This is a genomic window from Bradyrhizobium sp. SPXBL-04 (assembly GCF_051853035.1).
Classification (GTDB): domain Bacteria; phylum Pseudomonadota; class Alphaproteobacteria; order Rhizobiales; family Xanthobacteraceae; genus Bradyrhizobium; species Bradyrhizobium zhanjiangense.
The window spans coordinates 7,557,674-7,780,319 of sequence record NZ_CP182472.1 but is presented as its reverse complement, the minus strand read 5'-3'; the positions used below and the strand labels follow the sequence as shown (position 1 = coordinate 7,780,319).

Genomic DNA, 222,646 nt, shown 5'->3' with positions numbered 1-222,646 from the left:
ATGGGTGTTGGTGGCCTGCGCCAGGAACAGCGTCGCCAGCGTCATGTAGATGTTGGTGCCGTCGAGATTGAAGCTGTAGCCGGTTGGGATGACGAGGCCGACCACCGAGCGCGAGGCACCGAGATGCTCCATCTTCTGGATCATCTGCGGCAGCACCGTCTCCGAGGACGAGGTGCCGAGCACGATCAGCAGCTCGTCCTTGATGTAGGCGATGAAGCGCAGGATCGAGAAACCGGCGAGCCGTGCGATCGCGCCCAGCACGATCAGCACGAACAGGATGCTGGTCAGGTAGAATGTGCCGATCAGGGCGGCGAGGTTGAGCAGTGAGCCGAGCCCGTAGGCGCCGACGGTGAAGGCCATCGCGCCGAAAGCACCGATCGGTGCCACGCGCACGATGATGCGGATGATGCCGAAGAACATTTTTGCGGCCTTGTCGATCGCGTCCGCAATGGGCTCGCCGGCCTTGCCGAGGAAAGCGATGGCGAAGCCTGACAGAATCGAGATCAACAGCACCTGAAGCAGGTCGCCCCGCGCGATGGCGCCCAGATAGCTGTCGGGTATGATCGCCATCAGATGGGCGACGATGCCCTCTTCCTTGGCCTTGGTGACGTAGGTCGCCACCGAGTTCGGATCGATCGTGGCGGGATCGATGTTGAAGCCGCGCCCGGGCTGGAGAATCTCGCCGACGAGCAGACCGACCGCAAGCGCGACGGTCGAAACCGTCTCGAAATAGATCAGCGATTTCAGCCCGACGCGGCCGACGCGCTTGAGATCGCCCATCGAAGAGATGCCGTGCACCACGGTGCAGAAGATCACCGGTGCGATCATCATCTTGATCAGCGCGATGAAACCGTCGCCGAGCGGCTTCAAGGCCTTGCCGAGATTTGGATAGAAGTAGCCGATGAGCACGCCGAGCGCGATCGCGATCAGCACCTGGACGTAGAGGATCTTGTACCAGGGCTGGTGCCGGCGGAGGACGGCTGGCTGGATCGCGACTTGTGTCATATGGTAGGCCCGGAACGTATTGATCTTGCTTGATTTGCATCATGTGATGGCCTTCGCGGGAGCGACAATCACATTTTTGTCGGATCGCACGAAGATCGTCCGCTGCACGGCAACTCGGGGGAAACATGTCGACTGCAACAGGCTCCGACGAGCAAATGCAAGGCTATTTTCCGCGCTGGAAACTCAAGACCTCGGGCGTGATCATGCCGGAGGAGCGGCTGTCTTGGGGCCAGACGATTGTCTCCGGTCTCCAGCATTGCGTCGCAATGTCGGGCTCAACGATCGTCGCGCCGCTGCTGATGGGGTTCGATCCCAATGTTGCGGTCCTGTTCTCCGGCATCGGCACGCTGATCTTTTTCGTCATCGTCGCGGGGCGCGTGCCGAGCTATCTCGGCTCGAGCTTCGCATTCATCGCCGTCGTCATCGCTGCCACCGGTTATGCCGGGCAGGGGCCAAACCCGAACCTGTCAGTTGCGCTCGGCGGCATCGTCGGAGCCGGTGTGCTGTACGGCCTGATTGCACTGATCGTGATGTGGTCGGGCGTTGGTTGGATCGAAAGGCTGCTGCCGCCGGCGGTCACCGGCGCCGTGGTCGCCGCAATCGGACTCAACCTTGCGCCCGTGGCTGTGAAGGCTGTGAGCACCGGCACGTTCGACACCTGGATCGGGCTTGCGACCGTTCTGATCATCGGCGTGGTCGCCGTCGCGGCGCCGGGCCTATGGCGCCGCTTGCCGATCATTGTCGGTGCCATCGGCGGATATCTCCTGTACTTGCTGTTCGCAAACGGACTCGGTTTCGGCAAGCCGATCGACTTCACGCAACTTTCGGCCGCGCCGTGGTTCGGCCTCCCAAACTTCACCGCGCCGAGCTTCCATGCCGATGCAATCTTCCTGATCGCGCCGGTTGCGATCATTCTCGTCGCCGAGAACCTCGGTCACATCAAGGCCGTCGGCGCGATGACGGGCCGGAGTCTCGATGCCTATCTCGGCCGCGCCCTGTTTGCCGACAGTCTCGCGACCATCGTGGCGGCCTGCGGCGGCGGTACCGGCGTCACCACCTATGCCGAGAACATCGGCGTCATGGCGGCGACGAAGGTCTATTCCACCTTGTTGTTCGCGTTCGCGGCCACGGTGTCGATCCTGCTCGGCTTCTCGCCGAAATTCGGCGCACTCATCCTGTCGATCCCCGGCCCCGTCATCGGCGGCCTGTCGATCGTGCTGTTCGGGTTGATCGCGGCGATGGCGGGACGGATCTGGGTCGAGAACAAGGTCGACTTCGCAAATCCCGCGAACCTGATTACCGTCGCGGTGGCACTCACCGCAGGCGCCGGCGATCTCACGCTCAAATTCGGTGCGTTCACGATCGGCGGAATCGGCACCGCGACCTTCGACGCCATCATCCTCTACCAGATCCTGACCTTGACGGTCGCCCGCCACGCCAAATGAATCACAGCAATGCGTTGAGAGATGGAACAAAGGACGGGTTCCGTCGATGATCAGGCATCCCCGGAGAGAACTCATGCCACAAACCAATCGCTCAAATTCCTTTCCCTCGCGCCTCATCGGCCAATACGCGCTGGTGACCGGCGCTTCACAAGGCATCGGCCGCGCTGTCGCCATCCGGCTCGCCCAGGAAGGCGCGACCGTCGCCATCAATTATTTCGATCACCCCCAAAGCGCCGAGGAGACGCTCGCGTTGGCGCGGACGGCGTCGGGCGATCGTGGCCACGGCAGGCTCGATCACATCATCGTCAAGGCCGATATCGGCAACGAGCAGGACATCGCCGCGATGTTCGAGACGATCCTGGCGCGCTGGAAGCGCCTCGACTGTCTGGTCAACAATGCCGGCTTCCAGCAGGAATCGCCGAGCGAAGCACTCGACGTCGAAACCTATCGCCGCATCATCGACGTCAATCTGAATGGCGCCGTGCTTTGCGCCCAGAAGGCGCTCGCGCATTTCGTCGCCCGCGGCGGAGGCGGCAGCATCATCAATTGCTCCAGCGTCCACCAGATCATCCCAAAGCCCGGCTATCTCGCTTATTCGATCAGCAAGGGCGGCATGGCCAACCTGACGCGGACGCTGGCGCTCGAATTTGCCGGCCAAGGCATCCGCGTCAATGCGGTAGGTCCCGGTGCGATCGATACGCCGATCAATGCGGCCTGGACCGGCGATCCCGAGAAGCGCGGCGTCGTCACCTCCCACATTCCGCTCGGCCGCGTCGGCACCCCCGAAGAGATCGCCGCCGTGTTCGCCTTCCTCGCCTCGGATGATTCGAGCTACATCACCGGACAGACCATCTATGCCTGCGGAGGCCTGACGCTGTTCCCCGAATTCCGGGACAATTGGGCGAGCTGAACGTCAACTTGGAAGCGTGCGCATCTGCGGCGGCCCGACCGGGTTGCATGACCAGATCATTATCGCGAGCCAAGCCATCTCGCCGCGGCTACCTGGACACCGATGCACCGCGGGAATTGGTGATTGGAGCCGGGTAGGGGTCTGCGGCGCCGTGTGCTATCGACCGTGGACGACGCTGTCGCTATTGGCAGGCGCCGACACATGATGGGCTCGTGACCACAACCATAAACATCAATGCCTACAGTGACGCGCTGGTGGTCCTCGGCACTGCCGGCGTGGTGGTGCCAATTGTCCGCCATTGGGGCATCAATCCGGTGCTGGGCTATCTCGGTGCCGGCGCCATTCTCGGCCCGCTCGGACTCGGCTCGCTCGTTCGAGAACTCCCGTTCCTGTACTGGTTCACCGTGGCGGACGCGCAGAACGTCGAAGGTATCGCCAATCTCGGCGTCGTGTTCCTGCTATTCCTGATCGGGCTCGAACTGTCTTTCAGGCGGCTCGTGACGATGCGACGCCTGGTGTTCGGGCTTGGCGGCCTGCAGGTGCTGGCGACGTCCGCGATCATTTTCGGCGTGACCCTTCTCGCGGGGCAGGATTCCGATACAGCCGTGATCCTCGGCGCGAGCCTTGCGCTGTCCTCGACGGCGATCGTGCTCGAGCTTCTGTCCACCGAGAGACGGCTTGCGACCACTGCGGGGCGCGCCAGCTTCTCGGTGTTGTTGGCTCAGGACCTTGCAGTGATTCCCATTCTGGTGCTCGTCTCGGTGCTTGGCGCAGGCAGCGGTGGCTCCGTCGTGGCGCACATCTCCAGTGCGATCTTGAAGGCCGGAGTAGCGGTCGCTTTTCTCATTCTGATCGGACGGCTGCTGATGCGTCCGCTGTTCCAGCTGGTTGCGGGCACCCATTCGACGGAGCTCTTCGTCGCGGCGACCTTGTTCGTCATCGTCGGCGCAGGCCTTGCCGCGCACCAAGCCGGCCTGTCGATGGCGCTCGGAGCATTCGTTGCAGGACTGATGCTGGCGGAAACGGAGTACGGCAAGGCCATTGAGGCCACCGTCGATCCATTCAAGGGCCTGCTGCTAGGCATCTTTTTCTTCACCGTCGGTATGGCCATCGACTTCCGCGTGTTCATGCGCGAGCCCGGTTGGCTGCTGGCCGCCGTTATCGGCGTTCTGGCGGGTAAGGCGATCGTACTCATCATCCTGGGCCGCCTCTTCAGGCTCTCGTGGCCGTCGGCGATCGAGATCGGCTTCCTGCTGGGTCCAGTCGGCGAATTCGCTTTCGTAAGCATCGGGATGGCGGCGGCGCTCGGCCTGATCGAACCTCGCGTGTCGAGCTTTGCCGTCGCCATCACCGCCGTGACGATGGCATTGACGCCGCTTTTGGGCGTGCTCGGACGACGATTGGCCGCGAAACTGGGGAGCGAGCGCACCCTCGATCCCGAACTGACGGTTCGGCCGCCCGGCGACCGGGCGCAGGCCATCGTGGTCGGCTACGGCCGCGTTGGAAAAGTCGTCTGCTCGCTGCTGACGAGCCACGGCCTGAACTACATCGCGATCGATAACGAAGCAGTCGCCGTGGCGCGCGACCGCCGCGACGGTCATAAGGTCTATTTTGGTGATGCGACAGAACCGGGCTTTCTTGAAGCCTGCGGCCTGATGCAGACGACTGGTGTGATCATTACCATTCAGTCGCGAGCAGCGATCGATGCCGTCGTCGAGCGGATTCGCGCAGTGCGGCCGGACGTGCTGATCGTCTCACGTGCGCGGGACGCCGATCATGCCCGTCACCTCTATGCGATCGGCGCAACCGATGCGGTGCCGGAAACCATCGAGGCAAGCCTGCAACTTTCCGAAGCCGCACTGATCGGCCTCGGAGTCGCGGTCGGGCATGCAATCGCCTCGGTGCACGAGAAGCGGGACGAATTTCGGCTGACATTGCAGCAAGCCGCCCGCATTGCAGCAGAAGAGAAAACTCGTCTCCTCGATAGCACGGGGCGCCGGTCCCCGAGATAGCCGCCTATCCGGGCGGCCGTGCGCTGCGGACTGTCGTGATCTGGCAAAACCCACCCGCGCGGACTACATCTGCGCCATGACAAATGCTCCGCGGGCAAACCCTCCGCTCCAGGATTTCATCGGCCGGCACGAACGGCTGTTCGTGCTGACCGGCGCCGGCTGTAGCACCAATTCGGGCATTCCCGACTATCGCGACAGCCACGGCAATTGGAAGCGGACCCAACCGGTCAACTTCCAGGCTTTCATGTCGGACGAGCATACGCGCCGGCGCTATTGGGCGCGCAGTCTGATTGGATGGCGGCGGTTCGGCCATGCGAAGCCGAATGATGCGCATCATGCGCTGGCCCGGCTCGAGGCGAATGGCCGGTGCGGGATGCTGCTGACCCAGAACGTCGATCGGCTGCATCAGTCCGCCGGCCACCGCCAGGTGATCGACCTGCATGGTCGGCTCGATCTGGTCCGTTGCATGGGCTGCGGTGGCAAGACGCCGCGCGATGAGTTTCAGCACGCGCTTGGTCGCGCGAATGCAGCCTGGCTGACGCTCGATGCCGCCGATGCACCTGATGGCGACGCCGATCTGGAGCACGAGGATTTTTCGTCCTTCGAAGTGCCGGCCTGCGAGGCCTGCGGCGGCATCCTCAAGCCTGACGTCGTGTTCTTCGGCGAGAACGTCCCCCGCGACATCGTCGCCACGGCGCAGGATCATCTGGCGCAGGCCGACGCCATGCTGATCGTCGGCTCCTCGCTGATGGTCTATTCCGGATTCCGCTTTGTCCGGGCTGCCGCGCAGCGCAATATTCCGATTGCGGCGGTCAATCTCGGCCGCACCCGGGCCGACGATCTCCTGACGCTGAAGGTCGAGGAGCGCTGCGAGGCGGCGCTCGCATTCCTGCTCTGAAGATGGACGGCTAGCCGGACTTCGGATAGAGCTTCAGGAGCGCGGTCGACGCCTCGCTTGCTCGCCGTGCGATCTCGTTAGTGCTCGGGCGATTGGTGGCCTGTAGCAGTAGGCCCGTCATCAGATCTCCCCACAACAATCCAAGAAATTTCTCGGTCGTCGCGTCGGGGTCACCGGCAAGAAGACCTTTTGATCTGGCGTCCGCCATGATCATCCGCAGTGAATCGCGGATGGGCTTGCGGGCGACGGTATCTAGCGCATGCGCAACTCTTGGTGCATGTACGGCCTCGGATATGGCCAGCCGAAACACGGCGACGACGACCGGATCGGTCGTTTCCGTCAATAGCTTCGACCCAAACGCGGCAAGCACTCTTGCCAGCATGTCCCTGCTGCGGATCGTGGGAAGGTCCGCCGGTGCCTTGAGCCGCTGGGCGCGTTCGGTGATGCATGCGACCAGCATCGCCTCCTTGTTGCCGAACAGCGAGTAGAGCTCGCGTTTGGAAACGCGCGCACGCGTCGCGATCTCCAGAGTGCTCGTCTGCGCGTAGCCACCTTCCATGAACGCGGAAAGCGCTGCGTTCAGGATCCGCTTCCGGGCCTCAAGTCCATCGGCGTTTTCCTGGGGCGGCTCCTTCTTCGGACTCATCGACGTAATCTTCCTCTTGACTTGGTACCAATCGGTACCATATCCGTTTCGCGTGGTACCGCATCGTACCAGAATGTAGTGAAACAGGAAAGGACCGAGACGATGAGAGAGACAATCCTCGTGACCTCCGCCGCAGGGGGCACCCAAGGTCAGACCGGCCGGCACGTGTCCGAAATGTTGCTCCGGCGCGGCCATCAGATCCGCGCGCTCGTGCGCCAAATCGACAGTCGTTCCGACAGGCTCAAGTCGCTCGGCGCAGAGATTTTCGTCGGCGACTTCCTCGACGTCCGCTCCGTTGAACAGGCGGCAAAGGACGTCTCGGCGATCTATTTTGCCTATCCCGTCCAGGACGGACTGGCAGAAGCAACCGCGGCAATGGCCTTCGCAGCACGCCGGCATGGTATTTCGCGGCTTGTCAATCTCGTGATGTATCAGTCATCGATCGATGCACCGACCCCGCGCATGCGGCAGAATTATCTGTCCGAACAGGTTTTCGAATGGGCAGGCGTCGGCCCGCTGCATTTGCGGGCCACCGTCTTCTACGAGAACGTGGCTCGTCTTGTCGGCGCGAACCTGCCGGAGCGCGGTGCAATCCGCCTGCCGTTAGGTGACGAGAGCACCATTCTGCCGTTGATCTCGGCTGAAGACGTGGCGCGGGTCGCCGTGGGTCTCCTCGTTGGCCCCAAGCAGGTCGCGGGATCCGCCTATCCCATCATCGGGAGCGTCAATTCCATCGGCGACATCGTCAAGGCGTTCGCGCACGTCTTCGACAGGGACGTCCACTACGAGGAAATCACCGACGCGGAGTGGCGCAGCGAAGTCCTGTCGCGAGGCTGGAATGCGCACGCGGTCGAGCACCTCTCCTCGCTCTGGAAATCGCTGCGGGCTGCCCGGCTCCCGGCTGAAGCTGCGCGTTTCGTTGCGACGGATACCATCGAAAAAATCGGTGGCGCACAGCCGAAGACATTTCAACAATTCGTCCGCGAGCGACAGTCCGAGTTGCTTGCGCCTGCTGCGAAGGCCTAGCCCGAGGGGAATGCACATGGACAGACGCCGGTTTCTGGCTGCGGCCTTGGCTCCGCTCGCATTGCAGGCGGCGCCCCGCGCAATGTCATCAAGCGCTTTTGCGGCAAGTTCGGAACGAGGTGAAAGAATGACTGGGATCAAGCAGCGAATTATCGAAACCAACGGAATCCGCCTCAACATTGCCGAGCAGGGTGAAGGGCCTCTGGTGCTGCTGGTCCACGGCTTCCCCGAGACGTGGTATTCTTGGCGGCATCAGATCGGCGACCTTGCCGCCGCCGGTTTCCGCGTCGTCGCTCCCGACATGCGCGGTTATGGAAAGAGCGACGCGCCGCAGGCGATCGACCAATATACGATCCTGCATCTCGTCGGAGACATGATCGGCATTCTCGATGCGTTGGGCGTGCCGACTGCCGTCATCGTCGGGCACGATTGGGGCGCCAGCGTTGCCTGGCAGGCGGCTCTCACGCGCCCTGATCGCTTCAGGGCCATCGCCGCGCTCAGCGTCCCGTTCCGGCCGCGCGCCAAGGCGCCACCGACCAGTCTCATGCCACGCACCGAGACTGCGCAATTCTATCAGCTCTATTTCCAGGAGCCGGGTCCTGCGGAGGCTGAGTTTGGACGCGATCCGCGCGCGACCCTTCGCAACATGCTGTTTGGCGCGTCCGGCGACGGCGTGGCCGCGGCTCGCGCGGCCGGCGGGACACCGACGAACCTTGCGATGGTCCCGAAGGGTGGCGGTTTCCTGCAAGGACCCGGTGCGCCGGCAACGTTGCCATCCTGGATCAGCGAAAGCGACGTCGACCATTACGGAGAGGAGTTTCGACGAAGCGGCTTTCGCGGCGCGCTAAACTATTACCGTAACCTCGATCGCAATTGGGAAATCACGGGTGCCTTGACAGGCCTTCAGGTCACCATACCCGCGCTCTACATGGCGGGCGATCGTGACTTCCTGCTGTCTTCCCCCGGAACGGACCAGTTGCTCGCAAATCTGAAGACTCTCGTTCCCGGCTTGCGAAAGGTCCAGATGCTTCCGGGGTGCGGCCATTGGACTCAGCAGGAGCGGCCAGGCGAAGTCAGCGCCGCGCTCGTCGAATTCATGCGCGCACTGCCGAGCCGCTCCTGAGCGATGTGGCTTCCGCAAAGCGTCGTCATCAGGGCCGGTCGAACAACCGGCCCTGATTTGCAAGGGAGGTCGTCCAAGCCAACTTGGCAATGCTGCATAGGTGCCACGCAAAACCGCCTTCTCGACCGGCACGTTCGCTGGTATGAAAATTGCTCAGTTTCACCCTGAGTTATGACGATCAGCGCGGAGAATTTGGAATGCTTGAGGGAGCCGAGGTGCGGCTTGCCGTCGATATCGGGGGCACATTCACCGACATCGTGCTGGACGTGGGCGAGGCGCGCAAGACGCGCAAGGTGCTGACGACGCCGCAGCGGCCGGAGCAGGCGGTGCTGGACGGGATGCGCCTCATCCTCACTGATGCGCGTGCGCATATCAGCGACATCGACGTCTTCATCCACGGCACTACGCTCGCCACCAACGCCATCATCGAGCGCCGCGGCGCGAAAACCGCTCTGATCGCAACGGACGGCTTTCGCGACGTGCTCGATATCGGCACCGAGAGCCGCTACGACCAATATGATCTCAGCATCGACAAGCCGAAGCCGCTGGCGCCGCGCAGCCTGCGCTTTACCGTGCCCGAGCGCATCGACGCGCACGGTGCCGTTCGGCTCCCGCTGGACGAGATTGCTGTGCGCGCGCTCGCGCCAAAATTGCGCGAGCGAGGCGTCGAGAGCGTCGCGATCGCCTTCCTGCACTCCTACGCCAATCCCGAGCACGAGCGCCGCGCCGCAGCGATCCTGGGCGAGGAGATGCCTGGCATCTCCGTGACCGTGTCGTCGGCGGTGTGTCCGGAAATTCGCGAATATGAGCGCACCTCTACCGCGGTAGCGAACGCCTATGTGCAACCGCTGATCGACGGCTATCTCGCCCGCATGGCCGATGCCTTGCAGGTCGAGCAGTTCCGCGGCGCCATCTATCTCGTCACCTCCGGCGGCGGCGTCACCTCGATCGAGACGGCGCGGCGCTTTCCGGTGCGTCTCGTCGAATCCGGCCCGGCCGGCGGCGCCATCTTCGCGGCGCAGATTGCCGCAAGGTTGGGCGAGAGCAAGGTGCTGTCGTTCGACATGGGCGGCACCACTGCAAAGATCTGTCTCATCGAGAAGTACCAGCCCGAGACCTCGCGCGTGTTCGAGGTCGACCGTGCCGCGCGCTTCCTCAAAGGCTCCGGCCTGCCGGTGCGCATCCCCGTGATCGAGATGGTCGAGATCGGCGCCGGCGGCGGCTCGATTGCGCATGTGGACGCGATGAAGCGTGTCACCGTCGGTCCCGAGAGCGCCTCGTCCGAGCCGGGACCGGCCTGCTACGGCCGCGGCGGCCAGCGTCCTGCCGTGACGGACGCGGACGTTGCGCTCGGCATGATCGATCCCGATGCGTTTGCGGCGGGCACGATCAAGCTCGATCCGGAGCTTTCGAAGCAGGCGCTGCTGCGCGACGTCGGCGAGCCGCTCGGCCTGTCGGCGGAAACCGCGGCCTATGCCGTGCACGAGGTCGTCTGTGAGAACATGGCGAGCGCGGCGCGCGTGCATGCGGTCGAGCGCGGTGCCGTGGTTGGCCAGCACACGCTGATCGCCTTCGGTGGCGCTGCGCCGTTGCATGCGGCGCGCGTCGCCGAGAAGATCGGCGTCTCCCGCGTGATCGTGCCCTCGAATGCCGGCGTCGGATCGGCCGTCGGATTCCTGGCGGCGCCCATCGCTTACGAGCTGGTGCGCAGCCGTCACGTCCGGCTCGATGATTTCGACACCGAGGCGGTCTCTGATCTCTTGCAGGAGATGGCGACCGAAGCGCGCGCGCTGGTCGAGCCCGGCGCCGCCGGCGCGCCGGTGCGGGAGCGCCGCGCCGCCTTCATGCGCTATGTCGGCCAGGGCCATGAGATCTCGGTCGAGCTGCCGAACCGGCGGCTGGCGACCGCTGATCTCGCCGGTCTGCGCCAGAAATTCGAGGCAGATTATTCAGCGATGTTCGAGCGGCCGATCCCGGGTGCCGCGATCGAGGTGTTGAGCTGGTCGGTGCTCGCGACCACCGAGGCGCGCAATCCACCCGCGGTCGCGGCCGTCGCGCGCAAGTCCGTCGGAAAGGCAGTCGGCAGCCGCAAGTTCTTCGACGGCCGCGCAGGCGAGGTGATCGAGATCCCGCTCTATCGCCGCGAGGACATGGCGCCCGGTGCCACCATTGCGGGCCCGGCCGTAATCGCCGAGGACGAGACCTCCACCTTCGTCTCGACCAGTTTTGATGCTCATATCGACGGTGCCGGCAGCATCGTCATGGAACGAAAGGCGGCCTGATCATGAGCAAGGCAAGCGGCGCGAGCCTGATCGATCTCCAGATCATGTGGCACCGGCTGATCGCCGTGGTCGAGGAGCAGGCGCAGGTGCTGCTCCGCACCGCGTTCAGCCCGATCGTGCGCGAATGCGGCGACCTCTCCGCGGGTGTGTTCGACCTCAAGGGCCGCATGCTGGCGCAGGCGGTGACCGGCACGCCCGGCCACGTCAACTCGATGGCGGAATCGGTCAAGCATTTCATTGCCCATTTTCCGATCGAGACGATGAAGGAGGGCGATGCCTACATCACCAACGATCCCTGGATGGGCACCGGCCATCTCAACGATTTCGTCGTCACCACGCCCTGCTTCAAGGACGGCAAGCCTGTCGCGCTGTTCTCCTGCACCAGCCATCTCATGGACATCGGCGGCATCGGTTTTGGACCCGATGCCACCGACGTGTTCATGGAGGGGCTCTACATCCCCATGCTGAAGCTGATCGACCAGGGCGTCGTCAACGAGACGCTGATGGCGATGATCCGCACCAACACGCGGCTGCCGATCGACACCGAGGGCGACACCTATTCGCTGGCCGGCTGCAACGACGTCGGCTGCGAGCGCCTGGTCGAGATGATGAACGAGTTCGGCATCGAGACGCTCGACGAGCTCGGCGACTACATCTGCGACCGCTCGCGCGAGGCCGTGCTTGCCGAGGTCGCAAAGCTGCCAAAGGGCAGCTGGCGCAACACCATGGTCGTCGACGGCTATGATGCGCCGGTGACGCTCGCAGCGACGCTGACCATCTCGGACGAAGGCATCCACGTCGATTTCGACGGCACCTCAGCCGCCTCCAATTTCGGCATCAACGTGCCCCTGTCCTACACCACGGCCTATACCGTGTTCGGCCTCGGCTGCGTCGTCGCCTCGCACATCCCGAACAATGCCGGCTCGCTCTCGCCGCTGACGGTGTCGGCGCCGGCGGGTGCGATCCTCAATGCGCCGAAGCCTGCGCCGGTCGCCTCGCGTCACGTCATCGGCCAGATGCTGCCCGACGTCGTGTTCGGCTGTTTGCGCCAGATCATTCCCGAGCGCGTGCCGGCCGAAGGCACGTCGTGCCTGTGGAATCTCAATGTCCGCGGACAGACGCGAAGCGGCGCCGGCGGCAATTACGGGTTCTCGATGGCGGTGACCTCCAATGGCGGCACCGGTGCGCGCTTCGGCAAGGACGGCCTGTCGGCCACCGCCTATCCCAGCGGCGTGCGCGGCACGCCGGTCGAGATCGCAGAGACGCAGACACCTTTGATCTTCTGGCGCAAGGAGCTGCGTCCGGATTCCGGCGGGGCAGGGCGCACCCGCGGCGGGCTCGGTCAGATCATCGAGGTCGGCAGCGGCGTCGATGCGCCGTTCGACATCCTGGCGGCGTTCGATCGCATCGATCATCCGCCGCGCGGGCGCGATGGCGGCCGGGACGGCGAGGCCGGCTATGTCGGCCTCAAATCCGGCAAGAAGCTGCGTGGAAAAGGCTTTCAGCAGGTGCCGCCGGACGACCGGCTGGTGGTGCTGACACCGGGCGGCGCCGGCATTGGCGATCCCGGCAAGCGCGAGCGCGCGGCGGTGAAGGACGACGTCGAGAGCGGTTTCGTGTCTTCAGACAATGCAGTTGCAGTTTATGGGTACGCGCGGTGACGCGATGGTAAACGGAGGGGAGCAATGATTACGCGAAGGAATTTCACCGCGGGTGCAGCGACGCTGCTGGCCGCTGGTCACATCTCCACCCGCGCCCGGGCGGCTACGGTCAGCTGGGACATGTCAACGGTCTGGCCCGACGGCAATTTCCACACCCAGAACGCTTTTGCCTTCGCGGAAGAGGTGAAGAAGCAGAGCAGCGGCTCGGTCGCGATCACCGTGAAGGCCGGGGGCCAGCTCGGCTTCAAGGGCCCCGAGCATCTGCGCGCCGTGCGCGACGGCCTGGTGCCGCTCGCTGACGTCCTCAACATCCAGCAGGTCGGCGACGAACCCTTCATGGGCGTCGAGAGCATCCCCTTCCTCTGCGGCTCGATGGACGAACTGAAGGTGCTGCACAAATATGTGCGGCCCGAATACGAGAAGGTCGCCGCCCGCAACAACCAGAAGATCCTCTACATCGTGCCGTGGCCGACGCAATATCTGCACCTCAAGGTCAAGGTCGCCGACGTCGAGGGCCTGAAGAACATCAAGATCCGCGTGCCCGACAAGAACGCCGTCGACATGCTGGCCGTGGTCGGCATGGCGCCGGTGATGATTCCCTGGGGCGAGACGATTCCCGCGCTGGCGTCGGGTGCGGTCTCGGGCGTTTCCACCTCGGCGGTCTCGGGGGTCGACGGAAAGTTCTGGGAGTTCCTGAAATACATCTACCCGACCAACCACGTCTGGTCGTCGCAGATGCTCACCGTCAATCTCGATTCCTGGAAGGCGCTCTCCAGCGATCAACAGAAGCTCGTTACGGATATCGCGGCGAAGATGGAGCCGGCATTCTGGGCCAATTCTCTCAAGGCCGACGTCGACAGCCTCAACCGTCTCAAGGAGGGCGGCATGGAGGTGGTACCGGTCTCGGACGCGATGATGACGGCCATCCGCAGCAAGACCGCACCGCAGCTCGATGCGTTCCTCAAGCGTGTGCCGGCGGCCGACAAGCCGGTGCGGGCCTATCTCGCCGAAATGAAGCGTGGCTGAGGGCGACGTCGTGGTGAGCGTCTCGCCCGAAGCTCCGCAGAGTCTCAATGCAGCGGCGCCGGCGCCGCTGCGCATCCTGCTCGACGGCATCGACCGCCTCGGCCGGCTCGACGGCTGGATCGGCGGCGGCTGCTTGTTGATGCTGACACTGCTGATGCTATGCGAGGTCGCAACGCGCTTCCTCTCGAACTTCTTTTCATTCTTCCCGCCGTCGATCTCAATCGCCTGGGAATACTCGTCCTATCTGATGGCGGCGTCCTTCACCTTCGGCGCCGCCATGACCTTGCGTGTCGGCGGTCACATCCGTGTCGTGCTGCTGCTCAAGAACGCGCCGGCCTTGGTGCAGCGCGCGCTCGAGATCCTGTCGGCGGCGGCCGGCTTCGCCTTCATGGCGTTCCTGACCTCGGCGATGGCAAAGTTCGCCTTTGGCGCCTATGTGCGCGGCCAGGTCTCGACCTCGAGCGATACGCCGCTGTGGTTTCCGCAAGCCGTCGTCACCTTTGGCATGCTGCTGCTAACGCTTCAGTTCCTGGCGCGTGCGATCCAGGCCATGCTCGGCCTGCCGCTGGAGGATCACCGCATGAAGGCCTCGCCCGTCGAATGATCGCCCACACGCCAATCCCCGCACAGCGGATCCCATGACCATCGAAGTCGTTGCCCTGTTTGCGATCCTGTTCGCGCTGTTGGCTTGCGGCGTCTGGATCGGCCTGACGCTGGCGCTCACCGCGACGCTGCTGCTCGCGATGTTCCGCTCGATCCCGCTCGACAAGCTGTTGCCGCAATATGCCTGGAACATCCTGACCACGCAGGAGCTGCTGGCGCTGCCGCTCTTCATCCTGATGGGCGAGCTGTTGTTTCGCACCCGCCTGTCGCGCTCGCTGTTTCAGGGGCTCGCGCCCTGGGCCGGGCTTTTGCCCGGCCGCCTGCTGCATGTGAACGTGATCGGCTGCACCATTTTCGCGGCAATCTCGGGCTCGTCGGCCGCGACCACGCAGGTGATCGGCCGCATGTCGCTGAACGAGCTGCTGCGCCGCGGCTATTCCCGCGACATCGCGATCGGCTCGCTCGCCGGTGCCGGCACGCTCGGCTTCCTGATTCCGCCGTCCAACATCATGATCATCTATGGCGTGCTCGGCGACGTCTCGATCCTGAAGCTGTTCACCGCCGGCGTGCTGCCTGGTCTGCTATTGGCCGCCACCTTCATGGCCTGGGTGATGCTGCACACCAGCCTAAACGGCACCATGGTGCCGGAGACGGAAGCAAAACTCTCGCAGGTGCCGTGGAGCGAGCGCTTCGCGGCGCTGAAGGACCTCGCGCCGGCGCTGTTCCTGATCGCCTGCGTGCTCGGTTCGATGTATGGCGGGCTTGCGACGCCGTCGGAAGCTGCGGCTGTCGGCGTGCTCGGCGCGGCGCTGGTCGCCTGGGCGCAAGGAGCGATGTCGCAGCAGGTGATGAGGGACGTGCTGATCGGCTCGGTCGTGACCTGCTCGATGATCGCACTGATCGTGCTCGGCGCCTCGATCCTCGGCAACGCGGCGGCCTTCCTCGGCATCCCGCAAGCGGTGGCGGCCTTCGTCAAGGGACTTGGCCTGTCGCCTTTCATGCTGATCGTGGCTTTGGTCGTCTTCTATCTCGTCCTCGGCTGCTTCCTCGACGGCTTCTCGATGATCGTGATGACGCTGCCGATCGTGAAGGCGGCGGGCTTCGACGAGGTCTGGTTCGGCGTCTTCCTGGTTCTCGCTGTCGAGATGGCGCAGATCACCCCGCCGGTCGGCTTCAACTTGTTCGTGATCCAGGGCCTGACCGAGGACGGCCTCGGCTACATCGCGCGCGTGACGATGCCGTATCTCATGATCATGATCGGCTTCGTGCTGCTGCTCACATTGTGGCCCGGCATCGTCACGATCCTGCCGCGGGTGCTGTACGGATAGATTTGCGCCGTCCCGGCTGAGCGGCCGGGACGGCATTTCGATGCTTCTGGCTTACGCCGCCGCCTTCTTCCGCGCCTGCTCGGCCTTGTACAGCTCGAACTCCTCCGCGATCGCCTTCGCGATCGAGGGCCGCTGGCGCAGGCGCTCGTAATAGGCCTTCAGGTTCGGCCATTTCGCGAGCTCGATCGGCGGCGTCGCCATGGTCCAGTTGATGACCGTGACGAGATAGGCATCGGCGACGCTGAAATGGTCGAGCAGGAATTCACGTCCCTTGAGATGATTGTCGAGATAGTCGAGCCGCGACAGATTCTTCTCTAGCGCATAGGCCTTGGCCTCCTGCGGCGCCTTGCGGTCGAGCACGGGCACGAACAGGGCCTTGTGCAGCTCGGTGCCGATGAAGCAGAGCCATTGATGTAGTCGCGTGCGCTCGATGCCCGCAGCGGCGCCGAGGCCGGATTGCGGGAAACGGTCGGCAACATATTGCAGGATCGCGGCGTTCTCGGTCAGCACCACGCCCTCGTCGGTGCGCAGCGTCGGCACGAGGCCAATCGGGTTTACGCTGCGGAAGTCGGAGCCGTCACTCAGCACTGTCTTCGTCGGCGGATCGACTTCGAGATAGTTCGCTTCGGCGCCAGCTTCATACAGCGCCACGCGGGTCGCCATCGAGCAGGCGAGCGGCGAGAAATAGAGATCCATCTGTAGCCTCCTTGGGCAATTCCTTCTGGGTGTCGCTCAACCTGGCCAGATTGATTTTTGTACTGTCTTGCATAATATAGGGTCGGTCAAGGATTATTTTGCGAAATGGTACAAAAATCGAAACCGCCAGCTGCTGCCAACGGACCCAAGCGCCGTGGCCGGCCGCGTGCCTATGAGCCCGATGTCGCGCTCGGCAGAGCGCTCGACCTGTTCCGCAAGCAGGGCTTTGCTGCGACCTCGCTCGACGATCTCAGCGAAGCCACCGGCATGAACCGCCCGAGCCTCTATGGCGCGTTCGGCGACAAGCGCGAGCTCTACATCAAGAGCTACCAGCGCTACCGGGAGGAAGCGCGCGCATCGATGGTGGAGATCTTTCGCCAGGAGATGCCGGTGCGCCAGCGGCTGGAGCGCATCTTCGCGTCCGCGCTGAACATCTATCTCTCGGGTGACACTGGTCCGCGGGGCTGCTTCACGGTGGTGACTGCGGCCTCCGAGGCGGTGAGTGATCCTGAGATCCGCGCCATGGTGCTCGAAGGTCTCACCGAACTCGACAAGGCCTTTGCCAATTGCTTCCGCCGCGCCAAGGAGAAGGGCGAGCTGCCTGATAGCGCCGACCCGGCGGTGCTGGCGCAGGTCGCATCCGCCACGGTGCACACGATCGCCATCCGTTCCCGCGCCCGCGTCCCGCGCAAGGAGCTCGAGGCCATCGTCAGCGGCGCGATCGACGTGATGGTGGGGGCTAAACCCTAGCTGTCGTCCTGGCGAAAGCCAGGACCCATAGCCACCGAATGCAGTTTTGGCGAAAGCTCGGGTTAGAACGTCGTGCCGCAACTTCTCCCTGGGGTAATGGGTCCTGGCCTTCGCCAGGACGACATCCAATTTGCAGCGCAGCTACGCCGCGCGGATATGCGCGAGGAAGCGGTCCACTTCGTCCCGCAGTCGCTGCGACTGCTTTGACAGCTCGATCGCCGATCCCAGCACCTCCTCAGCCGCGGTGCCGGTCGCCGCGATGCCGGCGGTAACGCCGGAGATGTTTTGCGAGACCTCGCCGGTGCGAGCTGCGGCCTGCTGGACGTTCTGCGCGATCTCTTGTGTCGCCGTGCCTTGCTGACCGACGGCTGCCGCAATCGCGGCCGAGATTTCGTCGACCTCCCGGATCGTCGCACAGATCGACTGGATGCCGTCGACAGCACCGGTGGTCTCTCCCTGTACCGCTGTCACCTGCGCGCCGATCTCCTCCGTCGCCTTCGCGGTCTGGGTCGCCAGCGCCTTCACCTCGGAGGCGACCACGGCAAAGCCGCGGCCGGCTTCGCCCGCGCGCGCCGCCTCGATCGTCGCGTTCAGCGCGAGCAGATTGGTCTGTCCCGCAATGCCATTGATGAAGGAGACGACGTCGCCGATCTTTTGCGCGGCGTCGGCAAGGCTCTGCACGCGCGCATTCGATCGTTCCCCGTCGCTCGCAGCCCTGCCGACGACCTCGGTCGCATGGGCGAGGCGGCGGCTGATCTCGGTCATGGACGAGGACAGTTCTTCCGCGGCGGCCGCCACCGTCTGGACGTTCTCCGAGGCCAGCGCCGAGGCCGAAGACACCGTGCGGGTCTGTTGTCGCGACTGCTCGACGATCTCGGACATCGAGCGGGCGGTGTGCTCCATCTCGACCGCGGCCGAGGATACCGTGGTGACGACGTCGCGGATGCTGGCTTCGAAATTGTCGGCGAGCGCGCCGAAAGCGCGCCGCTTCTCCGCTTCGGAATGCGCCTTGGCCTCGAGCTGCTCGGCTTGGAGTTTGCTAAAGCTTACGGCATTGTCGCGGAACACCGCGACGGCCTTCACCATTGCGCCGACCTCGTCATTCGCCTTGCTGGCGGGAATGGCGACGTCGAGCCGACCATCTGCGAGCTCGCGCATCACGCTCGTGATCGAGATGATCGGGCGCGAAATGCTGCGAGCAATGAGATAGCCGACGATCGCGGCCAGCACGAGCCCGAGCGCGGCGATCCCGATCGCAAGCATCCAGGCGCGGTCGGCCGAGGCCTCGTAGTCGGCATTGTCCATCACCAGCTCGACCGCACCGAGCGGTTTGCCGGAAAAATCCTTGATCGGTCCGAGCAGCGCGGCGACCGGCGTGGTGTCGAGCTTGGCCTGCCGCACCGTGAAGTCGCCGCCGGTGGCGCGGCCGTAATCGGCCGCATCGAAGAAGCTCTTGCCCTTCAGCGTGCCACCGAACAGCTTGAAGCTTGAACCGTCGGCGAGATGGAAGGCGACGTCGACATGGCTGTTGGCCTTGAAGTCGTCGAAGAACGGTTGGCCGAAGGTCAGACCGAATTCGACCGTGCCGAGATGCTTGCCGGCTTGCGCGATCGGCACCACGCCGCGGATGCCGAGTCCGGCCACACCGCCCTCGAGACCGACTACGACCTTGCGGTCCTGGTTAGCGACGACGACCGTCTTGCGAAAGCCGGAGAGGTCGTCGCCGAATTTCGCCGGCTGGTGCACGCGCAAGAACGAGGTCGCCGGCGCCACATGGAACTGGAACTGATCGACGCCGTAGTCCGGCTTGGTGGCGGCAAACACCGGTCCGAACAGGCGCACTAGCGCCTCGCGATCCTGCTTCGCCATGGCCTCTTGCGTCGCCGGCATTGACGCGACTACGGCGCTCATCGCGGCGGCGCGACGCGATTCCTCGGCGATGCGCGATTGCAGCGCATCGTAATGGCTGCGCAGCTCGCGCTGGTCGGCCCGGTCGATGATCCCGGCGATGATCCACATCGCTCCGAGCACGGCAAACAGGGCAGTCGCCGCCGCCGTCACCGCCAGCGCAACCGTGATCCGCATCCTGAGGCCGAGGTTCGCTCGCATGTTCGACCCATTCGTTGAGCGTTGATTAACAACGTCTATCAACTTCTCGCTAAGAGAGGGTGAACGGGGATGCTGGTGGGGAGGGGCGGGGCGACGAGCCCAACAAAGCTGTCGTCCTGGTCAAGCGCAGCTCTTGGCAACGCGTAGCGTTGTCCAGGGCGGAGCGCAGATCCAGGACCCATTACCCCAGGAAGTGGTTTGGCGAAGACTCCGATTACGACTTCGCGCCGCAACTTCTCCCTGGGGTAATGGGTCCTGGCTTTCGCCAGGACGACATCGAAAGTGAGGCGCGGTCGTGCCTCTTCCAACCAGGCGAGGCCTCAATACCCCCTGGCCCGATCCACCACATTCTCCAGCACACCGCCCGCTTCGAAGCGCGCGATCTGCTCGGCGACGTAGGCCGAGATCGCGTCCGCGTCGGTGTCGGCTGCGTTGTGCGGGGTCAGCAGCACCTTGGGATGGGTCCAGAACCGGCTGTTTGCCGGCTGCGGCTCCTGGACAAAGACGTCGAGCGAGACGGCGCCAAGCGTGCCGTCGTCGAGGCAGGCCAGGATGTCGGCTTCGTTCTGCAAGCCGCCGCGGCCGGCATTGATCAGCACCGGCGCGCCGAGCGGGCTGTTGCGGCTGAGCTTGGTGAAGACGTCGCGATTGAGGATGCCATGCGTGTCCGGCGTCAGCGGCAGCAGGCAGACCAGGATGTCGGTCGCGCGCAGGAACGCGTCGATTCCGTTCGTGCCGTGGAAGCATTCGACGCCCTCGATCGTGCGCCGGCTGCGGCTCCAGCCGGCGACGCGGAAGCCGAGCCGGCGCAGCGCATCGGCCGCATCAGTGCCCAGCGTGCCGAGCCCCATGATGCCTACCGTGACCGCGCTCGCCGGCCATTGATATGTCGGCTCCCAGCGCTTGTCGCGCTGGCACTGGCGCAAATAGAGCTCCTGGCGATGGTGCATCAGCACATGCAGCACGACATATTCGGTCATGCGGTTGGTCAGGTCGGGCACGGCGACGCGCACCAGCGGCACATCGGGCAGGCTCTTGTCTGCCATCAACGCGTCGACGCCGGCGCCGAGATTGAAGATCGCACGCAGATTGGGGAACGCACCGAGATCGCCCGGCACCGGTTTCCAAACGGCGGCATAGTGCACCTCGGCCGGATCAAGGGCGGAATCGGGCAGCAGCACCACGCGCCGGCCGCCGCAGACCGCGTCGAACCGGGCCTTCCAGCGCTCCGGCAGCCAGTTCTGCTGCGTGCTGTTGATCAGGACGGCCAGTGTGCCTTTGGTCATTCGAAGTGCCTCGTCGAGTTCCGCTTGAGAAGGCCCTCCTTGGCACGATCTGCCGGATTTTTCTTGCAAATTTTTTCCGCAGCCCTGTCGGGGCGGGGCATATTGGCGCGTCTTTAGAACAGACGAGGAAAGTGTCGCCTATGCTTTATGCCATTCTTTGCTATCACGATGAGGACTTCGTCGGCTCCTGGAGCAAGGACCAGGACGAGGCCGTGATGAAGAAGCTCGCCGTGGTGCAGGAGAAGCTCACACAGCAGGGTCGGCTCGGCCCGGTGGCGCGGCTGTTGCCGACCACCGCGGCGGCGACGCTGCGCAAGGAAGACCCGCCGCTGGTGCTCGACGGCCCCTATGCGGAGACCAAGGAGCAGCTGCTCGGCTTCTATATCGTCGACTGCAAGAACCTCGACGACGCGCTCGATGTCGCGCGCGAGCTCGGCGCTGCCAATCCCGGCGGTGCCTATGAGGTGCGTCCCGTCGGTGTGTTCAGGCCCGGAGGGAATCTGACGTGAGCGAGGCCGATACCGCCTGGATCGAGACTGCGCTGACCTCGGCGCGCCCCCAGGCGGTCGGCGCGCTGCTGCGCTATTTCCGCGATCTCGATACCGCTGAGGAGGCTTTTCAGAACGCCTGCCTGCGTGCGCTGAAAACCTGGCCGCAGAACGGGCCGCCGCGCGATCCCGCGGCCTGGCTGATCATGGTCGGCCGCAACGTCGCGATCGACGAGGTCCGCCGCGCCCGCAAGCAGCAACCGCTGCCAGAGGACGACCAGGCGATCTCCGATCTCGACGACGCCGAAGGCGCACTTGCCGAGCGGCTCGACGGCTCGCATTACCGCGACGATATTTTGCGGCTGATGTTCATCTGCTGCCATCCGCAGCTGCCGGCGACGCAGCAGATCGCGCTGGCGCTGCGCATCGTCTCCGGCCTCACGGTGAAGCAGATCGCGCGCGCCTTTCTGGTCTCGGAAGCCGCGATGGAGCAGCGCATCACCCGCGCCAAGGCGAAGGTCGCTGACGCCGGCGTACCCTTCGAAGCGCCCGGCGCGGTCGAGCGTTCCGAGCGGCTCGCCGGCGTCGCGGCCATGATCTACCTGATCTTCAACGAAGGCTATTCGGCGAGCGGCGATACCGCGGAGCTTCGCAAGCCGCTGTGCGAGGAGGCGATCCGGCTGGCGCGGCTGCTGCTGCGGCTGTTCCAGAGCGAGCCGGAGATCATGGGCCTGACGGCGCTGATCCTGTTGCAACATGCGCGCAGCGCCGCGCGCTTTGCCGCGGACGGGTCGCTGATCCTGCTGGAGGACCAGGACCGTTCGCTGTGGAACCGCACCATGATCGCGGAGGGCCTCGCCCTGATCGACAAGGCGATGCGCCACCGCCGCAGCGGGCCCTATCAGATCCAGGCCGCGATCGCCGCGCTGCACGCGCGCGCATCGACGCCGGAGGAGACCGACTGGTCGCAAATCGACCTGCTCTACGGCGCGCTCGAACTGGTGCAGCCCTCGCCGGTGGTGACGCTCAACCGCGCGGTCGCGGTCTCCAAGGTGCGCGGACCGCAGGCCGCACTCGAGCTGATCGAGCCGCTGGCGCCGAAGCTTGCCAACTACTTCCATTTCTACGGTGTGCGTGGCGCCTTCCTGATGCAGCTCGGCCGCAACGATGAGGCCCGCATCGCCTTCGACCGCGCCATCGCGCTCGCCAACACCTCCGCGGAAGCCGCCCACATCCGCATGCATCTCGATCGCCTGATCCGGGACAGCCAGCCGAAGCCGAAGGAAAGCGCTAAGGAAAGCGCTAAGGCGAAATAGGGCAACACCATCTCCGCCGTCATGCCCGGGCTTGTCCCGGGCATCCACGTTCCCTCTTGGCGTTCAAGGCGTGGATGGCCGGGACATCTGTGCGAAGACGCGCTTCGCGCTAATGCCCGGCCACGACGTAGGGCGGCATTGTGCCAAAAATTTCGTGTCGGTCTTGTCGACCGGGGTCTCCCTCGTTCGTCCTACGCACGTATCCCGGGAGCCAATCCATGCTGAAAGCCATTGCCGTCATCGCCATCGTCCTCGCGGCCGGAATTGCGGCCGTGCTCGTCTTTGCCCTGACGAAGCCCGACACATTCCGCGTCGAGCGCAGTCTCGCCGTGAAAGCGCCGGCCGATACGATCTATCCGGTGGTGGCCGATTTCCGCCGCTGGACCGCCTGGTCACCCTATGAGGGCCGCGATCCCGCCATGAAGCGGACTTTCGGAGGAACCGCGGAAGGCAAGGGCGCGACCTACGCCTGGGACGGGAACAACAATGTCGGCGCCGGTCACATGGAGATCCTCGAGGCCAACGTGCCCTCGAGGCTCCGCATCAAGCTCGATTTCGAGCGCCCGTTCGAAGGCCACAACAACGCCGAGTTCACCTTTGTGCCGCAAGGCGATGCCACACTGGTCACATGGGCGATGTCCGGTCCGGCCCCCTTCCTGTCCAAGGTGATGCAGGTGTTCATCAACATGGACAGCATGATCGGCAAGGATTTCGACGCCGGCCTCGCCAACCTGAAGAAGCTCACGGAGAAGCAATAGGCGTTACTACACACGAAGAGGAGAGAAACGATGCTCAATCCCTATCTGTTCTATCAGGACACCTGCGAAGCGGCATTCAACCATTACGCCAAGGTTCTCGGCGGCAAGATTGATGCAATGATGCGTGCATCGGATGCGCCGCCGGAGGTGCCTGCCTCGCCAGGTCGCGAGAAGATGATCATGCATGCGCGGATGTCGCTGCCCGACGGCAGCGTATTAATGGGCTCCGATGCGCCGCCCGAGCATTTTCACAAGCCGCAGGGCTTCTCGATCTCGATCACGGTCAAGGATCCCGCGGATGGCGAGCGTAAGTTCAACGCGCTCGCCGACGGCGGCAGCGTCACCATGCCCTTCAGCAAGACGTTCTGGGCCAAGGGCTTTGGCATGTGCGTCGACAAGTTCGGCATTCCGTGGATGGTGAACTGCCCGGCGGAAGGAATGTGACGGGCGCGACCGCCCACATGATCGATTGAAATGTGATCCCCTCTCTCCAAACCCGCGGGAGAGGGGACACATAGCGACTCGTACGGAGCGTAGAGTCGTTCCGTCACGCGCGGATCGGCCGCTTGCCTCTCACCGGGTTGATCCGGTCACGTCCCCGTCCGGCGGCGCCGGTTGCACGCAGCGAGGACAGATCACGAGCTTGGTGCCGAGCTGCCTGTCGTTTTCCGCTTCGATCTCGTCATGGACCGCCCACCACGCGTCGGAGTACGGCCGCAGGGTGCCGAGCACTCGTTCCCGCTCCTGATTGGGATCACTTGTCGCGGGCGCGGGGTTCGTTGCGGGCCGCTTCGCGATATGAGGGCGGTTCGGGCCTTTGTTGGGGTCTTGGCCGAGGCCATCCCATGCGATCGGACGACGCTCCTGCGCCGGGGCGACTGCACATCCAAGCAGCGTTGTGCAGAAAGTGAGCAAGATCAAGCCATGTCGCATCATGCCGGGACCCAAAGTTCGGCGCGCGATGGGCAAGATACGCGTGGGGAAACTTGCATCGCGTCGGTCAAATGGAACTTAAGGCAAACCAATTGGCCGGCATGGCCGAGCAATGAACTTACGATTCGCATCACTCTGCGCGAGCAGTGCGGCTGCTTCGTGAAACGATGCGGACTGCATCGCACAACAATTGACGCAATATTGGGCTGTGATCTGCAAGTAAGAATCGGTATTTATGAGTCATAAAATCTACAAACTGGGATGGACGTCACTTGGAAGGGGAGCGACCGATGGCAGCGGCGCTACAGATCAATTTTGCTCTTTGGGGGATGCTCATTTGCGCCAGCATGAAGCTGGTGCCGGTGATCCAGACTCTCTTTTGAAGCCAGCCAGCACGTGATGGCGAAGACCCCCGGTGCGCACATTGCGTGCGAGCACAGGGAACCTGCCGTATGGCCTCGGACCAGGCAAGCCAAAGGCCATTGGAGCGGCTGCCAAATTCGTCAGCGGCAGCGCGGATAGATCGCGGCGAGATCACGCCCCTTCAGCAAGAGCAACCGCGAGGTGAGGCCGCCACGGCGGCTGATCCAGTCGCGCACCGGGCCGGGATAGGCGGCAAGCACCGCGACCGATGCTTCCGGCTCGGCATAGAAGCGCCCGCGCCCGTCGACCGAGCGCGCGGCATGGAAGCCGAGCACCGCACGCTTGGTGACACAGATGCGCTCGCCCGGCACGATGCTCAAGACCAGCGTGCAGGCTGACAGGCAAGGACCGTCGATCACCACGCGTTCGCCGCTCTCGCGCACCTTCTCGAACAGGTCGAGAAACGGCCCGACCGCTCCGCCCGGTGATTGGATGATGCGGATCTCGGCGGCCGCGGGCGCAGAGGTGAGCAGAGCTGTCGCGAGCATCAAGGCTTTGAAGGTGACGCGTCGCATGGCACTCTCCGAACTCTCGACATCGTAAGGGTGGGCAAAGTGAAAGCGTGCCCACCTATGGCGCAAATCGGGGGAGGTGAGTGGGCACGGCGCTTTCGCGCCTTTGCCTACCCTTGTACAAATTCCACGCCTACCCGTTGCGCCGCTGGCCGCGCAGCGTCGGCAGGCCGATACCTGCCGCATCGAAGCCGCCATCAACGGCCAAAATTTGGCCGGTGATGTAGCTCGCATTTGCCGAGCACAGGAAGTAGATCGCTTCCGCGAGTTCCTCTTCCAGGCCGTAACGGTTGAGCGGAACGGCGTCGTGATAGTCGGCGCGGATCTCCCTGCTGTGCACCTGCTTCGCCATCGCGGTGTCGACAGGCCCCGGCGCGACCGCGTTGACGCGGATATTGAGCGAGGCGAGCTCGACCGCGAGCTGCTTGGTGAGGTGCGCCAGCCCCGCCTTGCTAGTGCCGTAGGCCGAGCGCAGCGTCGAGGCGCGCACCGCCGAGATCGAGGTGATGTTGACGATGGCGCCGCCATTGCCGTCGCGCATCAAGGGCACCGCAGCCTTGGTGCAGAGGAACGGGCCGGTGAGGTTGACCTCGAGCACGCGGCGCCAGTCAGCCTCCGACGTCTCCATCAGCGGCGCGAACACGGCAATGCCGGCATTGTTGACCAGCGCATCCAGCCGACCGAACCGCCGTTCGACCGTGGTCATCGTCGCGCCGACCGCCGCCTTGTCCGAAACGTCGCAGGTCAGCGCCAGCGTCGCCTCGCTTTGGCCGATCTCGGCGACCGCGCGGCCGAGCAACTCGCCCTCGATGTCGAGCAGCGCCACACGCCAACCCTCGGCGAGGAACTTCTTCGCGGTCGCAAGCCCGATGCCGCGCGCGGCTCCGGTGACGAGGGCGACTTTTTGCGGGGCTTGCGGCATTGGCTGATCTGTCCTGTGTCCGGGAGAGGGGCGCGTGAGCGCGGGCTCCTTTTACTTCGCTTTCGTTCCAGCACGAAAGGTCTCAGGCCTAAACCTATCGACCCGATCCGGCCGGAATGCGCCGTCCGTAGTCGCACTGGCGCGACCTCCAAATATTTTTGCGCCGCTGTCGGGGCGGCGAGAGGTCGTTCGTCTTACAGGGGAATGCGGGCCGGCTGGACTTCGTCGCGCCCCGGAATGACAGCGACCAACAAGGAACCCCCATGCGATTCATGATGCTCATGATCCCGCTCGGTTACGAGAGCGCGCCGCCGGATGTGCAGCTCGATCCGGAACGCGTTGCCGCGATGATGCGCTACAACGAGGCGCTGAAGGATGCCGGCGTGCTGATCACGCTCGATGGCCTGCATCCGCCCTCGATGGGCGCGCGTGTCTCGTTTGCGACCGGCGTGCCCATTGTCACCGATGGACCCTTCGCTGAGGCCAAGGAGGTTTTGGGCGGTTACTGGATGATCGAGGTTGCCTCACGCGCCGAGGCGATCGCGTGGGCGAAGAAGTGCCCGGCTTCGCCCAACGAAATCATCGAGATCCGGCAGGTGCAGGAGATGAGCGACTTTCCGCCCGATCTGCAGCAGGCCGCCGCCGGATTCGACAATCTGAAGAGGTAGCCACGGCGGGTCGCGATGAAATCGTGGCTGACGTCAATCGATCAACAAGGAGAGAACCGATGAGCACCGAACACAAATTCCTCGCCGTCTATCTCGGCAGCATGAACGGCGCGAAAATGGCGGCCTGGCGCGCGCTGCCCGAGGCCGAACGGAAAGCAAAGGAACAGGAGGGCATGGCCGCCTGGCACGGCTGGGTCGAGAAGCACAAGGCTGTCATCGTCGAGATCGGCGGCCCGCTCGGCAAGACCCGCAGGATCGACGGAAGCGGCGTTACAGAGATCAGCAATGCGCTGACCGGCTTCACGGTGGTGCGGGCTGCCTCGCAAGAGGAGGCTGCAAAGCTGTTCGAGAACCATCCGCATTTTGCGATCTTCCCGGGCGAGGCGATCGAAGTCATGCCCGTGCTGCCGATTCCGCAGATGTAGCTTCGGGCGAACTCGTTTCCGGCTCGATGTCGACGCATCGGCCCGGCACGACCGTGAAAGTACGGGGTTAATCACGCCGCATCGCCGCTAGTGACCTTCACGCCCGGCTCATGTAAAAGTCGTTCACATGAGCTGGCGCAAGGAGCAACGCCGCGCCGAGCGCGGCTATCACCACGGCAATCTGAAAGAAGCCCTGTTGCAGGCCGCTCTAGGCCTGATCGCCGAGAAGGGCGCGGCCGGCTTCACCTTTGCCGATGCCGCGCGCATGGCCGGGGTCAGCGCGGCGGCGCCCTACCGGCATTTCCGCGACCGCGACGAGCTGTTGTCCTCGATCGCCCAGCGCGGCTTCGAGCAGTTCGAGGCGCGCCTGGCCGCGGCCTGGGACGACGGGCACCCTGATACGGTCACCGCGTTCGAACGCGTCGGTAAGGCCTATCTCGCCTTCGCGCGCGAGGAGCCCGCCTTCTACAACGCGATGTTCGAATCGGGCGTGCCGGTCGATGCCAATCCGGCGCTTCAGGCCGCGAGCGAACGTGCCTTTAACATCATTCGCGCCGCGGCCGAACGGCTTGCGGCGCTAACGCCGCCGGGCACGCCGCGGCCGCCGGCGATGATGATGGCGCTGCACATCTGGTCGATGGCGCACGGCGTGGCCTCTTTGTTTTCCCGCGGCGATGCCGCACGGCGAAAACTGCCGATGTCGCCGGACGAACTGCTCGAAGCCGAGGTGCTGATTTATCTGCGTGGCCTCGGCTTCCCGACCGACCGCCGTCCGCCAGCGAAGAGCGCCGAGCCGCCGCCGGTACCACCGGAGGCGTCCTCCGGTTCTGGCGTGCCGCCCGGCGGTCCTTGGGGCAAGCCGAAATAAAGTTGCGCAAATAATTCCGCGAGCCTGTCTTGCGGCCGGCTTGACAAAATCACGGGATGATTTAGCTATGTAAATGTTATTTACATTCACAACGGCGCTGATGCCGTGATGGAGATGGGAAATGGCCTACACCGCTGATGTCAATCGATGGCGCGGCCCCTCGGACCAATACCAACAGTACCAGCGTCCTCACATGCTCGAGACGCCCTGGCATCCCGGCTGGATCGCCGTGACTATTCTCGGCTTCATCATCTGGTGGCCGATCGGACTTGCCCTTCTCTTTTTCACACTCGGGAGCAGAAGAATGTCGTGCTGGAGCCACCAGGATCGCTGGCAGAACAAGATGGAGAGGATGCAGTACAAGATGGACCGCATGCGCGATCGCATGGAGCGCCGTGGCTTCGGGTTTGGCTTCGGCCCGCCGTCATCCGGCAACCGCGCCTTCGACGAATATCGCGCCGAGACGCTGCAGCGGCTCGAGGAAGAGCAGCGCGAGTTCAAGGATTTCCTGAGCCGACTGCGTCACGCCAAGGACAAGGAAGAGTTCGACCAGTTCATGGCGCAGCACAAGACGCGTCCGACCCCGCCGCCCAACGACCAGCAGCAGGGCTGATCTGGAAACTGACACCTCTCAAAGCCTTCAGGCGCATGCCCCCAAAGTCCTGATGGCCCCGAGCCGCCCGCCTGCGCAACCCGCAGGCGGGCGGTTTGGTTTTTGGTGCTTTCTTTCCTCGTCCGCCGGGCCTGCGAGGGATTGTCATGCCCAGGCTTGTCCCCTGGCATCCACGTTCTTGCATCGCGGGGCAAGGCGTGAACGGCCGGGGCTCGGCTCCGCCAAGGCTGCGCCGGGCCCACAACGTGGTCGGCCACCGAAACTTCAGCGAAGGCGCCAAGCCCGGTCATGACGTTGCGAAAATGTCAGCGCCGGTCCTCGAACGGTGCGTCTATCGACACTAGGATGTGTGCGCGCCGCTTCGCCGATGGGCGCAGGTTATTCCAGGACGAAGTTCATGGACCGCCACACCCGATTGCTGCTCGGCATCACCGCGTTCGCGGTGTTGGGCTATATCGGCCTCGTCTACGGCGGCTGCGCGCTTGATCCGGATTGCCATTTTGGCCGGTGTCCGGGCCAGCGCTCGTTCTGCGGTGTGGTCTACGGGCACGTGCAGGACCAGAAGGTGCCGTAGAACCCGGGCCGCGGGAGGCGCGACCAAGTCCTGACAACGCGTTTTCCGCGTGGGCAGGTACCACCATGACCGATGCCGGGAAGCAGGGCGGACGAAGCTGTGCTTACAGCAACTTGTCGCAAGAGCTGCCATCGGGTCCGCGATTGTCGGAGCCAGATCGTCGGGCGTCAAGACATCTCCGCTGCGCGGATGCGACGCGCGGCGGTCAGCCGCGACGTTCAGGTCGTGGTCGCGAGCTGCGCGCGCACCGATGCCAGGAAGTGTTCGTAGGCGTGGTCCACGATCTCGTTGAGCGATCGCGTTCGCGCGAACATCGCCTTGGCTTCGGCAAGAAACTCCTCGCGGGTCGGAATCTTCGGCAGATGCAGATGCGTCAGCGCGTCGACGCCGTCATGCGCGCGATTGAGAACGTCGTGCAGCGTCGGCAGTTGCAGCTGGGCCAGATCGGCGCGGTGAAGCGCCGACGAGATCGCATGCGCGAGCGTCTGCGCATCGAACCGTCCGGCAAGCTCGCGGGCCGCCCGATTGATGACCCGTGCGCCGAGCGGCTGCTCGTTGCGCAGCACCTGTTCGGGCGGCGCCTTCATGTTCCAGACGACGCCGATCCACGACAAGACCTTCAGGACGTAATAGGTCACGTCGATCTCCCACCAGCGAAAGCCTTGTCGCACGCTGCTCTGGTAGGCGTGGTGATTGTTGTGCCAGCCCTCACCCAGCGTGAACAGCGCCAATAGCCAGTTGTTGCGGGAGTCATCACCCGTCACGTACCGCTTGCGTCCATGCACATGGGCGAGGGAATTGATGCAGAAGGTCGCGTGATAGAGCAGCACCGTGCTCCAGAGGAAGCCAACGACCAGGCCTGACCAGCCCGCCGCCAGGAAGCAGAGCGTTGCAAGCGCGAAAGCCGGCAGCAACTCCAGCCGATGCAGCCACATCAGCTCCGGATAAGCGGCGAAATCACCGACCTTCACGAGATCGGTCGTGTCGTGTTGCCGCGAAAAAATCCAGCCGAGATGGCTGTAGAGGAAGCCGCGGTGACGCGGCGAATGCACGTCGGTCTCGGTATCGGAATGCAGGTGATGGTGCCGATGCTTGGCCGCCCACCACAAAACGCTCTTCTGCGCGCTGCTCTGCGCGAGGCAGGCCAGGATGAACTGAAACATCCGGCTGGTCGCAAACGCCCGATGTGAGAAGTAGCGGTGGTAGCCGGCTCCGATCGCAAACATCCGCACGCAATAGAGTGAGACGCAGATCGCGACGGCCTGCCAATCGATGCCTGACCAGATCGCCGCAAGACAGCCGAGATGGACCAGGAGAAACGGCAGGGCGGAGGGATACATGATGTCGTCGTGCTGGTCGTCGTCGGCGGTATTGGGCGACATGTTTTCGGAAGGACCTTGAACCAAGAGGATGCGGGATTCGCTCCGGCCGAGCTAAAGTCGGCCGCCTGCGAAAAACCCCGCTGATGGCGTGCCACCGCGGGGTCGTGAACGAGATGCTTTGCCGGGAGATTCCGGCCAAAGCAGTCGGCCGAAGCTCGATAATTGAGCATATGGTCCTGAATGCCTGCTATGCAAGCACGTAGTCTCACGGAAAGCGGCGCTGCGGCGCTGACCGCTTGATGCGCGCCTCGCTCAGGCGGCCCGCCGGTCGCTCTCGCCGCCATGAGGCGGCATGACCGGCTCCGAGCTGGTCTGGCCTGGCGCGTCCAGCACCGCGACGTGATGCCGGTGCACCATCTCCCAGCCCTTCCATCCCGTGAACAGGAGGATGCCGACGACGATGAGCGACAGAACCACGCCCCACGGCTTGACCGCAGCTTCAGTGCCTTGCGCGTAACGGAGATAGAAGTTGACCAGCGCCAGCACGACCGCCGCGAGATTGCCGACCATGTGATACCAGGCACCCTCGAGGCTGCGGATTCGGGGCTCGCTCAAGAAGTCGGTAAAACCGGCTACGGCAGCAACGAGCGCCATGACGATGCCGGCGCCGATCAGCCAGATCGCGGCGCGGGCCCAGAAGGCATCGCCGGTTCCGATGAAGGCCAAGTCGGCGATCGGCGCGCCGACCAGGAAGGCGACGGGGAACGGAATCAGCATGGGGTGCAGGGGGTGATCGCCGATCGCGGCAGTCGTTTTGGGGTTGATGCTCATGGCAAAACCTCGCCAAAGATGAATTTCCGGGACAACTTTTCCGGGCGAGGGCTGGTTCCTGCAGGCGCGAGGGGCGCACTTCATGCTATGTGCGGGGAGGAAGCGGAACTCTGGTGTCCCGGACGTAGCGGGCCCTGTCCTCCCCATCCCCCTGCGCTGCCTGCCTTTCCCGCAGCCAAATTCGTCCCCGGTAACCCCGCATTAACCAACGCCGGGCTCTGGTAATTGCGGACAGTCGCGCCCGAAGCCGTGTCGAGGCCCATAGTTTTGACATCTTGGCGGGGAATGCAGGCGGCCGGCTTTGGAGAGCCTTTGGACGAGCCCTGCACCCCAAAAAACCAAGGCTTTGAGCGGGCTTGCCGGCCGCGCCGGTTCTAGCGCGGCTGTTAGAGGATACCGGCCGCCATTTGCTGGCCGAAGGACATTAGGTAACGATCGCCTTGAGAGGATACTGCTTATGAATCCGGCCGACGTGGCTCAGTCAGCCCTTCCGGTTGCTGCCTCCGCCGACGTGTCGCTGATCGCGCTGTTCTGGCAGGCTCACTGGATCGTGAAGGCGGTGATGCTGGGACTTCTGTCCTGCTCGGTCTGGGTCTGGGCGATCGCCATCGACAAGATCTTTCTTTACGCGCGCACACGGCGCTCGATGGATCGTTTCGAGCAGGCCTTCTGGTCCGGCGAGTCGATCGAGGAGCTCTATCGCACGCTTTCGGCCAAGCCGACCCATTCCATGGCGGCCTGCTTCGTGGCGGCGATGCGCGAATGGAAGCGTTCCTTCGAGAGCCATGCCCGCTCGGTCGCGGGCTTGCAGATGCGCATCGACAAGGTGATGAACGTCTCGATCGCGCGCGAGGTCGAGCGGCTGGAACGCCGGCTCCTGGTGCTCGCGACCGTCGGCTCCGCCGGCCCCTTCGTCGGCCTGTTCGGCACGGTCTGGGGCATCATGTCGAGCTTCCAGTCGATCGCGGCGTCGAAAAACACCTCTCTGGCGGTGGTGGCCCCTGGTATCGCGGAGGCGCTGTTTGCCACCGCCGTCGGTCTCATCGCCGCCATTCCTGCCACTATTTTCTACAATAAGTTCACCTCCGAGGTGAATCGGCAGGCCCAGCGGCTCGAAGGCTTCGCCGATGAATTTTCCGCCATTCTGTCACGTCAGATCGACGAGCGGGGCTGACGGAGGGCATGTATGACGGCATGTATAGTGTGAAGGGCAATTTGGGCATCAGACCATGGGCATGAACGTCGCGAGTTCGTCCGGAGGCGGCGGGCGCCGCAGCCGGCGCAAGCCGGTCATGGCCGAGATCAACGTCACCCCCATGGTCGACGTGATGCTGGTGCTGCTCATCATCTTCATGGTGTCGGCGCCGCTGCTCACCGTCGGCGTGCCACTCGATCTGCCGCAGACCCAGGCCAAGAGCCTCGAGCAGAACGACCAGAAACCGATCCAGATGTCGGTCGACATCAAAGGCAAGGTGTTCATCAACGACGCCGAGATCGCAATCAACGAGCTGGTGCCGAAGCTCAAGGCGATCACGGACGCCCGCGGCGGGCTCGAGGAACGCATCTATCTGCGTGCCGACAAGAAGGCCGATTACGGGACGGTGGCCAGGGTGATGGGCCTGCTGTCCGGCGCGGGCTTCAAGAAGCTGGCGCTCGTGACCGAGGCTGATCAGGGGTAAGCCGGTGAAGGTGAACGTCGACAAGACACTCGTTGCGTCGATTGCCCTCCATGTCCTCGTGCTGGGATGGGGCCTCGTCACCTTTAGTAGCAAGGCCTACATCGCGCCGGAGGAGTCGCTTCCGGTCGACATCATCTCCACCGATCAGCTCGCGCAGATGATGTCTGGGCAGAAGACCGGCGACAAGAAGCAGCCCAAGCCCAAGGTCGAGAAGATCGCCGAAGCCAAGCCCGAGGAAGACGCCGTCGGCAAGGTCACCGAGAAGAAAGAGCTGATCAAGACCAACTCGACGCCTGAGCCGCCGCCAAAACCCGTCGAGAAGCCGGTCGAGAAGAAGCCCGAGCCGCCGAAGCCGGTCGCCGAGGCGAAGCCGAAGGAAGAGGCGAAGCCGCAGGAAAAGAAGCCTGATCCGGCCAAGGAAGATCCGATCGCCGAGCTCCAGAAGAAGCTGGAGACGAAGAAACCGCCACCGAAGCCGGTGGAGCAAAAGGTCGCCGCGGTGCAGCCGCAGCAGCAGCCCAAGCCCAAGGAGCGCACCTTCGACCCCGCGCAGATCCAGCGCGACCTCGACAAGCGCGCCGCAACCCGGCACGAGCAGACCGGCTCCGCGCTGAATGCATCGGCGTCGCTGGGAGCGGCGACCGGGACTGCAGCCAACAACGTCGCGACCTGGCGCGGTGCATTCCAGGGCGCGGTCAAGCGCTGCTTCACGCCGACCTACAACGGCCAAGACGCCGACCAGTATGAAGCCGACATCGACATTCCCATGAAGATCGACGGATCGCTGGCGGCCGAGCCGATCGTCGTCGCGGTGCGGGGACCGTCGCGGTCGATCGCCCAGGCTGTGGCGGAGAGCGCCAAGCGCGCCATCGTGCAGTGCCAGGTCTATTCGTTCATGCCGAAGCAGCAGTACGAGAGCTGGAAGCTCATTCCGATGACTTTCGGTCTGAAAGATATGTTGTGACATCCGAACAAAAGAATTTTGCGATGAATGATGCCCGTTCGATGAACCGCCGCCGTTTCATGACCGTCACCGGATCGGCACTCGCGATGCTCGGGGGTGGACACGCTTTCGCCCAGGGGCAGCCGCGGCTTCGCATCGATCCCACCGAATTCCAGCCGGTCCCGATCGCGATCACCAACTTCCTGCCGGGCTCGCCGTCCGACGGCGACGTCGGCAACGGCGTCACGCAAGTGATCACCAACAATCTGAAGCGTTCGGGCCTGTTCGCGCCGATCGACCAGGCCGCCTTCATCGAGCGCATCAGCAACATCGACGTCGCGCCGCAATTCCAGAACTGGAAGACCATCAACGCGCAGGCCCTCGTCACCGGCCGCATGACGCGGCAGCCGGACGGCAGGCTCAAGGCCGAATTCCGCCTCTGGGACGTGGTCTCCGGCCAGCAGCTCGCCGGCCAGCAATATTTCACCTCGCCGGAATATTGGCGGCGCATCGCCCACATCATCTCCGACCAGATCTACGAGCGGATGACCGGCGAGAAGGGCTATTTCGACAGCCGCGTGGTGTTCGTGGACGAGAGCGGGCCGAAGGAGCGCCGCGTCAAGCGGCTCGCGATGATGGACCAGGACGGCGCCAATGTGCGCTATCTGACGCGCGGCTCCGACCTCGTGCTGACGCCGCGCTTCTCGCCGAACTCGCAAGAGATCACCTATATGGAGTTCGGCCAGGGCGATCCGAAGGTCTATCTGTTCAACATCGAGACCGGCCAGCGCGAGATCGTCGGCAATTTCCCGGGCATGACCTTTGCGCCACGGTTCTCGCCGGACGGCCAGCGCGTCATCATGAGCTTGCAGCAGGGCGGCAATTCCAACCTGTTCGTGATGGATCTGCGCTCGCGCTCGACCACGCGCCTCACCGACACGCCGGCGATCGACACTTCTCCTTCTTATTCTCCAGATGGCACCCGCATCTGCTTCGAATCCGATCGCGGCGGCAGGTCGCAGATCTATGTGATGGCCGCAGGCGGTGGGCAGGCGCAGCGCATCTCGTTCTCCAAGGACGACACCAACGCCACCTATTCGACGCCGGTGTGGTCGCCGCGCGGCGACTACATCGCCTTCACCAGGCAGGGCGGCGGGCAGTTCTCGATCGGCGTCATGAAGCCGGATGGCAGCGGCGAGCGGCTGCTCACCTCCGGCTTCCACAACGAGGGTCCGACCTTCTCGCCGAACGGCCGCGTGCTGATGTTCTTCCGCGATCCCGGCGGCAATGCCGGACCGTCGCTGTACACTGTCGACATCTCCGGCCGCAACGAGCTGAAGGTGCCGACGCCGGGCTTTGCCTCCGACCCGGCATGGTCGCCGCTATTGTCCTCGACGGCAGGTCAATAGGACGGCAGGTCAATAGATCGCGCCTCTGGACGCGCGATGTTATCGAAAAAGCGTGCAGTTTTTTTCGGGTTCGGTGAGGAAAGCAAGCTTTCCTTCACCTTGCCCTCGGCAAGGCTTGCCTAGTTGATTGAAATATCAGCAGAAACGGGTTCGCTATTGCCGAAAAACAACTCGACTTTAACGATGTTCCCTCAGAAAGGCTTCATCTGGTCTGGGTAAGACTACGCGCCAAACAGGACGCGTAGCAACTCAATGCAGCTGGCCGACCAGAAGCAGAGCGATCGAGACGAGCTGGAGCCGATACTCTACGCCGCTCTCATCAACTCTATGGTGCAGAATTTCTGGGCGATCTTCCTCGGCTCGGCCTCCGCGGCCGTGGCCGCGGTGATGACTGCGCTGAAGACCGGCGACGTGTTGCTGTGGCCGATCGCGTTTCTGATCATTGCCATCGGCACCGGGCGCGCGTTTCAGATGCGCCCCTACGAAAACCGCGTGCCGGGCTTGACGTTCCAGCAGGCCAAGCATCTGGAGCCGCGCTATTGGTTCGGCGCGCTCGTCTACGCCGCGGTCATCGGCGTGTGGTGCTTCGTCGTGATCTTCAACAACGACGACGCGGTCGCGAACATGCTCTGCGTCGCCGTCACGGTCGGCTACACCGCCGGCGGCGCCGCCCGCAATTACGGCCAGCCCAGGGTCGTGCAGTGGCACGTCGCGCTCGCCTGCGGTCCGATGTCGCTTGCCTTGCTGCTGCACGGCGGATTCTACTATATCGGGCTCGCGATCCTGCTCGTGCTGTTCTTCATCGCGCTGAAGAACATCAACCTCAGCCTGCACGCGATCTTCGTCAAGGCGCTGACCTCGAGCTTTCGCGAATCCGCGTTGGCCAGCCAGTTCGACACCGCGCTCAACAACATGCCGCACGGCCTGTGCATGTTTCGCGCCGATCGGCGCCTCGCCGTGATGAACCACCGCTTCAGCGAGCTCATGGCGCTGCCCGAGGACCTCGTCAAGCGCGGCGCCACGGCCGCCGACATCGCCTCGGCCTGCGTCGCTGCCGGGTCGATCTCGCCGGAGAGCGGCAATCAGATCCTGTCCGAGATCGAGAAGGCGCGAATCTGCGAGATCGTCACCGCCGATCCGGATCAGGCGCGCGGCCGCACGCTGGCCTGGACGTTCCAGCCGATGACCGGTGGCGGCACGGTATTGCTGCTGGAAGACATCACCGAACGCACCAGCGCCGAAGCCCGGATCAGCCATCTCGCCCGCTATGACGAGCTCACGGCGCTGCCCAACCGCGTCAGCTTCCGCGACGAGATCGAGCGGCTGCTGGCGCATTCGCGTCATTCCGAACGGCTCTCGGCGCTGCTGTTCGTCGACCTCGATCAATTCAAGCAGGTCAACGACACGCTCGGCCATCCCTGCGGCGACCAGCTGCTGTGTGCGGTCGCCAACCGCCTGCGCGAGATGTTGCGGCCGGAGGATTTCGTCGCCCGCTTCGGCGGCGACGAATTCGTCGTGTTCCAGCAGAACATCTCCTCGCCCGAAGACGCAGCTAGTCTCGCCCGCCGCATCGTCGAGCGGCTGAGCGAGCGCTATCGCATCGACAATCATCTGGTCGAGATCGGCGCCAGCGTCGGCATCGCGCTGACCTCGCCGGATGGCACCAGCGCCGATACGCTGCTCAAGAACGCCGACATGGCGCTGTACCGCGCCAAGGCCGACGGCCGCGGCACCTTCTGCTTCTTCCGCGACGAGATGGCGGCGACCGTCGAGGCCCGCCGCATCCTCGAGCTCGACCTGCGCAAGGCGCTCGCCAACGAGGAGTTCGAGCTGTTCTATCAGCCGCTGGTCAATCTGAAGTCCGGCAAGATCACCACCTGCGAAGCGCTGCTGCGTTGGAATCATCCGGTGCGCGGCACCGTCTCGCCGGTCGACATCATCCCGGTCGCCGAAGACATGGGTCTGATCGTCGATCTCGGCCGCTGGATCCTGCGCCGCGCCTGCATGGAATGCATGAAGTGGCCGGAGGGCGTCAGCGTCGCCGTCAATTTCTCGCCGCAGCAATTCCACCAGCGCGACGTGCTGAGCGAAATCCGCTACGCGCTCGAAGTCTCGGGGCTTCCGGCCCATCGCCTGGAGATCGAGATCACGGAATCCTCGCTGCTGCGCAACACCCAGCTCACGCATGACATCCTGTCGCAACTGCATGCGCTCGGCGTGCGCATCTCGCTCGACGATTTCGGCACCGGCTATTCCAGCCTCAGCTATCTGCACAATTTCCCGATGCAGAAGGTGAAGATCGACCGCTCCTTCCTCGAAGGCATCGACACCGACCGGCCGCTGACGCTGCTGCGCGGCGTGGCGCGGCTGTCCGCCGACCTCGGCATGGCCGTCGTGGTCGAGGGCATCGAGACCAACGAGCAGCTCGAGCTGATCAGCGCCGACGGCACCGTCTCCGAGGGGCAGGGTTATCTGTTCAGCCGTCCAGTGCCCGCGGTGCGGATGCGCCAGCTCCTCAACGCCTCGCATGGACGCCGGGGCGATAGCGCGCTCCAAGTCGCCTTCTCGCGCTCCTTCGCTTAAGACCGCCTCTCAAAAAATTTCCTGTCGTTTCAGTCTGTTGCGGCCACCGTAGTGCTACGGTGGTTAACCCTAATCTTTCGATTGCTTTGCATAGATGTTAAGAAGCTGTTAATAAATCATGACGCGCGTGGAAGTTGTTCTGGAGAAATCCTCCTTTCTTGCGCGCGTTTGCAGTGAGCGGTGTGGGTTGTGGGTAAGGAGTTGGGATGCAGTCCTCGGCCAAAGCGGTCATTTCGGCTGTTGGGCGGGGGGCAGAACTCCTCACCGACCTCGACTATCATCTCGCAGAGACGGCAGACGAGAAGGAGGAGATCTACAATCTCCGCTACCGCGCCTATCGGCGCGAAGGCGCCGTCAAGGAATCGGCGGACGCACGGGTCACCGACCGCTACGACGAGCTGCCGAACGCGTGGACCTTCGGCGTCTATCTCAACGGCGAGCTCTGCAGCTCCGTGCGCATCAGCGTGCTGACCTCGGAATGGCGCGAGTCCACCTCGGCCGACGTCTTCCCCGAGATCCTGCTGCCGCGGCTCGACCGCGGCGAGGTCATGATCGACCCGACCCGCTTCGTCGCCGATCCCGACCAGGTCAAACGTGTCCCGGAATTACCCTATCTGACGACGCGCCTCGCCTACATGGCCTGCGAGCATTTTAATGCCGATCTCGGCCTTGCGATCGTGCGCCCCGAGCATCAGGCGTTCTACCGCCGGGTGTTCCTGCACCAGACCATCGCCGAGCCCCGGCTGGTTCCCGGTCTCACCAAGCCGTTCGGGCTGATGGCGGCGGACTTCCCGACCTTCCGCAAGAAGGTGTTCGAGCGCTATCCGATCATGCGGTCGACCGCCTTCGAGCGGCGGATGCTGTTCGGGCGCGGTGGTCAGCGCCAGGCGCCGCAACGGTCCGTTCCGCAGCGGCCGGTGTTCGTGGCGGACGCCGTTCACGCCTGATTCCGAAGCGGCGACTCGGGCCGCCGTACGCCTTTCGGCCTAGAATCCCGGCAAAAAACAGTGCTGTGCCGGCTGGCGCGGCTTGCCTTCACCCTCGCGCCACATTTACAACCCATTAACCATCATGGGTGCTTTTCGCTGGTTGGGGGCATTTGATCGGCTGAGGCAAGGTTCCGTCAAGGTTGACGGAACGTTCGCTTAACCAACCCCCTGTAGACCGGACAGCAGTGGACTAACGCGAGCGTGGAGGCTCCGGAATGAAACATCCTATGCGTATCCTCCAGGGATTGAAGCTGGCCGCGGTGCTTGCCGTCGCGCTGTCGATGGGCGCCTGCGCCAACAAGAATGCTGCGACGGATGCGATGGCCAACGCGGCGACGCCGGGCAGCCAGCAGGACTTCGTCGTCAACGTGGGTGACCGCGTGTTCTTCGAAAGCGACCAGACCGATCTGACCCCTCAGGCGATCGTGACCCTGGAGAAGCAGGCGCAATGGCTCCAGACCTATCCGCGCTACAGCTTCACCATCGAAGGTCATGCCGACGAGCGTGGCACCCGCGAATACAACATCGCGCTCGGCGCCCGCCGCGCCCAGTCGGTGCGTTCGTTCCTCGCCTCGCGCGGCATCGATCCGAACCGCATGCGCACGATCTCCTACGGCAAGGAGCGGCCGGTCGCGGTCTGCAACGACATCTCCTGCTGGTCGCAGAACCGGCGCGCCGTCACCGTCTTGAACGCGAGCTCCTGACGTTCAGTCAGGCGGCGTTCAGCTTCAGAACTGGATGATGCCGGCGCCCTCTCGGGCGCCGGTTTCGTTTCAGCATTCTGTGACAGAAACCCCTTGGTACCAGTCACATTTTTGGCGTACTCCACTTCAATGTGTGGCGCGTCGAATGTTCCGTCGCAGGCCATTTCGCTTTTGTCGTCAGGGCAAGATGTCATCCAGATTTAAGGTCTTTACCGGCACCGCGGCGATCGCCGCGCTGCTCTCTTTGTGCTCGCCCGCATTTGCGCAGCCGGTCTTGGCGCAGTCGGATGATGCCGACCCCGAGATGCGGATCGAGCGGCTGGAGAACCAGCTGCGCCAGCTCACCGGCCAGAACGAAGAGCTGCAATATCGCAACCGCCAGCTCGAGGAGCGGCTGCGGGCGCTCGAAGGCGGCGCGCAAGGCGCGCCCGGACAGGCGCCCAACGTCGCGGCGATGCCGCCCGCCCAGATCGCACCAAGTCAGGTCGCGCCGGGCTATCGCCAGCAGCAGCCGCAGCAGCAGGCCGCGCAGCCGAATTACGAGCAGCCGCAGATCGCCGCTCCCGCGCCGATCGTTCAGGAGCAGCCGGCGCCCGGCGCACCCGGCACGCGCCGCCGCGGCGATGCCTTCGATCCGAACCAGAACCCGAACGCGCCCGGTGCGCCGCGCGCGCTCGGCGGCGGTCAGCAGCCGATGCCGGCAGGAGCTCCCAGTGGTGCCCCTGGCGGCCGCGGCGCCGGCGAGCCGCTCGATCTCGCCAACACCAGCCCCCGCTATCAGCAGCAGGCGGCTCCCCCGGCGGCGCAGCCCGGCTATCCGCCGGCCCAATCCGGCCATCCCGCGCCATCAGGCGGCACTGGCCTCACGACGCTGCCGCCCTCGGCAACGCCGCGCGACGAGTTCGACCTCGGCATCGGTTACATGCAGCGCAAGGACTATGCGCTCGCCGAGCAGACCATGAAGAATTTTGCGCAGAAATACCCGAGCGATCCTCTGCTCGGCGACGCGCAATACTGGCTCGGCGAGAGCTACTTCCAGCGCCAGCAATATCGCGACTCCGCCGAAGCGTTCCTCGCCGTCACCACCAAATACGAGAAATCGGCCAAGGCGCCGGATGCGTTGCTGCGGCTCGGCCAGTCGCTCGCCGCGCTGAAGGAGAAGGAGGCCGCCTGCGCCGCCTTCGGCGAGGTCGGCCGGAAATATCCGCGCGCCTCCGCCGGCGTCAAAGCCGCGGTCGATCGCGAGCAGAAGCGGGTGAAGTGCTGACGCGTGGCGTTAGGGTCCTGACAATGCGGATGGTGCTGCGCTAAACATCGCAATCATCCGCTGACGATTTGCTGGGCCGTCATGTCAGACGACGACAATTCTCCGATCTCGGCGCGCGAGGCGAGGCGGCTGTTCGCGGGCCTGAAAACTGCACCGGCGCTGGTGCTCGCGGTCTCCGGCGGGCCGGACTCGGTCGCGCTGATGTGGCTCGCGGCCCGCTGGCGGCGCAGTCTTGTGCGCGGCCCGCAACTCACCGTCGTCACCGTCGATCACGGACTGCGCCGGGAAGCGGCCCGCGAGGCGCGCGAGGTCAAGCGTCTGGCAACCGAACTCGGGCTGCCGCACCGGACCCTGCGCTGGCGTGGCGCAAAGCCGAAGACGGGACTGCCTGCCGCGGCGCGCGAGGCCCGTTACCTGCTGCTCGCACAGGCCGCGCGGGCCGTGGGCGCCAGCCATGTGCTGACGGCCCACACCCGCGACGACCAGGCCGAGACCCTGCTGATGCGAATGCTCCGCGGCAGCGGACTTGCCGGGCTGTCGGCGATGGCCAGTGTCAGCGAGCGCGATGGCATCGTGCTGGCGCGTCCGCTGCTCGACGTCCCGAAGGCGCAGCTGATCGCGACCTTGAAGCGGGCGAAGGTCGGCTTTGCCGACGACCCCACCAACCGCGACACCGCCTTCACCCGGCCGCGGCTGCGCGCGCTGCTGCCACAGCTCGCGGCCGAAGGCGGCGATGCCCGCACGCTCGTGCGGCTCGCGGCAAGGCTGGCGCGCGCCAATGCGGCCGTCGAGGTGCTCGCCGACGGCGCCGAGCGCTTCCTCCGCTTGCGGGATCGCGACGTTGCGCCGCAGGCGGGCGTTCGAAGCTTCGAGGCATCGGCGTTTGCCGTCCTGCCCGAGGAGGTCCGGCTGCGGCTGCTGCTGCGGGCCATCGCCGCGCTCGGGCACGAGGGGCCGGCGGAACTCGGCAAGGTCGAAACCCTGATGTCCGCGCTTGATCGGGCCATCGCCGCAGGTCCCCGTGCAGCCGCAAATGGTCGGCCGGTCCTGAAGCAAACCCTTGCGGGAGCCTTGATCAGCCTCGCCGGCGGGCGTATCCACATCGCGCCGGCGCCGGCCCGGCGGCGCAAGGCTCCGTGAAGGGTGCATGAAGCGCGCATGAGGGCTGCATGAGGTCGGATCATGACACCGGCCGTTTCGGCTCGGCGCCGTCAGGCGACCTTAACCAGGCGGGAAAAACCCGGGCTAGGACGCCATTATTTCAGCGGGAATCGCGCTAAGATGGGATAAATAGTCCCATCTCGTTCCCTTGGCAGCGACCGGGGCGGCACCTAAATTGTATGCGTCTAACCGAGAGGATTCCTTGGGATTTCCTCGCATTGACCAAAGTAACTCCCCAAGGATCAGGGCCGCGATCCGCGCGACCACGAAGGAAGATCGATGAACGCCAATCTGCGCAATTTCGCCCTCTGGGTCATCATTGTCTTGCTGCTATTGGCATTGTTCACGCTCTTCCAGAATCCAGGTCAGCGCGCGTCCTCGCAGGACATCGCCTTCTCCCAGCTGCTGAGCGAGGTTGACCGCGGCAATGTGCGCGACGTCGTGATCCAGGGTCCCGACATCCACGGCACTTTCACCAACGGCTCCAGCTTCCAGACCTATGCGCCGAACGATCCGACGCTGGTGAAGCGGCTCTATGACAGCAAGGTGCAGATCACCGCGAAGCCGCCCGGCGACAACGTGCCGTGGTTCGTCTCGCTGCTGGTCTCCTGGCTGCCCTTCATCGCGCTGATCGGCGTGTGGATCTTCCTGTCGCGGCAGATGCAGGGCGGTGCCGGCAAGGCGATGGGCTTTGGCAAGTCGCGCGCCAAGATGCTGACCGAAGCGCATGGTCGCGTCACGTTCGAGGACGTCGCCGGCGTCGACGAGGCCAAGCAGGACCTCCAGGAGATCGTCGAATTCCTGCGCGACCCCGGCAAATTCCAGCGCCTCGGCGGCCGCATTCCGCGCGGCGTGCTGCTGGTCGGCCCTCCCGGCACCGGCAAGACCCTGATCGCGCGTGCGGTCGCGGGTGAGGCCAACGTGCCGTTCTTCACCATTTCCGGTTCCGACTTCGTCGAGATGTTCGTCGGCGTCGGCGCGAGCCGTGTCCGCGACATGTTCGAGCAGGCCAAGAAGAACGCGCCCTGCATCATTTTCATCGACGAAATCGACGCCGTCGGTCGTCACCGTGGCGCCGGTCTCGGCGGCGGCAATGACGAGCGCGAGCAGACGCTGAACCAGCTGCTGGTCGAGATGGACGGCTTCGAGGCCAACGAGGGCGTGATCCTCATTGCGGCGACCAACCGTCCCGACGTGCTCGATCCCGCGCTGCTGCGTCCGGGCCGCTTCGACCGCCAGGTCGTGGTGCCGAATCCTGACGTCGTCGGCCGCGAGCAGATCCTCAAGGTGCATGTTCGTAAAGTTCCGCTGGCGCCGGATATCAACCTCAAGACCATCGCGCGCGGCACCCCGGGCTTCTCCGGCGCCGACCTGATGAACCTCGTCAACGAAGCCGCTTTGACCGCCGCCCGCCGCAACAAGCGGATGGTGACGCAGGCCGAGTTCGAGGAGGCCAAGGACAAGGTGATGATGGGCGCCGAGCGCAAGTCGCTCGTCATGACCGAGGAAGAGAAGCTGCTCACGGCCTATCACGAGGGCGGCCACGCCATCGTCGGCCTCAACGTGCCCGCGACCGATCCGATCCACAAGGCGACCATCATCCCGCGCGGCCGTGCGCTCGGTATGGTCATGCAGTTGCCGGAGCGCGACAAGCTGTCGATGTCGCTGGAGCAGATGACCTCGCGCCTCGCCATCATGATGGGTGGCCGCGTCGCCGAAGAGCTGATCTTCGGCCGCGAGAAGGTGACTTCGGGTGCCGCCTCCGACATCGAGCAGGCCACGCGCCTTGCCCGCATGATGGTGACGCGCTGGGGCCTGTCGGAAGAGCTCGGCACCGTCTCCTACGGCGAGAACCAGGACGAGGTCTTCCTCGGCATGTCGGTGTCGCGGACGCAGAACGCCTCCGAGGCAACGGTCCAGAAGATCGATTCCGAGATCAAGCGTCTGGTCGAGGAAGGCTACAAGGAAGCAACCCGCATCCTCACCGAGAAGCATGCCGACCTCGAGACGCTCGCCAAGGGCCTGCTCGAGTTCGAGACGCTGACCGGCGAGGAGATCGTCGACCTGCTCAAGGGCAAGAAGCCGAACCGCGAGTCCGTGCTGGAGCCGGCCACGCCGCGCGCTTCCGCCGTGCCCCCGGCCGGCAAGTCGCGCCCGCGGCCCGATCCGGATCCTGGCCTGGAGCCGCAGCCGCAGGCGTAAGCTCCGAGATGCAGATCGAATTGAAAAACGCGGCGGCAACGCCGCGTTTTTTGTGGTCTCGCAATTCAGGTCTCGTGCCCCGGACGCAGCGCAGCGCGTCGCCCTTGCGACGTGGTGCGCTGCTGAGCCGGGGCCCATGCTTCAGCGGTGTACGCGGCGGCGGGTCCCGGCTCTGCGCCACAACGCCGTAAGCGCGTTCACGCGCGTCTTCGATGCGCTATGGGCGTTGCAGCGCGTCCGGGACACGAGAGGGAGGCGCGCTATTACCGCAAACTCGGTCATTGCGAGCGCAGCGAAGCAATCCAGACTGTCACCGCGGCGGGATTCTGGATTGCTTCGTCGCAAGGGCTCCTCGCAATGACGGGGCACCAGCTTCGTAGGGTGGGCAAAGGCGCGCTCGCGCCGTGCCCACCATCTCTCGGAACGCACGGTCGACATGGTGGGCACGCTACGCTTTGCCCACCCTACGGCTCCTCATTTCGGCGATGCGCGCGGGCCTCCGCCACGCGCCAGGAAATGCAGCACATCCTCGTTGAACTGCTCGGGATCCTGCAAGAACGAGAAGTGACTGACCTCCGGCTGGAGCAGCAGGCCGGCGCCGGGAATGTTCGCCGCCATGAACTCGGTGTTCTCGCGCTTGATCGCCTCGTCATGATCGCCGTCCACGATCCAGGTCGAGGCCTTGATCGAAGCGAGATCCGAAGCCGTCCATTTCGGCTGGCTCTCCCACATTTTGGTGATGTCGGCGACGAAGCTCTTGTACTCCGCCGGTGTCGGCGAGAGGCGCTTGTATTCTTCGCCGGCCCTGGCGATGTAGGCGTTGAACACGTCGCTCGAAGCGATATCCGCAACGCCTGACGGATCCGAGTCCGCCGCGAAGGCGAACAGCTTGCTCACCCGCTCCGGATGCTTCATGGCGATGTCGAGGCCGATGATCGCGCCGTCGCTCCAGCCGACGATCGCCGCCTTCCTGATCTTGAGATGGTCGAGCAGCCCGACCACGTCCGAAGCCATCAAGTCGTAGCCATAAGGCTCCTGATTGCGGCTGCTGCGCCCATGGCCGCGGCTCTCCATGACGATGACCTGATAGTGCCGCTGCAGCGCGCGGACCTGGTGGCCCCAGTAGTTCGCATTGGCAAGACCGCCATGCAGCAACAGGACGGGCTGCCCGCGACCGAACACCGCGTACCAGATCTTGACCCCGTTGATGGGCGCGAGACCGCTGTGGGCCGCTTTGGGCAGTGTCGGCGTCGGCGGCAGGCTCAGCCATTGCGGCGCCGCGCGCGCTCCGCCGATCGAGACCATGACGAGAAGCGCGGTGACGAGATGGCGAAACTTCATGATGCGTCTTCCTGTTCGACCATTCGATATTACCGCATGATCAGGCGGGCGCGTGGGGTCGCAACATCGTGATCTCCATTGGCCGGACAGATGATGTCGATGCCATGACGCGACGTCGGTGTTCAAACGGGGCGCGCGCTCGGTCTGGCCTGTGTCGTCGCCACGCCTGACATCGCGAGCAGCCCACCGACGATCAACTTTGGCGTCATGCGCTCGCCAAGCAACAACACGCTCGACATCAAGGCAAACACCGGAAGCAGCAGGCCGAAAGGTCCATTGCGCTTGGTACAGCCAGAATCCGCAATCTTGGTACTGTTCTATGACCAGGCGCAACGCATCTATTCGCCAGCACCGGCGACTGGAGCGATCCCGATCCATCAGGCTGAGTGGGAGCCCCAGTCAATGCAGACAGTTCAGATCGCAGACACGGAGACAGGAGTTCCACACTGCCTGGCGTTTTGTTGATGGCCGGCACATCCACGCCCCCTGCAACACACTAACAAATGACCGAGGAGATAATTCCCATGAAGGCGATCGTTGCAACGGACCGAACCGCGGGAACGGCCGCGATGAAGCTGGTGGAGCGGCCCGCGCCGCAGGCAGCGATAAACGACGTCGTCGTTCAGGTTCATGCGTCGGGATTTGTCCCGACTGAGCTGGCGTGGCCCTCGACCTGGACCGATCGCCTCGATCGTGACCGAACACCGTCGATCCCTGGGCACGAGCTGGCCGGAGTGGTCACCGCTCTCGGATATGGCACCACGGGGCTGTCGGTGGGACAGCGGGTGTTCGGCCTCGCGGATTGGTATCGCGACGGCACGCTGGCCGAGTATGTGGCGATCGAGGCTCGCAACCTCGCGCCGCTGCCGGGCGACGTCGACTTCACGGTGGGCGCGAGCCTGCCGATCTCGGGCCTGACCGCATGGCAAGGGCTGTTCCAGCACGGCCGCCTTCACGCGGGGCAGAGCGTTCTCGCACACGGCGCGGCCGGCGCAGTCGGGTCGATGGTGACGCAACTCGCACGAGAGGCCGGCGCCTACGTCATCGGCACCGGACGTGCCGCCGACCGTCAGACGGTGCTCGACTTCGGCGCGAAGGAGTTCGTCGATCTCGACAACGACGCCCTGGAAGAGGTCGGCGAAGTCGATCTGGTATTTGATGTTATCGGCGGTGATATCCAGAAGCGGTCTGCAGGACTGCTTCGAGCTGGAGGAATATTGGTGACTGTCGTCGGGCCGGCCGAGGCGCGGCCCTCCGACGGCGTGGCGGTTGACTTCGTCGTCGAGCCCGATCGTGCGCAACTGAGTGAGATCGTCCAGCGGGTACGGGATGGACGATTGCGGACGAACATCGGCAACATCTCGACGCTCGACGATGCCATCGCCGCCTTAAATCCCACCGAGCGACGCAAGGGCAATACGATCATCCGCGTTCGTCCCTGAGCGATGCATGCCCATTGATGCACGCAGCCGGCCCGGCGCTGTCCGGGTCGGCTGGACGTTAAGAAAATGTCCGAAGCAGGTCGATAAGCGGCAGTGGAAGCGAGCGAGCCCCGCGCCCGGTTCACCGCCGATAGCAGACATCACAATAGGTCCAACGTTGTTCGGCTAAGCATCAGAAGCGGACGGCCTCGCACGCCGCGAGCGATCTCGTACACGACCGCGCAGTCATTCCCTTCGGATGCGTTCAGGCAAGCAGCGGGGTTTCCCGAAATTCCTCATCGATGCATCCACGCCCTGGAAATCGAAAGCAGTGTGTGACCGATGACGCTGAGGAGCGCCGCGATGCCCCATATAGTGAACATGTTCTCTTTGTAGCTTCCAGAAAAGCCAGCGCGTTCGGCGATCACATCGCCGATATACTTCCACCAGCCGGTGAGAGTGCCCGGCAACCCGCCAGTCGCATCAGCAATCGCAAGCGTGACTCCAGAGATTACGGGAAGATAGAAGACGAGAATCACGGATGCGGCGAGAACACGGAGAATGAATCGCATGAGACCCTCCAATGTACGCAATGATCGCCGCGAACTCACCGAGCCGTTGTTTCTACGTGAGTCCCCTTTGAGGACAGCAGCTCGAAACAATCCGCTTCGCTCATGACTGCGCACGCGCCCCTGCAAAAAACTGCTGCTCCCGCGCGCGCGTTTATCGCCGAGAGCGGAATCATTTTCGGTGCGACCGCGGCGCTCTATGGCGAGATCACGGTCAAGAATGGTCGGGTCGAGCACCAACTTCGACACTGCGCATGAACGAAACGCCCAATATCGAGGTCCATAGCGTCAAAGAGCTCGGAGCCACCGGGCTTCGCCGTGGCAGCCCGCCTCAAACCTGAATCAAGGCGTAGGGTCGACCGCTGGGCTTCTTGATTGACCGCGCCACGTTGTAAACCCGCGCGCCTCCGGGCGTGCGGCCTTCATAGCGACCCTGATGAGCATGGCCGTGAACGACCGCACTCACCGTAAATCGATCGATCGTTTCGCCGAGGCGTGACGAGCCGAGGAACGGAAGAATCTCCAGCGGCTCGCCTTCAACCGTATCGAGAATCGGCGCATAGTGAAGGACGACAACAGCCTGCTTGCTCGCCACCGCGCGCATCGCATTTTCGAGGTGCGTCGCTTCGTTGACGGCTTCGGCGACCAGGCTCTTGACGACGGCCTCGCCGAACGAAGCGAGCATGCGGCGGCCGAACCCACCGATGAAGCCCTTCACGCCGACGAAGGCGACGCCCTCGATTTCGTACGACTGCCCGTTGAGCAGGTGCATTCCGGCGCCCTTCAAAATGCTCTTTACGTCTTCAGTCTGCCCGGACTCGTAGTCGTGGTTTCCGAGCACGCCGACAACGGGAATGGAGCAGGCGCGCAAATCCTCCGCCAGAAGTTCCGCTTCGGACGGCTTGCCGAGGTCAGTGAGGTCGCCGCAAAGGACGAGCACCCGGGCCTTGGTCGAGAGCTCGGCAAAGAGTTCCCGGAAGGACAACGTGCGGTCCTCCTTCACGTGGAGATCGCCAATGGCAGCGAAGGTGAGCGTGTCGGGTTTTTCGGACATCGCGCTACTCGCTATCCTGGTCTGCGTCGGCAAAGCCCCATTCCTCAACGGCCGGGGCATAATCGACCTGCGAAAACAGGCGCCCCCGACATATCTTCACGCGCGGAGGAGGAAGTTCGAACTGGCTCTTCAGGCGGGCGACCAGTTCGTCCATCAGCCAGCGCGGCAGGCAATCGCGCTCGCTCGGATAGGCCCAGCGGAAGTTGAGTAGATGTGCCAGAAGCACCTCCCAATGCAGCTCCATGTAGGCAAGCAGACGCCGCCAGTCGATCTGATCGTGCTGCTTGAGAATGAGATGCGCGATATCCGGGCCATCGTAACGGTGCCGCAGCTGGACGAAGGCCTTGGACCAGATCAACTCCGTCGGGGCGATGATGCGCATCGGCGTACCGAACACCTCGATGCGCGGCGCGGATTCGAACCATTGGTCGGTCACGGGAGCCATGCCATGCCAGAAAGCGAAGATCACATCGAAAAAGTGCTCGTCCTGGAAGACCTTGCCGAGCCAGCGTTCGTCCTCGATTGCGACGGTGTACCCGAGGTTGCGGAAGTGGTTGAGAACACGTGGATAGTCAGTCGGCTTGCACACGATATCGAGATCTTTGGTAGCGCGCACCACGCCGGTATAGGCGCTGAGCGCATACGTGCCGGCCAAAAGAAACGGCAGATCCAGCTTCGCGAGCTCGCGCAAGGCCTGAGTGTAAAACACCTCGGCGCGGGCCGATGGCACGGTCGGCTCGGCGGCCGCAGCGATCGTCTCTATCGATCCAGTGATCTCCTTGGCCATAACAGTTCACTCGAAGCTCATCGGCTTCGGCCATGAGGGTCCCTGTTCGACAATCGAATAGACCATGCAAAGTTCCGCGCGCCCTAGGTCCCACCGGCAACAAACCGGTTCGCAATGGTCGATGAACTTCGCTTTCAGCGTGCCTTGGCGACGTTGAGGAATTGATTCGTCTTCAAATTCGGTACGTCTTCAGCGAGCCAGAGAAGCGCGTCAAACATCTGCGCACGGCGGTCGACAACATCGTATGCGGTGAGGTCCGCTATACCCCTGATAGCGGCGCGATAACCGACCTCACCAGAGGTCCGAGGCGGGCATTCGCGCGAGGCGCCAGCCGCCTCGACAAATTCCGGCTCAGCAAGAACGGGACGTTTGCGAGCTTAGTTTTGTGAACGCGTAAAGGGGACAAAGCGCACGAGAGCGACGGCGCGCGTCGTCGTCTTGTCGGGGGCGATTTTTTCGACGACCGTGAGCTGCTGAGTGGTGTAACCGGGTCCCACCGGCATAACGAGCCGGCCACCTACTTTAAGCTGTTCAATCAGGGGCGGCGGTGGCTGCCCGAGCGCGGCAGTCACGACGATGGCGTCAAAAGGACCGCATTCGGGCCAGCCATCGTATCCGTCGCCAAGCTTGACGCTCACGTTGTCATACGCGAGGTCTCTTAATGTTTTCGCGGCGGTCTCGGCCAATTGCGGGATGATCTCGATGGTGCAGACCTTTCGCGCCAGGTGCGCAAGGACGGCGGCCTGATAGCCCGAACCCGTCCCCACTTCCAGCACAACGTGATCGGGCGCGACCTCGACCAATTGGGTCATCAAGGCCACGATGTACGGCTGCGATATGGTCTGCCCGAGACCGATCGGCATCGGTCTGTCCGCGTATGCGACGGAGCAAGATTGCTCGGGGATGAACAGATGGCGTTTCGTTTGCTCCATGGCCTCAAGGACTCTCTCCGACAGGCCTTGCTGTCCCAAGGCACTGGCGGCGGATCGGGCGTATGCCCGGATGGTCTCGACCATGGCGACGCGCTCGCGGACGCATTGCGCGTCCTTTGGTGCGTCCTGAGCGGTCGCTTCCCGGGCCACGACAACCATGGCAAACACGAGCAGCAGCAAGGCCTTCATCGTGCGCTCTCCGAGAAGGAATGGGCTCACGTCGAGCGCTCGAGCGCAATGAGCCGATTCGACGCATCACCTCAGCGAAACAAGGCGTCCGGCGAACGACCGCAGTGCGTCATGGGGCCTCCAGCGGTCACGATCCATCACCGCATCTGGAAGGGCACGCATTGCCGACCAAAATGCTCTCAAGCGGGATTCCTCACCTAACGTCCGTCTTGGGTCAAACGGCGAAATGGCCGCCGTGCCTGCAGTAGTCCGCTCCACACCTGGAAGCGGAACTCTCATTTGGAAGCACGCCCTGGACTTGCGCCCTCACTTCGAAGGCGCCGCCGCCCCTTCCGCATTCTCCCGCACATGGATCACCGCGATGTCATCCGCATAGATCCGCTTCCAGCCCTTGAGCTGGTCGAGGATCTGCGGGCCCGGCGCATCGGCGATCAATAGCGTCGCGTCGATCTTGTATTCATCGAGCAGGCGCGGGAGCAGCTCGGGCTTCTTGCCTTCCGTCGCCTTGAAGAAGTCCATAACGAATTTCTCGCCATAGAGCTCGGCGCGGCCGTCGACGAAGACGGGGATGTCGCGCGAAATCAGATAGCCGCCGAACTGATAGGCGTTGAAGATGCGCTGCGCCTTCCGCTGCTCGAGCAGGTCGACCGCTGCAACCGGCGTCTGCGTCATCGTGAAGCCGAAGCGGTGATGCCCCATATAGAGCGAGGTCGAGGTCCAGCTCGCGGCCACGATCATCAGTTCGCCGAGCGCGGTGACGTAGCGGGCCGGCCAACCGTCGGCATCAGTGGCGTCAGCCGGCGGCCGCGAAAACATCTCGCCGAGCGGCTTTGCCAGCACCAGCGGCACCAGGAAGGCAAAGGCCTCGATGCTCCGGACATGGGTCAGCGCGCTCCAGGTCAGGAACAGGATCAGGAAGATCCTGGGCGCCGAGAGCACGACGCCGCGATAGTAACCGAGCGCGATCAGGCCGAGCAGCGCGCCCTCGAATGATGTGAACGTGGCGAAGTTCGCCGGCATCCATTCGAAGATCAGCGACAGCAGCTCGCCGAGGCTGAGGATGTTGGTCGCGCCCATCAGCGTCCGCCAGCCGTAAGGCGTGCAGCAGCTCGCGATCAATGCGCCCACGCCGAACAGGACCCAGCGCAGGAACAATTGGAGCCGTCGTCCCTTCTCGGCATGCTCGACCGCCTCGAGCGAGATCGGGCCGATCAGCGCAAGGCCCAGCACGAAGCCGCCGTGCAAATTCGCCCAGAGCGCCATCAGCGGCAGCCAGGTCCAGGACGGTGCGCTCCTGCGGTCGGCCGCCGCCATCAAGAAGCCGACCCACGCCACCATGACGGGCAGCGCCAGGATGTGCGGCCGCGCCAGCACGTGATGCAGCGCCAACAGCAACGCCAGCATCGCAAACAGCACCGCGCGCGGTGCTTCGATCTGCGCATCTAACAGATAGACGAAGATCGCGGTCGAGAGCGCGATCCCGATCGCGGTGAGGATCACTGGCCCGGCCCAGCCCCATTGCGTGTAGGAGAACGCAAACATCACCTGCGACAGCCACGACGTCGAAATCCAGGGCGCACCCGTCCGCGTGAAGGAATAGAAGTCCGTGTACGGCATTGCGCCGTGGTCGAGGATCCATTGCCCGATCTTGATCTGCCAGAACGAGTCGGAGTCCTGAAGCAGCGTGTCGCCGACAAAAAGGAAGAACAGATAGGTGCCGGCACCGACGCACAGCGGCACCAGGGCGCGCGCGCGGCTCTGCACCGCGCTGCCGTTGGCAAAGGAAAGGGACATGCCGCCTTGTGGTCCTGCCGTTCTTGTCGGTCCGAGCATGAGCCGGAAAAGTGTGTCGCGGTTTTCCGGGAAGATCATGCTCAAACAATAACCCGCAGCGCGGTGAACGATTCATCTCATCGCGCTTCAGGCCGAGCGGACGGCATTGGACCATGCGCGGTCATAACTTCGGGTAAATCAGCGGCGCCGGGCCGATTTCATGTCCCGACAATTTAACCGATTGTTTTCAATTTCGATTTACCATCGACGAATACACGCAAACCGCTCCGTGTTTCCGCAGTCGAATTAACTGCGGCGAAATTCTTTGCCTCTAGGTTCGGTTTCATGGTCAGGCGGCGCTGGGAAGCCGAAAAGACCAGACCAGTTTGTAGCCCCGTTTAATCTTTGGAGCAGTCTATGAAGAACCTCGTTTCGCGTTTCGTGAAAGACGAATCCGGCGCCACCGCCATCGAATACGGCCTGATTGCCGCCGGCATCGCGCTCGCGATCATCACCGTCGTCAACAACCTCGGCAGCTCGCTGAACACCAAGTTCGGCTCGATCTCGAGCAGCCTGAAGTAAGACTGCACGCCTTAGGAATTTCGAGAGCCCCGTCCTGGACGGGGCTCTTTTCTTTTGGGCAAGAGGTTCGCTTCTCGCCGCAGGCTTCTTCAACCTCTCCCGCTTGCGGGAGAGGTCGGCGCGAAGCGCCGGGTGAGGGCTCTGTCCTCTTGAGGGCTATTTGCGCGGACACCCCACCCCCCAGCGCACCTATCGTGTGGCAGGCCATCAAGCCTGATCTCATCGCGCTGTCGCCTTCGCGGCGTGGCTGACGCTCCAGCCCGTTCGCTGTGACGCTCCACGCATTTGCATCTTGTCATCCACCCTGAATAGTTGTTCAGTCTTTGCGGGGCGATTTGCATCTTTTGCAGTGACGAAGCGTTTGGCCGCAGGGCGTGTGGCTGGCGTGTGGGACAGGAAGCGCGCCATGGTTTATCGGCGGACGCATCAAGTGGTGAAGCGCCTTGCGGCCCGGCGCAGTGCGATATTGGCCGCGGCGCGGGAGGCTGCGGCGGAGGGCGGGATGGCGGCGGTGCAGATTGCGCCGGTCGCGGTCCGCGCTAATGTCGCGGCCGGCACGGTTTACCGCTACTTCCCCTCCAAGGCCGAGCTGATCTCCGAATTGATCGCCGAGGTTTCCCGCGACGAGCTCGCGGCGATCCGGCGGGCGGCCGACGCCGCGCCGGGGCCGTCTTCGGCGCTGGCGGCCGCCGTGACCACCGTGGCGGTCCATACGCTGTCGCAGCGCAGGCTGGCCTGGGGCATCCTGGCCGAGCCCGTCGATGTCGATGTCAGCGCCTCGCGTATTGCCAGCCGGCGCGAGATCGCGGGCGAGATCGCGTCCCGGATCGACGCCGCCGTGCGCGCCGGCCATCTGCCGGCGCAGGATACCGCGCTCGCCGCCACCGCGTTGCTCGGAGCGCTGCATGAGGCCCTGGTCGGGCCGCTCGCGCCCGACAATCTCGAGGATCCCGTCAAGATGCGCGATGCGGTGCAGACCGTGACGCTGCTGGCGCTGCGCGCCGTCGGCGTCATGGACGCCCGCGCCAGGGGTCTGGTGGTGCAGCAGACGCTGCTACCAACCACGAAGGCGCTGGTGGGGGCGTAAAATCGGCGGAGGCCTGATTGCGCTCAGGCCGTTGGTCGCACAGGGTTTTTCGAAAAACCGCAGCACGGGCGCCGGATGCGCCGTCTACTGTGCATGGGGTTGTTTTCGCATTTTTTGTCGGAGCGACCGGAAATCAGATATGGGCGTCGCCCTCGGGGCCGACCGAGGCGATGCGCACCATGTTGGTGGTGCCGGGAATGCCGAGCGGCACGCCGGCGACGATGATGACGCGCTGGCCGGCGCGGACGAAGCCGTCCCGGAACGCGATCTGGCCGGCGCGGCCGACCATGTCGTCCTGGTCGCGCGCATCCTCGGCTACAACGCAATGCACGCCCCAGACGACGGCGAGGCGGCGGCCGGCCGAGATGTTCGGCGTGATCGCCACGATCGGCGGCTTCGGCCGCTCGCGCGCGACGCGCACGGCGGTCGAGCCCGAGCTGGTCCAGCAGATCAAAGCGGGCAGGTCGAGCGTCTCGGCGATCTGACGCGCGGCGTCCGCGATGGCATCGCCCGCGGTGGATTCCGGCGCGGGGCGTTGCGCCATGATCACCGAGCGATAGGTCGGGTCGCGCTCGACCTCCTCGCCGATGCGGTTCATGGTCGAGACCGCCTCGACCGGGAATTTGCCGGCCGCCGATTCCGCCGACAGCATGATGGCGTCGGCGCCCTCATAGACGGCGGTGGCGACGTCGGAGACTTCGGCGCGGGTCGGCACCGGCGACTGGATCATCGATTCCAGCATCTGGGTCGCGATCACAACCGGCTTGCCGGCGCGGCGCGCCATCCGCGTCATCTGCTTCTGCAGGCTCGGCACCCGCTCCAGCGGCAGCTCGACGCCGAGATCACCGCGCGCCACCATCAGGGCATCGGAGGCCTCGATGATGTCGGCGAGGCGGTCGATCGCCTGCGGCTTCTCGATCTTGGCCATGACGGCGGCGCGGCCGCGGATCATCTTCTTGGCTTCGAGCACGTCGTCGGCGCGCTGCACGAAGGACAGCGCGATCCAGTCGACGCCGGTGACGAGCGCCGCCTCGAGGTCAGCGCGGTCCTTCGGCGTCATGGCCGAGACCGGCAGGTCGGTGTCGGGCAGGCTGACGCCCTTGCGGTCGCTCATCTTGCCGCCGACCACGACACGCGTCACCGCGTGCTCCTTCGAGGTCTCCTCCGCGATCAGCCGCACCTTGCCGTCGTCGAGCAGCAGCGCATGTCCCGGCCGCAGCGCGGCCAGGATCTCCGGATGCGGCAGGTGGACGCGCGTGGCATCGCCCGGCGCCTTGTCGGAATCGAGGGTGAAGGTCTGGCCGTTCTGGAGCTGGACCGCGCCATCAGTGAAGGCGCCGAGCCTGAGCTTCGGGCCCTGGAGGTCGACCAGGATGCCGATCGGCCGGCCATAGCTGCTTTCGACGTTACGGATCGTCGCCACCAGCTCCCGCATCTTGTCGTGCGGGGTGTGGCTCATGTTGATGCGGAACAGGTCGGCGCCGGCCTCGAACAGGCGGCGGATCATCGCGAGGTCTGAAGAGGCGGGTCCCAGGGTCGCGAGAATCTTGATACGGCGAAGGCGCCTCATGGCTTACTTCCAGACGGGGGCGGGGCAGCGCCTGGCGGGAGGCCAGGCGCGGGGGGCGTACCACCGGGCGGGCTATTGGGCAAACCCGGAACCCCGCCCGGACCGACCGGGCCGGGCAGGCCGGGCACGCGCTGCTGCGCCGGCTGTTCGTTGGCGTCGGTGAGCTGGACCGTCCAGGCCCGCTGCTCGCCGGTATCGACCTCGAAATAGCCGGTCCGGTCGTAGCCGCGCGCCAAGCAATCCTCGGTGCCGCGGATGGTGAACTCCTTGTCGCGCGAGCACATGAAGGCCTGACCCGACCATTCACCGCCACGGTCGTAGTCGATGGCGTAGATGTAATAGTAACGGGCGACCAACGTTCCCCGCAGCAGCGTCTCGCAGGAGCGGGACGAGATGTTCCACCAGCCCTCGGTGGTCCAGCCCTCGGCGTCTTTGTAGCCCAGCGCAATCCCGACCCGGCTCGACGTGTTGTTGCAGAGGCGGAAATCGGCGGACGCCGGGCTGGTCCAGAGGCATAGCAGCGCGACCGCCAGTACCGGGACCAACCGGGCGAGCATGCGAAGGAGGGAGTGGGGAGATTCGGCGATCATAGTCGCGAAAAGCTATATCAGATCATTGACGATTTGGCGTAGGGGCCGGGAACTGTCCCAAGGCCGGGGTTTCGGCCCGTTTGCGCCGTGATATGGCAAAATCTGTGACAGGACCCACCTGATCCCGTAAGGGTGACGGCCATCGGGGCAGGTCTTAAGGAATCCAGTTATGGCAATCGACGACAAAACCAGAACGGAGCTCGAGGCGGCCGCTTTCCGGCGCCTAGTCGATCATTTGAGGACGCGGACGGACGTCCAGAATATCGACCTGATGAATCTGGCCGGCTTCTGCCGCAACTGCCTGTCCAACTGGCTCAAGGATGCCGCCGACGCCCAAGGCGTCGCTTTAAGCAAGGACGAGAGCCGTGAAGCCGTCTACGGCATGCCCTACGAGACCTGGAAATCGAAATACCAGGGCACGGCCACGCCCGAGCAGCTCGAGGCGATGAAGAAGGTCCATCCCCACGGGCACTGAACGGCCGCCTGCGGCCTGCTGAGTCGCGCCGCACAACAGCTTTCTTCAGGCAGCTGCAGGAAGGTGTGGGCGCGCTGTGGACGAGCGCGATGCTGCCTTGAACGCGGAGGGCGCCAACCCTAAGGGTCTACGCAGCACGCGCGGTGAGGATGCCGGCGTCACCTCGTTTTGCCAGTTCCATTGGGAGTACCAAGATGGCCACCTCCGCCGCCGTCCGCGACGACGAGCCCGCGACGAAATTTGCCAAGGACCAGCTCAAATCCATCATCGAGCGCATTGAGCGGCTGGAGGAAGAGAAGAAGGCGATCTCCGACGACATCCGCGACGTCTACGCCGAGAGCAAGGGCAACGGCTACGACGTCAAGGCGCTGCGCACCATCGTGCGCCTGCGCAAGCAGGACCCCAACGAGCGCGCCGAGGCCGAGACCATTCTCGAGACCTACATGCAGGCGCTGGGAATGCTCTGAGGCGTCTCGCCCGGTAGGCGTTGCAGCGCACCAAGCTTGGGCGAAATCCCTTCATCTGCTAGAGTGCTCGGTGAAGGGACCGAGCGATGGATGTGCCGGGACCAGAGCGCAGGCTTGCCGCGGTCCTCGCCGCCGACATGGTCGGCTTTAGCCGGCTCATGGAAGTCGACGAGGCGGGTACCCTTGCGCGCCTCAAGACCCACCGGGTCGAGCTCATCGATCCGGCCATTGCCAAAAATCGCGGCATCATCATCAAGACGACTGGCGACGGCATGCTCGCCGAATTCCACAGCGTCGTCGATGCCGTGCTGTGTGCCGCCGAGGTTCAGCGCCGCATGGCGCGGCGCAATGCCGACGTCCCGCCGCCGCGATGGATACAATTCCGCATCGGCATCAATCTGGGCGATGTCATCGTCGATCAAGACGACATTTTCGGTGACGGCGTCAACGTCGCGGCACGACTGGAGACGCTCGCCGAGCCTGGAGGGATCTGCGTTTCAGGCGCAGTGCGCGATCAGGTTGGCGACCGGCTCGACGGAGTTCAATTCGATGATCTCGGCGAGCAGAGCGTCAAGAACATCACGCGTCCGATCCGCGTCTTCCGCATTCGCTTGGCGGAGGGGCCTGCAAGCCTGCCCGACGCGACGAAGGCTGTTGCGTCGCCGGTTGTCTCAAAGAAGCCGTCGATCGCCGTGCTGCCGTTCGCCAATATGAGCGGCGATCCGGAACAGGAGTTCTTCGCCGACGGTCTCACGGAAGACATCATCACCGAGCTCTCGCGCTTCCACGACTTGCTCGTCATCTCGCGAAACTCGACCTTCGTCTACAAGGGCAAGGCCGTAAAGGTCCAGGACATCGGCCGTGAGTTCGGCGTCGACTATGTCATCGAGGGCAGCGTGCGGAAGGCCGGGGGGCGCGTCCGCGTCACCGTGCAGCTGATCGATGCGGAAACCGACCGCCATATCTGGGCCGAACGTTACGATCGCGAGCTCGAGGATATTTTCGCCATCCAGGACGAGATGACCCGCGCAATCGTCGCGACGTTGCCTGGTCGCGTGGAAGCGGCAGCGCATGACCGCACCAAGCGCAAGCCGACCGAGAACATGCGCGCTTACGAATGCGTGCTGGCTGCAAAGCTCCTGCATCACCGTTCAACACGCGAGGACAACGCGCAGGCGCAGACCCTGCTCAACCGGGCGCTGGCAATGGATCCGAATTACGCCCACGCTCACGCCTGGAAGGCGTGTGTGCTCGGCCAGTGCTGGATCTATGGCTGGTGCGCTGACCGCGACGCGACCTTTGAGCAGGTGGCTTCTGAACTCGAGATCGCGTTGGCGCTCGACGACAACGATGCCGACGTGCACCGGATCCTCGCCGCGCTCAATCTGACGCGCCACGACTATGAAAAGGCCACCTATCACCAGGAGCGTGCGCTGGCCCTCAACCCGAACTACGATCTGATCGTTGTGCAGCAGGGAGAGCTCCTGACCTGGCTGGGCTTGCCTGAGGAGGGCATCGACTGGATCAGGAAAGCGATGCGTCTCAATCCTCATCATCCCGAGCGATTCTGGAGCCATCTCGGTCGTGCGTATTATTGCGCAGAGAAATACGCCGAGGCCGCCGAGGCGTTTTCAAGGATCACGCGGCCCGACTATACCCATCACGCGTTCCTTGCAGCGATATTCGCGCAGATGAACAATGCCGTCGCGGCTGGCGCTCACGCCGCGGAGGTCCTGAAGCGCGAACCCGGGTTCTCGGTGGCAGCCTATCTTGCAACCCTGCACTACAAGCGCGAGATCGATCGCGAGCGTCACGAATCCGGCCTCGTCAGGGCTGGCCTGCCGGCATGATCGATGCGCGGGAAGAAGAACGGGGCAGGGGAAAGCTTTGCCGGGCCGCGGCTCTCAGCGCAGCGCGGCAGTACGCATGACGAAGGACGTCGTCTGGAGCTTTGCGGTCGCGCTGCCCGAGAAGCTGTCGCAGGACAGGCCCTGCATCGGATCCTCGACAAAACCCATCGCGATCACGGCCTGCGGCTTGACGAAAAAGCGGCGCAGCGCTGCCGTATCGAGCTCGCCCATCAGCGTCACCGACATCGCACGGCTGGCGCTCGGTGACAGCATCACGATCTTGAGCCAGATGCTGTCGCCCTTGGCCGCGGAGAGCCGGGTCGCGGTGGCGATCCTACCATCGACGCTCTTGCCGACCACCGTATTGATCTCCGTCGCCTGAGCGAGGCTGCGCGTCGCGGAAGCGGGACGGGCCGAGCGCGGGATCGGCGCGGAGGCGGCGACGACGTTGGCGCGATCGACCGGCGAGGCGGATGCCGGCGCAAAGGCCAGCGCCTGATAGGCCGCGCTGGAGACGCTCGCGGTGGCTTGCGGATCGGTGGCTGCGGCGAGCGCCTGGCGCGCCTTCAACGCGGCGACTTGCGCCGGCGTCGCCTGCTGTGGCGCAGCCGGGATATCATCCCAGAATCCGCGGGCATTGATGATGTCGGCGGGGGTCTCGGGCTTGCCAGTCGCCGGCTTGTCAGCCACGGGCGCGGGCTTCGGCTTGGGTGGCGCAACGATCTGCGCATCGGCCGAGGCGAGCTGGAGCGTTGCGGCCACTTGCGGCTTGGCGCGCGGCGTCGGCACCGGCTCGGCGGGTTTGGCAGCAGCGGCGACCACGGTCGGCGCCGACGGTTTCGCGGCCGGTGCGCCCTCGTCATCCTCGTCGCTGCTGCTGGCGGCCGGAGCCGCCGACTTGCCCTTGAACAAGGCGGCGAAGAAATTCGTCTTGCTGCCGGAATCGTCGCCGCTGCCGCGTCGCTCGATCTCGGCCTTGGCGAGCTCATAGCCCTTCAGCGGAACGCCGTCGGTCGGCAGATGCACCGTTTTTCCGTCCGGGAAGACACGGGCGAGCTGGTCATGCGTCATGCGCGGCCAGTGCCGGATGCTGCCGGTGTCGAGGTGCACGAAGGGCGAGCCGGAGGTCGGATAGAAGCCGACGCCGCCGCGCTGGAGCCGCAGGCCGGCGAAGCGGATCTGCTCCAGCGGCACGCCCGGGATATAGAAGTCCATCGCATGGCCCAGCATGTGCTGGCTGAAGCGCGCCACACCGGAGGAGCGGCGGCGGAGCATGGCGTTGGTGGCGGGGGAGCGGTAGGAGGAGATGATCTGGATCGGCTGCTTGCCGTCGACGTCGCGATAGACTTCCCAGAGGATGTCGAACAGGCGACGGTCCATCACCGTCTCGTCCTGGGTGCGCCAGTCGCGCAGGAAGTGGTTGAGCTGCTTCAGCGCGGCTTCGTCATAGCGGCCGTCGCGCTTGAAAGTGACGGTGAGGTCTTCGCCGGAATGGGTGTGATGGAACGAGAGCGTCTTGGTTTCGTTCAGCGCGGCGGCGTCATGAACCGAACCTGCGGCGGCAAGCAGCAATACGCAAGCGAGGCCGATCCGGGATCCGGCCTTCACTCCCGCATGGGACAACGACAGCACAGCGAATTGGCGTGCGAGACCAGTCAGCACGTATGAGCCCACCCAGTCGACGAGCGTTCAAAATGGACTCTCCCGCCAACCCCGTTAGCAGCGCGAAAGAGGGTGAACGCTTTCTTAAAGCGAGAAGGTTAATTCGAGGTTGACCTTCCCGCCCCCAAACCAAGTCAGAATACGATCCTAAACGGTTGACTGTGGCAAAAAAACGCCCGCTCTCTGGGGCCCGGCTGGAGAACGGTTAACGTCAAGCGACCCCATCCAGGGGACGGGGTCGCTGATTTCATTGCAGAATTTTTGTGAACCAGGCGCTCAGCCGGGCTCAGCGGGTAAAGACCCGCTGCGGACGACGGCCGACTGGCGCTGGCGGCTGGGTCGGGGTCGGCGCTCCGAACAGCCGCTCGAAGAAGTTTGGCCCAGACGAGCCGAAGCCGCCGCCATTGTTGGCCACCGCCACGCCTGAGGGGAGCGTCGTCGCCGGGCGCGAATAGCTCGGCTGCGAATGCGCCACGATAGCCTCGAGGTCCTTGCCGCGATTGTTCTTCAGGATGTTGATCATGGTCGCGTCGCGGCCATAAACGTCCTTGCGGAATTGCAGCTTGCCGGCGTCATCCACGAAGGCGGTCTGATAGGTGATGTTGACCGGGATCGGGGTCGGGAATTTCAGGTCGATCTCGCTCTTGCCGTACATGCTGCGCACGCGCTCTGGCGTGTACTTGTCGCTTGGCATGGTGATGTTGAGCAGCACGGACGCGTACTGATCCGGGTTCTGCACGCGCATGCAGCCGTGGCTGAAGGCGCGATCTTCCTTGGCGAACAGATGCTTGTCCGGCGTGTCGTGCTGATAGACCAGGAACTTGTTCGGGAAATTGAAGCGGATGCGGCCGAGCGCATTGGCTTCACCCGGCGGCTGCGAGATGTGCACCGAGCCGTCGCGGTTCTGCTCGAGCTTGAGGCCCATGCGCTGGAGCACGGTTGGGTCCTGCTGAAGCGCCGGCAGATATTCGTTGTAGACGATCGACGGCGGCACGTTCCAGGTCGGATTGACCGTGATGTACTTCATCGTCTCGCTGAGCAGCGGGGTGGCATGCGTGCCAGGCTTGCCGGTGACGACGCGGGTGGTCCAGACCTGCTGGCCGCGCTGCATCACCTTCAGCGTGTAGTCGGGAATGTTGAGGATGACATAGGCATCGCCCAGCGCGGGCGCGCCGAGGTCGCGCGGCAGCCAGCGCCAGCGCTCCATGTTCACCAGCACCACGTCGATCTGCTTGTCGCGCTTGGGCGCGTTGAGCGCTTTGACGGTCTTGTCGTCGAGGATGCCGGTCGCCTTCATCTCGGCGCCGCTCTGGAATTTGCGCACGGCGTCGGCGACCGCCGCATCATAGCGGGTATCGTTTGCGTTCTCGGTGATGCCGAGCTTGGCGCGCAGCTGTGGCACGCGCGGATCTTCCACGACGATCTCGGCCTGCTTCTTGCCGGCCGGGGTGTATTTCAGCGCCGGACCGTCGGCGATCTCGATCGCGGGGCCGTTGCCCTGGCCGCGCAGCTCCGCGAGCTTGGCCTTCAGCTCCTTGTAGAGCTTGTGCGGCGGATTGTAGCTGTCGAGCGCCGCGGAGGCGTCCGTCGCGGTCGTGACCTTGGCGAGCACCTCGTTCGGGTCGACCGGATGTTCGGGATAGAGGATGTCGCCGCTGACCTGCGACCAGTGCATGCGGCCACTCTGGGCCTGCCGCGCATAGTCGAACATGCTGGCGGTGAGCTTCAGCTCGGCATCGGCGAGCGCATCGGGCGTGGTGGCGGCGGCGAAATCCGGCACCGGATAGTCGGCGGGGTTGAGGCCGTCGGAGGCTGCATCCTTCAGTCGCGCAATGACGCCCTTGGCCGCAGCGGTCAGGCTGCCGCCTTGGGTCCAGACCGGCGCGAAGTCGCGCGCACCGTAAAAATTCTCGATCGCCGCGCGCTCGTTCTTGCGGTCGAAATGGCGCGAGGTCTTGGCGCCGATGATGTCCCTGAGCTTGTCGGCGACCGGCTGGTCGGCGGCGGGAACTTTGCTCGCGGCCTTCATCGGCTCGGCGGCCGGAGTCGCAGGAGGTGCCGTCGCAGTGTCGGCCTTGGCGGGTTCTGTCTTCGCAGGTTCTGTCTTCGCGGGTTCGGTCTTGGCCGTCTCGCTCTTCGGCGCCTCGGTGGCGGGCGAGGTGGCGACGTCGGAAGGCTTGGTCTCGATCTTGTCGGGCGCCGGTGCGACTTCGGCCTTCACGGGCTCTTTCGCAGAGTCCGGGATGGTGGCGGTTGTGTCGAGCTTGATGTCGGAGGCGGTCGGAGGCGGAACGTTGGCCGGCTCGGGGCGCGGGATCGCGGCCTCGATCGCGAGCTCGGCGGCGCTGCTGCGCGTCTGATCCTGCGCCAGGGCTGAGCTGGCCGACACCGTGAGGAAGGTCGCCGCGACCGTCATCAAGACACGGTCAAAGCCTGCACGGTGGTTCAAACAGTCACGCATTGTGTCACACCCCTCGGGTGAACTGTCCCTCTTGGAACAGCTTCGTTATCGTCTCTAAAACTTCGGCTAAATCGCGCCGGCCTCTCGAAAGTCGCACGCCTGCACGCAACGATTCATACGCAGACGATATACAGGCCCCGCTTTTGCGGCCAGCGCTACCCGGGACAACTCACGACAAACTGACGTCAAGGCAGCCTCTTTGGCAACGGATTATGCGCTTGCCCCACGCAATTTTCCCTGTGTCTGTCACTTCCAGGTCACGGTTCACGTCGCCGCCAAATTTCGCCGAAATGCGAAGGGCTTGCGGCCTCGTCGCAACATCAGCCAAGCCGCTGTTCAGATATGGCTCAGTGCGTCTCCTCATCGCTTTTCCCGCCATGGCCAGGCACGCCTGCTTCGTCGAGTTTGCGGTATAGCGTGGACCGACCGATTTTGAGGCGGCGGGCGACTTCGGACATCTGCCCGCGATAATGCGAGATCGCGAAACGGATGATTTCGTTCTCCATGTCCTCCAGCGGGCGGACATCGCCGCTCGCGGTCAGCATGGAGAGAGTCGCCGCTGACGGGAAGGGAGCGATCGGTATTTCGTTACCTGATACCAAGGAAGGCGCCGCGATCGGCTCGAGCAGCAGTGGCGCAGTCGGAATGTCGGCTGCAGGATGCGGCTGCAAGGCGAGCAGGGGGAAATCGCCGAGGCCAAGCTGGTCGCCGTCGCTCATCACCACCGCGCGGTAGACCGCGTTTTCGAGCTGGCGGATGTTGCCGGGCCAGTCGAGCTGGGCGAGGTGCGCCACCGCTTCGCCGCTGATGCCGGTGATGGGGCGGTTCTCCTCGGCGGCAAAGCGCGCCAGGAAATGCCGCAGCAGATGCGGAATGTCCTCGCGCCGGGCGCGTAGCGACGGGATCGTCAGCGGCAGCACGTGCAGGCGATAGAACAGATCTTCCCGGAAGTGTCCCTGTTTCACCCGCTCCAGCAGCTTGCGGTTGGTCGCGGAGATGATGCGCACGTCGACCTTGACGGGCTTGCGGCCGCCGACCGCCTCGACCGCGCCTTCCTGGAGCGCACGCAAGAGCTTGACCTGCGCGGTCAGCGGCAACTCGCTGACCTCGTCCAGGAACAGCGTGCCGCCATGGGCCTCGACGAACTTGCCCATGTGCCGCTCGGTGGCGCCGGTGAAGGCGCCTTTCTCGTGGCCGAACAGGATGGACTCGACGAGGTTGTCGGGAATCGCGCCGCAATTTACCGCGACAAAAGGTTTTGCCTTGCGCTCGCCGCTGCCATGGATGGCGCGCGCGAACATCTCCTTGCCGACGCCGGACTCGCCCTCGATCAGCACGGGAATCGAGGAGTTCGCCGCCTTCTGCGCGGCGCGCATCACGCCCGCCATCGCGTCGGAGCGGGTGATGATGTCGGAGAAGGTCAGCCGGCCCTCGCGGCTGTGACGGATGCGCTGCAATTCGCCCTTGAGCGCGGAGGCGTTGAGCGCGTTGCGCAGCGAAACCTGAAGCCGCTCGAGGCCGACCGGCTTGACGACGAAATCGGCCGCGCCGGCACGCATCGCCGAGATCACGTTGTCGATGCCGCCATGCGCGGTCTGCACGATGACGGGGATGCTGAGGCCGGCTTCGCGGATTTTCGCCAGCACGCCCATGCCGTCGAGGCCGGGCATCACGAGATCGAGGATGACGCCGTCGATGGCCGGGGCGTCGGGCGCGGTGAGCGCGGCGATCGCAGCGTCGCCGGACTCCACGACGATCGTCTCATAGCCGCATTTCTGCACCATGTTTTCGACCAGCCGGCGGGCTACAGCGTCGTCGTCGGCGATCAAAATACTGGCAGCCATGGTGTTCCCTGCACGCTACAACTATCTGTCTCGAATCGGGGCACTCTGGCCGAAGCCGATTAACGCACTCTTAAACCTTGATGCCCACGCCCGCCGTCGCGACTGTTGAACACAGGTTTCCCACACAATGAATTCGCGCTCCAAGCCCGCTCTCAAAAAGTCTGCTCTCAAGAAGGCCGCTTCCAGCAAGCCCGCTCCTCGCAAGCCGAGCACCAGGAAATCCGCCGCCAAAGCAAAGTCCTCCAGGCCTTCGTCTGCCAAGCCTTCACTCGCCAAATCCCCACCCGCAAAGCCTTCATCCGCAAAGCCTGCAAGCAAGACCGGCAAGCTTCCTGAGTGGAACCTGGCCGATCTCTATTCCGGGATCGATGCGCCGGAAGTGGCGCGCGATCTCGAAAAGATGGATGCCGATTGCGTCGCGTTCGAGACCGACTACAAGGGCAAGCTCGCGACAGGGACAGCAAACGAAGATGGCGGAAAATGGCTCGCGGAAGCCGTGCGACGCTATGAGGCAATCGACGATCTCGCTGGCCGACTCGGCTCCTATGCCGGCCTGGTCCACGCCGGCGACAGCGTGGACCCTGCGATTTCAAAGTTTTACGGCGACGTGTCCGAGCGCCTGACGGCGGCGTCGACGCATCTTCTGTTCTTCGCGCTCGAGCTCAACCGGATCGATGACGATATTTTGAACCGCGCGATGCAGGCCGCCGAGCTCGCGCACTATCGTCCCTGGATCGAGGATTTGCGCAAGGAGAAGCCGTACCAGCTCGACGACAAGCTCGAGCAGCTCTTCCTGGAGAAGGCGCAGACCGGCTATTCCGCCTTCAACAGGCTGTTCGACCAGACCATCTCGGGCCTGCGCTTCAAGGTCGGCGCCAAAGAGCTCGCGATCGAGCCGACGCTGAATCTCCTACAGGACCGCGACGGCGCCAAGCGGAAGAGCGCAGCGGAGGCTCTGGCCAAAACCTTCAAGGCCAATGAGCGCACCTTTGCGCTGATCACCAACACGCTCGCCAAGGACAAGGACATCTCCGACCGCTGGCGCGGTTTCAAGGACGTCGCGGATTCCCGCCACCTCAACAACCGCGTCGAGCGCGAGGTGGTGGATGCGCTGGTTGCTTCCGTGCACGCGGCCTATCCGAAGCTGTCGCATCGCTATTACGCGCTGAAGGCGAAGTGGTTCGGCAAGAAGCGGCTCGCTTATTGGGACCGCAACGCGCCGCTGCCCTTTGCCGCGACCGACGTCATTGGCTGGCCCGATGCGCGGAACATGGTGCTGACGGCCTATCGCGGCTTCTCGCCTAAGATGGCCGACATCGCGGAGCGCTTCTTCACCGACCGCTGGATCGACGCGCCGGTGCGTCCGGGCAAGGTGCCCGGCGCGTTCTCGCATCCGACCACGCCGTCGGCGCACCCTTACGTGCTGATGAACTACCAGGGCAAGCCGCGCGACGTGATGACGCTGGCGCATGAGCTCGGCCATGGCGTGCATCAGGTGCTGGCGGCGAAGAACGGCGCGCTGATGGCGCCGACGCCGCTGACGCTGGCGGAGACCGCGAGCGTGTTCGGCGAGATGCTCACGTTCAAGCGGCTCCTTGCCCAGACCAAGAATGCAAAGCAGCGCCAGGCGCTGCTCGCCGGCAAGGTCGAGGACATGATCAATACCGTGGTGCGGCAGATCGCGTTCTATTCGTTTGAACGCGCGGTCCACACCGAGCGCAAGAACGGCGAGCTCACCGCGATGCGACTCGGCGAGATCTGGCTGTCGGTGCAGGGCGAGAGCCTGGGGCCCGCGATCGAGATCAAGGCGGGCTACGAGAACTACTGGATGTACATCCCGCACTTCATCCATTCGCCGTTCTACGTCTACGCCTATGCGTTCGGCGATTGTCTCGTGAACTCGCTTTATGCGGTCTACGAGCATGCGGCCGAGGGCTTTGCCGAGCGCTATCTCGACATGCTCGCCGCGGGCGGCACCAAGCACTATTCCGAGCTGCTGCGGCCGTTCGGGCTCGATGCCAAGGACCCGAAGTTCTGGGATGGCGGGCTCAGCGTCATCGCCGGGATGATCGACGAGCTGGAGGCGATGGGCTGAGGCGCGAGCCTGCCTCATTTGTAGGCAGGGAAAGCGTAAAACATCTGTTGAACTGTCGCTGAGGCTGTGTTGTACATCTGTATAACACAGCCTCAGCGACGGTTCGGCCATGAAGATCGAGATCAAGAAGATCGGAAATTCGGATGGTTTGTTGCTTCCGCGCGAACTGATGCAGCGCCTCGACCTCAAGCGCGGCCAGCAACTGCACATCGTGGAACTACCCGGTGGCGGCTTCCAGGCGCTGCCCTACGATCCCGACTTCGCGCGGACGATGGAAATCGCCGACGGGATCATGGACAAATATCGCGACACGATAGCAGCGCTAGCAAGGTAGTCGGCTCGCATGAACGAGCTTCAGGAACCGCTTTGGATTGGCTACGCGCAGGCTGTCGCCATTCACAATCGACAGCTTCGCCGCTTTGGCGGCGCGCCGGGAATACGCGACGAAGACATGCTGCACTCGGCGCTGGAGCGGCCGCTCGACAAATGGAGCTCCGAGCAGGCGCCGCTGGACGAACTCGCTGCAGCCTATGCATTCGGCCTCGCGAAAAATGTTGGATTCGTCGATGGAAACGAGCGCATCGCTTTCCTGACGATGATGGCGTTCCTCCGCAAGAATAGCGCGGACTTCAGTCCTGATCCCGCGGAAGCTGCCATCATCATTGGCTCACTCGCCGCAGGCGAAGTCAGCGAGCAGAGCCTTGCCCGCTGGATCCGCGATCATTGGGATTCCAAATGAGTCCATTTGCGGGAAAACCGCGCGTCCGTGCCGTTGCCCTGTCCGGTTTATTGCGGTATTGCCAGCGAAGAATTCGACTTTCGACTGGGGACAATCCATGGCTGACCATAGCGAAGTGGCGTACACCACCGCCGACGGCAACGACTACGTTGCGCACGAGCAGACCTATGAGGGCTTCATCAAGCTGGTGAAGTACGGCACGGCCTCGGTCGCGCTCATCGTGATCCTGATGGCGATTTTCCTCACCTGATCCGTCTTCGGTAGCTGCACACGCCAGCGGCAGCAGCTGCCCAGAATACTTGCATACAAGCCGGTCCCAGAACCGGTATCGAACGCTGCGGGAGTTACGCTTAGTTTGCGCGTGCGCTGTCCCGCGCCGCCGGAGGACCTATGAAGATCGCCGTTGCCAAGGAAATCGATCCGCTCGAGCCGCGGGTCGCCGCTTCGCCTGATACGGTGAAGAAGTTTAAGGCGCTCGGTGCCGAGATCGCCGTCGAGCCGGGCGCCGGCATCAAGTCAGGCCTGCCGGATTCCGAATTCACCGCCGTGGGCGCCACAGTCAGCGCTGACGCGCTCAAGGACGCCGATATCATCATCAAGGTGAAGCGTCCCGAGGCGTCGGAGCTTTCACAATACAAGCGCGGCGCGCTCGTCATTGCCATCATGGATCCCTACGGCAATGAGGCCTCGCTGAAGACGATGGCCGATGCCGGCGTCTCCGCCTTCGCGATGGAATTGATGCCGCGCATCACGCGCGCGCAGGTGATGGACGTGCTGTCCTCGCAAGCCAATCTTGCCGGCTATCGCGCCGTGATCGAGGGCGCCGAGGCCTTCGGCCGCGCCTTCCCGATGATGATGACGGCGGCCGGCACCGTGCCTGCCGCGAAGGTGTTCGTGATGGGCGTCGGCGTCGCCGGCCTTCAGGCGATCGCGACCGCGCGCCGTCTCGGCGCCGTCGTGACCGCGACCGACGTGCGGCCCGCCACCAAGGAGCAGGTCGAGTCGCTCGGTGCGAAATTCCTTGCCGTCGAGGACGAGGAGTTCAAGAACGCCCAGACGGCCGGCGGCTACGCCAAGGAGATGTCCAAGGAATATCAGGCCAAGCAGGCCGCGCTCACCGCCGAGCACATCAAGAAGCAGGACATCGTGATCACGACCGCGCTGATCCCGGGGCGGCCGGCGCCGAAGCTCGTCAGCGCTGACATGGTCAAGTCGATGAAGCCGGGCTCGGTGCTGGTCGATCTCGCCGTCGAGCGCGGCGGCAATGTCGAGGGCGCCAAGGCCGGCGAGGTCGTCGACCTCGATGGCATCAAGATCGTCGGCTACACCAACGTCGCCGGGCGCGTCGCGGCCTCGGCCTCCAGCCTCTACGCACGCAATCTGTTCTCCTTCATCGAGACCATGGTCGACAAGAAAGAGAAGAAGCTCGCCGTCAACTGGGACGACGAACTCGTCAAGGCCACTGCGCTCACGAAAGACGGCGCCGTGATCCACCCGAACTTCCAGCCGAAGGTTTAAGGAGAGTCGCCATGGAGCATGTTGCACAGGTCGTCGACCCCTTCATCTTCCGGCTGTCGATCTTCGTTCTCGCGGTCTTCGTCGGCTATTTCGTGGTGTGGTCGGTGACGCCGGCGCTGCACACGCCGCTGATGAGCGTGACCAACGCGATCTCCTCGGTGATCGTGGTCGGAGCGCTGCTCGCGGTCGGCGTCGGCATGGTTTCGAGCGGCTCGGGCTGGGCGCGCGGCTTCGGCTTCGTCGCGCTCAGCTTCGCCTGCGTGAACATTTTTGGCGGCTTCCTTGTCACCCAGCGCATGCTGGCGATGTACAAGAAGAAGTCGAAGTAAGCGGCCACCTCGGGCTGAAGGGATTAATGGGGACCTGAGATGAGCGCCAATCTCTCTGCATTCTTGTATCTCGTGGCGGGGGTGCTGTTCATCCTGTCGCTGCGCGGGCTGTCGAGCCCGGCATCGTCGCGCCAGGGCAATCTGTTCGGCATGATCGGCATGGCGATCGCGGTCGGCACCACGCTCGCGAGCCATCCGCCAGCCGACGGTGTGGCCTGGGTGCTCGTGATCCTCGCGGTCGCGATCGGCGGCGGCATCGGCGCGGTGATCGCCCGCCGCGTGCCCATGACCTCGATGCCGGAACTGGTTGCCGCCTTCCACTCGCTGGTCGGCATGGCCGCGGTGCTGGTCGCTGCCGGCGCGTTCTACGCGCCCGAAGCCTTCGACATCGGCACGCCCGGTAACATCCACACCCAGAGCCTGGTCGAAATGTCGCTCGGTGTCGCGATCGGCGCCCTGACCTTCACCGGGTCGGTGATCGCGTTCCTGAAGCTCTCGGCGCGCATGAGCGGCGCCCCGATCATCCTGCCGGCGCGGCACCTCATCAACATCGCGCTCGCGATTGCACTGGTCGTCTGCATCGTTGGCCTGGTGATGACCGGCAGCCCGGTGTTCTTCTGGCTCAACGTGATCCTGGCACTCCTGCTCGGCGTGCTCATGATCATCCCGATCGGCGGCGCCGACATGCCGGTCGTGATCTCGATGCTGAACTCCTACTCCGGCTGGGCCGCCGCTGGCATCGGCTTCACGCTCGGCAATTCCGCGCTGATCATCACCGGCGCTCTGGTCGGCTCCTCGGGCGCGATCCTGTCCTACATCATGTGCCACGCGATGAACCGGTCCTTCATCTCGGTCATCCTCGGCGGCTTCGGCGGCGAGACCGCCGCCGCCGGCGGGGCTACAGGCGAGCAGAAGCCCGCCAAGCTCGGCTCGGCCGACGATGCTGCCTTCATCATGAAGAACGCCTCCAAGGTCATCATCGTGCCCGGATACGGCATGGCGGTGGCGCAGGCCCAGCACGCGCTGCGCGAGATGGCGGACATGCTGAAGAAGGAAGGCGTCGAGGTGAAATACGCCATTCACCCGGTCGCCGGCCGCATGCCCGGCCACATGAACGTGCTGCTCGCCGAAGCCAACGTGCCCTATGACGAGGTGTTCGAGCTGGAGGACATCAACTCCGAATTCGCGCAGGCCGACATCGCCTTCGTGATCGGCGCCAACGACGTCACCAACCCAGCCGCCGAAGAGGACAAGACCTCGCCGATCTACGGCATGCCCGTGCTCCAGGTCTGGAAGGCCGGCACCGTGATGTTCATCAAGCGCTCGCTCGCCTCCGGCTATGCCGGCATCGACAATCCGCTGTTCTATCGCGACAACACCATGATGCTGCTCGGCGACGCCAAGAAGGTCACCGAGAACATCGTCAAGGCGATGTAGCGCGGAAGTAAACGGACCGTGGCCATCAACAAGGAATGGCACCGGTCCCATCGCATGCCGCCCAAAGCGACGCGCGCGCAGCGCGTCGCCTGGCACGCCGCCCACAAGGCGGCGTGCGGCCGCCGCGCTGTCCCGGCGAGCCTCCGGCCCGATGTCATGAAATTGCTGCGGAGCCGTCGCAAGCCCTGAGCCGAAAGGCCGGCCGCGCATCATGACCATCAAGTGGATCGCCATCCTACTCGTGACCGTCTATTGCGCCGGTCTTCTCGTGCTGTATGTCCGGCAGCGCGAGATGCTGTTTCCGATCCCGCCCGTCGGTCGCACCGCCCCCGATGCCGCGGGCCTTCCCGAGGCGGAAGAGCACATTCTGACCACGTCCGACGGTGAGAAGGTCATCCTCTGGCACGTGCCGGCGAAGCCTGGCCGTCCCGTGATCCTGTATTTTCCTGGCAATGGCGATTTTCTCGCCGGCCGCGTCAGCCGTTTCAGGGCGATGACCTCCGACGGCACCGGCCTCGTCGCGCTGTCCTATCGCGGCTACGCCGGCTCGAGCGGTGCGCCGAGCGAAGAGGGCCTGCTGCGCGATGCCGCAACCGCCTACGCCTTCACGATCGCGCGCTACGCGGCGGAACGAATCATCGCCTGGGGCTTTTCGCTCGGGACGGGCGCGGCGGTTGCGCTCGCCTCGGAGCATCATGTCGGGAAACTCATCCTGGAAGCCCCCTATACGTCGACGGTCGACGTTGCAGCGTCGTCGTTCTGGTTCGTTCCGGTGCGCCTGCTGATGCGCGATCCGTTCCATTCGGACCAGCGCATCACGCGCGTCACGGTGCCGCTCCTGGTGATGCATGGCACCAATGACCTTGCCATTTCGATCGTGTTCGGAGAGCGTCTGTTCGCGCTCGCACATGAACCGAAGCAGTTCGTTCGCTTCGCGGGCGGCGGACACGACAATCTCGATGCTTTCGGTGCGATCGAAACGGCAAGGCGCTTCATTGAATCCTAAACGGCTCGTCACGTGGCCCTGGAGCCTGGCCTTCGCCGCGATCCTCACGCTGTCGCCGCAACACGCATGGGCCGCGACCGGGCTCGATGGTGCGGCGATGCGCTGGCCCTATGCGCTGCCATTTGCCGGTCTGTTGCTATCGATCGCATTGGGGCCGCTGCTGTTTCCAAAATTCTGGCATCATCACTACGGCAAGATAGCCGCAGCTTGGTCGCTGCTGGCACTCGCCGCGCTTGTCCTGTTTGCCGGCAGCATGGCAACGCTGGCGGCGCTCGTCCATGCCATGCTCGCCGAATATCTCGGCTTCATCGTGCTGCTGTTCTCGCTCTATGTCGTGGCCGGCGGGATCCTCATCACCGGCGACATCAAGGCGACGCCAGCGACCAATGTCGGCATCCTCGCGCTCGGCACATTGGGTGCGAGCATTGTCGGCACCACGGGGGCCGCGATGATCCTGATCCGCCCCTTGATCCGCGCCAACCGTCCGCGGCGTCACAACGCCCATGTCATCATCTTCTTCATCATCCTGGTCGCCAATGTCGGCGGCGCGCTGAGTCCACTTGGCGATCCCCCGCTCTTCGTCGGTTTCCTGCACGGCATCGACTTCTTCTGGACCACGCGGACCATCTGGTTGCAGACCACAATCGTCGCCGGACTGCTGCTCGCGATCTTCGTCGTCATTGATATCTGGCGCTTTCGCAGCGAGCCGCCGCTCGGCGAAGCCGGCCGCGGGGAGCCGCCGCGCATCCGCGGTCTCGTCAATTTGGTGCTGATCGCGGCCATCGTCCTGAGCCTGCTGGCGTCGGCGATGTGGAAGCCCGGCGTGGCGTTCGACATTCTCGGCACCAAGCTGGACCTGGAGGACGTCGTCCGCAATTCGGTGCTGCTGGCCATTGCGGCGCTGTCGGTGTGGCTGACGCCGGACGAGCACAGGCTGGCCAACGGCTTCACCTGGGAGCCGATCCGCGAGGTCGCGAAACTGTTCGCGGGGATCTTTGTCGCGATCATCCCGGTCATTGCCATGCTCAATGCCGGACATCACGGCGCCTTCGCCTGGCTGTTGTCGGCTGTGACGGCGCCGGACGGTGTGCCGCGCGATGTCGCCTATTTCTGGTTCACCGGCCTGATGTCCGCGTTCCTCGACAATGCGCCGACCTATCTGTTGTTCTTTGAACTCGCCGGTGGCGACCCGCAAGCGCTGATGCATGAGCTCTCGGGCACGCTCGCCTCGATCTCCATGGGCGCGGTCTACATGGGCGCGCTCACCTATATCGGCAACGCGCCGAACTTCATGGTGAGCAGCATCGCCAGCGAGAACGGCGTCGAGATGCCGAGCTTTTTCGGCTATCTCTTGCGCGCCGGCGCCGTGCTGATCCCGCTGTTCCTGCTGCTGACACTGCTGCCGGTCGCGCCGATGCTGCACTGGCATTGAATCTCGCGCCTGATTTGCTACTGCTCATTCAAGCAAATGGAAGTAGTGGATGAGCGCGCATAGTCCGATGCCCCGGTCGGCCTGGATCTTCCCGGCGCTGGCCGTGCTGTTGTTCGCTGCCGTCAGCGCAACGGACTACGTGTTCACGCTATCGCTGGCCGGGCTCGTCTTCGCCATCGTCCTTCTGGTCATCCTGTTCGGCACGGTATTCGCTGCGGTTCATCATGCCGAGGTGATCGCGGAGCGGGTCGGCGAACCCTATGGCACGCTGGTGCTGACGCTCTCGGTGACCATCATCGAGGTGGCTCTGATCACCACGATCATGCTGGGCGACAAGCCCGCGCCGGAACTGGCGCGCGACACCGTGTTCGCCGTGGTCATGATCGTCTGCAACGGCCTCGTCGGGCTCTGCATCTTCATCGGCGGCCTGCGCTATCGCGAGCAGGGCTTTCAGCTCTCCGGGGCCAACGTCTATCTCAGCGTACTGTTCGCCCTCGCGACCATCACGCTGATCCTGCCGAACTACACCACCACCACGCCCGGGCCGGTCTATTCGGCGGTTCAGCTCGGCTTCGTCGACGTGGTCACGCTCGCGCTGTACGGGGTGTTTCTCTACACCCAGACCGTCCTGCACAAGGATTACTTCGTTCACGAGCGAGCGGACGGCGGCAGCGGTGGAGCGCTTCTATCGGGCCGGATGTTGGTGCTCAGCGTCGTGCTGCTGCTGATTGCGCTACTGGCGGTCGTGCTGCTCGCCAAGAAGTTTTCGCTGGTGGTCGACGCCGTCGCGGCCAAGATCGGTGCGCCGCCGGCCTTTACCGGACTTCTGGTCGCCCTCCTGATCCTGATGCCGGAAGGCGTCGCGGCCGTTTCGGCGGCCCGCAGGAACGACCTCCAGAAGAGCATCAACCTTGCGCTCGGGTCGTCGCTGGCCACCATCGGGCTGACCATCCCGGCCGTCGGCGTTGCCACCTACGCGCTCGACAAGGAGCTCGAGCTCGGCCTCAACGCCCAGGGCAGCGTGCTTTTGCTCCTGACCTTCTTCCTGAGCATGCTGACCTTCGGCACGGGCAGGACCAACGTCCTGTTCGGACTGGTCCATATGGTGGTATTTGCCGTCTACGTGTTCATGGTCTTCGTGCCCTGAGGCGCGATAAGGAGAGTTCCCGATGCTTGCCGCCAAGTCCGAGGTTCAGGTCGACAACGAGCAGGTTCGTGTGACCGAGTGGCGGCTTGCGCCGGGAAGTGCCACCGGGCATCACACCCACGGCATGGATTATGTGATTGTTCCCGTGGTGGCGGGGGAAATGACCATCGTGGCGCCCGGCGGCGAGAGGTCCAAGGCGCAGCTTGCGGCCGGCAAATCCTATTTCCGCAAGGCCGGCGTCCAGCATGACGTACTTAACGAAACCTCAACCGAGATCGTGTTCCTTGAAATCGAGCTAAAACCGTAAGTTGGCGTTACTGTTTGCCATCGATCCGTCGCAGTTGATCCCTCACAATGCCCCAAAGTTCCCGCATCAGATCGCGCGGGGAGTGGCCGAGAAATGCTGAAATACCTCGCTAAAATCTCGATGGATATCTTCCCCTCGGTGCTCGCGACGATCATCGGGGCTTACATCGTTAATCACTACATCAATGCCAAGCCCGCGCCTGATGCTCCTGCGACCGTGGTCGCGCCTGCGAAGACTGGCAGTGAGGGCAAGCCGGCGGACACTGCCAACCTTCCCGCACCCGGCGTCAAGGCCAAGGGTGTCTCCGAGAAGAGCGTTTCCGAGAAGAACGTGACGGACAAGGCGGCGGCCGAGAAGCCTGCCGATCATCAGCCGGCTGCCGAGACCAAGGCCGCAGACGTGGTTCCCGCCGAGACCGGCCCGCGCGGCCGCACCCCCGCACGCGAGAAGGCGGTCGCCAAGTCCGCCCCTGCGGCCACCGCCCCGGCTGCCGCGGCTCCCGCCACCGCCCCGGTGGTGGAGGCCAATTCGGCCCCGGCGGCAGTTTCGCCGGCCGCGACCCCCGACGCCAATGACCTCGTGCGCGCCGCGATTGAGCGTCTGCGCAAATCACCTGAGGGCAAGGCCGCTGAGGCCAAATCGGCCGAGACCAAATCTTCCGAAACCAAGCCCGCTGAAAGGCCGGCGGAGCCTGCTGTGCGAGAAGCCGCCCGCATCCCGGAGGCCCCGCGTGTGATCACCGCGGAGCCGTCCCCGGTGCGTCCGCTGCCGCCGCCGATCACGGTGTCGACGCCGTCATCCGAGGCCTATGGCAATGGCGGCTCATCGCCGGTCAACCCGCCCTATACGGCCTCGGTCGGCAATGACGACCCGAATCGGGTGACGCCGCCGGCTGATATTCCCGTGCCGGTGATCGCACCCCCGCTCGATCTGCGTGCCGACGCCGGCGCGACCACGACCATGCAGCGGCCGAAAACCAATGTCGCCGATGAAATGCTGTCCGGCATGAAGTCGATGTTCCACGCCGTTCTGCCGAAGCCCGCCACCCCCGATTAGGACGCCATCTGAGCCGCGCTGTCAGCCGCCGACGCGGGCGAGGCCGCTGCGGGCGGCATCGTCGCGTGGGCGAAGCGAGACCGCCTTGGTGTAGGACGCCGCTGCCTTGGCCCTGTCGCCCAGCCGCTCATAGGCCTGTCCGCGGGTGGTCCAGACCTGGGCGTTGTGCGGATCGGCCTCGGAGGCCTCGTCCAGATCGGCTGCGGCCTCCTTGACCTTGCCGAGCGCGAGATAGCTGGTGGCGCGGCCGAGCAGCGGTTCGACCTTCTGCGGGTTGAGCCCGCTCGCAGCGCTGAAATCGGCGATGGCGAAATCGTGCTGGTTATTGCCCTGATAGATCAAGGCACGGCCATAGAGCGCCTGCGCATTGTAGGGATCGAGCCCGACCGCACGATTGAACTCGTCGAGCGCAACTGCGGTCTCGCCTGACTTCGCCAGGGATTGGGCCTTTGCCGTGTGGGCCTGGGCTTCGCTGACATTGACGGCGCTGACCGCGCTTTCGGTGGCCGCGGTCGCCTTCGGCGCCTCCTGAGGCTTCTCCTTCTCCGGCATCAGCGATCCCAGATCGAAGGAGCAACTGCACAGCGCTATCCCCATCAAAGCCAGCACGAACGGCTGTTGCCAGATCTGGCGCAGCCGCGCCAAGCTGCGCTCGGGGAAAGGGGAGGCCATCTACGGTTCGCTCGCGCTAGAGCATGATCCGGAAAAGTGTGCAGCGGTTTTCCGAAAGAATCATGCTCAAACATCAAACCAAAGCGCGATGGCTTTCAATCCAATCTCATCGCGCTTTAGCGCCGCATCGGTAGTGCCCGCGTCCCAGAAGAAGGCACCGCTCACAAAACAATAACGCGGGCCAGGGGCCCGCGTTATCGAAAACTGAAGTCTTGCAAGATCCGGTAGATCAGCGCGGTCCGCGCGGACCCGCACCGGGGCCGCCACGACCACCGCGATCACCGCCGGGACCCGCGCCGAACACCGGCTTCGGCTTCATCGGCAGCAGGCCTTCGCGCTGTAGCTTCTTGCGGGCCAGCTTGCGCGCGCGGCGCACGGCTTCGGCCTTTTCGCGGGCCTTCTTCTCGGAGGGCTTCTCGTAATGGCCGCGGAGCTTCATCTCGCGGAAAATTCCCTCGCGCTGCATCTTCTTCTTCAGCGCCTTGAGGGCTTGATCGACATTGTTATCGCGAACGAGAACCTGCACGCGGCATCCTCTTCAGGTGGATCGGATTTGAATTCTGATAAGTCAAAGGGGATGGCGAAACGCGCAAGCCCTTAACCTTGAGCGCGCGGATGTATCAGACAAAACTGCAGATGTCCACCGGCCAAGGGGGATTTTGGGCCAAGTTCGGCCATTAAATGCGGCGAAAATACCTCTGTGCGGCCCCGATTTGGGCGATTCGGTGCCAATGACGGGGCCGTTTCCGGAGCTTTGTTCCGGAATCTTGAAAATCAGGGGTCCACACATGGATATAAAAAAATACGCCGCCGAAGCCATCGGCACCTTCTGGCTCACATTCGCAGGCTGCGGCAGCGCGGTCATTGCCGCCGGCTTTCCCCAGGTCGGCATCGGTCTCGTCGGTGTGTCCCTGGCGTTCGGGTTGAGCGTCGTCACCATGGCCTATGCGATCGGCCACATCTCGGGTTGCCATCTCAATCCGGCCGTCACGGTCGGCCTTGCCGCCGGCGGGCGCTTTCCGGCCGGCCAGATCCTGCCCTATGTGATCGCCCAGGTGGCGGGCGCGATCGTTGCCGCGTGGCTGCTCTATATCATCGCGAGCGGGGCGCCCGGATTTGACGTCACCAAGGGCTTCGCGTCCAACGGCTATGACACGCATTCGCCCGGCCAGTACAGCATGATCGTGTGCTTCCTCACCGAGGTCGTGATGACCATGATGTTCCTGTTCATCATCATGGGCGCCACCCATGGCCGTGCGCCCGCGGGCTTCGCGCCGCTCGCGATCGGGCTCGCGCTGGTGATGATCCATCTCGTCAGCATCCCCGTCACCAACACCTCGGTGAACCCGGCGCGCAGCACCGGTCCCGCGCTGTTCGTCGGCGGCTGGGCGCTGTCGCAGCTCTGGCTGTTCTGGGTCGCGCCATTGATCGGCGGCGCGCTGGGCGGGGTGATCTACCGCTGGCTCAGCGAGGAGCCCACAGGCATCGTCGCAGGCGTGAAGACCGCGTAATCGCTAGAGCATGATCCGGAAAAGTGTGCAGCGGTTTTCCGGAAAGATCATGCTCAAACAATACCTAAAGCGCGATGACGATTCATCCTGATCTCATCGCGCTTTAAGGGGATCGCAGCGATTGCTGCGGTCCCCTCAGGTGCCTTTCGTTGGCCTGACTTCGGTGACGTGTCCCATCTTGCGGCCCGGGCGCGGCGTGCCCTTGCCGTAGATGTGCACCGTGGCGCCGGGAACGGTCAGCCACTTGTCGTAGTCCTTGATCTCGTCGCCGATCAGATTGGTCATGGTGACGACTTCGCCGTGGCGCACGGGCTTGCCGAGCGGCCAGCCGGCGATGGCGCGGATGTGCTGCTCGAACTGCGAAATGGATGCGCCGTCCAGCGTCCAGTGTCCGGAATTGTGCACGCGCGGAGCGATCTCGTTGACCAGCACCTTCGGTCCGGTGCCGTTGGCGAGCACGAACATCTCGACGGCGAGCACGCCGACATAGTCGAGCGCGCTCGCGATCTTGGCGGCGATGCTGCGCGCTTCCTCGGCGAGCGAATCCGGGATCGGCGCGGGCGCGCGCGATATCTTCAGAATGTGGTCGCGGTGCTCGTTCTCGGTGACGTCGAAACACTCGACCTGACCCGCGGCCGAGCGCGCGGCGATCACGGAGATCTCGCGCTCGAACGGCACGAAGGCCTCCAGGATCGCCGATTTGGTGGCGAGACTGGTCCACACCTTGGCGATGTCGTCGCCCTTGCGGATGATGGCCTGGCCCTTGCCGTCATAACCGAAGCGGCGGGTCTTCAGTACGGCCGGAAGACCGATTCGCGCGATCGCCTCGCGCAGCGAGGAAACGGAGGTCACGTCGGCATAGGCGGCGGTGCCGATGCCGAGCCGCGTCACGAAATCCTTCTCGGCCAGTCGGTCCTGAGTGGTCTCGAGGATCTTCCGGTTGGGCAGCACCGGGCGGCGCGCATCCAGCACCATCGCCGCGGCCGCCGGCACGTTCTCGAATTCGTATGTGATGACGTCGACGTCGTTGGCGAACAGCTCGAGCGCCTCGACATCGGCATATTCGGCGCAGGTCGCATTCAGGACCACGTCGAAGGCCGGCGAATCCGGATCGGGCGAGAACATCTGGCAGCGCAGCCCGAGCCGCGCCGCAGCCATGGCCAGCATCCGGCCCAATTGTCCGCCGCCGAGGATTCCGATGGTGTCACCGGGCTTCAGCTTCACCTGCCTGGCGTCGGTCACGCCTTGTCCTCCGGACGCTCGGCAACCGCCTCGGTCTGCGCCTTCCGCCAGGCGGCAAGGCGACCGGATAGGGCGGGGTCGGACAGCGCCAGCACGGAAGCCGCCAGTAGCGCCGCATTGATCGCGCCGGCCTTGCCGATGGCGAGGGTGCCGACCGGGATGCCGGCGGGCATCTGAACGATCGAATACAGCGAATCGAGGCCTTTGAGCGTCTTCGATTCGATGGGTACACCGAACACCGGCAGTTCCGTCAGCGACGCCGCCATGCCCGGCAGGTGCGCGGCGCCGCCGGCGCCGGCGATGATGACCTTGTAACCCGCCGCCTTGGCGCCCTTGGCGAAAGCGAACAGCCGATCGGGGGTGCGGTGTGCCGAAACGATGCGGGTGTCGGCGGCGACGCCGAGCGCGGCAAGCGTATCGGCGGCATGCCGCATCGTGTCCCAGTCCGACTGGCTTCCCATGATGATGGCGATCGGCGCGGTCATGACGTCAAATGTGCCCGGAAAACAGAAAGATAGGCCAGATTAAAGGTTCCGGCCGGCGGCTCGCAAGGCGGTGGCAAGGAGAAGGGAATGCACTATCCTGTCTTGGTGAATCCCCGCAAGCCTTCATTGAGCAGGATGCCCATGAAGAAACCAAAAAGGGCGAGTGCTGCGAAGGCCAAAACGGGCCGAAAGACCAGCGCCAGCCGCTCCAAAGCCGCTGCGAAGCGTCCGGCCAGGCCGGCGCGGCGCCAAACGCCGGCCGATGCCACGGAAACCATCAAGGCGACCATCCGCGGCTTGCGGAGCAAGCTCAAGGCGGCGGAGCGGCGGGTCGCGGAGCTCGAGGCGGCCGCTGACACCGATTTCCTGCTCGAGATTCCGAACCGGCGCGGTTTCGAGCGCGAGCTCAACCGTGCCATTGCCTACATGAAGCGCTACCGCGCCAGCGGGGCGCTGATCGTGCTCGACGTCGATCGGCTGAAGCCGATCAACGATTCCTTCGGACACGCCGCCGGCGACGAGGTGCTGAAGGCGATTGCCGCGACCCTGACGCGGCAGGTCCGCGCCTCGGATGTGGTCGGTCGTCTTGGCGGCGACGAGTTCGCGCTGCTGCTGTGGAATCTCAGCGAGACCGACGCCAAGGCGAAGGCCGCCATCCTCGAGCAGGCGATCGACGAATTGTCTTTCACGTTTCAGGGCCGGCACGTGGCTGCGGGCGCCTCCGCTGGCGTGGCGCTGCTGGGGCCGCAGTCCGACGCAGGCCGCGCCCTCGAGGAAGCCGATGCCGCCATGTATGTGCGCAAGGCGCACCGGCGTCACGAGCCACGGATCAGGCTCGCCAGCAGCTGATCCTACAGCGTGGCGAGATCTTGCGGCACATTGCCGAACTTGCGCAGCAGTGTGGCGTCGCTGAATTCGCCGGTCATGGGATCGCCGCTGCGGCTGAACGCGATCGCGCCGATGTGACCGGCACCGCGCGACAAGATTTCGGCGCGCCGCAACGCGGCCGCCGAACTCTGGCACTCCTCTGCGGCGCCAGCGACGGGCGATCCGTCAGCATCGATCAGGAAGGGCATTGCAACGTAGTAGGTCACATCCGACATGGCGTTGCTCCGATGTTGAACTCAGGCGGCACTGCTCTTGCTCCGCATCTCGTTGGGCGAGGTCTCCGGAATGCAGCCGGCGGAAATCGCCGCCTGCAATTCCGCCAGCTCGGCTTCCAGATATTCATTGGCCATGATCAGCGCCTTGATGGTGCTGCGCAGATTGCCGTCGCACATCGCGATCGCCTGATCGCAGGCTTGTTCATAGTGGCTGTTGTCGAGAAGGGCGATTGCCGACATCTGCGTTGTCCTTCTGCCTTTCCTTGGCGTTTTCCCGTGGCGTCTTCCCTTGGCCTGTCTGGAGCCGAGGATGTCCCGAATGTTCCTATTTTGTTCTTTTTGAGTCAAGCGGATTCACATACGACGACCCGCCGCGAAAGATCGGCGGAGGGCTCAGGCGATGATGTCGGGCGTAATCTGGTCTTCGATGAACGCGATGCGATCGCGTAACAAGAGCTTACGCTTCTTCAACCGCTGTAACCGCAACAGGTCGGGCGCGGGCGATTGATGCAGTGCATCGATCGCCGCATCGAGATCTCGGTGTTCCTGCTGCAACCGGGTGAGCTCGACTTCGAGCTCACGCTCGTTTTCATTGGTCATGTCTGCGGTGGCCGAAAACCGATAGGCGTGAGATCTGGGCTGTGGATGCCCTGTGGAAATTATCGTCCTTGCGCGGCGTGACCGCAAGCGATCTGCGGCCATTGCCCGCCGATCTCCCGCAACATATTTCTGCGAGTCGCTGCGCCGCCGCGCAGACGCATTGATATCATGGATTTTTCTCGCGTGGTTCCTTACTCACGCTTCGTTACATATGAATTTTCAAAAATGACGCCGCGACGACGGATACCCATCGACAGAACGAATCGGTGATGTACAGTCTCTCGTCCGGATCGAATCCTGAGGTTCAACCCTACCGAGGAGGTTTCGAATGACAATTCAGGCACATCTTGTTGAATTGGAACGGAAGCACAAACTTCTCGAAAACGAATTGCACGAAGCTCTCGTGCACCTTTCAACAGACGACCTGCAAATTGTTGAGTTGAAGCGCCGGAAGTTGATGGTCAAGGACCAGATCGAGCGTCTGAAGCAAGGCGACACGCTCCACTAGTGACCCCCGTAACAGCGTAGAGTTGATCGTACCCTTTCAAGCGGGGATGAGTGCCTTTGCGCTCACCCCTGCTGCGATGTGCGTCGTGCAAATTTTGCGCGGCGCCTAGATGTCTGCGAGTTGGGCGACATGATCGGCGATCGCAAGCGACGACGTCAGTCCCGGCGATTCGATGCCGAACAGGTTGATCAAGCCTGCGACGCCGTGATCGCGCGGGCCCTGCATCAGAAAATCCTGCGTGGCCACCGCCGGCGGCACGATCTTCGGGCGAATGCCTGAATAGCTCGGCATCAACGCCCCGTCGGGCAGCGTCGGCCAGTATTTGCGGATCGCGGGATAGAAGCGCTCCGCGCGTGACGGATCGACCTCGTAATTGATCGTCTCGATCCACTCGACGTCAGGGCCGAAGCGGGCCTGCCCCGCCATGTCCAGCGTCAGGTGCACCCCTAACCCGCCGGGCTCGGGCACCGGGTAGATCAGGTGCGAGAACGGCGCCCTTGCATTGCAGCTGAAGTAATTTCCCTTGGCAAGATAGGCCGGCGGAATCCGGTCCAGCGGCATGCCGTCGATGTTGCGCGCCACCGTCGTTGCCGAGAGCCCCGCAGCATTGACGAGCAGATCGCATTGCAGCGTCATCGGCGCCTCGCCGCCAGCCTCGATCTCGATGCCGCCGGCGGTTGCCTTGGCACGGACCAGTGGCGTGTGGAACGCGAAGGCGGCGCCAGCCTCCTCGGCTTCGCCGCGCAGCGAGAGCATGTAGGCGTGGCTGTCGATGATGCCGGTCGACGACGACAGCAGCGCGGCGTCACAGGCGAGCGCCGGCTCCAGCGCGCGTGCGGCCTCGCCCGAAAGCAGCTGCATGTCGATCACGCCGTTGGCCTCGGCATGTGCCTTGATCGATTGCAGCTTCTCCGTCTCTTTCGCGCTGGTCGCGACGATCAGCTTGCCGCAATTTTTGTGCGGGATGCCGCGCTCGGCGCAGTAGCGGTAGAGCGCGTGCTTGCCGCCGACGCACATGCGCGCCATCCAGCTGCCGGCGCGGTAGTAGATGCCGGCATGGATCACCTCGCTGTTGCGCGAGGAGGTGATGGTGCCGATGGCCTCGGCTTCCTCGAGCACGATGACCTCGCGCCCGGCCTGCGCGAGCCGCCGAGCCACCGCGAGCCCGACCACGCCGGCTCCGATGACGACGCAATCGACTTTATCCATGGTCGTGCAGGACGTCCGCTGGAAGCGCCGGTGGCAGCGGCTCTGGAATCGAGGGCGCGCGGCCGTTCTCCGTTAAGGAAGCATTTATCATGTCAGGGCAATTGCCGTATTTCGCGTCAAATTTTTCCGTTGCACATACAGGCGTTTACCCGATCCAAACCCGTGAAGCCAGACAATCCGACGTTGAAATCGCGGGTGGGTGATGGCTGAGAAGAACTGGCACGTGGGCAGCACGCTTCCGATCGCTGTGCAGGCCGTCCTGTGCCTGGCCGGCGCGGTCGCGCCCGCACGCGCCTTTGCGCTGTCGGACAGCTTCACCGCTCCAGGTGATCTCGCCAAGCTCGACCCCAGCGTGATCTGGGAACTCGTGATCGCGGGCATCGTCGTCTGCTCGTTCCTCGCCGCGATCGCGCTGTGGATCCATTCCTCGCTGCGCCGGACCAGGCGCTTGCAGCTGCGGCGCAATGCCTTCGTCTCCTCCGCCATGAACAATCTCAACCAGGGCGTGGTGATGACGGACGCGCAGCGGCGCGTCATCTTCTGCAACGACCGCTATCTCGATATCTATGGCCTGACGCGGTCGGATGTCCGGGCCAACATGAATGGCTACGAACTCCTCGCGCTGCGACGCAAGCGCGGGGTGCTCGGCGGCGCCTCCGACGACGAGTTCTACGAGAAGGCGGCAAGCAGCAACGGTTTGATCACCGAATTGCCGGATGGACGGGCCATCCTGGTGAAATTTCACGTGCTGCCGAACGGCGGCTCGGTGGCGACGCATCTCGACGTCAGCGAACAGCGCAGGCTGTCGCAGCAGCTCGCCTCCACCAAGCAGTTCCTGGAAACGGTGCTGGACAACGTGCCGGCCTGTGTTGCCGCGAAGAACATCGAGGACGGCTGCTACATCTTCGCGAACACCGCCTATGAGCGCTTCTGGGGCTTCTCGCGGGATCACGTCGTCGGCAAGAATGCGCGCGAGCTGTTTGCGCCCGCCTCGGCGGCCAGCATCGAGGCGGCCGACCGGGCCGCGCTCATTTCGCCGGACGGCCAGTTCCGCAACGAATTCGAGGTCGAGCGTGGCGGGGAGCGGCGCATGGTCGCCTCGATCCGGATCGCGGTCCGCAATGAAAGCAATCGGCCCGGATTCTTGCTGCTGGTCTTCGAGGACATCACCGACCGCCGCTCACTGTCGCAGGAGCTGGAGAGCACCAAGAAGTTCCTCGAGCTCGTGGTCGACAACATCCCGGTGGCGCTGATCGTCGAGCAGGTCAAGGACGGCCGCTATCTGCTCGCCAACCGCAGCGCCGAGACGATTCTCAACCGCAGGCGCGAGGAAGCCACGGGCTTGACCGCCGCCGATATCTTCAATCCCAAGGAAGCCAAGCTGATCATCGCGCGCGACGAGGCCGCGATCAAGAAGCGCGGGATGATCACCGAGGAGCATCCGATCTCCACCAAGGACGGCCTGCGGCTGTTCCTGACCCGCCGCGCCACCGTGCTGAGCGATGCCGGCGAGCCGCAATATCTGATCAAGACCCACGAGGACGTCACCGATCGCCGGCAGACCGAATCGCGCATGGCGCATATGGCCTATCACGACGGCCTCACCGATCTGCCGAACCGCGCCGCCTTCCTCCAGGCGCTGACCCAGATGATCGAGGCTTGCGAAGGCACCGGCGAGGAATTCGCCGTCCTCTGCGTCGACCTCGACGGCCTCAAGGAGGTCAACGATGTCTTCGGCCATGCGCTCGGTGACAAGCTCCTGATCGAGGTGGCCCAGCGGCTTCAGGATTCGGCGCGCGGCGGCGTGGTGGCGCGCCTGTCCGGCGACGAGTTCGGCCTCATCCTCGATGGCAAGCAGCCAGAGGCCGGTCTGGCACTGGCGCAGCAAATCGCGGAGGCCGTCGCGAAGGAATTCCAGATCGACGGCCGTCCGGTCCGCGCCGGCATCACCACCGGCATGTCGATCTTCCCGCACAATGGCGCTGATGGCGCCTCGCTGCTTGCCAATGCCGGCGCGGCGCTGTTCCGCGCCAAGCAGAAGTCGCGCGGCGCGATCAGCCTCTACCAGCCGGAGATGGACCAGCAGATCCGCGACCGCCGTGTGCTGCACCAGGACCTCTCGATGGCGATCAAGAATGGCGAGCTCTCGCTCGCCTTCCAGCCGCAAGGCGCCGCCGGCCACAGCGTCGCCGAGAGCGAGATCATCGGCTTCGAAGCATTGGCGCGCTGGCAGCATCCGGTGCGTGGCCAGGTCTCGCCGGCCGATTTCATCCCGATCGCGGAAGAGAGCGGCCTGATCGTCGAGATGGGCGAGTGGATCCTGCGCGAGGCCTGCCGCGAGGCGGCGTCCTGGCCAAAACCGCTCCAGGTCGCGGTCAATCTGTCGCCGGCGCAGTTCATGCACGGTGACGTGGTCGGCCTCGTCCATTCGATCCTGATCGAGACCGGCCTTGCACCCGGCCGGCTCGAGCTCGAGATCACCGAAGGCGTGCTGATAGAGGATTTCGACCGCGGCCTTGCGCTCTTGCGCCGGCTGAAGTCGCTCGGCGTGCGCATCTCGATGGACGATTTCGGCAGCGGCTACTCCTCGCTGAGCTATCTCCAGGCATTCCCCTTCGACAAGATCAAGATCGACCGCGCCTTCATCATCAATCTCGGCCGCAACCCGCAATCGGCGGCGATCGTGCGCGCGGTGATCGATCTCGGCCACGGCCTCGAAATGTCGATTATCGCCGAGGGCGTCGAGACACTCGACCAGCTCGCCTTCCTTGCCAAAGAGGGCTGCGATGGCGTGCAGGGCTATCTGCTCGGCAAGCCCTTGCCGATCGGGAAATATGCAGGCCTCGTCGGCCGTGCTGAGGTCATGGAGCTTGCGCTCAAGACCGGCTAATGATGATGGGGCGCTTCGCTCCTTCTCGACGGCCTCATGGCAGATTACGACCTTGCGATCATCGGCGGCGGCCTGAACGGTGTCAGCCTCGCGCGCGATGCGGCTGGCCGTGGCCTGCGGGTCATCCTGTTCGAGCAGGGCGATCTCGGCGCCGGCGCGTCGTCGGCGACGCCGCGGCTCATTCATGGCGATCTGTCGGTTCTGGAACGGCGCGGGTTCTGGCGGGTGCGGCGGGCGCTGGCGGAGCGCCGGACCTGGCTCAGGATCGCGCCGCATCTGGTCCGGCCGATGCACTTCGTCATCCCCGCCCATTCCGAGGAACGCCCGCCATGGCTGCTGCGTGCCGGCCTGTTGCTTTATGACAGCCTCTCCAGCCGGAATGGGCTGCCTGTCGCGACGACCCTCGACATCACGCATCATCCGGTCGGCAACGCGCTGAAGCGTCCGTTCGGCACGGCGTTCGAATATTCGGACTGTGTCGTCGATGATTCCCGCCTGGTGGTGCTCACGGCGCTCGATGCCGCCGAACGTGGTGCGGTGATCCGGACCGGGGCGCGCTGTGTCCGCGCCGATCGAACCGACACCTGGCGGCTTGCGGTGGTCGATCGTGGCCACCGCCGCACGATCACGGCACGGGCCCTGGGCAACGCCACCGGCGCCTGGGCGCCGATGGTCGCGGAGACGGTGCTGCGGCAGCCGCAGCCCGCCATGGCCGCTACGCAGATGAGCCAGATCATCGTGCCGCGGCTGTTCTATTCCGATAACGTCTACGTTTTCCAGAACAACGATGGACGACTGATCTTTGCCCAGCCCTTCGAGCGCGACTTCACCCTGATCGGCACGGTGACGCACGACTTCACCGGCGATCCCGCGATCGTGGCGATGCCGGGAGCCGACATCAGCTATCTCTGCGAGGCGGCCAGCCGCTATTTCCGCGAGCACGTGACCCCGATCGACGTGGTCCGGACGGTCTCCGGCGTCAACCTGACGCTGGCGTCGGTGCGGCAGCGCGATGGCACGACCCTGTTCCACGCGCGCCGGCGCGAGGCGCCGCTGATCACCATGTTCGGCGGCGACGTCACGACGTCGCGCCTGCGCGCGGAGCGAGCGATAACGAAGCTGACGCCGTTCTATCCGATGTCGCCGCGCTGGACCGGTGGCGTGGCGCTACCGGGTGGAGATTTTGCCTGGGATCGTTTTGACACCGAGGTCGATCTCGCACGTGACCGCTGGCGCTTTCTTTCGGAGCCGCAGGCCCAGCGCCTGGTCGCGGCCTATGGCTCGCGCCTGCCCGCGGTGCTCGGCGAGGCGAAGACCCGTGAAGAGCTCGGCCCCGCCTTCGGTCCCGAACTGACCGGCGCCGAAGTACGTTACCTGATGAACAATGAATGGGCGCGCTTCCCCGACGACATCCTGTGGCGCCGCTCCAAGCTCGGCCTGACCATGCCCGCGGCGGACCGCGACGCGCTGGCCGCGTTCATGTCGGATGTGAACGATCCGTCCCGAACCGGTTGAGCTAGGGACGATCGGCCGCTAGCGTGCGGCGGAATCGGGGCTGGCAGGGAACATGACGGACGAGTTGCCCAGAACAGACGCCGCGGCCAATGCGGCCGGCGGAGCTCAGCATCCGGCGGCCGGGCAGCCGTTGCTGCGCATCGAGGGCGTCGCCAAGACGTTCGGGACGTTCCGTGCCGTGGACGGCGTATCGCTCGACATCAAGGCCGGCGAGTTTTTCGCGCTGCTTGGTCCGAGCGGCTGCGGAAAGACCACGCTTTTGCGCATGCTCGCCGGCTTCGAGGCGCCGGACGAGGGGCGCATCCTGCTCGGGGGGCAGGATATCGCGCAGGCCTTGCCGCACGAGCGTCCGATCAACATGATGTTCCAGAGCTACGCGCTGTTTCCGCACCTGTCGGTGCGCGACAACATCGCTTTCGGCCTGAAGCGTGCCGGCATGGCGCGCGCCGACATCGCCTCGCGCGTGGCGGAGATGGTCGCACTGGTGAAGCTCGAGGGACTGGAGAAGCGCAAGCCCGACCAGCTCTCCGGCGGCCAGCGCCAGCGCGTGGCGCTGGCCCGTGCGCTGGCCCGCCGTCCGCAGCTCCTGCTGCTCGATGAGCCGCTCGCCGCTCTCGACAAGAAGCTGCGCGAGAGCACGCAAGCCGAGCTGATGGAGCTGCAGCGCCGGCTCGGCATGACTTTCATCATCGTCACCCACGACCAGGAGGAGGCGATGACGATGGCGAGCCGGATCGGCGTGATGAATGCCGGCAAGCTGGCGCAGGTCGCGAGCCCGCGCGAGCTCTATGAGGCGCCGCGCTCGCGCTGGATCGCGGAGTTCGTCGGCGACGTCAATTTGTTCGAGGGCGAGTTCAAATTGCGCGACGGTCATCGCCTGGTCATCGCCACGCGCGAGGCCGGGACTTTGGTTGCGGCCGAGCCGCGCGAGCGGGTGAGCGAGGCGAAATTGTCGGTCGCGATCCGGCCCGAGAAGGTCAAGCTCTCGCGCCGCGGCCCGGTGTTTGAGGCCGGTCGCGAAACGGCGATCAACAGTCTGGACGGTGTGATCGCCGACATCTGCTATCTCGGCGGCATCACCACCTATAAGGTGAAGCTCGACGAGGGCGGAATGGTGCAAGCTTCAGTCGTCAACAGCGCGCGTCTCGACGTCGACGCCTACAGCGTGAACCAGAACGTCGTCGCCTGGTTCACGCCCGACGACTGCGTGGTGTTGCCGTCGTGAGCGGACGCCGCATCTTCGCGCGGCCGGCGCGTTTTGCTGCCATCGCGCCTTACGTCTGGATGGTGCTGTTCTTCCTGGTGCCGTTCGCCTTCGTGCTGAAGATCAGCCTGTCGCAGACGGCGATTGCGCAGCCGCCTTACGAGCCCGTGTTCGACCTGACGGCGGGATGGGAAGCACTGAAGACGGCGCTTGCTGCGTTGTCGATCGATAATTTCAGGCTGCTGATCTCCGACGAAATCTATGTAGTCGCCTATGTGCGCAGTCTCACCGTCGCCGTCACAGCGACCGTGCTCCTGCTCCTGATCGGCTACCCCATCGCCTATGGCATGGCGCGGCTGCCCAAGCGCTGGCAGGCGGTGGCGATGGTGCTGGTGATCGTGCCGTTCTGGACCTCTTTCCTGATCCGCATCTATGCCTGGATCAACATCCTCCAGCACGACGGCTTGCTCAACCAGATCCTGCTGGCACTGCATCTGGTCAGCCAGCCCGTCGTGTGGCTCTCCACCGACAGCGCAATGTATATCGGCATCGTCTATTCCTATCTGCCGTTCATGATCCTGCCGCTCTTCGCCACGCTCGCCAAGATGGAGCCGGCGCTGGAGGAGGCGGCCGGCGATCTCGGCGCGCCGCCCTGGCAGGTGTTCTGGCTCGTCACCTTCCCGCTGTCGCTGCCCGGCGTCGGCGCCGGCGTGCTCTTGTGCTTCATTCCCATCGTTGGCGAGTTCGTGATTCCTGACCTTCTGGCCGGCTCCAACGCGCTGATGATCGGCCAGACCCTCTGGCTCGAATTCTTCACCAACAAGGACTGGCCGGTCGCGTCCGCGGCGGCCATCGTGCTGCTGGTTGTGCTGCTGGTGCCGCTGCTGCTGTACGAGCGGCTCCAGAAGCGGCAGCTGGAACAGGGGCGCTGAGACGATGCGCAAGCTCTCCCGTCTCTCCCGCTTCAACATCGCCTCGCTCGCGCTGGGGCTGGCGTTCCTTTACCTGCCGATCCTCATCCTCGTTATCTATTCCTTCAATGCCTCGCGCCTAGTGACGGTGTGGGGTGGCTGGTCGCTGCGTTGGTATCACGAGTTCTTCAACGACCGCGCCATGATCGAGGCGGCCTGGATGAGCCTGCGGGTTGCGGTCTCGTCCGCGACCATTGCCACGCTGCTCGGCACGCTCGCCGCGGTCGCGTTGTCGCGCGGCGAGCGGTTTCGCGGCCGGACGATGTTCTCCGGCATGCTCTATGCGCCGCTGGTGATGCCGGAGGTGATCACCGGATTGTCGCTGCTGCTGCTGTTCGTCGCGCTCAATGCCGAGCGCGGCTTCTGGACGGTGACGATCGCCCACACCACGCTGACGATGTGCTTCGTCGCCGTCGTCGTGCAGTCCCGCCTCGGCTCGCTCGATCGTTCGCTGGAGGAGGCGGCGATGGACCTCGGCTGCGATCCTGTCCGCGCCTTCGTGGCCGTCACGCTGCCGCTGATTGCGCCGGCAATCGTCGCCGGCTGGATGCTGGCATTCACGCTGTCGCTGGACGATCTCGTGATCGCGAGCTTCACCACGGGCCCCGGCTCCGCGACCTTGCCGATCCGGATCTACTCCGAGGTACGGCTGGGGGTGAAGCCGGAGATCAACGCGATCTGCACGCTGGTGATCGCCCTGATCGCGGTGGTGATCGTCGTCGCCTCGCTCGCCTCGAAGCTGTCGAGCTCACAGGGCGAGAGCGCCGCGCCGCTGTGAGCCGATCGTCACGCGAACGAAGCGAAGCAATCCAGAAATGCCCCCGCGGAAACACTCTGGATTGCTGCGTCGCTACGCTCCTCGCAATGACACGAAGGGCTGTTACGACTTCACCGCACCCGCCGTGAGCCCGCCCACCATGTAACGGCGGAAGGCGTAGTAGACCGCGGCCGGCGGCAGCGCGTAGATGAAGCCGGTCGTCATCAGCAGCTCCCATGGCGAGTCGTCGGCGGCGAGGAAGTTGCCGAGCGCGACGGGGAGGGTGATCTCGCGGTCGTTCGAGAGCAGTAGGAACGCGTAGAGATATTCGTTCCAGGCCAGCAGCACCGCATAGGTGCCGATCGCGACCAGCGACGGCATCATCAACGGCAGATAGACCAGGCGGAAGATCTGCAGCGTCGTGGCGCCATCCATGACGGCGGCTTCGTCCAGCTCGACCGGCAGCTTGTCGGAGGCCTGCTTGAGCACCCAGATCGCGTAGGGGCTGGCGATCGTCACCATGGCCAGGATCAGCGACCAGTGATTGTTGAGCAGGCCGTAATTGCCCATGGTGCGATACATCGGCACGGCGAGGAACGCCGCGGGGATGAAATAGGTGAAGAGCGCGAGGTTCAACACCATGCGTCCGCCCGGCACCTTCAGCCGCGAGATCGAGAACGCCGCCGCAGTCGCGATGAACAGGGTCAGCACGCCGACGGATGCCGCGATCAGCGTCGAATTCCAGAACTGGACGTAGAAGTCGCGCAGGAAATAATGCTGCTGCTTGAACACGATCTCGAAGTTATGCAGCGTCGGATGATCCGGCCACAGCTTGCCCGAGAACGCGTCCTCCTTCGGGGAGATCGCGAACAGGAACATGTGATAGATCGGGATCATCGTCCACAGGAAGACGGGGATACCGATCAGCAGCAGCCGCGCTTCGATCGCGACTTCGCGCAAGGAGGGGAGCTTCATCGCGACAACCGTTTCATCATGAAGTACACGAGCGGCAGGACGAACGGCATCGCGCAGACGATCGACGCCATGGCCAGCGAGAGCTGGTCGAGCCGGAGATAGCGGATGCCGAGCGTCGACAGCACGTGCGTGAGGTCGGCCGGGCCACCGCCGGTGAGCAGATAGACGCTGTTGAAGTCGCCGAGCGTCCAGATCATCGAGAGCAGCGTGCAGGTGACGTAGAGAGTCTGCATCGACGGCCAGGTGATGTAGCGGAATTTCTGCCACCAGCTCGCACCGTCGACCTCGGCGGCCTCGAACAGATCGTGGGAGATCGCAAGCCTGCCGGTGATCAGGATCAGCGTCCAGAACGGCAGCGACTTCCAGATGTGCACGGCGATCGCCATGGTCAGCGCCACGGTCGGATCGTTCAGCCAGTTCGGGCCGTCATCGCCGGTGAAGGTGAAGATGAAGTGGTTGATCATGCCCCATTCGGGATTGAGCATGAAGCGCACCGACAGGATGGTCGGGATCGACGGTACCGCCCAGGGCAGGATGAAGATCACCGAGAGCCATTTGATCCAGGTGCGCTGCTGGGCGAAGAAGCCGGATAGGAACAGCGCGATCAGCATCTTGATGTTGATGCCGATGACCAGGAAGATCAGCGTGTTGACCGCGGCGCGCGCGAAGATCGGGTCGTTGTAGAGCGCGACATAGTTCGCCGGCGCGCGCGCCAGCCACAGCCCGTAGCCGACGGGATAGACGACGAAGGCGAGGAAAACGAGCAGATAGGGCGCGAGCAGTACGATGCCCCAGACCTGCGCCGGGGTCAGCCGCGTCGACAGGGGCGGGCCGGGGATTGCCTGATCGCCAGAGAGCGTGATCGCCATTCTTTTCGGTCTCTTCAAAGAGAAGCCGGCCGCGAAACGCGGCCGGTGTTGTTCTTATACCTTTCCCCGCAACGCGGGGAGAGGGGCGGATGACTTAACCCGCGACCTGCTTGATGCGGGCGATCAGTTCGTCGACGGCCTTGTCGACCGGAACCTTCTCGCTCACCACCCGGTTCATCGCCTTCGCCCACACGTTCTCGTTGTTGAGGATCGTGAACTTCCAGTTCTTGGTGAAGTCGAACGCGGCGGTGCCGCCCTTGAACTGCGTGTAGACCGCCTTGCGGTGCTTGTCAGCCTGCCAGAACGGGCTTTCCTGGCTTTCCTTCGTCACCGGGAACCAGCGGCCCAGTGCGCCCTCGATATAGGGACGGACGTTCTCTTCCTGGAGCAGGAAGCTGATGAACTGCTTGGCCTCGGCTTTGTTCTTGGCCGCGGTGAAGACCAGCCCGGTCTTGACGTCGGAGCGGTAGCGGATAGTCGAACCATCCGGCGCCTTGGGGAAGGACGCCGTGATGATGTCCTGTTCATAGGCCTTCTTGCCGGCGTCGCGCTGCTCCTGGGTAAGGGCCTGGTTCTGCGAGTCCTCGAACCACTTCGCCGCGATCGAGATCGTGAAATTGTGAGTCATCACGATGGTCTTGTTGTGGAAGGCGACGTTGTTGTCAGGATCCTTCCAGGTCGTCGAGGAGGGCGGCGTGCAACCCTTGATGTAGGTGTCGGTGTAGTCCTTCATCGCCTTGATCAGGTTCTCGCGGACCTTGGGATCATCGACCAGCAGCTTGCCGTCGTCGTCAACCAGCTTGACGTGGTAGGCGTCCATGAAGGTGTAGAACGACTGGAAGGCGTCGGTGGATTCCACGCCCATCGGCTGGCCGACGGCATAGATGCGCTGGCCGGTCGCCTTGCGGATCGCCGGCTGCACCTTGTCGCACCAGAATGTCCAATAGCCCGTCCAGTCGGTCGGAATGTCGCTCTGCTTGAAGCCGGCCTTCTCCAGCATGTCGTTCCAGATCTGGACGTGCATGCTCTGCTGCTTCAGCGGGAAGCCGTAATAAGCTTTCTTCTTGGTCACGTCGTTGTAGAGGATCGACGCGTCCAGCGTGTTCTGCACGAACCGGCCCTTGATCGGCTCCATGACATCCGTGAGGTCCTCGAGCTTGCCCTCGTAAGCCCACTTGCCCTGCGCTTGCACGTCATAAGAGTCGGAATAGGCGACATCGGGCACGGTGCCGGCATCGAGCGCGGCGACCGTCTTCGGAATCATGTCCTGGATCGCGTACTGCGACAATTCGACCTTGATGCCGGTCTTGGCTTCGAATTTCTTGATCGTGTCGATCAACGCGTCGTCTTCGGAGCGATAGAAGCCCTTGCCCCACCAGACCGTAATCGTCTTCTGCTGCGCAAAGGCGGGTGCAGTGGCCGCAAACAGCCCAACCGCAGCGACCGCCAATGATACTGCGCCAATAACCTTGGATCTCACGTTTTTCTCCCTCAAACGGCCGGTGTTTTTAACCGGTCGTATAAAACACTAGCGCATGGCGGAAGTCTGATCTAGCGCCATCTTGTCAGACCAATGTCGTGGGGATAGAGCCTCGCGGAGATGCTTAATGCGTGCATCGATCCAATCGCCGCATCAATTCGCGGCAATCAATTCGCCTTGTGCGTTCTGGCTTGGCCTGACCATGCGCGGCTGCTCGCCGCCAGCGAAGGCGTTTTAAGCAGTATGAGGACTGAACGCAACGCAACCCGCTCGCAAGGCAGCGGTGCTCTGGCTGCAGGGCCAAAAATGTCTCTGTGAAACGGGCGGATTGATCCGAGGAACTCCGGTTCGAGAGGGAACGGTCTTGCCCGGTCTGCCGGCGAGCTATCAGCGTTTCCGCTTCAGGCCCGTCGAAGCTGTATTTGAACTTGCCTCGGCGGATCGGGACCGTGGCTTGCCTTGCCCGCTCGTCCGGGAAGGAGAGCGCCACGCCTCGAGCAGCATCTTGAGAAATTGGCTGGCATGAGGGGATAGTGTCGCCCCGCGCCTGCGCACGATTCCGATCGTCCGCGACACTTCCGGCTCGATCAACTGAATGGTGTGAATGATCGGATGGCCGGCGACGGGCGTCGCGAGTTTCGGTAGCACGGCGATTCCGAGTCCCGCTTCGACGAGGCCAAGCGAACCTGAGAGATGCGCGACTTCATAGGACCAGTTCAGCTGCAGGCCGTGTCGCGCCAGCGCATTGTCGATCAACGCGCGATTGCCGCTGTTGCGACCGACGGTGATGACCCGGTGCGGCACGATCTCCGACCAGCTTACCTGTTTGCGCGATGCCAACGGATGGTCATGACGGCAGGCCAGGACGAAAGGATCCTCAACCAGTTTCTCAAATTCAATTTCGGCATGTGATGCACCAATGAAATTGATGCCGAAGTCGGCTTCGCCGCGCGCGACCGCTTCCAATCCCTCATTGGCGCCGATGTCCAGAATCCGGATGCGAATGCGCGGATACGCTTCGGCAAACCGGCCGATCGCTCGCGGCAGGAAATAGAACACTGCTGTCGGCACCGCAGCCACCGAGACCAAGCCTGAACTTCGCGCGCCGATATCCTGGATGGCGAGCACCGAGGTCTCAAACTCGTCGATGAGGCGGCGCACCTTAGGCAGGAAGTCGCGGCCGGTCATGGTGAGATTGACGTGGCGCGTCGACCGCTCGAGCAACGGCGCACCGAGGCTTTCTTCCAGCTTCTGAATACGTCGGCTGAGCGCTGGTTGAGACAGGTTCAGCGCCTTGGCGGTCCGGACAAAGCTTCCCGTCTCCGCGACGGTGATGAACGCCTTGAGGTCGAGCAGTTCTGCGTTCATGGCAAGGCTCCATTATATCGATAGACGAAATAATACCTCAGATATTTGCATTTCACAAAAGAGTTCAGAGGGAGGATGCTCCGGTTCGGGCGAAGATGTCGCCGAACGGAAGAATTCCATGAACGATCAGATTGCCATTCCCTGTGTGGTCATGCGCGGGGGTACCTCACGCGGACCGTTTTTCCTGGCCCGCGATCTTCCCGCCGACCCAAGGTCGCGCGACGCGGTCCTGTTGTCTGTGATGGGAGGTGGGCACGATCTTGGAATCGATGGAATCGGCGGCGGCAATGCCGTTATCAACAAGGTCGCGATCATCGGACCGGCAACGGTGCCCGGCGCCGACGTTGACTACCTGTTTGCCCAGGTACGTGTTCGTGAAGGGATTGTCGATACCTCGCCGAACTGCGGAAACATGCTGGCGGCGGTGGGGCCGTTCGCAATCGAGGCCGGCCTGGTCGCCGCGACCGCAGATCGCACCCATGTCCGCATTCACAATGTCAACACCGGCAAGCTGATTGATGCGACCGTTGCCACCCCCGGAGCGCGGGTGACTTACGAGGGCGAGGCGCGGATCGACGGCGTACCGGGAACGGCCGCGCCCATCGAACTGTCATTCCCTAACGCGGCCGGCGCACGCACCGGTCGCCTGCTGCCGACGGGACGACCGGTCGACCGCATCGAAGGGATCGACGTGACCTGCATCGACGCGGCGATGCCGGTCATGCTGGTCCGCGCGGCGGATCTGGGATGGACCGGCCGTGAGGCACCTTCGGACTTCGCCGACAGCGGCTTCCGCGCGCGTCTCGAGAATTTGCGCGTCGAGGCCGGGCGCCTGATGGGTTTTCCAAATTCCGCGACAATGGTGATCCCGAAGCCGGTTCTGATTGCGTCTGCGGGCGAGGCGACGTTGAACACCCGGTACTTCATGCCGCATGACTGCCATGGCGCGCTGGCGGTGACCGGCGCTGTCGCAATCGCGACGGCCTGTGTCACGCCCGGGACTATCGCCGCAGACATGGTGGGACCGCTGGCGCCGCCGGTGCCGATCACGCTCGCTCATCCCTCCGGCCAGCTCGTGGTTCGGCTGGAGCCCGGTCCGGTCGCCCGGGTGCAGCGGACAGCCCGGCGGATCTTCGAGGGCCACGTCTTCGCCCGCCGATCGCACGTGCCTCATTCGGTCTTGGCGGCCTGAAGCCCGCCGCCTCCGCAGCCATCAAGAAAATCAGAGCCATGGGAGAAACGAGAATGCACAAGCAAGCGCTGGCTGGGCCCGAGAACAGTGAGCTGCGAAAGCCATTCTACCGGATTCTCTACGTCCAGGTGCTGATCGGCCTCATGCTGGGCGTCCTCACCGGCCATTTCTGGCCTGAATTTGGCGCCGCGCTGAAGCCCTTCGGAGACGGCTTCGTCAAGCTGGTCAAGATGATGATCGCGCCGATCGTGTTCTGCACCATCGTCAGCGGCATCAACAGCATCAGCGATTCCCGCGAGGTCGGCCGCACGCTGGTGAAATCCATGGCGCTGTTCTACCTGCTGACCGTGCTCGCGCTGATGGCCGGGCTGATCGCCGTATCGCTGATCCAGCCAGGGGCGGGCATGCATGTTTCCGTCAGTACGCTGGACCCGTCGGTGGCTGCGAAATTCACCAAGCAGGCAGGTGCGACCGGATTTGCGGACTTCATGCTGCACATCATCCCGCATTCGTTCTTTGGAGCGTTTGCCGATGGTGAAGTGCTGCCGGTGCTACTGATCTCCATCCTGATCGCCTTTGGCCTAAGCCGTGCCGGCGATGGCGGCGTCGTGGTGACAAAGGCAGTCGCCTCGTTCTCTCACGTGCTGTTTGTATCCTTCGGCTTCATCATGAAACTCGCGCCGCTCGGCGCCTTTGGCGCCATGGCGTTCACGGTGGGCCGCTACGGCATCCGCTCGATTGGTTCGCTCGGACTGCTGATCCTGACATTCTATATCGCTTGCTCCGTCTTCGTGGTCGTCGTGCTTGGTACGCTGGCGCGGCTGAACGGCTTCAGTCTGTGGAAGACCATCCGCTACTTCAGGGAAGAACTGCTGATCGTGCTCGGCACGTCGTCGTCGGAGCCGGCGCTGCCTGGCGCGCTGCGCAAGCTGGAGCAGCTCGGATGCCGGAAAGGCGTGTCAGGGCTCGTGTTGCCGATGGGCTACTCGTTCAATCTGGACGGCAGCGCCATTTATCTCACCTTGGCCTCCATCTTCATTGCGCAGGCCTGTGACATTCACCTGTCATGGGGTCAGATCGCGGCGATGCTCGGACTGATGCTGCTGACGTCCAAGGGGGCGGCCGGCGTCACCGGCAGCGGCTTCGTCGCGCTTGTCGCGACCCTCTCGGTCATGCCGGATTTGCCGGTGACCGGCGTGGCGCTGCTTGTCGGCATCGACCGCTTCATGTCGGAGGCGCGGGCGCTGACCAGCATGATCAGCAACTGTGTCGCGTCCATCACCGTTTCGCTGTGGGAGGACGCCTGTGACCGCGAGGTGCTGGCCCGTGAACTGGGACAGAGCGGCACTGTCACGGCCGGGACGAAGATCGCGGAGGCAGCGCTGGTGCGGGAGGACAAGAGCTGGATCTCGACGACGCAATCAGCCGCTTGACCGCAGCGTTTGCATGAAATCGGTCGCAGTATTCAGCTTGGCAAATCGAGCCCGTGGCCCGCAGGCTGCCGACCCCTAAGAGAGCAACGTTGATCACTCTAGTTGGATTTGGCGCTGTCCTTCGCATTCTCCGCCGTCGGCGATCCGTCCTGCGCGGGGCGCTTTCCGCCCCCGGTGATGCGCTGCTTCAGGAGATCGAGGAAGGGAGACGCCGCAGGCGACTGGCGGATCAAGCTTTCGGGGTCGGGGAAGATCAGGGGATCGTCCCAGGGCCCCTGCACCATGAAGGGCAATTGAAAGCCGGACGTGGTGTTGAGGCTTGCCACGCCCTTCATGTCGTATTCGCGCGTCGGCACCGAGGCGGTGCCGGTCATCGTGATCTTCGCCGCGGGTCCCTCGATGCGGATGTCCTCGGCGGTCGCGATCCCATCGGCGAATTTCACCGCGATGGTGAGATTGTTATAAGGGGTCGAGCCGTTGCGGAAATTGCCGCCGCCGGACAGCGGCCGCCGCTCCAGACGCTTCAGCAGTTGCTCGGCGTTGAAGCCCGCGATCGCGCCGTCATGCCCGGTGACGGTGGCGCTGCCGTCGAGCGACTGCACGAGACCGAACGGGCTCGAGCCTGAAGCGAAGAGCGACACGTTGATGTTGCCGCGCCCCGAGAGCTTGTTGATGCCGAACAGCTCGGTGGCGCAGGCCTGCAGATCGACATCGGTGAACTGGAACTGCGCCTTGATGTCGGCGACGCTGTCGGCGCGCGCGATGCCGAACGAGCCCCTGGCGATGCCGCCAAAGATCTGGGCCTCGCCCACCGAGAGCGCCAGCGTGCCGTTGCGCAAATTGGCGCCGATCGCGGTGCGGCCGAGCTTCGACGGACCGACCGTCAGCTTTGCCGCCGACAGGCGCATGTCGAGGTCGGTGGTCGACAATCCGTTGAGATCGAACAGCTGTCTGTTCCAGTCGCGCGCCCCGCTCGCGAGCAGGCGGAAGGTCGAGATATAAGGCGTGAAGTCGAGCGCGTCGGCGGCGAGCGTCGCCTGCAGCGTCTGCCGGCCGTTATTGGCGTAGGTCATGACGCCCTCGGCGGTATTGCCGTCGAGCTCGACATTGACGTTGGTGAGAGCGATCGAGGCACCCACGACGTTGGCGCGCGCCTTCAGCGCGAAACGGCCGAAGCCGCCGCTGCCCGGCTGCGGCTGTCCGGTCCAGCGCAGGGCGTTGCGCAAGGACGGGCTGTCGATGGTGAGCGTGCCTTCCATCATCGGGCTGGTGCGGTTGGCGACGCTGCCGTCGAAGGCGAGCTTGAGCGGCGCGCTCGCGATCCGCGCCTTCAACCCCGACCGCTCGCCGGAGAGGGCGGCGACGAAATCGGAAAAGCTGATCGAGCCGTCGACGCGCTCGCCGCGCCAGTCGAACTGTCCGGTCGCGGCAAAGGAGCGCGAGATCGAGGGCCAGGCCAGCGACAGGTCGATGTCCTCGAGCTTCTCGGTGGCGTGCGTGGCGGCGTCCTCGTAATTGAGTACGCCGTCCTGGATCCTGATCTCGGAGAACGACACCTGGTTGTCGGCGCCGGGCTTCATGGTGCGTGCAATGGTCTGGATGAAGGGTGTCCAGTTGCTCTCGCCGTCCGGCTTCAGGCTGACATGGATGCGCGGCCGCAGCAGCGCCAGGTCAGCGATCTCGAATCGTTGCAGCAGCAGCGGCAGCAGCCGCAAATTGGCGGTGAGCACGTCGACATGGAGCGCGGGATCGTTGGCGCCGCCGCCCTTGAGACCGACGTCGCGGAAGGAGATGTAGCTCGCCGGTAGGACCGAAATGTCGATGTTGCCTGCGACACTGAGCTCAAGCCCGGTCACGTCGCGGATCTGCGCTTCCACCGCCTTGCGCAGCGCGTCACGGTTGATGAGCCAGGAGGTCGCGATCAGGGCTATCAGCGCCACGCCGAGCAGCGCCGCGATCGGCGTCCCGAGGCGCTTCATTCCTTGGGCCATGGTCAATGGCATGTCCTGATCGGGTTGGTCGTTGGAGCCAGAAGGGCGGGTCGGGAAACCTGCGTGCCCACGCCCAACCCCCGCAACTTGATGGGTTTTCTTGTCGCTTTCAAGGCCGCGAGCGATTCTGCCCACGGCGTGGGCAGCTTCTATCACCCGGGGGCGGAACGGAGAACCCCGTATCATTGACGGCCTCGGAGAATTTCGCCTAATAATCGCCGCCAATAAGGCGCGACGCCCGCAAGCCGAAGGTTCAGTCGAAGGTCATTTGCATGAACAAGGTCTATCCCGACGCCAAGTCGGCTCTCGACGGCATTCTCAAAGACAACATGATGATCATGTCGGGCGGCTTCGGCCTCTGCGGCATCGCCGAGGAGCTGTCGGACGCGATCCGCGAGTCCGGCGTCAAGGGCCTGACGGTGGTCTCCAACAATGCCGGCGTCGACGGCATCGGGCTCAGCCGCCTGTTGGAAACCCGGCAGATCAAGAAGATGATCTCGTCCTATGTCGGCGAGAACAAGCTGTTCGCCCAGCAATTCCTCGCCGGCGAGCTGGAACTCGAATTCAATCCGCAGGGCACGCTGGCCGAGCGCATTCGTGCCGGCGGCGCAGGCATCCCGGCCTTCTACACCAAGACCGGCGTCGGCACGCTGATCGCCGAAGGCAAGGAAGTGAAGGAGTTCGACGGCGAGAAGTATCTGATGGAGCGCGGCCTGTTCGCCGACCTCGCCATCGTGCATGCCTGGAAGGGCGACACCGCCGGCAACCTCATCTACCGCAAGACCGCGCGCAACTTTAACCCGATGATGGCGACCGCCGCCAAGATCACGGTGGCGGAGGTCGAGCATCTGGTTCCGGCCGGTGAACTCAATCCCGACCACATCCATACGCCCGGCATCTTCGTGAAGCGCATCGTCGAGGTCGGTACGGCCAAGAAGCGCATCGAATTCCGCAACACCCGCCCGCGCACCAGCGCATGATCCGGAAAAGTGGAAGCCGGTTTTCCGATCAGATCATGCGCCACTAAAGAATCGACAGGAGCACAACGATGGCCTGGACCCGTGAACAGATGGCCGCGCGCGCCGCGAAGGAACTGCGCGACGGCTATTACGTCAATCTCGGCATCGGCATTCCGACGCTGGTCTCGAACTACATCCCCCACGGCATGGACGTCAGCCTCCAGAGCGAGAACGGCATGCTCGGCATGGGCCCGTTCCCCTATGAAGACGAGGTGGACGCGGACCTGATCAACGCCGGCAAGCAGACCGTGAGCGAGCTGCCCTCGACGTCCTATTTCTCGAGCGCCGATTCCTTCGGCATGATCCGCGGCGGCCACATGGATCTGTCGATCCTCGGCGCGATGCAGGTGGCCCAGAACGGCGATCTCGCCAACTGGATGATCCCCGGCAAGATGGTCAAGGGCATGGGCGGCGCGATGGACCTCGTCGCCGGCGTCAAGCGCGTCGTCGTGGTGATGGAGCATTCCGCCAAGGACGGTCCGAAGCTCCTGAAGAAGTGCAATCTGCCGCTCACCGGCGAGCGCGTGGTCGACATGGTGGTCACCGATCTTGCCGTCTTCACCATCGACAAGCACGGCGACGGCGGCATGGCCCTGATCGAGCTCGCCGACGGCGTCACGCTCGACGAGGTCAAGGCCAAGACCGAAGCCGAATTCCGCGTCGCGCTGAAGAACACGTAAGGCTCAGTAGTTGCGAATGGCCGGGCTTGCCCGGCCATTTTCGCTTGAACGTGCGGGTCAGGCGGGTGATCGGGCCTGGGAGGTCGCGAGGCGGCAGGTCGCTTCTACATCCCCGGTGTCGTCCTGGCCTAGTGCGCAATTGCGCACTAGGCCAGGACGACATTGGAGAGGCACGAGCGCGCTCCCGCTACCAGCGTCAAGACCGCGCCGACCACATCTTACCCCACCGCGCCGACACGCTCGCGACCCACGAGGTCTGCTCGCGCACCAGGCGGAAGCCGAGATTGGCGGGCGGCACGCCTTGCGCACAGCCGCCGGCTCGGGCGTCGCGGATGAAATCGGTGACATAGGCGCGGTGCGCGCCTTCCGCGACGCGCACGCCGCAATTCACGGTCGGGCGGATGGCGTTGCCGGTCTCGTCGACCCGCGAGCGCACGAAGCAGGTCGAGGTCCATTCCCAGACGTTGCCGGAGATGTCTTCGAGACCGTGCTCGTTGAGGCCGAACTTGCCGAACGGATAGGCGGTGGTGTCGGCGAGGTCGCGCTCGGACTCACGCTCGTAGCGACTGATCCAGCGCTTCGAAGGATCGCTTGCGTCGACCGGCACGCCGTCATCCTTGAAACGGCTGCCGGCGGCAAATGCCCATTCTTCGTCGCTCGGCAGGCGATAATGCCTGCCGGTCTTGCGCGACAGCCAGCTCGCATAGGCTTCGGCGTCGTACCAGCTCACCTGGACCGCAGGGCGATCGGGCGCGACGACGACGTCGCGGCCCAGCGTGCGGCATGCGCCATCCAGCACGCAGAGCTGAAAGTCGGCGGAGGAGACCTGTTCGCGCATGATGTGAAGCGGTCTGTTGAACCGCAGCTTTCGCAGCGGCGCTTCGGCCTGCTGCCCGGCGCGCGTGAAATCACCGGCCTCGCGATAGACCAAGCTGCCGGCGGCGATCTCGATGATCGCCGGCTCGCCGCCCGCGCGCGGCGTCGCCATCTCGGAGACCAGAGGCGCGACCGCCAGCGGTCCCGCGAGTCCGGCCGCGCAGGCCAGCGCCAACTTCAGCTTGAATGCGATCAGCATGGTGATCCCCACAAAGAAAAAGGGGCCGGCGATTTGCCGGCCCCTCTGTTTGTCAGTTGGTCTTGCGGCCGGTCTCCAGGGCGCCCTGCGTCTGCGCCGGAATTTCGGCCGGCGCTTTCACCTGGGTCATCAGATCATCGTTCCATTTGCCTTCGACCTTGAAGTGCGCTGTGGCGCCGAGATCTGCGGCCTCGATCAGGTTATGCGTGACGTAGGCGTAGATGCCGGGCTGCTGGAATTTGTACAGCGCTGCGCCCGCAGAACCGCCGCGGATGAACCAGGTCTCGAGCCCGACTTCGGGGGCATTGCCGAATTTGCCGGTCTCCCAGACATAGTCGCCATGGCCGCCGATCAGGTGCGGACGGCTGTCGCGGTTGGCCTGCGAATGCACGATCAGCACGTTCTCGCCGACATTGGCGGTCAGCGCGTTCTTGCCGGTCAGCGCGCCGGCCTTGCCGTTGAACACGACATGGGTCGGCGTCAGCTTCTTCATCACCTCTTCGGTCTCGGTGAAGGCTTCACCGGGCGAATCGTAGGACTTGAAATTGCCCTTCTCGTCGCGCGGCACGTACATGTCCTGCTCGCCGATATAGTAGACCTTGTCGTATTTCAGCGCGTGGCCCTTGCCGTCGTTCAGTCCGTCGCGCGGCAGCACCATCACGGCGCCGTTCATGCCGGAGACGACATGCCAGGGGATCATCGGGCCGCCCGGCGCGCAGTGATAGACGAATACGCCGGTCTTGGTCGCCTTCCAGCGCAGCACGACCTGCTCGCCGGGATTGACCAGCGTGAGCGCACCGCCGCCGAGCGCACCGGTCGCGGAATGGAAGTCGATGTTGTGCGGCATGGTGTTGGTGGCGGGATTGACCAGCGTCGTCTCGACGTAGTCGCCCTCATGCACGACCATCAGCGGTCCCGGCATCGAACCGTTGAAGGTCATCGCCTGGAAGGTGGTGCCTTTCTCGTCGATGACGACCTTCTTCTCCTCGATGGTGAGCTTGAACTCGATGATCTTGGGGCCCTGCTTGGTCGCCTGCTCGTGCGCATGCACGAAAGGCGGAGCGACCAGCTCGACCTTCTGTCGAGGCAGTTTGAGATCGTCAGCGGCCAAAGCGGGGGTCGCCAACATCAGCGCAGTCGCGGCGGCGCCGATCAGTGCAGCTCTGCGGGTGAACATCGGAAGCATCCTTCATCTGAAAATGGTTTTGATGACGGATGCAGTGTGCGCCGATCACAGCAAGATGATTTGCGCTGCAACAACCTTCAGCCGGATTTGCCTCCGCGAAGATCCTTAAGAGGTTTACCGCAATTGCCGCGAGAGCAAGACGGATATTGGTGCGGCGTCAGCCGCGTAGCGGCAATTCGTTCGCATGTTCAATTGCGGTCGATTCCGACAGACTGATTGCTTCGGCTAGAGCAGCTGGATCGCAAGCCAGACCGTTCCCCAGACCGCGAGCGACAGCGCGGCAAAGACAGTCGCCATGATGGCCAGTACGCGCATGAGATGGCCGGCGCCGGTCGTGGGCGCCGCGGGTACGGGACGAAAATCGTCGAAGCGCGGAGTGTGGCCGCGAACGCCGGTGAGCCAGAGAATGAGATCGAGGGCGAACGGCGCCATGGCGTCATCTCCGAAAGGGCAATGGTCGAGTCCCAATAGTCCCGCTTCGGCGCTTGGACTTTGAGCAAGCGCAAGGTCGTTTGCTCGAAAACGGATAAATTGAGCGCCATCCGGGACTTGCCGCAACCGTTCGCGGCTGGGATTTACGAATGGGTAAGATATGAGAGCTGATCTCGCGGTGAGCTACGGCGACGAACGGTTGCCGCGCTACACGAGCTACCCGACCGCACCGCACTTTTCGCCTGCGATCGGTGGAGACACCTACGCCGGGTGGCTTGCTGAGCTCCCGGCGGGCGCCAGCGCGTCGCTCTATCTGCACGTGCCGTTCTGCCGCGAGATGTGCTGGTATTGCGGCTGCCATACCCAGATCGTCCGCCGCGACGAGCTGATCGCGGCCTATCAGCGGACATTGCGCAGCGAGATCGTGCAAGTGGCCGACACGATCGGCCGCCGCATCAAGGTCGAGCATATTCATTTCGGCGGCGGCACGCCGACGATCATGGCGCCGGAAGCTTTCGTCGAGTTGATGGCAACGATGCGCCAGGCGTTCTTCGTGCTGCCCACGGCCGAGATCGCGGTCGAGATCGATCCTCGGACGCTGACCGCCGACATGGTGGAGGCGATGCGGCTCTCCGGCGTCAACCGCGCGAGCCTCGGGGTTCAGAGTTTCGATCCCGTCGTGCAACGCGCGATCAACCGCGTGCAGAGTTTCGAGCAGACGGCCTGCGTCGTCGACATGCTCAGGCGCGCCGATATCGCGGGAGTGAATTTCGACCTGATCTACGGGCTGCCGCACCAGACCGTCGCCTCGTGCCTGGACACGGTCCGGCGCGCGCTCGCGCTCGCGCCCGACCGCTTCTCGGTGTTCGGCTATGCCCATGTGCCTGATTTCAAGAAGCATCAGCGCATGATCAACGAGGCCGTCCTGCCCGATGGCCCTGCGCGTCACGACCAGGCTTGCGCGATCGCGAATGCGCTGAAGGAGGCTGGCTACGTGCAGATCGGGCTCGACCATTTCGCGCGACCCGACGATTCCATGGCCGTGGCCTTCCAGGAGCGGACGCTGCGACGCAATTTCCAGGGCTACACCACCGACAAGGCCGAGGTGCTGCTCGGTTTCGGCGCGAGCGCGATCGGACACCTGCCGCAGGGCTACGTCCAGAACCACGTGCAGATCGGCGCCTACGCGCAGTGCATCAGCGCTGGCCGTCTCGCCACCGCGAAGGGCTATGGGCTCACCGATGACGACCGGCTGCGCGCCGACATCATCGAGCGCATCATGTGCGAATTCGGCGCCGATCTCGGCGACATCTGCGCGCGCCATGGCGCAGAGCCCGAGGCGATGCTGAAGTCGGCGTCGCGTCTGAAGCCGCTGATCTCTGACGGCGTCGTGAGGCTGGACGGCGACAAGCTCGCGGTCGCCAGGGACTCGCGCTTCCTGGTCCGCAGCGTCGCGGCGGCGTTCGACGCGCATCTGGATCCGGGAAAGCAGCTGCACAGCCGGGCGGTTTAGATGCTCTCTCCGTCATTCCGTGGCGCGCCTCTTTGGCGCGAGTCCGGAATCCATTGTTCCACATCACGCGCTGCACGATGGATTCCGGGCTCGTGCTGCGCGCGCCCCAGAATGACGCGTTGCTTGCGCTTCAACAAAGAGACTCCCACCCGCTCCGCTATCGTCGTTTCGGAACGGAGTTATCCATGTCTTTCCGATCCGACGATCTGGTCGATGACATCATGCGCACGGCGCCGCACACGATCCGTGTGTTTCTCGCCTTCAGGATGGCCTGTGTCGGCTGCCCGATCGCGACCTTCCACACGGTGGATGACGCCTGCCGCGAGCATGGCATCGACCGCGAGAAATTCCTCGCCGCGCTCTGCGACTGCGTGCCGGCGTGAGGTGGTCCGGAATTTGCGCGGGCGCGTGCGGATTCCCGGGTGAGGGCGCGCTTTCGCCGTAAGCGGAATCGCCCCTCGCTCCTATCTTGCAGGCACAGAGCAGGTAGGGAAACGTTCTGGCGCTGCTCTCACGCCGCGCCGCTGTCGGGGCTCCGCTCCGCCAGCACGACGATCCTGTGCGGTTCGCGCAGGATGATGCGCTGGCGGCCGCTCTCGACGAGACCTTGGCTCTCCCAGCCACTCAGGATGCGGCTGACGGTGTGCAGCGTGGTGCCGGTCATCTGCGCGATGTCCTGGCGGCTGATCGGGAAGTCGATCTCAATGCCGTGATCGAGCTTCTTGCCGGATTGCTTGGCGAGGCGCAGCAGCACATGCGCGACGCGCTGCTCGACCTGTTGGGTCGACATTTCCAGGATGCGGGTGTGGCTCTCCTGGAGACGCGTGCCGACCGTCTGGAGCGTGTTGGCGGCGAGCGAGGGAAACCGCTCGATCAGCCGCGGCCAAGCCGACGTCGGCCAGATCAGCACCACGCTGTCGTCGACCGCCATCGCCGTCGCCGGATAGTGCGCCGCTCCGATCGCCATCGCGAGGCCGAACGTCTCGCCGGGCGCGACATAGCGCACCACGATCTGCTCGCCGGTCGGCGTGGTCTTGGCGGCCCGGACGTGGCCGTGCAGCAGCAGGAAGAAGGACTGCGCGTCCGCCCCCTGCTCGAAGATGGTGCTGTTCTTGGGGTAACGGGCCGAGCGGGCCTCGCGCAGGATTTCCTCGAGGTCCTCCGGCTTGACGCCCCCAAACAGCGGCAAATGCGCAACCAGCGATGTGTCGACCTTGGCCATTCTGTCTCCTTGGCGCTGCGGAGTGTGATGGCACCTGCAATCGTCCAACAGTTTGCGATAGCGCAAAACAGGCCGGCCGGGCGGCAGTATTTTTCCAGACACCGGTTTGAATTTCCAGGAGTTGACGACCCCATGGCTGGCGCCCGATCCCGCAACTTTGAGGGCTGGCCACTGTTTGCGAACAGCTTTCGGCCCTTTTTCCTGTTCGCCGCGATCCAGGCCGCCGTGTCGATCCTGGTCTGGCTGCCGATGTTCTATGGCGAGCTGTCGGTGACATCAGCCTTCGCCCCGCGCGACTGGCATGTCCACGAGATGCTCTACGGCTTCCTGCCTGCGGTGATCACCGGATTCCTGTTCACGGCGATCCCGAACTGGACCGGGCGGTTGCCGATCCAGGGCACCTCGCTGGGGGCGCTGCTGGTGGTCTGGCTTGCCGGGCGCATTGCGGTGACGTTGTCGGCCGACACGGGCTGGGTGTTCGCGCTTCTCGTCGATGCCGCCTTCCTGGCGCTGGTCGTCGCCGCCGCGGCGCGCGAGATCATGGCAGGCGGAAACTGGCGCAACCTGCCTGTGGTGGCGCTGGTGCTGGTGCTGCTTGCCGGCAACATCGCCTTTCATCTCGAAACGCACTTCGAAGGCACGGCCGATATCGGCATCCGCATCGGCATCGGCGTGGTCGTGCTGCTGATCGCGCTGATCGGCGGCCGCATCATCCCGAGCTTCACCCGCAACTGGCTGGTCAAGTTCAATCCCGGACGCCTGCCGGTGCCGTTCGGACGCTTCGACGGCGCGGTGATCGGATGCAGCGCGCTCGCGCTCATCGCGTGGATCGTGGCGCCATTGAATGCCGTCACCGGCGTCGCGATGACGCTCGTCGGCGTGCTGCACCTGGTGCGGCTTGCGCGCTGGGCCGGCGACCGCACGTTCCGCGAACGGCTGCTCTTGATCCTCCACGTCGGCTATTTTTTCGTGCCGCTCGGATTCCTCCTGCATGCGCTCGCTGCCTTCGGCGCGCTGCCGCCGAGTGCGGGCATTCACGCCTGGATGGCCGGGGCGGCCGGAACCATGACGCTCGCGGTGATGACGCGCGCGAGCCTCGGCCACACCGGGCAGGCGCTGACGGCTTCGCCCGCGACACAGGGGATCTACGTCGCGATCATCGTCGCGGCGCTGGCGCGGGTCGCCGCGGTGGTACTGCCTGCGCACAGTGGCGCGCTACTGCACATCGCCGCTTGCGGCTGGGTCGTCGCATTCCTCGGATTTGCCATTGCGTTCGGCCCGCTGCTCGCCGGCAGCCGCCGGCGGGCGCTTGCCATCATGGGCGTGCCGGTCCCGGCACGCTGAGCTTACGCCGCGGTCTGCGAGGGCACCTCGCCCCGCATGCCCTTGCGCCATTCGGTGACGGTGCAGCCGAAACGGCCGCGAAACCAGCGTGCCATGGCGCTCTGCGCGGAGAAGCCGAGCTGCACGGCGACGTCGGCCAGCGGCCGGCGCGTATTGTCGATCAGTTGGATCACGAGATAGGCGCGCTGTGCATCGAGGATGGCCGAGAAGCTGGTGCCTGATGCAGCAAGGCGCCGGTGGATGGTGCGCCGGGTGCAGGCGAGATGCTCGGCCACGTGCTCGACGGTGCAATCGCCGCTGGCGAGCAGGCTGCGCACGACCTCGTCGACCTTTGCCTCCCAGCTTGCGGGGCGCGTCTCGATCGCCTCGATCCGTTTGCGCAGATAATTCGCGATCAGCGGATGCGCGCTCGGGATCCGGCGCCCCATGTCGTGCGCCGACAACAGGATCGCATCGTCATCCGCATTGAAGGTGACGCGGCAGCCGAAGAACTCGCGATAACGCTTGCGGTCGTGCGGCGGCGGATAGTGCAGGTGCACCTCCAGCGGCCGCCAGTCATGACCGAACAGCGACTGGATGATGCGGTGGACGCTGCCGAGCGCCATGTCGATGGCTTGACGCGGCGCGCTCGGCTGCCGGCCGCGCAGATGCAGCGTGACTGTCACGGTGTGCTTGTCGCGCGCAACATCGAGCCGCATGCCCTCGTGATGGACATGAATGAAGCGTGAGAATGCTGCGATGGCCTCGCCGACTGTCGCCTGTTCGCGCACGATCAAACCGACCGCGCCGAAATTGGTCAGGCCGCCCCGCTCGGCAAGGCGCAAGCCGAAATCTTCGGCGCCGGATGCCTCGGCCGACAATTCGAGCAAGCGGCGCAGGCCGGCGACGGCGATCGGCGTGTCGGGCTTGTCGAGGCAGGCCAGCGGCAGTCGGACCTTGCGCATCATCTGCCTGGGGTCGAGTCCGACCGATCGGGCGACCTCCGGATAATAGCTCAAGCCTGCGCTGCGAATGAGGTCGGTCATGCGACCCGTTCCCGCCAGCCATGAGGGATGTCCCGAAATGTAAAGTTTATGTCCCCATCCGTCAAATCCGGGAACGCGTTGGAACATACATAGGGGAAACCGAAGCACTGGCGTGAATGCCGTGCTCACGACGGCGCGGTGGCGACGGGGCCCGCTGCCGTCTCGGGCCATTTGACCAAGACATTGCTGGATCGGGATGATGCCGGGAAACATGGTTTCCAAGGGTGAGGTGTTCGTCATTGAAACTGACGCGGTCTCCCGCGAGCAGCTTTCGACCGCGCTTCAACAGAGCGCCTATGACGTGATCTGCTTCGCCGATGGCGCCTCGCTGCTATCGGAGGCGAGAGCGCGGATGCCGGCCTGCGTGCTGCTGGAGATGCCGCCGGATCGCTCCGGCCTCGACGTGCTCAAGCGGCTGCGCGAGGAAAACTGCATGGCGCCGGTGCTGGTGACCTCGGCGAACGGCAGCATTTCCATGGCGGTCGACGCCATCAAGAGCGGCGCGGCCGACTTCATCGAAAAGCCGTTCCGCAGCCGTGACATCGTCGATCGGATCGATGCTGCGATCGACGAGTTCGCGCAACCCGGCTCGAACCGGCAGCGCTGGCTGCCCGGCCGCGAACCCCTCACCGTGCGCGAAGGCGCGGTGCTCGAGCATCTCGCCGCGGGGCTGACCAACAAGGAAATCGCCCGCCGCATGCATCTGAGCGCGCGGACGGTCGAGGGCTACCGCGCCAGCATTCTGAGGAAGGCTGGCGCCCGCAACGTGACCGATCTGCTCCGCCGCATCTTCGGCCAGGGCCCGCCAACCCAGATCTGAGGCCTGGCGGGACCATAAGGCGTTCCGCGGCCACCGTGCCGCCGCCGTAGCGCCCCACGGAAACCCCAATCGAACCAGTTCCTTCCCCGCCGCGTCTCATCACGATGGCGAGGCATCTGATCGCACGCGTCCGGCTGGAGGCGCGGCGATAATGGCAGGAGGGATTTATGCGCATCATCGCGAAATATTTGGCAACCACGAGCCTGGTCCTGGTGACCTCGGCCGTCGCTGTGCCGTCATGGGCAGCCGACGTGGACGCCAAATCCGCGATCGATACGGTCACCGTCTATCCCGATGGCGCCACCGTGACCCGCGTCATTTCGTTGGATCTCGCCTCGGGTGACTCGACGCTGGTCGCCAAGGATTTTCCGCTCTCGCTCGATCCGTCTTCCCTCCGCGTCGAAGGCGAGGCGGGCGCCAAGCTGACCATCGGCACGATCGACGCGCGGCCGCCGCGTACGGCGCCGCCCGTGAACCTGCCCGAGCTCGACAAGCGCATCGAGGCGCTCAGGGATCAGCGGGCAGACCTGCAAGGTGCGATCGACTCGGCCACCGCACGGCGCAATTTCGCGCAGCACTTCGCCGAAGCTTCGCCCGCCGGCCTCGGCGACAAGGGCGAAGCGCGGCCGATCACCGAATGGCGCGCGGCCTTTGCGGCGGTGGCTGAAGAGACCGCGACGGCGGACACTGCGATCCGCGATGCCACACGAAAACAGCGCGAGATCGATCGCCAGATCGCACAATTGGAAGCCGAGCGTTCGGCCAAGCCGCCGAGCAAGCTGGAGGTGCGGATCGACGTCGCCGCGGCCGCCGCGACCAAGGCGACGCTGCGGGTGACCTATGCCGTGCGCAACGCGCGCTGGCTGCCGCTCTACGACGCCCGGCTCGACACCGGCGCCAAGGACCGCAAGCCGCAGCTCGAGCTGGTCCGCCGTGCCGAGATCACGCAATCGACCGGCGAAGACTGGTCCAACGTCACACTCGGCGTCTCCACGGTGCGCATCGGCCGCGGCGGCAGCGCCCCGGAGCTGAATTCGCTGGTGGCACAATATCCGCAGGTGCCGAGGCCGCTGGCGCTCGGCACGGCCTCTGATCTGGCGCGGCCCGCTCCGATGGCACGCCAGATGCAGCCGCTGATGCCCAAAGTCGCGGAGGCTTCTGAGCCGCGTGAACGCGCCGAAGAACAGCAGGCGGTTGCCGAAATCGGCGATTTCCAGGCCACCTTCAGGATTCCCGGCCGCGTCAGCCTCGGTGCCGCCGAGGGCGCCAAGAGCCTGCGCATCGCCGCGATGACCGTGCCTGCCGATCTCGCGGTTCGCGCCGCGCCGGTGCTGGACCCGACCGCCTTCCTCGAGGCCAGCTTCAAGCAGACCGACGATACGACATTGCTGCCTGGCAAGGTCGCGATCTACCGCGACGGCGTCTTCGTCGGCCGCGGCAAGATCACGGCGTCGGCCAAGGACGACATCGTGCGGCTCGGCTTCGGCGCCGATGACAAGATCAAGATCGAGCGCGCAGTGCTCAAGCGCAACGAAGGCTCGGCGGGTCTGCTGGTCACGACGTCGAAGACCGACGAGCGTTCATTCAAGACGACGATCCGCAATGGTCACGATTTCCCGATTCGTGTCGCGATCGAGGATCAATTGCCGGTCAGCGAGAACGAGGACATCGTGGTCGAGATGCTGCCCGCGACCACGCCGCCGACCGCGAGCAACATCCGCGACAAGCGCGGCGTGCTGGAATGGACATTCGACGCCAAGCCCGGCGAGGCCCGCGACATCAACTTCGTCTGGCGCATCCGCTGGCCGAAGGACAAGGGCATGGTGATCGTGCCGGCGGGGTAGGAAGTTTACGGTGCGATGTCATGTCCCGCCTAGCGCGCAATTGCGCACGGGGGCGGGACATCCGGTACGCCGAGGCCTAACGATCCAATCGCTGGCGCCGCGGCGTACCGGATCGCCCGGTCAAGCCGGGCGATGACCGCATTGATGGAGCGAGATCTCACTTCGCCTTCAGGAAATCCGCGACCTCGAGCAGCATGAACTCGTCGTCGTCGGCCTTGTTGGGGTCGCGGCTGGACGAGAATGGCAGATTGTTGTCGTTGCCGACAATGATGTGGGCGTCGTCAACGCGATCGACGTTCTCGATGGTGAAGAACGGGAAGGTGTAGACGCCGTCATTGAGCGGCTTCCTCGCCTTCTTGTCGGGATCCTGGATCTTCATCAGGTCAATATAGCCGATCTTGCGCGCGGGCTTGCCGACATTGGCGTCGCTGAGCTCGATCTTGTAGATGCGCTTGAACTTGGCGAGGTCCGGGAAGCAGTTCTCGCCGCGCTGACCTTGCGGGCAGGCCTTGTCGGCGGTGCCTTCGCCGTTGTCGCGCTCGATGACGAGGCCGGAGGCCTGATCGATCATGTTGAAGTCGCCGATGGCGTTGCCGTTCTGCTCGAAGACATACTGCCAGTAGCGGCCGGTGAACTTCTCGGCGGCGACGTCGAATTCGAGGATGCGGGAGGCTTCCTTGCCGTCGACCTTCTCCCAATCCTTCTTGTCGGTGTCCCACAGCGGCCCCTCGAGCAGGCCGTAGAGGAATTTGCCGTCCTTCGACGACGCAAAGCCTTCAAAGCCCTTGGAGCGGCGGAGGTTGACGTTGGTGTAGGTCGCGCCCGGCGCGCCCGGCGTTCCCACCGCCCAGTTGTCGGGCGAGCGCACCGGCTTGCCGTCGGCGACCGTCTCGAACACGCCGAGAATCTTGCCTGATTTGTCCGCCTTCAGGATGTAGGGGCCGAACTCGTCGCCGATCCAGAAGGTGTCGCCGATGATCTGAAAGCCCTCGGTGTCGAAGTCCGAGCCGGTGAGGTAACGCTTCTGCGTGTCCTCGTGCACGATGCGGAAGGGCACCTTCTTGTCGGGATCGTGCAGGAAGATGGTCTCCAGCCGCTCGATCTTGCCGCCCGCCCAATCCATCTTGTGGCGGTTCAGATACAGCATCGAATCCGGCGAGTTCGCGCGCGCGCCCATGCCGTTGTCGGTGATCACCCAGAACGTGCCGTCGGGCATGGTCTTGATGCCGGAATGACCCTGGAGCGGCTGGCCCTTGAACGGCAGCGACACGCCGGTCGCTCGCTCATAGGACTTGCCCATCACCGTGCCGAGTGCGTCGACGCGCTTGCCCGTGGTGTATTTGCCCGAGGTCTTGAGATCGGCGGGGGCGTCGACCGGTGCGTCGATGAACGAGGCGGCCGGCATCACCACGTGGCCGGCGAGCTTGGCCGGGAATTCACCTTCGCTCTGCGCGAGTGCTGCGCTCGCGGTGAGAATGATCGTTGCGACGGTGCTGAGAAAAGTCGCGCGCATGTGCGTCTCCTGTTGGCGGACGCACGCCTTATGCGGACGGCACGTTGCAGTTTTGTGAAGCCGGGCCAAAGGCCGCAGCGGCCGTCTATTCCTTCACCGCGCCTGTCAGCGACGACACGTAATAATCCACGAACAGCGAGTAGAAGATCGCAACCGGTAGCGAGCCGAGCAGCGAGCCCGCCATCAGCGCGCCCCACTGATAGACGTCGCCGGTGACGAGCTCGGTCAGGATCGCGACGGGCACGGTCTTGTTGGCGCCGCTCTGGATGAAGGCGAGCGCATAGATGAACTCGTTCCAGGACAGCGTGAAGGAGAAGATGCCGGCCGAGATCAGGCCGGGCACCGCCAGCGGCAGCGTAATCCGCCGCAGGATCTGGAGCCGCGTGGCGCCGTCGACCAGCGCACACTCCTCGAGCTCGTACGGGATCGACTTGAAGTAGCCGATCAGGAGCCAGGTGCAGAACGGCACTAAGAAGGTCGGATAGACCAGGATCAGTGCCAACGGTGAGTCGAACAGGCCGAACTGCACGACCACGGTGGCGAGCGGAATGAACAGGATCGACGGCGGCACCAGATACGCCAGATAGATGCCGAGGCCGACATAAGGACTGCCGCGGAAGCGCAGGCGTTCGATGGCATAGGCGGCCAGCGTGCTCGCGATCAGCGACAGCGTGGTCGAGCCGATTGCCACCAACATCGTCGTCCACAGCCAATGCGGGTAGGCCGTGTTGAACAAGAGGTGCTTGATATGCGCCAGCGTCGGCGAGGAGATCCAGAACGGATTGTGCTCCTTGTAGTTCATCAGCTCCGCGTTCGGCTTGAACGAGGTGATCGCCATCCAGTAGAACGGGAACAGCAGGATGAGTACGAAGCAGCCGAGCGGCAGATAGATCATCATCAGCCGCCGCAGCCCGGAATCCCAGGCCATCGTGTCGGGCGCTGCCTTCGCGTCGGCGACAGCCGGTTGGGCGACAGTATCAGTCATTGCTCTCTCCCTGCTGCCATTTGCGGCGCGCCAGGCCGAAATAGGAGAACAGCGTCGCGAACACCAGGAACGGGATCATCGACACTGCGATCGCGGCACCTTCGCCGAGCTCGCCGCCGGCGATGCCGCGCTGGAAGGCCAGCGTTGCCAGCAGATGGGTCGAATTGCCGGGCCCGCCACGGGTGATGGCGTAGACCAACTGGAAGTCGGTGAAGGTGAAGATGATCGAGAAGGTCATGACGATGGCGAGGATCGGCATCATCATCGGGAAGGTGATGTAGCGGAAGCGCTGCCAGGCGCTGGCGCCGTCGAGCATCGCAGCCTCGTAGAGCGAGGGCGAGATGGTCTGAAGCCCCGCCAGCAGCGAGATCGCGACAAAGGGAATGCCGCGCCAGATATTGGCGGCGATCAGCGAGAAGCGCGCCGGCCAGGGCGAGCCGAGGAAGTCTATATTGCTGTCGCGCCAATGCAGCACGTCGACCAGCAGGTAGGAGATGATCGAGAATTGAGGATCGTAGATCCACCAGAACGCCAGCGCCGACAGCACGGTCGGCACGATCCAGGGCAGCAGGATGATCGCACGCAGCACGCTCTTGAAAGGAAAATGGTTGTTGAGCAGCAGCGCGAGCCAGAAGCCGAGTGCGAATTTCCCGAACGTTGCGATGCCCGTGTAGACCACGCTGTAGAACACCGCGTTCCACCACAGGGAATCGGTGAGCAGATACTGGAAATTCTCGAAGCCGACGTAGATGCCACGTCGGCCGATCGTGGTGTCGGTGAAGGCGAGCCAGACGCCGAGGCCGAGCGGATAGGTCAGGAAGACCGCGAGCAGCCCGATCGCAGGCGCCAGACACATCGCGATCAGGAACGGCTTGTAGTCGAACAGGCGTACCAGCCAGTTCGGCTGCCGCTGGGCTAGGGCGGGGGAGGAGAGGGTGGTCACGGACATCAGTTTGTTGTCCCGTCTGTGAAAGTCACTCCACCGTCATTGCGAGCGAAGCGAAGCAATCCAGTCTGTCTCCGCGGAGATAGTCTGGATTGCTTCGTCGCAAGTGCTCCTCGCAATGACGGCCGCTTTGTCGTCGCCCGTTACCGGTTTTGCCGCCGGAAGTACCGCTTGCAGCGTTGCTCGGCTTCTGCGGCAGCGGCCTCGGGCGTGGCGGCGCCAGTGGCAACGGACGAGAACATCTGGATCAGCACGTAGTCTGCGCTGACGGCACCCGTCGCCGTGGAGATCGGGCCCTTGTAGCCGTCATAATAGGTGCTGTTCATGGTGTCCTTGAACAGCTTCACCTTGGGATCCTGCGACCACACGGCGGCCTCGGCATAGGCGGCCAGTGGCTGTGACCAATAGCCGGAGTTGGCATTGAGCCACGGCTCGTACTGGTCTTTTTCAAGCATGTATTGCAGGAATGCCTTTGCCGCATTGGGGTACTGGCTGTGCTTGAACACCATGGCGTTCAGCGTCAGGCCCGCCATCGGCGAGACCTTGGCCAGGCCCTTCGGCAGCAACTGATGTTCGCTGTCCTCGGCGATCGCCTTGGTCGCGGGGTCGTTCTTCAACGAGAAGTACAGCGAGACGCCGTTGGCGGTCAGGGAAATCTCCTGCGAGGAGTAGGCGCGGTTGTTGCTGACGTCGTTCCACGATGTCGTGCCGGCGATGAAGGTCGGGTAGAGCTGCTTGACCCAGTTCAGCGCGGCAATCGTCTCCTTGCTGTTGATGACGACGTTGCCGTCCTCGTCGAGCAGGGAGCCGTTGTGCGACCACAGCGCCCAGTTCGCAAAACCGTTGCCGTCGCCCTTGGCGTTGCCGAGCGCGAAGCCGGCCGGCTTGCCGGCCTTGTGCAGCTTCTGGCACAGGTCGACGATTCCGGCATGGTCTTCCGGCACCTTGTCGAAGCCGACCGATTGCAGAATCGACTTGCGGTAGATCAGGGGACCGGCGGTGGCGCCGAACGGCAGCCCGATCCAGGCGTCGCTCTTGTTCTTCTTGCCGTAGCGCTGCGCCAGCGGCAGCCAGCCGCCATAACGCTTGCCGAGATAGTCGGCGACATCAGTCAGCTCGATCAGCTTGTCGATATAGATGTGCGGAGCATCGGAGAAGCCGATGATGATGTCGGGGCCGGCGCCGGAATTCGAGGTCACCGCGGTCTGCTGGTTGATGTCTTCCCAGCCGACGAAGTCGACCTTGACCTCGACCCCGGTCTCCTTGGTGAATTTTGCCGCATTGGCGCGGAACACGTCCTCGTCGGCCTGGACGAAACGCACCGGGCGCAGCATGCGCAAGGATGCGCCTTTCTCGATGTCGCGCTTGGGCGCCGCCACGTCGGCGGCCTTGATGTTGGATTGCGTTGTTTGCGCTGCAGCACCAGTGGCCGCGAGCGTTGCAGCGGACAGGCCCAGCGCCAAGGCATCACGACGCGTGATGTCGTTCCTCATCAGTTCCTCCCTAAATGTCTCCCTTCCCGGCGTTGATCGCCGGTGAAGGGCCGTTCCGGTTACCGGCGCCTTTTGCGCCGTCCGCCTAGCTGTTCGGTCCGCGATCCATGCTGACAGGCTGCCAGCGGCGGAGCGCGGTGCTTTGCAGCACCGACGGATTAACGCAGCTTACCGGCCACATGCCCTGAAGCACCAGTGACAATTCGTAGCCCACACGGCGCTTGCGCGCCTCGTCGAACCGTGCCGAGGCCGAAGCGACGTGGGCCGTCAGGGTCACGTTCTCCATGCCGAGCAGCGGATTGTTGTGCGAGGGCGGTTCCTTCTCCAGCACGTCGAGGGCGGCATGCGCGATCCAGCCTTCTTGCAGCGCCTTGATCAGGCTCTCCTCGTCCACCGTGGCACCGCGGCCGGTGTTGATGAAGATCGAGCCCTTCTTCATCTGCCGGAAGTGCTTCTCGGTCAGCATGTGATGCACCTCAGGCCGGGCGGGGGCATGCATCGAGACGAAGTCGGATTGCGACAGCACCTCGTTCAGCGTTGCCGGGATCACGCCGTGGTCGTACATCAGCGTTTCCTGGATGAACGGATCATAGGCCATCATGCGCAGGCCGAACGGGGCTGCGCGTTTCGCAACCGCACGCGCGACGCGACCGAACGAGATGAAGCCGAGCGTCTGGCCCATTAGCCTCGGGATCTTGAGCAGCGCCGGCCGGCCCTCGGCCCAGCGGCCGTCGCGCACCATGCGGTCCTGCTCGACCAGGCGGCGGAAGCCGGCGAGCAGCAGCATCATGGCGTGGTCGGCGACCTCCTCGATGAAAGTGTCGGGGATGTTGGTGACGGGAATGCCGCGGGCGGTGGCGGCCTTGACGTCGACGCTGTCGACGCCGACCGAGCCGAGCGTGATGACCTTGCAACTCTCCAACGCGTCGATGATGGTCTTGGTGATCGGAATGCCCTTGGCATAGATGGCGTCGGCGTTCTTCGCGGCGGCGATGAAGCCGGCCTCGTCGGCCGGTGCTTCGACGATCTCGGCATCGATCGGATCGAGCGCCTCGCGCTCATAGGAATAATCGCTGCCCGCGACCGTGAAGCTCGCGCCCTTCGGCGTCACCACCCTGTATTTCGGCATTTTCTGCTCCCGATTTGGTTTCTTGTTGTGACCCGCCTTCGTGGCTGGCCTTTGCGTCTTTTACGCGAAATCGATGCGGTCGCGTACAATTCCCGGTTGTCGGCGTGGAGATAAATTACCGGTTTTTGCGGCGGCGTACGGGCTTTCTACGGAGGCCCGTAAGTAACTTGATAAGGCCTCACACATAAAAGTTGTTTCGATTTTGATCGATCTGGTCGCGTGCCCGTATCCCATTGTTGCCGGAGCCATCCCGTGAAATTGAGCAATCTGAAGATCGCCCCGAAGCTCGGCATTCTCGTCGGCGTCACCTTGTTCGGCCTGTGCATCTCCGGTGTCCTCGCCGGCTACCTGATGAAGCGCGAGATGGTGAATGCGCGCATCGACCAGACCAAGGCGATCGTCGAGCTGGCCCGCAACTACGCGGCCACGCTGGTGAAGCGGGTCAATGCCGGCGAGCTGACCAAGGACGCCGCGCTCGCCGAGCTGCGCCGCTACGGCAATGCGATGACCTACGACAAGGGCTCCGGCTATCTGTTCGGCACCACCTATGACGGCATCACGCAGCTCGCGCCCGATCCGAAGGTGATCGGCACCAACCGCATGGATGTGGAGACCAACGGTCGGAAGCTGTCCCGCGAGATCATGGATGGGGTCAGGGCGAATGGCGAGATCTTGCTGTTCTACGAATATGTGAAGCCCGGTCAGGCCAAGCCGATCCGCAAGCTTGGCTACGCCGTCGCAGTGCCCGGCTTCGAGATGTATCTCGGCACCGGCGCTTATCTCGAGGACATTGACGAGAGGATGGGTCCGGTCTATTGGCTGCTCGGCTTCGCCATGCTCGGCATCGTCATCGTTGCGGGTAGCGTCGCCTGGCTGATCGGCCGTAGCATCAGCCGCCCGCTGGCGCTGCTCGGGACCCGCATGAAGGAGCTGGCCGACGGCAAGCTCGAGGGCGACATCCCGGGTGTCGGCCGCGGCGACGAGGTCGGCGCGATGGCTTCGACCGTGCAGATCTTCAAGGACAACGCCGTTCGCATCCGCGACCTCGAAAAGACCGAGGCCGATGCCAAGGAGCGTGCCGCGGCGGAACGTCGCAGCGCGATGGAAGACATCGCCAACGACTTCGAACGCAGCGTCAACGGCATCGTCCGCTGGGTCTCCTCGGCCGCGGCCGGCATGCAGAGCACGGCGCAGTCGATGACCGCGACCGCGAGCGACGCCTCCTCGCGTGCCGCAACGGTCGGCGCTGCCTCGCAAAAGGCCTCCGGCAATGTCGGCACGGTTGCGGCTGCCGCCGAAGAGCTGTCGAGCTCGGTTGCGGAAATCTCCCGCCAGGTCACCCGCTCGACCGAAGTCGCGAGCCGCGCCGTCAGCGATGCCGAGCGGACCAACGCCACCGTGCAGGTGCTCTCGACCGGCGCCGAGAAGATCGGCGAGGTCGTCAAACTGATCCATTCGATCGCCGCGCAGACCAACCTGCTCGCGCTCAACGCCACCATCGAGGCGGCACGCGCCGGTGAATCCGGCCGCGGTTTCGCGGTCGTCGCCTCCGAGGTCAAAGCGCTCGCCAACCAGACCGCGAAGGCGACCGAGGAGATCTCCGCGCAGGTCGCGGCGATGCAGACCTCGACCAGCGACGCGGTCACGGCCATCTCCGGTATCACCCAGACCATCGCCGAGATGAGCGAGATCACCGCCGGCATTTCCGCATCGATCGAGCAGCAGGGCGAAGCGACCCGCGAGATCGCCCGCAACATCCAGTCGGTTGCGGCCGGCTCGAGCGAGATCAACGCCCATATCGGCAGCGTCACCTCGGCCGCGGAAGCGACCGGCAGTGCGGCCACCGACGTGCTCTCCAACGCCCGCGAGCTGGACAACCAGTCCGGCGCGCTGCGCAGCGCCGTCGACGGCTTCCTCGCCAAGGTCCGCGCGGCGTAGTCATAGGCGTGAAATGCATAGGGTGGGCAAAGACGCGAAGCGTCGTGCCCACCTTCTTCTTTTTTGCGACGACCTAATGGTGGGCGCGCTACGCTTTGCCCACCCTACGAGACTGCCTACTGCTTCTCGATCTTCGCGTTCGTGATCAGCTTCTCCCACAGCACGAGCTGCTCGTTCACGAAGCTGCCAAGCTGCTCCGGCGTGCCGGAGAAGGCGTCCATGCCGAGGGTGGCGAGCTTGGCCTTGATCTCCGGATTCTCGACGATCTTCCTGATCTCGGCGTTGAGCCGCGTCACGATCTCCTTCGGCATGCCGGCCGGGCCGAAATAGCCCTGCCATGACGAGATGTCGAAGTCCGGCACGCCGGCCTCCTGCATCGAGGGCAGATGCGGCACCAGCGGTGAGCGCTCCTTGGTGGTGACCGCGAGCGCGCGCAGCGCGTTGCCGTTGACATGCGGCAGGCCGGTCAGGATGTCCACGAACATCATCGAGACGCGGCCGCCCATGACGTCGTTGAGCGCCGGCGGCGAGCTCTTGTAGGGCACGTGCAACAGGTCGAGCCCGGCATTGTGCGCAAAGGTCGCGCCCGACACGATCGCCGAGGACGAGCCCGAGGCATAACTCAGCTTGCCCGGATTGGCCTTGCCATAGGCGACCAGCTCGCCGACGGTCTTGGCCGGCACGTCCGGATTGATGACCAGCATGAAGGGCAAATCGCCGGTGCGCGCGATCGGCGTGAAATCCTTGACCGGATCGTAAGTGAGGCTCTTGAGCAGGAAGGGATTGGCCGAATGCGTGGTGTTGGTCGTCACCAGCAGCGTGTAGCCGTCGGGCGCGGCGCGCGCGACATAGGTCGCGGCGAGCATGCCGTTAGCGCCCGCCTTGTTCTCGATCACGATGCCGACGCCGAGCGCCTGCGACAGATGCTGCGAGATCAGCCGCGTCGTGGTGTCGGTGCCGCTGCCGGCCGCGAATGGCAACACCAGCGTGATGTTGCGGCTCGGATAATTGTCGGCCTGGGCCGTGGATGCGGCGGCGAGGCACAGTACGGCCGCGCCGATAGCACGCAGGTTTCGAATCAACACTGAAATCATGTCTGGACGTTCCCTCTTTTTCGTTGGCCGGGAACGTAGCTTGTCAAAACCGGATTCGAAAGATGGCCGTAGGTAGTGAACGTGTCCGCGCCGCGGAATTACTTCACCGCAGAACCCTGGCGCGAGGCGATCACGACGCCGGCGAGCACCAGCGCGTAGCCGATCAGGTGGAACGGCTGGAGCTTTTCGCCGAGCAGCAGGATCGCCAGCGCCGAGCCGAACACTGGCACCAGATGGAAGAATGGCGCGGCGCGGTTCGGCCCGATCAGCGCGACGCCGCGGTTGAAGAAGAGATAGGCCAGCGTCGAGGGAAAGATCAGGATGTAACCCAGCGTCGCCAGCGTCATCCCGTCGAATTGCAGCACGCGGCCGCTTGCCGCCTCCCAGATCGCGGTCGGCAGCAGCATGGTCGCGCCGCAGCAGGTGGTGAAGGAGAGAAATGAGAGCTGGTGGATCTTCGGCCGCCGCGGGATGAAGGCGGAGTAGAGACCGAACGCCACCAGCGAGGAGGCGAACATGATGTCGCCCCTGTTGAAGCTGATGCTCGCGAGCGCGGCGAGATCGCCGCGCAGGATGATGATCAGCACGCCGGCAAGCGAGATCGCGATGCCGGCGAACTGCGCGCCGGTCAGCCGCACCCCGAACAGTACCAGCGACCACAGTGCCACGAACAGCGGACCTGCCGACTGGATCAGCAGCGCGTTCAGCGCTTCCGTGTATTGCATCGCCCAGTAGGAGATCGCGTTGTTGAAGGCAAAGCCCACCAGCGACAGGAACAGCATCAGGGGCAGGCTGCTCCGCAAGGCGGGCCAGTCCCGCTTCAGATGCGGCCATGCGAATGGCAACAGGATCAGGAACACGCCGAACCAGCGGATCGTGGTCACGGTCAGCGGCGGCACATGCGCGCCGACATGGCGCGCGAGCACGATGTTGCCCGCCCAGAACAGCGAGCTCAGGCTGAGCAGCAGATAAGGCTGGTTGTTGAGCCAACTGGCCGGATTGGCGGCCTTTGGCGCGGGCGAAGCGATCGTCATTGGCGTTGATGGGAGCTTGCGCCGGATCGGCGTCGTGGCACAAGTCACGCGGCCGCAATGCTACAATGCAGGCATGAACCGGGGAGGCGCCTTTGGCGGTTAATATGTTGAACATCGAGGGCCTGGAAAGGCTCGATCCAAATGCGCCGGTGGTTATGCTGAACCTGATGCGCTTCTACGCGCGTTCGCGCGACGGCAACGGCTCCGGCTGGGACGCTTATCTGCGCTACAGCGCCATCACCGTGCCGATGATCAAGGCGCGCGGCGGCACCTTGCTCTGGACGGGCGAGGCCAAGGCGGTCGCGCTCGGACCGCAGGAGGGGAACGACTGGGATTTCGTCGCGCTGGTCTTCTATCCGTCGGTCACAGCCTTCCTCGACATGATGACATCGGAGGCCTACGAGACGCAGGCCGACCCGCATCGCGTCAACGGCTGCGCCGAGCACGTCATCATTGCCACCAGCGAAGCGTACAGCAAGTTGAAGGCGTGATCGTGCGCGGGCGGCGCTGCCTTCACAAGGAACAAGACGCCATCGGGGGCAGTGCCTACTTGTTCCCCACCGCGCGCCCATCAAATGCCAGCGCGTCTACTACGGCGCGGCAAGCAGCCTGCAGCAGGCGGCAGACCTCCTCCGTCGACCGCTGCGGGCGCAGCGCTGCAAACGTCGGATAGCTCGTCAGCACGAAGATCAGATCGACCGAATCCCGCACGGCGCGCTTTGCCGCGTGTTTGCCGACGATGCGCGACAGCAGCGCAGCCAGCAATTCGCGCCGTCGCTCGTTGCGCGCGACCAGCGCTTCGCCGAATTCGGGATCGGTTGCAATGGCCTGGTTGAGTCCGCCGACCGCGGCGTCGTGCCCCCAGAACGTACAGAATATTTCCACGACGCGATCGAGCGCGGCGCGCGGATCCGCCATCGCCATCACCTCGGTCAGTTCGAACAGCCCGCCACGGCTTGCGATGTCGTCGAACACGGCTTCCAGCAATCCGCGCCGCGATCCGAACTGGTTATAGACGGTCAGCCGGGTGACGCCGGCCGCCTTCGCCACCACATCGAGTGAGAAGTTCGCAATGCTCGCGTCCTTGCGCAACAGGCGCGCACCGGCCGCGATGATACGTTCGCGCGTCTCCGCCGCCGCGGAAGCCCGCGCGGAGCTCACATAGTTGCGCTTCGGCATGGCCTTGCCATTCTGTTGACGTATTGACTATACATAATGTATATCAAATTTAGAAGCTAGTTCGGAGCTTGCCATGCACACCGCCCTTGTGATCGCCCTGTCGCTTCACGTGTTGTCATCCGTGTTCTGGGCGGGATCAAGCTTCGCGTTGGCCCGCATCGGCGGAGTGGGCGGCGAGCAACTGGTCTTTCCACAACTCGGCGCGGCAACGATTGCGATCCTGACCGGCGGCTATCTCGGACATCTCATTCATGCCGGCAGCTTCGGCACGACAGAGCAGGTGCTCGCGGTCGGTGCGGTCTGTGCACTGATCGCGGCCGGTGTTCAGGCGGCAATCGGTCCCCGTGCGCTCGCGTCCTTGCGTCGTGGCGTCGGCAATCCGGAGGATCTGCGTTCACGTATCGCCGGGGCTCAACGCGTGGCGGCGGGCCTGCTCGGCATCGCCGCGCTCTGCATGGGCGCTGCGCGTTACATTTGAATGGAGGTTAGGGGCGTCCTGGAGGCCGATCAGCAGCTTCCTATGTCGAGCGCTGAGAGTTTTCTGTTCGCGATGTCAAACCATAGTGCGGCTTCCAGCCGCTTTTTGAAGGAAAAGCAATGCCCAAGATGATTTTGGTGAACCTGCCTGTACGCAACCTCGCTGCATCGACAGCGTTCTACGTGGCGCTAGGTGGCGCAGTGAATCCCCAATTCTCCGGCGCAAATTCGACCTCGCTCATGTTCACGGACGCGATCGGCGTGATGCTGCTCACCCACGACCACTATCGTGAATTCACCCAACGCGAGATCGGCGACGCGCGGCGCGACAGCCAGGCCATGTTCGCTCTTACGGTCGACGACCGCGATGCCGTCGATGCAACGCTGGCTCGCGCAGTGGCTGCGGGCGGTCGCGCCGATCCCAACCCGGCACAGGATCTTGGCTTCATGTACAACCGACACGTTGAAGACCCGGATGGGTATGTTTGGGAGATGGTATGGATGAACCCATCAGCGAACGCTTGATCGTAGATGATGGACCTTGCGATGGCCTTTTGACGGGATGCCTGATGAGCCTTGAGCCTAACTGGCCTGCTTCCGCGACGCCACGAACACGCCCGACAGCACCAATGCAAAACCGATGAAGTGGAACGCCTGCGGGCGCTCGCCCAAAAAGACCATCGCCATGATCGAGCCGAACACCGGCACGACGTGGAAGAACGGCGCGGCGCGGTTGGCGCCGATCAGCCGGACGCCGCGGTTGAAGCAGAGATAAGCGAGCGTCGAGGGGAACACCGCGACATAGAACAGGGTCAGCAAGTTCGGCCCGTCGAGCTTTATCACGGGGCGCGCGAACAATTCCCAGATCTCCAGCGGAATGAGGCAGGCGGCGCCGCAGCCGAAGGTGAAGGCGAGGAACGAGAGGCCGTGCATCGGTGGACGCTTCAAGGTCAGCACCGAATAGAGCGCGAAAATGACGAGCGCGACGATGAAGATGAGGTCGCCCTTGTTGAACTCGATATTCGACAGCGTGGTGAAGTCGCCATGCAGCAGGATCGTGAGCACGCCGCACATCGACAGCAGCACGCCGAAGGCCTGCGCCGCGGTGAGTCGGACGCCGAGAATGGCCAGCGACCACAATGCCACGATCAGCGGCGCGGCCGACTGGAGCAGCAGCGTGTTCAGCGCCTGGGTATGCTCCAGCGCCCAATATTGCAGCGTGTTGAAGGCGCCGATACCGGTGACCGAGAGCGTGACCATCAGGCCGAGCCGCCCGCGGATCGCGGGCCAGTCCTGCGCAAGATGCTTCCAGGCGAACGGCAGCACCAAAAGGAACGCGAAGAACCAGCGCAGGAACGACAGCGTCACCGGCGGGATGTGGCCGGCGGCGAGCCGACCGACGATGGCGTTGCCGGCCCAGCACAGCGCGGTGATGCTGAGCAGCAGGTAGGGCTGGTTGGCGATCCAGCTGTGACCGGATGTATCGGTGCCGGTGGTCTGGGCGGTTGCGGACATTGTGATCGTCATGGCCCCGCGGATAGCGCCGAGGCCCCCGGCCCGGAAAGTCCGGGCCGGCTCATCGCCCGGCTCTGCTCAAAGACACGGAAATCGAGATGGCATCAACGGGGGGCGGATGCATCGCGACCATGCAGGGACCGACATGGCGTCTCACGCTTTGGTCGAAGCCCGCTCCGCCGTTCCCAGAGGTTTCTGGATTTTCAGGGGATATCAAAGGCTTGGGTCGGGCTTTGGACCTCGAAAAAGCCCCGTTCTTGCTTGCCTAGAGGGGCTGCTTCCTTTATCCGGTTGGCTGCCTTGCGTGCGGGCGGCTCCGGCCGCCGATTGGGCTGGGCGCAGGCATGATCCCGGAAGAGTGGGCACCGGTTTTCCGCGAGGATCATGCCTCCTAGAGACAGATTGAACAGGGATTACCCGCGAATGGCCAACGTTGTCGTCGTCGGCGCCCAGTGGGGCGACGAAGGGAAGGGCAAGATCGTCGACTGGTTGTCGGAGCAGGCGGACATCGTCGTCCGCTTCCAGGGCGGCCATAACGCCGGCCACACGCTGGTGATCAACGGCAAGACCTACAAGCTCGCGCTGCTGCCCTCCGGCGTGCTGCGCGAGGGCAAGCTGTCGGTGATCGGCAATGGCGTGGTGTTCGATCCCGCCGCCTTCCTCGACGAGGTCGCCAAGCTCAGGGCGCAGGGGGTCGAAGTCAGCCCAGACAATCTGCGCATCGCGGAAAACGTCACGCTGATCCTGCCGCTGCACCGTGAGCTCGATGCGCACCGCGAATCCGCCAGCGCCGCGACCGCGATCGGCACCACCCGCCGCGGCATTGGCCCGGCCTATGAAGACAAGGTCGGCCGCCGCGCCATCCGCCTGATGGATCTCGCCGATCATCAGACGCTGCCGCACAAGATCGACCGCCTGCTGGCGCATCACAACGCGCTGCGCCGCGGCCTCAACCTGCCGGAATTCGACGGCGCGGTGATCCTGAAAGAGCTGATGGCGATGGCGCCGCAGCTGCTGCCCTACGCCGAGACGGTGTGGCGGCTGCTCGACATCGAGCGGCGCGCCGGCAAACGCATGCTGTTCGAGGGCGCGCAAGGCGCGCTGCTCGACGTCGATCACGGCACTTATCCTTACGTCACCTCGTCCAACACGGTGGCGGCGCAGGCCGCGACCGGCGCCGGCCTTGGGCCGGGCGCGGTCGGTTACGTGCTTGGCCTGTGCAAGGCGTACACGACCCGCGTCGGCCAGGGCCCGTTCCCGACCGAGCAGGACAACGAGACCGGCCGCAAGATCGGCGAGCGCGGCCGCGAGTTCGGCACCAATACCGGGCGGCCCCGCCGTTGCGGCTGGTTCGACGCCGTGCTGGTCCGCCAGGCGGTCCGGACCTGCGGCATCAACGGCCTGGCGCTGACCAAGCTGGACATCCTCGACGGCTTCGACACGATCGAGGTCTGCACCGGCTACAAGCTCGACGGCAAGGAGATCGACCATTTCCCGGCCGGCGAGGGCGCGCAAAGCCGGGTCGAGCCGATCTACGAGACCATCGAGGGCTGGAAGGAGCCGACCGCCAGCGCTCGGTCCTGGGCCGACCTGCCGGCTCAGGCCATCAAATATGTCCGCCGGATCGAGGAATTGGTCGGCTGCCCGGTCGCACTGCTTTCCACCAGCCCCGAACGCGAGGATACTATCCTGGTGCAAAATCCGTTTGAGGCTTAACGATATCTTACCGGGACGCGCGTATAGTTGAGTAGAAATGGCTGATTACTACCCGCTGATCGCCCGCGCTATTGCCGCCCTGGACCCCAACGCTCCCGGCGAAAGCCGTCGCGCGCTCTATGAGCGGGCGCGCACGGCCCTGATCGCACAGCTCCGCAGCGTGCAGCCGCCGCTCTCCGAATCCGAGATCACCCGCGAACGGCTGTCGCTGGAAGAGGCCGTCCGCAAGGTCGAATCGGAGGCCGCCCAGCGCGCCCGCGAGGCCTCGCGCCCCGGTGGGGGCACGCGCAGCAGTGGCAGCGGCGATGCCTTCCGCCGGGCCAGCGCCCGCGCCGCCGAAGGCAACGCTCCCGCACCTCAGCCGGCCGCACCGCGCACGCGTCCGGCCCCGACCCCGCCGCGTGCCGACCGCCCGTCCTTCAACGTCGATGACCAGGGCGAGGCGCCGCGGCCGCCGCGCGCGCCGCGTTTCGACGCCCCGCGCCAGCCCGGCCCGTCCGCGCCGCCGCTGGAGCCGCCCGCGCCTCCACCGGCCGGACGCGATCGCGCGGGTGCGCGCCGTCCGCCGGATATGGGGCCGCCGCCACCGCTGCCACCCGCACCGGGCGTGCGCGGCTTCCGCGACATCACGGCCGATGCCAACGATCTCGGCGGTGCTGCCGCGCAGGCCAGCCGTGCCGCGCGCCGCACCTACGCCAACGTGCCCTCGCCCTCACCGGAGTTCGACCGGCTGGAGCCGAGCCTGGAAAACCGCACCGGCGAGGCGGAGGCGCCCTATTCCTACGACGAGTCGATCGAGGAGGCCGAGCGCTACACGCCGCAGTCGCCGCGTCCGCGCGAGCGCGACGCCAAGAAGCGCGTCCGCACCGGCTCCGCCTTCCCGTTCAAGAGCGCGATCGCCGTCGGCATCGTGCTGATCCTGGTCGGTGCCGGCATCCTCTGGGGCAAGCAGCTGGTCCAGATCGTCAACGGCTTTCTCAAGCCGTCCGCGACCCAGGTGGTGGAGGCGCCGAGTCCGGCCCAGCCGCAGAGCAAGCCGAAGATCCCGGATCGCGTCGGCCAGCCTTCGGCGAGCGACCAGCCGGTTGCGCCCGTGGCGCAGAAGGTCGTGCTCTATGACGAGGATCCGTCCGATCCGAAGGGCAAGCAATATGTCGGCTCGGTGGTGTGGCGGCTGGAGCCGATCAAGGCGTCCGGCAACCAGAAGGCCGACGTCGCCGTGCGCGCCGACATCGAGATTCCGGACCGCAAGTTCAAGATGACGATGTCGTTCCGCCGCAATACCGACTCTTCGCTGCCGGCGAGCCATACCGCGGAACTGACCTTCATTCTGCCGCAGGATTTTCCGGGCGGCAGCGTCTCCAACGTGCCGGGCATCCTGATGAAGTCGAACGAGCAGGCGCGCGGTACGCCGCTCGCCGGCCTCGCGGTCAAGGTCACTGACGGCTTCTTCCTGGTCGGCCTGTCCAATGTCGACGCCGACCGCTCCCGCAACGTCCAGCTCCTGAAAGAGCGCTCATGGTTCGACGTGCCGCTGGTCTACGCCAACCAGCGCCGCGCCATCATCGCGATTGAGAAGGGCGCCCCCGGCGAGCGCGCCTTCAACGACGCGTTCGCGCAATGGGGCGATTAGGGCCGGGCGGACATCACCTTCGTCATTCCGGGGCGCGCAGCTTGTCCGCCGAAGCTCGAAGAGCGAAGGCGGAAGCGCGAAACCGGAATCCATCGCGCAGCGGGTGACGTCGAGAAATGGATTCCGGGTTCGACGTTTCCGGGCCGCGCTTTGCGCGGTCCCGTCGCGTCGCCCGGAATGACATCCTGGATAGACGAAATGAGCGCTACTGCGCCGCCGCTTCCCGCTTGCGCGATGCTGCGGCGGCTGCGTGCTCGCGGTCCATGACAGCGCGGCAGGCAGGGCTGACCCGCGCCTTGTTCCGCACCATGCAGGCGGTGATCCTGGGGATATCAGGGATTTCACTGGAGCACAGCCGCATCGCATCGCCCGAGCACATCTGCTGCGCTTCGGACGAGAAGGCGAGACCAGGTGATGACTGGAATGCGATGGCGGTGGTGGCGACGGCGAAGAGAGCTGCGATCGTCTGAGAGCGTGTCATGCTGAATGGGTCCCCGAGTTCCGTGGGCTTGAGCCACTTGGTTTTTGGGGCGCCGCACGCGGCTTGATCTGCCGCATGTCACAGCCTTCACGTCGGGAACTCAATCCCGCATGTGGTCGCTCGATTTCCTGATGTTCGAATCGAAAAGTGCTGCGCCGCCCGAAGCGAAGTATGCGCCATTGTCACGCGGCTGCAATGGTCAGCGCAAAGGAATTCGCAATTGTTGCGCGCGAGTCACGTCGCGCGCGATCAGATCGGCCGATCGGAGGATGCGCTCGCTTGTTCGGCATCGTTCGCACCGAGAGCGGCGTGTTCCTCGACGGCGGTGACACCCTTGGGCGTGAGCTCGAACAGATCGCCGTCCTTCATCACATAGCCATCGGCGATCAGTTCGCCGATCTTGCCGTGGCGGTCGTCGGCGAAGGCAACCGACTGGCTGATGTCCCGCAGGATCGAGAGTTGTTCGTCGCGCAGCATGGCTTCACACTCCGTTCGCGGGTTCCGGTCCTCACATGCCGTGGCTCTGAAACACCTTGCTGCAAGACTTCGACAGCTTGTCCCGGTTGGCCTGCAGGCAGCTCTGAACCGCGCTGTCATTGCCGAGGTCCTTGCGGCACAGGCGCGATGCATCCCGCGAGCAGGCCTTCTGCTCCTGCGGCGTGCCCATGTGGCCTTGGCCTTGGGCAAGAGCAGGTGCGTTCGACAGACCGGTCAGGGCTGCCAGCGCGATTGTCGCCAGAACGAGTTGACGGGCCATCGGCGGCTCCAATCTGCCAGGGTTAAATTCAGGTCCTGCATGAACTCATCGCCCTGCCACTTGTTCCCCTCGAGGAGGCTTGCGCCCCGCTATTCAAGGTTCCCGTGGCGCTGCTATAAGGCTGGCGAAGTTGAGGGGATGCTCAATGAAACGCTATCTGGTGTTTGCGCTGGTCGGCCCGTTCGTCGGCGGGTTCCTGCTGCTGCTGACGACGACCTATCAGTCCGGCTATTGGGCACAGACCAGCCTCGGCGAGGTTGGCAAGCTGTTCGCTGTGTTCTTCAAGTCCCTGCAATACAGCTATCTGTTCGGCATCCTGCCCTCGGTGATGCTTGGCGCGGTCGACGACATCCTGGTCCACATCAGGCGGATCGGCCCGGGCTTGCGGATGCTGCTGGTCGGCCTGCTCGCCTTCGTCCTGGCCTCGCTGATCTACAGCTCGCGCGGACCGGATTCGGGCGCGGTGCAGTTCATCCTGTACGGCCTCGTCGGGTTCGTGCCCGCGGTGATTTCGTCCTGGCTCGTGCATAGATATGTCGAGGAGCCGCAAGCCGTGGCGGCACCGACCTGAGCGCGCGACCATCGGGCGCGGCGCCGCAACCTCTGCCGCGGCAGCGCGTTCTTTGGAGGCCATGACCATGTCCGACGACGATATCCTTGCTCCGCGCCGATCCCGTTCGGGAAGCGGCTCGCGGGCGACCTTTTCAGGCAAGGAGGCGCGCGGGCCGATCATCGACCAGGAGGGTCACGAGATCCGTCCCGAGACGCTGGAGCAGGGGTTTCGCGAGTTTCGCTTCGAGTTCGGCCAAGGCAATCCGTTCGGCAATCTGACGCGCGAGCAGCGGATCGCGCGGCTCGAGGCGATCGCAAAGTTGCTCGACGTCGCCTTCATCCTGCCCGGCACCAACATCCGCTACGGCATCGACGGGCTGATCGGACTGATCCCGGTCGTCGGTGACATCATCACCACCGCGATCTCCTTGTGGCTGGTGCGCGAGGCGAGGGTGCTGGGCGCGCCCTGGTACATCACGGCGCGCATGCTCGGCAATGTCGCGGTCGACGGCGTGGTCGGCATGGTGCCGTTCGCGGGCGACGCCTTCGACGTCATGTTCCGCGCCAACATGCGCAACGTGCGCCTGCTCCGCCGCTGGCTGGAGAAGCAGCCGCGGATCTGAAGCCCTAGGAATTTTGATGAGCCGTTCGAGCGTCAGGCTCGCTGCACCTCTCCCGCTTGCGGGAGAGGTCGGCGCGTAGCGCCGGGTGAGGGTTTTCGCCTCTTGGGGGTTCTCGATCGCGGAGATACCCTCACCCCAGCCCTCTCCCGCAAGCGGGAGAGGGAGAACTAACAATGCAAAAAGCGCGATGGCCCTTCGGCCATCGCGCCTTCTGCGCACATCGGAGGCTTGCGAAAACTTACGCCGCGTCGGCGTCGGTGCTGGCATCAGCCTTGCGGCGACGGGGCAGCGGGAAGGCTTCGCTCTCATAGAGCGAGCGGATGCCGTTCTGGTCGAAGCGCGCTTCTTCGACCTGGAGATAGGCGCCGTTCAGCGAATCCGTCGGCAACTGCTCCATCGCGAACTGCACGGCTTCGGCCGCGGTGCCGAACCGGCGATAGGTGAAGCCCGCGCGCTTCTTCTTGCGGATCGCGGCGGGGAAAAGTTCGGCGGAGGTGTTGAAGTTGAACGGACGCAGTGGACGCATGGTCAAAGACCTCGTGATCTTCTCTGGGGCTTTAAGCGCGTGGGGTTGGGGAGGGCAGAGGCCGCAATCGAGCGGGCCCGCCGCACATGTCATTTTCGCCCTCTAATATAGGCCGTTTTGACAGAAATGCGACCCCTGCGATGGGAGAACATGAATCCGCGCATGGCAGCCCCGCGCGCGAAATAAATCGAGCAATTTCAATGTGTTGTATGGTTTATAATTTGCCAAGAAGCAACAGCACGATCAGCACCACCAGTACGACGCCGCCGATCCCCATGCCGGAATGGCCAAGGCCATAGCCATAACCGCCGAAGCGGCCGGACAGGCCGCCCACGAGATAGATGATCACCAGGATGATCAGGATGGTCCCGAGTGACATGGCATCCCTCCTGGCGGCCGCCAAAATGCGCTGATCGGCCGCACCGCCAGAGGAGAAAAGCACATTAAGCCGCCGGGTTCCATGCTGGAACCCGGCGCGCGCGAGCTTATTTCGGCTCGAGCTTCAGCGCGGCGGAGTTGATGCAGTAACGCAGGCCGGTCGGCCCGGGGCCGTCGGGGAAGACATGGCCGAGATGGCCGCTGCACTTGGAGCACAGCACCTCGGTGCGGATCATGCCGTGGCTGGTGTCGCGCTCCTCGTCGATATGGCTCTCGACCGCGGGCTCGGTGAAGCTCGGCCAGCCGCAACCGGAATCGAACTTGGCGTCGGACTCAAATAACACGTTGCCGCAACCGGCGCAGACGTAAGTGCCGGCGCGCTCGTCGTGCTCATATTCGCCGGAGAAGGGACGCTCGGTCGCCTTCTCGCGCAGCACCGCGTACTGCATCGGCGTCAGTTCGCGCCGCCACTGCTCTTCGCTCTTGATGACTTTGTCGTCCGTTATTTTCGTCTTGGCGTCGGGCATGGGTCTCCCGTTTCTCTCGCGATCAGTTGGTTGCCTTGCTGGCATTCACCAGCGTCGGCTTCTCAATGTAATTATCCGCGAACAGCTTTTTCAGGTTCTCGACCTTGGGGAGGTCGTTATAGGCGATGTAGGGCTGGTTCGGGTGCAGGGTCAGATAGTCCTGATGATAGGCCTCCGCCGGATAGAATGCCTCCAGCGCACCGACCTTGGTCACGATCGGCTTGTTGAAGACGCGGGCGCCATTGAGCTGGGCGATATAGGCCTCCGCCACCTTCTTCTGCTCGTCGGAGGTGGTGAAGATCGCCGAGCGGTATTGCGAGCCCACGTCAGGGCCCTGGCGGTTGAGCTGGGTCGGGTCGTGCACCACCGAGAAGTAGATCTGGAGGATCTTTCCATAGGAGATCTTCTTCGGGTCGTACTTGATCTCGACCGACTCGGCGTGGCCGGTGCGGCCGCTCGAGACAGTCTGGTAGTCGGCGGTTGCCTTGGTGCCGCCGGCATAGCCGGAGACGGCATTGACGACGCCCGCGGTGTGCTGGAAGACGCCCTGAACGCCCCAGAAGCAGCCGCCGGCGACGACGGCGGTCTGGATTCCGCTCGCGGCCGCTGCATCCATGGCGGGGGCGGGGATCACGACCGCATCCTCCGCGGCCCGGGACGGCATGGCAAAGGCCAGCGTCAGGGCGGCGGTTGCGGCGAACAGGGACAGGACGGCAGGTCGGCGCATGGCGATCCTCTTTCCGAAGGTCTGACAGTTTAGGGCGGCCGGCGTCGGGCGAACAGCCTGCGCGGCGGTGTTTTCGATCATCCGAGATACGGGCACGGGGGGCGATCGTTACGCCGGGATGGACACGAGTCCGTGAGAAGTGGCTTCGGACCGCGCGACTTGGCGGGATGCGGAACTCCGCGCTAGATGAACCCGCACGATCGATGATCGACCTAGAAAAATGGTGGCTGGAGCGGACCGACAACATGCTGCGCGTCATTTCCAGCCACGAGCAGCAGCCGTTCACCTACGGCTCGCCGCCGGGGCGCGAGGACTTTTATTTTGTTGCGGGGAAGTGACGTGTGACACGACACCGGCGCCACATTCACGATGTGCCGTAGCAACCATTAAACGCCGAGGAGTTTTTCAGTCCACGGCGTTCCGCGTTGCACGACGGTGTTGGCATAGATGAGCAGCTTGCGCGCGCATGCGATGAGAGCGGCATTGTGAGCCTTTCCGGCCGCAGTCAGGCGGGCATAGAGGGCCATGACGGCCTTATTCCAGCGGAAGGCCGCAGGCAGGGCTTGACGCCAGCTTTGGTCAGCAGTTGCACCAGCTTCCGCCAACCGGGAAGGTCGTTGGCGACCTCCCAACCCTCGTCTCGACCATGAACTACAATGTCGAGCTTCGCCTTGGACGTATCGATTCCCGCTGTCGTCGTGCTAGTCTGTGCCATCTTCGTCGACCCTGCCTTGTGAAGCGAACCTGATTGTTCCGGCAACCATCCGGGTCCGATGAAGGTGCTGGCGCGATCCTGCTACGGGGCAGCCACAAACTGCTCAGGGTGGGCGCGATCCGATCGCCAGCGGCCTGCCGCGGGTTGCAGCCGCGGCAGGCCATTCCTCACGGAACACGCCGACAATATCTGATTGCGCTATTACAAGGGTGGGCAAAGCGAAGCGTGCCCACGATTCTCGATGCGTACTCAGAGAAATGGTGGGCACGGCGCTTCGCGCCTTTGCCCACCCTATGGCAGCGTCACACCACCACGCTCAGCCGCTTCGCCGCCCGCGTGATGCCCGTGTACAGCCACCGCGCCCTCGAGTCCTGAAACGCAAAGCTTTCGTCGAACAGCACGACGTCGTCCCATTGCGAGCCCTGCGACTTGTGCACGGTGAGCACGTAGCCGTAGTCGAACTCGTCATAGGGCTTGCGCTGCTCCCAGGCGATCTGCTCGATGCCGCCCTCGAAGCAATCGGCGCGCACCGAGACCTTCGTCACCTTGTGGCCGAAATCTTCGTCGGGCGACAGCCGCATGCTGAGGATGCGCGACTTGGAACGTGAGGTGTTGCGCGATTTCACGCGCCACAGGCCGCCGTTGAACAGGCCCTTCTTGCGGTTGTTGCGCAGGCATACCAGCTTGTCGCCGGCGACCGGGAATTGATCCTCGATGTTCTGGCGCTGGCGCACCCGCATGTTGTAGGCGCGTCGCGTGTTGTTGCGCCCGACCAGGACCTGGTCGGCGCCCATGACGCGATCGGGGTCGAGCTCCTTGCGCGAGACCACCTCGCTCTCGCCGTAACGGCCGATGTCGAGCTCGCGGCCCTCGCGCACGTCCATCGACATCCGCACGATCGGATCGTCCTGGGCCTGGCGATGCACCTCGGTCAGCATCGCATCCGGCTCGGAATTGGTGAAGAAGCCGCCGCCCTGGATCGGTGGCAGCTGCGCGGGGTCCCCTAACACCAGCAGCGGGCAGTCGAACGACATCAGGTCTCGGCCCAATTCGGCGTCGACCATGGAGCATTCGTCGATCACGATCAGCTTGGCTTTTGAGGCCGGCGCGTCGTCCCATAGCTCGAAGCTCGGCTGCTCCTCGCCGGATTCCCGGGCGCGATAGATCAGCGAATGGATGGTGGAGGCATCGTCGCAACCCTTGTTGCGCATGACCAGCGCGGCCTTGCCGGTGAAGGCGGCGAACTTCACCTCGCCGTCAACGCCCTCGGCGATGTGCCGTGCCAGCGTGGTCTTGCCCGTGCCGGCAAAGCCGAACAGGCGGAAAATTGGCGGCGTGCCGCTCCGGCCGGGCTTTGCTTTGAGCCAATCGCCAACGGCCTTGAGCGCGGCGTCCTGATGCGGGGTGAATGTCGCCATGTCTGTCTTGAAGAAGGGCGAAATCGACCGATTCGCCATCCTCCAAAACTAACCATTCGCAGCGCCCGTTCAAGCCGGGCCGACCACCCTACTGCCAGCCGGGAACGCCGCGCATGTCGGGCAATTGATGGGCGATGCCCTTGTGGCAGTCGATGCAGGTCTTTTCCTTGGTGAACAGGAAGCGCTGGTGCGCCACCGAGGCCCGCGGCGACTGTTTCGTGATGTCCATGGAATCGGCGCTGTGGCAGTTGCGGCATTCCAGGGAATCGTTGGCCTTGAAACGCGCCCATTCATGCGCCGCGAGTTCGAGCCGGTGATCGAGGAATTTCTCTCTTGTGTCGATCGTGCCAAAGATCTTGCCCCAGACCTCCTTGGAGGCCTGCATCTTGCGCGCGATCTTGTCGGTCCAGTTGTGCGGCACGTGGCAGTCCGGGCAGGTGGCACGCACACCGGAGCGGTTGCTGAAATGGATGGTCGATTTCAGCTCGGCAAAAACGTTGTCCTTCATCTCGTGGCAGCCGGTGCAGAACTTCTCGGTGTTGGTGATTTCCAGCGCGGTGTTGAAGCCGCCCCAGAAGATCACGCCGGCCGCAAAGCCCGCCAGCACCAGCACGCCGAGCCCGAACACCGAGCTCGGCCGGATCAGCACCTGCCAGAGTTCGAGTGCAAAATCCCAGCTGCGCGTGAGAAAGCCGCGCCTGGCCTTGCGCTTGGATTCATCAGCTGTCGTGGTCATCGGCGCCCACCGGGGCTCGTGCGCGACAGCAGCGTGTCGATGTCGGTGAAATCGTTGCTGACGGGCGGATTGGCGGTATTCTGCGGCACGTGGCATTCCGTGCAGAAGAAGCGCCGCGGTGAGACCGAGCCCAGGAACTGGCCGTCACGGTCCATGAAGTGTGTGATCGAGACCATCGGCGCCTGCGATTCCGCGGTACGCGCCCGCGCGTGGCAGGACAGGCACTTGTTGCCGTTGAGATCGATCTGGTAGCCGTCGATCGTGTGCGGGATCACCGGCGGCTGCTCCGGATAGTTGCGCACCTCCTTCTCGGAAGTATTGCGGTTCGGCAGCATCGGCGGCGCCGGGCCCTCGTCGTTGAGCGGGGTCGGGCCGCGCAGGCCCGATGTCACCGTCTGCGCGGTCAGGGAGCTCGCGCCAGCTGCGATCGCGATGGCGAGCAGGACGATTGCGGATCGTTTCATCATGACATGCTCACCCGCTCGATGCGCACGGCGCATTTCTTGAAGTCGGTTTGCAGCGAGATCGGATCGGTGGCGTCGAGCGTCACCTTGTTGATCAGCTTGGATTCGTCGAACCACGGCACGAACACGAGGCCGCGCGGCGGCCGGTCGCGGCCGCGCGTCTCGACCCGGGCGCGGATGAAGCCGCGGCGCGAGACCACCTTCACTTCATCCCCGCGGCGGAGCTTGGCTTCCTGCGCGTCGTCCGGATGCATGAAGCAGACGGCTTCGGGGAACGCCTTGTAGAGCTCGGGCACACGGCGCGTCATGGTGCCGGAATGCCAGTGCTCCAGCACGCGTCCGGTGGACAGCCAGAACGGATATTCGTTGTCGGGCGATTCCGCCGGCGGCTCGTAGGGCAGCGCGAAGATGCGCGCCTTGCCGTCGGGATAGCCGTAGAACTGCACGTCCGTGCCCTGCTTGACGTAGGGGTCGCTGCCCTCGCGGAAGCGCCACTTCGTCTCCTGGCCGTTGACGACGGGCCAGCGCAGCCCGCGCTCGCGGTGATAGGCGTCGAACGGCGCGAGGTCGTGGCCATGGCCACGGCCGAAGGTGGCGTACTCCTCGAACAGACCCTTGTGGACGTAGAAGCCGAACGCCTTGGACTCGTCGTTGAGATAGCCGGGCTCGATGTCAGAGACCGGAAATTTGTCGACCTGACCGTTCCGGTAGAGCACGTCGAACAGCGTCTTGCCGCGAACGTCCGGCTTCTTGGCAATCAACTCCTCGGGCCAGACCTCCTCGATCTTGAAGCGCTTTGAAAATTCCATCAGCTGCCAGAGATCGGATTTCGCCTCGCCGGGCGCGGAGACGAGCTGATGCCAGAACTGCGTGCGCCGCTCGGCATTGCCATAGGCGCCTTCCTTCTCCACCCACATCGCGGTCGGCAGGATCAAATCGGCGGCAAGCGCGGTCACCGACGGATAGGCGTCCGAGACCACGATGAAATTGTCGGGGTTGCGGAAGCCGGGATAGGTCTCCTCGTTGGCGTTGGGCCCGGCCTGCAGGTTGTTGTTGACCTGCACCCAATAGGCGTTGATCAGGCCGTCCTTCAGCATCCGGCTTTGCAGCACGGCGTGCGCGCCGTTCTTGTCGGGGATGGTGCCTTCGGGCAGCTGCCAGATGTGCTCGGCGTGATCGCGGTGCGCCTTGTTGGTCACGACCATGTCGGCTGGCAGGCGGTGCGAGAAGGTGCCGACCTCGCGCGCGGTGCCGCAGGCCGACGGCTGACCGGTCAGCGAGAACGGGCTGTTGCCGGGCGCGGAGATCTTTCCGGTCAGAAGATGGATGTTGTAGACGAGGTTGTTGCACCAGACGCCGCGGGTGTGCTGGTTGAAGCCCATGGTCCAGAACGAGACCACTTTTGTTTTTGGATCGGCGTAGAGCTCGGCGAGCGCCTCGAGGCGGTTCAGCGGCACGCCGGACATCTGCGCCGCCTTCTCCAGCGTATATTCCGAGACGAACTTGACGAACTCGTCATAGCTCATGTCGGTGGCATCGTTGGGTTTCGCCGCGCCGGTCGCCTTCTTCTGCAACGGATGCTCAGGCCGCAATCCATAACCGATGTCGGTCTGGCCGCGCTTGAATACCGTATGTGCGGCAACAAAATCCTTATTGACGCGGCCGGTCTTGATGATGTGGTTGGCGATGGCGTTGAGGATGTAGAGGTCGGTCTGCGGTTTGAACACCATTCCGATATCGGCGAGGTCGAACGAGCGGTGCTCGAAGGTCGAGAGCACGGCGACGCGGACATGCGGCGCGGAGAGACGGCGGTCGGCCAGACGCGTCCACAGAATGGGGTGCATCTCCGCCATGTTGGAGCCCCACAGCACGAAGGCGTCGGTCGCCTCGATGTCGTCATAGCAGCCGGGCGGCTCGTCGATGCCGAAGGTGCGCATCATGCCGGCAACCGCGGAGGCCATGCAGTGACGCGCATTGGGATCGATGTTGTTGGTGCGGAAGCCGGCCTTGAACAGTTTCGAGGCGGCATAGCCTTCCCAGATCGTCCACTGGCCGGAGCCGAACATGGCGACGCCGTTCGGCCCGCGCTTCCTAATCGCCTCCTTCCACTTCAGCTCCATGATGTCGAAGGCTTCGGTCCAGGTAACAGGCGTGAACTCGCCGTTCTTGTCGTATTTGCCGGCCGTCTTGCGCAGCATCGGTTGCGTCAGGCGGTCATGGCCGTACATGATCTTGGAGAGGAAGTAGCCCTTGACACAATTGAGGCCGCGATTGACCTCGGCCTTGATGTCGCCATGGGTGGCGACAATGCGATTGTCCTTGGTCGCGACCATCACCGAGCAGCCGGTGCCGCAGAAGCGGCAGGCGGCCTTGTCCCACTTCATTTCGCTGTTGTTGCGCTCGGTGACGAGATTGGCGGCGAGCGCCGGGGCCGGCAGTCCGGCGGCAGCCGCCGCGATCGCGGCCGCCTCCAATTTCAGCATCTGGCGGCGGTCGAGCTTGGGCGATGTCATGATGGCTCTCCCGGCCTTCAGGCGGTTTCGATGGCGTGAAAGACGAGCGCCGCGGAATAGACGTCTCGCAGCGACTGGATGGTGTTGAGCAGGGTGCCGAGGCTGCCGGCATCAGGCGCTTCGGTCACGACGACGAGTTTGCCGCGCGCGTCGCGGCCATGGATCTCGCAGCCGGCCAGCGCGGTGATCTCGGCTTCGACTTCAGCGAGCCGCTCGGGCCGCGCCTGCACCAGGATGCTGGCGATCTCGCATCCCGGCGGCGGGATGATGCGTTCATCGCTGAGCACCCGGCCGGTGATTAGGGCACGGCGGTTGAGTGTGGCCTTGTTGAATGAGGCTTTGTTGAGTGAGGCTTTGTTCAGTGAGGCTTGGGCCATGATGCCTGCCTTTCGCTTCTTAGGGATCAATGCGGGGAGGGTGGCGGGCCGGGAAGGCCGGCGAACATCTGGTAGATCCAGACGCCGAGGCCGTAAGAGCCGACAGTCCCAACCGCAAGGACGGGCATCACGACCGCGGTCAGGAATAGGAAGGCGAAAATCTCCATGCGCTTACGGCGCACGCGATCTGTCGTGTCGTCAGGGGCCGACATATTCGGACTCTCTGATAGGGATATGGGAAGCGAGACGGCATCCGGGCCGTTACCTGCCGGCACCTTAGGAGGATGAGGTCCAGTTACCTTGATTTGGATCAACGGCTCGGGGCGAGGGCGTGTCGCACGCAGCAAGCGTTAGCGTTGCGTTGATCCCGCGCCATGCCGAGCGATGTCCGTATGACGGAATTGCGAGTCGGTGGACAGCGCCACCTCGCGCATTAAGATGCGCTTAACAAGAACAATGCGGGAGAGCGACGCCATGAAGTTCGGCATCTTCTACGAGCTGCAACTGCCCCGTCCATGGAGTGCCGGCGACGAACTCAGGCTCTACCAGAACGCGCTCTCGCAGATGGAGCTTGCCGATAGGCTGGGCTACGACCACGCCTGGGTGGTCGAGCATCACTTCCTCGAAGAATATTCGCACTCGCCTTCCCCGGAATCGTTCCTCGCCGCTGCCAGCCAGCGCACGCAGAAGATCAGGCTCGGCCACGGCATCCTCCAGCTCACGACAAATCACCCGGCGCGCGTCGCCGAGCGCGTCGCGGTGCTCGATCTGCTCAGTAACGGCCGCTGTGAATTTGGCATGGGCGAGAGCGCGTCCATCACTGAGCTCACCCCGTTCAGCCGCGACATGGAGTCCAAGAAGGAGGTGTTCGAGGAGGCCGTAGCCGCGATCTTCCCGATGTTCAAAGATGGCGGCAGCGAGCATCACGGCAAGTATTTCGACATCCCCTTGCGCAACGTCGTGCCGAAGCCGGTGCAGAAGCCGCATCCGCCGCTGTGGATGGCGTGCTCGCAACTGCCGACCATCGAGCGCGCCGGCCGCCACGGCTTTGGCGCGCTCGGCTTCCAGTTCGTCAGCGCCGACGCCGCGCATGCCTGGGTGCACGCCTATTACAACGCGATGACCAAGCGGCTCACCAAGCTCGCCGATTACGAGATCAATCCGAACATGGCGCTGGTCTCGTTCTTCATGTGCGCGAAGACCGACGAAGAGGCGCGTGCCCGCGCCGACGGCGCCACCTTCTTCCAGTTCGCGCTGCGCTTCTACGGCGCCTCGCAGAACCGCCAGCGGCCTGCGCCCGGCACCGTCAACATGTGGGACGAGTACAACAAGTGGAAGCGCGACAATCCCGAGGCGCAGGAGGCGGCCTTGCGCGGCGGCCTGATCGGCTCGCCCGAGACCATCCGCAGGAAGCTGAAGCGATTCCAGTCTTCACATATCGACCAAGTGATCCTGCTCAACCAGGCCGGCAAGAACAGCCACGAGCACATCTGCGAATCGCTGGAGCTGTTCGGCCGGGAGGTGATGCCCGAGTTCCAGAACGATCCGGCGCAGGCGGCGTGGAAACAGGGCGTGATGAGCGGCGAGATCGAGCTGGAAGAGATCGACACCCAGGCTTTTACGGATCGCTACGGCAAGCTCGCGATCAACGTCGCCCCGGTGAAGGCGGCCGCGGAATAGGCCGTTCGTTAAGTCATGTTGCTGACGCAATCTCTGTCTTAGTCGGTGACAACTTAAAACACTGCGTGGGAACCGCCCTGGTTCACACAACGGTTCCATAGCCAAGGGGTTGGCGCGAATCCGCAAAACATCGGCGCAAGTTTCGTGAACGCTCCCGCGTTCGCTTGCGCCTGTTTGCGGTGCCGGGAACCGGACGACGAAAAAATCACAGGAGTTATGATGCTGTTCCGCTCGAGCGCCGCAATTTGCGGCGCCCTGCTTGCGCTTGCCGTTTCTGTTACCGTTGCTCGAAGTGAAACGCGTGGGGGTCACTCAAATGCCGTCGTCGATGTCGATGCCGTCTCTGGGAATGCGGTCGTAGGCGCCGCATCCATGTACAATCCATTCAAACCCGGCAAGGAGGAGGGCGGTCCGCGCACAGCGTCTGGCGAGCGTTATGATCCCTCTGCCTGGACGGCTGCCATCAAGACAAGCTTGCGCCGGAAATTTGGTGGGGTCCAATTTGGTGTGAGGCCGAAATATGCTCTCGTCGAGGCCGCAGGCAAGAAGGTCATCGTCAAGATCAATGACGTCGGACCACTCAGGCCCGGCCGCATCATTGACTTCAACGAGCGCACGATGCGCCATTTCGATCCGAGCCTGGAGCGCGGAGTCATTAAGGACGTGAGGGTCAGCCCGCTTTCTGGGGACGATTGGACACTGGGCCCGGTGGGCTGAAAATCTCACGTGGAAGAGGCAGTGCACGTCCCGGACAGCGAGGCTCTGAAGAGGCGCGTCAATCTAGTCCCAGTATGGAATGGCTGGGCGGGTGATCATCAGCCAGAAGATAGCCAGCACCGCTGCGAACGCCGGAAATCCGAAGGCGAACCACCATCGGAAGAGACGGTCATACTCGGCGGGCAGTTTGGCGTCGGTCTCGACCGCACGGACGGCAAGGTCGCGCATTTGCACCTGCAGCCACACGACAGGCAGCCAGAAGGCGCCGGTCACCACATAGAGTGCGATGGATGCCGCAATCCAGCCATCGCCAAGGGAATACCCGCTCGACCAAGCGAGCCATGTGCCGGTGATCGGCTGCAGGATCACGGCACTCGCCGTGAACAGGAAGTCGGCCAGCACGACCGTCCGCGCGACCCCCGCGATCTCGCGCGGGTCACCGCGTAGATGCGCCACCAGCATGAAGAAGGCGATGCCGGCACCGGTGCCGAGCAGGACCGCAGCACCGATGATGTGCACCATCTTCACAAGGAAATAGAGCATCAGCGATCCTCTCGGATCGCCATGGCGACCAGATTGAGCATCAGCACCGGCCAGATCTTCAGCATTGGTCCGAGCGGATCGGCCCACAGCCGCGGCACCAGTGTCGTACCGATCACGACATAGGTGAGCGAGATGATCAGTGCTGCCCACAGCCCATAGCGGCTCAGAGGCCGCCAAAGAATCGCAAGGCCGATGACGATGTCGGCGAGTGCGCCGGCGATGACGGTGAGGGCCGCGAACTGTTCTTGCAGCCTGCCTTCCCGGAGCAACGACATGCCAATTTCCCAGCCCGGGCCGAGCGAGATGATGCCTGTGGCGATCCAGAACAGGCCGAAGACGCCGAATACCAGCGGCTTGAGCACATAGAGCCGTGCAAACCAGCGTTCCTGCACCGAGGCGGGTTCGCGTTTGAGCGCGACTTCGAGATCGCGCGGCATCATGCCGGTGACCTGACGCCAGGGCTCGGGATCACCGGTCGCGCCGCGCCGCATCTCGCCCTGTGCCGTCGCGTTGACCGGCGTTGCCCAGCCCAGCATCTGCGCAACGTCACCGCCGCGATAGGCTGCCGAAGCCGCCCAGGACGGCAGGTGCAGGCGGTAAGCCGGCCTCCAGCGCAGCCAAGAGCGAAACAGCGCGACCGCGTCGCTGAAGGCCATCCGCCGCGGACCGGCCAGATCAAGCGCAAGGCGGGAAGGCGTGCCGGGTTGCAGGAAGAACACAACCGTGTCGACGACGTCGTCGAGATGCACCGGTTGGATCGCCGCCGTGTCCGGCATGACCGGTAGAACCGGTAGTGATGCCAGCCCTCGCAACAGCGCGCTGCCACCATAGGCGGCCCGGCCCACCACGACCGAAGGCCGCAGCACGACCCAATCGAGGTCCCGCGCCATCAAGGCGGCTTCGCCGTCCCGTTTGGTGCGGGAAAAATCGGTCAGGGCATCGCGATTGCTGCCGATCGCCGAGAACAGGATCACACGGCGGACGCCCGCGCTTTCGCAGGCCGCATAAAGCGCCGCACTGCTGCAGGGCACCCGCCGCGTTGATGACGGCATCGACGCCTGCAAGAAGGCTCTTCCATGTCGAAGCATCGGTGGTTCGAGCAATATCGAGGGCGATGTGGTGCGCTTCGGGTGCCGCCGCATGACGCGACACCAATACGCATTCATGCCCTTCGGCGGACAGCCTGGCGTGGATTGCCGATCCGATAAGCCCCGTACCCCCAACGAGAAGGATGCGCATTACCGGGTCCTTCGGTTGGCGGCCCAGATGCCGCAAACCGCTTCAAACTCTGATGATGCTGACGAATAAAGCGGGGCTGATGCGATCGTTCCTCGCGGCGGAACGGGTGAGTTCGCTGCAACCAGCGCCTAGATTACCGGCCGTTACCACTTACACCTCTGGACCCATCGCGGACACTATATCGGCCTTGGTCCATGGCAGTTTTTGACCCCGTTGCAGCCTTTCGACCTATCGCAGTTGCTGGTAAAATCGGCACAAAGCGCTAGGGAGAGAGCGATGCGGTCTCAGGCGGTGCCTGCACATCCAGTGGGTGGCGATGTCACGTCGACGGTGCTCGCCATCGGCCGCTCCGATTTTCCAAATGTGCTGATCGACACTCTGCGGCGGCAGGCCGATGTCGGCCATTGCATGGTGTTCGCGTTGAGCCGCGCCGGCGCTGCGCGCTGCCTGCTCGATGCCGGCAAAATCCCGATCGGCGGTGATCTCGGCGCCGCCTATGCCGGACATTTCCACGAATCCGATCCCAACCGCGATGCGCTGTTCGAACGCGAGAGCGGCGCGCCGATCATGCTGCCCGCGTTCGCGCCGCGCATGTATGGGGCGCGCTACCGGAAAATCTTCTTCCAGGATTCCGGCATCGTCGACAAATGCGCGACCGCGATCTGGGTCGACGACACCTGCTTCTACGTCAATTTCTACCGCATCGCCGCGCAAGGCCGATTCAGCGCCGCGCAGCGCGAGCGGCTTTGGGCGATTGCACCGGCGATCGGCGCCAGCGTCGCGCGTCATTTTCAGCAGACCGCAACGCCCGATCAGTCTTTAGCTGCCTTGTTCGCGACGCGCGCGCCGCTTGCCGGGCTCACCCCGCGCGAGCAGGAGGTCTGCCGGCACATCCTCGCAGGCTACAGCTCCGAGGCGATCTCGAAAGGGCTCGGCATCAGCCTGCATTCGACCCTGACCTATCGCAAGCGCGCCTATGAGCGGCTCGGCATCTCCTCGCAGAATGAACTGTTCGCGATCGTGCTGCGCCTGCTTGCGGGTCCCCGCAGCCTGAACTGACGGGTACTCCAAGTCCGCGATATCTGCTTCCGAGAGCAAAGCGGATACGCAGCCCGCCCGTCGTGATCGTCGCCCTTTGACCTGAAGCCGCCGTCGATGAAGGGGCGTAGCGTGTCCGCTCCGCCGGACCTCGACTCGTTTCGCGATGAGAAGCGCGTCGTCCACGTCGGGACCTGAATATCGAGCGGTACTCCCGATTTTGATGCTGCCGAACAAGGATTCGGCGTTAACCATCGCTGACGGTTTCAGTCTGAGCGACATCGCTTCGAAGTTTCTTAAATTTTGCTGGGTACCTCTTCCAGGCACAGTGACCTGGGGAAAGATATGGGTAAGCGGGCGAAACGTGGAAAGGCAGAGACGCTCGCGATACCAATGGTCGCGAGAGTCGCGATTGGCGCCGTGGCCGTCGCCGTGGTGGGGTACAGTTTGCTGTCTCGCCCGACGAGCGTGCAACCGATACGAAAACCGGCCGCGCAACAAGCCCAGGCGTCGTCAACTCCGGTTTACGTGGCAACTCCAGTTCGCGCAGCGGCGGCAGCGCCGGCTCCTGCTCCGGCTCCGATTCCGGCTCCGGCGCCTCTGGTCGAACCACCAAAAGCCGCTGACGGTCCCGGAGCACTTGTCCGGCAGGTGGTTGACTACGCCAGCCATCAGACGCCGGGCACCGTGATCATCGATACCGGAAACACTTTCCTTTATTTCGTTCTGAACGACAGGCAAGCGATGCGCTACGGCATCGGTGTCGGCCGCGAAGGTTTCACATGGTCCGGTGAACAGACTGTGGCCCGCAAAGCAGAATGGCCGGATTGGCATCCGCCTGCGGAGATGGTCTCGCGTCAGCCTTATCTGCCGAGGTTCATGGCAGGCGGTCCCGGCAACCCGCTCGGCGCGCGGGCGATGTATCTCGGCGAGACCGAATATAGAATTCACGGCACCAACAAGCCCGATACGATCGGGAAGCGGGTTTCGTCCGGCTGTATCCGGCTGACCAATGAGGACGTCGTGGACCTTTATGAGCGGGTGAAGGTCGGGGCGAAAGTGATCGTGCTTCCGGCAATCGCTGCCCGTCGACCATCCCAGGGAGCGCCGCCCGACGCCGCTTACCGATCGCCGGACCCGGCATCGCCGACGAACCGGCCCTTGGCAGCCAATGCGCAGATGCCGTCATCTGGACCGAGGATCGCCGAGGCCCAGTAACTCAGTCCGTCCCTATCGCTAGGGACAGACGCCGGCCGCGGAGTTCGGTAGTCTGGCCTGGAACAAACCAGAATCCAGGGGAGACCGCCTTGAGCAGCGCGCCGCGCATCGACATTGACCCTGATACATTCTGGGCCGATCCCTATCCGATGCTCGCGGAAATGCGCAAGGAGGCGCCGATCGCCTTCGTGCCGCAGCTCGGCTCGACGCTGCTGACGAGCCGCGACGACATCTCGATCTCCGAGAAGCAGATCGACGTGTTCTCCTCGCACCAGCCGGCAGGCCTGATGAACCGGCTGATGGGCCACAACATGATGCGCAAGGACGGCGAGGCGCATCAGGTCGAGCGCCGCGCGATGTTTCCGACGGTGTCGCCGAAGACGGTGAAGGCGCACTGGACGGCGCAGTTCCAGGCCCATGCCGACCGCATCATCGACGCGATCGAACCCGGGCGCATCGATTTCATGCGCGACTTCGCCTTGCCGTTCTCCGGCGAATGCCTGAAGTCGATCACCGGCCTCACCAATATCGGTTTCCAGGACATGGATGCGTGGTCGCAGGGCATGATCGAGGGCATCGCCAACTATGCCGGCGATCCCGCGGTCGAGGCGCGCTGCCATGCCGCGACGTCAGGCATCGACACCGCGATCGACGACATCCTGCCGGTGATGCGCAAAAATCCCGACCAGAGCATCCTCGGCGTGCTCCTCGCCTCCGGCATGCCCATGGAGAGCGTGCGCGCCAACGTCAAGCTGGCGATCTCAGGCGGCCAGAACGAGCCGCGCAAGGCCATCGCCGGCACGGTCTGGGCGCTGCTCACCCATCCCGACCAGCTCGATCTCGTGCGCAGGGGCGAGGTGTCCTGGCTCCAGGCCTTCGAGGAATACGCCCGCTGGATCTCGCCGATCGGCATGTCGCCGCGCCGCATCGCGAGACCTTGGAGCATCCGCGACGTCTCATTCGAGCTCGATGAGCGCGTGTTCCTGATGTTCGGCTCGGCCAATCGCGACGAGAAGCATTTTGAGCGTGCCGACCAGTTTGACGTGAGACGAGACACGTCGAAGAGCGTCGCCTTTGGCGCCGGCCCGCATTTCTGCGCCGGCGCCTGGGCTTCCCGCGCCATGATCGCCGACGTCGCGCTGCCGACCGTGTTCGCGCGGGCGAAAGAGCTTGAGTTGGCTGACGACGAGCCGGCGCGGTTCGGCGGCTGGGCGTTCCGTGGGCTGCTCAATCTGCCGATGAGGTGGAATTAGCCTGCAATGTATCTGCGCTTCGCGCCAACGGGACGCAAGCGGTTGCCTCAACTGCGGTGTCATCGGGCGATCCAGTACGCCGCGGCGGTTGTGTGAAGCATTGACGCCTCTGGGAGACTGGATTCCCCGCTTTCGCGGGGAATGACGGTGGAGGTGGTGCATGGAGCTTCGCGCCACACGGCTCCTAGTCCGCGACGATGACATAATGCCACTGTTTTGCCCGACGCGTCAAACGAAATTTCGTAAAATAAGAAATCCGTGTTGAAGCAAGACGTTGGCTACTGTGCATGGGGTTGTTTTCGCACTTTCTTACCGGGGCGTGCGATTGTCACATTCGCGTGCAGAAAAAATTCGACCTGCATTCGCTTCCCCGATTGAAAGATTGATCATGCGCGCCGCCTCGCGCGCAGTGCTCGTATCGCTATTTCTCCGCACGTCTCGACACCTCCGACAAGCCGCACCATCATTCGATACACGCGAATGAATGACGGCTAGGTGCGGCCGGGAGTGTTGAATGCAGCGTCGGGACTTTCTGAAGCTTTCCGTTGGAACTGCGGCCACAGCGGCGTTCGCGTCCCGCGCCAACGCGCAAGGCGCGGTGAAGGAAATTCGTATCGGCTACCAGAAGACCGGCGTGTTGGTGATCGCGCGCCAGCAGGCCGCGCTGGAAAAACATTTCACGCCGCAAGGTATCGACGTGAAATGGATCGAGTTCTCTTCGGGCCCGCCGATGATGGAAGCCATGAATGTCGGCAGCGTCGATTTCGGCGCGGTCGGCGATTCCCCGCCGGTGTTCGCCCAGGCCGCGGGCGCCGCGATCGTCTATGCTGCGGGCCAGCCCATCACCAACGGCCAGGGCATCCTGGTGCCTAAGGATTCGCCGATCCGCTCCATCGCTGATCTCAAGGGCAAGCGCGTCGGCTTCACCAAGGGCTCCAGCGCGCACAACATCGTGTTGCAGACCCTGGAGAAGGCGGGCCTCACCTATGCCGACATCACGCCGGTCTATCTCACGCCGCCGGATGCCGGGCCTGCCTTTGCCAATGGCAGCATCGAGGCCTGGGCGATCTGGGATCCTTACTTTGCGATCGGCGAGACCAAGCAGGGCGGCCGCATCCTGATCAATTCGCGCGACGTCACCAGGACCAACTCCTTCTACATCGCCAATCGCGAATTCGCGAAGAACCACAGGGCGGTCCTGCAACAGATCGTCGATGTGACGACCGCGGCGGGTAAATGGGCCGAACAGCACCGCGACGAGGTCGCCAAATCGCTCGCCGCGATCACCGGCGTCCCGCTGGACATTCAGACCGTCGCGGCCAATCGCGCGAACTTCGTGGTCGGGCCCGTCACCGACGACATCGTTGCGACCCAGCAGGGCGTTGCCGACCGCTTCTACAAACTCGGCCTGATCCCGAAGCCGATCGTCATCCGCGACATCGTCTGGCGCAACCCGGCAGCCTGATCGTGCCGACCAGCCTTCCCATCCAAAAGGGTTTGAACATGAGGCGTATCATTCAGCGTCTGATCGCGGCCATCGTGCTGTCGATCGGCATCGTCGCCGCCGCGGTCGGCACGTCCTACGGACAGGATAAAGTGGTCCGCATCGGCTACCAGAAATACGGCAAGCTGGTGCTGCTCAAGAGCAAGGGCACGCTGGAGCCGAAGCTTGCCGCCGACGGCTACAAGGTGGTGTGGACCGAATTCCCGTCGGGTCCGCCGCTGCTCGAAGCGCTCAATGTCGGCGCGATCGATTTCGGCAACACCGGCGAAGCCCCGCCGATCTTTGCGCAAGCCGCCGGCGCGCCGATCCAGTATGTCGCCTATGAGCCGCCGGCGCCGAAGGGCGAGGCGATCCTGGTGCCGAAGGATAGCCCGCTGAAATCGGTCACTGAGCTCAAGGGCAAGAAGGTCGCGCTCAACAAGGGCTCCAACGTCCACTACCTCCTGGTCAAGGCGCTGGAGAAGGCGGGCGTGAAGTATTCCGAGATCGAGCCGGTGTTCCTGGCGCCGGCCGACGCGCGCGCCGCCTTCGAGCGCGGCGCGGTCGATGCCTGGGTGATCTGGGATCCGTTCCAGGCCGCGGCGGAGGCGGCCACCGGTGCGCGCACGCTCGCCGACGGCACCGGCATCGTCGCCAATTACCAGTTCTATTTCTCCTCCAAGAAATTTCTCGAAGCCAATCCGAAGATCGTCGACGCCGTGCTCGCCGAGCTCAGCACTGTCGACGATTGGGCCAAGGGCGACATCCATGTGGTGGCCGAGCAGCTGGCGCCGTCGATCGGCCTCTCGGTCCCCGTGGTCGAGGTCGCGCTGAAGCGGCAGTCCTACGGCATCAAGCCGATCACGGATGCCGTCATCGCCGACCAGCAGCAGGTCGCCGACGCGTTCTTCGCGCTAGGTCTGATCCCGAAGGCAATCAAGATTTCCGACGTGGCGCGCAAACCAGGAACATGAGCAGCAAGATGAGCAAGCAAGCGAACGCCAACATCCTCTGGTTCCTGCCGACCCACGGCGACGGCCGTTATCTCGGCACCGGCATCGGCGGCCGCGAGGTCAATTTCAACTATCTGCGCCAGATCGCACAGGCCGCCGATCAGCTCGGTTATTTCGGCGTGCTGCTGCCGACCGGGCGGTCTTGCGAGGATTCCTGGATCGTCGCCTCCAGCGTCGCGCCATTCACCGAGCGGCTGCGCTACCTCGTCGCCGTTCGCCCCGGCCTGCAAGCGCCGAGTGTCGCCGCGCGCATGACCGCGACGCTCGATCGCATCTCGAACGGCCGGCTTCTCGTCAATGTCGTCACCGGCGGTGATCCCGTCGAGAACAAGGGCGACGGCATCTTCCTCGGCCATGACGAGCGCTACGAGGTCACCCGCGAGTTCCTGAGCGTCTATAGCGACCTGCTCGCCGGAAAGACGGTCAATGTCGAGGGCAAGCACATCCATATCGAGGGCGGCAAGTTGCTGTTTCCTCCCGTGCAGTCGCCGCGTCCGCCGCTCTATTTCGGCGGCTCGTCCGATGCCGGCATCGACGTCGCCGTCGATACCGTCGACAAATATCTCACCTGGGGTGAGCCGCCGGCGCTGGTGGCCGAGAAGATCGCGAAGGTGAGGGATGTCGCCGCAGCGCGTGGGCGAAAGCTCTCCTTCGGCATCCGCCTTCACGTGATCGTCCGCGAAACCAATGAAACGGCCTGGCGTGCCGCGAACGAGCTGATCAAGCATGTCAGCGACGACACCATCGCGCTGGCGCAGAAGAACTTTGCCCGCATGGACTCCGTCGGCCAGCAGCGCATGGCCCAGCTTCATGGCGGCAAACGCGACCAACTCGAGATCGCGCCGAACCTGTGGGCCGGTGTCGGCCTCGTGCGCGGCGGCGCCGGTACCGCGTTGGTCGGCGACGCTCAGACCGTCGCGGCCCGTATCAGGGAGTATCAGGACCTCGGCATCGACACCTTCATCATGTCGGGCTACCCGCATCTGGAGGAAGCCTATCGCTTCGCCGAGCTGGTATTCCCGCTGCTCTCGCTGGAGCAACCCTCAAACGTGACGAAGCTGCACTTCAACGGCGGTCCTTTCGGCGAAACGGTCGGCAGCGATTTCCGTCCGCAGCACCGGGTGTCGCAGTCATGAGCCTGATCGACAGCATTTCGCTTCCGCGCGGCATTCGTTTGCCGCGGGTCGACGGCCTGATCCAGTGGATCGTGCCGCTCGCCATCATCGCGATCTGGCAGGTCGCGAGCGTCACCGGCTTCGTGCCGACCCGGGTGCTGCCGGCGCCGAGCGACGTCGTGCTCGCAGGTTGGAAGCTGCTGCTCTCCGGCGAGCTCGTTCGCAACATCTGGGTCTCGTTCTGGCGCGCCTCGATCGGCTTTCTGATCGGCGGCAGCATCGGTTTCGCGTTCGGGCTCGCCAACGGCCTGTCGCAGCTCTCGGCAAAGCTGACCGACACCACGCTCCAGATGGTGCGCAACGTGCCGCATCTGGCGCTGATCCCGCTGGTCATCCTCTGGTTCGGCATCGACGAGAGCGCAAAGCTGTTCCTGGTGGCGCTGGGCGTGTTCTTCCCGATCTATCTCAACACGCTGCACGGCATCCGCACCGTCGATCCGCAGCTGATTGAGATGGGCCGCATCTACGGCATGACCGATGGCGAATTGTTTCGCCGGGTGATCTTCCCGGGCGCGCTGCCCTCGATCTTCGTCGGCATCCGCTTCGCGCTCGGCATCATGTGGCTGACCCTGATCGTCGCCGAGACCATCGCGGCCTCGTCGGGCCTCGGCTACATGGCGATGCAGGCGCGCGAGTTCATGCTGATCGACGTCGTTGTGCTCTCGATCCTGATCTACGCCCTGCTCGGCAAGCTCGCCGACAGCGCCTCCCGCGTGCTGGAGCGCCTGACACTTTCCTGGCACCCCGCCTTCCAGAAACGTTGAGCAGAAATACTGGGAATCCCATGCAGACAGCGCTTCGTATCTCCCTTCCGGAAACCGAGCTCGCCAGCCGCGCCAATTTCGCGCCGCACGCCCGTGTGGTGCGCGAGGAGCGCCCGACGACGACCGCCGGCCTGCCGCTCAGCATCCGTGGCTTGCGCAAATCCTTCGGCGACAACGAGGTGCTGCGCGGCATCGATCTGCACATCCCCGCCGGCCAGTTCGTCGCCATCGTCGGCAAGAGCGGTTGTGGCAAGAGCACACTGCTGCGGCTCATCGCCGGCCTGGAGAAGATCGACGCCGGCAGCATCAGCTTCGGCCAGGATATCCAGCCCGAGGACATCCGCGTCATGTTCCAGGAGCCGCGGCTGCTGCCCTGGGCGCGCGTGCTCGCCAATGTCGAGGTCGGCCTTGGCCGCGATCGCGCCTCGGGCGATGCGCATGCGCGCGCCGAGAAGGCGCTGACCGAAGTTGGCCTTGCCGACAAGCGCGACCAGTGGCCCTCGGTGCTGTCGGGGGGCCAGAAACAGCGCGTCGCGCTTGGCCGCGCGCTGGTCTCCCGCCCGCGCGTGCTCGCCTTCGACGAGCCGCTCGGCGCGCTGGACGCTTTGACCCGAATCTCGATGCAGCGTCTCTTGGAGCGCGTCTGGCGCGACCAGGGCTTTACCGCGATCCTGGTGACCCATGACGTCGCCGAAGCGGTCGCCTTGGCCGACCGGGTGCTGGTGATCGAGGAGGGCCGGATCGCCCATGACGTCACGGTTAACGCGGCCCGGCCTCGCCAGCGCGGTTCGGCCGAGCTTGCGGGGCTCGAAGGCTCGATCCTGAGTCACCTGTTATCGGCGGACGATCGTACCTAAATACAGAGAACCCCCATTTCGGGGAGCAACGCCATGAATGTAGTGCCCCGCGATCTTATGACCGAAATCCCTGTCTCGTCCGCCGATTTCCGCGGCGCTATGCGCCACCTCACCGGCGGCGTCAGCGTCATCACCGCCGGGCGGGGCAGGGACATCACCGGCATGACGGTGACCTCGGTGACCTCGCTATCAGTCGAACCGCCGACACTGCTGGTCAGCATCAACAGGGACGCCTCGTCCTTTCCATTGATCCGTCGCCACAGTGCCTTCGGCGTGAACATCCTCAATGCCGACCAGCTCGATGTCGCCGAACGTTTTGCCGGCAAGGGCGGACTGAAGGGCGCCGACCGCTTTGCAGGCGCCCAATGGGTGACATCAGTTTCGGGTGTTCCGCTGCTGGTGGGCGCGCTCTCGGCGTTCGACTGCGAGGTCGAGGAGATCATCGAGCGTCACTCGCACGGCATCGTCATCGGCCGTGTCAGGGATATCAGGAGCTCGACCCGCACCGCCGCGCTGGCCTATTGGCATGGGCAATATGTGGCAGTCGACCAGGACGAAGATGCGGCCAGGCTCGCCGACGTCAGCGTTCCCGCGCGCGCCCGGCGCGGCATTTGATCGCCGCTGGCCGGCGGCCCACAGGCTGGCCTTTTTCCCGTCATCGCTCTAGAAGCGCCTGAGCCTTCCGCCGGGACGGCAATGGAGCGGATCGATGAAGCGCGTTGCGACCTGGGCCTTCTACGCTATCGGCGCGCTCGCGATCGCCTATCTCGCGCTCTATGCCTATGCGATGTTCAGCGGCCAGCCGATCGTGCCGGGCGATCCCATCCACATCTTCCGCAAGCCCGACGCGCCGAGTTATTCGTAGGACCTCCTAGGTCTCGTAGGGTGGGCAAAGCGAAGCGTGCCCACCACTTCTATCCAGCGAAGACAAATGGTGGGCACGGCGCAAGTGCGCCTTTGCCCACCCTACGACACCTGCGTTCACCCCCTTAAAATCGCCAACGCCAGCGCCTGTGCGCGCGGCACGATGCTGTCGAGCTCGAGATATTCCTCCGGCGTGTGCGCGAGCCCGCCGACCGGCCCGAGGCCGCAGATGGTCGGCGTGCCCACGGCGGCGGTGAAACCGGAATCAGCGCAGCCGCCGGAGAACTCACCCTGGAGCGTGGTAAGGCCGACCTCTCTTGCGGCGGCCTGATAGCCTTCGAACAGCGCCTTCGACTCCGCGCTCTGCACCACCGGCACGAACTCGCCCTTGATCGTCAGCGTCACGCTGGTACCCGGCACGTAGGACGTCGCGACGATCTGCTCGATCGCGGCCATCACCGTCGCGCGGTCTGCGGGATCGACATAGCGCAGGTCGATCTGGCCTTCCGCGTAAGGCGCCGTGGTGTTGACGGATTGCCCGCCCGAGACCAGGCCGACATTGAGCGTGATGCCCTTGTCGAGATTGGTCAGCTCGTGGATCTGCACGATCTTGTGCGCGAGCTCGCCGATCGCGCTGACGCCGGCGGCGAAATTGGCGCCGGAATGCGCGGCTTTACCGGTGATGGCAAGATGCATGAAGATGCCGCCCTTGCGCCCCGTGACGACGTTCCCGGTGGGGCGGCCCGGCTCCGAATTGAACACGGCGCGCGCGGCGCCTCCTTCGCGCTCGATCACCGGCCGCGAGGAGGGCGAGCCGATCTCCTCGTCCGAGGTGATCAGCAGCTTGATCGGATGCGGATTGCCGCCGAATTTGTGGAAGGCGGTCGCCACGAACACGTTCATGACGAGCCCGGACTTCATGTCGGCAACGCCGGGTCCATAGGCGCGGCCATCTCGAATCGTAAATGGACGCCGCCCGGCCTCGCCCTTACCGAACACGGTGTCGCGATGTCCCATCAACAGCACCGGCTTCTCGTTGCTGCCGGGCTTGGCCACCTCGGCATGGATCGCATCGCCGAAGCTGTCGTTTTCCTCGCGCCGGTACGGAATGCCATGCTCGGCAAAATGCCGCTCGAACCGCGCACCGACCGCATCGACGCCTTCCTTGTCGTAGGATCCGGAATCGATGTTCACGACCTCGCGGAGCAGATCGATCATCGCTTGCCGCTGCGACGCCAGCCAATCCGTGATTTGAGCTTCAGACATGTTTATCCCCGTGTGGTTCTCACGGGGGTTATAGAGCCTCGCGCTGCCGCGACCTAGTCGCCGGATGCGGTGCGGCCATGTTGCGCGCTATGGATTGGGACGCGTAGTGCCTCCTCAGTGTCGTCCTGGCGAAAGCCAGGACCCATACCGCGGAGCCTCTCGAGTATGGGCGGTAGGTGTACCGGACGACTAATCTTCGCCAAACTTCTCCCTGGGGTAATGGGTCCTGGCTTTCGCCAGGACGACACTGAGAGTGCGACGCAGGTTGCCTTGAAAACAAAATGCCCGGGACTGGCCCGGGCATCTGCATTCTCGATCAGCGTGGCCGCCTCACGCCCCGATCGGCACGCGCGGATATTCACCCGGTGTGCCCGCTGGCGGGATCGGGATGCCGCCGTCGGCGTATTCGTTGAGCTTGTTGCGCAGCGTGCGGATCGAAATCCCCAAGATGTTGGCGGCATGGGTGCGGTTGCCGAGACAGTGCTTCAGCGTCTCCAGGATCAGGTCGCGCTCGACATCGGCGACCGTGCGCCCCACAAGCGCCCGCGTCACCTGCTCGGCGGCCATCGTGGCATGCGCCACCGCCGGTGCAGTCTTGGCGAGGTCGAGGCGGTCGCCGTCGGGCGTGATGATCGCGTCGGGGCCGATCTCGTCGCCCTGCGCCATCAGCACGGCGCGATGCATGGTGTTTTCGAGCTCGCGAACGTTGCCCTGCCAGCGGTTGCTGGAGAGCACGCGGCGCACCTCCGCCGAGATCGGGCGTAGCGGCACGCCGTTGGCCTCGGCATATTTCTTCACGAAGTGCTGGGCGAGCTCGAGGATGTCGGCGGGACGCTCGCGCAGCGGCGGGATCTTCAAATTCACGACGTTGAGGCGGAACAGCAGATCCTCGCGGAACGTGCCTTCGCGCACGGCTTCAGCGAGGTTGCGGTTCGAGGTCGCGATGATGCGAATGTCCACCGGCACCGGCTTGGTGCCGCCGACGCGGTCGATCACGCGTTCCTGGATGGCGCGCAAGAGCTTGGATTGCAGGCGGACGTCCATCTCCGAGATTTCGTCGAGCAGCAGCGTGCCGCCGGTCGCCTCTTCGAACTTGCCGATACGGCGGGCGACCGCGCCGGTGAAGGCGCCCTTCTCGTGGCCGAACAGTTCGGATTCCAGCAGATGCTCGGGGATCGCGGCGCAGTTGATCGAGATGAACGGGCGCTTGGCGCGTGCCGAGCGGGTGTGGACGTAGCGGGCCAGCACTTCCTTGCCGGTGCCGGACTCGCCGGTGATCATCACCGAGGCGTCGGAGCCCGCGATCTGCTGGGCGAGCTTGATCACCCTGGCCATCGCCTCGTCGCGACAGACCAGCTCGCGGGAATCATTGGCAACGGCAGCCAGCACCGCGGCGATCAGCTCCGGATCCGGCGGCAGCGGGATGTATTCCTTGGCGCCGGCATGGATCGCGGCGACCGCGGCGCGGGCATCGTTGGTGATGCCGCAGGCGACGATCGGGGCGTGAATGTGCTCGGCCTCCAGCCGCATCACGAGGTCGCGGATGTCGAGCGCGACGTCGACCAGCAGGAGGTCGGCACCCTTGCCGCCGCGCAAGACGCGCATCGCCTGCTCGTGATCCTCGGCATGGGTCACGGTGGCGCCGTTCTCCATCGCGATCTTGGTGGCGGTGGTGAGCTGGCCCTTCAATGTGCCAACGATGAGAAGCCGCATGTCAGTCTCCTGTCCGTCTGGTCGCGCTGCCGCGCGTCATTCCCGTGTGTTCGCTAGCCGCGTTCGGTCTTGATGATTTCGGTCATGGTCACGCCGAGCTTGTCCTCGACCAGCACCACCTCGCCGCGGGCGACGAGACGGTTGTTGACGTAGATGTCGATGGCCTCGCCGACGCGGCGGTCGAGCTCGAGCACGGTGCCGGGCCCGAGCTTCAACAGCTCGCCGACATCCATCTTGGAGCGGCCGAGCACAGCCGAGACCTGCACCGGCACGTCGAACACGGCTTCGAGGTCGGCGGCGACGCGCGCCGCATATTCGTCCTCGTTGTAGCCGACGTCGGTGCCGGCAGGCGGCATCGGGCCGTTGAGATCGGGCAGCGGGACCTGTCCGTCGGTGTCGCTCATGGCTTAATTCCCCCTGCGGGACGCGATATAGCGTCCGACCATGTCGTCGATCTTGGCTGCGATGGCGCCGCGCTCCAGCACGACGCCGCCATCGGCCCATTCGATCCGGCAGTCGCCGGTGGCAATCTCCGGCTCGGCCAGGATGACCAGCCGGCCTTCGAAGCCGCTCTGCTTGGCGAGCCGCTCGAACTTGTCGCGCGCAGCGTCGTAGAGCGCGTCGTTGATGCGGACGACGAGATGCGGCGTCGCCACCAGATGCGAGAAGCAGTCCTTGACAAGTGCGACGATCTCGCCGAGCGGCTCGGCGGCGACCAGGTCGGCGCACAGCTTGCGCGCCACCGCGACCGCGACGTCGACCGCCTCGGTCTCCATCTTGGACTCGATGTTGCCGATGCCGGAGGCGATGCCCCGGATCGCGATGTTGATCTCCTCCATGGCGAGCGCAACGCGGCGGTCGCTCTCGGCCTTGGCCTCGCGCTGGCCGGCGGCAAAGCCGTCCTGATAGGCGCGTGCCTCGGCTTCCGCGATCTTCTGGGCGATCTCGGCCGCCGTCGCGGCCTTCTCGCGCGTCGAGCGCTCGGGCGCGGCGAAGTCGGTATCGAACAGGAATTTTGCCGGAGCGCCCATCAGTACACCAGCTCGTCGTCGGCGCGATTCTTGGTCAGCATGATCTCGCCCTTGGCGGCGAGGTCCTTGGCGAGGTTGACGAGCAGCGCCTGCGCCTCGTCGACGTCGCGCAGGCGCACCGGCCCCATCGCCGCCATGTCGTCCTGGAGCATCTTGGCCGCGCGCGAGGACATGTTGCCGAAGAAGAAGCTGCGGACGTCCTCGTTGGCGCTCTTGAGCGCGACACCGAGCTTGTCCTTGTCGACGTTGCGCATCAGGGTCTGGGCCGAGCCGGAGTCCAGCTTGACGAGGTCGTCGAAGGTGAACATCAGCGCCTTGATGCGCTCGGCCGATTCCCGGTTCTCCTCTTCCAGCGAGGTGATGAAGCGGGTCTCGGTCTGGCGATCGAAATTGTTGAAGATTTCCGCCATCACCTCGTGGGCGTCGCGACGGCGGGTCTGCGACAGGTTGGACATGAATTCGGTGCGCAGCGTCTTCTCCACGCTCTCGATCACCTCCTTCTGCACGGCTTCCATCTTCAGCATGCGGTTGACGACGTCGAGCGCGAGCTCCTCCGGGAAGATGCCGAGCACGCGGGCGGCGTGCTCCGGCTTCAGCTTCGACAGCACCACCGCGATGGTTTGCGGATATTCGTTCTTGAGATAGTTCGCGAGCACCTCTTCCTGCACGTTGGAGAGCTTCTCCCACATGTTGCGGCCGGCGGGGCCGCGGATCTCGTCCATAATGCCGTTGACGCGCTCCGGCGGCAGGTATTGCTGGAGCAGTCGCTCGGTGGCGTCGAAATTGCCCATCAGCGCGCCCGAGGCCGACATGCGCGAGACGAATTCGAGCAGCATGTCCTCGACGGTGTCGACCTCGACGGTACCGAGTGTCGACATCTCCAGCGAGAGCTGGCGCACCTCGTCGTCGTCGAGCAGCGACCAGATCTTGCCGCCATATTGCTCACCCAGCGCCAGCATCAGGATCGCGGCACGCTTCGGCCCGCCCAACGCGGCGGTCTTGGCGCCGCCCGCGCGGTTGCCGGCGCGCTGACCGAGCGTGGAGATCACGCTGGTGATGTCGTTGGAGTTGGCGTTCTGCAGATTGGCGGCCATGTCAGATCACTTCTTGATTCACTTGGCAAAGTTACTTGGCTTGGTTATTTCGCGGGTTCGGTCAGCCATTGGCGGATGATGGCGACGGTTTCGTTGGGGTTGCGCTCGGCGAGCTCGCCGACGCGATGAACGGACTGGGCGTGAACCTGGCCCTGAATGGTGGCGACGTCGATGGCGCTGGCGGCGCCGCCCGGCAGCAGCGGCTGGCCGGTGGCGGGTGCGGCCTCTTCCGAAGCGGAGGGGCCCGTCAGCACGCCGGAGATGGCGGCGGCGACTTCATCGGAGGCGAGGATGCGCTTGACCAGCGGGCGGATCACCAGGAACAGCACGACCAGGCCGAGCAGCATCATCACGCCGAGCTCGACGAAGTACATGACGTCGTCCTTGGTGAACTGGAGCATGCCGAGGAAGCCCGAAGGTTCGCCGATCGGAGCGGTGGAGGGCGCATCGGCAAAGCGGAGGTTAATGACCTCGACCTGGTCGCCGCGCTTCTGGTCGAAGCCGATCGCCGAGCGCACCAGCGCGGCGATGCGGTCGAGCTGCTCCTTGGTGCGGTCCTGATAGGCCAGCTCGCCCTTGTCGTTCTTGGAATAGATGCCGTCGACCAGCACCGCGACCGAGATGCGGTTGACCCGGCCGGCCTCGGTCACTTCGGTCTTGGTGGTGCGGGAGATCTCGTAATTGTTGGTCTCTTCGGTCTTCTTGCTCTGGTCCTTGGCCGCGACGCCGTTGTTCTGCTGATTGCCGGGCAGCTCGTTATTGACTGTGACCTGGCCGTTGTTGTCGGCGGTCATGCTCTGCTCTTCGCGGGTCTGGCTCGAGCGCAGCACGCGGCCTTCGGGATCGAACTTGTCCGAGGTCTGGGTGACCTTGTTGAAGTCGAAATCGGCGGAGAGCTGTACGCGGGCGCGGCCGGAGCCGACCACGGAGGAGACGATGTCCTCGACCTGCTTGCGCATCCGCTTCTCGAAGGCGATGCGGCGCTCGTCGCCGACCGCCTGCTCCGGATCGGTCGCGGCGCCGTCGGCCAGCAGCTGGCCGGCTTCGTCGACGATCGAGACCCGCTGCGGCTTCAGCCCGTTGACGGCGGAGGCGACGAGATGGCGGATGGCGCGGATCTGCTGGGCTTCCAGCGAGCCGCGGACGCGGACCACGATCGAGGCCGACGGCTCCGGCGCCTCGCGCGCGAACAGCGGGCGCTCGGGCAGCACCAGGTGGACCCGGGCAGCCTGGATGCGGTCGATGGCGCGGATGGTGCGGGCGAGCTCGCCTTCGAGCGCGCGGAGGTGATTGATGTTCTGGACGAAGGAGGTGGTGCCGAGCGCGTCCGACTTGTCGAACACCTCGTAGCCGACGCCGCCGCCCTTGGGCAGGCCGCCCTCGGCAAGCTTCATCCGCAGGCGCGTGACCTTGTCCTTGGGCACCATGATGATGGAGCCCTCGTTACGGATCTCGAACTGGATGCCCTGGCGCTCCAGGTCCTTGATGATGCCCGAGGAATCCTCGACACTGAGGTCGGTGAACAGCGTCGTCATCTGCGGCGTGGTGACGCGCATGATGACGAACGCGAAGAAGCCGATGAGCGCGGCGGTGACCGCGATCATTGCCCCGAATCGGGCGGCCCCGATACCTTTCAGGAAGTCGACCAGACCTTGCAAGCAACCGCCCCAACAGCTTCGGCCGCTTTCACTGGAAAGGCCGAGTGGGCAATTATTGCCTAGGTGATGGTTTCGATATGGTTAACGACGGTTAAGAGGTCGGACAAAAGTTAACACCATGAAAAATCGGCCTCGCAGAGCGAGGCCGATTTTCGTCAAAAGCTGCAGATTTCCGGATCGCTTACTGGCGATATTGCTGGATGCGGGTGGTGCGAAGACCCGCCAGACCGTGCTGGTCGATGGAAAACTGCCAGGAGAGGAATTCGTCGACCGTCAGGGTATAACGGCTGCAGGCCTCCTCAAGGGAGAGAAGTCCACCGCGCACAGCGGCGACGACCTCGGCCTTGCGGCGGATGACCCAGCGTTTGGTGCCGGGTGCAGGCAGATCCGCGATCGTCAACGGACTGCCGTCCGGCCCGATGACGTATTTTACCCTCGGGCGATGGGGTTCTGTCATGGCGTACTCACAAACTCTCAACCACTGAACTCACGCCGTAACCCTACGCCCCGCGGCTTAAAAATCCGCTAAGCCTAAGGCTTCAATACAATTCTCGTTGAAACTGGCTGGAACGGGCTCGTCTCGGCCGGCGGGACGGGTGCGTCCAGGCCAGTCGAGGGGGACTTCGTAAATACTTTACTAACGAACGAGGCCTGCGCGCGCTCTTTCGGGCGTCGTCCCGGCCTAGTGCGCAATTGCGCACGGGAGGCCGGGACCCATAACCACAGGGAGGAGTTTGGCGAAGACCCGTAGTTCGGAAGTCTTTCTTGGTACTGCTACCAGCGGTTCATCGATAGATCACGCGGTATGGATCCCGGCCTTCGCCGGGATGACACCGTATATGTAACGGCCCACCAGCCCTCAATTGCTGCCGGTGGCGATGATGCTCTTGACCTGGCTCAGGGTGTAGCTGGCGCCGTCGATGGTGAGCAGCGGCGGCGACTGGGTCAGGTCGACCGATGACACCGTGCCCTGCACCTGCGCGGCGATGCCGACGGTGTTGTTCGCCACATCCTTGCCCGTGGCCGAGATCGTGTACTTGCCGTCAGGCCATTGCGTGCCGTCATTGCCCATGCCGTTCCAGGTGAAGGGGATGTCGGTGCCGGCGGCGGCGGTATATTTGCCAGTGAACACAGTCTGGCCGCTGGCATTGGCGACGGTGATGTCGACGGTCGAGTCGGTCGGCACATTGAGATGCCAGGTCGCCGACGATTTCGTCATGGTCGCGGTCGAGCCGTCGACCAGGGCGGTCTTGCCGACGAAGCCCAGCGCCTGGGTCGCCTGCGTGGTCTGCTGCAGGGTGACGAGCTGGGACAGCGAATCGTTGGTCTTGAGCTGCTGCTCGACGCCGGCGAACTGCACCAGCTGCTGGGTGAACTGGTTGGTGTCGAGCGGATCCAGCGGGTTCTGGTTCTGCAGCTGCGTCGTCAGCAGCGTCAGGAAGGTCTGGAAATTACCGGCGAGCGTCGATCCCGTGGTCGAGCTCAGCGAGTTCGACGAGGAGGATTTCGGGATGTCGGTCGTCCCGGAGACGACGGAAGGTGCGGTGGCGGCATTCGTGGTGGCCATGTCGAATACTCCTTACACTCTGATGTCGACGCCGCTGCTCGGCCCATACATGCGGCCGTAGCCGCGCCCGACGGGCGCCGCTGCAACGGTTTCGTCCTCGCTGATGATCAGCCGGCGGGCATTGCCGCCATTGTCGTTGTTCTGGCCGGAGTTCTGGCCCGATGAATTCTGGTCGCGCAGGCTGAAGGACAACCCGTTGCTGCCGGTCTTGAAACCGGCATCGTCGAGCGCGCGCTGCAATTGCGGCGCGTCCTGACGCAGCATTTGCAGCGTTTCCGGCTTCTCCACGGTGAGATGCGAGGTGACCTGGCCGTTGCGGTCGACATTGATGCGGACGTCGATGCGGCCGAGCTCGACCGGATCGAGGCTGATGTCGAAGCGGGACTTGCCGGCGCGCACGGCGGCCGCGATCTCGATCGGTATGCCGCTGATCGGCACCGCCGTGTTGGTTGCCGCGGTTGCGGTGAGCGTCGCGGTCGATGCAGTGGCGGTCGAGGTCGTATTGGTCAGCGGCGCCTGCACGGCGGAGGCGGCTTGTGCGCTGGTATCCGTCGCGGCGACAGCCGCCTGCGGTCCCGCATGAATGTGCGCGGCGGATGCGCCAGGGGCCGCATCGGCGGTACGCTCGGTGCCAGCCGCCTTCGCGTCAGCCGCTCCGCCATCTGCCTGCGGCCTGGCGGCCTGGGGATGCGCGGCGGCGTTGAGGGGCGCTGCGCCCGCTGCTTGCGGCGTGGCGGCGTTCGCCTTGCCGGTATCCTGGCCGATATTGGAGATGTCGGTCTGGGCCTGCGCCGTGGCCGCGGCCTTGAATGAGGTCTTTGGCGTGCCCTGGTCCACGGCGGCGATCAGGCCGCCATTGGCTTTCGCATCGGTCGCGGTGGCCTCGCTCGTGCCGGTCGCGGTCTCGCCGAGCGTGGTCGTGGTGTCCGCATCGATCTTCGCGCTCGCGGTCTTGGCGCTCTTGTCGCCCGCGGTGGCGGTATCGGTCTTGGCGCCCTGGATCTGCGCCGCGGTGGAGGCGCTGGCGGCGAGGCCGGCGGCGGCGATCGTCAGCGGTGAGGCGGAGCCGGTGGCCTGGTTCGCAGCCGCATTCGGATCGACCGGCACGACCGGTGCGGCAACGACGATCGCGTTCGGATCGGGCACGGCGACTTGCGTCGCATCGGTCGCCACGGCGGCCGCCGCATCGACGGCGGCCACGACGGTGTCGGTGCCGTCGGTCTTGTCACCCTTGGTCTCGTCGGATTTGTCGGCCGATTTGGCGTCGGAGGCCTCGACCTTGTCCTTGGTCTTGCCGGCGTCCTTGGCCGGATGGGTCGTCGTGTCGTCGATCTTGCTATCGTCCTTGGCGGGCGCGGACGCGTCGGCGTCGTCGCTCGCCTTGCTCTGCGAGGACGACTGATCCGTGGACGACGTGTCGCGCGCAGCTCTGTCCGAGGAGGACGACGAAGATGACGCATCGCTCCGGCGCGGCGCGCTGTCCTGCGCCTGCGAGGCTGCCTTGTTGCTGATCGCCTGGGTGTTGCTGTCGACCATCGAGCCGAAGGAGTCGGTCGCGGAATTATCCTTCGCCGCTTGCGACCGGGTAGGCTTTTGCTGCGCGCTTTGGACTTGCACGCTTGCCACGACATCTGACGTCCGACCGACCACAGGCGACCCCTTGGAAACATCTTCGGCCTGGAGAGGAGCAAGGAGCGGGCCACCGTCCCTTCATGGAAATTTCAATAGTAAAATCAAAATCTTGCGAAATCGGCGCGGCCGCTATGAGGTCTGCCGCGACCCCGTCATTTCTGCCGCCCCGGCAAGAATTGCCCTAAGCTGGCCGCCCGCGTGATTGCTTCACCGGAATGCCGCCTATATTAAAGAGGTCACTCTCAGCCGCTTTCGACCGGGCAGTCGTGCCCCCCGGGGGAACCAGGGTTCCTGGGGATCGCCCGATATCCCGCCGGAAGCACAGGAAATGCGGATCACGCCACGCCGCCGTCACAACGCTTTAAGGCCATGCTCAACAGTCTGGATCTCGAAGGCCGTCCTGAGGACACCAGGGTCGTCATTGCCATGTCGGGCGGTGTCGATTCCTCGACGACGGCTGCGCTGCTCAAGGCTGAGGGCTACGACGTCGTCGGCATCACACTCCAGCTCTACGACCATGGTGCGGCGACCCATCGCAAGGGCGCCTGCTGCGCCGGCCAGGACATCCACGACGCCCGCGACGTCGCGGCCAAGCTCGGCATTCCCCATTACGTGCTCGACTACGAGGACCGTTTTCGCGAGTCCGTCATCGACAACTTTGCCGACTCTTACGCGCTCGGTGAGACGCCGGTGCCGTGCATCGAGTGCAACCGTTCGGTCAAGTTCCGCGATCTCCTGAAGACCGCGCGCGAGCTCGGCGCCACCGCGCTCGCCACCGGCCATTACGTCGCCTCGCGTCGCCTGAATGACGGCTCGCGCGCGCTGGTGTGCGCCGCCGACGCCGATCGTGATCAGAGCTATTTCCTGTTCGCGACCACGCGCGAGCAGCTCGACTTCCTGCGCTTTCCCTTGGGCGACATGACCAAGCCGCAGACGCGCGAGCTCGCGCGCCGCTTTGGGCTCGCGGTCGCCGACAAGCACGACAGCCAGGACATCTGCTTCGTGCCGACGGGACGCTACACCGACATCATCACGCGCCTGCGGCCGAACGCGATGGATCCCGGCGACATCGTCGATCTCGACGGACGCGTGCTCGGCCAGCACAACGGCATCGCCAATTTCACCGTCGGCCAGCGCCGCGGCCTCGGCATTGCGGCGACCGCGCCGCTGTTCGTAGTGCGGCTTGAAGCCGCCAATCGCCGCGTCGTGGTCGGTCCGCGCGATGCCCTGAAGATGCACCGCATCGTGCTGCGCGACGTCAACTGGATCGGCGACGGTGACATTGACCGCGCCATCGGCGGCGGCCTCGAAATGTTCGTGCGCGTGCGCTCGACCCGCAGCCCCCAGCCCGCGTGGCTGCGCGGCGGCAATGGTCATTACGAGGTCGAGCTCGTCGCCGGCGAAGAGGGCGTCTCGCCGGGCCAGGCCTGCGTGTTCTACGATGCGCCTGGCGGCCAGGCGCGCGTGCTCGGCGGCGGCTTCATTCAGAGCGCCGCAGCGAAGGTCGGTACGAGCACGGCAAGGCCGCTCGCGGAAGCCGTGCGCGGCTAATCATGACGAAATTGGATCGCACTGCCGCGGCACCGGAAGTGCGCCCCCTCTCCCGCTTGCGGGAGAGGGTTGGGGAGAGGGCTCTCTCCACACGCGATATCTCGCGGGCGGATAGAACCCTCACCCGGCGCTACGCGCCGACCTCTCCCGCAAGCGGGAGAGGCTCAGACCGCGCGCGGGGCGACTTTTGAATCCACCAACACGCATCACACACTAGAAGCGCGCAAGGGCAGGGGGCATGGCAGCAGACATCTCGCGGGCCGGGGTCGAGAAGGCCTATGGCCGCTGGGCGCCGGTCTATGATCTCGTGTTCGGCAAGGTGTTCGACGCCGGACGGCAGTCGACCATCGCGGAGGCCGACCGCATCGGCGGCCGCATCCTCGACGTCGGCGTCGGCACCGGGCTATCGCTCTCGGACTATGCGCGCACCACGAAAATCTGCGGCGTCGACATCTCCGAGCCGATGTTGCGCAAGGCACAGGCGCGCGTGCGCGCGCTGCGGCTCTCCAATGTCGAAGTGCTCTCGGTGATGGACGCGAAAAACCTCGCCTTCCCCGAAAACTTCTTCGACGCGGTGGTCGCGCAATATGTCATCACCGCGGTGCCCGATCCCGAAGGCACGCTCGACGAGTTCGTGCGCGTGCTCAAGCACGGCGGTGAGCTGATCCTCGTCAATCACATCGGCGCCGAGACGGGCCCGCGAAAACTGTTCGAGCTCGCCTTCGCACCCGTAGCCCGCCGCCTCGGCTGGCGCCCGGAATTCCCGTGGGCCCGCCTCGCCAATTGGGCCGCAAAACACGGCGGCGTCACGCTAGCCGAGCGCCGACCGATGCCGCCGATGGGGCATTTTTCCCTGATCCGCTACCGCAAATCGTGATCGTGATTGGACTGGCGCGCAGCCAGCCAGGCCGGCAGTGCGCCCCCTCTCCCGCTTGCGGGAGAGGGTAGGGGAGAGGGCTCTCTCCACCAGCGATATCTCTCGCGCGGATAAAGCTTTCACCACCCCGTCATTGCGAGCCAACGGATCCGCGCGAAGCGCGGCCCGATGACAGGCTCCGCGAAGCAATCCAGACTGTCTCCGCGGAAAAACCCTGGATTGCTTCGCTGCGCTCGCAATGACGGGGGAATACTTCAGGGATCGTCCGATCACATCGCGCTTGGCCCGGGAACGGGCCCCACGCCCAGCGCGTTTCCTTCCCATGCGCACGACATCAAACATCATCCTAGCGGGCTTCCTGATCGCCGCCTCCGGCAACGCGATCGCGCAGGCCCCGCCCGCCCCGGCGACGCCGCCGCAACAGACCGCGCCACCGTCTCCGCAACATCCGACCAATTGCACAGCCCAGGACCGTCTGAACCGCCAGCCTGACGGCACCACCACCGGCCAGGCCCGGGAACCGCTCGGCGACAAGTTGGCCAAATCCGAGGGCGTGCTCTGCCCGCCCGCCGGCATCGACCCCGAGATGCACGCGCCCGCGCCCGACACCGGCGCCAACACCCCGGTGATCCCACCCCCGGGCAGCCCCGGCGGCGATCCGAACGTGCGGCCGAAATAGGCTGATTCTTCGCCCCCTTTCTTCGCCTCTCCCGCCCGCGGGGAGAGGCTGGAATTCCGCGCAAAAGCGCGGATTCCGGGTGAGGGGGACTCTCCACAGGTCTGGTGTCGGAATGGGCCGGTCCGTGGCTGAATTCACCCAGCTAATCGACCGGGCTTTGCTTGACTTCCCGCCGCCCCCTTCCTTATATGCCGCGCGTTCGCGAGATCGGCCGTTTCGGCCACCGCGAGCCCTGTGGCGGGGTAGCTCAGCTGGTTAGAGCACGGGAATCATAATCCTGGGGTCGGGGGTTCGAGTCCCTCCCCCGCTACCAGATCCAGCGTAACCCATTGATTTTCCAGCGTTGGCCGATCGATGTTTCGACTCGAGGGATGTCTCCTTGATACATCCGAGCTGGTCGCCGATCAATTCTTTACCGTGCCGTGCGGTTCGTTGCGGTGCCGGGGAGATGTACAATAAAGCCCAAGTTCTTACTTGGTTGGGATTTCCTCTCTTACTCGATACCTGCGCGGAAGGCACTCGCACACCGCGGCGCGTTTTCGCCCGATTAACGTCACAACCCACTCGAGCGCCGCAGGCGGTACTCGCATCCGAGCTAGGCGCAGAGCATTGAAGACTGCATCGGCAGTTCCGTCGTGTCCCAATTCCGCGAACACAGCGCTGTGGGACAGCACATCAAGGGAGTTGCCGACGGTCAGACGCGGATATCGCTCGCGAGTCAATCGCGTGGCCTTCCGCTCGTCGATCAGGGTGATTGCTCCTTTCTCAATGCCGTAAGCGATGGTCGCGGCTTCGCCATCGTCGAGGGTCGCATCACCCCGACCGATCACTAAATCCTCGAAATGAGACTCGGTAAGATCAGCAAGTTTTGCGACCGAGATCAGGCCCGATCCAACAAGCTCAGCAACTAACCGTCCATCCTGACGGCCATTACGGTGGTCTTCCAGGAGTTCTCCCTGCACAACGTCGGTAATAATGAACGGATTCGAGATAGCTTTTAGAATGCGCGGCCCGTAGGCCGTGGCATTCAGATTGATCACGGTACTCGCATCGACAACAACCGGTGCCGTGGGGTCAATCAGGCATGACAGCCCCATCGGCTTCGCTCCCTTCCAGTTCCAGGCCGTCGAACATGCGCCGCAATTCGACACGGTCCAAGTGGAGCATGCGAGCGAGTTGGCCCTCGCTCAGCATTCCACGGCGCCAGGCTTCCCCCGCGAGGAGAGCAAGCCGAAGCGTCGTCGGCCTGTCCGCATCCGCCTTATGGATGTCGGGACTCGTCAGGTCGCCCAATACTTGGACGACCTGCTGATCACTGATGCCTCCGTTCGCTAGAAACCAATCCCACGTGCCGGACTTCGCCAGCTTGAGCTCTTCTAGTCGCCTGACAATCGCTTCGCGAGAGACGCCAAAGAAATGGGCGAGAACGATGACATGCCGCCGGGTCAGTTTTTCCGATCCGACAGTGACTTCCTTGAACTTTTGCATGACCGCACGAGCGGGGGTCATAAATGCTCTGCCGAAGGTGTTGGCGTAACGCTCCTCGCGGGAGTTCTCGGTTAGGCCCTCTTCCAACACCTCGGGTTCTCGCCGCGTAGAAACCAGATGGCCAAGTTCGTGCGCCGCCGTTTGAGCGCGGCGATCACGAGGGTGATTGCCATTGAGAAGGATGCAGGCACCGAGAGCCTCATCGTATGCAAATATGCCGGAGATCCCGCCATCGATGCGCCGAATGTAGACGCGTACTCCGAGTTCAAGCTCCAGTAGCGTTACGATGTCGGAGATGGGACTTAAGCCCAGTCCGAGCCGCTGCCGCAATTCAAGAGCGTCCTGCTCCGCTTGTGCCCGAACGTCACCTGGAAGGATCTGTCGTTCCGGTGGATAGTTGCGCAGTGGTTGAACGCCAAGAAGTTGCTCCAATTCTGCTTCAGCTCGGGCGAGGTCCTCCAACTGCTTAACCGCAAGTTCGACCGCATTGTCGTCCTGCTGGAACAGTTTGCGGAATTTCGGAACAAGGTCAGTGTGGATCGCCTCCTGACGCATTAACTCGTTGATCGACATCCGATAAAGATGCGCGAGCTTGCGCAATTCGTCGATTCGTACCCGCCGCTGCCCTTGTTCGATTGCAACCAAAGTGGTCCGCGAAAGGCCAACCGACTCTGCCGCATCGGCCTGCTTGAGCTTCATGCGGTCGCGTGCTTCTCGGAGGCGCTCGCCGACCTCCGTTGGCGGCATAGTGTCAAGCAGACTGGTCATTGTCCGCCCACTGCGCAACGAATGACTGCGGTCCCAAGGAGTTCATATAGCTATTCCATTCTTTTTTGTGTTGGGAGAGCAGCCGTTCCAGTTTTGGAGCGATGGCCGCTTCCGGTTCGCCGAGAGAACGTGCCAGTTGAAATACCGCAAGACTGAGCGGACGTTCAGCCGCGCGAGATTGCTTCAAGTGCGCCAGATGATCGAGATGTAGCGTGCCGGCGATAGCATACTGCTTCTGAGTGCGCGTCCTCTTATTGTATCCCACAGCGATGCCTGCATCGAACGTCGGCGCAGAGAGGTTTTCCCAGACATACGTCTCTGCGGGTTCCGCGAGACCAGCCGCATGAACGCTCAGTCGGCGCAGCATGCAGGCCGCGCAAATACCACACTGGCGTCGGTGATTATTGACCGACACATGGCGATTATCCTGCCAGCACGATCGCGTCTTCCACCACTCATCATTCCTGCTATGGCTCAATTCAATGTACGCTTTCAGCGTTTCACCTTTGGTGAACCATAGGCGCGGGAACACAAATTCGATGTCAGCGCCAAGAAGCGCTTTGAAAAATTCCGTCATCTGCTTCATGAAGCGCGGATGGTTGCGATAGTCTTCGTACGCCTGACCGACTGGGACAAGCGCTGGACCGAGCGCGCCTTGCCCGCTCTCCGGCACAATGACCTTGCCCGCTTTGGCAAAGTAAGCGGCCGATCCGCTTAGTACAGCAAATTTAAAGCCGCGAGACCGGGCGCTTGATTCGACAAAGCGGGATTCAACGGGCTTCACCTGATATGGCAGCGCCATGAAAGGTTGCTTGCGACCAGACGAATCCTTTGGCTGGTCTTTCGTTTTGGCCCCGAGGCGGACGCGGATCAACCTGCTCCCGTATTCTTCTGCCATTAACGCACCTACCGCCCGGGAATCGAGTCCTTCGCTGAAGGGAATGACAGCTTCAGCGCCCGCATCCAGATGGAATAGCTCCTGCATTGGTGCGGCAGTCGGCTTCTTACGGTTCGTGAACGTAATTTTCCATCGATCGCCCGTCAGAAGCTCAAGTGCTTCATGCAGAGTGTTAGACACAATTTTCTGCTGCCAAACCCGGGGATCATGGACGGGCAGACACAGTTCAAAGGCGCGGCCCCAGCGTAGGGCCGGCCGGCGCTCTATTCGATCACAGAATTCGACCGACGCGGCCAATAGCATCAGGTCGAAGATGACCGGCTCCCACTTCGCAAAAAAATACGCTGCAAGATTATGCGTCTTAAAGATAAGATTGGTTTCGATCTCGCAAGAAACCCGGCCTGCGCGGGCGCGACCGCCGGCTTCATGCACATCGACTTGGACCGTAGGTAGTTCATCGTTGCTCATGGTAGGCTCACGCCGTCTTCAAGCCCTTGCTTCTTGATGGATTGCGGCTGAGCGGCGGTTTCCAGACCGGATAAACGACGTGCAAGGCTCGCAATCGGAGCGCTCGCGACAGCGTGCTCCATGCGGCTTCTAACGCGGGTCGCGGTGGCTGCGGGATTTTGCTTGCGCAGATAATGCTCTTCTACCTGTCGGGGACCTCGCGCCGCGCGGTCGTGCAACGCGCTTTCGACGCCGTCACAAACCGCATCGTCGCCGCGCTTTCCATTCGCCATTGATTGCACGACGTGATCGACGATCAGGCGCCGCATTGGGGATCCGGCGGAAAGGTCCCGTCGCGCAGCTTGCAGTTCGTTTGACTTATCTTGGCCGAACAAGTCGATCTGCCGGGCATCGCCCAAAATCAATCGGATAGCGCGGACGACTTCGGTGCAGCCCTCGTCGCGCCACGTCTCTTCCAAGGCCGGGATGACCCGACTGGCAACCTCATCAGGCTCAAAAGCAGCTTTATGCGCCCATTCCGCGAACTTCTTCCAGGCGGGCGTCATGTTCAGGCTTTTGTACGGACCATCACTCACGGCGATTCTCCATGTCAAAAAAATATATAGAAAGTCTGACAATGTCAAATCCAAAAAGCATCTATCTAAAATTGAGCCGATATATCGCACTATCTGTGCGCAGGGGCGCATTCTGATCTCAACGAAGAGAGACCCCGTACGGGACCTCGCTCGCGCCCGCCATCGTCCTGACCGAGCGAAAGGGTCAAAGCGTTCTCATGAAGGTTTTAGCTGCGAGGGATGAAGCATCTCCGTTCGTAGCTCCCCGTTGTGTGCTCTCCGGTGCTGAAAGACCAGTGTACAGTGCGAGCGTGCTTTACCCACGAGGAGAGAAATGGATCCGGAAACCATTAAGGCTGGCGCAATCGCTATCAATCTCGTCGTTGAAGCCTTCAAGGCGTTGAAGGCGATGCTGCCCAAAACCGAAGAACATGATCGCCGTCTGCAACAGGACGTAGTTGTCGCGATCCGGTCGCTGTACTTCACGCCCAGCGGCATCCTTAGCTTGTTACGGCAAGTGGTCGACGGCGACGAATTGTCCGATAAACGGATCCAGCAAGCCCTTAACGACTTCAACGATCGGGAATGGGAAATCGCTCGTGCGCTCCGTCGCATCGAGCGAACGCGGCTGCACCGCGAGTTGGGCCTTAGTTTAAGCACGCTCCGTGCGCTGGACGTTCTTGGCTCCGGAAAGGCCGGGTTGCGCCATGCCGTCCAACAAGAAGTCAACCTTTACGGCCAACACGGTGTGAAACCGAACAAGACCGCCGCCAAGCGCTTAATGGCCGCTATCCAGAGGCTGAACGCGCAAATCGAGGACATCGACGGTGTCGTAAATAGCCGTGCCCGAAGCGGTCCAGCCAGAAAGACGCCCTCTCCGAAGAAGAACAAGCCTGTAAAGAAGCCGGCGCCGAAGAAGAAGGCCCGAAAAGCTTCAACCCCATGACCAAGGCAAAGAACGAGGCGATCATTCCATTCGAATCATGACACGCGAGTTCGTAGCTTTGTTCTGAATGGCGTGCCATCGCATGATCATTTTCCAGAAGCTACCTTTGCCCGCAATCAGTGCGCCACCGTAAGCGGCTAGAGTGGTGCCGAAGAGGCACCTGCCTCGATGCACGAGGACGCGGCGCACACAAGCGCCGCATTCAGCAAGTAGGGCAGGAGGGACGCTTTATCGCGCACGGCTACTGCTGCGGCAGGTCGGCTATCACCTCTCCAATCAACTTGTTTATTGGAGAAGCATTCTTGAAGTATTTTAGGCTGTAGTTTCTTGCAGCCCTCTTTTCTACGCGGGAGCCGCACGCGGAAGCCCAGGCTAACCAATCGGAAGTGCCGTCCTTCAGATGAGTCTCGCGAAGCTCAGTGAGACCAAAGCGCTGGTCCGCTATCTCGAGAACCTTAGCCTTGGTGATTGGCGTTGCCCATGGGTGAGTGTAGAGCGAATGAGCGATGTCGCTCGCCTGCTTAGTCGCCAGTAAACTCTCTTCGAGGATTACGCCTAGCCAGAAGAGCTGGAATTCAGGAATTATCTTACTTTCGGCCACAAACTTGGCGATAATCGCTGAGAGCGAGGCCTTGTCGCGGACGAACTTGGTGAACTGATAGATGCTTTTTGCAAGGTGAGGAAAGTCACGGAGCAGATCCTCAAACCTCGCAACAACATCCGCAGAGTGATTTCCCATCAGCGCGAGAACAAGCTCCGCATCTTCTTCCTCCAGGTGTGGCCGCGCGAGCAGCTCTCGCAGAAGGTCTGTTTCTTTCTTGGTGAGGTTTCTGAGTTCCTCATCGACGTCGCCTTCATCTTCGTCGTACCCGCGCCTCACCACCCTCCGTCGTTTCCTGAGGAGTCCTTTCTTTACCCCATCGAGGGTGCGATCAATCTCGTCGTCTCCCTTCAAAAATAGTCGCGTCTTGGATGGATTGACCGATAGGCCTTTTGCGCTCAGCGCTTCTTGCACATGATAAAAGTCACTGAGCAGGGTCTCCTTGTCATTTGCAAAGAGTACAAAGTCGTCCATGAAACGAATTAGCACGTCAGATTGTAGTCGTCCCGACTGCTGCACAAACTCTAGAAACGCATTGCCCATCATCTTCGCGGGGTAGAGACCCTGTGGTAGGCAATCGATACTTCGGCCCGAACTGATCTCTCTCAGGAAGCTGCCTAATGCGCTGACATCTTCGGATGACGCCCCGATTCGTTCGAACCAGTGGACGAGATCATGGTGATAGATGGAATTGAAGTATGAGGCGACGTCGAACGAGATGCTGTGCGTATAGGTCTTCCTGTATTGGCTCGTTGCACCCTTGAATCCCCGATAAGAGAGGGTGGCCTCGGTCGGTTCGCCCGCTTCGAAATTGTAGCCGAATGTCTCGCGCTTCTTGTCAGTTGGGCGGCGAAAAAAGCGGCGATTGCGATACAAAAGGTCGTAGAGGAACATTTCGGCGACTGGATCGAGCTTGAAGGTACGCCGAAGGTGTCCGCCTTGCTTCATCGCAAACACGCGCTTTTGTGGCAGAAAGTGGTCCGAGTTCGATTTGGCGTACTCGACGAACTTCTCGAACGCGGCCTCGCCCAAGACTTTGTTGGTACGCAATGGGAATAGCGTTTTGCCTAGATCATTCAGAAAGAAGGATTTCCCGCTGAAGGGCAGCTTTGGCGGTAGCGGAGGAGCGGAACGGGGCGGCGGTAGCTTAGGCTGGCTGGCGGGGGCCTTTGATGGCTTCTTCATAATGGCGACTCAGCTCGGCAGGATCAACCAACTGCCTGAGTTTAGAGCCTAGGTCGCCCAACCACTCAAGAGCTATCGCGGCTTCGCGCGACGTACTCCTTCGCCCGTCTTGTCACTCGCGAAGGTGAACTCGATATCGCATTCGACTTCGAGATATTGCCTCAGCGTCTGCAGCACGGCCTTGCGGCGCGGATCGATTCGATTGGATGGCTCGGCCGTCTCGAACGTTGCGATGGCCTTCCGCGACACGCCAGCCTTCTGCCCCAGTTCGGCCTGACTCCATCCGAGCAGCGCGCGCGCTGCTCGAAGCAGGGAAGGGGTGAGCAGGTGGTCGTCCATCGCGGCGCTGTTTATGTGATGCAGAATCTATCAGTTCTTTGGCTAGGCCTCCGAATGGAGCGAGCTAAGACCGACTAAGTGAATGGTTAGACTTTTACCTTTCCTTGTTAACTGACCGTTAAGGTTAACGAAAATTTTTGGGTTTTCGGGGACAATTTGTCCCCAAACCCGAAAAACTGTGCTACACCGCCCCTCAGGAAACTGACCGGGGACGATGTCCGATGGTGGATTACGAGAAGCATCTGCGTAGCGCCGCTTGGCGGCAGATTCGCCAGCGTGCGATTGCGGCCGCCGGCCATCGCTGCGTGCTCTGCGCGGCGACCGAGCAGCTCGAGGCGCACCATCGCACCTACGACAACCTCGGAGACGAGCGCGATGGCGACCTCACGGTGCTGTGCCACGAGTGCCACGAGGTGGTGACCAGCATGCTGCGCGCCCGTCGTTACGCGGCCAAGCTGGCCTCGTACGCCAACATCGTCCGCAGCATCGCCGAGACGGCACCGCTCTTCGATCCCACCGAGGGGGAGATCTGATCATGGCGGTGGAGATGATCACGCTGCGTCTGGTCGGCGTCGGCCCCATGTTGATGCACTCCAGCAGGCTCGCCGACCCGTTCGACCCCACCGCGCGGGCGCTCAAAAAGCTCACGAGGAAGCAGCATAAAACCGACGCCGACCATCATCGGATTGCGGAGCTCGAGTGGCACGGATCGCTGTGGCTTCACGAAGGCCAGCCGTGTCTGCCGCCGTCCGCAATCAAGGGTGCGCTCGTCAACGGCGCCAAGACGGTCCGCAAGGGCAAGGCGACCAAGGCGGCCTTCGTCGCCGAGGGCCCCGCGATGCTCGAGTACGATGGCCCGAAGACGGTCGAAGAGCTCTGGCAGGACCCGCGCTTCCGCCACCGCGAGATTGTGCGTGTCGACGACTCGCGGGTGGCGCGCACGCGTCCGTGCTTCGACGGCTGGAGCGCGGCCGTACGCGGCTCGTTCATCACCACCATTGTTAACCGGGAGGACGTCGTGAGCTACTTCCGCATGGCGGGTCCCTTCGGCATCGGCGACCACCGTCCCGACTTCGGTCGCTTCCTGATCGAGGAGTCGCAGCTCGAATAGTCTTGGCATGGCTCGACACCGCGAGGCTAGGCGTGGTCCGGCACGGCGTGACGTGACGGGGCGTGTCCCGGCGAGGCAGGGCAGGGTCCGCCAAGGACCCTCCCTCGCCTAATCTCTTACTAACTCCGCATTTTGACATCACGCGCGGCCTTCCGCGCGAACGACGGAGCTTTCCCGATGAACGAACGCGCAGGCATGTGCGGCGAGGGCATGCCCCCGGTGCTCTTCTACTGGCGGACCAAGACCGCCGAATCCTTCGACGAGCATGCGCGCGCCGAGGTGGCCACCTTCGTCGCCGGCGTCTCCGCGACTATGCCCGAATGGCGGGCGGCGATCCGCGGCGATGCCGCCGCGGCAATCGGCCTCGTCGTCGGCCGCCGGATCCCCGGACGCATCAGCCTGCGCGTCGATCTCAGCATGACGGTGTTGCTGGCCTGCGCCTTCTTCGATCCCGCCGCGGCGATGGTGCTGTCGCACACGCTCGCCCGCATGCCGATCGAGCCGCGCGAGCGCACGCGCCTCTCGGCATCCTGGTCGATGCACAAGATCTGGCTCGGCAGCCGCCGTGGCGGCGCCCGTGTTCCCAAGACGCCGCCCCGGCTGACGGGAGATGGGTCGTGATGGTGCAGCCGACGAGCGACCTGCATGCCGATTTTTCCGCCTTGAGCGCGTCCTTGATCGTCGTCGCCAGCGACAACGAGCAGGACTTCGCCGCGGCGCTTGGCTACCCGAACGAACGCCTCGGGTCCGATCCTCTCATCGCGGTCTAGACATGAACGAGACCACGAGCATGCCGAGTGTCATTGGACCCCATGACGGCGATACGCACCGCCCGGTGTCCTTCGTTGGCACCGACATTGGACCCATCGAGCGGCGGGCGTACGGGCAGGCTTGGCGCGATGCGTTGCGCTTCAGGCGGGACCTCGCCGCCGACGCCGATCGGCCGCATATCGCCCGGTCGCGCGGGTTCGCCGGTCTGGTGCGCCCCGCGGCGGATGTCGATGACGACACAGGATTCGAGGAGAATGCGAGTCGGGAGGGATGCCCCCCAAGCCCGACGCGAACTGCCGTGGCGCTGCTGCTTGCCCGCGCCTTCGACGCCGCGCCGGGCGCTGCGCGGGACTTGGTCTCCGGTGGCGCTCCCGTTGTCGTCGACGTCGCCGACGGCGCGATGCTCGACGCGCTCAAAGGCGGGTGGCGCGGGATTTTCTTCGATGATGCGTTGCGTATGATCGACCTGACCAGGACCGCTCCCGGCCGTCGCGACGGCCTTGACGGCGCCTATATCGTGCTGAAGGAGCCGCTCAAAGGCGTCGCGAAACAGCGGCTGGAGCGCGTCGCCGCCGACATGTGCGCCTATGCGTTGCCCTTCGTGGCGTTCTCGTCCAACGGGAGCGCCTGCCTTCCGAAAGTGCTGAACGAAGCGGCCCGGCACCGGATCGAGTTGCCCATGCTCGATCCCGCGACGGTGTCGCGCACCATCCGCGCCGTGACCGGCGTCAGGACGGCGGTCGATGTGCCGGCGGAGACGATGCGCGATGTCGGTGTAGGCGACCTCGCAGCGGCGGTTCGCTTCGACCGGACGCCGGAAGAGTGCGTCGATGAGCTGCGCCGTCTCGCCGCCTCGAAGAAGGCCGAACGGCCCTCGAGGGGACTGGTGCTCTCCGAGATCCACGGCATGGCTGGTGCGCGCGCCTGGGCTGACGATGCGATCGCCGATCTCGCCGCCTGGCGGCGCGGCGAGATCCCCTGGGATGCGGTCTCGAGCGCCGTGATGCTCGCCGGGCCACCCGGCGTCGGCAAGACGCTATTCGCAGAGGCGTTCGCGCGTAGCGCGTCAGGCGAGGATTCGAAATCGGGGATGCCGCTGATCGTCTGCTCGTATTATTCCTGGCAGGCAGAGGGGCATTTGGGCGATTTCCTGGCAGCCATGCGCCGCGACTTCGCTTCCGCTAGGGCGCAGGCGCCCTGCGTGATGCTGATCGAGGAATGCGACAGCTTCGTCGACCGTCGTGCGGTCAAGCACTCGCACTCAGACTATGTCAGGAATTGCATCAACGCGCTGCTTGAGGAGGTTGATGGTGTGCGCCGGCGGGAGGGCGTTTTCCTGATCGGCTGCACCAACGAGGTCGAGGCTTGCGATCCCGCGCTGCTACGCGCGGGCCGCTTTGAGAACGTGGTGCGTATCGGGCTGCCCGATCCGGACGAACTCGCGAAGATCTTCCGGGTGCGGCTGAAGGGCGATCTCGTCGGCGTCGACATCTCCGCCGTCGTGGCGTCGGCGGCCGGCATGACCGGTGCCGACGCGGAGCGCGCAGTCAAGGACGCGCGCCGTGTAGCACGGCGCGAGAACCGGGGCCTACGGCTCGACGACCTCCATCGCGCCGTCGTCGGCGACGACAACCTCTCCGACGAACAACGCTGGCGGACGTCGGTCCACGAAGCAGGACATGCTCTGGTCGACGTGCTGCCAACACCACGCGCACAGGCCGGCGACTTGGGATGTCGATGCGCACGGGGATGCCTGTGTTCGACGGCACCGCGACCGATTATCACTACAGAATCGAGGTTCTGCTCGCCGGCCGCGCCGCCGAGGAAATCCTGCTTGGAGAGGCGTCGCACGGCGCCCAGGACGATCTTGCGGAGGCGACGAGGCTGAGCTGCGCGATGTTGGGCGGACTGGGGCTGTCAGGGCCGTCGCCCTTGACGCATCTTGGCGACTTGCACCGAGCTGAGGAGTTTCTCCGCTACGCCGACATCCGCGCAGCGGTCGGCGTCGAGCTCGCCGAGGCGGATCGCACCAGCCGCGAACTGCTGGAGGCCCACCGGACAGTGTTGATCGCGGCCGCGCGCCACCTGTTGGAGCGGGGAAGCCTCATCGGCGCCGACATCGCAGCCTTGCTCCAGGCACAGTGCTCCGCAGCTGCGAACATGGAGGAAGTCGGGGGCAAATGCGATGCGCCATCGTCGGGCGGGCCGGGCGGCACCGTGATCACGTTTCCGCAGCGAGATCCCGATTGAAGTTGTGAGCGAGCGACCTGGAAGTTCATCCCGGCCGGACCGCCAGCGGTCACTGCACCTGGGTCGCGGGTTGCTATGGCAAGTTCGTCGGAGTCCTGCCTTCGGGCGGATCAGCGGGCTGAAGGGGGCAGTTACCCCCAGACGTCGATGTCCCCATGCGTCCGCACGAGAGGCCGATGGGTTCAATTGGCGGCAGTGACATCAGGGCCGATATCCAGCAAGGTCACGTTTTGGCGTGATGCTTGATCCGCCGATGCAGGGCCTCCACGACGCGATCGGTGTCGTCCCTGTCGGTTCGCGTCTGAACTCCGCGGGCCGGCACTATTTCAAGGAGCCGTCGCGCTTGGCGAGCGCCATCAAGATGCCCTCGATGATGATCGGATGCATTTTTGTCTCCTCCCTGTCCGCACATTCGCGAAGCCGCCTGTACAGCGGGCGTTCGAGATAGACGCTCATCTGCTTAGACCTTTCTTTGAGCGTCCGCGCAGTGCGAACTTCTTGCCGAGACCTGATTTTTTCCGGGCTTTGATTGGTAGCACCCGTCCCGGGAAGGCTATCTTCATCGACATGCCGCTTTCCCTCGTGCTCGGCAGCGTTCGCACTGTCATCTCCGTGCGATGACCAGGCGCCGCGCTTCTCAGCCGTGTGGTGCTCCTTGTTCGGCAACGGCGCCAAATTGGTCAATTTCCGGAAGACATCAATGTTTCTGTCACGCTTCGCCATACAAATCCCACTTATCCTCTGATCCTCTGATCCTTCGATCCTGTGATCCTGTGATCCTGTGATCCTGTGATCCTGTGATCCTGTGATCCTGTGATCCTGTGATCCTGTGATATTCTGCCATCGGTTTGCTAATATAAAGGCCAGCACTCCAGCTTCAATTCGAGTAAAAGTCGAACGAATATGCCAACAATCTCTCACGGGATCGGGAACGACAGGTTGTGCTTCCCTCATTGAGTGATCGCCGAACGGCAGCGCTCGCTCGTGTCTTGATCCGATGATCGGCACTTGCGAAGGAGCCGAATCTACTTGCGAACAGCTTTTTGTCGTCGCGGAGGTGAACTGCCGCGATAACTGCCGCCCGTGATGCCGCCGATCTGCACCGCAAGCAGGTCGTTCGACGCCGGTGCGGCGCCGCGAAAGGGCAGATCGGCCGTTCCTCCTGCCGGGAAGGTGACGATGAGGCGAAGGATGGGCAGGTCGGCGTCGTCGCGGCACTTTACGTGAACCTCAGTAGGTACGCTCGTGCACCGCGAGTTGCGGCTGTCATACTTGCCGCGCATCTTCGCGACGACTGCCGTGAATACAGCTAAGGTCGCATTTCTCCTGGGCGTCGCGTTCATTGTCGGTAGGTATCTCACCGAAATGGAAGTGCCTCATAAGGTTGCCGCTGCGATCGATATCCTCCTCGCCGTTGTAGCGCGCCAACAGGTCGGAAAGCGCGGCCTCCGCGCGAGCGTCGAATTTATCGCTGGGGTCGATGACGATCGGCGAACCTGGCACGTCGAGGCCGTCGGGATCCCGGAGTACGCGAATGAAGTGCTTCTCCAGGTGGGACAAAGGTCAGAAATTCGAATTCGAAAGCATGGTGCCCGTCGCCGACGCCGGCAGCCTCAAGATCGGCGCGGTAGCGGTTAGCCATGGTGCGACCGACCAGCTGCCCGTTGTCCGTGATGATCAGACTTACCGGACTACCCGATCGCGCGTCGTCCTGACACCAGCCTTCAATACGATTGCGATCGGCGCGAACGTAGCCTACCGCTAGGGCGGTAGGATGCAGAGCCTCAAGCACGATGGGAGAACCCGGCAGCTCTGATCCAGCTGATGTATGGGCGCTTAGGACGTGGCGCTTGCTTGGTGACAGGCTAAGGTGAATTCGAATCCATGATGGCCGCGACCGATGCCGGCATCCTTCAGGTCGGCGCGAAACCGGTCTGCCAAGGCGCTCCCCAGAACGCCGTCGGCGTCGGATATGACGACTGAGACAGCCGCTCCGGGCTCTTCAGAGTCTTGTGCCCACCCGCGCAACCGGATGTTGTCAATAAAATCGATCGAGCCCCGGATCATATTCTGGCGCGTGTCCCGCTGGAGAGCTTGGTGTTGGTCGGACGGCAGGCGATGAATTCAAGGCCACAGTGCAGAAAAAATCAAATTGCCGGATCGTCGATGACTCTATGCGGCCTGGCAGACGCTAACGGCGGCATTTCGGGGAGCGGCTGCGCCTGCGGCCGTGAGACCTTGCGCCGTGGACGGTGATTCCGTTGGCGCTCATGCTAGACCGCCCGCTGTTTCCACCAAGGGGCTTTAGGGGCAGATGCGTTGCCGAGTGCACCTTGATCCCCTCAAGATCGGATCTCGCGACCCCTCCCTGGTCTTGCCAGTTAATCGAGCGTCGGTCGAAAAAAGTCTTTTATTTTCAGTCATTTACTCTTGAGCGCCTTTGCGCGTGACGAATTTGCACCGAATAGAACAGCGTTAGGGAACGATGTGATGAAGATTTCGAAACGATTGATTCGGCTTTGGTAACGCTGTGACCGGGACCGATCGCACGGTATCTCGCGGTAGGTTGCCGTTCGCTGCAAGATTCAAGAGCGGTGCGATGGAAAAGGCTCACGCCATTCCTGCGGCAACCGGAGGTGCCACGTCATCATTAATCGATTACGGGGGCTGACGAGCCTTGCGCACCTGGCGCGAAGCCGACCGGGAGCTCCCGCTCGCATCGACGCTGGGCGTCTTCGCCAAGCTGCTCCGGTCTGGGCCGGGCGCGTGGTGTGCATACGGGAATTCGGATCGAAAGAGGGCGAGAGCTCCCGGCCGCCGGTCAGGGCTCGTTCTGTTCCGTCGCCGCACGTGCCGATCGACGGATGGCCGAGATGCTGCTTCTCTCCTCGATTTCCTCGAGTTGCTTTTTGGCCATGGCGAGTTGCTGCTCGATCGGATGCGGGACATCCTTGATGTCGTTCCCATACCAGGCGACTCGTCGCTTGATAAGATGAGAGGGCGCGACGTCCAGGTCGAAGCTTCCAGCAAGAGTACATGCCTTAGCCTCGCCCAGCAGCAGTTTCATATTTGCAAAGAATTGATGGCGGAGAGTATTCAGCGAATAGCGAAAGTGCTGTTTGGGATACAGGACTGTGCAGGCCCTGTACAGCAGCTGGGCGCATTCTGCTCGTCGCGGCTGCCACTTGCCTTCGAGTGCCCAGGCTCGTGACCGTTCGACCATCCGCCGCACTGCTTCGAGCGTAGGCTTGCGAAACTTCCTGAGGTCGAGTGTTCGATATGGATGATCGAAATGAGGCGCGTGGGTCACGCCGGGCCTGAAAACGTGCAACCAGGCGCGGACATTACCATGCTCCGACAGATCTTCCGTGAGCTGAGCGTAGGGCCATTCGTTGGGTGCGAGCCCCGTGCTAATCCCCGCGATCAGCCAGTCGTCCAGCCAATCCACCGCTGCCGAGCGCGACATTTGTCGGATGGATGTGCGGATCTCATCGTAATGGAGGAATTCAATCCGCGTCGCGCTGGCGGCCTGGATGCCGTCGCCGCGATCTACTACCTTTGCCTTGTAGCCTTGGCGTCGGCCGTCCTCTGACAGCATGGCGATCGCGGCGCCCTGATCGTCATTGGCAAGCCCCTGGATTGCCAGCAAGGCTGCGGCGCGATTGCGGCGCCAGGTCCCGGCTTTCCAGCCGGGGCGGAATGCGAGCAGCCACCTGGCAAATTCGCGGGGATCGATCTTCGTCTTGTCGAGGTGCAGATCGTGTTCGCGCTTGTAGCGCGCGATCAGATGATCGGCGCGCAGCCTATCCTTTGCCGGCTCCGGGATGGCGCGTAACTCTGGCTTGGCGTCCCCGTCTTCGGGCAACTCCGTGGAGCAGACCTGCTCTTTTGCTTTCGCGCGCTCTCGGTATTTGCGCTTTGATGCCGTCGCCGTGTCCATCGCCCCCAGAACTTGCCGCAGCAGCTCGAAATCGGGCGGAACGGGCGTCGTGCCAACTCTGTCGCTCATCCCCTCGCCTTCGGAGGCGGGTAAGGGCTCCGGCCCGGACTCCATCGCGGCGTCAGCAGCAACGTCAAGCACGTCGCCGGGCTCGATGCCGCCGGTGGCCTGTCCGCTGGATCCTTCCGCCACGATGGCCTGCGAGGGAGTACCATCGCTCATCACCCTGGCTCCCGTGATGGGTAAGGACTGCAGCGCAAACTCCATCGCGGCGTCAGCAGCAACGTCGAGGGTGTCGCCGGGCTCGACGACGCCGGCGGCATGCCCGCTGGTTCCGTCCGCCACGTTGGCCTGCGAGGAAGCACCAGGTGCCCGGGTGTCAAGCCCGGTGGGAATCATACGCTTTTCCCCGGCCAGTTTACGGGCCTTGAGCTCGGCACGAAGAAGCAAGACGTCCCTGGGCGGCGGCCTGCGCGCCAATTGGGACTTCGGTTTGGTCTCACTGGGTGGCGACCCCTCTTCTGTCATGGTCTCGGCCTCCTTCGTGGGGCAGCCCGTGGGGCGGCCTTTCGCTGACACCCCCCGTTACTGCGTTAGAAAGTAGCGCTGTGATCAGCAAAAGAGAACGATGGGATTTTTTGTCTTCGGGGCGCTGGTAGGCCCAAAATTTCGCGCCGGATTGCCTCAGGCCGCCGTCAAGGGTCGCAGACGAGCCGCGACCCCACCCTGGTCTTGCGCCGCGATCCACGCCCCAAAGCGATGAAAGTCATTTATAATCAATATCTTAATTTATCGCTGAAGGCGCAAACAGCGTTCTGGTATGCCCGAATGAGCTCTCGGTAACGATGTGATTGTCATTTGGACGCGTATAATTTCGGATAAGTAGCGATGAGATCAGCATTTATCGCACGGTATCTTGCCGGTAAGCCGCCGTGCGATATCCGTTCTGGTTCCCGCCTAGGCTTTGCGCCGCCGCAATAGCGGGCAGACGGATAGAAGCCACCGCACTGTGCGGTGCACCGCCAGACGCACCAATTTGCCGACAGGTGCAATAGAACTGAACCTGGGATCGTCCGCTGGCGTGTAATGTTTTGGACCGGCCCGGTCGCCTCGCCCAGCCGTGCAGGGCGGGAGGATCGGTCCGTCGGGTTTCAACTCGAGCGTTCGTTTTTGCTAGACAGGACCCCCCGGGGACGGGGTCCGCACCGGCCCCTGCGATAGTCCGCGACGACATCGAGGCCGGGGCCTTTAGCCGGTCAAGCCTTGTGCGATGCCGCTGGGGTGTGGCGTGCTGACGCGGGCGATCTTTCTGCGTGCCTTCGCGGATCTCCCGGCGATGGCGGCCGAAGGCCCTCTGAGCTACGAGGCTCTGGCCGGCTGCTTCTGGCGCATCGACGTGTTCTAGCCCAGGGCGCAATGAAGAGCGGCGGACGACGGTCGTCAAAGTATATGGCGCGGTATTCGGCCGCGTTTTGGAACAAGCCGCCGCTGCCGTCATCGACGAAGCTCTTCGATCACCGCTCCAGCGGAGACTGGCCCCGCAAGAGGGCTCATTCCGGCCTCGTCCACGCCTGCCACGGCAAAATGGCCGCTTTCCCAGAGAGAGGTCTCGAAGCGGAGCATCTTGCGGAGGCGCTGCCCTTCGGACCTATTTGCGAAGCGGCGTTATCGATCGAAGCCAGGATAGCACGCGCTCCCGCGCGGGTGTCGGCCCGCAAGATCTGCTCGACGCTGGCTTCAAGCGGTCTTTTCTCGACCACATAGCCTGACGCAACACATCGAGCGAATACTGGGACATAGCGGCCTTCGCAAAGACTGACTGGGGGAGCGTATCGGTGAACCTTGTGGCGATTGTCTGAGTTGAGCCATTTATGCCCAACGGTCTGTGGGGCGCGGCAGCTCGACGCTGGCAATTGCAGCCGATTCCGACCCAGCGCTGACTTAGCCGCAGCGAGCCCAGTCCAATGCCATTACCTTGTGCCGGGTAGTCTTGCGAGCGAATGCGTCCAATCTGGCGGCGTCTTTCGGTTGACGACGGAAAGCGCGACCTGTGCGGCGGCGATCTTCTCAGCTGCGCTGAGCTTCACGCCATGGTCAGCTGAGTCGCAATTCGCGCTTGAGGAGTTTGCCGACAGCATTGCGCGGGAGTGCTTCGCGGCGAAGCTCGATGCGCGTGGGGACCTTGAAGGCGGCCAGGCGTGAGGCCACATGCGCCTTCAGCTCGTCCGCTGTCACGGTTGCGCCAGGCTTCACCCGAACTACGGCTCCGACTTCCTCACCCAGGACGTTGTGTGGAATGCCGATGACAGCAGCATCGATAATGGCAGGGTGGCTGTACAGCACATCCTCGACCTCGACACAGTAGATGTTTTCGCCGCCCCTGATCACGATGTCCTTGGCGCGATCGAGTAGGTAGAGAAAGCCCTCTCGGTCAGTGCGCACGATGTCTCCCGTCCGCAGCCAGCCATCGGAGAATGTCGCATCCGTTGCCTTAGGATCATTCCAGTATCCCTTAACGACATTGGGCCCTCGTACCCAGAGCTCTCCTGCGGACCCAGGCGGCAGATCGGTACCATCATCACCGGCTATTCGTATGTCACACACGGCTATCGGCAATCCGATACTTTCTGGCTTCGCGACATATTCTCGGCCGACGTTTTGAGAAATTGCCGCGGAACTCTCTGTCAAGCCGTATCCATTCGTCATCGCCACGCCGGGGATATTTTGCCTTATTTGCAACAGGAGCTCGGGCGGAGTCGGCGCGCCGCCCAAGCTGATTTGCTCGAGGCTTGACAAATCGTAGCGCCCAAACGCGGGGTGCTCCAGAATTTGCCAGCCGATCGTCGGTACCCCGGTGAAGGCGTTGATCTTTTCACTCTCGATGAGCTGCATCGCACGTTCGGGATCCCAGCGATACATGAGGACCAGCTTGTTGCCGGCGGCGATGTTCGGAATCAGGGCGGCATGGCAGCCCGTCACGTGAAAGAGCGGGACGGGAAGGAGCAATGCGCGCTTGGGCGTCTTGGCAGGGTCGGGCAGGGCGCGACCAACCACGAGCTGAGCGCGAGCTCGTCCGAATGCCACGGAGACCGGGCTCGTGCAGATATTGCGGTGGGTGCCGAGGGCGCCTCGCGGCTTTCCGGTCGTGCCGGATGTGTAAAATATGGTCGCATCGTCGTCTGGAGCCACGGTCACATTTGGCAATTCGAGTGCAGGCGCCTCCGCGGGAACGATGTCGCCCCAATTGTGCAGGCCAGGGCTAAGTGGGGCCGTGTGGCGGACAACGATCGCCGCGCGCAGAGCCGGTAATGCGCCAAGGTGGGGGGCGAGTCGCTGAATCCGCTCGGCATCGGCAACAAGAGCGCAACATCCGGAGTCGGAGAGACAATATTCAAGTTCGGCGCCTGTCATCCATGCGTTAAGCGGTACCGCAATGGCACCAATTGCCACAGCGGCGAAAAAGCTGATCGACCACTCCGGGTAATTGCGCATGACAATCGCGATCCGGTCACCCTTGCGAATTCCGAAACGGTCGTGGAGCGCCTGGGCAAGTACTGTGCACCGACGAAAATGCTCGGCGAATGAGAGTTGCTCGTCCTCATAGACGAGGAAGGGCAGTTCGCCATGCCTACGGCTTGCTTCCAGGATGACACGCAGATTTTCCGGGGTGTGCTTCCAGGTGCGAGTCCTGACCCCGCGGATCACTACTTCCTGCATTTCAAACGGCGCGCCGGGCGCGGTCAGGCGCGCGATGGCTTCCAGACTCGTCAGTTCGCCCATGAGCTTCCGTCCCCGTATTTTTATCGACCAGCCCGTCTTTCGTCGGCGTCAGCATCAGGTTCTGTCGGTCAGACAGCTGTCCCTCCGCCATCAATGACCATGACCTGTCCCGTCATGAACGAACCGGCGCGACTCGAAAGGAAGACGGCTGCACCTGCGATTTCGTCCGGCTGTCCGATACGTCCCAGCGCTGCTTTCGAGGTTGCGCGCCCTAGGGTTCCGGGATCTTCCCAAAGCGCTCTCGCGAAATCAGTTTGGACGAGGCCCGGCGCGATGCAATTCACTCGAATGTTGTCGAGGCCGTGTTCAGCCGCAAGATTGCGCGCAAGTTGCATGTCGGCTGCCTTCGATATGCAATAGGCCCCGATGACCGGAGAGCCGCGCAGGCCACCTACCGAGGAAATGATGATGATGATCCCATCTTTGCGGGACTTCATCTGAGGCAACGCCATACTGATGAGCCAGTTGTTGGCGATGATGTTGTTCTCCAGAATCTTTCGGAATTGGTCGTCCTGAATTTCGGCCAAAGACCCGTAATAGGGATTAGAAGCAGCATTGCAGACGACGACGTCGATCCTGCCCCATTTCGCGGTGGTTTTGTCCACCAGATGCTGCAATTCCAGTTTCGAGGAGATATTCGCGGGTATGGCGACGGCGCGTTCGTCATTGTGGCGATCGTTGATGAGATGCGCCACGTCTTCGCAGGCACTGCGCTTCCGCGACGATATCACGACCTTGGCGCCGTGTTCGGCCATGCGCTCGGCGATGGCGCGGCCTATTCCACGGGAGGATCCAGTGATGACGGCTACTCTGCCGGTCAGGTCGAACAGTGTCATGCGTCACAGTCCCACATTCATTTGGCCCGGCGATCGATCAGGCGCCCGCCGTTTTGGCGCGCTCCCAGCCCATCTCCGCGAGGAGACCGGCGCGTTTGGCGGCCTCCGTGGCATGCGGGTTCGCGGCGGTTCCTTCTCGCACGCGAGCGGCGACGCCGGAGGCGATCGCGGAGAGGCGGAATAAGTTGTAGGCGAGATACCAATCCAGATTTGCGATCCCGCGTCGGCCGGTCTCGGCGCAGTAGATGTCGATGACTTCCTCGATGCTTGGGATGCCTAGGGCCTTGTGATCGAGACCGCCAAGTGAGGCTCGACCATCGTGCGGGACGATCCAGCTGATCAGAAGATAGGTCAGATCCGCAAGCGGATCGCCAAGGGTCGACAATTCCCAGTCGATCACGGCCAGGACGCGAGGCTCAGATGGATGGAAGATCATGTTGTCCAGGCGATAATCGCCATGAACGACGGATGTTTGCTCCTGGTGGGGAACGGTTCGCGGCAGCCATTCCATCAACCGCTCCATCGGATCGACGGACCTCGCCGCCGAGGCCCTATATTGTTTGGTCCAGCGGGCAATCTGCCGAGAGAAATAGTTGCCGGGCTTGCCGAACGCGGCCAGCCCAAGCGTCACCGGGTCGAAGCTGTGAAGCCGTGCCAGTGTCGTTATCTCGGCTCGATAGATGGCATCTCGCTCGGCCGCCGAAAGGTTTGGCAAACTGCCATTCCAGAACACTCGGCCGTCCTCCATCGACATGATGTAGAACATCGTGCCGATGACGGACTCGTCGGCGCACAGCGCATACGGTTGCGCGACCGGAAAGCCGGCTCTGCGGAGGCACGAGAGGGCCTGGAATTCACGGTCGACGGCGTGTGCGGACGGCAGCAGTCTACCCGGCGGCTTCCGCCGCAGGACGTAGGAGCGGTCCGGTGTGTCAAGCCGATAGGTCGGGTTCGATTGGCCGCCATTGAATTGCCGCACGGTCAGGGAGCCGGCGAAGTCCGTCACATGATCCCGCATCCAGGCAGCCAACGCCCTCTCGTCGATGCGGTGTCGATCGTCGACCGGCTTTGTTCCGGTGAAGTGTGCCGGGTCCAGGGATTCCATTGCGTTCACCGGAACTCGTTGTTCGCGTAGCGAGCGAATTCCATCCGCGCGATGGCGCGGTTGTGGACTTCATCCGGACCGTCGGCAATCCGCATGACGCGGATGGTCGCGTATGAGTTGGCCAACCCGAAATCGTTGGTCACCCCGGCACCGCCGTGCGCCTGGATCGCATCGTCGATCACCTTCAGCGCAACGCGGGGCGCTGCGACCTTGATCATCGCGATCTCGCGCTGCGCGACCTTGTTGCCGACCTTGTCCATCATGTCGGCGGCCTTCAGGCAGAGTAGTCGGGTCATTTCGATGTCGGTGCGCGCCTCGGCGACGCGCTGCTCCCAGACGGACTGCTCGGCCAATTTCCTGCCGAAGGCCACGCGGGAAAGCAGGCGCTTCACCATCTTTTCGAGCGCCACTTCGGCAGCTCCGATCGTGCGCATACAATGGTGAATACGGCCAGGGCCGAGCCGGCCTTGTGCGATCTCGAAGCCGCGTCCTTCTCCCAACAGCAGGTTCTCGACCGGTACCCTCACGTTATCGAGAATGATCTCGGCATGGCCATGCGGCGCATGGTCGAAACCGAATACCGGCAGCATGCGTACGATCTTCATGCCGGGCGCATCGGTTGGAACGAGGATCTGTGACTGCTGCTTATGGCGCGGCGCGGACGCATCGGTTTTACCCATGACGATGGCGACCTTACAGTGTGGATCACCCATGCCGGACGACCACCATTTGCGCCCATTGATGACGTAATGGTTGCCATCGCGCTTGATCTCCGTCTCGATGTTGGTTGCGTCGGAGGAGGCAACTGCGGGCTCGGTCATCAGAAAGGCCGAGCGAATCTGCCCGTCCATCAGGGGGCGCAACCATCGCGCCTTCTGTTCCGCAGAGCCGTAGCGATGCAAAACCTCCATATTTCCTGTGTCGGGTGCGGAGCAGTTGAACACTTCGGAGCCGAAGCCAACTTTGCCCATCTCTTCGGCGCAGAGCGCATATTCAAGGTTGCTCAATCCAGCGCCTTGGAATTCCGGCTCGTCGTGCTCGGCAGAGGGGGGCAGGAAGAGATTCCACAGGCCATTTGCCTTCGCTTTGGCCTTGAGCTCTTGAAGTACCGGAATGACCTTCCAGCGTTCGGCGCTGAAGCCTGCGACCTGTTCGTCGTAAACAGAAACAGCCGGATAGACGTGCTCGTTCATGAATCCGTGCACGCGATCGCGCCAAAGGCGCTGCCGTTCCGAGATCGAAAAGTCCATTGAGCTTTCCTCCTCATTGGCAACCCGATCTAGGCAAGGATCCTATCGAGGTGCAGCAGGTGGGGCGTTCAACGGGCGCCCAATTCGCGCAGAAGCGTCAGCGCGGAGGACAAGTGGGACGCCATCTCCGCACCCGTCACAGGTCGGAGACAGCGTCTCTCGTCGATTGCTACATCGCCAGCAGCAATGTCTGGCAAGCCTTTGCGCGGTTGAAATCAACCCTTCCACAGTGCATTGGCGAGGCGACGCCTCGTATCGCGCGTATCGCGATGCACGAACTCGCGAATGCCCTTTGACTGCGCCAAGTGAAGACGCGGTGGCGCTCCTTCGAATGCCAATCCAATCGAGGTAGTGGCGTCGGCTGATGCATTGAGAAAATGCTTGGTGCACCGGACCGCCGTCGGCGCCTTCTCGAGCATCACGTCGACGAGTGCTTGCACATCCGCATCGAGCTTCTCCGGCGTCGTCAGCCGGTTGACGAGATCGTAACGCTCTGCCGTTTTCGCGTCGAACAATCCGCCGATCAGATTCCATTCCTTGGTTTTTCGGCGCCCGGCGAATTTCTGCAGGCGGTTCGTGCCGCCCCAGCCGGGCGTAATATCCCAGTTGATTTCCGGCATGCCCCACCGCGAGCGGTCCGTGGCGACCACGAAATCGCAGACTAACGTCAGCTCGAGGCCGCCGCCGGTGCAGACGCCATCCACCGCCGCGATCGTTATCGCCCACATGTTGTCGATGAGATTCGACGTCTCCTGATAGAGCTTGACCTGCCACGGTCCTTCTTCTGGGGTCCACTCGTTGAACTCCTTGATGTCATCGCCGGCGCAGAAGGTATTTCCTGCCCCTTTGAGGACGAGGACGCGGCATTCGCGATCGAAGGCGACTTGCTTGACCGCCGCGTTCAGCTCTGCGGACAGCTCGCGGTCGAGGGCATTGTGCACCTTCGGTCGATTGAGGATGAGCGTGGTCACCGGACCGTTGCGGTCGACGATCAACTTGCCGGATGGGGATGCTTGCTGGGCCATTGTTCCTCCGCTGGACGTTTTGCTTGCATAAGGGAACTTAACTGACATGGTCTCCATATGCAAGCAAATAATTTGCGCCTCGGCCCGATATCGGCCATATCGGTTCTATGCCAAGGCATCCGCAGCAGTCCGTCCCGGACCCCGTCTACCAAGTCGTCGAATTGCTTGGTGACGGATGGTCATGGCTGATCTTGCGCAATGCGTTGTTCAATGGCGTCACGCGCTTTAATGATTTCCAGCAGCGGCTCGGTATCGCGCGAAAAGTGCTGAGCCAGCGGCTGGACAGTTTGACGGAAGGCGGCCTGTTCAGGCGAGAAGACACAAGGGAGGGGGGCGGCGGGCATCTCGAGTACGTATTGACGGAGATGGGGCGCGACTTCTTCACTTGTCTGGTCGCCGCGATGTTCTGGGGTGAGCGGTGGTATGACGAGAAGGAGGCGCTCCAACCGAAGCTCATTCATCGGACCCGCGGCCATCGCTTAAAGCCCGTCTTCTGCTGCTCGGAGTGCGGACAGGCGCTTCGGGCTCGCGAGGTCGCGGTTGTCGGGATACACCGCGCCTCGGCCGACCTCATCGCGGCCAAGCGCCGGCGTGCGGCGAATTTCGATCTCGTTCCTCCTTCGGAGCCACGCTCGCTCGTCCGCACGCTTCGCGTGTTCGGCGACCGATGGAGCGGCTTGTTGATCCGTGAATGCTTCCTCAGAACCCGCCGGTTTCGAGACTTTCAGGAGCATCTTGGCATAGCGCCCAACATTCTCGCGAGCCGTCTCGAGCGGCTCGTGGATCTTGGCGTTCTCACGACGCAACCTTCGGTGGACCAACCTGGATGGCATGAATACAGGCTGACCGAAAAAGGCCTAGATCTCTATTCGATCCCGCTGGCAATGTTGACCTGGGCCGAAAAATGGCTTTCGGCCAAGAGCGCACGAACCCATCTGCGGCACAAATTGTGCGGCAAACGTTTCAGCGCGATATTGAGCTGCGCGAGTTGCAGTGAACGATTGCAGGCAGAAGACATTGTCGCTGCAGCTGCTCCGCCCGCAGCGCGCAATCACCGCCAACAGGCGTAGCATTCGTATCCGGTGACCGATGGGAAATGGCTGTTGGTGAACGACAATCTTCCCGTCCTGGATATTTGCGCCGTGGTTCGCAGTTGGTCGGCGATCAAATGGAGAATGGCTCGCTGGGCAAGCCACGAGCGCTGCCTCGGGCTCGCCAGCTCGCGCCCGGCTCAGCCACCGGCCTCGATCCGCTCCTGCCGTTCGATGTCGAGTCGCATTTGAGAGCCGCGCAGCAGCGTGGCGCTGGTCATTTCAACGACCGGCAGTTCATGGAGCGGATCAATCGCAGAGAACCCGGTAAAGCCGACCGACCCGCGACCGCTCCAGATCGTTCCTTTCTTGAAGGTCATCGTGTATTTCAGCAGTTCGGCAATTCCTTTCGTGCGGCCAGCTTTCGGCCACACGCGCAGGCCCCAGTTGCGGATGACCAGCTCATCGTTTTCGCCGACAAAGTTGTCAGCCTGGAATACGCCAGCGGCGAGAAGAATGCCTCTCGGACGCTCCAGTTTGGCGGACACGATCGGCTCGGACGCTGCGATATCGAAAGCGATAATCCCGGTGAGCTTCGGAATTCCAAACCCTTCGCGGCCCGCGAGAATAGCCCTGTCGTTGTCCAGATAGAGCCTGACGGGATAGAAAAACGTCTCGTTGCGGTAGCTGCATTCGACACTTTGAACGACCTCGGTATACGTGCCGACGCTGCTGAAGCCCCAATAGTTGAACGAAACGAAAGCCTTCGGTCTGTCCGGCACTTCAAATACGTTCGGCACGACTTTGGCGACATTCTCCGCCCGTGTTTCATATTCTAACTTGAGAATGCTGGCGTCGACGAAGTGCTGCGGCCCCGTATGGTAGGGCGACGTGAGCGACGGCGGGGGAGCCTCCAGCATCTCCGCATTGAGTTGACCTTTGATCGGCATTCATCTTCTCCCTGAACGTGCGCAACCAATTGCTCCATCGCCATGACGGAGCTTCGCGCATTGTCACAATTTGCGCCTCATCGCATCTAGATGTTGAGATGTCAACATATCGGACGAACTGTGACAGCAGGCCCCACCGCCAGATGCAAACTCTCATCGTCCGTTCGGGCCGTGGGCCGTTGGCAAGAGGTTGTTCCGGAAGCGGCCGGGCGACATACCAACGTTGCGCGAGAAGAAGCGATTGAAATAGGCAGGATCGGTATAGCCGAGCGCAGCGCCGACCTCGCTCACGGTCAGCTCGGAGTACAGCAGGTTGCGCTTAGCCTCAGTCAAGAGCCGCTCATTGATCAGGGCGAGTGACGATTTGCCCGTCGTAGCGCGGCAGCAGGCGTTCAGACGCGCAGTCGTTATGCCGAGCTTGCGCGCGTAGAAATCGAGCGACCGATGATTGCGATAGTGCTTCTCCACGATTTCGCGAAACTGAATGACCGTTTCTGCGTCACGCTCAGTCGATATCGGGCGTGCGCGGTCCTGATCAATCAGTCGCCGGACCGCGACTGCAAGGAGCTGGAGATAGGCTTTGATCGCCGCGCGACGACCGGGCGCCGACCACACAAATTCGTGCTCGAGCGAAGCGAACAGCGCGGTGAGATCGATGTCTTCGCCAATTTGCTGCGAGAGAAAGTGCGCGGGATTGCGAAAGCCGTCTATCAGATCCGGATCGTCATCGAGCGCCGATTGCAGAAATGGAGGCGCAACGGTGATGACATAGCCGTCCGTGCCAGGCTTGAATCTTATGGCGTGAATGGTCAGAGCCGGCAGGATGACCAACGCGGGAGGTGACACGTCCCAGGTCACCCCTTCAACCTCGATTGCTCCTCCGCCCTTGCCGATAACCAATATCTGATGATGGTTCGGATGCGAGTGAGTTTGGATTGTCCAATTGTGCAGCCCGCTACGGACCGGGATCGGCTCAATATGGAGGAAGGAGGGCTCGTCTTCCGAAGCGGCCTCCTCATACAGAAAATAGTGTGGAATCACTGGTGGTGCACCGGCTTAGTAGCGTCGCGTTGATCGGGTCGGTTGGGCTGCATCTACGAAAAGTACAATACAAAAAAGGTTTCGTCCATTGGCGCCTGGCGCGACTGGGCCTATCGGGGAGAAAGGCGCAACTCCCAATGCGCACATAAAGCAAGGCGTGATTGGCTGTGGAGGAGACGAAATTGCCGCGACCCGGACGCAAACTCTCGTGCGACGTGCTGGTTGTAGGCTCGGGTGCCGGAGGCTTGTCGACCGCCATCACCGCCCGGAAAGCTGGTCTCGACGTGATCGTCGTCGAGAAGGATCCGTATTTCGGCGGGACGACCGCGTTCTCCGGTGGCGTCCTTTGGATTCCCGGCAACAAGCACGCCCGCGAGGCCGGTGTGACCGACGATCGGGAGGCTGCCCGCACCTATCTGAAGCATGAAACCGGCAATCATTTCGACGATGCGGCGATCGATGCGTTTCTCGATGTCGGCCCGCGCATGCTCGAGTTTTTCGAGCGTGAGACCGAGGCAAAATTCATTCTGTCCGGCTATCCGGATTATCATCCGGACGTGGAAGGCGGCGCCTCGATCGGCCGCTCGGTCACGGCGGCACCCTATGATGCCCGCGCGCTCGGGTCAGAGATCGTCCGACTGCGGCCTCCGCTCGAGACCATCACCTTCATCGGGATGATGTTCAACTCATCCAATGACGAACTGAAGCATTTCTTTCGTGTGACGAGCTCGCTAACCTCGGCGCTCTATGTCGCCAAGCGGCTTGCCAGCCATCTCAAAGATCTGGCCCTCTATCGCCGTGGGGTCAAGATCACCAGTGGCAATGCGCTGGCGGCGCGTCTTGCGAAGACTGCCTTCGACCTCGCAATCCCGCTGCTTACGAACACACCGGCGCAGCGGCTGGTCAGCGAGAACGACATGGTCGTCGGCGCTGTTGTGCGCGATGGAGACGGCGAATACACGATCACGGCGCGACGTGGAGTCGTGCTGGCGAGCGGAGGATTTCCGCACGACCGGAAGCGGATCGCTCGCGCCTATCCGCACCTGATCCGGGGCGGTGAGCATCTTTCGCCCACGCCCGAGGCCAACACTGGCGACGGCATCCGCATGGCTGAGGAGGTCGGTGGCAACTGCGATATTCGCTTTGCGAACGCAGCCGCGTGGATGCCGGTGTCGCGGGTCCCGCTTGGTGAACGCACCGGCGCATTTCCTCATCTCGTTGACCGTTACAAGCCGGGCGTCATCGCGGTGAGCCGCCGGGGACGCCGCTTCACGAACGAATCGAACTCCTATCATGACGTCGGTGCCGCAATGATCGCCGAAGGAGCCGATACCGGCGAGGCCGCCGCTTGGTTGATCTGCGATCACGCGACGATTCGAAAGTATGGCCTCGGTTATGCAAAGCCCGCGCCCGTTCCGGTCGAGATCTACGTTCGCAACGGATATTTGAACCGAGCTCCGACCCTGCGCGCGCTTGCGACAGCGGTTGGGATCGACGCGAATGTCTTGGAAAAAACCGTCCGCGAATACAACCAGGATGCTGTTCATGGCCTCGATAGCGCCTTCCAACGCGGCAGCACCACCTTCAATCGTTACCTCGGCGATGCCGAGCACACGCCAAACCCGAACGTCGCGCCCATCGGAGCCGGACCCTACTATGCACTGAAGATCATCATGGGCGATCTCGGCACGTTCGATGGTTTGACCACCGACGTCGTCGGCCGGGTGGTGCGCCAGGACGGCAGTGCGATCCCGGGGCTCTATGCGGTCGGCAACGATCGCGCCTCGATCATGGGCGGCAATTATCCGGGCGCCGGCATCACGCTCGGGCCGATCATGACCTTCGGCTACATCACAGGCCGCCATCTGGCGGGCCAGCAAGCCTGATCATGCCTGTCTGCATTGCAACAATAACGGGGCCTGCAAGCAGGCCAGGTGAGGGAGAAACGATATGAGCATGACACGCCGCAGTTTCGTCGGGGCCGGTCTTGCGACCGTGCTCGCGCCGCGTCTCGCCCGGGCACAATCCGACAACACGATCCGCATCGGCGTGATCACCGACATGTCGGGCATCTACCGCGATGTTTCGGGCCCGACCACGGTGGCCTGCGCGCAGCAGGCCGCCGCCGAGTTCACGGCGGCCAATCCCTCGATCAAGGTCGAAATCCTGGTCGCCGACCACCAGAACAAGGCCGACGTCGGGCTCGGGATCATCCGCAAATGGTTCGACCAGGACGGTGTCGACGTGATCGAGAACGTCGGCAACTCGTCCATTGCACTTGGCGCCAAATATCTGATCGAGGACAAGAACAAGGTCGCGCTGGTCACCACTGCCGGCTCGTCCGATCTCACCGGCAAGAGCTGCAGCGCCAACCTCGTGCATTGGTCCTGGGATTCCTGGTGCCTCGCTCATTCCACCGCGACCTCGCTAGTGCGCACCGGTGGCTCGAAGTGGTTCTTCGTCACCGCCGACTACGCTTTCGGCCACGCCGCGGAAGCCGATGCCGCGAAATTCGTCAAGGCGGCCGGGGGGACGCTGCTCGGCTCGGTGCGTTATCCGTTCGGAGCAACCTCGGATTTCTCATCCTTCCTGTTGCAGGCACAGTCGAGCGGCGCGAATGTGATCGCCTTTGCCAATTCAGGCAACGAGCTGATCAACTGTCTGAAACAGGCACAGGAGTTCGGGCTCGACCAGGGCGGCACGCGCATGGCGGCCCTGGTCGGCTACGTCACCGACGTGATCGGGATGGGCCTATCGACGGCGAAAGGCCTTTCGCTCACCGAGACCTTTTACTGGGATCTCAACGAGCGAACCCGCGCATTCATGGACCGCGTCAAGCCACGCCTTGCCACCAACGTCTATCCCAACATGAGCCAGGCCGGCGACTACGCATGCGTTCTGCACTACCTCAAGGCGGTGAAGGAGATCGGCGTCGCGCAGGCCAAGCGCAGCGGACGAGACGTTGTCGAGCTGATGAAGAAGATGCCGACCGATGACGACTGCTTCGGCCAAGGCATGGTCCGCGCCGACGGCCGCAAGATTCATCCGGCCTATCTGTTCGAGGTGAAGAATCCGGCGGACAGCAAGTCGACCGGCGACGTCTACAAGCTGGTCTCGACGCTGAGTGCGGAGGAAGCGTTTCGTCCGCTCGGGGAGGGAAGCTGCTCTCTCGTGCGCAGTTGATGGGATGAGTGGGGAGTTCGTCCAGTGATCGAACATGCGATTGTGGATCTGCGTGTCTACACCATCCGCCTGCGCAAGATGGCAGAGTTCATCGAGGTGTTCGACCGGCTCGCGATGCCCGTGCAGCTTAGATATCTGGGGAGGCCGCTCGGCATGTTCACGAGTGCGGTCGGATCGCTGAACCAGATCGTCCACCTCTGGGGCTTTCCCGATATGGGCGAGTTCGAGCGTCAGCATGCCGCGCGTGATAAGGATCCGGACTGGCCGGCCTACCTGCAGGCCTCGGAGCATCTCATCGTCGCCCAAGAGAACCGCCTGATCCGAAGCATCGAGCTTCCCTCTTTGTCTGGCAAGGCCGGCTGACGCGTCGATGCTCGTTCCGAATCCCTGGAGGGTTGCATGAAATGGATTGATCTTACCGCGAAAGTTGCCGTCGTCACGGGCGGCGGTGCCGGCATTGGACGCGGCATCGCGGCGGGTCTTGCAGCCGTGGGGGCGCACGTCGTCGTGCTCGACTGCAACGAGGCCGGTGCGGCCGTCGCGGCGGAGATCCGTGCAAGCGGCGGATATGCGGAGTTCGTCGCCTGCGACGTCACCTCCGATGGAAGCGTTGAGAATGCCGCCTCCGAGATAACCAAGAAAGTGGGTGCTCCCTCGATCCTGGTCAACAATGCCGGCACGATGCTGCCAGGAGGTGTCGAGAGCGCGAGCATGACGGATTGGGAGCGCATCATGTCGCTCAATCTCACGGGCTACTTGCGCTGCGCCCGGATCTTCGGAGCGGCGATGCTGACGCGGGGCGAAGGCGCGCTGGTCCACGTCGCATCGATCGCGGCCTCGTTCCCGCAGAGCTACAGCGGGGCCTACAGTGTGAGCAAGGCGGGCATTGTCATGTTGTCGCGGCAACTCGCGGTGGAATGGGGACCGCGCGGCGTGCGCAGCAACGTCGTCAGTCCCGGCATGATCCGCACGCAAATGACCGAAAACATCTATCAGGCACCCGGAGTGCATGATGCGCGGCGGACTCTGGTTCCAGCGCGGCGGATCGGCCGTCCGGAGGACATCGCCGACGCGGTCGTCTTCCTCGCCAGCGAGCGCGCGAGCTACATCACTGGCGAGGAGGTCGTGGTCGACGGCGGCTTCACCAGAATCGTCATGGGCGTTATCCCGCGTCCCGGGTTCGAAAAGAGTGTCGCTTAGGCGGGCCAAGCGGAAACAGGCCGGAGAGCATCGATGCTGTTGGACGGTAAAGTTGCTGTTGTCACGGGAGCCGGCTCCGGCATCGGCGCGGCGATCGCTCGTCTTTTCGCCGCCGAGGGCGCCCGGGTGGTGCTTGGTGACATTGCCGAGAGCGCCGGCGCGCTCGCGGCAGAGCTCTCCGAAGTAGGGTTCGAGACCGAATTCCGGCGGGTTGACGTCGTCGACGAGGGGAGCGTCGCCGCCCTGATGCAGGAGGCTGTGGCGCGTTTCGGCCGGCTCGATATCCTGGTCGCCAACGCAGGTATTCCCGAGCGCAAGTCGCCGATACACGAGCTCGACCTGTCCGATTGGCGCCGCGTGATCGACGTCGATCTGACCGGGGTTGCGATCTGCAACAAGTTCGGGGCAGGTGCCATGCTTGCCGCCGGCAAGGGCGGCGCCATCGTGAACATGGCGTCGGTCCTCGGGCATGTTGGCCAGGAGAACAGCAATGCGTACTCGGCGGCGAAGGCGGCCGTGGTCAACTTGACGCGGTCGGTCGCGCTGACCTATGCGCGACAGGGGATACGTGCGAACTGCGTCTCTCCCGGCTACGTTGAGACACCGCTGCTGGCGAGGCTCCCTGAGGCGACCCGGAAGATGATGTTGGTGCGTCAACCAATCGGACGACTGGCTCGGCCGGACGAGATTGCCGAGGTGGTCGCGTTTCTCGCCAGCGACAGGGCTTCGATCATCACCGGTGCCTGCGTCAACGCCGACGGCGGTTACACCGCCATCTAGTCTTCAGCCGATATATTGCGATCTCAACATGAGGCCCCGATGGATATGCATAGGTGAGTCCGAGATGATATGTTGCGAACTCAACATACCGCATATATCGGAATGTGAGGGCTGTTCAGACCTGGTCTACGAATTTGGAGGAAACCCGAAATGACTGCCAGACTTGACGTGATCGTGGTGGGAGCTGGGTTTGGCGGCCTCTATGCGCTGCACAAGCTGCGGCAGGACGGCTATTCCGTCAAGGTGCTTGAGGCGGCCGATTCGATCGGGGGTACATGGTATTGGAACAGGTACCCCGGCGCGCGATGCGACGTCGAAAGCATGCAGTATTCCTACTCGTTTTCAAACGAGATCCAGCAGGAATGGAAGTGGTCCGAGCTCTACGCGGCGCAGCCGGAGATCCTGGCTTATATCAATTTCGTCGCCGACAGGCTGAACCTGAGGCGGGACGTGCAGCTCAACACGCGCGTGGTTTCGGCGCGCTTCGACGAGACGAATGCCACGTGGGAGGTGAAGACCAAGGCCGGTGAGGTCTTCTTCGCGTCCTATTGCATCATGGCCACGGGATGTCTGTCGATCCCGATGGTACCCGACTTTCCCGGGCTCGACGACTTCAAAGGGCCGATCTATCGCACGTCAGACTGGCCGCACGAAGGCGTTGACTTGGCCGGCAAGCGCGTCGGTCTGATCGGTACGGGCTCCTCGGGAATCCAGGCGACGCCGATATTCGCCGCGCAGGCATCGCATCTCTACGTCTTCCAGCGCACCCCCAATTACTCGATCCCGGCGCTGAACCGGCCGATGCCCCAGGACTACGAGCGCTCCTGGAAGGCCGAATATACGGAGCGCCGTCTCGCCGCGCGCAATACCCGCAACAATACGCTCAACATGGCCGGCACGAAGCCCGGACGGGAGGTCAGCCGAGAAGAGCGTGAGGCCGAATTCGAGCGGCGGTGGACGAAGCTCGGCGGCATCAGCTTCATGTATGCCTATCCAGACATGACCAGCGACCCCGAGGTCAATGCGCATGCTTCCGAATTCGTGCGGCGCAAGATAGGTGCCCTGGTGCGCGACCAGGAAGTGGCTAAGAAGTTGATGCCGACCGATTACGGCATCGGCGGCAAACGCATTTGCGTCAATACAGCTTACTTTGAGACTTTCAATCGCAGCAATGTCACGTTGGTCGACATCCGCTCCGATCCAGTCGAGCGCCTGACGGCGACGGGCGTGAGGACAAAATCGCAATCGTTCGAACTCGACATCATCGTCATGGCCACCGGCTTCGACGCGATGACCGGCGCACTCAAGCGTATCGACATCGCGGGGCGGGGGGGCTGAAGTTGGCTGATCGCTGGGGCGACGGGCCGAAGACCTATATCGGCATGGCGGTCGCGGGCTTCCCGAACCTGTTCCTGATCACAGGTCCCCAGAGCCCATCCGTCTTCACCAACATGGTCACGTCGGTCGAGCAGCACGTCGATTGGATCGCGGAGTGCATGGCATATCTGAAAGCCAACAAGCGCAAGGTGATCGAGGCCAACGCGGAAGCCGAAGCCGCGTGGGTCGCTCATTCGAACGAACTCGCCAGCAAGACGATGATGCCAAATGCCAACTCCTGGTATGTCGGTGCCAACATCCCGGGCAAGCCGAGAATCTTCATGCCCTATCTCGGCGGTGCGGCCGTGTATCGGGACCGCATCGTCGATATCGCCAGGAAGAATTACGAGGGATTCAGCCTCGCATAGCCGCCTGTGAAGCGGATGTGGATCCGGCGGTGCTGGCCTGAAAGCCGTGACGACATGAGGTTGCGACGACGATTTGATGACAACGATCTTTGCATGGGAGGAATTTCGATGTGTGCGACTCGCAGCGTTCTTTCCTGCGACGGAAAGAACAAAACCGCGGCGGCCGCGGGATGTCGCTCCAATGCTTGAGGCCATCGTATCGCAACTCGCCAATGGCTTGGTGCTTGGGGTTCTCTACATCCTGATCGCGATCGGCCTGTCGATCATCTTCGGTCTCCTCGGCATCATCAATTTTGCGCACGGCGCCTTCTTCGCGCTCGGTGCGTATATTGCGGTGACGATCATCGGGTCGCTCGGCTGGCCCGCCGTGATCCTCGCGCCGATCGGCGTGGCCATCATTGGCGTGGCTTGCGAAAGGCTCATTGTCTGGCGTCTCTACAACGAGGGAGCGCTGCTCAGCCTTGTCGTGACATTTGCTCTCGCCCTGCTCATCGAGGCTGTAGTCCGTTCGATTTGGGGAACGATGGCGCTGCCGATGAGCCCGCCGTCGGCCCTGGCGGGGATCGTCGAGATCGGACCAGTCCTGCTGACCACCTACCGTCTGGCAGTGCTCGGGATGACGGTCATCATCCTGGGCCTGCTCTGGGTTTTCTTTGCGCTGACGCCCTACGGCAGGATACTACGTGCGGGCAGCCGCGACCCCGAGATGCTGGGTTGGATCGGCATCGATTTCCCGAAAGTTCGCACAGGTGCCTTCGCCCTGGGCTGCTTCCTTGCGGGCGCTGGCGGCGTGCTGGCTGGGCCATTGTGGACCATGACACCGTCAATGTCCTCGGCGGCGAGCATGCCGGCCTTCGTCATCGTGACGATCGGCGGACTTGGGTCCTATTCCGGCGCGATCGTGGCTGGGCTTCTTGTCGGCGTCGTCACCGCCTTGTCGGTGCAGTTCGCGCCTGAGCTTTCGGGCATCGCGATGTATCTGTTGATGGCCCTGGTACTGCTGTTGCGGCCGAGGGGCCTGTTCGGAACGGCGTGGGAACGGTTCGAATGATCCGCACTGCGCTCAACCACCCCATCGTCGTGCTCTCGGTCGTGCTGGGCGGCTTGACGACCTACGCCTTCGTGACGGAAGCCCACCTGTCGATCATCACCGAGATCGTGATCTATGTCCTCTATGCGGCCGGGCTCAACATCATGCTCGGGTATACCGGCCTCGTGCCGTTCGGCGCGTCGGTGTTCTTCGGCACGGCGACCTACATAGCGGCCATCGCGGCACTGCGTCATCTCGGAAACGAGCTCGAGGCCCTGGCTTTGGCCGTAGCACTCACAGTGCTCGTCGCATTTGTTCTTGGCTCCGTAGTGCTGCTGAGGCGGGGGCTGTATTTCTCGCTTTTGACCCTGGCTTGCTCGCAGATCGCCTTCGAGGTCGCATTCAAGTGGACCGATGTGACCGGCGGCGAGAACGGACTTCAGGACGTTCCGCGCGTGCTGATCAAGGACCCGAAGGCCTTTCACTTGCTGTGTCTTGGCCTCGCGGTCTGCGTGCTCTGGGGGATCTGGCGGTTCGGCCATTCGCCACTTGGTCGCACATTTCAGGCGCTTCGGGAGAACGAGACCCGAGCGCGGAGCCTCGGCTACAATGTCTATGGGCTGAAGCTCTGCTCCTTCGTTATGTCAGGTGCCGTCATCGGGCTCGCGGGAGGTCTGCTCGCTTTCCTGGTCCAGGGCGCCTACGCCAACAATCTGAACTGGCAGCACGCCGGCGACGCCTTGCTCGCCAATGTACTGGGCGGCGTTCATCATTTCCTCGGCCCGTTATGGGGCGTGATCACGTTCCTGCTGCTGCAGGATGCGCTGAGCTCGATCATCGAGAACTGGTGGCTGCTGTTCGCACCGATCGTGATAGTGCTGGCGCTGTTCTCACCCCAGGGGCTGCACGGGCTCTATCAGCGGCTGCTCGGGCGGCAGGGATACACGCTGGTGAGGGGCGGTATCCCGCCGCGGCCCGCGAGGATCGGGCGCTACGATCTCGGCCATTTCGATGCCGTGGTGACGGGGCCGATCCTCGAGGTGAAAAAGCTGTCCCGGAATTTCGGGGCGGTGGTCACCGCAAGGGAGATCGACCTGCAGATCAGGTCGCGCGGCCTGCACAGCCTCATAGGCCCGAACGGTGCGGGCAAGACCACGTTCTTCAACATGCTCTCCGGCGTGCTGTCGCCGAGCGGAGGCCGCATTCTCTTCGAGGGACGCGACATCACGCGAACGTCGGTCCATCAGCGCGCGCGCATGGGCATCGGGCGATCGTTCCAGATCGTCCGCGTCTTTCCCCGATTGTCCGCGTTCGAGAACGTGCGGATTGCCGTACAGGCGGGCACGTCCAGCAGGTTCGTGTTCTGGAAGGATGCTTACGGCATCGATGACCTCAATCAGCGGACATGGACGCTTCTCGAGACCGTCGGTCTCGCTGACCGGGCCGATACACTGTGCGAGAACCTAGCCCATGGCGAGCAGCGGCTGCTCGAAATCGCGGTGACGCTGGCGGCGAGGTCGAAAGTGCTGCTGCTGGACGAGCCGCTGGCGGGCCTTGCCGAGCATGATCGGCAGATCATCACCGATCTGATCGTTCGTCTGAGCAAGGAGCATGCGGTGTTCCTCGTCGAGCACGACATCGATCGCGTGCTGGCGATCTCCGATCGGATCACGGTTCTGCACAACGGTAGTCTCATCGCCGACGGTGCGCCGGCCGATATTACACGAGATCCGGCGGTGATCGCGGCCTATCTCGGCAAGCGCGATGGTGCCCGCCGTCCGGGTACGACGTCAGGTCGGTCCGTCCCGACGCCGGCCGCCGCCGCGTCCGCGCCGATCCTGCGGTTGTCCGATCTCAGTGGCGGCTACACGGGCAGCCGGATTCTTAACGGCGTCAATCTGGAGGTGAGGGAGGGCGAGGTGGTAGCCATCCTCGGCCGCAACGGCGTCGGCAAGACGACGATGCTTCGCGCGATACTCGGATCCTGCGATATCAATAGCGGTGATATCCGCTTGGACGGCCAGTCGCTGATCGGCATGCCGTCGCACGAAGTCAATCGTAAGGGAGTCTCGATCGTTCCCGAGGGGCGGCGGCTGTTTCCGAACCTGACCGTCGCGGAAAACCTGCGGCTTGCCGTGCGTCCGGGCGGAGCTCCGCTCGAGGAGATTTTCGCTCTGTTTCCAAGATTGCGTGAGCGCCGCGATGCGAAGGCGCAGAACCTGTCAGGCGGCGAACGGCAGATGGTGGCGATTGCACGCGTGCTGATGGCGCCGAGCCGCCTCATTCTGCTCGACGAGCCCTTCGAGGGACTGGCACCTGCCGTCATCGATGACATTACGGCGGCCATCAGCAAGCTTCGCGAACGCGCCAGCCTCGTGATCGTCGAGCATGACGCGTCAGCGATCCTCGATGTGGCGGACCGCGCCTACGTCCTCGTCAACGGCAGCGTGGTGTTCGAGGGGCCGGCAGCTACGCTCGCCGCCGATCATGCGCTCCAGGCGAAGTATCTCGGCATCGCGCATGAGGAGACCGAACCAACTCACGGCCGGGTTCGGAAGTTGTAACAACAAAGCAAGAGGGAATGACATGGAAGAGCAGGGGCGGAAATCAACACTGCGCGGAATGTCGCGACGAACTTTGCTGGGCGCAGCGACCGCGACCGGTGGTGCGCTGGCGTTTGGCGCGCCGTTCATCGGCGCCGCGCTCGCGGATGAGCCGGTGCGCATCGGCGTCATCATCGCGAAGCAGGGCGTCTTCGTACAGCAGGGCGCGGACCTCATGGCCGGCCTGCAGCTCGCGCTGAAGGAAGCAAACAACACGGCTCTCGGCCGAAACATCGAGATAACATGGCTCGACGAATCCGATCCGCAGACCGCCACCCAGAACATCACCAAGCTAATTCAGGACAACAAGGTGTCGATCGTACTGGGCGGTACGTCCAGTGCCACCACGCTTGCGATGGGGGCTGTGGCAAAGCGAAGTCGTATCCCCTTCATCGGCCTGAACGCCGCGGCACGGGAAGTGACGGGCAAGGCGTGCAACCGGTTCATGTTCCGCGCGCCAGCATCGGTGCCGGTGTACGCCCGCGCGATGGGGCCTGAGCTCCTCGCCGTCGGCAAGAAGTGGTATTTCCTGATCGCGAATTTCACGTTCGGCGACGATGTGTTGTCGACCTACGGCGACATTCTGAAGGCCTCGGGCGGAACGATCGCCGGCGTCGACCGCGTGCCAGTCGAGACCACCGACATCAGCTCGTTCATTTTGAAGGTCCGGCAGGCCAAGCCGGATGTTCTCGTTAGCGGGCTGCCCAATGTCGGGCCAATCCTAAAGCAGCTGAAGGAATTCAACATGACCGGCCAGGTGACCGTGGCCGGTCCAGCCGTGAGCGACACCGATCTCTGGAGCGTCCCGCGCGATGCGCTGACCGGCATCTACGGCAAGACCTGGTACTTCAACGACCCGTCCAATCCGCCGGAAGACCAGCAGATGGTCGAATCCTATCGCAAGGTCAACAAAAAGCCGCCGACGGATCGCGTTTGGATCGGCTGGTTCATGACGCGCTTTGCTCTTGCCGCGATTGAACAAGCGAAATCGACCGATGCAAACAAGCTCGTCGAGACGCTGGAGAGTCTGAAATTCAAGGTCGGATCGTCGGCTGTCTCGTTTCGCGAGTGGGACCACCAGTTGATCCGCCGACCGGTGATGGGAACGGCGCAGGCCAATCCCGCCGATCAATGGGACACGCTGAAGATGAAAGCGCAGGCTGTCGCCGGCGAGGCCGAGCTGCAGCAACTGTTCGGCTCAAAGGACGAGATCGGCTGCGCGATGGAAGCGCTCTGAGCGAACGTGCAGCCCCCTGCGGAACATGACCGCAGGGGGCAACCTGATGGAGAGGCGAGGGTGGGCCGGTTCAACGACAAGACGGTGCTGATCACGGGCGCTGCCCGTGGCCAAGGTGCGGAGGAGGCGCGTCTGCTCGTCGCGGAAGGCGGGCGGGTGGTGCTCGCCGACGTGCGGGCGGAAGAGGGGAATGCCCTTGCAGCAAGTCTCGGCGAGCGCGCCGTGTTCCAGCATCTCGACGTGTCCGACGTGGTGAGCTGGCGATCTGCGATGAAGAGCTGCGAGGATCTCGGCGGCCTCGATGGCCTCGTCAACAATGCCGGCATTTATCTGCCCAGGACCATCGATGAGACCGATGCGGCGTTGATGGAAGCGCATTTTCGCGTCAATCAGCTCGGCGTGTTCATCGGCCTCAAGATGGCCACGCCGCTCCTGAAGCGCCGCAACGGCGGATCGATCGTCAACATATCGTCGACGGCGGGATTGCAGGGAATTCCGAACGCCATCGCTTATGTCGGAACGAAGTGGGCTGTGCGTGGCATGACCAAGGCGGCGGCGCTCGAACTTGCACCTTTCAACATCCGTGTCAATTCCATTCATCCAGGATTGATCGACACTGAAATGTTGAGCGCACGATCCCGCGGGGATCTGGAACGGAGGGCTTCGTTCATCCCGCTACGGAGGATGGGGACAGTGGCGGATGTTGCGCATCTCGTGCTGTTCCTTCTCTCCGACGAAAGCGCCTACATCTCGGGTGCGGAAATCTCGGTCGATGGCGCGCTCTCACTGTAGGGAATCGAACATGCCTCCAACGGCACGGCCTGAACAGCACCTAGAACTTGCTGGCGTCGATCGCTTCGACGGCCGGCAGATTGCGGAGGAGGACGTTGAGATAGGTGATCAATTCGTCGACCTGTTTCTTGCTCAAACCGGTCAGCAGGGCATCCTGCCGCGCGAGCGCAAGGCGGACTACGCGGTCATGCAAGGCCCTGCCTCTTGCCGTCAGCATGAATTCGAGATTCCGCCCCGCTCCTTGCTGACTCTTGATCAAATTCTTGTCCAGCAGGGCGGCGGCCCCCCGGCTCAGGCCAGCTTTGTCCCCTCCCATCAGCTGACTCATCTGCGCGCCGGTTCCGGTCTGATATACGGCGAGATAGGACAGGATACGCCACTCCACGACATTGATTCCGAATTGTCGCCGATAGACCTGCGACGCGCTCCCCGCCAATTTGTTCGTAAGCCACAGCAGCAGGCCGGGTACATACCTGTCGAGATGAAGATGGGTCTGTTTGCTGGAATTGGCCTTAGTCGTCATAGAGCTGGGTCCTGGAGGGCCGGCGGTGGAGATTTCGCCTGGGCCACTAATGGCCGGATAAGTCGTAGCCGGCAAGTGGAGGCTGCGGATAGTCCACGCGCGGATACCGATTTGCCGGTCCAGCAATTCCAAGATAGCCGGCATAGGCGCTCGCGCGGACCTGCGGCCGTGGTGATGGCCAACATCGATCGCCGACGCTGAAGCTGAGTGATGTCCGACCGAAGGAGTTCCAGGTTATGCCGTTCGATCCGGATTGTGCCGCATTCGTAGCGAGACTACGCGAACTTGGCCTGCCGCGCTACGAAACGATGACACCGCAGCAAGCCCGTGAAGCAATGGCCGCAGCCAGGAAGGCGGCCGCAATTGTATCCCCGGCAATCCCAGAGGCTCGTGACATCGTAGCGCAGACAGCGGAAGGCAGCCTGTGTGCGCGGATATATCGTCCAACTGTCGACGCAGAGCCGCGGCCCACTTTGATATTCTTTCACGGCGGAGGGTGGGTGTTGGGCGATCTGGATTCGCATGACATCCTCTGTCGCAGGCTTTCGATTGCCAGCAAAGCCACCGTCATTGCCTTCGACTATCGCCTGGCTCCGGAGAACAAATTCCCTGCGGCCGTCAACGATGCAATTGCGGCCGTGAATTGGGTGTTCGAAAATGCACGAGGTCTTCAACTCGATCCCGACCGCATTGGTGTGGGAGGTGATAGCGCGGGTGCCAATCTCGCGGCCATAGTAGCCCATCATTGTCGAAACGAGGGATCTCACAGCATCGCATTCCAGCTGTTGATCTATCCTGCCGTCGACATGACCTTCAGTCATCCTTCCCACCGGCTCGACGAAGCTGCTCTACCTGTACTGGGAAGCACGATGGTGTGGTTTCGCGAATTCTACCTCAGCACTGAGAGTGACCGGAAGAACTGGCGTGCGTCCCCCTTGCTGGCCGGGAATTTCTCGAACTTGCCGCCTTCCTATGTGCTCACGGCCGGATTTGACCCGCTCGCGGACGAAGGCGCGGCTTATGTGGAAAAGCTATTTGAGGCGGGTGTGCCGGTTTTTCATCGTCACTTTCCGGGGCAGATTCACGGCTTTCTCACCATGGGTCCTCAGTTCCCGACAACGGAGGGGGCCGTCTTCGACATTGGAAAATGGATGCAGACCTTTTAGCGCTCCGGGAGAGAGCTTTGATTTCCCGCTTGAGAACGCGATCAACCCCAAGCAGGTCGAATCAAAACGATGTGCAGGAACGTCTCGGCTAAGTTCATGGCGTGGCTCAGAATAGTAACGTTCACACCAATTGAGCAAATCGGACGACAATGATACGAGCGGGCGATTTCCGCACGGAGAGGTAGCGCAACTGAGAACACCAGCTGATCGCACTTCAGTACTTGCTTTGCGAGCGTGCCCTGCTGTCACGCGATCTCACGCTTTCCCCGACTTCCGTTCAGCCCCGTAAGCTGTCAGTGCAACGTCTGCATAGGCCTGATACAAGGCCTCCATTGCTTCAAACGAACCAGTGTCGCGCGTGGTCGCGTCGGAACTATTGACGATAGCTATGAACAGGAGGGCGAGTTGCTTTGCCGGCGCGTTTGGAGACAGTTCGCCGCGCGTGATGGCAAGCTTGATGCCCCCGAGTACGGACCGCTCGAGAGAGCGCCGAAAGTCAAATAACGCGCGGCGTACAGTCGCCGGCAACTGGTCCTGCTCCAAACGAATGCGGGAGATGAGCGCCCATGGGCGTCTACCGGCGCCGCTTGGATTGTGATCCAGATATCGCGCCCGATTTCCTTTGGCCACGCGTCGCAGGCGATCGGCGAAGCTCAGCTCGCCCTCTGTCAGAAGGTCCTCATAGTACTTGGATGCCTTCTCGATGTTTTCGAGAATGACTTCTTCGCAGAGCCGTTGTTTGCTCGAGAAGTGATAGTGAATGGAAGCTCGCGTGATCCCAAGCTCCTCGGCGACCTCGTGGAACCGAAAGCTTGCGTAGCCTCGCTCGACGAGCAGCCGTTCGGTAAGACGCTTGATGCGTTCCCGCATTTCGCTCCTGGCGGGAGCGTCTTCGTCAGGCGGCACCACGCCGCGCTTGCTCGCCGTCCCTCTTAAAGGGTTACCCAACCCATACACTCCTTCGTAGCGAATCTCGCGCGTACTATACCTCAGCTTGGCGCCGGACCTCAGCCCTCCATACCACAAGTCCGTCCAGAGCCTCCATGCTGGACCCGTCCACCTTCAAGGGATTGATCTCGATGGCATCGACCGCATCCCCGATCGATTGCCCCAATCGGGCGACCTGCTGGAGGACGCCCACGAGCTTGTCCAAGTCGACGGCCTTGAGCCCATGTCCACCGTTCAGCAGGCGTGCTCCGCGCAGCCGCTGTAAGGCCTTTCTGATGTCCGCGGATGTCGCTGGCAAGGTGCAAACGACGGTATCGCGCAGGAGCTCGGTCCAAACGCCTCCGAGTCCAATGATCAAGACATGTCCCCACGTGACGTCCCGCTTGACGCCGACAATCATTTCCAATCCGGACGATCGCATCGGCATGATCAGTGCTCCGTCGATCACCGCCCCGGTGACTTCGTCCGCAGCCGACATGACTCTGTCCCAAGCTTGGCAAAGTGCCGCTTGGTCCCGCAGATTGAGTGCGACGCCCCCGATAGCGCTCTTGTGCGCGATTTGCGCAGAAGAGACTTTCAATGCAACAGGGTATCCGAGCTGCTCGGCCGCCGCGATTGCCGCTTCCTTGTCTTTCGCGAGACGCCAGGGAACGACAGGGATGCCGCTTTCAGAAAGGAGGCGAAGGACGTCGAACTCAGCCAGCGGCCGTCGCTCCATTGGCGAAAATGCCGGGGAGACAGGCTCTGGCTCCTCGGTGTCGGAAAGTGTTTTAAGGCTGCTGCGCCACTGGATGGCCTGGGCGAACGCCTTTAGCCCGAACCAGACACCTCCAAGCTCGCGCGGAATGCCGAGCTCTCTTTCGAACTTGAGTTCGAAGTCGCTGGTTGCCGATAGCGTGTCAGACACAGTGTGCACAGGTATCGGCGACCGGCGGATCGCCTCGCCGAGGGGCCGATATCGCTCCAGCAGGAGGTTTTCGTCCGCAGGCGCGCAATGCCACTGGTTATGAGCCACGAAGAGGACTTCGACATTGGGATCTCGGCTGACAATCTCCAGCACTTTCGGAATAAGGGTGTGATCGGTTTGAGCAACGCCGGTGGTATCAATCGGATTCATGACCATGGCGCTGGACGGCAAGATGTCCCTTAGCGCGGCTTGTGTCTTGGCCGTCAACTTGGGAAGCTCGATCCCGACCCCCTCCGCACGATCAGCGAACATTTCGCAAAAGCCGCCCGAGACAGACACAAAGGCGGCTCTTCGCCCTTTCGGCACTCTGTGGTTGGCCAGATACGCGCAAGTGACCATGAGCTCTTCCATCGAGTCCACGGAAATTATGCCCAACTGGCGAAAAGCGGCGTCGTTGATGGCGTCGTCCCCTGCCAGCGCACCAGTGTGCGAAACCGCTGTGGCTGCTCCCACGACCGATCGTCCCGCCCGCATGGCGACAATCGGCTTGCCGGCCGCTTGAGCACGGAAACATGCCTGGCGGAAAGCCTTGTGATCTCGCACCGTCTCCACGAACATGGCGATGACGCGGGTGTCTTCGTCCTGAACGAGGTGTTCGATGACGTCGTGCAATCGTACATTCAATTCATTGCCGAGAGCCGCTACGGTGCTGAGTCCGAGGCGCCGGGCCAGCATACCCCGGATCAGGGTGTGAGCGATGACGCCGCTTTGAACGATTGCGCCTACCGGCCCTGCCTGGATCGCGTGATCGGGGTAGGAGGGGGGCTCGACGGGCGACCCGTAAAGGACCGCCTTCGCGTGAAGATTGAGAAAGCCGATAGTGTTCGGTCCAAGAACGATTTGGCCATTCTTGCTTGATAGCTCCATCAGCCGGCGCTGGAGGGCTGCGCCTTTCTCACCCTCTTCCGCGAACCCGCCCGATACGATCACCAGATTTCGAGAGCCGCATTCGGCTGCCTCCTCCATGATTGAAGGCATCCGTGCCGCACCGACCAGCGAGAGTATCACGTCGACCGGCTCACCAATCGCGCTCAGTGAGCGGACGGCGCGCGCGCCGTGGACCAGGTCCTGATTGGCGTTTACGAGATGAATCGGACCCGGGAACCCATGACGCTGAATGTTTCGCCACGCGCACAGCGACATGTTGTTGTTGTCACTCGCGCCGACGATGGCGACGGAGCGCGGTTTGAAGAGCGTGTCGAGCTTCCGCGCTGAGCCGAGCTGCGGGGCGGTGTGAGCCTTGTTTGACATCACGCAAGCTCACCGATTTCTTGGCGGCCCGCGCGAAGATTGCGGAAGATCCAGCGCAGGTTCATTTCATCGGTGCCCTCCCAGATGCGTTGAATGCGCATGTCGCGATACCATTTTTCGATGGGCATCTCTTTTGCGTAGCCCATTCCGCCATGGATCTGCAGCACGCGGTCTACGACGCGGTTAGCCATATTCGCGACGTAGAACTTGGACACGCAGGCAGTATGCCGGTAGTCCATTTTATTGTCGGCCTGCCAGGCGCAATTCAGAACCATCATCTTAGCGGCGCGGATTTCGATCTCGGACTCGGCGATCATCCATTGGATGTTCTCGCGCTCGGCAAGCCTTTCGCCGAACGTCACGCGGTTTTCCGACCAGTCCATCGCCATGCCCAACAGCCGCTCCGCGGTGCCGACATTCCGTCCTCCAAGGTGCCAGCCGCGGTTCTTGTAGATGAATTGCATCGCAATTCGGAAGCCGCCGCCGACCTCTCCGACGAGATTGCGTGCGGGAACGCGCACATTGTCGAAGACGAGCGACGCCGGGTCATGCGCTCCCATCATGCGGATCCTGGAGGACGTCCATCCCATCGCCCGATCCACCAGAAAAGCGGTGACGGAGTTCGGGTCGGCCTCCTCGGGAGTGCGGCAGAAAACCATCGCGAAATCAGCGTCGTTTCCGCCGCTGATCCATGTTTTCTCACCGTTGATGATCCATTCGTCTCCGCGTCGAACGGCCGACGTCTTGATTCCGCGAGCATCGGACCCGACGCCGGGCTCACTCAGAGCGAAACACGCTCGGCGCTCCTGCTCAATGCAGGGGATGAGATATTCCTTCTTTTGTTCGTGATTCAGCAGATAAAGCACGTTCATTGCCGCGCCACCGAACTGAAAGCCGATAAAAGTCTTGCCGCATTCCTCGTGCAACAGCGCCTGCGTGACGCTATCGAGCTCTGCCCCGCCATATTCCGAGGGAGTATCGGCGCCCCAGAAGCCGAGCTTTCTTGCCTTCTGCTGGAGCTCATTCAGTTCATCGTGCGTCAATTCGTCGGGGCCGCCGCGGACTGCGCGATGGAGCACCTCGGACTCCAGCGGCATCACCTCTTTGCGAATGAACTGGCGGGCATTTTCGCGGATCAACCGCTGCTCTTCTGTCAGGGAAAAGTCGATCACTGCTTCCTCCAAGCCATTTTTATAGAGCTTACTGGCATGTAAGTAAGTCACCCAAGACTCCCGATGTCAATCCTAAAAGGGCTTGACAGGCAGGCTTACCGGCAACTAACCTACGTGTAAGTAAATTCGATGCTGTTCAACAGCGCGCAACACCAGCCTTCCCGCAAGAGGAAGGTAACGGGACGGAGACATCTAATGAGGATCTATCTCGTCCGAGCGGTGCTCGGGCTGATCTGTTTGGCTGTCTCGATGCCGCTTGCTTCTTCGCAAGAGGCCGACCCTATCAAGATAGGTCTGCTGATCATCGACTCCGGGCCTTTCGCGACGACGGCCAAGGAGTCCGAGCGAGCTGCGCGGATTGCGGTGGATGTATTAAACCGCGAAGGCGGGGCGTTGGCTCGCAAGTTCGATCTCGTCATTCAATCGCACGCCGGCTCGCCGGCGTCTGCGGTTAGCGCCGCGACGAAGCTCGCGCAGCAGGCCGGGGTAACGATGATTACTGGCGCGATGCCGAGTTCTCATGCCCTTGCGCTATCACCGAAGTTGAGCTCGCTGAACGTCATTCTGATCGATGGTTTTTCACAAACCGCGGACATGATGACGCGGGGCTGCGCGCCCAACTATTTTCGGGTCACGCCGCCGGATCCGGTGATTGCCGCGATGATGAAGACCTATGTGGCACAATCGGGCGCCAAGACGTGGAACCTCATATCTGCGGATTATGCGTCCGGCCATACCTTCGCGAAGCAGTTCTCTGAGATGGTCGAGTCCCTGGGCGGCTCCGTCCAGCAGTCCTTGTTCGCGCCTCAGGGGACGGCGGATTACGGAAGTTACATTTCTCAACTTGCGGCACCAGCACAAGGTCTGATGGTAACGCTCTACGGTTCTGACGCAATCACCTTTGCAAAGCAGCAGAAGCAATTCGGTTTGTTCGACAAGTACAAAGTCGTGCTCGGAAACGGCTTCGCGGTTGAGGCGCAGTTCGATGCGCTGGGCGATACAGTATTGGGTGTCCTCAACACTCTGTCCTATCACTACACCCTACCGGGGCAGAGGAATGCCGACTACGTCGCCACGTTTACCAAGCAGGCTGGGCGAGTGCCCTATTACGGTGACGCCGACTCGATGGTGGCCTTGGAGCTGTACCGCGACGCAGTCATTAAATCGAAGACGACCGAAACTGCCAAGGTTCGCGAGGCTCTCGAAGGGCTGCGTTCGAACACGGTATATGGAGACGTTGAGATGAGGGCTGCCGACCACCATCTGCTTCGACAGCTTGGAATGGGAGAAGTGGTGCGAGCTCCTGACGGCAGAGGTGTCGCCTTCAAGGTAAAATTTCTCAAGACGGGTCCGGAATTGTATCCGCCTCCGAGTCCGGAATGCAAAGTGCGCTAGTTAAGAGATCTGTGGAGTCGGCTGGATATGCTTCTGTCATTCGGAGTCGCCCAGATCTTGAACGCATTGGCTCTCGCCTCCCTGATTACGATTCTAGCCAGTGGTTTGGCATTGATATTTGGACTCCGCGGCGCCATGAATTTCGCCCACGGCGCGCTGTACATGCTCGGCGCTTACCTGGGTTACTCGGCCGGCCGCAGTCTGGGGTTCTGGCCAGCGCTAGTATTCGTGCCAATCGTGATGGCCCTTGCGGGCGCTGCCCTCGAGATTGCCGTGTTGCGCCCATTTCAGGGACGCACTCCAGTAGACATGGCACTGATTACATTGGGCGTCGGTTGGATCATAGAGCCGGCGGTCTATTATTGGTGGGGTACGGCGCCCCTGTCGGTCGATCCTCCGCCTTCGCTTGCTGGCAGTGTACCGATATTGGGAACGATGTATCCCGCCTATCGGCTTTTTCTCATAGGGGCCGGTTTTGGCACATGCATCGCGTTGGCGCTGTGGTTGAAAAACACCACGTCTGGCATGCATACGCGAGCTGTTAGTCATCAAGTGCACATTTCGCGCATGATGGGAGTGAATACGGACAGGCTCAGCATGCTTGTGGCCTGCCTCGGAACAGCCTTCGCGGGCTTGGCAGGCGTGCTCGCCGGACCATACCTGTCGGTGGACCCGGGCATGGGAAGCACCATCCTCATCACTTGCCTCATCGTGGTCGTCGTGGGTGGCCTGGGCAGTATCGCTGGAGCCATCGTCGCTTCAGTGGTCTACGGGTTTATTCAAGTGATTGGGACCGTGTTTTTTCCGTCGGCTGCGGTGCTCGCGCCGTATCTGCTGCTGATCGCCGTGCTCATTTGGCGTCCGCAGGGCTTCGGCCGGGGAAGGGTCACTTAGATGAACGGTACGAAAGTGGCTTCCGCGAGGTTGGGCCCGCCGTTGCAGCAGCGCGCGAGCGTGCTGGAATGGACGCGCGGGCGAGATTGGCTTGTCTGGCCTATATTCGCAGTCGCAGGTGCATTTCTCCCGAGGGTCGTTACGAGCCCCTATCTTCTGGGATTGCTGACGAGCGCGGTTCTTCTGGCTATTGCCGCGGTGGGTCTGGGTTTCTTGAAGAAGCAATGCGGCTTGGGCATGTTCGGGGTTGCGGCCTTTATAGGTGCACCGGCCTATCTTCTCGGCATTGCCGCTGCGTGGTTTGATCTCGGAACCGCGGTGCTGCTGGCATTCCTGGGCTCCACGGTTTTCGCGCTTTTGGTCGGAGCGCTCGTCGTTCGCGCCCGGCCACTGCCATTCGCGATGTTGACGCTCGCGTTGGCTCAGATGCTCAAGTCCGTCGTGACCCTCCAAGGGTTGCGTCCGATAACCGGGGGCGATGACGGGATGACAATGATCTTCAATGGCTCCATATTTGGTTTGAATCAGTCCGATCTTTCGAATGTCATCTTGTTTTGGCCCGTGGCGTGGCTTGCGCTTTGCCTTGTGCTGATAATCGCGCACCTCGTTGATCGCTCACGCTTGGGGCAGGTATTGCGAGCGATTCAGTCCAACGAAGAGCGAATGCGGTTCTCCGGTTTTGATACCTACCTTCCGAGGATTGTGGCGTTTACCATCGCGTCGTCGATAATTACCATTTCGGGAATCCTTATCGCACTGAATACGGCGTTCGCCTCGCCTGAGTTGCTGGATTTCTCCACCGGCGGCAATTCGCTCGTAGCGATGATCGTGGGGGGACCCGGCAGCCTCCTTGGTCCGGTCGCTGGCGCCTTCCTGTATCAGTTTGCACAGGATGCATTTGGAGCCACCGGTCATCTGACGCTTTTCATGGGCGTTGCGCTAATCGTCGTCGTGGCTGCATGTCCCCGTGGTATCGCCGGTCTTGTTACGGATGCAGCCTCGCGCGCGCTGCGCTTTGACCGGAAGCGGGCCTGATCATGCTCAGAGTTGACAATCTTTCGGTGGCGTATGGAAATTTGAGAGCCCTTGACGACGTCAATCTCGAGATCAGCGCACAGGGAAACTTGCACGGGATCATAGGGCCAAACGGCGCCGGAAAATCGACTCTTATGGATGCGCTTACCGGGAGGCGCAAGCCGACGCAGGGGCGGGTGCTGCTTGGCGGAGAGGACATCACCCGCCGTACACCCCGCTGGCGCCGATTGCGGGGAATCTCCCGCAGCTTTCAGCGCACCAGCATCTTTCCGTCTCACACTGTGCGAGCACAATTGGAGTTGGTTGCTTCGCAACTTTGCGAAGATGACCTGGCCTCGATAGTCAGCGCCTTGGAGCTGGAGGAAGTATACGATCGCGTCGCCGAAACGATCTCGTATGGAGATCAACGTCGTGTCGACGTCGCACTCGCCATGATCGGAAATCCTCGCGTCATCTTGCTGGATGAGCCGGCTGCAGGATTGTCGACCGGTGAGACGACCCGCCTCTTCGAGCATCTTCGCGTGCTGGTCAAGGAGCGCGGCGTCACGGCGCTCGTCGTCGAACATGATGTCGACGCCGTGTTCGGCTTCTGCGACTTGGTGACTGCCCTGGATCTTGGCCGCGTTCTGATCACCGGCAATGCAGCGCAAGTGCGTTCCGATCCGTGCGTGATTTCCGCTTATTTGGGGACGACCGCATGAGCTTTATCGAGGTGCACTCTCTCAGTGCCGGGTACAACAAGTCCTGCGTTTTGCGCGAGATTGATTTGAGTGTCGAAGCGGGAGAGGCGGTCGCCATCGTAGGGAAGAATGGTGCCGGGAAATCTACTTTTCTGAATTCATTTTTTGGTGGAACGACGGTTCATGGCGGCGCCATCTACGTTGGCGGCAAAAATCTGTGCGTGATGCGCGGATATCGCGCGGCGCTCCAAGGAGTCATGCTCTCTCCACAAGGACGCATGATCCTATCCCACCTCACTGTGGAGGAAAATCTGCTGCTGGGCAGCGCGTCCCGGCGCAAAGGCAATTGGGATCTCGGAGCCGTCTATGAACTATTTCCGATTTTGCGCGAGCGAAATCGTCGGATGGGCACTGAGTTGAGCGGCGGGCAACAGCAGATGCTGGCCATCGGCCGAGCTCTTTTGGGCAATCCCGCCGTGTTGCTGCTCGACGAACCGACGGAGGGCCTTTCGCCCGTGCTGGTGGACGAACTGGTCGAGGTGCTGAACAGGATTCGCGAGACGGGGACCGGGATCGTCGTGGTGGAGCAACAATTGGGTCTGGTGAGGCGTGTCACCAGGAGATTTGTCATCATGAGCAAAGGACAGATCGTGGACCGAGGTGACACTGCCGACATCGATAGCGAGAAGCATCGAGCCAAGCTTGCTTTCTGATCGGAAGAAGCCGGCGCCCGCCAACAGAGGCGGCACCAACTGCCAGGATATTTCCATGAAAACGGCAATCGCACCGTTCGAAATAAAAGTCAGCAATGAATGCCTTTCGGACCTCAAGTCCCGGCTTCGACAGACACGGTGGCCGGACGCGGAGCTTGTCGGCGATTGGAGCCAAGGCGTTCCCTTGCAGTGGATGAAGGAAGTCTGTCGCTATTGGTTGGAAGACTACGATTGGAGGAAGCGTGAGCGAGAACTCAACAGATTTCCCCAATTCATGACCGCGATTGACGACATCCACATTCATTTCCTACATGTGCATTCGAAAGAGCCGGCCGCGATGCCATTGATCCTTACCCATGGCTGGCCAGGCTCGATCGTCGAGTTCACCAAGATCATTGGGCCTCTCACCGATCCCGTTGCCCATGGTGGTGATGCCGCCGATGCTTTTCATATCGTCTGTCCGTCGCTTCCCGGATTTGGCTTCTCGGGAAAGCCAACCGTCAGGGGGTGGGGCGTCGACCGCATCGCCTCCGCGTGGATCCAACTGATGGAAACGATAGGATACAAGCGGTATGGCGCTCAAGGCGGCGATTGGGGAGCTGCGGTGACATCCTCCATCGGCGCGCGGGACCCTGATCATTGCGCCGGCATCCACGTCACAATGTCGACGACCCGCCCAAACGTCACAGGCGAGCCCACACCCGAGGAGCGCAAGGCGCTGCAGGCGCGGAAAGACTACAGCGCGTGGGACGCTGGATATTCAAAGCAGCAGTCGACCCGTCCGCAGACGCTTTCTTACGCCTTGGCTGATTCTCCGGCTGGTCAAGCTGCGTGGATCCTCGAGAAATTCTGGGCCTGGACAGATTGCGATGGACACCCCGAGAACATCTTCACCAAGGACGAACTGCTGGACAATGTGATGTTGTATTGGGTCACTTCTAGTGCTGCATCTTCCGCGCGCCTGTATTGGGAAAGCTTCGGGCGGCGGTTGGGAGCGCACACGGTTACTGTTCCTACCGGCATCGCCGTATTCCCGAAGGAGATCGTTCCTCCGGTTCGTCGGTGGATGGAGCCAAATTTTCCCAACATTCAGCGTTGGACCGAAATGGCAAAGGGAGGGCACTTTGCGGCGTTCGAGCAGCCGACACTGTTTGTTGAGGAGGTGCGCGCTTTCTTCCGAACGGTACGCTGATAGCGTCAATCACTAAGAAGGATTGCTTTCTCCCCGAGCGTAGAGGAAACACACAGGGCCTTGTCGCGGCGCGTGCCGAGTGCATTGATCGGCAAGTGCGGATCGCGTGATTTGAATTCGCAGACCGATGATCATGACAGGGGTGCCGGCGCCCCACGTTGCGATCGAGATGAAGATAACGGTTCGTTCTATCGAGCAACTCTCACGACCACTTTCCCCAAGGCCTGGCGGCCGGCAAGCGCCTTGAAGGCGTCGCGGAAATCCTCGAATTCGAAAACCTTGCCGACCGCCGGCCGCAATCGTCCTTCGCTCAGTAACTGAAACAAATCCGTCAAGCTGCGCCGGTACACCTCCGGCTCGCGCAGCGGCAGCTGAGCCACGTCCACACCGAGCAGCGCAGCGCCTTTGAGGAGTGCGAGGTTGATTGGGAGAGCCGGAATGCTGCCGGCTGCAAAGCCGATCACGAGGTGCCGCCCGTTCCAGGCAATCGAGCGGAACGCTTCGAGGGAGATCGCTCCACCAACGGGATCGACGATGACGTCGCAGCCCCGCTTATCGGTGAGAGCCTTGAGTTCATCGCGCCAATGCGGCCCCGTGTAGTCGATGGCCGTATCCGCGCCGAGGCTGAGCGCGAATGCGCGCTTCTCTGCACTCGAAGCGGCTGCAATCACGCGCGCGCCGAAGATCTTGCCCAGGTGTATCGCGGCCGTACCGACGCCTCCGGCGGCACCGAGCACAAGCATTGTTTCGCCTGACTGCAGCCTCGCGCGCTCTGTCAGCGCATAATGAGCCGTGAGATAGTTGGCACGAAACGAGGCGCCTGCCTCTGCGGAGATGCCATCCGGGAGAATACGCACTGCTTCCGCTGGAACGGCCACGTATTCGGCGAGCGCGCCAGACCGGACCATTCCCATCACCTGCATGCCCGGCGTGTACACGGTCGCCCCGTCTCCCACGGCCTCGACTTCGCCGGCGAATTCCGTACCAGGAATGAAAGGCAGCGGATCCCTCGTCTGATAGAGGCCCTGCGCCTTGAGGCCGTCGACGAAGCCGATCCCGACCGCTCGGACGCGCACGCGCAATGAACCGGGCGCAAGGGGAGGCACAGGGACGTGCGTCAATTCGACGGTGTCGATCTGCGCATAATTCTCGACGACAACCGCCTTCATGGTACTGCCGTGATCCAGGGGCATTGTCAGAAGGCTCGTCTCAATTCGTCCTGGCACTTCCGACTTCACCGTCGATCAGCTCTCCAAGCGGCTGCCACCTCTGGCCGTCGAAGCGAATGAGCTGCATTTGCTCGATCGGGAAGTAGTCCTTGGGCGAGGTGTTGATCCTTATGCCGGGCAAGAGCATGGGAACGTCCAGGTCCTTCAGGCTAGTCGCCTGCCGCATGACGTTTTCGCGCGTAAGATCGTCACCACAGCGCCTGAGGACCTCGAGCAGGGTCTGCGCAACGGCGTAGCTATAGACGATAACGCGGTCCGCCTTGTCGCCATCCGGAAGATATTTGTCAACGAATGCGTTCCAATCTTGCGTGGCCGTGTCGTTGCTCCAGGTGGGATCGGCGGGGTCCTTCAGATAGGCATTCGAGATGATCCCCTTGGCGTTCTCCAGCCCGGCAGGACGAAGCACGCTCGCAACGGACGTGGAGACTCCCGCGAGAAAGACAACCGGCTTCCAGTCGAGCTCGGCGAGCTTGCGGATGGCCTGGGCGCTCGCTTTCGCTGTGGTCCAGGACACGAAAATGTCCGCGCCGGAGCTTCTCAGCCGGGCGATGTGAGCCTCGATCGTCGGCTCGGACAATTCGAACGAGGATTCGGCGACGATCATCGAGGCCTTGTCACCGAGCCCATCGCGCAGGCCCTTCACCTGGTCCCGCCCGCCGTCATCATTCTGCCAGAGCATGGCAATCTTGCCGTTGGGATAGTTCTGCAGGATGTATTTTGCGTAGGCGCGTCCTTCGCTCTGGAAGTTCGGCTGCCACCCGATGGTCCAGGGAAAATGCTCCGGATCACCCCAGCGGGTCGCATTGCTGGCGACGAACAGCTGCGGCACTTTCCGGGCATGCAGGAACTTCTGGATCGCCGCATTGGACGCCGTTCCAGCCGACTGGTAAATCAGGAGCACCTCGTCGCTCTCGACGAGCTTTCTTGCCTGCTCCACGGCCTTCGGCGGGCTAAAGGCGTCATCATAGCTGATAAAGGTGATCTTCCGGCCATTGATACCACCTTCATCGTTCACCTTCCGGAAAAACGCGGCGGCGGTCCGACCGATGATGCCGTAGACCGAGGCGGGCCCGCTGTAGGGGACGATGTTTCCGATCTTGATCTCTTTGTCCGTGACGCCGGGACCATATTTCATTTCGGCTGTATTGGCCGGCAGTGCCGCGAAGCTTGCCGCCAAGGCAATGGCGACAATCTGGGCCAGGCGTTTTCCTAACGTCATTGATCCACCATCGACTGTGTCAGCATTTGACTGCAACGCGGTTCAAACACGGCAAGGTCCGGCATCCCGGTAGCAGCTCAATCAGCCCACCGCGCCGGTTTCTTTCAGGCGAGCGATGTCTCCTTCGGAATAGCCAAGATCTTTCAGGATCTGCGCGGTATGCTGTCCCAGCTCCGGCGCGGGTTGTGGCGGCCTCTTCTCCACACCGCTTATTCGGAATGGGCTGTCCACGATTGCGCCGCGCCCCGGCATCCACTCGGCGTCAACCAGCGCGCCGGCATGATACATCTGGTCATCGCCGACCAGATCGCCGGCCTTGGCGACGATCGCGGCCGTCAGATCGGCGGCCTGGAATATGCGTTGCCAGTCGTCCGAGGGACGCGTTGCAAACAGCTTGTCGAGCGTTGCCACGAGGTCGGTCGCATGGGCGCGCCGCGGTGCAAGCGCCGAGAAGCGTGGGTCCTCGATCAAGGCGGGGAGGCCGACGGCACTGCAGAAGCGCGGCCAGTCGCGTTCTTCCTGCACCAGGCTGATCGTGAACCAGCGGTCGTCGGCACAGCGATAAAAGCACGTTAAAGCGTTCCGGGCTGCCGTCCGCGGCAGGCGGTACTGGATTTCGCCACCGCACAGGACCGCCTGAATCGACGCCGCGTTCGACCACGCTCCGTTGGCAAGCAGCGATGTCGTGACACAACTTCCTCGTCCTGTGCGCTCCCGGTGAAGAAGCGCAGTGACGATGCCGGCGTAGAGGGTTACTGCCGTGGGCTGATCGCCCATGCCCAGCGTGGGTGATGCAGGAGGACTCTCTCCATCGGGGCGCACGTTGTCCGCCAATCCCGATCGAGCCCAGTAGGCGTGGGCGTCGAACCCCGGTCTCTCTGCTTCGGGGCCCGTCTCACCGTAGCCGGTGAGCGCCGCATAGACGAGACGCGGATTGACCTGCGAAAGCTGCTCGTAGCTGATACCGAGCCGGGTGCGCGAAGCCGGGGACTGGTTGGTGATGAAGACGTCGGCCGAACTTACGAGCTGTGCCAGGATCGTTCGGCTGGCCTCGTTCTTGAGGTCTAGGGCCAGCGCACGTTTGCTGCGCGAGGCAATCGTCCAAGCGTAATTGTAGTCGGCTTTGGGCAGGTTCGGAAGACGGCCGAGGACACGTTGCGGATCTCCGGCACCGACCGGCTCGACCTTGACGACGTCCGCGCCGAAATCCGCGAGAATCACGGCTGCGGCCGGGCCGGCGACGAAGGTGGCGCTGTCGATGACTTTCAGGCCCTGGAACACGCCAGTCACGAGATCCTCCCCGCCGCCAAGCAGACTTGTTGCCAGCCGGACCAAAGTCAGCCGGATCGTCTGATTGCCGTTTACCTAGCATGCTTGACGCAAAGGTTCAACCATTCATAATTCAGGAGGTGGAGAGGCTGAATGTCGCATAACTCCGTCCATTCGATTTCCGCAATGCACCGGCGCTTTACGTCGCCGGACGAATGGCGCTTGACCCTCGAACCTCGTTTCCGCGGCAGCCACTACACGCCAAGGCACGACAATTTCTCGATCTATGCTCGGCTCGAGAACCTGCCCAGAGTGTTGCTGCTCGATGTGCAGGTCGGGCGATCGGGGCTGGGCGATTTGCAGTCTGCAACGTACGGGTATTCGATCGAAGGTATTGAAACGCACCCGTACTTCATCATTTGGCAGCAGGCCGGCGCAGCCTGGGTACGACAGGCAGGGCGGGACACTGAACTCACCGGTGGCGAGTGGGCGCTCTTTGATGCGCGCGTCCCGACGTCATTCCTCCTGCCCGACAGGACATGGACAATCGGACTGATGATTCCGCAGCCCGATTGCGACTGGCGAGCGCGCATCGGGCCGGGCGGCGTGCGTCTCAATCAATCGATCGGAAGCAGAATCGCGTCTGCCAGCTTGCGCGAAGCGCTGGGAGGTGACGATTGGGTCGAACCGCAATCACAACGCTCCTTCGAGGCATTCCTGCTTGATGTGGTGCAGGCCAGCCTGCCAACCGTAGCTGCATCAGACCATACGCGTCCGGCTCGGCTGACGGCCAAGCTCGACCAGGCCAGGCGGTTCATAGAGGCGGGGTTGGCCGATCCCGATCTCGGGCCGGGTCACGTCGGCGAGGCCATCGGCCTGTCCAGGCGTTCGCTCTATCGAATGTTCGACGTGCTCGGCAAGACTCCGATGGAATTCATCTACGAGGTACGGCTTGCCGAGGCCGCCCGCCAGTTGCGCGGCAATGTCTCGGACCGTCCCAGCGTGACGGCCATCGCTCACGCGGTCGGTTTTGCCGATTCCAGTCACTTCAGCCGCATGTTTCGGGCGCGCTACGGCGTCAGTCCGAGGCGGTGGGCCGTCTCACGATGAGATGATCGAATGGCACGGCCGGTCCAGAACCTGGCACGCCGAGACCGGATCGCCACTCGCAGGGGAGCTAAGCTCGACAGAAAATCAATCCATGGGGGAAACATGATGCTCGAGCGACTGGATGATCGGATCGCCGATCCCGCCATCTATGGAAATCCCGCTGTCTATGACGAGATCTTCGCGTCGCTTCGGCGCAACGATCCGGTGCGCTGGATTTCGCCAGACGGCTATCGTCCGTTCTGGACGGTGACGAGATATCAGGACATCGTCGAGATCGAGCGACAGAATGACAAGTTCATCAATGAGCCGAGATTGAACCTCAATCTCATCGAGGATGAGGAGCGGGTGCGCGCCGGCCCGGGAAGGG

General features: G+C 63.3%; 216 protein-coding genes, 1 tRNA gene and 3 pseudogenes (2 of these 220 cut by a window edge). 121 read left to right on the top strand and 99 right to left on the bottom strand.

Features of this window, described 5'->3' with window-relative positions; translation table 11 throughout:
- Positions 1-1,005: the 5' portion of a dicarboxylate/amino acid:cation symporter gene (locus ACNJX8_RS37090; RefSeq protein WP_128940093.1), read on the bottom strand. 324 nt of this gene lie to the left of the window's left edge; the window shows 1,005 of its 1,329 coding nt (coding positions 1-1,005); the start codon lies at positions 1,003-1,005; its stop codon lies beyond the left edge, outside the window.
- A gap of 125 nt (positions 1,006-1,130) precedes the next feature.
- Here ACNJX8_RS37090 and ACNJX8_RS37085 point away from each other — a divergent pair, with 125 nt between their 5' ends.
- The 4 genes from ACNJX8_RS37085 (at position 1,131) to ACNJX8_RS37070 (ending at position 6,270) form a co-directional block, all read left to right on the top strand.
- On the top strand, positions 1,131-2,450 hold the full coding sequence (locus tag ACNJX8_RS37085; protein WP_439358693.1) for a solute carrier family 23 protein: 1,320 nt from the start codon (positions 1,131-1,133) through the stop codon (positions 2,448-2,450).
- Between the two features lie 73 nt (positions 2,451-2,523).
- A complete protein-coding gene (locus ACNJX8_RS37080; RefSeq protein ID WP_439358692.1) occupies positions 2,524-3,360 on the top strand; it encodes an SDR family oxidoreductase in 837 nt (278 codons plus the stop codon).
- A 212-nt stretch (positions 3,361-3,572) separates the two neighbouring features.
- Positions 3,573-5,372, top strand: a complete 1,800-nt coding sequence (locus ACNJX8_RS37075; protein WP_439358691.1) for a cation:proton antiporter domain-containing protein — start codon at positions 3,573-3,575, stop codon at positions 5,370-5,372.
- A gap of 76 nt (positions 5,373-5,448) precedes the next feature.
- On the top strand, positions 5,449-6,270 hold the full coding sequence (locus tag ACNJX8_RS37070; RefSeq protein ID WP_439358690.1) for an NAD-dependent protein deacetylase: 822 nt from the start codon (positions 5,449-5,451) through the stop codon (positions 6,268-6,270).
- Between the two features lie 10 nt (positions 6,271-6,280).
- Here ACNJX8_RS37070 and ACNJX8_RS37065 read toward each other — a convergent pair whose 3' ends face one another.
- Positions 6,281-7,111, bottom strand: a complete 831-nt coding sequence (locus tag ACNJX8_RS37065; RefSeq protein WP_439358689.1) for a TetR/AcrR family transcriptional regulator — start codon at positions 7,109-7,111, stop codon at positions 6,281-6,283.
- Between ACNJX8_RS37065 and ACNJX8_RS37060 the strand changes: the two genes are divergently transcribed.
- From ACNJX8_RS37060 to ACNJX8_RS37030, 7 genes are all read left to right on the top strand, one after another.
- A complete protein-coding gene (locus ACNJX8_RS37060) occupies positions 7,019-7,942 on the top strand; it encodes an NmrA family NAD(P)-binding protein (protein WP_439358688.1) in 924 nt (307 codons plus the stop codon). The two genes, ACNJX8_RS37065 and ACNJX8_RS37060, sit on opposite strands and share 93 nt — an antisense overlap.
- A gap of 127 nt (positions 7,943-8,069) precedes the next feature.
- Positions 8,070-9,065, top strand: coding sequence for an alpha/beta fold hydrolase (locus ACNJX8_RS37055; RefSeq protein ID WP_439358687.1), 996 nt, complete (start codon positions 8,070-8,072; stop codon positions 9,063-9,065).
- 197 nt (positions 9,066-9,262) lie between these two features.
- Positions 9,263-11,347, top strand: a complete 2,085-nt coding sequence (locus ACNJX8_RS37050) for a hydantoinase/oxoprolinase family protein (protein WP_439358686.1) — start codon at positions 9,263-9,265, stop codon at positions 11,345-11,347.
- A 2-nt stretch (positions 11,348-11,349) separates the two neighbouring features.
- Positions 11,350-13,008, top strand: a complete 1,659-nt coding sequence (locus tag ACNJX8_RS37045; RefSeq protein WP_439358685.1) for a hydantoinase B/oxoprolinase family protein — start codon at positions 11,350-11,352, stop codon at positions 13,006-13,008.
- A gap of 24 nt (positions 13,009-13,032) precedes the next feature.
- Positions 13,033-14,034, top strand: coding sequence for a TRAP transporter substrate-binding protein (locus ACNJX8_RS37040; RefSeq protein ID WP_128945083.1), 1,002 nt, complete (start codon positions 13,033-13,035; stop codon positions 14,032-14,034).
- A 10-nt stretch (positions 14,035-14,044) separates the two neighbouring features.
- Positions 14,045-14,638, top strand: coding sequence for a TRAP transporter small permease subunit (locus ACNJX8_RS37035; protein ID WP_439362032.1), 594 nt, complete (start codon positions 14,045-14,047; stop codon positions 14,636-14,638).
- 34 nt (positions 14,639-14,672) lie between these two features.
- Positions 14,673-15,965 (top strand): TRAP transporter large permease, encoded by a 1,293-nt coding sequence (locus ACNJX8_RS37030; protein WP_439358684.1) that lies wholly within the window; start codon positions 14,673-14,675, stop codon positions 15,963-15,965.
- A gap of 51 nt (positions 15,966-16,016) precedes the next feature.
- Here the strand turns inward: ACNJX8_RS37030 and ACNJX8_RS37025 are convergent, their stop codons facing one another.
- A complete protein-coding gene (locus ACNJX8_RS37025; protein ID WP_128940104.1) occupies positions 16,017-16,661 on the bottom strand; it encodes a glutathione binding-like protein in 645 nt (214 codons plus the stop codon).
- Positions 16,662-16,766: 105 nt separating this feature from the next.
- Here ACNJX8_RS37025 and ACNJX8_RS37020 point away from each other — a divergent pair, with 105 nt between their 5' ends.
- Complete coding sequence (locus ACNJX8_RS37020; RefSeq protein ID WP_128940105.1) at positions 16,767-17,411, top strand: TetR/AcrR family transcriptional regulator; 645 nt, start codon at positions 16,767-16,769, stop codon at positions 17,409-17,411.
- A gap of 141 nt (positions 17,412-17,552) precedes the next feature.
- On the opposite strand, the gene ACNJX8_RS37015 is transcribed toward ACNJX8_RS37020, so the two are convergent.
- Together ACNJX8_RS37015 and ACNJX8_RS37010 are read right to left on the bottom strand one after the other, a co-directional pair.
- A complete protein-coding gene (locus tag ACNJX8_RS37015) occupies positions 17,553-19,520 on the bottom strand; it encodes a cache domain-containing protein (RefSeq protein ID WP_439358683.1) in 1,968 nt (655 codons plus the stop codon).
- 320 nt (positions 19,521-19,840) lie between these two features.
- The gene (locus ACNJX8_RS37010) at positions 19,841-20,806 is read right to left on the bottom strand and encodes a 2-hydroxyacid dehydrogenase (protein ID WP_439358682.1); all 966 of its coding nucleotides are present in this window, start codon (positions 20,804-20,806) and stop codon (positions 19,841-19,843) included.
- 140 nt (positions 20,807-20,946) lie between these two features.
- On the opposite strand from ACNJX8_RS37010, the gene ACNJX8_RS37005 reads away from it, so the two are divergent.
- The 4 genes from ACNJX8_RS37005 to ACNJX8_RS36990 all read left to right on the top strand — a co-directional run bounded on the left by ACNJX8_RS37005 (position 20,947) and on the right by ACNJX8_RS36990 (position 23,812).
- On the top strand, positions 20,947-21,315 hold the full coding sequence (locus tag ACNJX8_RS37005) for a YciI family protein (RefSeq protein WP_128936532.1): 369 nt from the start codon (positions 20,947-20,949) through the stop codon (positions 21,313-21,315).
- Positions 21,312-22,610: an RNA polymerase sigma factor gene (locus ACNJX8_RS37000; protein ID WP_439358681.1), complete on the top strand. Its 1,299-nt coding sequence runs from the start codon at positions 21,312-21,314 to the stop codon at positions 22,608-22,610. Before ACNJX8_RS37005 ends, ACNJX8_RS37000 begins: the two co-directional genes overlap by 4 nt.
- Before the next feature lie 218 nt (positions 22,611-22,828).
- Positions 22,829-23,368 (top strand): SRPBCC family protein, encoded by a 540-nt coding sequence (locus ACNJX8_RS36995; protein ID WP_439358680.1) that lies wholly within the window; start codon positions 22,829-22,831, stop codon positions 23,366-23,368.
- Between the two features lie 30 nt (positions 23,369-23,398).
- A complete protein-coding gene (locus ACNJX8_RS36990; RefSeq protein WP_128936529.1) occupies positions 23,399-23,812 on the top strand; it encodes a VOC family protein in 414 nt (137 codons plus the stop codon).
- Between the two features lie 129 nt (positions 23,813-23,941).
- Here the strand turns inward: ACNJX8_RS36990 and ACNJX8_RS36985 are convergent, their stop codons facing one another.
- From ACNJX8_RS36985 to ACNJX8_RS36975, 3 genes are all read right to left on the bottom strand, one after another.
- The gene (locus tag ACNJX8_RS36985; RefSeq protein WP_128936528.1) at positions 23,942-24,304 is read right to left on the bottom strand and encodes a hypothetical protein; all 363 of its coding nucleotides are present in this window, start codon (positions 24,302-24,304) and stop codon (positions 23,942-23,944) included.
- Positions 24,305-24,804: 500 nt separating this feature from the next.
- Positions 24,805-25,239: a hypothetical protein gene (locus ACNJX8_RS36980; RefSeq protein WP_128936527.1), complete on the bottom strand. Its 435-nt coding sequence runs from the start codon at positions 25,237-25,239 to the stop codon at positions 24,805-24,807.
- 130 nt (positions 25,240-25,369) lie between these two features.
- Positions 25,370-26,158 (bottom strand): SDR family NAD(P)-dependent oxidoreductase, encoded by a 789-nt coding sequence (locus ACNJX8_RS36975; RefSeq protein WP_439358679.1) that lies wholly within the window; start codon positions 26,156-26,158, stop codon positions 25,370-25,372.
- A 263-nt stretch (positions 26,159-26,421) separates the two neighbouring features.
- On the opposite strand from ACNJX8_RS36975, the gene ACNJX8_RS36970 reads away from it, so the two are divergent.
- From ACNJX8_RS36970 to ACNJX8_RS36950, 5 genes are all read left to right on the top strand, one after another.
- Positions 26,422-26,826, top strand: a complete 405-nt coding sequence (locus ACNJX8_RS36970) for a YciI family protein (protein ID WP_128945075.1) — start codon at positions 26,422-26,424, stop codon at positions 26,824-26,826.
- Between the two features lie 59 nt (positions 26,827-26,885).
- Complete coding sequence (locus ACNJX8_RS36965) at positions 26,886-27,251, top strand: YciI family protein (protein ID WP_249758174.1); 366 nt, start codon at positions 26,886-26,888, stop codon at positions 27,249-27,251.
- A gap of 127 nt (positions 27,252-27,378) precedes the next feature.
- Complete coding sequence (locus tag ACNJX8_RS36960) at positions 27,379-28,119, top strand: TetR/AcrR family transcriptional regulator (protein ID WP_128936523.1); 741 nt, start codon at positions 27,379-27,381, stop codon at positions 28,117-28,119.
- Between the two features lie 121 nt (positions 28,120-28,240).
- A complete protein-coding gene (locus tag ACNJX8_RS36955) occupies positions 28,241-28,732 on the top strand; it encodes a DUF2852 domain-containing protein (RefSeq protein ID WP_091880452.1) in 492 nt (163 codons plus the stop codon).
- A 397-nt stretch (positions 28,733-29,129) separates the two neighbouring features.
- A complete protein-coding gene (locus ACNJX8_RS36950) occupies positions 29,130-29,306 on the top strand; it encodes a hypothetical protein (protein WP_164934733.1) in 177 nt (58 codons plus the stop codon).
- Between the two features lie 218 nt (positions 29,307-29,524).
- On the opposite strand, the gene ACNJX8_RS36945 is transcribed toward ACNJX8_RS36950, so the two are convergent.
- On the bottom strand, positions 29,525-30,688 hold the full coding sequence (locus ACNJX8_RS36945; protein ID WP_439358678.1) for an acyl-CoA desaturase: 1,164 nt from the start codon (positions 30,686-30,688) through the stop codon (positions 29,525-29,527).
- Between the two features lie 252 nt (positions 30,689-30,940).
- The gene (locus tag ACNJX8_RS36940) at positions 30,941-31,459 is read right to left on the bottom strand and encodes a DUF2231 domain-containing protein (RefSeq protein WP_439358677.1); all 519 of its coding nucleotides are present in this window, start codon (positions 31,457-31,459) and stop codon (positions 30,941-30,943) included.
- Positions 31,460-31,916: 457 nt separating this feature from the next.
- Between ACNJX8_RS36940 and tolQ the strand changes: the two genes are divergently transcribed.
- From tolQ to ftsH, 10 genes are all read left to right on the top strand, one after another.
- Positions 31,917-32,633, top strand: coding sequence for a protein TolQ (tolQ, locus tag ACNJX8_RS36935; protein ID WP_028180156.1), 717 nt, complete (start codon positions 31,917-31,919; stop codon positions 32,631-32,633).
- 55 nt (positions 32,634-32,688) lie between these two features.
- On the top strand, positions 32,689-33,138 hold the full coding sequence (tolR, locus tag ACNJX8_RS36930) for a protein TolR (protein WP_028173005.1): 450 nt from the start codon (positions 32,689-32,691) through the stop codon (positions 33,136-33,138).
- Between the two features lie 4 nt (positions 33,139-33,142).
- A complete protein-coding gene (locus ACNJX8_RS36925; protein ID WP_439358676.1) occupies positions 33,143-34,102 on the top strand; it encodes a protein TolA in 960 nt (319 codons plus the stop codon).
- A gap of 41 nt (positions 34,103-34,143) precedes the next feature.
- Positions 34,144-35,490 (top strand): Tol-Pal system beta propeller repeat protein TolB, encoded by a 1,347-nt coding sequence (gene tolB / locus ACNJX8_RS36920; RefSeq protein WP_249761929.1) that lies wholly within the window; start codon positions 34,144-34,146, stop codon positions 35,488-35,490.
- 252 nt (positions 35,491-35,742) lie between these two features.
- Positions 35,743-38,073 carry a putative bifunctional diguanylate cyclase/phosphodiesterase gene (locus ACNJX8_RS36915; RefSeq protein WP_128936517.1) on the top strand — a complete coding sequence of 777 codons (2,331 nt, stop codon included), beginning with the start codon at positions 35,743-35,745 and terminating at the stop codon, positions 38,071-38,073.
- 206 nt (positions 38,074-38,279) lie between these two features.
- Positions 38,280-39,020, top strand: coding sequence for an N-acyl amino acid synthase FeeM domain-containing protein (locus ACNJX8_RS36910; RefSeq protein ID WP_128936516.1), 741 nt, complete (start codon positions 38,280-38,282; stop codon positions 39,018-39,020).
- Between the two features lie 257 nt (positions 39,021-39,277).
- On the top strand, positions 39,278-39,766 hold the full coding sequence (gene pal / locus ACNJX8_RS36905; RefSeq protein WP_018641585.1) for a peptidoglycan-associated lipoprotein Pal: 489 nt from the start codon (positions 39,278-39,280) through the stop codon (positions 39,764-39,766).
- A 187-nt stretch (positions 39,767-39,953) separates the two neighbouring features.
- On the top strand, positions 39,954-41,033 hold the full coding sequence (ybgF, locus tag ACNJX8_RS36900; protein ID WP_439358675.1) for a tol-pal system protein YbgF: 1,080 nt from the start codon (positions 39,954-39,956) through the stop codon (positions 41,031-41,033).
- 81 nt (positions 41,034-41,114) lie between these two features.
- The gene (gene tilS / locus ACNJX8_RS36895) at positions 41,115-42,173 is read left to right on the top strand and encodes a tRNA lysidine(34) synthetase TilS (protein ID WP_439358674.1); all 1,059 of its coding nucleotides are present in this window, start codon (positions 41,115-41,117) and stop codon (positions 42,171-42,173) included.
- A gap of 300 nt (positions 42,174-42,473) precedes the next feature.
- Positions 42,474-44,396, top strand: a complete 1,923-nt coding sequence (ftsH, locus tag ACNJX8_RS36890; protein ID WP_091880422.1) for an ATP-dependent zinc metalloprotease FtsH — start codon at positions 42,474-42,476, stop codon at positions 44,394-44,396.
- Positions 44,397-44,870: 474 nt separating this feature from the next.
- On the opposite strand, the gene ACNJX8_RS36885 is transcribed toward ftsH, so the two are convergent.
- The gene (locus tag ACNJX8_RS36885) at positions 44,871-45,737 is read right to left on the bottom strand and encodes an alpha/beta fold hydrolase (protein ID WP_439358673.1); all 867 of its coding nucleotides are present in this window, start codon (positions 45,735-45,737) and stop codon (positions 44,871-44,873) included.
- A 122-nt stretch (positions 45,738-45,859) separates the two neighbouring features.
- Positions 45,860-46,018 (bottom strand): annotated as a pseudogene (locus tag ACNJX8_RS36880) (EamA family transporter); the annotation flags it as partial.
- A gap of 243 nt (positions 46,019-46,261) precedes the next feature.
- On the opposite strand from ACNJX8_RS36880, the gene ACNJX8_RS36875 reads away from it, so the two are divergent.
- Positions 46,262-47,179, top strand: a complete 918-nt coding sequence (locus ACNJX8_RS36875) for an NADP-dependent oxidoreductase (protein ID WP_439358672.1) — start codon at positions 46,262-46,264, stop codon at positions 47,177-47,179.
- A gap of 275 nt (positions 47,180-47,454) precedes the next feature.
- Here ACNJX8_RS36875 and ACNJX8_RS36870 read toward each other — a convergent pair whose 3' ends face one another.
- The 5 genes from ACNJX8_RS36870 to ACNJX8_RS36850 all read right to left on the bottom strand — a co-directional run bounded on the left by ACNJX8_RS36870 (position 47,455) and on the right by ACNJX8_RS36850 (position 52,483).
- Complete coding sequence (locus tag ACNJX8_RS36870; RefSeq protein ID WP_128945069.1) at positions 47,455-47,730, bottom strand: hypothetical protein; 276 nt, start codon at positions 47,728-47,730, stop codon at positions 47,455-47,457.
- A 328-nt stretch (positions 47,731-48,058) separates the two neighbouring features.
- Complete coding sequence (locus ACNJX8_RS36865) at positions 48,059-48,781, bottom strand: metallophosphoesterase family protein (RefSeq protein ID WP_128936509.1); 723 nt, start codon at positions 48,779-48,781, stop codon at positions 48,059-48,061.
- A gap of 4 nt (positions 48,782-48,785) precedes the next feature.
- Positions 48,786-49,568: a nucleotidyltransferase family protein gene (locus ACNJX8_RS36860; RefSeq protein ID WP_439358671.1), complete on the bottom strand. Its 783-nt coding sequence runs from the start codon at positions 49,566-49,568 to the stop codon at positions 48,786-48,788.
- A 377-nt stretch (positions 49,569-49,945) separates the two neighbouring features.
- Positions 49,946-50,689, bottom strand: coding sequence for a protein-L-isoaspartate(D-aspartate) O-methyltransferase (locus tag ACNJX8_RS36855; protein ID WP_439358670.1), 744 nt, complete (start codon positions 50,687-50,689; stop codon positions 49,946-49,948).
- 306 nt (positions 50,690-50,995) lie between these two features.
- Positions 50,996-52,483 carry a hypothetical protein gene (locus ACNJX8_RS36850; RefSeq protein WP_439358669.1) on the bottom strand — a complete coding sequence of 496 codons (1,488 nt, stop codon included), beginning with the start codon at positions 52,481-52,483 and terminating at the stop codon, positions 50,996-50,998.
- 396 nt (positions 52,484-52,879) lie between these two features.
- Here ACNJX8_RS36850 and ACNJX8_RS36845 point away from each other — a divergent pair, with 396 nt between their 5' ends.
- Together ACNJX8_RS36845 and ACNJX8_RS36840 are read left to right on the top strand one after the other, a co-directional pair.
- Positions 52,880-53,044 (top strand): Flp family type IVb pilin, encoded by a 165-nt coding sequence (locus tag ACNJX8_RS36845; protein WP_014492421.1) that lies wholly within the window; start codon positions 52,880-52,882, stop codon positions 53,042-53,044.
- A gap of 406 nt (positions 53,045-53,450) precedes the next feature.
- Entirely contained in the window at positions 53,451-54,131 is a 681-nt protein-coding gene (locus ACNJX8_RS36840) for a TetR/AcrR family transcriptional regulator (RefSeq protein ID WP_128936503.1), read from the top strand.
- Between the two features lie 133 nt (positions 54,132-54,264).
- Here the strand turns inward: ACNJX8_RS36840 and pyk are convergent, their stop codons facing one another.
- Positions 54,265-55,701: a pyruvate kinase gene (pyk, locus tag ACNJX8_RS36835; RefSeq protein ID WP_091888192.1), complete on the bottom strand. Its 1,437-nt coding sequence runs from the start codon at positions 55,699-55,701 to the stop codon at positions 54,265-54,267.
- Positions 55,698-56,291: a DUF1036 domain-containing protein gene (locus tag ACNJX8_RS36830; RefSeq protein ID WP_439358668.1), complete on the bottom strand. Its 594-nt coding sequence runs from the start codon at positions 56,289-56,291 to the stop codon at positions 55,698-55,700. The genes pyk and ACNJX8_RS36830 overlap by 4 nt, the downstream gene beginning before the upstream one ends.
- Before the next feature lie 169 nt (positions 56,292-56,460).
- Between ACNJX8_RS36830 and ACNJX8_RS36825 the strand changes: the two genes are divergently transcribed.
- From ACNJX8_RS36825 to ACNJX8_RS36815, 3 genes are all read left to right on the top strand, one after another.
- Positions 56,461-56,766 carry a DUF1244 domain-containing protein gene (locus ACNJX8_RS36825; RefSeq protein WP_128936501.1) on the top strand — a complete coding sequence of 102 codons (306 nt, stop codon included), beginning with the start codon at positions 56,461-56,463 and terminating at the stop codon, positions 56,764-56,766.
- A gap of 194 nt (positions 56,767-56,960) precedes the next feature.
- On the top strand, positions 56,961-57,233 hold the full coding sequence (locus tag ACNJX8_RS36820) for a DUF2312 domain-containing protein (RefSeq protein WP_018641571.1): 273 nt from the start codon (positions 56,961-56,963) through the stop codon (positions 57,231-57,233).
- 86 nt (positions 57,234-57,319) lie between these two features.
- Entirely contained in the window at positions 57,320-59,083 is a 1,764-nt protein-coding gene (locus ACNJX8_RS36815; RefSeq protein WP_128936500.1) for an adenylate/guanylate cyclase domain-containing protein, read from the top strand.
- Positions 59,084-59,137: 54 nt separating this feature from the next.
- Here ACNJX8_RS36815 and ACNJX8_RS36810 read toward each other — a convergent pair whose 3' ends face one another.
- From ACNJX8_RS36810 to ACNJX8_RS36800, 3 genes are all read right to left on the bottom strand, one after another.
- On the bottom strand, positions 59,138-60,757 hold the full coding sequence (locus ACNJX8_RS36810; RefSeq protein WP_439358667.1) for a DUF882 domain-containing protein: 1,620 nt from the start codon (positions 60,755-60,757) through the stop codon (positions 59,138-59,140).
- Between the two features lie 274 nt (positions 60,758-61,031).
- On the bottom strand, positions 61,032-63,206 hold the full coding sequence (locus ACNJX8_RS36805) for a L,D-transpeptidase family protein (protein WP_439358666.1): 2,175 nt from the start codon (positions 63,204-63,206) through the stop codon (positions 61,032-61,034).
- Positions 63,207-63,553: 347 nt separating this feature from the next.
- A complete protein-coding gene (locus ACNJX8_RS36800) occupies positions 63,554-65,050 on the bottom strand; it encodes a sigma-54-dependent transcriptional regulator (RefSeq protein WP_439358665.1) in 1,497 nt (498 codons plus the stop codon).
- A 127-nt stretch (positions 65,051-65,177) separates the two neighbouring features.
- Between ACNJX8_RS36800 and ACNJX8_RS36795 the strand changes: the two genes are divergently transcribed.
- The 12 genes from ACNJX8_RS36795 (at position 65,178) to ACNJX8_RS36740 (ending at position 76,116) form a co-directional block, all read left to right on the top strand.
- On the top strand, positions 65,178-67,145 hold the full coding sequence (locus tag ACNJX8_RS36795; RefSeq protein WP_439358664.1) for a M3 family oligoendopeptidase: 1,968 nt from the start codon (positions 65,178-65,180) through the stop codon (positions 67,143-67,145).
- Positions 67,146-67,254: 109 nt separating this feature from the next.
- A complete protein-coding gene (locus ACNJX8_RS36790; protein WP_128936495.1) occupies positions 67,255-67,479 on the top strand; it encodes an AbrB/MazE/SpoVT family DNA-binding domain-containing protein in 225 nt (74 codons plus the stop codon).
- Between the two features lie 9 nt (positions 67,480-67,488).
- Positions 67,489-67,884: a type II toxin-antitoxin system death-on-curing family toxin gene (locus ACNJX8_RS36785; protein ID WP_206734363.1), complete on the top strand. Its 396-nt coding sequence runs from the start codon at positions 67,489-67,491 to the stop codon at positions 67,882-67,884.
- Between the two features lie 97 nt (positions 67,885-67,981).
- The gene (locus tag ACNJX8_RS36780) at positions 67,982-68,134 is read left to right on the top strand and encodes an aa3-type cytochrome c oxidase subunit IV (RefSeq protein ID WP_008136857.1); all 153 of its coding nucleotides are present in this window, start codon (positions 67,982-67,984) and stop codon (positions 68,132-68,134) included.
- Positions 68,135-68,274: 140 nt separating this feature from the next.
- Positions 68,275-69,402 carry a Re/Si-specific NAD(P)(+) transhydrogenase subunit alpha gene (locus tag ACNJX8_RS36775; protein WP_128936493.1) on the top strand — a complete coding sequence of 376 codons (1,128 nt, stop codon included), beginning with the start codon at positions 68,275-68,277 and terminating at the stop codon, positions 69,400-69,402.
- Positions 69,403-69,413: 11 nt separating this feature from the next.
- Positions 69,414-69,731 (top strand): proton-translocating transhydrogenase family protein, encoded by a 318-nt coding sequence (locus ACNJX8_RS36770; protein ID WP_439358663.1) that lies wholly within the window; start codon positions 69,414-69,416, stop codon positions 69,729-69,731.
- 39 nt (positions 69,732-69,770) lie between these two features.
- Entirely contained in the window at positions 69,771-71,168 is a 1,398-nt protein-coding gene (locus ACNJX8_RS36765) for an NAD(P)(+) transhydrogenase (Re/Si-specific) subunit beta (RefSeq protein WP_128936492.1), read from the top strand.
- 211 nt (positions 71,169-71,379) lie between these two features.
- Positions 71,380-72,174 carry an alpha/beta hydrolase gene (locus ACNJX8_RS36760; protein ID WP_439358662.1) on the top strand — a complete coding sequence of 265 codons (795 nt, stop codon included), beginning with the start codon at positions 71,380-71,382 and terminating at the stop codon, positions 72,172-72,174.
- Positions 72,128-73,606 carry a sodium:proton antiporter gene (locus ACNJX8_RS36755; RefSeq protein WP_439358661.1) on the top strand — a complete coding sequence of 493 codons (1,479 nt, stop codon included), beginning with the start codon at positions 72,128-72,130 and terminating at the stop codon, positions 73,604-73,606. The genes ACNJX8_RS36760 and ACNJX8_RS36755 overlap by 47 nt, the downstream gene beginning before the upstream one ends.
- Before the next feature lie 49 nt (positions 73,607-73,655).
- Positions 73,656-74,753 carry a calcium:proton antiporter gene (locus tag ACNJX8_RS36750; protein ID WP_128936489.1) on the top strand — a complete coding sequence of 366 codons (1,098 nt, stop codon included), beginning with the start codon at positions 73,656-73,658 and terminating at the stop codon, positions 74,751-74,753.
- Positions 74,754-74,775: 22 nt separating this feature from the next.
- Positions 74,776-75,060 carry a cupin domain-containing protein gene (locus tag ACNJX8_RS36745; protein WP_014492439.1) on the top strand — a complete coding sequence of 95 codons (285 nt, stop codon included), beginning with the start codon at positions 74,776-74,778 and terminating at the stop codon, positions 75,058-75,060.
- Between the two features lie 93 nt (positions 75,061-75,153).
- A complete protein-coding gene (locus ACNJX8_RS36740) occupies positions 75,154-76,116 on the top strand; it encodes a hypothetical protein (RefSeq protein ID WP_439358660.1) in 963 nt (320 codons plus the stop codon).
- A 21-nt stretch (positions 76,117-76,137) separates the two neighbouring features.
- On the opposite strand, the gene ACNJX8_RS36735 is transcribed toward ACNJX8_RS36740, so the two are convergent.
- Positions 76,138-76,788, bottom strand: coding sequence for a tetratricopeptide repeat protein (locus ACNJX8_RS36735; protein ID WP_249758149.1), 651 nt, complete (start codon positions 76,786-76,788; stop codon positions 76,138-76,140).
- A 229-nt stretch (positions 76,789-77,017) separates the two neighbouring features.
- Positions 77,018-77,314 (bottom strand): 30S ribosomal protein S21, encoded by a 297-nt coding sequence (gene rpsU, locus ACNJX8_RS36730; protein WP_008546194.1) that lies wholly within the window; start codon positions 77,312-77,314, stop codon positions 77,018-77,020.
- A 262-nt stretch (positions 77,315-77,576) separates the two neighbouring features.
- Here rpsU and aqpZ point away from each other — a divergent pair, with 262 nt between their 5' ends.
- Entirely contained in the window at positions 77,577-78,299 is a 723-nt protein-coding gene (gene aqpZ, locus ACNJX8_RS36725; protein WP_439358659.1) for an aquaporin Z, read from the top strand.
- 135 nt (positions 78,300-78,434) lie between these two features.
- Here the strand turns inward: aqpZ and ACNJX8_RS36720 are convergent, their stop codons facing one another.
- Both ACNJX8_RS36720 and purE read right to left on the bottom strand, forming a co-directional pair.
- Entirely contained in the window at positions 78,435-79,541 is a 1,107-nt protein-coding gene (locus tag ACNJX8_RS36720) for a 5-(carboxyamino)imidazole ribonucleotide synthase (protein WP_439358658.1), read from the bottom strand.
- Positions 79,538-80,026, bottom strand: coding sequence for a 5-(carboxyamino)imidazole ribonucleotide mutase (purE, locus tag ACNJX8_RS36715; RefSeq protein ID WP_091888231.1), 489 nt, complete (start codon positions 80,024-80,026; stop codon positions 79,538-79,540). The genes ACNJX8_RS36720 and purE overlap by 4 nt, the downstream gene beginning before the upstream one ends.
- A gap of 141 nt (positions 80,027-80,167) precedes the next feature.
- Between purE and ACNJX8_RS36710 the strand changes: the two genes are divergently transcribed.
- Positions 80,168-80,875 carry a GGDEF domain-containing protein gene (locus tag ACNJX8_RS36710; protein WP_439358657.1) on the top strand — a complete coding sequence of 236 codons (708 nt, stop codon included), beginning with the start codon at positions 80,168-80,170 and terminating at the stop codon, positions 80,873-80,875.
- Between the two features lie 2 nt (positions 80,876-80,877).
- On the opposite strand, the gene ACNJX8_RS36705 is transcribed toward ACNJX8_RS36710, so the two are convergent.
- The 3 genes from ACNJX8_RS36705 to ACNJX8_RS36695 form a co-directional block, all read right to left on the bottom strand.
- Positions 80,878-81,129: a hypothetical protein gene (locus ACNJX8_RS36705; protein WP_439358656.1), complete on the bottom strand. Its 252-nt coding sequence runs from the start codon at positions 81,127-81,129 to the stop codon at positions 80,878-80,880.
- A gap of 21 nt (positions 81,130-81,150) precedes the next feature.
- Entirely contained in the window at positions 81,151-81,369 is a 219-nt protein-coding gene (locus ACNJX8_RS36700) for a hypothetical protein (protein ID WP_128936480.1), read from the bottom strand.
- A 153-nt stretch (positions 81,370-81,522) separates the two neighbouring features.
- Positions 81,523-81,729, bottom strand: a complete 207-nt coding sequence (locus tag ACNJX8_RS36695; RefSeq protein ID WP_091888239.1) for a YdcH family protein — start codon at positions 81,727-81,729, stop codon at positions 81,523-81,525.
- A gap of 328 nt (positions 81,730-82,057) precedes the next feature.
- Here ACNJX8_RS36695 and ACNJX8_RS36690 point away from each other — a divergent pair, with 328 nt between their 5' ends.
- Positions 82,058-82,237, top strand: coding sequence for a YdcH family protein (locus tag ACNJX8_RS36690; RefSeq protein WP_025034152.1), 180 nt, complete (start codon positions 82,058-82,060; stop codon positions 82,235-82,237).
- Positions 82,238-82,342: 105 nt separating this feature from the next.
- Here ACNJX8_RS36690 and ACNJX8_RS36685 read toward each other — a convergent pair whose 3' ends face one another.
- Positions 82,343-83,446, bottom strand: coding sequence for an NAD(P)/FAD-dependent oxidoreductase (locus tag ACNJX8_RS36685; RefSeq protein ID WP_439358655.1), 1,104 nt, complete (start codon positions 83,444-83,446; stop codon positions 82,343-82,345).
- A gap of 202 nt (positions 83,447-83,648) precedes the next feature.
- Here ACNJX8_RS36685 and ACNJX8_RS36680 point away from each other — a divergent pair, with 202 nt between their 5' ends.
- The 5 genes from ACNJX8_RS36680 to ACNJX8_RS36660 are packed head-to-tail and all read left to right on the top strand — an operon-like array spanning position 83,649 to position 90,804.
- Positions 83,649-86,336: a sensor domain-containing protein gene (locus ACNJX8_RS36680; RefSeq protein WP_439358654.1), complete on the top strand. Its 2,688-nt coding sequence runs from the start codon at positions 83,649-83,651 to the stop codon at positions 86,334-86,336.
- Positions 86,337-86,372: 36 nt separating this feature from the next.
- Positions 86,373-87,851, top strand: coding sequence for a glycerol-3-phosphate dehydrogenase (locus ACNJX8_RS36675; protein ID WP_439358653.1), 1,479 nt, complete (start codon positions 86,373-86,375; stop codon positions 87,849-87,851).
- Between the two features lie 52 nt (positions 87,852-87,903).
- Positions 87,904-89,076 (top strand): ABC transporter ATP-binding protein, encoded by a 1,173-nt coding sequence (locus ACNJX8_RS36670; RefSeq protein WP_439358652.1) that lies wholly within the window; start codon positions 87,904-87,906, stop codon positions 89,074-89,076.
- Complete coding sequence (locus tag ACNJX8_RS36665) at positions 89,073-89,987, top strand: ABC transporter permease (protein WP_439358651.1); 915 nt, start codon at positions 89,073-89,075, stop codon at positions 89,985-89,987. Before ACNJX8_RS36670 ends, ACNJX8_RS36665 begins: the two co-directional genes overlap by 4 nt.
- Positions 89,988-89,991: 4 nt before the next feature.
- On the top strand, positions 89,992-90,804 hold the full coding sequence (locus ACNJX8_RS36660; RefSeq protein WP_249758139.1) for an ABC transporter permease: 813 nt from the start codon (positions 89,992-89,994) through the stop codon (positions 90,802-90,804).
- A gap of 102 nt (positions 90,805-90,906) precedes the next feature.
- Here the strand turns inward: ACNJX8_RS36660 and ACNJX8_RS36655 are convergent, their stop codons facing one another.
- The 4 genes from ACNJX8_RS36655 to ACNJX8_RS36640 all read right to left on the bottom strand — a co-directional run bounded on the left by ACNJX8_RS36655 (position 90,907) and on the right by ACNJX8_RS36640 (position 95,475).
- Positions 90,907-91,758, bottom strand: a complete 852-nt coding sequence (locus ACNJX8_RS36655; protein ID WP_091888255.1) for a carbohydrate ABC transporter permease — start codon at positions 91,756-91,758, stop codon at positions 90,907-90,909.
- Positions 91,755-92,627, bottom strand: coding sequence for a carbohydrate ABC transporter permease (locus ACNJX8_RS36650; protein ID WP_439358650.1), 873 nt, complete (start codon positions 92,625-92,627; stop codon positions 91,755-91,757). Before ACNJX8_RS36650 ends, ACNJX8_RS36655 begins: the two co-directional genes overlap by 4 nt.
- Positions 92,628-92,721: 94 nt before the next feature.
- Positions 92,722-94,107 carry an ABC transporter substrate-binding protein gene (locus ACNJX8_RS36645; RefSeq protein WP_091888259.1) on the bottom strand — a complete coding sequence of 462 codons (1,386 nt, stop codon included), beginning with the start codon at positions 94,105-94,107 and terminating at the stop codon, positions 92,722-92,724.
- A 387-nt stretch (positions 94,108-94,494) separates the two neighbouring features.
- Positions 94,495-95,475 carry a LysR family transcriptional regulator gene (locus ACNJX8_RS36640; RefSeq protein WP_439358649.1) on the bottom strand — a complete coding sequence of 327 codons (981 nt, stop codon included), beginning with the start codon at positions 95,473-95,475 and terminating at the stop codon, positions 94,495-94,497.
- Between the two features lie 118 nt (positions 95,476-95,593).
- Between ACNJX8_RS36640 and ACNJX8_RS36635 the strand changes: the two genes are divergently transcribed.
- Complete coding sequence (locus tag ACNJX8_RS36635; protein WP_439362031.1) at positions 95,594-96,667, top strand: 4-oxalomesaconate tautomerase; 1,074 nt, start codon at positions 95,594-95,596, stop codon at positions 96,665-96,667.
- A 53-nt stretch (positions 96,668-96,720) separates the two neighbouring features.
- A complete protein-coding gene (gene dctA, locus ACNJX8_RS36630) occupies positions 96,721-98,100 on the top strand; it encodes a C4-dicarboxylate transporter DctA (RefSeq protein WP_439358648.1) in 1,380 nt (459 codons plus the stop codon).
- A gap of 98 nt (positions 98,101-98,198) precedes the next feature.
- Here the strand turns inward: dctA and ACNJX8_RS36625 are convergent, their stop codons facing one another.
- Positions 98,199-100,091, bottom strand: coding sequence for an AsmA family protein (locus ACNJX8_RS36625; RefSeq protein ID WP_164934748.1), 1,893 nt, complete (start codon positions 100,089-100,091; stop codon positions 98,199-98,201).
- Between the two features lie 272 nt (positions 100,092-100,363).
- On the opposite strand from ACNJX8_RS36625, the gene ACNJX8_RS36620 reads away from it, so the two are divergent.
- Together ACNJX8_RS36620 and ACNJX8_RS36615 are read left to right on the top strand one after the other, a co-directional pair.
- Positions 100,364-101,071: a CoA transferase subunit A gene (locus tag ACNJX8_RS36620; RefSeq protein WP_027573157.1), complete on the top strand. Its 708-nt coding sequence runs from the start codon at positions 100,364-100,366 to the stop codon at positions 101,069-101,071.
- Positions 101,072-101,139: 68 nt separating this feature from the next.
- Entirely contained in the window at positions 101,140-101,790 is a 651-nt protein-coding gene (locus ACNJX8_RS36615) for a 3-oxoacid CoA-transferase subunit B (protein ID WP_128940156.1), read from the top strand.
- Between the two features lie 196 nt (positions 101,791-101,986).
- Here ACNJX8_RS36615 and ACNJX8_RS36610 read toward each other — a convergent pair whose 3' ends face one another.
- The 3 genes from ACNJX8_RS36610 to ACNJX8_RS36600 all read right to left on the bottom strand — a co-directional run bounded on the left by ACNJX8_RS36610 (position 101,987) and on the right by ACNJX8_RS36600 (position 104,483).
- Entirely contained in the window at positions 101,987-102,865 is an 879-nt protein-coding gene (locus tag ACNJX8_RS36610; protein WP_439358647.1) for an SUMF1/EgtB/PvdO family nonheme iron enzyme, read from the bottom strand.
- 52 nt (positions 102,866-102,917) lie between these two features.
- Complete coding sequence (nirK, locus tag ACNJX8_RS36605) at positions 102,918-104,042, bottom strand: copper-containing nitrite reductase (RefSeq protein ID WP_164934739.1); 1,125 nt, start codon at positions 104,040-104,042, stop codon at positions 102,918-102,920.
- Positions 104,043-104,276: 234 nt separating this feature from the next.
- A complete protein-coding gene (locus ACNJX8_RS36600) occupies positions 104,277-104,483 on the bottom strand; it encodes a hypothetical protein (protein WP_439358646.1) in 207 nt (68 codons plus the stop codon).
- Positions 104,484-104,643: 160 nt separating this feature from the next.
- Here ACNJX8_RS36600 and hemN point away from each other — a divergent pair, with 160 nt between their 5' ends.
- Entirely contained in the window at positions 104,644-105,996 is a 1,353-nt protein-coding gene (hemN, locus tag ACNJX8_RS36595; RefSeq protein ID WP_439358645.1) for an oxygen-independent coproporphyrinogen III oxidase, read from the top strand.
- A 185-nt stretch (positions 105,997-106,181) separates the two neighbouring features.
- Positions 106,182-106,379 carry a DUF1858 domain-containing protein gene (locus tag ACNJX8_RS36590; RefSeq protein WP_091888479.1) on the top strand — a complete coding sequence of 66 codons (198 nt, stop codon included), beginning with the start codon at positions 106,182-106,184 and terminating at the stop codon, positions 106,377-106,379.
- Between the two features lie 128 nt (positions 106,380-106,507).
- Here the strand turns inward: ACNJX8_RS36590 and ACNJX8_RS36585 are convergent, their stop codons facing one another.
- A complete protein-coding gene (locus tag ACNJX8_RS36585; protein WP_091888281.1) occupies positions 106,508-107,218 on the bottom strand; it encodes a Crp/Fnr family transcriptional regulator in 711 nt (236 codons plus the stop codon).
- Between the two features lie 132 nt (positions 107,219-107,350).
- On the opposite strand from ACNJX8_RS36585, the gene ACNJX8_RS36580 reads away from it, so the two are divergent.
- A complete protein-coding gene (locus tag ACNJX8_RS36580) occupies positions 107,351-108,562 on the top strand; it encodes an NnrS family protein (RefSeq protein WP_439358644.1) in 1,212 nt (403 codons plus the stop codon).
- A gap of 2 nt (positions 108,563-108,564) precedes the next feature.
- Here ACNJX8_RS36580 and ACNJX8_RS36575 read toward each other — a convergent pair whose 3' ends face one another.
- Positions 108,565-109,587, bottom strand: coding sequence for an AraC family transcriptional regulator (locus ACNJX8_RS36575; RefSeq protein WP_439358643.1), 1,023 nt, complete (start codon positions 109,585-109,587; stop codon positions 108,565-108,567).
- A gap of 199 nt (positions 109,588-109,786) precedes the next feature.
- Here ACNJX8_RS36575 and ACNJX8_RS36570 point away from each other — a divergent pair, with 199 nt between their 5' ends.
- Complete coding sequence (locus ACNJX8_RS36570) at positions 109,787-110,407, top strand: response regulator transcription factor (RefSeq protein WP_128946867.1); 621 nt, start codon at positions 109,787-109,789, stop codon at positions 110,405-110,407.
- Positions 110,408-110,574: 167 nt separating this feature from the next.
- A complete protein-coding gene (locus ACNJX8_RS36565) occupies positions 110,575-112,251 on the top strand; it encodes a mucoidy inhibitor MuiA family protein (protein ID WP_439358642.1) in 1,677 nt (558 codons plus the stop codon).
- A gap of 157 nt (positions 112,252-112,408) precedes the next feature.
- On the opposite strand, the gene ACNJX8_RS36560 is transcribed toward ACNJX8_RS36565, so the two are convergent.
- The 5 genes from ACNJX8_RS36560 to ACNJX8_RS36540 form a co-directional block, all read right to left on the bottom strand.
- Positions 112,409-113,764 (bottom strand): esterase-like activity of phytase family protein, encoded by a 1,356-nt coding sequence (locus ACNJX8_RS36560; protein WP_439358641.1) that lies wholly within the window; start codon positions 113,762-113,764, stop codon positions 112,409-112,411.
- 85 nt (positions 113,765-113,849) lie between these two features.
- Complete coding sequence (locus tag ACNJX8_RS36555) at positions 113,850-114,749, bottom strand: carbohydrate ABC transporter permease (protein WP_091888289.1); 900 nt, start codon at positions 114,747-114,749, stop codon at positions 113,850-113,852.
- On the bottom strand, positions 114,742-115,698 hold the full coding sequence (locus tag ACNJX8_RS36550; protein ID WP_128936460.1) for a carbohydrate ABC transporter permease: 957 nt from the start codon (positions 115,696-115,698) through the stop codon (positions 114,742-114,744). Before ACNJX8_RS36550 ends, ACNJX8_RS36555 begins: the two co-directional genes overlap by 8 nt.
- 140 nt (positions 115,699-115,838) lie before the next feature.
- Positions 115,839-117,188, bottom strand: coding sequence for an ABC transporter substrate-binding protein (locus ACNJX8_RS36545; RefSeq protein ID WP_128936459.1), 1,350 nt, complete (start codon positions 117,186-117,188; stop codon positions 115,839-115,841).
- A gap of 85 nt (positions 117,189-117,273) precedes the next feature.
- Positions 117,274-118,317, bottom strand: coding sequence for a C-terminal binding protein (locus ACNJX8_RS36540; RefSeq protein WP_091888294.1), 1,044 nt, complete (start codon positions 118,315-118,317; stop codon positions 117,274-117,276).
- A gap of 252 nt (positions 118,318-118,569) precedes the next feature.
- Here ACNJX8_RS36540 and ACNJX8_RS36535 point away from each other — a divergent pair, with 252 nt between their 5' ends.
- Positions 118,570-120,255: a methyl-accepting chemotaxis protein gene (locus ACNJX8_RS36535; protein WP_439358640.1), complete on the top strand. Its 1,686-nt coding sequence runs from the start codon at positions 118,570-118,572 to the stop codon at positions 120,253-120,255.
- Between the two features lie 116 nt (positions 120,256-120,371).
- Here the strand turns inward: ACNJX8_RS36535 and ACNJX8_RS36530 are convergent, their stop codons facing one another.
- Complete coding sequence (locus ACNJX8_RS36530; RefSeq protein WP_439358639.1) at positions 120,372-121,349, bottom strand: Bug family tripartite tricarboxylate transporter substrate binding protein; 978 nt, start codon at positions 121,347-121,349, stop codon at positions 120,372-120,374.
- A 98-nt stretch (positions 121,350-121,447) separates the two neighbouring features.
- Positions 121,448-122,383: a DMT family transporter gene (locus ACNJX8_RS36525; protein ID WP_128936456.1), complete on the bottom strand. Its 936-nt coding sequence runs from the start codon at positions 122,381-122,383 to the stop codon at positions 121,448-121,450.
- Between the two features lie 104 nt (positions 122,384-122,487).
- Between ACNJX8_RS36525 and ACNJX8_RS36520 the strand changes: the two genes are divergently transcribed.
- Positions 122,488-122,874: a DUF1330 domain-containing protein gene (locus tag ACNJX8_RS36520; protein ID WP_439358638.1), complete on the top strand. Its 387-nt coding sequence runs from the start codon at positions 122,488-122,490 to the stop codon at positions 122,872-122,874.
- 55 nt (positions 122,875-122,929) lie between these two features.
- On the opposite strand, the gene ACNJX8_RS36515 is transcribed toward ACNJX8_RS36520, so the two are convergent.
- On the bottom strand, positions 122,930-123,562 hold the full coding sequence (locus tag ACNJX8_RS36515; RefSeq protein WP_439358637.1) for a TetR/AcrR family transcriptional regulator: 633 nt from the start codon (positions 123,560-123,562) through the stop codon (positions 122,930-122,932).
- Positions 123,563-123,635: 73 nt separating this feature from the next.
- Between ACNJX8_RS36515 and ACNJX8_RS36510 the strand changes: the two genes are divergently transcribed.
- Both ACNJX8_RS36510 and ACNJX8_RS36505 read left to right on the top strand, forming a co-directional pair.
- Positions 123,636-124,040 carry a hypothetical protein gene (locus tag ACNJX8_RS36510; protein ID WP_128936453.1) on the top strand — a complete coding sequence of 135 codons (405 nt, stop codon included), beginning with the start codon at positions 123,636-123,638 and terminating at the stop codon, positions 124,038-124,040.
- Between the two features lie 119 nt (positions 124,041-124,159).
- Positions 124,160-124,564, top strand: coding sequence for a VOC family protein (locus tag ACNJX8_RS36505; protein WP_128940172.1), 405 nt, complete (start codon positions 124,160-124,162; stop codon positions 124,562-124,564).
- A 57-nt stretch (positions 124,565-124,621) separates the two neighbouring features.
- On the opposite strand, the gene ACNJX8_RS36500 is transcribed toward ACNJX8_RS36505, so the two are convergent.
- Complete coding sequence (locus tag ACNJX8_RS36500; protein WP_439358636.1) at positions 124,622-125,554, bottom strand: DMT family transporter; 933 nt, start codon at positions 125,552-125,554, stop codon at positions 124,622-124,624.
- Positions 125,555-125,977: 423 nt separating this feature from the next.
- On the opposite strand from ACNJX8_RS36500, the gene ACNJX8_RS36495 reads away from it, so the two are divergent.
- Positions 125,978-127,270, top strand: coding sequence for an adenylosuccinate synthase (locus ACNJX8_RS36495; RefSeq protein WP_439358635.1), 1,293 nt, complete (start codon positions 125,978-125,980; stop codon positions 127,268-127,270).
- A 37-nt stretch (positions 127,271-127,307) separates the two neighbouring features.
- A complete protein-coding gene (locus ACNJX8_RS36490) occupies positions 127,308-128,903 on the top strand; it encodes a hypothetical protein (RefSeq protein WP_439358634.1) in 1,596 nt (531 codons plus the stop codon).
- A gap of 205 nt (positions 128,904-129,108) precedes the next feature.
- Here the strand turns inward: ACNJX8_RS36490 and ACNJX8_RS36485 are convergent, their stop codons facing one another.
- From ACNJX8_RS36485 to ACNJX8_RS36475, 3 genes are all read right to left on the bottom strand, one after another.
- Positions 129,109-129,384: a hypothetical protein gene (locus tag ACNJX8_RS36485; protein ID WP_439358633.1), complete on the bottom strand. Its 276-nt coding sequence runs from the start codon at positions 129,382-129,384 to the stop codon at positions 129,109-129,111.
- Positions 129,385-129,633: 249 nt separating this feature from the next.
- The gene (locus tag ACNJX8_RS36480) at positions 129,634-129,861 is read right to left on the bottom strand and encodes a hypothetical protein (RefSeq protein WP_439358632.1); all 228 of its coding nucleotides are present in this window, start codon (positions 129,859-129,861) and stop codon (positions 129,634-129,636) included.
- A 31-nt stretch (positions 129,862-129,892) separates the two neighbouring features.
- Complete coding sequence (locus ACNJX8_RS36475; protein ID WP_128936447.1) at positions 129,893-130,141, bottom strand: hypothetical protein; 249 nt, start codon at positions 130,139-130,141, stop codon at positions 129,893-129,895.
- Positions 130,142-130,286: 145 nt separating this feature from the next.
- On the opposite strand from ACNJX8_RS36475, the gene ACNJX8_RS36470 reads away from it, so the two are divergent.
- Positions 130,287-130,712, top strand: coding sequence for a DUF5413 family protein (locus ACNJX8_RS36470; RefSeq protein ID WP_091888318.1), 426 nt, complete (start codon positions 130,287-130,289; stop codon positions 130,710-130,712).
- A gap of 61 nt (positions 130,713-130,773) precedes the next feature.
- Positions 130,774-131,316, top strand: coding sequence for a DUF4112 domain-containing protein (locus ACNJX8_RS36465; protein ID WP_249758123.1), 543 nt, complete (start codon positions 130,774-130,776; stop codon positions 131,314-131,316).
- A gap of 238 nt (positions 131,317-131,554) precedes the next feature.
- On the opposite strand, the gene ACNJX8_RS36460 is transcribed toward ACNJX8_RS36465, so the two are convergent.
- The 4 genes from ACNJX8_RS36460 to msrA all read right to left on the bottom strand — a co-directional run bounded on the left by ACNJX8_RS36460 (position 131,555) and on the right by msrA (position 133,474).
- Complete coding sequence (locus ACNJX8_RS36460) at positions 131,555-131,842, bottom strand: hypothetical protein (RefSeq protein ID WP_091888322.1); 288 nt, start codon at positions 131,840-131,842, stop codon at positions 131,555-131,557.
- A 214-nt stretch (positions 131,843-132,056) separates the two neighbouring features.
- Complete coding sequence (locus ACNJX8_RS36455) at positions 132,057-132,221, bottom strand: DUF3309 family protein (RefSeq protein ID WP_130213561.1); 165 nt, start codon at positions 132,219-132,221, stop codon at positions 132,057-132,059.
- 106 nt (positions 132,222-132,327) lie between these two features.
- Entirely contained in the window at positions 132,328-132,747 is a 420-nt protein-coding gene (msrB, locus tag ACNJX8_RS36450) for a peptide-methionine (R)-S-oxide reductase MsrB (RefSeq protein ID WP_128936446.1), read from the bottom strand.
- Positions 132,748-132,769: 22 nt separating this feature from the next.
- Positions 132,770-133,474 (bottom strand): peptide-methionine (S)-S-oxide reductase MsrA, encoded by a 705-nt coding sequence (gene msrA / locus ACNJX8_RS36445; RefSeq protein WP_439358631.1) that lies wholly within the window; start codon positions 133,472-133,474, stop codon positions 132,770-132,772.
- Positions 133,475-133,677: 203 nt separating this feature from the next.
- Between msrA and ACNJX8_RS36440 the strand changes: the two genes are divergently transcribed.
- Positions 133,678-133,812 carry a hypothetical protein gene (locus ACNJX8_RS36440; protein ID WP_439362065.1) on the top strand — a complete coding sequence of 45 codons (135 nt, stop codon included), beginning with the start codon at positions 133,678-133,680 and terminating at the stop codon, positions 133,810-133,812.
- Positions 133,813-133,860: 48 nt separating this feature from the next.
- Here ACNJX8_RS36440 and ACNJX8_RS36435 read toward each other — a convergent pair whose 3' ends face one another.
- From ACNJX8_RS36435 to napE, 7 genes are all read right to left on the bottom strand, one after another.
- Complete coding sequence (locus ACNJX8_RS36435; protein WP_249759196.1) at positions 133,861-134,001, bottom strand: hypothetical protein; 141 nt, start codon at positions 133,999-134,001, stop codon at positions 133,861-133,863.
- Positions 134,002-134,491: 490 nt separating this feature from the next.
- Complete coding sequence (locus ACNJX8_RS36430; protein ID WP_439358630.1) at positions 134,492-135,607, bottom strand: ATP-dependent DNA helicase; 1,116 nt, start codon at positions 135,605-135,607, stop codon at positions 134,492-134,494.
- An 88-nt stretch (positions 135,608-135,695) separates the two neighbouring features.
- Positions 135,696-136,343: a NapC/NirT family cytochrome c gene (locus tag ACNJX8_RS36425; protein ID WP_128936443.1), complete on the bottom strand. Its 648-nt coding sequence runs from the start codon at positions 136,341-136,343 to the stop codon at positions 135,696-135,698.
- The gene (locus tag ACNJX8_RS36420; RefSeq protein ID WP_439358629.1) at positions 136,340-136,810 is read right to left on the bottom strand and encodes a nitrate reductase cytochrome c-type subunit; all 471 of its coding nucleotides are present in this window, start codon (positions 136,808-136,810) and stop codon (positions 136,340-136,342) included. Before ACNJX8_RS36420 ends, ACNJX8_RS36425 begins: the two co-directional genes overlap by 4 nt.
- Positions 136,807-139,320 carry a nitrate reductase catalytic subunit NapA gene (gene napA / locus ACNJX8_RS36415; RefSeq protein ID WP_439358628.1) on the bottom strand — a complete coding sequence of 838 codons (2,514 nt, stop codon included), beginning with the start codon at positions 139,318-139,320 and terminating at the stop codon, positions 136,807-136,809. Before napA ends, ACNJX8_RS36420 begins: the two co-directional genes overlap by 4 nt.
- A 17-nt stretch (positions 139,321-139,337) precedes the next feature.
- Positions 139,338-139,697 (bottom strand): chaperone NapD, encoded by a 360-nt coding sequence (locus ACNJX8_RS36410; RefSeq protein WP_439358627.1) that lies wholly within the window; start codon positions 139,695-139,697, stop codon positions 139,338-139,340.
- A gap of 26 nt (positions 139,698-139,723) precedes the next feature.
- Positions 139,724-139,909 carry a periplasmic nitrate reductase, NapE protein gene (gene napE, locus ACNJX8_RS36405; protein WP_439358626.1) on the bottom strand — a complete coding sequence of 62 codons (186 nt, stop codon included), beginning with the start codon at positions 139,907-139,909 and terminating at the stop codon, positions 139,724-139,726.
- Between the two features lie 262 nt (positions 139,910-140,171).
- Here napE and ACNJX8_RS36400 point away from each other — a divergent pair, with 262 nt between their 5' ends.
- Together ACNJX8_RS36400 and ACNJX8_RS36395 are read left to right on the top strand one after the other, a co-directional pair.
- Positions 140,172-141,377 carry an LLM class flavin-dependent oxidoreductase gene (locus tag ACNJX8_RS36400; protein WP_439358625.1) on the top strand — a complete coding sequence of 402 codons (1,206 nt, stop codon included), beginning with the start codon at positions 140,172-140,174 and terminating at the stop codon, positions 141,375-141,377.
- A gap of 216 nt (positions 141,378-141,593) precedes the next feature.
- Entirely contained in the window at positions 141,594-142,094 is a 501-nt protein-coding gene (locus ACNJX8_RS36395; RefSeq protein ID WP_206732766.1) for a septal ring lytic transglycosylase RlpA family protein, read from the top strand.
- 63 nt (positions 142,095-142,157) lie between these two features.
- On the opposite strand, the gene ACNJX8_RS36390 is transcribed toward ACNJX8_RS36395, so the two are convergent.
- The 3 genes and pseudogenes from ACNJX8_RS36390 to ACNJX8_RS36380 form a co-directional block, all read right to left on the bottom strand.
- Positions 142,158-142,637: a DUF2269 family protein gene (locus ACNJX8_RS36390; protein WP_439358624.1), complete on the bottom strand. Its 480-nt coding sequence runs from the start codon at positions 142,635-142,637 to the stop codon at positions 142,158-142,160.
- Positions 142,637-143,689, bottom strand: a complete 1,053-nt coding sequence (locus ACNJX8_RS36385) for an SDR family oxidoreductase (protein ID WP_439358623.1) — start codon at positions 143,687-143,689, stop codon at positions 142,637-142,639. Before ACNJX8_RS36385 ends, ACNJX8_RS36390 begins: the two co-directional genes overlap by 1 nt.
- Before the next feature lie 28 nt (positions 143,690-143,717).
- Positions 143,718-143,876 (bottom strand): annotated as a pseudogene (locus tag ACNJX8_RS36380) (NAD-dependent epimerase/dehydratase family protein); the annotation flags it as partial.
- 276 nt (positions 143,877-144,152) lie between these two features.
- On the opposite strand from ACNJX8_RS36380, the gene ACNJX8_RS36375 reads away from it, so the two are divergent.
- The 10 genes from ACNJX8_RS36375 to ACNJX8_RS36330 all read left to right on the top strand — a co-directional run bounded on the left by ACNJX8_RS36375 (position 144,153) and on the right by ACNJX8_RS36330 (position 153,542).
- Positions 144,153-144,935 carry a helix-turn-helix transcriptional regulator gene (locus tag ACNJX8_RS36375; RefSeq protein ID WP_439358622.1) on the top strand — a complete coding sequence of 261 codons (783 nt, stop codon included), beginning with the start codon at positions 144,153-144,155 and terminating at the stop codon, positions 144,933-144,935.
- A gap of 324 nt (positions 144,936-145,259) precedes the next feature.
- Positions 145,260-146,132: a L,D-transpeptidase gene (locus ACNJX8_RS36370; protein ID WP_439358621.1), complete on the top strand. Its 873-nt coding sequence runs from the start codon at positions 145,260-145,262 to the stop codon at positions 146,130-146,132.
- Between the two features lie 89 nt (positions 146,133-146,221).
- Positions 146,222-147,385, top strand: a complete 1,164-nt coding sequence (locus ACNJX8_RS36365) for a cytochrome P450 (protein WP_439358620.1) — start codon at positions 146,222-146,224, stop codon at positions 147,383-147,385.
- A 514-nt stretch (positions 147,386-147,899) separates the two neighbouring features.
- Positions 147,900-148,850 (top strand): sulfonate ABC transporter substrate-binding protein, encoded by a 951-nt coding sequence (locus ACNJX8_RS36360; RefSeq protein ID WP_439358619.1) that lies wholly within the window; start codon positions 147,900-147,902, stop codon positions 148,848-148,850.
- A 38-nt stretch (positions 148,851-148,888) separates the two neighbouring features.
- Positions 148,889-149,842, top strand: a complete 954-nt coding sequence (locus ACNJX8_RS36355) for a sulfonate ABC transporter substrate-binding protein (protein WP_128943796.1) — start codon at positions 148,889-148,891, stop codon at positions 149,840-149,842.
- Positions 149,839-151,017, top strand: a complete 1,179-nt coding sequence (gene ssuD, locus ACNJX8_RS36350) for an FMNH2-dependent alkanesulfonate monooxygenase (RefSeq protein WP_439358618.1) — start codon at positions 149,839-149,841, stop codon at positions 151,015-151,017. Before ACNJX8_RS36355 ends, ssuD begins: the two co-directional genes overlap by 4 nt.
- Entirely contained in the window at positions 151,014-151,820 is an 807-nt protein-coding gene (ssuC, locus tag ACNJX8_RS36345) for an aliphatic sulfonate ABC transporter permease SsuC (RefSeq protein WP_439358617.1), read from the top strand. The genes ssuD and ssuC overlap by 4 nt, the downstream gene beginning before the upstream one ends.
- A gap of 20 nt (positions 151,821-151,840) precedes the next feature.
- Positions 151,841-152,677, top strand: a complete 837-nt coding sequence (locus ACNJX8_RS36340) for an ATP-binding cassette domain-containing protein (protein WP_439358616.1) — start codon at positions 151,841-151,843, stop codon at positions 152,675-152,677.
- A gap of 33 nt (positions 152,678-152,710) precedes the next feature.
- Entirely contained in the window at positions 152,711-153,292 is a 582-nt protein-coding gene (locus tag ACNJX8_RS36335) for a flavin reductase family protein (protein WP_128943792.1), read from the top strand.
- Positions 153,293-153,386: 94 nt separating this feature from the next.
- A complete protein-coding gene (locus ACNJX8_RS36330; protein WP_008131268.1) occupies positions 153,387-153,542 on the top strand; it encodes a hypothetical protein in 156 nt (51 codons plus the stop codon).
- 116 nt (positions 153,543-153,658) lie between these two features.
- Here ACNJX8_RS36330 and ACNJX8_RS36325 read toward each other — a convergent pair whose 3' ends face one another.
- The 9 genes from ACNJX8_RS36325 to ACNJX8_RS36285 all read right to left on the bottom strand — a co-directional run bounded on the left by ACNJX8_RS36325 (position 153,659) and on the right by ACNJX8_RS36285 (position 163,520).
- A complete protein-coding gene (locus ACNJX8_RS36325; protein WP_439358615.1) occupies positions 153,659-154,807 on the bottom strand; it encodes a M20 family metallopeptidase in 1,149 nt (382 codons plus the stop codon).
- A 330-nt stretch (positions 154,808-155,137) separates the two neighbouring features.
- On the bottom strand, positions 155,138-156,520 hold the full coding sequence (gene flbD / locus ACNJX8_RS36320; protein WP_439358614.1) for a sigma-54-dependent transcriptional regulator FlbD: 1,383 nt from the start codon (positions 156,518-156,520) through the stop codon (positions 155,138-155,140).
- 53 nt (positions 156,521-156,573) lie between these two features.
- Positions 156,574-156,924: a flagellar motor switch protein FliN gene (gene fliN, locus ACNJX8_RS36315; protein WP_091888362.1), complete on the bottom strand. Its 351-nt coding sequence runs from the start codon at positions 156,922-156,924 to the stop codon at positions 156,574-156,576.
- A 3-nt stretch (positions 156,925-156,927) separates the two neighbouring features.
- Positions 156,928-157,551, bottom strand: a complete 624-nt coding sequence (locus ACNJX8_RS36310; RefSeq protein ID WP_249758107.1) for a FliH/SctL family protein — start codon at positions 157,549-157,551, stop codon at positions 156,928-156,930.
- The gene (fliG, locus tag ACNJX8_RS36305; protein ID WP_128936423.1) at positions 157,551-158,645 is read right to left on the bottom strand and encodes a flagellar motor switch protein FliG; all 1,095 of its coding nucleotides are present in this window, start codon (positions 158,643-158,645) and stop codon (positions 157,551-157,553) included. Before fliG ends, ACNJX8_RS36310 begins: the two co-directional genes overlap by 1 nt.
- Before the next feature lie 44 nt (positions 158,646-158,689).
- Positions 158,690-160,303, bottom strand: coding sequence for a flagellar basal-body MS-ring/collar protein FliF (gene fliF / locus ACNJX8_RS36300; protein ID WP_439358613.1), 1,614 nt, complete (start codon positions 160,301-160,303; stop codon positions 158,690-158,692).
- 181 nt (positions 160,304-160,484) lie between these two features.
- Positions 160,485-160,760: a CtrA inhibitor SciP gene (gene sciP, locus ACNJX8_RS36295; RefSeq protein WP_002714638.1), complete on the bottom strand. Its 276-nt coding sequence runs from the start codon at positions 160,758-160,760 to the stop codon at positions 160,485-160,487.
- 402 nt (positions 160,761-161,162) lie between these two features.
- Positions 161,163-161,870, bottom strand: coding sequence for a flagellar hook assembly protein FlgD (locus ACNJX8_RS36290; RefSeq protein ID WP_091888371.1), 708 nt, complete (start codon positions 161,868-161,870; stop codon positions 161,163-161,165).
- A gap of 12 nt (positions 161,871-161,882) precedes the next feature.
- On the bottom strand, positions 161,883-163,520 hold the full coding sequence (locus ACNJX8_RS36285; RefSeq protein WP_439358612.1) for a flagellar hook-length control protein FliK: 1,638 nt from the start codon (positions 163,518-163,520) through the stop codon (positions 161,883-161,885).
- Between the two features lie 351 nt (positions 163,521-163,871).
- On the opposite strand from ACNJX8_RS36285, the gene mnmA reads away from it, so the two are divergent.
- The 4 genes from mnmA to ACNJX8_RS36265 all read left to right on the top strand — a co-directional run bounded on the left by mnmA (position 163,872) and on the right by ACNJX8_RS36265 (position 166,922).
- A complete protein-coding gene (gene mnmA / locus ACNJX8_RS36280) occupies positions 163,872-165,053 on the top strand; it encodes a tRNA 2-thiouridine(34) synthase MnmA (protein WP_439358611.1) in 1,182 nt (393 codons plus the stop codon).
- A 238-nt stretch (positions 165,054-165,291) separates the two neighbouring features.
- Positions 165,292-165,930 (top strand): class I SAM-dependent methyltransferase, encoded by a 639-nt coding sequence (locus ACNJX8_RS36275; protein ID WP_128937987.1) that lies wholly within the window; start codon positions 165,292-165,294, stop codon positions 165,928-165,930.
- 322 nt (positions 165,931-166,252) lie between these two features.
- Positions 166,253-166,609, top strand: coding sequence for a hypothetical protein (locus tag ACNJX8_RS36270; protein ID WP_439358610.1), 357 nt, complete (start codon positions 166,253-166,255; stop codon positions 166,607-166,609).
- Positions 166,610-166,845: 236 nt separating this feature from the next.
- Positions 166,846-166,922: transfer RNA gene (locus tag ACNJX8_RS36265), tRNA-Met, on the top strand.
- Between the two features lie 157 nt (positions 166,923-167,079).
- Here ACNJX8_RS36265 and ACNJX8_RS36260 read toward each other — a convergent pair.
- Genes ACNJX8_RS36260 through ACNJX8_RS36245 form a run of 4 tightly spaced genes read right to left on the bottom strand, consistent with a single transcriptional unit; the run spans position 167,080 to position 170,806 of the window.
- Entirely contained in the window at positions 167,080-167,706 is a 627-nt protein-coding gene (locus tag ACNJX8_RS36260; protein ID WP_439358609.1) for a hypothetical protein, read from the bottom strand.
- Positions 167,684-168,844, bottom strand: a complete 1,161-nt coding sequence (locus ACNJX8_RS36255) for an ImmA/IrrE family metallo-endopeptidase (protein WP_439362030.1) — start codon at positions 168,842-168,844, stop codon at positions 167,684-167,686. Before ACNJX8_RS36255 ends, ACNJX8_RS36260 begins: the two co-directional genes overlap by 23 nt.
- A 4-nt stretch (positions 168,845-168,848) precedes the next feature.
- Entirely contained in the window at positions 168,849-170,231 is a 1,383-nt protein-coding gene (locus ACNJX8_RS36250) for a 7-cyano-7-deazaguanine synthase (protein WP_439358608.1), read from the bottom strand.
- On the bottom strand, positions 170,228-170,806 hold the full coding sequence (locus tag ACNJX8_RS36245) for a hypothetical protein (protein WP_439358607.1): 579 nt from the start codon (positions 170,804-170,806) through the stop codon (positions 170,228-170,230). The genes ACNJX8_RS36250 and ACNJX8_RS36245 overlap by 4 nt, the downstream gene beginning before the upstream one ends.
- A 313-nt stretch (positions 170,807-171,119) precedes the next feature.
- On the opposite strand from ACNJX8_RS36245, the gene ACNJX8_RS36240 reads away from it, so the two are divergent.
- The gene (locus tag ACNJX8_RS36240; protein ID WP_439358606.1) at positions 171,120-171,731 is read left to right on the top strand and encodes a hypothetical protein; all 612 of its coding nucleotides are present in this window, start codon (positions 171,120-171,122) and stop codon (positions 171,729-171,731) included.
- 241 nt (positions 171,732-171,972) lie between these two features.
- Here the strand turns inward: ACNJX8_RS36240 and drt5 are convergent, their stop codons facing one another.
- Together drt5 and ACNJX8_RS36230 are read right to left on the bottom strand one after the other, a co-directional pair.
- Positions 171,973-173,517, bottom strand: coding sequence for an antiviral reverse transcriptase Drt5 (drt5, locus tag ACNJX8_RS36235; RefSeq protein WP_439358605.1), 1,545 nt, complete (start codon positions 173,515-173,517; stop codon positions 171,973-171,975).
- 72 nt (positions 173,518-173,589) lie between these two features.
- The gene (locus ACNJX8_RS36230) at positions 173,590-173,856 is read right to left on the bottom strand and encodes a helix-turn-helix transcriptional regulator (protein WP_439358604.1); all 267 of its coding nucleotides are present in this window, start codon (positions 173,854-173,856) and stop codon (positions 173,590-173,592) included.
- Positions 173,857-174,077: 221 nt separating this feature from the next.
- Here ACNJX8_RS36230 and ACNJX8_RS36225 point away from each other — a divergent pair, with 221 nt between their 5' ends.
- From ACNJX8_RS36225 to ACNJX8_RS36200, 6 genes are all read left to right on the top strand, one after another.
- On the top strand, positions 174,078-174,389 hold the full coding sequence (locus tag ACNJX8_RS36225; RefSeq protein ID WP_439358603.1) for a hypothetical protein: 312 nt from the start codon (positions 174,078-174,080) through the stop codon (positions 174,387-174,389).
- Between the two features lie 2 nt (positions 174,390-174,391).
- Positions 174,392-174,967: a hypothetical protein gene (locus ACNJX8_RS36220; protein WP_439358602.1), complete on the top strand. Its 576-nt coding sequence runs from the start codon at positions 174,392-174,394 to the stop codon at positions 174,965-174,967.
- A 177-nt stretch (positions 174,968-175,144) separates the two neighbouring features.
- Positions 175,145-175,588, top strand: coding sequence for a hypothetical protein (locus ACNJX8_RS36215; RefSeq protein ID WP_439358601.1), 444 nt, complete (start codon positions 175,145-175,147; stop codon positions 175,586-175,588).
- Entirely contained in the window at positions 175,588-175,737 is a 150-nt protein-coding gene (locus ACNJX8_RS36210; RefSeq protein WP_439410303.1) for a hypothetical protein, read from the top strand. The genes ACNJX8_RS36215 and ACNJX8_RS36210 overlap by 1 nt, the downstream gene beginning before the upstream one ends.
- Before the next feature lie 20 nt (positions 175,738-175,757).
- Positions 175,758-177,626: an AAA family ATPase gene (locus tag ACNJX8_RS36205; protein WP_439358599.1), complete on the top strand. Its 1,869-nt coding sequence runs from the start codon at positions 175,758-175,760 to the stop codon at positions 177,624-177,626.
- On the top strand, positions 177,530-177,988 hold the full coding sequence (locus tag ACNJX8_RS36200) for a hypothetical protein (protein WP_439362029.1): 459 nt from the start codon (positions 177,530-177,532) through the stop codon (positions 177,986-177,988). Before ACNJX8_RS36205 ends, ACNJX8_RS36200 begins: the two co-directional genes overlap by 97 nt.
- Positions 177,989-178,309: 321 nt before the next feature.
- Here the strand turns inward: ACNJX8_RS36200 and ACNJX8_RS36195 are convergent, their stop codons facing one another.
- The gene (locus tag ACNJX8_RS36195) at positions 178,310-178,711 is read right to left on the bottom strand and encodes a hypothetical protein (protein ID WP_439358598.1); all 402 of its coding nucleotides are present in this window, start codon (positions 178,709-178,711) and stop codon (positions 178,310-178,312) included.
- A 302-nt stretch (positions 178,712-179,013) separates the two neighbouring features.
- Positions 179,014-179,331 (bottom strand): hypothetical protein, encoded by a 318-nt coding sequence (locus ACNJX8_RS36190; RefSeq protein WP_439358597.1) that lies wholly within the window; start codon positions 179,329-179,331, stop codon positions 179,014-179,016.
- A 191-nt stretch (positions 179,332-179,522) separates the two neighbouring features.
- On the opposite strand from ACNJX8_RS36190, the gene ACNJX8_RS36185 reads away from it, so the two are divergent.
- On the top strand, positions 179,523-179,753 hold the full coding sequence (locus tag ACNJX8_RS36185; protein ID WP_439358596.1) for a hypothetical protein: 231 nt from the start codon (positions 179,523-179,525) through the stop codon (positions 179,751-179,753).
- A 1,056-nt stretch (positions 179,754-180,809) separates the two neighbouring features.
- On the opposite strand, the gene ACNJX8_RS36180 is transcribed toward ACNJX8_RS36185, so the two are convergent.
- Complete coding sequence (locus tag ACNJX8_RS36180; RefSeq protein WP_439358595.1) at positions 180,810-182,456, bottom strand: hypothetical protein; 1,647 nt, start codon at positions 182,454-182,456, stop codon at positions 180,810-180,812.
- Positions 182,457-183,198: 742 nt separating this feature from the next.
- Between ACNJX8_RS36180 and ACNJX8_RS36175 the strand changes: the two genes are divergently transcribed.
- On the top strand, positions 183,199-183,333 hold the full coding sequence (locus tag ACNJX8_RS36175; protein WP_439358594.1) for a hypothetical protein: 135 nt from the start codon (positions 183,199-183,201) through the stop codon (positions 183,331-183,333).
- A gap of 107 nt (positions 183,334-183,440) precedes the next feature.
- On the opposite strand, the pseudogene ACNJX8_RS36170 reads toward ACNJX8_RS36175, so the two are convergent.
- The 6 genes and pseudogenes from ACNJX8_RS36170 to ACNJX8_RS36145 form a co-directional block, all read right to left on the bottom strand.
- Positions 183,441-183,726 (bottom strand): annotated as a pseudogene (locus tag ACNJX8_RS36170) (ribonuclease HII); the annotation flags it as partial.
- 296 nt (positions 183,727-184,022) lie between these two features.
- Positions 184,023-185,708: a class I adenylate-forming enzyme family protein gene (locus tag ACNJX8_RS36165; protein WP_439358593.1), complete on the bottom strand. Its 1,686-nt coding sequence runs from the start codon at positions 185,706-185,708 to the stop codon at positions 184,023-184,025.
- A gap of 68 nt (positions 185,709-185,776) precedes the next feature.
- Entirely contained in the window at positions 185,777-186,544 is a 768-nt protein-coding gene (locus tag ACNJX8_RS36160; protein ID WP_439358592.1) for an SDR family oxidoreductase, read from the bottom strand.
- A gap of 37 nt (positions 186,545-186,581) precedes the next feature.
- Positions 186,582-187,649, bottom strand: coding sequence for a phosphotransferase family protein (locus ACNJX8_RS36155; RefSeq protein WP_439358591.1), 1,068 nt, complete (start codon positions 187,647-187,649; stop codon positions 186,582-186,584).
- A 5-nt stretch (positions 187,650-187,654) separates the two neighbouring features.
- Positions 187,655-188,899 carry an acyl-CoA dehydrogenase family protein gene (locus ACNJX8_RS36150; RefSeq protein ID WP_439358590.1) on the bottom strand — a complete coding sequence of 415 codons (1,245 nt, stop codon included), beginning with the start codon at positions 188,897-188,899 and terminating at the stop codon, positions 187,655-187,657.
- A 215-nt stretch (positions 188,900-189,114) separates the two neighbouring features.
- Positions 189,115-189,981 carry an enoyl-CoA hydratase/isomerase family protein gene (locus tag ACNJX8_RS36145; RefSeq protein WP_439410351.1) on the bottom strand — a complete coding sequence of 289 codons (867 nt, stop codon included), beginning with the start codon at positions 189,979-189,981 and terminating at the stop codon, positions 189,115-189,117.
- Between the two features lie 50 nt (positions 189,982-190,031).
- On the opposite strand from ACNJX8_RS36145, the gene ACNJX8_RS36140 reads away from it, so the two are divergent.
- Positions 190,032-190,994, top strand: a complete 963-nt coding sequence (locus ACNJX8_RS36140) for a winged helix-turn-helix transcriptional regulator (RefSeq protein ID WP_439358588.1) — start codon at positions 190,032-190,034, stop codon at positions 190,992-190,994.
- Positions 190,995-191,155: 161 nt separating this feature from the next.
- Here ACNJX8_RS36140 and ACNJX8_RS36135 read toward each other — a convergent pair whose 3' ends face one another.
- Together ACNJX8_RS36135 and ACNJX8_RS36130 are read right to left on the bottom strand one after the other, a co-directional pair.
- Positions 191,156-191,905, bottom strand: a complete 750-nt coding sequence (locus ACNJX8_RS36135) for an acetoacetate decarboxylase family protein (protein WP_439358587.1) — start codon at positions 191,903-191,905, stop codon at positions 191,156-191,158.
- A gap of 153 nt (positions 191,906-192,058) precedes the next feature.
- A complete protein-coding gene (locus tag ACNJX8_RS36130) occupies positions 192,059-192,946 on the bottom strand; it encodes a helix-turn-helix domain-containing protein (RefSeq protein WP_439358586.1) in 888 nt (295 codons plus the stop codon).
- Positions 192,947-193,128: 182 nt separating this feature from the next.
- Here ACNJX8_RS36130 and ACNJX8_RS36125 point away from each other — a divergent pair, with 182 nt between their 5' ends.
- From ACNJX8_RS36125 to ACNJX8_RS36075, 11 genes are all read left to right on the top strand, one after another.
- Positions 193,129-194,832 (top strand): FAD-dependent oxidoreductase, encoded by a 1,704-nt coding sequence (locus ACNJX8_RS36125; protein WP_439358585.1) that lies wholly within the window; start codon positions 193,129-193,131, stop codon positions 194,830-194,832.
- A 64-nt stretch (positions 194,833-194,896) separates the two neighbouring features.
- On the top strand, positions 194,897-196,129 hold the full coding sequence (locus ACNJX8_RS36120) for an ABC transporter substrate-binding protein (protein ID WP_439358584.1): 1,233 nt from the start codon (positions 194,897-194,899) through the stop codon (positions 196,127-196,129).
- 24 nt (positions 196,130-196,153) lie between these two features.
- Entirely contained in the window at positions 196,154-196,492 is a 339-nt protein-coding gene (locus ACNJX8_RS36115) for an NIPSNAP family protein (RefSeq protein WP_439358583.1), read from the top strand.
- 36 nt (positions 196,493-196,528) lie between these two features.
- Positions 196,529-197,329, top strand: a complete 801-nt coding sequence (locus tag ACNJX8_RS36110; RefSeq protein ID WP_439358582.1) for an SDR family NAD(P)-dependent oxidoreductase — start codon at positions 196,529-196,531, stop codon at positions 197,327-197,329.
- Positions 197,330-197,362: 33 nt separating this feature from the next.
- Positions 197,363-198,109 carry an SDR family NAD(P)-dependent oxidoreductase gene (locus ACNJX8_RS36105; RefSeq protein ID WP_439358581.1) on the top strand — a complete coding sequence of 249 codons (747 nt, stop codon included), beginning with the start codon at positions 197,363-197,365 and terminating at the stop codon, positions 198,107-198,109.
- Positions 198,110-198,259: 150 nt separating this feature from the next.
- Positions 198,260-199,447, top strand: coding sequence for a flavin-containing monooxygenase (locus tag ACNJX8_RS36100; RefSeq protein ID WP_439358580.1), 1,188 nt, complete (start codon positions 198,260-198,262; stop codon positions 199,445-199,447).
- 2 nt (positions 199,448-199,449) lie between these two features.
- Positions 199,450-199,854, top strand: a complete 405-nt coding sequence (locus ACNJX8_RS36095) for a hypothetical protein (protein ID WP_439358579.1) — start codon at positions 199,450-199,452, stop codon at positions 199,852-199,854.
- Positions 199,855-200,035: 181 nt separating this feature from the next.
- Positions 200,036-200,905, top strand: coding sequence for a branched-chain amino acid ABC transporter permease (locus ACNJX8_RS36090; protein ID WP_439358578.1), 870 nt, complete (start codon positions 200,036-200,038; stop codon positions 200,903-200,905).
- A complete protein-coding gene (locus ACNJX8_RS36085; RefSeq protein ID WP_439410302.1) occupies positions 200,902-203,448 on the top strand; it encodes a branched-chain amino acid ABC transporter ATP-binding protein/permease in 2,547 nt (848 codons plus the stop codon). The genes ACNJX8_RS36090 and ACNJX8_RS36085 overlap by 4 nt, the downstream gene beginning before the upstream one ends.
- Positions 203,449-203,470: 22 nt before the next feature.
- The gene (locus ACNJX8_RS36080) at positions 203,471-204,724 is read left to right on the top strand and encodes an ABC transporter substrate-binding protein (RefSeq protein ID WP_439358575.1); all 1,254 of its coding nucleotides are present in this window, start codon (positions 203,471-203,473) and stop codon (positions 204,722-204,724) included.
- Positions 204,725-204,784: 60 nt separating this feature from the next.
- Positions 204,785-205,516 carry an SDR family NAD(P)-dependent oxidoreductase gene (locus tag ACNJX8_RS36075; protein WP_439358574.1) on the top strand — a complete coding sequence of 244 codons (732 nt, stop codon included), beginning with the start codon at positions 204,785-204,787 and terminating at the stop codon, positions 205,514-205,516.
- 40 nt (positions 205,517-205,556) lie between these two features.
- On the opposite strand, the gene ACNJX8_RS36070 is transcribed toward ACNJX8_RS36075, so the two are convergent.
- The gene (locus ACNJX8_RS36070) at positions 205,557-206,039 is read right to left on the bottom strand and encodes a MarR family winged helix-turn-helix transcriptional regulator (RefSeq protein ID WP_439358573.1); all 483 of its coding nucleotides are present in this window, start codon (positions 206,037-206,039) and stop codon (positions 205,557-205,559) included.
- Positions 206,040-206,275: 236 nt separating this feature from the next.
- On the opposite strand from ACNJX8_RS36070, the gene ACNJX8_RS36065 reads away from it, so the two are divergent.
- Positions 206,276-207,205 carry an alpha/beta hydrolase gene (locus ACNJX8_RS36065; RefSeq protein WP_439358572.1) on the top strand — a complete coding sequence of 310 codons (930 nt, stop codon included), beginning with the start codon at positions 206,276-206,278 and terminating at the stop codon, positions 207,203-207,205.
- Between the two features lie 255 nt (positions 207,206-207,460).
- On the opposite strand, the gene ACNJX8_RS36060 is transcribed toward ACNJX8_RS36065, so the two are convergent.
- The 3 genes from ACNJX8_RS36060 to ACNJX8_RS36050 form a co-directional block, all read right to left on the bottom strand.
- Positions 207,461-208,075 (bottom strand): TetR/AcrR family transcriptional regulator, encoded by a 615-nt coding sequence (locus tag ACNJX8_RS36060; RefSeq protein WP_439358571.1) that lies wholly within the window; start codon positions 208,073-208,075, stop codon positions 207,461-207,463.
- Positions 208,076-208,187: 112 nt separating this feature from the next.
- Positions 208,188-210,371: an acetate--CoA ligase family protein gene (locus ACNJX8_RS36055; protein WP_439358570.1), complete on the bottom strand. Its 2,184-nt coding sequence runs from the start codon at positions 210,369-210,371 to the stop codon at positions 208,188-208,190.
- On the bottom strand, positions 210,371-211,543 hold the full coding sequence (locus ACNJX8_RS36050) for an acyl-CoA dehydrogenase family protein (protein WP_439358569.1): 1,173 nt from the start codon (positions 211,541-211,543) through the stop codon (positions 210,371-210,373). The genes ACNJX8_RS36055 and ACNJX8_RS36050 overlap by 1 nt, the downstream gene beginning before the upstream one ends.
- A gap of 195 nt (positions 211,544-211,738) precedes the next feature.
- Between ACNJX8_RS36050 and ACNJX8_RS36045 the strand changes: the two genes are divergently transcribed.
- From ACNJX8_RS36045 to ACNJX8_RS36020, 6 genes are read left to right on the top strand one after another with little or no spacing between them, the layout of a single operon-like run.
- Entirely contained in the window at positions 211,739-212,938 is a 1,200-nt protein-coding gene (locus tag ACNJX8_RS36045) for an ABC transporter substrate-binding protein (RefSeq protein ID WP_439358568.1), read from the top strand.
- 27 nt (positions 212,939-212,965) lie between these two features.
- Positions 212,966-213,832 (top strand): branched-chain amino acid ABC transporter permease, encoded by an 867-nt coding sequence (locus ACNJX8_RS36040; RefSeq protein WP_439358567.1) that lies wholly within the window; start codon positions 212,966-212,968, stop codon positions 213,830-213,832.
- A complete protein-coding gene (locus ACNJX8_RS36035; protein WP_439358566.1) occupies positions 213,833-214,867 on the top strand; it encodes a branched-chain amino acid ABC transporter permease in 1,035 nt (344 codons plus the stop codon).
- 2 nt (positions 214,868-214,869) lie between these two features.
- Positions 214,870-215,568, top strand: a complete 699-nt coding sequence (locus tag ACNJX8_RS36030; protein ID WP_439358565.1) for an ABC transporter ATP-binding protein — start codon at positions 214,870-214,872, stop codon at positions 215,566-215,568.
- The gene (locus tag ACNJX8_RS36025; RefSeq protein ID WP_439358564.1) at positions 215,565-216,260 is read left to right on the top strand and encodes an ABC transporter ATP-binding protein; all 696 of its coding nucleotides are present in this window, start codon (positions 215,565-215,567) and stop codon (positions 216,258-216,260) included. Before ACNJX8_RS36030 ends, ACNJX8_RS36025 begins: the two co-directional genes overlap by 4 nt.
- Positions 216,261-216,315: 55 nt before the next feature.
- Positions 216,316-217,452, top strand: a complete 1,137-nt coding sequence (locus ACNJX8_RS36020; protein WP_439358563.1) for an epoxide hydrolase family protein — start codon at positions 216,316-216,318, stop codon at positions 217,450-217,452.
- Positions 217,453-217,640: 188 nt separating this feature from the next.
- On the opposite strand, the gene ACNJX8_RS36015 is transcribed toward ACNJX8_RS36020, so the two are convergent.
- The 3 genes from ACNJX8_RS36015 to ACNJX8_RS36005 form a co-directional block, all read right to left on the bottom strand.
- Positions 217,641-218,621, bottom strand: coding sequence for an NADPH:quinone oxidoreductase family protein (locus ACNJX8_RS36015; protein ID WP_439358562.1), 981 nt, complete (start codon positions 218,619-218,621; stop codon positions 217,641-217,643).
- A 40-nt stretch (positions 218,622-218,661) separates the two neighbouring features.
- Complete coding sequence (locus tag ACNJX8_RS36010) at positions 218,662-219,900, bottom strand: ABC transporter substrate-binding protein (protein WP_439358561.1); 1,239 nt, start codon at positions 219,898-219,900, stop codon at positions 218,662-218,664.
- An 81-nt stretch (positions 219,901-219,981) separates the two neighbouring features.
- Positions 219,982-221,190 (bottom strand): CaiB/BaiF CoA transferase family protein, encoded by a 1,209-nt coding sequence (locus ACNJX8_RS36005; protein WP_439358560.1) that lies wholly within the window; start codon positions 221,188-221,190, stop codon positions 219,982-219,984.
- A 132-nt stretch (positions 221,191-221,322) separates the two neighbouring features.
- Between ACNJX8_RS36005 and ACNJX8_RS36000 the strand changes: the two genes are divergently transcribed.
- On the top strand, positions 221,323-222,279 hold the full coding sequence (locus tag ACNJX8_RS36000) for a helix-turn-helix domain-containing protein (protein WP_439358559.1): 957 nt from the start codon (positions 221,323-221,325) through the stop codon (positions 222,277-222,279).
- 9 nt (positions 222,280-222,288) lie between these two features.
- Positions 222,289-222,646: the 5' portion of a cytochrome P450 gene (locus ACNJX8_RS35995; protein WP_439358558.1), read on the top strand. It continues 989 nt past the right edge of the window; the window shows 358 of its 1,347 coding nt (coding positions 1-358); the start codon lies at positions 222,289-222,291; its stop codon lies off the right edge, out of view.

What these genes read in the sequence shown, in the direction of transcription:
- ACNJX8_RS36975 (WP_439358679.1), bottom strand. Translation starts at nt 26,158, where the DNA reads ATGCCGCAAGCCCCGCAAAAAGTCGCCCTCGTCACCGGAGCCGCGCGC.
- ACNJX8_RS36085 (WP_439410302.1), top strand. Translation starts at nt 200,902, where the DNA reads ATGATCCGCACTGCGCTCAACCACCCCATCGTCGTGCTCTCGGTCGTG.
- ACNJX8_RS36550 (WP_128936460.1), bottom strand. Translation starts at nt 115,698, where the DNA reads ATGTCCGTGACCACCCTCTCCTCCCCCGCCCTAGCCCAGCGGCAGCCG.
- ACNJX8_RS37010 (WP_439358682.1), bottom strand. Translation starts at nt 20,806, where the DNA reads ATGACCAAAGGCACACTGGCCGTCCTGATCAACAGCACGCAGCAGAAC.
- ACNJX8_RS36060 (WP_439358571.1), bottom strand. Translation starts at nt 208,075, where the DNA reads ATGCGGGAACGCATCAAGCGTCTTACCGAACGGCTGCTCGTCGAGCGA.
- ACNJX8_RS36565 (WP_439358642.1), top strand. Translation starts at nt 110,575, where the DNA reads ATGCGCATCATCGCGAAATATTTGGCAACCACGAGCCTGGTCCTGGTG.
- ssuD (WP_439358618.1), top strand. Translation starts at nt 149,839, where the DNA reads ATGAGCAGCAAGATGAGCAAGCAAGCGAACGCCAACATCCTCTGGTTC.
- ACNJX8_RS36375 (WP_439358622.1), top strand. Translation starts at nt 144,153, where the DNA reads ATGCGGTCTCAGGCGGTGCCTGCACATCCAGTGGGTGGCGATGTCACG.
- ACNJX8_RS37080 (WP_439358692.1), top strand. Translation starts at nt 2,524, where the DNA reads ATGCCACAAACCAATCGCTCAAATTCCTTTCCCTCGCGCCTCATCGGC.
- ACNJX8_RS36505 (WP_128940172.1), top strand. Translation starts at nt 124,160, where the DNA reads ATGCCCAAGATGATTTTGGTGAACCTGCCTGTACGCAACCTCGCTGCA.
- ACNJX8_RS36635 (WP_439362031.1), top strand. Translation starts at nt 95,594, where the DNA reads ATGAACGATCAGATTGCCATTCCCTGTGTGGTCATGCGCGGGGGTACC.
- ACNJX8_RS36395 (WP_206732766.1), top strand. Translation starts at nt 141,594, where the DNA reads ATGATGCTGTTCCGCTCGAGCGCCGCAATTTGCGGCGCCCTGCTTGCG.
- ACNJX8_RS36425 (WP_128936443.1), bottom strand. Translation starts at nt 136,343, where the DNA reads ATGACCACGACAGCTGATGAATCCAAGCGCAAGGCCAGGCGCGGCTTT.
- ACNJX8_RS36780 (WP_008136857.1), top strand. Translation starts at nt 67,982, where the DNA reads ATGGCTGACCATAGCGAAGTGGCGTACACCACCGCCGACGGCAACGAC.
- ACNJX8_RS36815 (WP_128936500.1), top strand. Translation starts at nt 57,320, where the DNA reads ATGGATGTGCCGGGACCAGAGCGCAGGCTTGCCGCGGTCCTCGCCGCC.
- ACNJX8_RS37050 (WP_439358686.1), top strand. Translation starts at nt 9,263, where the DNA reads ATGCTTGAGGGAGCCGAGGTGCGGCTTGCCGTCGATATCGGGGGCACA.
- ACNJX8_RS36275 (WP_128937987.1), top strand. Translation starts at nt 165,292, where the DNA reads ATGGCAGCAGACATCTCGCGGGCCGGGGTCGAGAAGGCCTATGGCCGC.
- ACNJX8_RS36615 (WP_128940156.1), top strand. Translation starts at nt 101,140, where the DNA reads ATGGCCTGGACCCGTGAACAGATGGCCGCGCGCGCCGCGAAGGAACTG.
- ACNJX8_RS36325 (WP_439358615.1), bottom strand. Translation starts at nt 154,807, where the DNA reads ATGTCTGAAGCTCAAATCACGGATTGGCTGGCGTCGCAGCGGCAAGCG.
- ACNJX8_RS36485 (WP_439358633.1), bottom strand. Translation starts at nt 129,384, where the DNA reads ATGACACGCTCTCAGACGATCGCAGCTCTCTTCGCCGTCGCCACCACC.
- ACNJX8_RS36160 (WP_439358592.1), bottom strand. Translation starts at nt 186,544, where the DNA reads ATGACACTGTTCGACCTGACCGGCAGAGTAGCCGTCATCACTGGATCC.
- dctA (WP_439358648.1), top strand. Translation starts at nt 96,721, where the DNA reads ATGCACAAGCAAGCGCTGGCTGGGCCCGAGAACAGTGAGCTGCGAAAG.
- tilS (WP_439358674.1), top strand. Translation starts at nt 41,115, where the DNA reads ATGTCAGACGACGACAATTCTCCGATCTCGGCGCGCGAGGCGAGGCGG.
- ACNJX8_RS36480 (WP_439358632.1), bottom strand. Translation starts at nt 129,861, where the DNA reads ATGCTGCGCGACGAACAACTCTCGATCCTGCGGGACATCAGCCAGTCG.
- ACNJX8_RS36240 (WP_439358606.1), top strand. Translation starts at nt 171,120, where the DNA reads ATGGATCCGGAAACCATTAAGGCTGGCGCAATCGCTATCAATCTCGTC.
- ACNJX8_RS36695 (WP_091888239.1), bottom strand. Translation starts at nt 81,729, where the DNA reads ATGACCAATGAAAACGAGCGTGAGCTCGAAGTCGAGCTCACCCGGTTG.
- ACNJX8_RS36290 (WP_091888371.1), bottom strand. Translation starts at nt 161,870, where the DNA reads ATGGCCACCACGAATGCCGCCACCGCACCTTCCGTCGTCTCCGGGACG.
- ACNJX8_RS36220 (WP_439358602.1), top strand. Translation starts at nt 174,392, where the DNA reads ATGGCGGTGGAGATGATCACGCTGCGTCTGGTCGGCGTCGGCCCCATG.
- ACNJX8_RS36335 (WP_128943792.1), top strand. Translation starts at nt 152,711, where the DNA reads ATGAATGTAGTGCCCCGCGATCTTATGACCGAAATCCCTGTCTCGTCC.
- ACNJX8_RS37070 (WP_439358690.1), top strand. Translation starts at nt 5,449, where the DNA reads ATGACAAATGCTCCGCGGGCAAACCCTCCGCTCCAGGATTTCATCGGC.
- purE (WP_091888231.1), bottom strand. Translation starts at nt 80,026, where the DNA reads ATGACCGCGCCGATCGCCATCATCATGGGAAGCCAGTCGGACTGGGAC.
- ACNJX8_RS36990 (WP_128936529.1), top strand. Translation starts at nt 23,399, where the DNA reads ATGCTCAATCCCTATCTGTTCTATCAGGACACCTGCGAAGCGGCATTC.
- ACNJX8_RS36215 (WP_439358601.1), top strand. Translation starts at nt 175,145, where the DNA reads ATGAACGAACGCGCAGGCATGTGCGGCGAGGGCATGCCCCCGGTGCTC.
- mnmA (WP_439358611.1), top strand. Translation starts at nt 163,872, where the DNA reads ATGCTCAACAGTCTGGATCTCGAAGGCCGTCCTGAGGACACCAGGGTC.
- ACNJX8_RS36800 (WP_439358665.1), bottom strand. Translation starts at nt 65,050, where the DNA reads ATGGCTGCCAGTATTTTGATCGCCGACGACGACGCTGTAGCCCGCCGG.
- ACNJX8_RS36755 (WP_439358661.1), top strand. Translation starts at nt 72,128, where the DNA reads ATGCTTTCGGTGCGATCGAAACGGCAAGGCGCTTCATTGAATCCTAAA.
- ACNJX8_RS36205 (WP_439358599.1), top strand. Translation starts at nt 175,758, where the DNA reads ATGCCGAGTGTCATTGGACCCCATGACGGCGATACGCACCGCCCGGTG.
- ACNJX8_RS36570 (WP_128946867.1), top strand. Translation starts at nt 109,787, where the DNA reads ATGCCGGGAAACATGGTTTCCAAGGGTGAGGTGTTCGTCATTGAAACT.
- ACNJX8_RS36495 (WP_439358635.1), top strand. Translation starts at nt 125,978, where the DNA reads ATGGCCAACGTTGTCGTCGTCGGCGCCCAGTGGGGCGACGAAGGGAAG.
- ACNJX8_RS36870 (WP_128945069.1), bottom strand. Translation starts at nt 47,730, where the DNA reads ATGCGATTCATTCTCCGTGTTCTCGCCGCATCCGTGATTCTCGTCTTC.
- fliG (WP_128936423.1), bottom strand. Translation starts at nt 158,645, where the DNA reads ATGGCCGCCAATCTGCAGAACGCCAACTCCAACGACATCACCAGCGTG.
- ACNJX8_RS36575 (WP_439358643.1), bottom strand. Translation starts at nt 109,587, where the DNA reads ATGACCGACCTCATTCGCAGCGCAGGCTTGAGCTATTATCCGGAGGTC.
- ACNJX8_RS36420 (WP_439358629.1), bottom strand. Translation starts at nt 136,810, where the DNA reads ATGATGAAACGATCCGCAATCGTCCTGCTCGCCATCGCGATCGCAGCT.
- ACNJX8_RS36390 (WP_439358624.1), bottom strand. Translation starts at nt 142,637, where the DNA reads ATGCTCTATTTCCTTGTGAAGATGGTGCACATCATCGGTGCTGCGGTC.
- ACNJX8_RS36775 (WP_128936493.1), top strand. Translation starts at nt 68,275, where the DNA reads ATGAAGATCGCCGTTGCCAAGGAAATCGATCCGCTCGAGCCGCGGGTC.
- tolB (WP_249761929.1), top strand. Translation starts at nt 34,144, where the DNA reads ATGAACCGCCGCCGTTTCATGACCGTCACCGGATCGGCACTCGCGATG.
- fliN (WP_091888362.1), bottom strand. Translation starts at nt 156,924, where the DNA reads ATGAGCGACACCGACGGACAGGTCCCGCTGCCCGATCTCAACGGCCCG.
- ACNJX8_RS36370 (WP_439358621.1), top strand. Translation starts at nt 145,260, where the DNA reads ATGGGTAAGCGGGCGAAACGTGGAAAGGCAGAGACGCTCGCGATACCA.
- ACNJX8_RS37025 (WP_128940104.1), bottom strand. Translation starts at nt 16,661, where the DNA reads ATGGATCTCTATTTCTCGCCGCTCGCCTGCTCGATGGCGACCCGCGTG.
- ACNJX8_RS36705 (WP_439358656.1), bottom strand. Translation starts at nt 81,129, where the DNA reads ATGTCGGATGTGACCTACTACGTTGCAATGCCCTTCCTGATCGATGCT.
- aqpZ (WP_439358659.1), top strand. Translation starts at nt 77,577, where the DNA reads ATGGATATAAAAAAATACGCCGCCGAAGCCATCGGCACCTTCTGGCTC.
- ACNJX8_RS36855 (WP_439358670.1), bottom strand. Translation starts at nt 50,689, where the DNA reads ATGAAGGCCTTGCTGCTGCTCGTGTTTGCCATGGTTGTCGTGGCCCGG.
- ACNJX8_RS36310 (WP_249758107.1), bottom strand. Translation starts at nt 157,551, where the DNA reads ATGGGCGCTCCGGCAAAATTCCTGTTCGATACCGACTTCGCCGCGCCC.
- ACNJX8_RS36980 (WP_128936527.1), bottom strand. Translation starts at nt 25,239, where the DNA reads ATGCGACGCGTCACCTTCAAAGCCTTGATGCTCGCGACAGCTCTGCTC.
- ACNJX8_RS36055 (WP_439358570.1), bottom strand. Translation starts at nt 210,371, where the DNA reads ATGTCAAACAAGGCTCACACCGCCCCGCAGCTCGGCTCAGCGCGGAAG.
- ACNJX8_RS36430 (WP_439358630.1), bottom strand. Translation starts at nt 135,607, where the DNA reads ATGGCGACATTCACCCCGCATCAGGACGCCGCGCTCAAGGCCGTTGGC.
- ACNJX8_RS36360 (WP_439358619.1), top strand. Translation starts at nt 147,900, where the DNA reads ATGCAGCGTCGGGACTTTCTGAAGCTTTCCGTTGGAACTGCGGCCACA.
- ACNJX8_RS36850 (WP_439358669.1), bottom strand. Translation starts at nt 52,483, where the DNA reads ATGTCCCTTTCCTTTGCCAACGGCAGCGCGGTGCAGAGCCGCGCGCGC.
- ACNJX8_RS36945 (WP_439358678.1), bottom strand. Translation starts at nt 30,688, where the DNA reads ATGTCGCCCAATACCGCCGACGACGACCAGCACGACGACATCATGTAT.
- ACNJX8_RS36580 (WP_439358644.1), top strand. Translation starts at nt 107,351, where the DNA reads ATGGCTGGCGCCCGATCCCGCAACTTTGAGGGCTGGCCACTGTTTGCG.
- ACNJX8_RS36035 (WP_439358566.1), top strand. Translation starts at nt 213,833, where the DNA reads ATGAACGGTACGAAAGTGGCTTCCGCGAGGTTGGGCCCGCCGTTGCAG.
- ACNJX8_RS36470 (WP_091888318.1), top strand. Translation starts at nt 130,287, where the DNA reads ATGAAACGCTATCTGGTGTTTGCGCTGGTCGGCCCGTTCGTCGGCGGG.
- ACNJX8_RS36210 (WP_439410303.1), top strand. Translation starts at nt 175,588, where the DNA reads ATGGTGCAGCCGACGAGCGACCTGCATGCCGATTTTTCCGCCTTGAGC.
- ACNJX8_RS36590 (WP_091888479.1), top strand. Translation starts at nt 106,182, where the DNA reads ATGTCTTTCCGATCCGACGATCTGGTCGATGACATCATGCGCACGGCG.
- ACNJX8_RS37020 (WP_128940105.1), top strand. Translation starts at nt 16,767, where the DNA reads ATGGTACAAAAATCGAAACCGCCAGCTGCTGCCAACGGACCCAAGCGC.
- ACNJX8_RS36155 (WP_439358591.1), bottom strand. Translation starts at nt 187,649, where the DNA reads ATGGAATCCCTGGACCCGGCACACTTCACCGGAACAAAGCCGGTCGAC.
- ACNJX8_RS36385 (WP_439358623.1), bottom strand. Translation starts at nt 143,689, where the DNA reads ATGCCGTCATCAACGCGGCGGGTGCCCTGCAGCAGTGCGGCGCTTTAT.
- ACNJX8_RS36765 (WP_128936492.1), top strand. Translation starts at nt 69,771, where the DNA reads ATGAGCGCCAATCTCTCTGCATTCTTGTATCTCGTGGCGGGGGTGCTG.
- ACNJX8_RS36230 (WP_439358604.1), bottom strand. Translation starts at nt 173,856, where the DNA reads ATGGACGACCACCTGCTCACCCCTTCCCTGCTTCGAGCAGCGCGCGCG.
- ACNJX8_RS37030 (WP_439358684.1), top strand. Translation starts at nt 14,673, where the DNA reads ATGACCATCGAAGTCGTTGCCCTGTTTGCGATCCTGTTCGCGCTGTTG.
- ACNJX8_RS36150 (WP_439358590.1), bottom strand. Translation starts at nt 188,899, where the DNA reads ATGGACTTTTCGATCTCGGAACGGCAGCGCCTTTGGCGCGATCGCGTG.
- tolQ (WP_028180156.1), top strand. Translation starts at nt 31,917, where the DNA reads ATGAATCCGGCCGACGTGGCTCAGTCAGCCCTTCCGGTTGCTGCCTCC.
- ACNJX8_RS36400 (WP_439358625.1), top strand. Translation starts at nt 140,172, where the DNA reads ATGAAGTTCGGCATCTTCTACGAGCTGCAACTGCCCCGTCCATGGAGT.
- ACNJX8_RS36270 (WP_439358610.1), top strand. Translation starts at nt 166,253, where the DNA reads ATGCGCACGACATCAAACATCATCCTAGCGGGCTTCCTGATCGCCGCC.
- ACNJX8_RS36785 (WP_206734363.1), top strand. Translation starts at nt 67,489, where the DNA reads ATGAACGAGCTTCAGGAACCGCTTTGGATTGGCTACGCGCAGGCTGTC.
- ACNJX8_RS36790 (WP_128936495.1), top strand. Translation starts at nt 67,255, where the DNA reads ATGAAGATCGAGATCAAGAAGATCGGAAATTCGGATGGTTTGTTGCTT.
- ACNJX8_RS36680 (WP_439358654.1), top strand. Translation starts at nt 83,649, where the DNA reads ATGGCTGAGAAGAACTGGCACGTGGGCAGCACGCTTCCGATCGCTGTG.
- ACNJX8_RS36760 (WP_439358662.1), top strand. Translation starts at nt 71,380, where the DNA reads ATGACCATCAAGTGGATCGCCATCCTACTCGTGACCGTCTATTGCGCC.
- ACNJX8_RS36805 (WP_439358666.1), bottom strand. Translation starts at nt 63,206, where the DNA reads ATGCGTGACTGTTTGAACCACCGTGCAGGCTTTGACCGTGTCTTGATG.
- ACNJX8_RS37065 (WP_439358689.1), bottom strand. Translation starts at nt 7,111, where the DNA reads ATGGCCGCGCCGGAGCAACATTTCGGACACGTGCCGGCCGGTCTGACC.
- ACNJX8_RS36070 (WP_439358573.1), bottom strand. Translation starts at nt 206,039, where the DNA reads ATGACGACTAAGGCCAATTCCAGCAAACAGACCCATCTTCATCTCGAC.
- ACNJX8_RS37055 (WP_439358687.1), top strand. Translation starts at nt 8,070, where the DNA reads ATGACTGGGATCAAGCAGCGAATTATCGAAACCAACGGAATCCGCCTC.
- ACNJX8_RS36795 (WP_439358664.1), top strand. Translation starts at nt 65,178, where the DNA reads ATGAATTCGCGCTCCAAGCCCGCTCTCAAAAAGTCTGCTCTCAAGAAG.
- ACNJX8_RS36840 (WP_128936503.1), top strand. Translation starts at nt 53,451, where the DNA reads ATGGTTTATCGGCGGACGCATCAAGTGGTGAAGCGCCTTGCGGCCCGG.
- ACNJX8_RS36560 (WP_439358641.1), bottom strand. Translation starts at nt 113,764, where the DNA reads ATGCGCGCGACTTTTCTCAGCACCGTCGCAACGATCATTCTCACCGCG.
- napA (WP_439358628.1), bottom strand. Translation starts at nt 139,320, where the DNA reads ATGACATCGCCCAAGCTCGACCGCCGCCAGATGCTGAAATTGGAGGCG.
- ACNJX8_RS36915 (WP_128936517.1), top strand. Translation starts at nt 35,743, where the DNA reads ATGCAGCTGGCCGACCAGAAGCAGAGCGATCGAGACGAGCTGGAGCCG.
- ACNJX8_RS36000 (WP_439358559.1), top strand. Translation starts at nt 221,323, where the DNA reads ATGTCGCATAACTCCGTCCATTCGATTTCCGCAATGCACCGGCGCTTT.
- ACNJX8_RS36045 (WP_439358568.1), top strand. Translation starts at nt 211,739, where the DNA reads ATGAGGATCTATCTCGTCCGAGCGGTGCTCGGGCTGATCTGTTTGGCT.
- ACNJX8_RS36640 (WP_439358649.1), bottom strand. Translation starts at nt 95,475, where the DNA reads ATGAACGCAGAACTGCTCGACCTCAAGGCGTTCATCACCGTCGCGGAG.
- ACNJX8_RS36010 (WP_439358561.1), bottom strand. Translation starts at nt 219,900, where the DNA reads ATGACGTTAGGAAAACGCCTGGCCCAGATTGTCGCCATTGCCTTGGCG.
- ACNJX8_RS36670 (WP_439358652.1), top strand. Translation starts at nt 87,904, where the DNA reads ATGACGGACGAGTTGCCCAGAACAGACGCCGCGGCCAATGCGGCCGGC.
- ACNJX8_RS36440 (WP_439362065.1), top strand. Translation starts at nt 133,678, where the DNA reads ATGATCGACCTAGAAAAATGGTGGCTGGAGCGGACCGACAACATGCTG.
- msrB (WP_128936446.1), bottom strand. Translation starts at nt 132,747, where the DNA reads ATGCCCGACGCCAAGACGAAAATAACGGACGACAAAGTCATCAAGAGC.
- nirK (WP_164934739.1), bottom strand. Translation starts at nt 104,042, where the DNA reads ATGTTCACCCGCAGAGCTGCACTGATCGGCGCCGCCGCGACTGCGCTG.
- ACNJX8_RS36685 (WP_439358655.1), bottom strand. Translation starts at nt 83,446, where the DNA reads ATGGATAAAGTCGATTGCGTCGTCATCGGAGCCGGCGTGGTCGGGCTC.
- ACNJX8_RS36865 (WP_128936509.1), bottom strand. Translation starts at nt 48,781, where the DNA reads ATGTCCGAAAAACCCGACACGCTCACCTTCGCTGCCATTGGCGATCTC.
- ACNJX8_RS36180 (WP_439358595.1), bottom strand. Translation starts at nt 182,456, where the DNA reads ATGACAGAAGAGGGGTCGCCACCCAGTGAGACCAAACCGAAGTCCCAA.
- ACNJX8_RS36620 (WP_027573157.1), top strand. Translation starts at nt 100,364, where the DNA reads ATGAACAAGGTCTATCCCGACGCCAAGTCGGCTCTCGACGGCATTCTC.
- ACNJX8_RS36675 (WP_439358653.1), top strand. Translation starts at nt 86,373, where the DNA reads ATGGCAGATTACGACCTTGCGATCATCGGCGGCGGCCTGAACGGTGTC.
- ACNJX8_RS36020 (WP_439358563.1), top strand. Translation starts at nt 216,316, where the DNA reads ATGAAAACGGCAATCGCACCGTTCGAAATAAAAGTCAGCAATGAATGC.
- ACNJX8_RS36025 (WP_439358564.1), top strand. Translation starts at nt 215,565, where the DNA reads ATGAGCTTTATCGAGGTGCACTCTCTCAGTGCCGGGTACAACAAGTCC.
- ACNJX8_RS36600 (WP_439358646.1), bottom strand. Translation starts at nt 104,483, where the DNA reads ATGGCGCCGTTCGCCCTCGATCTCATTCTCTGGCTCACCGGCGTTCGC.
- ACNJX8_RS36770 (WP_439358663.1), top strand. Translation starts at nt 69,414, where the DNA reads ATGGAGCATGTTGCACAGGTCGTCGACCCCTTCATCTTCCGGCTGTCG.
- ACNJX8_RS37015 (WP_439358683.1), bottom strand. Translation starts at nt 19,520, where the DNA reads ATGCGAGCGAACCTCGGCCTCAGGATGCGGATCACGGTTGCGCTGGCG.
- ACNJX8_RS36515 (WP_439358637.1), bottom strand. Translation starts at nt 123,562, where the DNA reads ATGCCGAAGCGCAACTATGTGAGCTCCGCGCGGGCTTCCGCGGCGGCG.
- pal (WP_018641585.1), top strand. Translation starts at nt 39,278, where the DNA reads ATGAAACATCCTATGCGTATCCTCCAGGGATTGAAGCTGGCCGCGGTG.
- ACNJX8_RS36080 (WP_439358575.1), top strand. Translation starts at nt 203,471, where the DNA reads ATGGAAGAGCAGGGGCGGAAATCAACACTGCGCGGAATGTCGCGACGA.
- ACNJX8_RS36330 (WP_008131268.1), top strand. Translation starts at nt 153,387, where the DNA reads ATGAAGCGCGTTGCGACCTGGGCCTTCTACGCTATCGGCGCGCTCGCG.
- ACNJX8_RS36475 (WP_128936447.1), bottom strand. Translation starts at nt 130,141, where the DNA reads ATGGCCCGTCAACTCGTTCTGGCGACAATCGCGCTGGCAGCCCTGACC.
- ACNJX8_RS36690 (WP_025034152.1), top strand. Translation starts at nt 82,058, where the DNA reads ATGACAATTCAGGCACATCTTGTTGAATTGGAACGGAAGCACAAACTT.
- ACNJX8_RS36030 (WP_439358565.1), top strand. Translation starts at nt 214,870, where the DNA reads ATGCTCAGAGTTGACAATCTTTCGGTGGCGTATGGAAATTTGAGAGCC.
- ACNJX8_RS36260 (WP_439358609.1), bottom strand. Translation starts at nt 167,706, where the DNA reads ATGGGGCTGTCATGCCTGATTGACCCCACGGCACCGGTTGTTGTCGAT.
- ACNJX8_RS36950 (WP_164934733.1), top strand. Translation starts at nt 29,130, where the DNA reads ATGGACCGCCACACCCGATTGCTGCTCGGCATCACCGCGTTCGCGGTG.
- ftsH (WP_091880422.1), top strand. Translation starts at nt 42,474, where the DNA reads ATGAACGCCAATCTGCGCAATTTCGCCCTCTGGGTCATCATTGTCTTG.
- ACNJX8_RS36660 (WP_249758139.1), top strand. Translation starts at nt 89,992, where the DNA reads ATGCGCAAGCTCTCCCGTCTCTCCCGCTTCAACATCGCCTCGCTCGCG.
- ACNJX8_RS36175 (WP_439358594.1), top strand. Translation starts at nt 183,199, where the DNA reads ATGCCGCTGGGGTGTGGCGTGCTGACGCGGGCGATCTTTCTGCGTGCC.
- ACNJX8_RS36830 (WP_439358668.1), bottom strand. Translation starts at nt 56,291, where the DNA reads ATGATCGCCGAATCTCCCCACTCCCTCCTTCGCATGCTCGCCCGGTTG.
- ACNJX8_RS36040 (WP_439358567.1), top strand. Translation starts at nt 212,966, where the DNA reads ATGCTTCTGTCATTCGGAGTCGCCCAGATCTTGAACGCATTGGCTCTC.
- ACNJX8_RS36455 (WP_130213561.1), bottom strand. Translation starts at nt 132,221, where the DNA reads ATGTCACTCGGGACCATCCTGATCATCCTGGTGATCATCTATCTCGTG.
- ACNJX8_RS36875 (WP_439358672.1), top strand. Translation starts at nt 46,262, where the DNA reads ATGAAGGCGATCGTTGCAACGGACCGAACCGCGGGAACGGCCGCGATG.
- ACNJX8_RS36250 (WP_439358608.1), bottom strand. Translation starts at nt 170,231, where the DNA reads ATGAGCAACGATGAACTACCTACGGTCCAAGTCGATGTGCATGAAGCC.
- ACNJX8_RS36970 (WP_128945075.1), top strand. Translation starts at nt 26,422, where the DNA reads ATGCGATTCATGATGCTCATGATCCCGCTCGGTTACGAGAGCGCGCCG.
- ACNJX8_RS36530 (WP_439358639.1), bottom strand. Translation starts at nt 121,349, where the DNA reads ATGATTTCAGTGTTGATTCGAAACCTGCGTGCTATCGGCGCGGCCGTA.
- ACNJX8_RS36740 (WP_439358660.1), top strand. Translation starts at nt 75,154, where the DNA reads ATGCTGAAATACCTCGCTAAAATCTCGATGGATATCTTCCCCTCGGTG.
- ACNJX8_RS36105 (WP_439358581.1), top strand. Translation starts at nt 197,363, where the DNA reads ATGCTGTTGGACGGTAAAGTTGCTGTTGTCACGGGAGCCGGCTCCGGC.
- ACNJX8_RS36610 (WP_439358647.1), bottom strand. Translation starts at nt 102,865, where the DNA reads ATGCTGATCGCATTCAAGCTGAAGTTGGCGCTGGCCTGCGCGGCCGGA.
- ACNJX8_RS36140 (WP_439358588.1), top strand. Translation starts at nt 190,032, where the DNA reads ATGCCAAGGCATCCGCAGCAGTCCGTCCCGGACCCCGTCTACCAAGTC.
- ACNJX8_RS36655 (WP_091888255.1), bottom strand. Translation starts at nt 91,758, where the DNA reads ATGAAGCTCCCCTCCTTGCGCGAAGTCGCGATCGAAGCGCGGCTGCTG.
- ACNJX8_RS36355 (WP_128943796.1), top strand. Translation starts at nt 148,889, where the DNA reads ATGAGGCGTATCATTCAGCGTCTGATCGCGGCCATCGTGCTGTCGATC.
- ACNJX8_RS36165 (WP_439358593.1), bottom strand. Translation starts at nt 185,708, where the DNA reads ATGGGCGAACTGACGAGTCTGGAAGCCATCGCGCGCCTGACCGCGCCC.
- ACNJX8_RS36145 (WP_439410351.1), bottom strand. Translation starts at nt 189,981, where the DNA reads ATGGAGACCATGTCAGTTAAGTTCCCTTATGCAAGCAAAACGTCCAGC.
- ACNJX8_RS36065 (WP_439358572.1), top strand. Translation starts at nt 206,276, where the DNA reads ATGCCGTTCGATCCGGATTGTGCCGCATTCGTAGCGAGACTACGCGAA.
- ACNJX8_RS36460 (WP_091888322.1), bottom strand. Translation starts at nt 131,842, where the DNA reads ATGCGTCCACTGCGTCCGTTCAACTTCAACACCTCCGCCGAACTTTTC.
- ACNJX8_RS36500 (WP_439358636.1), bottom strand. Translation starts at nt 125,554, where the DNA reads ATGTCCGCAACCGCCCAGACCACCGGCACCGATACATCCGGTCACAGC.
- ACNJX8_RS36190 (WP_439358597.1), bottom strand. Translation starts at nt 179,331, where the DNA reads ATGAACGCGACGCCCAGGAGAAATGCGACCTTAGCTGTATTCACGGCA.
- ACNJX8_RS36745 (WP_014492439.1), top strand. Translation starts at nt 74,776, where the DNA reads ATGCTTGCCGCCAAGTCCGAGGTTCAGGTCGACAACGAGCAGGTTCGT.
- ACNJX8_RS36985 (WP_128936528.1), bottom strand. Translation starts at nt 24,304, where the DNA reads ATGATGCGACATGGCTTGATCTTGCTCACTTTCTGCACAACGCTGCTT.
- ACNJX8_RS36735 (WP_249758149.1), bottom strand. Translation starts at nt 76,788, where the DNA reads ATGGCCTCCCCTTTCCCCGAGCGCAGCTTGGCGCGGCTGCGCCAGATC.
- ACNJX8_RS36750 (WP_128936489.1), top strand. Translation starts at nt 73,656, where the DNA reads ATGAGCGCGCATAGTCCGATGCCCCGGTCGGCCTGGATCTTCCCGGCG.
- napE (WP_439358626.1), bottom strand. Translation starts at nt 139,909, where the DNA reads ATGTCGGCCCCTGACGACACGACAGATCGCGTGCGCCGTAAGCGCATG.
- ACNJX8_RS36955 (WP_091880452.1), top strand. Translation starts at nt 28,241, where the DNA reads ATGGCCTACACCGCTGATGTCAATCGATGGCGCGGCCCCTCGGACCAA.
- ACNJX8_RS36520 (WP_439358638.1), top strand. Translation starts at nt 122,488, where the DNA reads ATGTTGAACATCGAGGGCCTGGAAAGGCTCGATCCAAATGCGCCGGTG.
- ACNJX8_RS36820 (WP_018641571.1), top strand. Translation starts at nt 56,961, where the DNA reads ATGGCCACCTCCGCCGCCGTCCGCGACGACGAGCCCGCGACGAAATTT.
- ACNJX8_RS37045 (WP_439358685.1), top strand. Translation starts at nt 11,350, where the DNA reads ATGAGCAAGGCAAGCGGCGCGAGCCTGATCGATCTCCAGATCATGTGG.
- ACNJX8_RS36015 (WP_439358562.1), bottom strand. Translation starts at nt 218,621, where the DNA reads ATGAAGGCGGTTGTCGTCGAGAATTATGCGCAGATCGACACCGTCGAA.
- ACNJX8_RS37040 (WP_128945083.1), top strand. Translation starts at nt 13,033, where the DNA reads ATGATTACGCGAAGGAATTTCACCGCGGGTGCAGCGACGCTGCTGGCC.
- ACNJX8_RS36410 (WP_439358627.1), bottom strand. Translation starts at nt 139,697, where the DNA reads ATGGCCCAAGCCTCACTGAACAAAGCCTCACTCAACAAAGCCTCATTC.
- pyk (WP_091888192.1), bottom strand. Translation starts at nt 55,701, where the DNA reads ATGAGGCGCCTTCGCCGTATCAAGATTCTCGCGACCCTGGGACCCGCC.
- ACNJX8_RS36510 (WP_128936453.1), top strand. Translation starts at nt 123,636, where the DNA reads ATGCACACCGCCCTTGTGATCGCCCTGTCGCTTCACGTGTTGTCATCC.
- ACNJX8_RS36545 (WP_128936459.1), bottom strand. Translation starts at nt 117,188, where the DNA reads ATGAGGAACGACATCACGCGTCGTGATGCCTTGGCGCTGGGCCTGTCC.
- ACNJX8_RS37085 (WP_439358693.1), top strand. Translation starts at nt 1,131, where the DNA reads ATGTCGACTGCAACAGGCTCCGACGAGCAAATGCAAGGCTATTTTCCG.
- flbD (WP_439358614.1), bottom strand. Translation starts at nt 156,520, where the DNA reads ATGCGGCTTCTCATCGTTGGCACATTGAAGGGCCAGCTCACCACCGCC.
- ACNJX8_RS37060 (WP_439358688.1), top strand. Translation starts at nt 7,019, where the DNA reads ATGAGAGAGACAATCCTCGTGACCTCCGCCGCAGGGGGCACCCAAGGT.
- ACNJX8_RS36090 (WP_439358578.1), top strand. Translation starts at nt 200,036, where the DNA reads ATGCTTGAGGCCATCGTATCGCAACTCGCCAATGGCTTGGTGCTTGGG.
- ACNJX8_RS36435 (WP_249759196.1), bottom strand. Translation starts at nt 134,001, where the DNA reads ATGGCCCTCTATGCCCGCCTGACTGCGGCCGGAAAGGCTCACAATGCC.
- ACNJX8_RS36100 (WP_439358580.1), top strand. Translation starts at nt 198,260, where the DNA reads ATGACTGCCAGACTTGACGTGATCGTGGTGGGAGCTGGGTTTGGCGGC.
- ACNJX8_RS36940 (WP_439358677.1), bottom strand. Translation starts at nt 31,459, where the DNA reads ATGAGCATCAACCCCAAAACGACTGCCGCGATCGGCGATCACCCCCTG.
- ACNJX8_RS36995 (WP_439358680.1), top strand. Translation starts at nt 22,829, where the DNA reads ATGCTGAAAGCCATTGCCGTCATCGCCATCGTCCTCGCGGCCGGAATT.
- ACNJX8_RS36120 (WP_439358584.1), top strand. Translation starts at nt 194,897, where the DNA reads ATGAGCATGACACGCCGCAGTTTCGTCGGGGCCGGTCTTGCGACCGTG.
- ACNJX8_RS36625 (WP_164934748.1), bottom strand. Translation starts at nt 100,091, where the DNA reads ATGGCCCAAGGAATGAAGCGCCTCGGGACGCCGATCGCGGCGCTGCTC.
- ACNJX8_RS36885 (WP_439358673.1), bottom strand. Translation starts at nt 45,737, where the DNA reads ATGAAGTTTCGCCATCTCGTCACCGCGCTTCTCGTCATGGTCTCGATC.
- ACNJX8_RS36965 (WP_249758174.1), top strand. Translation starts at nt 26,886, where the DNA reads ATGAGCACCGAACACAAATTCCTCGCCGTCTATCTCGGCAGCATGAAC.
- ACNJX8_RS36465 (WP_249758123.1), top strand. Translation starts at nt 130,774, where the DNA reads ATGACCATGTCCGACGACGATATCCTTGCTCCGCGCCGATCCCGTTCG.
- ACNJX8_RS36700 (WP_128936480.1), bottom strand. Translation starts at nt 81,369, where the DNA reads ATGTCGGCAATCGCCCTTCTCGACAACAGCCACTATGAACAAGCCTGC.
- ACNJX8_RS36585 (WP_091888281.1), bottom strand. Translation starts at nt 107,218, where the DNA reads ATGGCCAAGGTCGACACATCGCTGGTTGCGCATTTGCCGCTGTTTGGG.
- ACNJX8_RS36825 (WP_128936501.1), top strand. Translation starts at nt 56,461, where the DNA reads ATGGCAATCGACGACAAAACCAGAACGGAGCTCGAGGCGGCCGCTTTC.
- ACNJX8_RS36860 (WP_439358671.1), bottom strand. Translation starts at nt 49,568, where the DNA reads ATGGCCAAGGAGATCACTGGATCGATAGAGACGATCGCTGCGGCCGCC.
- ACNJX8_RS36225 (WP_439358603.1), top strand. Translation starts at nt 174,078, where the DNA reads ATGGTGGATTACGAGAAGCATCTGCGTAGCGCCGCTTGGCGGCAGATT.
- tolR (WP_028173005.1), top strand. Translation starts at nt 32,689, where the DNA reads ATGGGCATGAACGTCGCGAGTTCGTCCGGAGGCGGCGGGCGCCGCAGC.
- msrA (WP_439358631.1), bottom strand. Translation starts at nt 133,474, where the DNA reads ATGCGCCGACCTGCCGTCCTGTCCCTGTTCGCCGCAACCGCCGCCCTG.
- hemN (WP_439358645.1), top strand. Translation starts at nt 104,644, where the DNA reads ATGAGAGCTGATCTCGCGGTGAGCTACGGCGACGAACGGTTGCCGCGC.
- ACNJX8_RS36650 (WP_439358650.1), bottom strand. Translation starts at nt 92,627, where the DNA reads ATGGCGATCACGCTCTCTGGCGATCAGGCAATCCCCGGCCCGCCCCTG.
- ACNJX8_RS36555 (WP_091888289.1), bottom strand. Translation starts at nt 114,749, where the DNA reads ATGACTGATACTGTCGCCCAACCGGCTGTCGCCGACGCGAAGGCAGCG.
- ACNJX8_RS36845 (WP_014492421.1), top strand. Translation starts at nt 52,880, where the DNA reads ATGAAGAACCTCGTTTCGCGTTTCGTGAAAGACGAATCCGGCGCCACC.
- ssuC (WP_439358617.1), top strand. Translation starts at nt 151,014, where the DNA reads ATGAGCCTGATCGACAGCATTTCGCTTCCGCGCGGCATTCGTTTGCCG.
- ACNJX8_RS36135 (WP_439358587.1), bottom strand. Translation starts at nt 191,905, where the DNA reads ATGCCGATCAAAGGTCAACTCAATGCGGAGATGCTGGAGGCTCCCCCG.
- ACNJX8_RS36540 (WP_091888294.1), bottom strand. Translation starts at nt 118,317, where the DNA reads ATGCCGAAATACAGGGTGGTGACGCCGAAGGGCGCGAGCTTCACGGTC.
- ACNJX8_RS36710 (WP_439358657.1), top strand. Translation starts at nt 80,168, where the DNA reads ATGAAGAAACCAAAAAGGGCGAGTGCTGCGAAGGCCAAAACGGGCCGA.
- ACNJX8_RS36960 (WP_128936523.1), top strand. Translation starts at nt 27,379, where the DNA reads ATGAGCTGGCGCAAGGAGCAACGCCGCGCCGAGCGCGGCTATCACCAC.
- ybgF (WP_439358675.1), top strand. Translation starts at nt 39,954, where the DNA reads ATGTCATCCAGATTTAAGGTCTTTACCGGCACCGCGGCGATCGCCGCG.
- ACNJX8_RS36255 (WP_439362030.1), bottom strand. Translation starts at nt 168,844, where the DNA reads ATGCCGCCAACGGAGGTCGGCGAGCGCCTCCGAGAAGCACGCGACCGC.
- ACNJX8_RS36185 (WP_439358596.1), top strand. Translation starts at nt 179,523, where the DNA reads ATGAAGTGCTTCTCCAGGTGGGACAAAGGTCAGAAATTCGAATTCGAA.
- drt5 (WP_439358605.1), bottom strand. Translation starts at nt 173,517, where the DNA reads ATGAAGAAGCCATCAAAGGCCCCCGCCAGCCAGCCTAAGCTACCGCCG.
- ACNJX8_RS36110 (WP_439358582.1), top strand. Translation starts at nt 196,529, where the DNA reads ATGAAATGGATTGATCTTACCGCGAAAGTTGCCGTCGTCACGGGCGGC.
- ACNJX8_RS36910 (WP_128936516.1), top strand. Translation starts at nt 38,280, where the DNA reads ATGCAGTCCTCGGCCAAAGCGGTCATTTCGGCTGTTGGGCGGGGGGCA.
- ACNJX8_RS36490 (WP_439358634.1), top strand. Translation starts at nt 127,308, where the DNA reads ATGGCTGATTACTACCCGCTGATCGCCCGCGCTATTGCCGCCCTGGAC.
- ACNJX8_RS36525 (WP_128936456.1), bottom strand. Translation starts at nt 122,383, where the DNA reads ATGACGATCGCTTCGCCCGCGCCAAAGGCCGCCAATCCGGCCAGTTGG.
- ACNJX8_RS36195 (WP_439358598.1), bottom strand. Translation starts at nt 178,711, where the DNA reads ATGGCGAAGCGTGACAGAAACATTGATGTCTTCCGGAAATTGACCAAT.
- sciP (WP_002714638.1), bottom strand. Translation starts at nt 160,760, where the DNA reads ATGACAGAACCCCATCGCCCGAGGGTAAAATACGTCATCGGGCCGGAC.
- ACNJX8_RS36340 (WP_439358616.1), top strand. Translation starts at nt 151,841, where the DNA reads ATGCAGACAGCGCTTCGTATCTCCCTTCCGGAAACCGAGCTCGCCAGC.
- ACNJX8_RS37005 (WP_128936532.1), top strand. Translation starts at nt 20,947, where the DNA reads ATGCTTTATGCCATTCTTTGCTATCACGATGAGGACTTCGTCGGCTCC.